We start from the raw sequence: 227,566 nt of genomic DNA on the forward strand, positions 1-227,566 counted from the left end.
ACAACTCATCGCACTCACGCGATGACCCCTCCGACAACGACATGGTCGTCGCAACTCCTCAGATCGAGGTGTTGCGACGACCACATGAACCCGAGTTGGAGCGGGCCCTTCGCCCGGCGTATTGACCCGTCGGGGTCAGGGTTTCAGTGAGTCGCGGATCTGCCGGGCGGCCTCGTCGAGAGTGGCGCGTACCTCGTCGATCGCCTTGCGGGTGAGCGGGGCGGCCGACGCCTCGCGGCGCACCTGCTCGACGAAGTCGGCCAGGCGCTCGCCCAACTCGGCGTCGAGTTCGGCGCGGCTGGGCGGCGCGCCCCCCAGCGTGCTCCAGACCTCGGACCAGATCCTGCGCCACTCGCCGGTGATCCGCTCGCCCTGGTCCTGCCAGTTGGTGGCGTGCTCCATCCACTGGCGTTTCTGCTGCTCCTTGAGCCGCTGGATGTTGGCCTTCTGCTGGTCGCGCACGCGCCTGGGGTCGTCGGCGACGCCGGTGCGGACGTCCTTGGCCATCTTGGTGAGCTCGTCGCGCAGCGACTTGACCGTTTCGCGGACGTCCTCCTTCACCTCGCGCGCGATGTCGCGCACCGAGGCGGAGATCTCCTGCTCCAGGTCGTCGAGCTCGTCCAGGCGAGCGTTGAGCTCGTCGCGGCCCCGGTCGGTGATCGAGAACACCTTCTTGCCCTCGATCACCTCGTGCGTCACCAGGCCCTCCTCCTCCAGGCGGGCCAGACGCGGGTAGATCGTGCCGGGGGAGGGCGAGTAGACGCCGAGGAAGCGGTCCTGCAGCAGGCGAATGACCTCGTAGCCATGCCGAGGGCTCTCCTCCAGCAGCTTCAGCAGGTACAGCCGGAGCCGGCCGTGACCGAAGACAGGGCTCATCGCTTCTCTCCCTTGAGCAACGTGACCTCGCCGGAGACGGTCGTCGCCGTCACCGAGGCCATGCCACCACCCAGCCGTCCGGACACCGACTTGTTGCCCGGGCGGCCCGCGTCTGACAGGTTTTCGAACGTGCTGACCAGCCTGCCGGAGGTGGATCGCATGCTGACGTCCGCCTCCACGTTCTCGGGCAGCCTGACCAGGATGTCACCGGACACGCTGTTCAAGGTCACATATCCGGTCGGGCGCAGCTCCAGATCGGCGGTGATCCGTCCGGACACGGTGTTGGCGCGCAGGCGGCGCGGCGTGCCGTCGGCGACGGTGAGCTCGCCCGAGACGCTCTTGAACGCCAGGTCGCCGTCCATCGCCCGGCTCTCCACGGTGCCCGAGACGGTCGTGGCGCTCACGTCGCCGCTCACCCCGTCGAGCACGATGTCCCCGGAGACGCTCCTGACCTGGGTCGCCTTCTCGAACCCGGCGACCACCGCCGAGGCGGAGACGACTCCCACGTTGACCGTGCACTTCTTGGGCACCGCGAGCGTCAGGACGCTCTTGCGCCGGTCGCGCCGCAGCCAGCCGAGTATGCCCTCCCAGGTGAGGTCTTTGTAGGCGACGCTGAGCTCCCCGCTCTCCTCGTCGTAGGTCACGATCAGCGGAGCGGAGTCGATCTCGGCCACCTCCAGTGTCGGTGGTCCGTCGGTGGCCAGCACGGCCACTCGTCCCGCGACGATCCGCACGTCAAGCGCGGTCACCGAGCCGAACGTCAGCTGCTCCGGCCGCTCGATCGTCCACTGCCGCATGATGCCTGTCCCTTCCGACGACACGTCTACACAAGACACGATATGTCGCGTCTGTCGAAAACTCAAGATGTATCGCGTGTGGCGGGCAGGTCGCGCCGTTCGTGCTTCTCATCGGCCGCGAGGATCCGACGCGACTCCGTCTCATCGGTCGCGAGGGTCCGGAACGCCTCCGGCTTATCGGTCACGAGGGTCCGGTGCGGCGCGCCGCGTCAGTCGTCTTCGTCGTCGAGCCGGGCCAGCCAGGTGGCCAGGCGCTCGACCGGCGTCTCGAACTCGGGATTGAGGTCCACGAACTCACGCAGCCGCTCGCCCAGCCACAGCAGGCTGACCTCTTCCTCGCCACGCCGCTCGACCAGCTCCTCGATCCCCCGGTCGGTGAAGTACATCGCTCTCCATTCATCAGTCGCGCAGCCGCGTCGTCAGGTCGCCGGCTGGGGTCCAGGCATCGGCGCGTCCACGTCTGACTTTAGTCAGCAGGCCGCGCTGCTCGAGCTCGCGCAGATCGGTCCGCGCGGTCTGCAAGACGATCTTGTGACTTCGTGCGTGGCCTGCGACGGTGTACTCGGCCAAGGGGTGGTGGGTGGCGTGCGTCAGCAGGGCGATCTGGCGGGCGTTGAAGTCGCCGGTACGGCTGCGCGCCAGGCTCGCCCGTACCTCGCGGGTCTGCGCCGCCTTCCTGCCGAGGTAGGCGTGGAGGTCGTCGACCGCCCTGCGCAACACGTCGAGTTGGTAGAGGACGAAGTAGGTGAGGTCGTTCTCGTCCTGCTCGACGTGGAGGAAGCTGCGCCCGTAGCGCGCGGGGGCGTTCTTCAGGACGCGGGAGATGGAGATGAACTCGGTCAGCCAGTAGTCCTGGTTGAGCATCGACCAGTAGAACAGCGCCCGCGCGGTCCTTCCGTTGCCGTCCTCGAACGGGTGGTCGTAGGCGAGCATGAAGTGCACGGTCAACGCCCTGATCACCGGCGGGACGTACGCGGTCGGCGACGTGCCGTTGGCGAAGTCGCACAGTCGCTGGATCCGCTCGGGCAGCTGCTCGGCCGCAGGAGGGGTGTGCAGGACGTCACCGTAGGTGTCGGCGACGACCACCCGCTCCTCGCCGGGCAGCTGGAAGCGCCCGGCCGCGGTCGGGTTGCGCAGTGTGCCCTCGGTGACGATCCGCTGGATCTCGCAGATCAGCGCCGGAGTGAGCGCCTCATCGCGCATCTCGCCGATCCGGCGCATCGCGACGTAGTTGTTGCGGATCATGACTTCGTCGACGGTCTGCGGACTGCGGCCGCTACGCAGCATCTCCTTGGCCACCAGGTACGTGGTCGCCGCGCCTTCCAGCTGGCTGGAGGTGATGGCCTCCTCGATCAGCGAGCTGACCAGGTAGCGATCACGGGTCAGCGGATCGGTCACCGGCTCCGGCATGCCGATGCGGCCGCTGAGATCCCGGTTGAGCGCCTCGACCCCCCGAAGGACGTCGTCCGGCAGCGCGTAGGTGAACGACAGGCCGCCGGCGTCGACAAGGGGAAGATCGCGGCGCATGCCGAGTCGGGCCATCTTGAGCCCGAGCCACCACTGCTCGTGCGTGAGCCCGGCGGGCGGGGTGCGGTGGCGGATCTCGTCCCAGGGCAGGTAGCGCTCCGCCGAGTCGACCGCCGACAGGAGCCAGAGGCTGTCGGCTTCCAGCCAGAGCTCCCGCCATGGTGGCGGCTGCTGGGGTCGGCGCACGGTCACCTGCCAGATTTAGCAGTTACTAGCAGCTAATTAGCTGTTAGTAACTGCCAATTTTAGCAGCAAGCCCCGCCGATAGGAGCGGGGGTCCATGTGGTGAGGCTTTCAGTAGTGAGCCCCCGCCGATAGCGGCGAAGGCCATGTGGTGAGGCTTTCAGCAGTGAGCCCTCGCCGATCACGGCGAGGGCTCATGCGGTGAAGCGACTGGCTGACTAGCCGAACAGCTCGCTCAAGATCCCCTCGAGCTCGTTGTCGTGGGAGGAGTGCGAGCCGGTCGCGGGCGAACTGTTGGGCGTCCGCGAGACGCGACGTAGCGCGCGGCCGTTCAGCAGGTCCGGGTCCTCGGCCAGTTTGAGCGTGAGGTAAGGCCACGGCCCCATGTTGACCGGCTCGTCCTGCGCCCACACCAGCTCGACCTGCGAGCCGTAGCGGGAGAGCTCGGCGGCGAGCTCCTCCGCCGGGAACGGGTAGAGCCGCTCCAGACGGACCAGTGCGACGTCGTCGCGGCCCGACTTCTCACGCCGGTCAAGCAGGTCGTAGTAGATCTTGCCCGAGGAGAGCACGACCTTGGTGACCTTGCCCGGCTCGACGATGGTGTCGCCGAGGACCGGCTGGAAGGTGCCCGAGGTGAAGTCGGACGCCTTCGAGACCGCCCGCTTGTGACGCAGCAGCGACTTCGGCGTGAAGACGACCATCGGCTTGCGCCTGCCCGACTCGACCTGCCACCTGAGCAGGTGGAAGTAGTTGGCCGGAGTGGACGGCTGCGCGACCGTCATGTTGTCGAGCGCGCAGACCTGCAGGAACCGTTCGATGCGGGCCGAGGAGTGGTCGGGACCCTGGCCCTCGAAGCCGTGCGGCAGCAGCAGCACGACAGCCGACCTCTGGCCCCACTTCTGCTCACCGGACGAGATGAACTCGTCGATGATCGTCTGGGCGCCGTTGACGAAGTCGCCGAACTGGGCCTCCCAGGCCACCAGGGCGTCGGGACGCACGACGCTGTAGCCGTACTCGAAGCCCAGCGCCGCGAACTCGCTGAGCAGCGAGTCGTAGATGTAGAACTTCGTGGTGCCCTGGTTGAAGACCTTGAGCGGGGTGTGGTCCTCGCCGGTCACCCGGTCGACCAGCACCGCGTGGCGCTGGGTGAACGTGCCCCGCCGGGTGTCCTGGCCGACCACGCGGACCGGGTGGCCATCGATGAGCAGCGAGCCGAAGGCCAGCGTCTCACCCATGCTCCAGTCGATCGCGTCCTGCTCGACCGCCTGGCCACGGCGCTGCAGCACCGGCGCCAGGCGCGGATGCGGCGTGAAGCCCTCGGGCAGGTTGAGCTGGGTGTCGACGATCCGCTTGAGCGTCTCGTCGGTGATCTCGGTCGGCGTGTCGTTGTGCGACCACTTGATCACCTCAGCGGGCGGCACCCGCATCGCGCCCGCCTCCGGCGGCTTCTTCGCCGCCTCGCGGGTCTCGGTGAACGCCTGCTCCAGCTTGGCCTGGTAGTCGCGCAGCGCCTGCTCGGCCTCTTCCACCGTGATGTCGCCCCGGCCGATCAGCGCCTCGGTGTAGAGCTTGCGAGTGGAGCGCTTGGCGTCGATCAGGTCGTACATCAGCGGCTGGGTGAAGGCGGGGTTGTCGCCCTCGTTGTGGCCGCGGCGGCGGTAGCAGATCAGGTCGATGACGACGTCCTTGCGGAACGCCTGGCGGTATTCGTAGGCCAGCTCGCCCACGCGGACGACGGCCTCGGGGTCGTCGCCGTTGACGTGGAAGATCGGCGCCTGGATCATCCGGGCCACGTCGGTCGCGTAGACGCTCGACCTGGACGAAGCGGGCGATGTCGTGAAGCCGACCTGGTTGTTGACCACCACGTGCACGGTGCCGCCGGTGCGGTAGCCGCGCAGCTGCGACAGGTTGAGCGTCTCGGCCACGACGCCCTGGCCGGCGAAGGCCGCGTCGCCGTGGATGAGCACCGGCAGGACCGTGAAGCCCTCCTCGCCGCGCTCCAGCAGGTCCTGCTTGGCGCGGACGACGCCTTCGAGCACCGGGTCGACCGCCTCCAGGTGAGACGGGTTGGCCACCACGGAGGCGGCGATCGTCTTGCCGCTGGGAGCGGTGAAGGTGCCCGACGCGCCGAGGTGGTACTTCACATCGCCCGAGCCGTGCGCGGTGCGCGGGTCGATGTTGCCCTCGAACTCACCGAAGATCTGCCCGTAGGACTTGCCGACGATGTTGGCCAGGACGTTGAGCCGGCCGCGGTGGGCCATGCCGATGACGACCTCGTCGAGGTCCTCGTCGGCGGCGTCGCTGATCACCGAGTCGAGCAACGGGATCAGGGACTCGCCGCCCTCCAGCGAGAAGCGCTTCTGCCCGACGAACTTGGTCTGCAGGAACGTCTCGAAGGCCTCGGCCGTGTTGAGCCGGCTCAGGATGTTGAGCTGCTCGTCACGGGCCGGGGAGGCGTGCGGCTTCTCCACCCGCGCCTGGATCCAGGCCCGCTCCTCGGGGTTCTGGATGTGCATGTACTCGATGCCGACCGTGCGGCAGTAGGAGTCGCGCAGCACGCCCAGGATCTCGCGGAGCTTCATCAGTGGCCGGCCGCCGAAGCCGCCGGTGGCGAACTCGCGCTCCAGGTCCCACAGCGTCAGGCCGTGGGACTGGATGTCGAGGTCGGGGTGCTTGCGCTGCTTGTACTCCAGCGGGTCGGTCTCGGCCATGAGGTGGCCGCGGACGCGGTAGGCGTGGATCAGCTCGATCACCCGAGCGGACTTGGCCACGTCGTCATCGTGCGAGGCCGAGATGTCCTGGACCCAGCGGACCGGCTCGTAGGGGATCCGCAGCGCCTCGAAGATCTCGTCGTAGAAGCCGTCCTCGCCGAGCAGCTGCCGGTGGATCGTGCGCAGGAAGTCACCCGACTGGGCGCCCTGGATGATCCGGTGGTCATAGGTGCTGGTCAGCGTCATGACCTTGGAGACGGCCAGGCGCGAGAGCGTGTCGGGCGAGGCGCCCTGGTATTCGGCCGGGTATTCCATCGCGCCGACGCCGATGATCGTGCCCTGTCCGGGCATCAGGCGCGGGACCGAGTGGACGGTGCCGATCGTGCCGGGGTTGGTCAGCGAGATCGTGGTGGCCGCGAAGTCGTCGACCCCGAGCTTGCCCGAGCGGGCCTTGCGGACGACCTCCTCGTAGGCCATCCAGAACTGGCGGAAGTCCATGTCCTCGGCGCCCTTGATGGAAGGCACCATGAGCTGCCGCTCGCCGTTGCTCTTCTGGACGTCGATGGCCAGGCCGAGCCCTACGTGCTGCGGCTTGACCAGGGTCGGCTTGCCGTCGACCTCGGTGTAGGAGTAGTTCATCTCCGGCATGGCCCGCAGCGCCTTGATGACGGCATAGCCGATCAGGTGCGTGAAGGAGACCTTGCCGCCGCGTCCCCGCTTGAGGTGATTGTTGATCACAATGCGGTTGTCGATGAGCAACTTGGCCGGGATGGCCCGGACGCTGGTCGCGCTCGGAATGACGAGCGAGGCGTCCATGTTGGCGGCGGTGCGTGCGGCGGCACCGCGCAGTTTGACTTCCTCGGCGCCCGCGGGCACCGGGGCCGCAGGCTGCTTCGGCTTGACATCGGGGACCGGGGCAGTCGGTGCAGCCTTGGGTGGAGCCGCCATGGGAGCCGGAGCGGTCGCTGTGCCGTTCGCCGCCTCCTTGGCGGGCATTCTGCCCGGTCCATAATCAGGGTTGTAGTCAGCGAAGAAGTTCCACCAAGCCCGGTCCACAGACTCAGGATCTTGGAGGTACTTCTGGTACAGCTCGTCGACAAGCCACTCGTTCTGTCCAAAGCTTGCCAGCGGGTTTGTCCGCGACGACTCAGACGACACGGCGGAAATCGCCCTCTTCCGCAGATCGGCGTTGATGTTAGAGAACCTGTCCAAGGTTACTCGTCTTGCCCGGCGGCGCGCGCAAGAGACGCCCCGCGGCCTCGCCCGATCCTCTCAAGAGAGTCCGAAGAGGTCACGCCCCCCTAGTCAATCCAGGGGGTGCCGCAATTATCACTGTTTGGTATCAACAGCTGTGCGGCAGGTTTATTTCACCTCAGACAGCACTCTGGCGCTGATCCGCACCTCGGGGGACAGCTCGGTCAGCAGGGTCGCCAGCTCCTCGCCCGCCTCCTTGAGCTCCTCCATGGACATCGGCTCCAGCCGCTCCAGGATGAAGATCGCATTGGTGGTCTCCTCGGTGAGGCGGGTGCGCGCCACCTGGCGCCAGTTCCACCTGCGGCAGGTGACGCCGATGTCGTCGCGCCAGATCACCTCGCCGGGCTCCGGGGTGCCGAGCGCCTCCGCCTCCTCGTCGCCCTCGGCCCTGACCAGTCGCGGCGGGCCGGCGTAGTGGTCGAGGTCCTCGCCGCCGATCGGCAGCGCGTGCTTCACGCTGATCGAGTTGTACGCGTCGACGGCCTGGTTGATCTCCGGCAGCGGCAGCCTGCGGGTCAGGGCGTCGACCGAGGGTCTGGTCTTCTGCGGCTTGGCGCCGAACGCGCGGTAGGCGTCCTTCCACGCGTCGATCTTCTCGGTCTGTACGGGCTGCTCCGAGGCCGCGGCCAGCCAGGCGCGGGAACGGTCGTCTGTGGGCCCGTTGCGCAGCCCGTGCGCCGTCATGACCAGCACCGCGAAGTCGGGACGCAGGGCGAAGACCGCCTCGTCCACCCAGATCTCATCAAGCATGCGGCCCAGTTTATTCGGCAGGAAAACCCGCAAAATTCTCTTTGCAAAATTGCCTTTGCGGTTTAGCCTTCGTCTATGGAAGAGAAGTTCAAGATCAGCGATCCGCAGGTGCTCAAGGTGGTGGCGCACCCCCTGCGGGTGCGGCTGCTCGGCCTGCTGCGCGGCGACGGGCCCGCGACGGCCAGCGAGCTGGGGCGCAAGGTGGAGGAGAGCTCCGGCTCGACCAGCTACCACCTGCGCGAGCTGGCCAAGTACGGCTTCATCGAAGAGGACCCCGAGCGACGCGACGGCCGGGAACGCCGCTGGCGGGCCCGCCATCAGTACACCTCCTGGGACAACCTGGAGATGGCGGCCACGCCGGAGGGGCAGGAGGCCGTCCGGATCATGCAGCTGCGCCAGCTGGAAGCGCTGGGACGGGCGGTCGAGGCGTTCGAAGCGGGGGAGTGGCCCGCCGAGCTGGTCGAGGTCTCCGGGATGAGCGACCATCTGGTGCGGCTGCCCGCCGCGGGTGTCCGTGAGCTCAGCGAGCGCGTCGACGCGCTGGTGCGCGAGCTCAGCGAACGCTACGCGGACGATCCCTGCGCCGTGCCGATGAGCGTCTGGTCGGCGGTCTTCCCCCGCGGGCCGCTGGACGGGGAGGACAGCTGATGACAGCCCGATCCGCGTTACGCCGTTACCTGCTGGTCAGCTTCCTGACCTGGCTGCCGCCCGGCCTGATGAGCGCCGTGCTTGTGCTGCTGATGACCGAACGGGGACTCAGCCTGGCCCAGGTCGGGCTCGCCCTCGTGGTGTTCTCGATCGTCACCATCAGCCTCGAACTGCCCACCGGTGGCCTGGCCGACGTGATCGGCCGCCGGACGGTCCTGGCGATCTCGGCCGCGTTCACCGTCGCCGCGCTCACGCTGATGGCGGTCTCGACCACGTTCTGGATGTTCCTGGCCACCGGTGTGCTCAAGGGCGTCGCCCGCGCCCTGTCCAGCGGCCCCGCCGCCGCCTGGTACGTCGACACGCTGCACGACCTCGAAGGACCGGATGCCGACCTCAAGCCGGGCCTGGCTGGTGGCGGCGCGCTGGAGTCGGTGGCGCTGTTGCTGGGCGTGCTGGTGGGCGGGTTCGCGCCGCTCGCGGTGCCGCCGGCGGCGATGACGCCCCTGGCGCTGCCGCCGCTGCTTGGCGCGGTGGCCGGGCTCGTGCTGCTGGTGACGGTGCTCTTCGCGCTACCCGAGACGCTGCCCGAGGCCGCGCACCCGACCCGCGCCGGGGAGCACCCGCGGCGTGTCGGCCAGTCACTCGGGCGACCGCTCGGGCGGGTCGTCCGGGACGTGCCCTCGACCGTGGCCGAGGGCGTGCGGCTGGCGGCCGGCGGACCGCTGCTGCGTCGCCTGATGCTGGCCGCCGCGGCGTCCGGCGTCGCGCTGGCCAGTGTCGAGCTGCTCGCCCCCGGCAGGCTGGCGGCGCTGGCGGGCACGGCGGAGCTGGGCAGCACCGGCTATGCCGTCGTGGCGGCGCTCGGCTTCGCCGGCAGCGCGATGGGCAGTGCGATCGCGCCCCGGGTGGCCGGGTCGGCGGGCGGTTCGGTACGCGGCGCGGCGGCGGGCGTCGTCCTGACCGCGCTGGCCATCGCCGCCCTGGCGGCCACGGCGGGCCTCGACGGGCCGCCCGGTTTCGCGGCCACCGGGCTGGCCTATGTCGTCATGTTCGCCGGGCTCTCGGTGGCTGGAGTGCTGTGCTCGGAGATGACGCACCACGCCGTCACGGCCGCGCAGCGCACGACCGTGACCTCGACGAGCTCCCTGTCACTGCAGGCGGGGGCAGCGCTGCCCAACACGACGTTCGGCACCCTGGCCGGCCAGGCCGGTCTGTCCGCCACGTGGTCGCTCGCCGCGGGGGTGGTGCTGGCCTCCGCGCTGCTGTTCGTCCGCATGCCCGCGCTCCGACCGGCTCGCCCTGCCCGGTAAAGGGGCCCGTACGGAGTATGGCTCAGGGGAGAGCGGGCACCGACGGGTCGGTGTCGGTCCAGCCGACCTGGAGCATGGTCGAGGTGTAATTCCGGAACGGCTTGCCGTTGAGCTCGGTCGTCAGGCTTTCGGCCAGCAACACCATCTCGTCGGTGTCGACGATCACCTCGATGTTGGCTGTGATCTTCTGACGGACCTGATCGGGAGCGATGGAGAGTTTCGCACCGGCCCTGCCCAGAGCGTCCTTGACCGTCCCTTGGGCGCGTACGTTGGGCATCGTCAGCAGCGCCTGGTAAGCCGCGGCGCGGACTTCCTTCGGCGCGGGAAGAGTGTGCAGCAATGTGCGCAGCGCCGCTGTCACGTAGCCGCCGACGGCGTCGTCCGGAGCCCTCCCGACTTGTACGGCCTTCGCGAGCCAGTCCTTCAAACCGCTCGGGTCCGCGGGCAGTTCCTGGAGCTCCGCGTACGACATCTGCTGCCCGGCCAGAAAGAAGGCGTTTGGACGCTTCGAGGGTATGACCCGGCCCTTGTCCGCTTTGGTGGCCAGGGACACGGTGCCGCGACCAGCCGTGCGGCTCAATCTGGACGGAGAGCCGTCGCGGCGCCACGCCTTCTCGTCCGCCGCGCTCTGCGGTCGTGCCCCCAGCGTTCGGAGCCCGGACCATGCCTTGCCATCGGGCGAGGTCCAGGTTTCCGCGATCCGCCGTTCCTCCACCCAGTAGCGGTTGGAGCCTCTCCCGAACTGCCGGGGCTGGGTGCTCCGCAGCAGCGTCCTCGTATGCCAGTAGGTGCCTTCCGCCGGAGCCGTTACCGTACGGGCGGTTGCCGCGAGCCGCAGCTCCGGCGCGTCCAGGAGGCTGGGCGTGCTCGGCAGGCCCAGCAGGGCGATGGTGCGCAGCACGGCCAAGCCGATCTCGACGGCGATCATCGGCCGGATCAGTTGTGGTCACGAGTTTCATCTGAATTGTGGCGCGGATACCCGGTTCTTCAGGACCGGGGGAAAGCGCCATGCCTCCTCTCGAAAACAGTATGGAAAAGCTCGGTTACGTTCGGTAATATGTGCGGTGGGTGATGGCGCTGTGACAGGAGGTGCGCGATGGCGATCAGCCGCTCCGCCACCAAACGCAACGGCCTGCCCACGATCGTGCAACTGCGGCTCACGCCTACACCCGCCCAAGCCGAGGCGCTGGCGGCGGCGGTGCTGTTGTGCAATCAGGCGGCCACCGTCCTCTCCCGCTTGGCCTGGCAGCATCGCGTGTTCGCGGTGGTGGAGTTGCAGCGGCTGGCCTACTACGAGGTGCGGGCACAGATGGCCGGGCTGGGCGCGCAGGCGGCTGTGCGGGCGATCGCCCGGGTCGCGGGCGCCTACGCCAACCGGCGCGCCAGCAAGAGACGGGCTCACATCTTCCGGCCGTACGGCGCCGTCCCTTACGACGCCCGGCTGATGAGCTTCAACCGTGACGCCCGCACGGTGTCGCTGTGGACCCCCACCGGCCGCGTCAGCGTGCCCTACACCGGCCGGCCCGAAGATCTCAAGGCCATGGATACGCTGCCGAGGGGGGAGGCCGACCTGATCTGCCGTCGCGGGGTGTGGCTGCTGCAGGTCACCCTCACCCTGCCCACACCGGCGGTGCGCGAGCCGGTCGGCGGCTTTGTGGGGGTGGATCAAGGGGTGGCGAACCTGGCGGTCACCTCCGACCGGGTGGTGCTGCCCGGCCCTGCCCTCCCCGGCCCGATCGGCGGCAACGGCCACGTCCGCACTCTGCGGGAGCGGCGGCATCGCCAACGCCGACGCCTGCAGCGCAAGGGCACGTCTGCGGCGCGGCGGGTGCTGCGCCGCCTGTCCGGGCGTGAGCACCGAATGATGACCGACCTCAACCACCAAATCAGCAAATATGTGGTGCGCGAAGCCGAACGCACCGGCCGCGGGGTCGCCCTGGAAGATTTGCAGGGCATCCGCAGCCGGGTAAGGGCTCATCGGTTCCAGCGGCGCACCCTGCACAGCTGGGCCTTCGCCCAGCAGACCACGTTCACCCGCTACAAGGCCGCCCGCGCCGGAGTCGCCTTCCTGCTGGTCGACCCCGCCTACACCTCGCAGGCCTGTCCGGAATGCGGGAACGTCAGCGGGGCGAATCGACCGGCGCGGGGCCGGTTCGTCTGCACAAGGTGTGGCCTCGCTGGGCACGCCGACCACATCGCGGCCCGCAACATCGCCGTACGCGGCGTCGCGGGCTGGGCTGTTATCAACCAGCCACACGCTACCGGCCTCCCTTCACCCAGATGGGACCGTGAGAGCAAACCACCGGCTGGGCCGGTGGTAGTTGATGCCTCCTAATACGCCTGGACCGCGTCAGACGTTGCCTCGCGCCAAAGGGCTGTCCCACACACAGGCAACCCCGCGACTCGCTCGGGCGTATAGAGGGCGTGAAATCGGACGGACAGCCGTGAGCGGCGCAGAGGAACAGGAATTCGCCGCGTTCGTGGCCGCGCGCGGCACAAGCCTGCTGCGGGTCGCCTACCTCACCTGCGGCGACGAGGCGGAGGCTGAAGACCTGCTGCAGACGGCGCTGGAGCGTACATGGCGCAACTGGGACCGGGTGCGGTACGCCAACCCCGAGCCCTATATCCGCCGCATCATCGTGAACACGGCCATCAGCCGGGCCCGGCGGCGAGCGATTCTGCGCTTCATCCCGGTGCACACCCCGCCGGAGTCGGCGGCGCCCGAGACCGACATCGACCTGCGCCGGATGCTCATGGACGTCCTGCGCGCCCTGCCTCCCCGGCAGCGCGCGGTGATCGTCCTGCGGTACTGGGAGGACCTCGGCGAGACGCAGACCGCCGAGGTCCTCGGCTGCTCGGTGGGCACGGTGAAAAGTCAGGCAGCCAAGGCGATGGCCAAGCTCCGTTCGGCGCTCGGCGACGGAACGCTGGAAGGAGTGATCAGGAATGTCCGTACTTGAGGAGCGCCTTCGCCAGATCATGGCGGACGAGACCGCGCGGTTGCGGGCCGCGCCCGACCTGGTGGAGCGGGTGCTCCGGTCCTCGCGGAGGAAGAGGCAACGAGTCAAGTTCGTCGCCCTGGCCGCGTCGGCGGCCGTCGTCGCCACCGCGGTCCCCGCCTTTCTGGTCCTCGGGTCCGGTCCCGCGACCGTGCTGACGCCCACGGTCAGCACGTCACCCGCGACCCCTGATCCGACGCAGCCGGATACCCCCGCCATCGACGACACCCCGGTGCCCCCGTCTCCGACCCCCGATTTCGGGGACCTGGGCGACGGAAGGGCCTTCGGGCGCGTCAAGGTGGGTTACCTGCCGGAGGGGTTGCGGTGGGGCAACTGGTCCCTGAACTTCGGCGACAAGTACACGACCTCATGGAACTACGACGGGGACAAGCACGGCTTCTACTGCGTCCAGATCTACGTGTACGAAGGCGCGGCCGTCCAGGAACCCGATGACCGCGTCCAGGAGTACCGCAAGGACGGGAAGGGCGAAGAGGTGGCCATCGGCGACCGGACCGGGTACCTGATCACGCAGAACGTCGGCGAGGACGGCGGGAAGGGCACCCCGAGCCTCATGCTGACCATGAGCGAGGGGCGGCGGGCCGAGGTGATGATCAGCCCGGTGTACGCCAAGAAGCTCGGCGGCGCCAAGACGAAGCGTGAGCTGTTGAAGATCGCCGAAGGGCTCACAGCCGACTGAACCAGCCTGTCACCGGCCGTTTCCCCGGCCAGCCCGCTGCTCGGTAGTAGAACATGGTTCGGGCACAATGCTGAGCATGGCGAAGTTTGTGGTGACTCCATCCAGCGAGACCCAGCGCGCGGCGTGGCTCGGCGGCACGATTCCCGAGGTCGAGCGGGTGCGGCCGGGACTGTGGTCGGTTCCGGTGCCGATCCCGGTCAATCCCCTGCGTTACGTGCTGGTCTACGTCCTGGAACTGCCCGACGGGGTCGCCATCGTCGACGCCGGATGGAACACCGACGAAGCCTACGAGGCGCTGGTCGCGGGGTTGCGGGTCGCCGGGTATGCGATCACCGACGTCAAGGGCGTACTGGTGACCCACATCCATCCCGATCACTACGGCCTGGCCGGGCGGGTCCGGGAGGTGTCGGGCGCGTGGATCGCCCTGCACCCCGCCGACGCGCGCCTCGTCCACGATCGGTACGACGACAGCGCCATCGACTCGCTGGTCGAGCGCGAACGGGCGCAGCTGGCCCGGTCCGGGGTGCCCGAGCTGACCCTGGACGAGCTGGCCGGCGCCTCGATGATGATCAGGCACATGGTCTCGATGGCCAAGCCCGACCGGCTGGTCGAGGACGGCGACCGGCTGGACCTGCCCGGCTGGGATCTGCGGGCCGTCTGGACCCCTGGCCACTCGCCCGGCCACCTCTGCTTCGTGTCGCCGTCCAGGAAGCTGCTGTTCTCCGGCGATCACGTGCTGGCCAAGATCACGCCGATGGTGGCCGTGCATCCGCAGTCCGCGCCCAACCCGCTGGCCGACTACCTCGACGCGCTGGCCGCCGTACGGAAGCTGGATGTGGAGGAGGTGCTGCCCGCGCACGAGTACCGCTTCCTGGAGCTGGCCGAACGGGTCGACTATGTGATGGCGCATCACGAGGAGCGGCTGGCGGAGATCGAGCGGATGCTCGGGGGCGCCTCCGCCGGGGTCTGCTGCTGGGACATCGCGACCGGCCTGACCTGGTCGCGGCCCTGGGAGACGATCCCGCCGTTCATGCGGCGCGCGGCCACCAACGAGACGCTGGCGCACCTGGTGTGGCTGGAGTCGCGGGGACGGGCGCGGCGCGTGCTCGGCGAGCCGGAGCTGTGGTTCGCGGGTGCCTGACCAGGCGACATTTATTTCATGTAAACCCAGTAGGAAATGTTGACTTCTTGACCGCGCCTGCGTAGCGTCGAGTGCATGAGCCCGGACCTCACCCGGCGCGCGCATGTCGACTTCTGCCGCGTCGTCAGCGCACAGTGTCACTGATCACGACTTAGTCCCCGTCCCCCTTTATTTGAGGACATCTCGTGATCAAGCGTCTCGCTTCCCTTGTCCCTCTTCTCCTCGCCGTCACGGCGTGCGGCACCGCCCAGGGCGCCGCCGAAACCCAGGAACTGCGCTACCAGGGCAGTGTCGGCACCGTCACCTTCCCCGAGCTGGCCGAGGAGCTCGGCTATCTCAAACCCGTCAAGCTCAAGTGGATCGGCAACACGACCAGCGGACCGCAGGACATCCAGACGGCCGCCACGGGCCAGAGCGACTTCGGTGGCGCGTTCAACGGCGCCGTGGTCAAGCTGGTCGCCGCCAAGGCCCCGATCAAAGCCGTGATCAGCTACTACGGCAGTGATCAGAACTCCTACCAGGGCTACTTCACCCTCCAGGACAGCCCGATCCACAGCGCCCGCGACCTGATCGGCAAGAAGGTCGGCATGAACACCCTGGGCGCCCACGCCGAGGCCGTGCTGAAGGAATACCTCAAGCGCGGCGGCCTGACCCCGGCCGAGATCAAGCAGGTCGAACTGGTCGCCGTCCCACCCGTCAGCGCCGAGCAGTCGTTGCGCCAGAAACAGATCGACGTGGCCGCGCTCGGCGGCATCCTGCGCGACAAGGCGCTGGAACGCGGCGGTCTCACGACCCTGTTCAAGGACGTCGACCTGTTCGGCGACTTCTCGGCCGGGACGTACGTGCTCACCGACCGCTTCATCAAGCAGAACCCGAACACGGCCAGGAAGTTCGTCGAGGCCACTGCCAAGGCCATCCAGTGGACCCAGACGCACACCCGTGAAGAGGTCGTGGCCGAGTTCAAGGAGATCATCGCCAAGCGGGCCAGGAACGAGGACTCCACCACCGTCGGCTTCTGGAAGAGCAGCGGTGTCGCGACCAAGGGCGGAGTGATCGAGCCGCAGGAGTTCCAGCGGTGGATCTCCTGGCTGGAGGGCGCCGGCGAGATCAAGCCCGGCCAGATCAAACCCCAGGACGTCTACACCAACGCCTACAACCCGTTCGTCTCGGGAGGCTCCTGATGAAGATCGAGTTCGTGTCCGTGACCAAGGAGTTCGCCGTCCGCGGCAGCTCTTTCACCGCCCTGTCCGACATCTCGCTCGACGTGGCCGAAGGCGAGTTCCTCACGCTCGTCGGCCCCAGCGGATGCGGCAAGTCCACCCTCCTCGACCTGCTCAGCGGCCTGACCCTGCCCACGCGCGGCGAGATCCGCATCGACGGCGTCCCCGTCTCCGGTCCGGGACTCGACCGGGGCATCGTCTTCCAGCAGTACGCGCTGTTCCCCTGGCGGACCGCGGTGGCGAACGTGGAGTTCGGGCTGGAGGCCAAGGGGGTGCCGCGGCGCGAACGCCGTGAGCGCGCCCGCGGCTACCTCGACCTGGTCGGGCTGCGCGGCTTCGACGAGCGCTACCCGCACGAGCTCTCGGGCGGTATGCGGCAGCGGGTCGCCATCGCCCGCAGCCTCGCCTACGACCCCGACGTCCTGCTCATGGACGAGCCCTTTGCCGCCCTCGACGCCCAGACCCGCGAGTCCCTCCAGGAGGAGCTGCTCCGCATCTGGAACAAGACCGGCAAGACCATCGTGTTCATCACCCACGGCATCGACGAGGCCGTCTACCTGGGGCAGCGGGTGGCCGTCATGACGCCTGGCCCCGGTCGGATCCGGGCCGTCGTACCGGTCTCGTTCGCCTCCCGCGAGGGGGACCTGCGGGCCGATCCGGTGTTCGGCGAGTACCGCCACGCCATCTGGACGCTGCTGCGCGAGGAGGTGACCCCCGTTGGCCAGACCCTCACTCAGCCTCTCGGCCTCCCCGCTTGAGGACGACCGCCACCTTGTCAGGACCCTCGCGCCGGTGCGTCCCGCCACTGTCCGGCGCCGAAGCCTGCCGGGCATCATCCGCCGGGTGGTCAACGCGTCCGCCGCGATCGTCGTGCTGGCCGCCGTCTGGGAGATCCTGCCCAGGGCCCAGGTGGTGGACCCCACCTTCCTCCCGCCGTTGAGCGACGTCCTGACCGCCTGGTACGACCTGCTGCGCAGCGGCGAGCTGGCCGACCATGCCCAGGCCTCGCTGGCCAGGTCGCTGGCCGGGTTCGGGGCGGCCATCGTGGTCGCCATCCCGCTGGGCCTGCTGATCGGCTGGTACCGCCCGGTGGCCGAGCTGCTGAACCCGGTCCTGGAGCTGTTCCGCAACACCGCCGCCCTGGCCCTGCTGCCGGTGTTCGTGCTGGTCCTGGGGCTGGGGGAGACGTCCAAGGTGTCGATCATCCTGTACGCCTGCGCCTGGCCGATCCTGCTCAACACCATCGCGGGCGTCAAAAGCGTCGACCCGCTCCTGATCAAGTCGGCGAGGTCCATGGGGCTCGGGCCGTACCGGCTGTTCCAGAAGGTCATCCTGCCCGCCGCGGTGCCCACCATCTTCACCGGCATCCGCCTGGCCGGGGCGTACTCGATCCTCGTGCTGATCGCCGCCGAGATGGTCGGCGCCAAGGCGGGGCTCGGCTACCTCATCAACTACGCGCAGTACAACTTCCGGGTGCCCGACATGTACGCGGGGATCATCACGATCTCGGTGCTCGGCCTGCTGTTCAACCTGCTCCTCGTACGCCTGGAGCGACGCTTCTCCACCTGGAGGACCACGTGACCATGCACCTGAACGCTTTCCTGATGGGCGTCGGCCACCACGAGGCCGCGTGGCGGCACCCGCTGACCGAGCCGAGCCGCATCACTGACATCCGGCACTTCCAGGAGCTGGCCCGGATCGCCGAACGCGGCAAGCTGGACTCGGTGTTCCTCGCCGACGGCCTCGCCCTGTGGGGAAATGTCCGGCACAACGCGCTCGGCGGGCTGGAGCCCCTCACCCTGCTCGCCGCCCTGGCCGCCGTCACCGACCACATCGGCCTGATCGCCACGGTGTCCACGACGTACAACGAGCCGTTCCACGTGGCGCGCAAGTTCGCCTCGCTGGACCACATCAGCGGCGGCCGGGCGGGCTGGAACATCGTCACCTCCGCCGGCGAGGCCGAGGCCCGCAACTTCGGCATCGAACGCCCGCCGCACAGCGAGCGCTACCACCGGGCGGAGGAGTTCCTCCAGGTGGCCAACGCGCTCTGGGAGAGCTGGGCGGACGGAGCGGTCGTCGGCGACCGGCGCACCGGGGTCTACGCCGACCCCTCCCGCGTCCAGCCGATCGACCACGTGGGCACGCACTTCAAGGTCCAGGGCCCGCTGAACGTCCAGCGCTCGCCCCAGGGCCGCCCCCTCCTGGTCCAGGCCGGGTCGTCGGAGGACGGCAAGGAGTTCGCGGCGCGGTTCGCGGAGGCGGTGTTCACCGCGCAGCAGACCCTGGAGGACGCCCAGGAGTTCTACGCCGACCTCAAGGGCAGGCTCGCCGCGTACGGGCGCCGGCCCCAGGACCTCAAGATCCTGCCCGGCGTCTCGCCCATCATCGGCTCGACCGAGCGCGAGGCGCTGCGGCTGGAGAAGGAGCTGGAAGACCTCATCGTCCCGGCGTACGGCGTGCAGCAGCTCTCGAACATCCTCGGCGTCGACCTCACCGCCCACCCCTTGGACGGCCCACTACCGGACATCCCGCCCAACCCGGATGGCCAGCAGAGCCGTATCAAGCTGATCAAGGATCTGGCGGCCCGCGGCGACCTGTCGATCCGCGAGATCATCGGCAAGCTCGCCGGCGGCCGCGGCCACCGGGTGGTCGCGGGCACGCCGGAGCAGATCGCCGACCAGCTCCAGGAGTGGTACGAGAACGGCGCGGCCGACGGCTTCAACATCATGCCCCCGCACCTGCCCGGCGGCCTGGCGGACTTCGTGGAGCAGGTCGTCCCCGAACTGCGGATCCGCGGCCTGTTCCGCAAGGACTACGAGGCCCGAACCCTTCGCGACCACTACGGATTGGCCACCGCCTCATGAGCATCGTCACCGTCGTCGGCAACCCGCGCTCCGGATCGCGCACGCTGGGAGCGGCGGTCGCGGCCACCGACGCCATCGCCGCCCGGCTCGGCCACACGGGTCCGAGGGACGTCATCGACCTGTCGGCCCTTGCTCCGGAACTGCTCCTCCCGCAGAGCACCGCGAACGTGGAGATCGCCCTCGAACTCCTCACCAGCGCCTCGGTGGCCGTCGTGGCCAGCCCCACCTACAAGGCGACCTACACCGGCCTGCTCAAGGCGTTCCTCGACCGGCTGCCGCCGAACGCCCTGGCCGGTACGGCGGCCCTGCCGATCCTCGTCATGGGCGACCCCAAGCACGCCCTGGCGGTGGAGGTCCACTTCCGCCCGCTCCTGGTGGAGCTGGGCGCCTTCGTCCCCACCCCCGGCCTGGCCCTTCTGGAGTCGGAGCTGCCAGGAGACGACGGGCCCTTGGCCCGCTGGGCGGATCGGGTCGTGCCGCAGATAACGGTCAGGGAGGGAGCGTTTAGGGAGGGAGCGTTTAGGGAGGGAGCGTTTAGGGAGGGAGCGTTTAGGGAGGGAGCGCTGAGATGACCATCTCCCTGGATCGCGACGAGTTCCGTACGGCCCTGGCCCAGCACGCCGCCGGAGTGGTCATCGTGACGGCCAGACCGGAGGGGGTCCCGGTAGGCCTCACGGCGACCTCGTTCTCCTCGGTGAGCCTTGATCCGCCACTGGTGTCCTTCTACGTCGACCAGTCGTCCACCACCTGGCCCTGGCTCCGGCTGGCCGACCATTTCGCGGTGAACGTCCTGGCCGGCCACCAGCACGACCTGGCCACCCGCTTCGCCCGGCGCGGCATCGACCGCTTCGCCGAACCCACCCGCTGGCAGCCCGGCCCGCACGACACGCCGTTGTTGGAGGACGTCTCCGCACATCTCATCTGTATTCCGCACACGACCGTGGAGATAGGCGACCACACCCTGGTGGTCGGCCTGGTCACCGCCGCCCAGACCACCCCAGCCCGGCCGCTCCTCTACCACCGCGGGCAGTACGGGCGCTTCCTCCCGCACAACTGACTCTTTCCCCGCCGCACGTGGCCCGCCTACCGGATGCGGACCCGGTCGCGTGCGGTGGGGAGGGGGAGATCAAGCAGGGTGCGGATGCCGGGCGGCGCGGCGCAGACGGCGGGGATGGCGTTGATGGCGTGGGCGGCCGCGGCGGCCAGTCCGTGGGAGACCTCGTCGATCGACATCGTCATCTGCGGCACCCCCTCGATGTGGATCGCGAAGCCCGGCTCCGGCCAGCGCGCCACCTTGCCGGCGTCGGCCTTGTAGACCACCTCGACCGTCATGAACGGCCGCCCCCGCACCAGCCCCGAGAACACCCAGCGTGAGGCGCACACCGCGCCCTCCTCGACCCGGCCGGCCGCGATCTCGAACTCCCGCCCGGCCACCTCGAACTCGTCCCGCTCCTCCACCTCGTCCAGCCGCACGTCGAGCGCGTCGGCCACGAGTTGCACGCTCTCGGCGAAGAGCGAGCGCTGGAAGGTACGGAACGGCCGGACCGCTTCGGCGTAGTCCTTGGCCGTGCGGGTGAACCCGACCAGGTCCACGACGACCTGGCGCGAGGGGTGGCCGCGGAAGTCCGACGACTCGCGTACATAGATGTGGTCGACCCGGTCCGACAGCCCGGTCAGCGCCAGCGGCAGGAAGTCGCTCATGAAGCCCGGGTTGATGCCGGTGCCGTGGAGCGTGGTGCCGCCCTTGTCACAGGCGGCCTCGATGCGCTCGACCACCCGGGGACCGTACGACTTGGGGTAGACGAAGCCGGTGGTCGTGATGACGTTCTTGCCCGAGGCGAGCAGCGCGCAGATGGTCTCCAGGTCCAGACCCCGGTCCGGGCCGAAGTAGAAGGACGGCAGCGGCATGTGCAGCACGCAGTCGGCCTCGATGGCCATGACGCGCTCCGGATCGCCCGTGCAGCTCACGCCGGTGTACGGCAGGCCGACCAGCTCGCCGGCGTCTTTGCCGATCTTGTCGTGGTCATAGACGAGGACTCCCGCGAGCTCCAGGCCCGGCCTGCTGAGCACGCTGCGCAGCGCATAGCGGCCGACGGCTCCCGTGGCCCACTGAACCACGCGAAGGGGCGCGTTTACCGGCATGTCCGGCCTCCGAAGGCCCGGTGGAGGGCGGACAGGCTCTGGGGGTCGCCGCCCATGAGAAGCCCAGAACTCTAGCAGAGAATGAACCTTCTGATCACTATCCGCGACGATCAGTCGTAGTGCGGCGGACTCGGGTTATTGTGCCATTACTAGAACGTTGTTCTCCTGCGCTGGAGGTTCGATGCTTCGGTTCGATGACAGGGTCGCGATCATAACGGGAGCCGGGCACGGCCTCGGCAGGTCGCACGCGCTCCTGCTGGCCGAGCGGGGTGCCAAGGTCGTCGTGAACGACCTGGGCGGCGCGCTCGACGGCACCGGCGCCTCCGCGGGTCCCGCCGCCGACGTGGTCGAGCTCATCACCAAGAACGGCGGTCAGGCCATCGCCAACGCCGACAACGTGGCCACGCCGGAAGGGGCCAGGGCGATCGTGCAGGCCGCGGTCGACGCGTTCGGCAAGATCGACATCGTCGTCAACAACGCGGGCATCCTGCGTGACAGGTCGTTCGGGAAGATGGCGGTCGAGGACTTCGACAATGTGCTGGCCGTACATGTGCGCGGTTCCTACCTGGTCAGCCAGGCTGCCTACCCGTACATGAAGGAGGCCGGCTACGGCCGGATCGTCAACACCTCCAGCCCGGCGGGCCTGTTCGGCAACTTCGGCCAGGCCAACTACTCCACCGCCAAGATGGGCCTGGTCGGCCTGACCAAGACGCTCGGCATCGAGGGGGCCCGCAACGGCATCAAGGCCAACGCCATCGCGCCGATCGCCTGGACGCGGATGACCGAGTCGCTGCTGCCGGCCGAGTTCGAGGCCAAGTTCACGCCCGAGCGGGTCAGCGCGCTGGTGGCCTACCTCGTACACGAGTCGTGCGAGCCGAGCGGTGAGGTGTTCAGCGTCGGCGGCGGCCGGGTGGCGCGGGTGTTCGTGGCCGAAGGGCCCGGCTGGAAGTCGGACGAGCTCACGCCGGAGTCGCTGGCGGACAACTGGGCGGCGGTCATGGCCGAGCAGCCGTACGTGTTGTCGGCCGCGGACTCGATGAAGGCCATGCTCTAGGAACGGCGGAGGGGGCTACCTGTAGTCCCCTCCGGGTTTCACAGCCGCTCGACGTTGGACCCCCGGCAGCGGTTGCGCGTGTCGAAGACGAAGGCGCTCACCTGCTCGACCATCTCGTAGTCGAAGCAGTCGTGGTCGGTGAGGATCAGCACCGCGTCCGCCCGAGCGAGCTCCTGGCGCGTGGCGTCGATGATCGCGATCCCCTGCGGCAGCAGGAAGTGGTCCACGTGCGGGTCGGCGGCCCGTACATCCGCGCCCAGCTTGCGCAGGGCCCTGGCCACCTCGATCGCCGGCGACTCGCGGCAGTCGCCGGCGTTCTTCTTGTAGGCGAGGCCGAGCACGATCACCCGGCTGCCCTTGATCGGCATGGAGCGCTGGTTCAGCGCGAGGGTCAGCCGGTGGACGACGTGATCCGGCATGTGGTCGTTGATGTCGTTCGCCAGCTCCACGAACCGGAAGTTGTGCCCCAGGCTGCGCTTGACCTTCCACGACAGGTAGGACGGGTCGATCGGCAGGCAGTGCCCGCCGACGCCGGGGCCCGGGGTGAAGCGCATGTAGCCGAACGGTTTGGTGGAGGCGGCGTCGATGGCCTCCCAGACGTCGATCCCCAGCTGCCGCGCGAAGATGGCCAGCTCGTTCACCAGGGCGATGTTGATGTGCCGGAAGGTGTTCTCCAGGAGCTTGCTCAGCTCGGCCACCTGGACCGAGGAGACGGGAACGGCATCGCGCACGATGCGCTCGTAGAAAGTCTGGACTCTCTTCAGCGAGGACTCGTCGATGCCGGACACGATCTTCGGGGTGTTCTCCAGCCGCCAGCGGGTGTTTCCCGGGTCGATCCGTTCGGGGCTGTAGCCAAGGTAGAAATCCTCGGGCGCCTGCAGTCCGGAGCCTTCCTGAAGCAGGGGCAGGAGATATTCCTCGGTGGTTCCGGGATAAGTCGTGGACTCCAGCACCACTGTGGCGCCCGGCCGAAGGAGCGGCGCGATGGATTGGGCGGCCGTGGCGATGTGTCGGAGATCGGGCACACCCTCACGAAGCGGCGTCGGTACCGTGATCACACAGATGTCGAACATTTCGGCGTCGGCGTAATCGGTGCTCGCCAGATAACGGCCGCACCGGTGTGCGGCGATCAGCTCGTCGTCCCCGATGTCCTCGACATAGGATTCGCCGGCGGCCAACCGCTTGATCCGCCACTGGTCCACGTCGATGCCCACGACGTCGAATCCCGCGCTGACCGCCCGCATCGCCAGCGGCAGGCCGACATAGCCTTGGCCGACGACCACCAGTTTCTCTCCCATGTCAGGAGCCCCCGTTACATCGAGATGAGACACGATCCGACTGTAGGAGGCCGGAGTTCTCATATCGCCGATTTGATGGTGATGCCCGGCGTGTCGTCTGATGGCGTTTCCATGGCAAGGCCAGCGATTAGGGGTGCATAAGGGCATTAAACGGAATATTTCCGCGCACCCAAGAAAAGGTCGCCTGTACGGGGATACCTTGTTCAAGCTTTCCGGTAAGTGTGGCAAGCGGGTATTGAAGGGTAAAGAGCGGTCCAATAGGACGCTATCCTAGGCTTTTCTTGATCACATATAGGTTTTTCGCGCCATGCCGTTCAAGGCGTGGTCCTCTCAGATGTCGTACCGTCTTCACCGGGATCGGCGACATTCGGGTCGCATCTCTTATGGCTGGACTTTAGCCGCATTTATGGCAAACGCGACGAACCGGGCGAGCGGCGACGCTCGCCGTATGTGTTCTTGACGAGCCGCAGGCTGCGGCGAGCCAGCCGATTGCCTGAGTAGCACAAGATAAAGTGAGGAGTTGTGGCGCATGTCAAAATCACATAGCGATGCGCCCGATCGAGCAGCCCGCAAGGCCCTCCCCGAAGCTCTCAAGCGCGAAGCGACCAGCAAAGTCAGATATTCCCGCTCGCCGGGGAATGTCGGTCGGTTGTGGATGGGGGTGAGTGCGGCGGTCGTGCTGGTGGCAGGTGCGGTGGTGGGGCTGCCGCAGGCCGCGAGCGCGACGCCGCCGGTGGACATCGGTGTCGCGGAGCCCTACGCGGTCGTGGCCGGGGTGTCGGTCACCAACACGAATCTGACCACGGTCACCGGAGACCTCGCGATCAGTCCGGGCAGTACGCTGACCGGCTTTCCGCCCGGCACCGTCAACGGTGACCGGGACCTCGGCAACGCGGCCGCGGCGGCGGCCAAGGCCGACGTGGTCGCCGCCTACAACGACATCGCCGGGCGGACCCCGGATGCCACGGTGGCGCAGCAGCTGGGCGGCACGACCAAGGGGCCCGGCCTGTACGCCTCCAATACCGGCGTCTTCGCGATCAGCGGCACACTCAGCCTCGACGCGCAGGGAGATCCGAACGCCGTCTTCATCTTCCGGGCGACCAGCCTGACCGCCGCCAACGTCTCCAACATCGCCCTGCTGCGCGGCGCGCAGGCCGACAACGTCTTCTGGCAGTTCAGCGACACCGTGACGCTGGGCAACTACTGCACCTTCCGCGGCAACGTGCTGGCCCAGAACGCCGTCACGGTGAATGTCGGTGCCTACACCAACGGCCGCATCTTCTCCCTGAACAGCTCCATCAACATCACCGGCACCGACAGCACCCCGGCCACTCAGATCACCCTCCCCAACGACCCGCCGACCACGACGACCCTGACCACCTCGCCCAACCCCTCCTGGAGGGGGCAGCCGGTTCTCCTCACCGCGGTCGTGCAGCCGGTCAGCGGCACTCTGACCCCTGCCGGCGAAGTGGTCTTCAAGGACGGCTCGACCGTACTCGGCTCGGGCTACCAGGACGCCGACAATCCGGCCACGCTCACGACCCCGAGCCTCAGCGCGGGGGATCACCACCTCACCGCCGTCTACCTGGGCGGGGACGTCTTCGACCACGAGGCACTGATCCACTTCGCGCCGAGCTTCTCGCCGGAAGTGGTTCAGCATGTGTCGGACAGCCTGTGGGACAGATCGGCCACGCCGGCCGTGCAGTCTCAACCCGACACGCAGGCGATCACGGTCGGCGTGAAGTTCCGGGCCTCGACGAGCGGGACCATCATCGGCATCCGGTTCTTCAAGGGCTCCCTGAACACGGGAACTCATACCGGGAGTCTGTGGAGCAGCAGTGGTCAGCTGCTCGCGAGCGCGGTCTTCAACAGTGAGACGGCCTCCGGCTGGCAGCAGGTGAATTTCTCAACGCCTGTCTCGATTACCGCCAACACCACCTATGTGGCCTCATATCACACCACGTCGGGATATTATTCGATGACCCGGCCTTACTTCACCTCGGCATTCACGAACGGCCCGCTCACCGCGCTGGCGAACGGTACGGACCCGAACGGGGTGTACACCTACGGGGCGACCAGCACCTTCCCGACGACCTCCTTCCAGTCCACCAACTACTGGGTCGACGTCGTATTCGAGCCGGCGGACAGCCTGTGGGACAAAGCGGCAACTCCGGCCGTCCAGTCTCAGCCTGATACGCAGGCGGTCACGGTCGGCGTGAAGTTCCGCGCCTCGACGAGCGGGAACATCGTCGCCATCCGGTTCTTCAAGGGCGCTTCGAACACTGGCACTCACACCGGGAGTTTGTGGAGCAGCAGTGGTCAGCTGCTCGCGAGCGCGGTCTTCACCAGCGAGACGCCCTCTGGCTGGCAGCAGGTGAATTTCCCGACGCCTGTCTCGATTACCGCCAACACCACCTATGTGGCCTCATATCACACTACATCGGGATTTTATTCGGTAAACCGGCCTTACTTCACCTCGGCATTCACGAACGGCCCGCTCACCGCGCTGGCGAACGGTACGGACCCGAACGGGGTGTACACCTACGGGGGGACCAACACCTTCCCGGCGACCTCCTACCAATCATCCAACTACTGGGTCGATCCGGTATTCGACTCCTAGCGAATCCGTGATTCTCCACCGGCCCGGTCGTGCGCTTCCGCACGACCGGGCCGCGTCATGTCTCTGGCGTGAATACGACACGGGCCGCGTCGCATGTCATTTCTCTGGAACGGCATCGATGCCCGCTAATGTCGAATATCCAGCGTCATATGACCGGTGGAGCATCTTCCCCGGGTCGCGGATATGGGGATCGGCTCATGGCGAATGTTGATTTGTCCCGTTTTTCGGGGAAGTTCGGTCGGTTGTCGCTAGGAGTGGTGACCGCGGTCGTCCTGGTGACTCTGCCGGAGGGCGCGCGCGCGACACCGCCGGTGAACATCGGCGGTGGGAAGCCGTACGGGGTTGTGGCCGGGATGTCGGTCAACAACGCGCATCTGACCACGGTCTCCGGAGATCTGGCGATCAGTCCCAACAGCACGCTGACGGGCTTCCCGCCCGGCACCGTGAACGGTAACCGGCAGCTGGGCAACGCGACCGCGGCGGCGGTCAAGTCTGACGTGGTCGCCGCCTACAACGACATCGCCGGGCGGTCCGGCGGTTCCACGGTGCCGGGGGAGCTGGGCGGTACGACCAAGGGGCCCGGCCTGTACGACGCCGGCAACGGCGCCTTCGTGATCAACGGCACGCTCACCCTCGACGCCCAGGGGGATCCGGCCGCGACCTTCATCTTCCGAGCGGCCACTCTCACCACCGCCAGGGTCAGCAATATCGCCCTGCTGCGCGGCGCGCAGGCCGACAACATCTTCTGGCAGTCCACCGGCGCTACGTCGCTGGGGGTGTACAGCACCTTCCGCGGCAACGTGCTGGCCCAGGGCAACGCCACCGTGAACTTCGGCGCCAACGTCCAGGGCCGGGTCTTCTCCCTGAACGGCTCCGTCAACATCACCGGCACCGACAGCATCCCGGCCACCCAGATCAGCCTTCCCGACGACCCGCCGACCACCACCACGTTGACCAGCTCCCCGAACCCCTCCGCCGCTGGACAGCCGGTGACGTTCACCGCCACCGTGGCACGGGTCAGCGGCAGCCAGACCCCCTTCGGCGAAGTGGTCTTCAAGGAAGGTTCGACCATTCTCGGCTCGGTATTCCTCAACACCAGCACCGGTCGTGCGATGTTCACGACGTCGAGCCTGGCCCCGGGGCAGCATCGGATCGTCGCGGTCTATCTGGGCGGCGACGTCTTCGACCACGAGGCCCTGATCCACCTGGCCCCGAGCACGTCAGGCCCGGTGACCCAGACCGTCACCCCATAGTGCGGTGACGACGGGCGTACTCCCTCTCCCCCCGGAGGGGGTGTCCGCCCATGAGGCCCTGCCACGGCGGGCCGTCTTCCTCTGCTCTCCCCCGGAATCCCCTGAGGGACCCCGGCCCCGGCGGGCCGTGGTCTTCCGCTCCCCTGGGAGGGGGGATCTCCCAAGGGACCTCAGTCACCACGGACCGTCACATGGATCGAGGCGTGGCAGGAGCCTTCAGCGGCCGCCACCACCGCTGGTTGTCCTGGTACCAGCGCACCGTCGCGGCCAGGCCGTCCGCGAACCCCATACGAGGTTCGTAGCCGAGCCCTCGGAGCTTGCCGCAGTCGACGGAATAGCGGCGGTCGTGCCCGAGCCGGTCCGGCACGTTCCTGACCATCTCCCAGCCCATCCCGAGCGCGTTGAGCAGCAGCTCCGTGAGCTCCCGGTTGGTGAGTTCGGTGCCGCCGCCGATGTTGTACGTCTCTCCCGGCGAGCCCTTCTCCAGCACCAGCTGAATGCCCCGGCAGTGGTCGTCGACGTGCAGCCAGTCCCGTACGTTCAGCCCATCGCCGTAGAGGGGGACCGGCTCGCGGTCGAGCAGGTTGGTGACGAAGAGCGGGATGAGCTTCTCCGGGTACTGGTAAGGGCCGTAGTTGTTGGAGCAGCGGGTCACCCGGACATCGAGGCCGTAGGTCTGGTGGTAGGCCCGGCAGAGCAGGTCACTGCCGGCCTTGGCCGCTGAGTACGGCGAGTTCGGCAGCAGGGGCTCGTCCTCGGACCAGGATCCTTCCGCGATCGACCCGTACACCTCGTCGGTGGAGACGTGCACCACCGTGCGGACGCCGGTCTCCAGCGCCGCCTGCAGGAGTCGCTGCGTGCCCAGCACGTTCGTCGTCAGGAAGTCGCCGGCACCCGTGATGGACCGGTCGACGTGCGTCTCGGCCGCGAAGTTCACGATCACCTCGCACTCGGGAACGATCTGCGCGAGCAGCTCCAGGTCGGTGATGTCTCCGTGAACGAACCGGTAGCCGGGATGTCCGGCCACCGGTGCGAGATTGGCGAGATTTCCGGCGTAGGTGAGCTTGTCGAGAACGGTGATGTTCACGGTCTCGTAGCCCGGATACGAGCCGAGCAGCAGCGACCGCACGTAGTGCGATCCGATGAAGCCGGCGCCGCCGGTGACCAGAATCCTCATGTACGCACCTGTATCTTGCTGTGATCGCCGACCATGAGCTCGTGGGTGTTCGGCATGCCTTCCGCGCGGTTCACTTCGACGTTGCGCCCGATGAGGGAATGCCCGATGCGCGACACGCCGCGGATGGACGAACTGTCGAGCACGATCGAGTACTCGATCTCGGCGTCCTCCAGCACGCAACTGGCCCCGATCGAGGTGAAGGGGCCGACGAAGGAAGAGACGATCTTGGAGTCGGCCCCGATCACGATGGGCCCCCGGAGTACGGAGTTCTCCACCACCGCGCCCTGCTCGACGACGACTCGCCCGGTGATCTCGCTCCGGCCGTCTACGGTGCCCCGGATGTCAGGCTCGATCTGTTCGAGGATGATCCGGTTGCATTCCAGCATGTCCTGCAGCCGGCCGGTGTCCTTCCAGTAGCCGTTGACGAAGTGGGAGTGGACGCGGAAGCCGTTGTCGATCAGCCACGTGACGGCATCGGTGATCTCCAGCTCGCCGCGCGCGGACGGGGTGATGCGCCGGACGGCCTCGTGGATGACCGGGGAGAAGATGTAGACCCCGACGATCGCCAGATCGCTGCGCGGGTGCTCCGGCTTCTCCGCCAGCCCGATGATCTCGCCTTCCGGCCCGAGCTCGGCCACGCCGTAGAACTGCGGTTCGGCGACCTTGGTGAGCAGGATCTGCGCGTCATGGTCGGCCTGGCGGAACGCGTCGACCAGGGCGGTGATGCCACCCACCAGGAAGTTGTCGCCCAGGTACATCACGAACGGCTCGTCGGCGAGGAACTCTCTGGCGATCAGGACGCAGTGGGCCAGCCCCAAGGGGGCCTGCTGCGGGATGTAGGTGACCTCGAGACCGAACTGCGAGCCGTCTCCGACGGCCTCGCGCACCTCCGCGGCCGTGTCGCCGACGATGATGCCCACGCTGGTGATGCCCGCGTCCCGTAGCGCTTCGAGCCCGTAGAACAGGACCGGTTTGTTGGCCACGGGGACCAGCTGTTTCGCTGAGGTATGGGTGAGCGGGCGCAGCCTCGTCCCCTTGCCACCCGCTAGAACGAGCGCCTTCATCGGCTCCCTGAGTCCTTCCGCGAGGAGGACATGGCGGCGATGGCCGCCTGTCCGCTGGAGTTTATGCCGAGCCCCACCGGGGGAACTGCGCGGTTCCGCGCGTTTGTCGAAGAACGCCCGGCACGTTGCCGAGACTAGATGGATCCGCGATCACGAAAAGTCCATGTTCGGTGTATCAGGTAGCTTAGCGGGGGACTTATGAGAATTATCAAGCCCTGTGCGATCATGATGGGAATTCCGATGAAGCCCACGAGGATCGGCAGGCTGATGAGGGACGCCCCGAGAAAACTCAGGCCGACCACATAGAATCGCAGGTACCCCCGCAGCCAGGAGTCGCCGGAGACCCGGAACACCACCAGTCGATACCACGGGTAGACGATCACCACAGTGACGAAGTGGCTGGTCACGACCAGGACAAGGTAGGGCACCGCACTCTCGGCGGCGAGCAATGCTAGGCCAAGGAGACAGTAATAGACAACTGCCGTCATGGCGCCGGCCATTAGGTATGTGATGCGGTTTCCAGCAAAAGTGGAGATCAGAGCCCGCCACCAGAAATGCTGCTTCTTGTCGCTTTTGGTGTGGCTCTCCACGTCAACCATGTCGCCCGCACTCCAGATCGTCACGTGGTGGGGGCGGCACGATTGTAACCGGCTCACACTGGATGATCGGGGGATCAATGTCGGTGTCGGTGGTAATTCCGTGTTACCGATCCGCGCGCACTCTTCCAGCGCTGGTGGCCAGAATCCTGTCGACCATGACCGAGGCCTCCGTCCGGCACGAGGTGATCCTCGTCGTCGACGGCAGCCCGGACGACACCTGGGCGACGGCCGCCGGGCTGGCCCGGCGGAACGAGGCCGTGCGGGCGATCCACCTCTCCCGTAACTACGGTCAGCACAACGCGCTGATCGCCGGCATCAGGGAGGCGGCCTTCGAGGTCGTCGTCACGATGGATGACGACCTGCAGCATCCGCCGGAGCAGATCCCCCTCCTGCTGGCCGCCCTTGAGGGTGACCGTCTCGACCTCGTCTATGGCGTCTCCTACCGTGAGGAGCACGGCTTTCTCCGGAGCTTCGCCTCCCGATCGGTGAAAGCCGGGATGTCCAGCGCGCTGGGCATCCGCTCCGCCCGCGCGATCAGCGCCTTCCGCGCCTTTCGTACGCGGCTGCGCGACGGGTTCCAAGAGCTGTCGGGGCCGCATGCCTCGGTCGACGTGGCCCTGTCTTGGGCCACCTCCAAGGTGGGGTCGGTCAGCGTACGCATGAACGAACGCCATCACGGGCGCTCCAACTACTCGCCGCGGCTGCTGATCCGGCACGCGGTGAACATGCTGCTCGGCTACAGCACGGCGCCACTGCGGGCGGCGAGCTATCTCGGATTCCTCGTCGGCATCGTCGGCCTGCTGCTGGGCGGCGCCGTCCTGTGGCGGTTCGCCACGGGAGAGACCACGGTGGCCGGCTTCACGACGATCGCCTCGATGGTCGCGCTCTTCTCCTCCGCGCAACTTATTTCCATCGGGGTCCTCGGGGAGTACATCGGCCGCATTCATGGCAGCGGCATGGGCCGGCCGACCTACGTCGTGCGCGAGCGCGTCGGACCGACCGCCTCCGCCGACGTGGGTCCCGCCGGTCCTAGTGTTCCGGCCCAGGCAGGAGCGCGCTCCGGACCAGATGAACAGTGAGGACCGTCCGTACGGGCTCGAACCCGTATCGGGCCCACGCCCGCTGCACGCGCGTGTTGTGCCCCTGGGTGGAGATGACGACGTCGTCCCCGCCGCGCGCCAGCGTGCGGTCCTCGACCGCCTTGAGCAGGTGGGCGTACAGGCCGCGTCCCTGCGCCTTCGAGACCACGCCGGCGAGCAGGATCTCCGTCCGGGATTCGGCCTCGTCCAGGGTGGCCAGCGCGAGGACACGCGAGGCCGCCCCGGCGGCGGGCCGATCCAGCAGTGCCAGGCAGCCCCCTTCGGCGGCCGAGCGCAGCGCCCATTCCTGGTAGCCGGCGAGCGCGTCGGCGGCGTCGAACAGGGGATTGGCCAGGTAGTGGTTTCCGTACGAGGGGAAGATGTCGGACACCAGATCCTCGATCACGGCTGTTCCGGAAAGCTGCGCCGCCCGCAGATCGGGTGACGCCTCCGGCGCCCGGCCCTCGCCGGCGCGCAGCCGCCAGTACACCAGGGAGTCCGCGAAGACTGCGGTCCGGCCCAGGGCGGTCAGCCGGGCGTACCAGCCTACGTACTCGGCCGGGTAGCGAAGGATGATCACGTCCGCGGCGGATCGTACGACGGCCTCACGGACCGCGGCGAACGACGATCCGGAAACGGCGAGCCGCTCGATCGAGCAGCCGAACCGCGCGGACTCTAGCGGAGACTCCCGCGTCCGCACGGCCCCCGCCTCGATCACGTCGTTCCAGGCCATCAGCGCACCTCGTAGGCTCGGGCCGCGTCGATCACGCGGGACAGGTGGGCGTCGTCCAGGTCGGCGAAGAGCGGCAGCCGTACGAGACGGTCGGCGACCTCCTCGGTGACCCGGCAGCCACCCGGGGCCGTCCGCCCGTACCGCAGGCCGGCGGGTGAATCATGGAGCGGCTGGTAGTGGAAGGCCGCCTGCACGCCACGCTCGGCGAGATGAGCGATGAAGGCCTGCCGGTTCGCCAGGTCGGGGAGCAGCAGGTAGTACAAGTGCGCCGGATGCAGGCACTCGTCCGGGATCGTCGGCTGGGCGACCCCGTTCTCCGCGGCCCAGTCCGCCAGTTCCTCGTGATACCGGTCCCACGCGTAGTGGCGCCGGAACTGGATCTTGTCGAACGACTCCAGCTGGGCGGTGAGCTGCGCGGCGAGCACGTCCGACGGCAGATAGCTGGACCCGATGTCGACCCACCGGTACTTGTCCACCTGTCCGCGGAAGAACCGGCTCCGGTCGGTGCCCTTCTCCCTGACGATCTCCGCGCGCTCGCCGAGGTCGGCGTCGTTCAGGAGCAGCGCGCCGGCCTCTCCGCACTGGATGTTCTTCGTCTCATGGAAGCTCTGGGTGGCCATGCGGCCGAACGACCCGAGCGGACGGTCCTGGTAGAACCCGCCCAGTCCATGGGCGTTGTCCTCGATGACCGCGAGCCCGTGCCGTTCCGCGAGCTCGCCGATCTCCTTCATCGCGCACCCGACACCCGCGTAGTGGACGACCACGATGGCCCGGGTGCGGTCGGTGATCGCGGCTTCGAGCCGCCGTTCGTCCAGGTTCAGCGTGTCAGGGCGGCAGTCGGCGAACACCGGGACGGCGCCGCGCAGCGCGTAGGCGTTGGCCGTCGACATGAAGGTGAACGACGGCATGATCACCTCGTCGCCGGGCCGCAGATCGAGCAGGAGCGCCGACATCTCCAGCGCGTGTGTGCACGAGGTGGTCAGCAGCACCTGGCGGGCCCCGGTGATCTCCGCGAGGAGACGGGTGGCTCGCTGGGTGAAGGGCCCGTCCCCGCGGGTGAACCGCTGGAGTACGGCCTCCGCCAGATAGTCGAGCTCGTTCTCCGAGATATGCGGCACGTTGAAGGGGATCGCCGTCAGGCCGGATGCGTTCACGAACGCAGTGAACAACGGGCCGGATCGGCCGACACGCGTGGCGCCTGGTGGCTGGATGAGGCATTACACAAGCCTTACCTGCCCACCTCATACCGAGCCGTCCGGCAGCCGATAGACGGCGTAATCTCCGGACCGGAACCGGAACTCCGCGAACTCGCCGATCCGCGGGCTGATCTTTCCCCGAAGCTCGTCGACGAAGAGCCAGCGCACCCCGTAGCGCTCTCGCAGGGTTCGCATGGAGGACTGGCTCGGCGACTGGAAGGCGGTGTCGTTCAGCTTGATCAGTTCGGTGTCCCAGAACGGCAGACCCTCCGGCAGCAGCCCCGGACGCCAGCGGCTCAGGTTCGTGGCCGTGTAGGCCCAGCCCTCGACCAGCACATGCCGTTCCGACAGCGCGGCCACCCACGGGTAGCGGGTGTCGCACGGGTTCTCGTACCCCAGGCGGCAGTGCGTGTTCGTGGCCACCAGGTCGTCCGGCCCGGAGTGGTCGCGCAGCCACCGTCCGGCGGCCAGGGCTCCCTGGGGGATCACCCGGTTCTCCACCGGTCTGACCACCGGGTTGGGATCGTCCCCGGTGACGTTGTCGACGGCGGAAAGGACGCGGGCGTGCCAGTACGCGGGCAGTCCGATGGTCGTGAACGCGACGATCACGAGGGCCGCGGCGCGAGCGCGTCCCCTGAGGATCGCCACGAGGAGGCCCGCCAGTACGGCCAGGGCAACCAGGGTGAGATAGGGCCGGTACAGGATCCCATCGTCCTGGCCGGCGCTCAGCGGAATCGTGACGCCACAGAGGAGGGGCAGCAGGTAGGCGGCGAGGAGTCCCGCGCCCATCGAGCACATGACCGCCTTGGGCGATACCCGTGCTCGCCGCAGGAGGATGAGGATCCCGTAAGCCGCGACGGCGGCCAGATAGGGATAGGCCCCCCAGAAGAAGAAGAGCTGGCTCTGGCCGGGGTGCCCGAGGAGCAGCACCGCGCCGAGCCCGGCCGCGCCCATGCCGAGCATGAGGCTCACCCGTGGTCGCAGGAGCAGCCGCGGCCTGCTCAACAGCCCGAGGATGCCGGACCAGGTCACGGCCCAGCAGAGCAGGTACACCAAGGTGAGGCCGAGCAGCGAGCCCGGCGAGGGCGTGGTCAGGCCGGTGAGTTTGCTCCAGGTCATGCGCATGAAGGACAGAGGGTCCGCGACCAGCCCTTGCCGCTCCCGGCCGAACAGGACGAACTGCGCGAACAGGATGCAGGCCGTGGTCATGCCCAGCATGATCAGTACGTTCGTGGACGGCCGGCGTCGCCTCATCACCTCGACCGCCGCCACGAGCACCAGCCCAGCGCCGAGCAGGGGCAGATAGGTGGCTTTGGCACCGGTCAGAACCACCAGGAAGAGCCCGGCCAGCAACCATTTGCCGGTGTCGGGCCGCCGGCGCTCGAGAAGGTCCAGGAGAACGAGGACGAGGGGAGCGAACAACAGGGCGCCCAGCGTCTGCGTGGGGCTGATCCACGCGGTGTCCGGAACCCCTCCCCAGGTGAACACCCCGTTCGTGCCCAGATACAGGGTCGGGGCGCCGACGAAGACCGTGCCCACGACGGTGACTGCCCCACCGATCCATGAGCCCGTGACGCGGCGCCCGGTCATGCCGGCCAGGACGACGAGCCCGGCCAGCATGGGCAGCATGGCCAAGCGGTATAGAAGGACAAGAGGCTCCACTCCGGACAGCCAGCTCGCCGCCGCCAGATGCGCGTACACGAACCAGTGGTACGCGAGAGGCTCACCCACCACCATCGGCACCGAAGGCGGCACATGGTGCTTCAACTCGCCGACCAGCGCCAGATGGAACGGCATGTCGGGATACGACGCCCCGAGACCGGGCCAGGTGATGGCGTGGGTGCCGAAGAACTTCAGTGCGCTCCCGGCGACCAGGACGGCGATGACCAGGGCGAGGCACCACGACCACCACAGGGGAGTCGCCGGGCGGGATCCCGCCCGCCAGTGCCCGCGCAGGGACGGGACCGCGAGGAAGAGCGCGTAAGTGGTCAACGGCCACACCGCGACGAGCAGTGGCATTCCGATCGCGCGAGCGCCTATGTAGACCAGGATCTCCACGGCGTAACCGAAGGCCAGGCCCAGGGCGATCTCCTCTGCCGCCGTGCGTGGGCCGCGGTACAGAACTCTGATCACCAGGACCCCGGGCAGCGCCAGCCCCAAGGCGACGTAGACGGCGAACAAGGCCATGTCCGTGACGGATACTCCGTAGCGGATCAGTACGGCAGCGGTGAAAGCCGTCACGGAGGCGGCCGCGAGCCGTCCCGACAGCGCGGGCCTCCAACGCGCTGGGCGCCGGGTGGTCCGTGCGGGCCGAGCCGGATGCGCTGTCTCCACGGTGCTCGGCGCCGAACCGTTGACAGGCAAGATCTTGTCCATGGCCGCAAGCTTGGTGCGGCGAGCGCTTCGATCGGGCTTGTCCCCCTGCTCACGGTTGTTTCTTGCCGCTTCCTTGTCCGGGCCAAAGGGTGATGGCTCGCGTTCTCCGGAGATATGCCGATCTCTGCGGCGATTGAGTTCTTAGCGTTGAATCAACATCGACGTCCGTCCTGCTGGGAAATCGCCCTTCCCTCATCCGGTTCACGAGAGAACCGGGCATCGTTGTATTTATTTGCTCATGACCCCCCCGCGACCTGCTGAAATCAGCGCGATCGAGGGATGCATCATGCAACAAAGTGAAAAAAAGACCGGTTTGCGATGGCGCGCCTTTCGTAGCCCACCCCTTCTTCTGAGTGCGGGCATTGCGGCCGCGCTCGCCATCCTCGGCGCCGCCCAGGCACCGGTGAAGGAGAGCGGCGTGGTCGGCATCACTGCGAACCTCGCCTCCCACCCGGGCCAGGGCGCGACGGTGAGCCTCGGGGGAGGGACGCCGCAGTCCGCCCCCGTGGGCGCTCGGATCAGCAAGGCCACGCGCAAGGATTTGAAAGCGATCAAGGTGGCCCACGGCCGCCCGCCGGGCCCGCTCAGGAAGAAGGGCGCTCGGCCGGCGACCTGCCCGCCGACCTCGGTCATCTGCCTGGAGAATTCTCTTCCCGGCAATCCGCCGAGCGAGTGGGACATCGTGGGGGCAGGCAGTCCCAGCATTCAGGGATATGCGGCGGATATGAGCGTCAATAAAGGGACGACCGTCGACTTCAAGATCGATACAGACGCCACCGACTACCGGTTGGACGTCTATCGCATCGGCTACTACAGCGGCATGGGCGCGCGGCTGATCACCACACTGCAGCCGTCCGCCACGCTGCCTCAGGTTCAGCCCACGTGCGTGAGCGATGATGTCACCGGCCTGGTCGACTGCGGGAACTGGGACGTCTCCGCGTCCTGGGCGGTGCCGGACACCGTCGTTTCGGGCGTCTATCTCGCCAAGCTGGTACGCGAAGACGGCACCCCCGGCGAGAGCCAGATCACCTTCGTGATCCGAGATGACACGCGTGGCGCGGACGTCCTGGTCCAGACCTCTGACTCGACGTGGCAGGCGTACAACGACTACGGCGGAAACAGCCTGTACACCGGAAGCCCGGCGGGGCGTGCCTTCAAGGTCAGTTATAACCGGCCGTTCCTCAACCGGAGCGCCGACGTCAGCGGCTCGGCGGAGTCTTTCTTCTTCAACTCCGAATACCCCATGGTCAGATGGCTTGAGGCCAATGCCTATGACGTGAGCTATGCCACCAGCGTCGACACCGCCAGGATGGGGGCGGAGCTGCTCGAACATCGCGCGTTCCTGTCGGTCGGCCACGACGAGTACTGGTCCCTGGAAATGCGGAACAATGTCGAGGCCGCCCGCGCCAGCGCGGTCAATCTCGCCTTCTTCTCGGGAAACGAGATGTTCTGGAAGACCAGGTGGGAGAGCAGTATCGCCGGACCTGTCCTCGCTTTCCGGACCCTCGTCTGTTACAAGGAAACGCTGGCGAACGCCAAGATCGACCCGAGTACACAATGGACCGGCACCTGGCGTGACCCGCGTTTCTCGCCGCCGTCGAACGGCGGCCGGCCGGAGAATGCCGTGACGGGCACCATGTTCCAGGTCAACGGGACCGTCTCCGACTCGGTGGCCGTTCCCGCGGCCTACCGGAGCATGCGGCTGTGGCGCAACACGTCCGTGGCGAATCTCCTGCCCGGCCAGACAGCGATCTTTCCAGCCGGAACGCTGGGCTATGAATGGGATGCGGCGCCCGACAACCTGACGACTCCCGCGGGTTCGGTGAAATTCTCCAGCGCCACGATAGGCCGGCTGGACAAGATCCTGCTCAACTTCGGTGGCTCGTACGGCGCCGGGGTCGCGACCCACAATCTGATCCTCTACCGGCACTCCAGCGGCGCGCGCGTCTTCGGCGCGGGCACCGTGCAGTGGTCGTGGGGGCTCGACGCAGTTCACTACCGCCCTGGGACGCCTACGGACATCCGGATGCAGCAGGCGACCGTCAATCTCTTCGCCGACATGAACCTGCAGCCGGCGAGCCTGCAGGCGGGCCTGGTTCCGGGGGTCCCGACACCGGACACGGCCCCTCCGACGACGACGATCACGAGTCCGTCCGCCGCCGCCACCGTGCCGAGCGGCACCACGGTCTCCATCCGGGGGACGGCGGTCGACGTCGGGGGCGGTCAGGTGGGGGGCGTCGAAGTCTCCCCAGACGGCGGCACCAGGTGGTTCCAGGCGAAAGGGCTCACGGACTGGCAGTACAGCTGGACGACCGGCTCGGCCGGGCCGGTGACGATATTGGCGCGAGCGGTCGACGACAGTGGGAATCTCCAGACCACGCCGACCCAGAGGCCCGTCACCATCACCACACCATGCCCGTGCACCACGTGGCCGCCGTCCGCGACACCCGCCACCGTTTCGCAGTCGGATCCCGCCGCGACGGAGCTGGGCGTGAAATTCCAGCCCACCAGTCCGGGCCACATATCCGGCATCAGATTTTACAAGGGGACGCTCAACACCGGAACGCACACGGGAGATCTCTGGAGCTCCACGGGTCAGCTTCTGGCCAGAGCGACGTTCACCAATGAATCGGCGAGCGGCTGGCAGCAGGTGAACTTTTCGACGCCCGTCGCGGTGAGTGCCAACACCACCTATGTCGCCGCATACCACACGACATCCGGGAGGTATTCGGTAACCCGGCCGTATTTCAACCAGCAGTATTCGTCCGGGCTGCTCATCGGGCTGGCGAACGGCGCCGTCACCCCAGGTAACGGCGTTTATTCGTACACCGCGACGCCCGCCTTTCCCACCAGTACCTACCAGGCCACGAACTACTGGGTAGACGTGGTGTTCTCCCCGTCGAGCACGCTGTGGGACGAGACGGCGCAGCCGGCGATCGATTCCACCGGTGACACCAAGGCGGTCGTCGTCGGGGCGAAGTTCCGTCCCACCTCGAACGGGGTCGCCACCGGGGTCCGGTTCTACAAGGCTCCGCAGAACACGGGAACCCACGTCGGGTCTCTGTGGGCGGCCGACGGCACGCTGCTCGCGAGCGCGACCTTCACCAACGAGACTCCATCCGGATGGCAACAGGTGAATTTCGCGACACCGGTCCCGCTCGTCGCGAACACCACGTACGTGACCGCCTATTCCATGAATCCGGGAAACTACTCCATAACCAGGCCGTACTTCACTACGGGATATGGCCGCGGTCCGCTCTACGCACCGGCCGGTGTGGAGGTGGCGGGAAGCAACGGGGTGTACAAATACGGACCGCCGCTCACGTTCCCCACCAATACCTACCAGCTCACCAATTACTGGGTCGACGTGCTGTTCGACGCCACGAGTTAGCACCATCGTACGGAAGTCCTCCGGCCCGAGGCCGAAACTCGGGCCGGAGCACCTCGCGATCCTTAAGAACCCACCAAGGACCGGCAAGAACATCGCCGTACTCGGGCGTTCGCATCTTTCCGCGGCGCCGGTGTGGTCAAGCTTGCGTTCATGGCCGACGCTCCACCCTTTCCGCGCTCCGCGCCGCCTTCCTACGCACCCACGCCGGAGCCGGGCGTGGCCCGGCCACCGTCCGGGAGGAAACGCGCGTCGCTGCTGAAACGCTGTTCGATCTGGCTTCCCGCGACGGCCGTGGTCGCCTGCGTCGGAGTCGCGCTGGGGTTCTATGGCGTCTCCGCCACCGACCTGGCTCTCTTCAGCCTCTACATCGCCGTGGGCCTCGCGCTGCCGGGCCTGTTGTGGGTCCGGGCGCTGTACCGGGGCGCCCCCACGCTGACGGAGGGGCTCGCGCTCGGCCTGATACTCGGCTACGCGCTGGAGGTTCTCACGTACATCCCGGCACGCGCGCTCGGCATGCCGCTGCTGGTGATGGCCTGGCCGATCGGCACCTACGTGCTCTTCCTCGCCGTCCCCCGGCTGCGCGGACATTGGAAGGGCGCCCCCGGCGCGGGCAGGACACCGCTGTGGTGGTCATGGTGCACCGCGCTGACCATGATCTATCTGATCGTGTGGTCGGCCGTCAACGTCTTCAGAACCCAAGCCCTCACCTGGCCGGCGATGGGCACGTCGTTCATCGACATGCCCTTCCACCTGGCCCTGGTCGGCGAGTTGAAGCACCACATGCCGCCCATGGTGCCGACGGTCGCCGGCGAACCCCTCGTCTACCACTGGTTCGTCTACGCGCATCTCGCGGCCGCCAGCTGGGTCACCGGGGTGGAGCCACTGGTCCTGCTCTTCCGCCTGGCCATCCTGCCCATGCTCGCCGCCCTCATCGTCGTCCTCGGGATGGTCGGCCGCCGCATAACGCGCTCGTACGGGGGAGCGCTGGCCGGCCTCGTGAGCATCATCTTCATCACGGCGCCGAGCCTGTATCTCGGCGAGACCACCGGAGTGTTCACCTGGAAGACCGTGCAGTCATGGTCGAGCCCGACCCAGACCTTCGGCGCCCTGTTCTTCGCCCCGATCGTTCTGCTCCTCATCGACCTTCTCGGCCAAAAGCCGCAGCCTCGGGGCAGATGGGTCCTCCTGGGGATCCTGCTCGCGGCGGTCATGGGGGCGAAGGCCACCTATCTGCCGCTGCTCGTGGTGGGCCTCGTGGCCGTCGCGCTGGTCGAAACGGTCAAGTGGTTCAGCCTGCCCCGGCGCCCGCTCGCCGCACTCGGCCTCACCGCGGCGTGCCTGCTGTTCGCGCAGTGCGTGCTGTTCGGCGGCGCACGGCAGGGGATCGTGCTCGATCCGTTGTCGATCATGCGCCTGACCCTGCGGGGTATGACCGGCCTGGCGGCCGGGGCCGAGCCGCCGTCGGCCGTCACGATCGGCGCCGCCCTGCTGTGCGTGCTCTGCGGGGTCATCACGTGGTGCGGGATCGTCGGCCTCGCGGGCCGGCCGAACCTGCTCGCGCGGCCCGTGGTGGTGCTGGTGCTCAGCATGAGCGCGGCCGGTCTCGCCGCGGCGTTGGTGCTCGGCCATCCGCATCAGTCGGAGGGGTATTTCCTCCAGGCGTCCTATCCCTACCTGGCCATGCTCGCGGTCTACGGGCTCATGCTCATCGTACGGAAGGCGCGCGTGCGGCTCACGGCGATGGCGTGCGCGGCCGGTGTGGGGGTGGTGGCCGTCTACGCCATCCGGACGCTCTGCGGCGTCAGGCTCCCGCTGGCTCCGGGCGCGGACTACACCATCCTGTTCCTGCCGTACCTCGTCCTGCTGGGCGTGGTCCTGCTGGCCGTCGTCGTGCTGCGGGCCGCACGCCAGAGCGGGCTCCGTACCTGTGCCCTGGTGATCTGCATGGTCACGGCCGCCGGCACGCCCGCCGCCTGGTTCGCCCGCGTCATGCCCGGCACCTTCAGAAGCCCCGTGACCACCGCCCAGAACCCGACCGGGGCGACCGCTAACCCACCTGGTGGGGTGGCCGCCGTTCAGGTTCGGAACGGGACAGTGCCGCTGCAGGCGATTCCCAAGGGGGCCTTCACCGCTGGGCGGTGGCTGCGCGCGCACTCGGGTGTCGACGATCTCATCGCGACGAACGTGCACTGCCGCATGGGCTACGAAAACCCCTGTGACAGCCGCGCGTTCTGGGCGACAGCGCTGAGCGAGCGGCGGGTGCTGGTCGAGGGTTGGGCCTACACGGTGACCAACATGGACAGCTGGCGCCCGGGCGAGGTAGTGGAAACCCGCCCATTCTGGGATGGCGAACGGCTCCAGGCCAACGAAGCGGTGTTCCAGGCACCCTCAGCGGAGGCGATCCGGCGCCTGCGGGACGACTACGGGGTCCGATGGCTCTTCGTGGACGAGCACCGGCTGAGCCCCGACGCCAACCTCGCCGCCTTCGCCGACCTCCGGCTCCGTGACGGCGACTACGCCGTCTACCGGCTCCCCACGGCCGACCAGCCGCCGGGAGCACTCTCTGACGACGCGAAGCCGACACCCCCGGCTCCCTCCTCGGGAGCACGTCAGTCGGGGTAGCACGGCGCCCACAGACGTTCGCCGGGCATCGGTTCTTCCGCCCTCCCGAAGAGGGCGTCCCTCCGCAGGAACCTCAGCCACGGCGGGTCGGTTTCTTCTGCTCTCCCGGGAGGGGGTGCCCGACCTGGGGACGTCGGGCACGACGGGCCGGTTTCTTCTGCTCCCCCGGAGGGGGTATCCCATCAAGGGACCTCAGCCACGACGGACCGTTACAGGGCTTGATGCGGTCGTGTGACGAACCCCGGGGAGCCCTTAGGCCTGATCGCCTGGACATGGCAGAACGCGGCGACCGTCGCCGACACCCGCCGGCGCGACCCCCGCGCTCAACCCAAGCCACCGTCGCTCCCAGTCAGCAGCGGCAGCGGCCGTCCGACCGATCAGCCAACCGGGCCGTCAAGCCCAGCCGCGGTTCGCGCGAACACATACTCATTGCAGCCATGACCCGCGCAAGTCTTCAGGTAACGCAGCTCGAAGCCGCGCTTGCGCAAGACGTCGAAAATCTCCCCGGGCGAGGCCACTTCAAAGGGGAAACCGCCGATCCAATCGATCAGATCGTGGCGCGTGGACATTCCGCGAGGCCGGACAGCAGCGGGGAGCCCGACGGCACACGCCCGTTTCACCGGCCTGGCCAAGGCCGAACGAAGGCCGAAATATGCTCGGAAGATGAGAATGAGCAGGGCCCGCGAGATGCGACCGGACTGCACGTAGCGGCGTTTAACGTACCACCACAGACGACTTTCCAGCCCTTGATCATTGTAAATCGAGATGTACAGCAGCCCATTCGGCGCGACAAGTCGGGAGGCCGCCTCGATCGCCCGCCACATGGCACCCGTGTGGTGCAGCACTCCCCAGGAGTATACGACATCGTGCAGGCCCAGAGATTGTGTGTAAGCTTCGTCGAGAATGGATCCCTGCGCCACGCTCCAAGCGCTTTCCGGCGCGAATATGCTACGCAGTTTCGCCGAGGCGGCGACGGAATTCACATCGAAGTCGAAAGAGTGGACCTTCGCCCCCAAGCGGTGCGCGGCCAGCGAGAACAGGCCGCTGCCGCAGCCGATGTCCAGGAAGGTGCGCCCGCTGAGGTCGGCGACCCCGAGGGCGTCCCTCAGCGACGTCACGGCCATGGCGATCCGGTGTTCGTCGACCAGTTCGAGGAAGCTCAACCAGTTGTCGCCGAAGGCGAAGCGGTCCTGGGTGGTCTTGTCCACTGAATTTACCGTCATGACTTCACTCCGCTCTGAGAGATGCTCCAAAGAGCGCGTCGCGGGCATCCGCGCAACGCTGGATCCGCACCAAAACGTGGAAATCGCCCTCGGCTGACAAAGGTGCGATCGCTGGCCGGGCAACGCCGTCAACAATACGATCGCCGATCGCGGATATCTACCCGTGGCACACATACCGGCGTGTCTACGTCCCCAGGGGGCGATGCCGGTCGTGGGCCGATCTCCAAAGCCTGTCGCCCGTCGACCGGATACGTCCGTTTCGACCTTCCCGAAGCTCACATGGTGCCTGGCACATTCCGCGCTCGGTGCCGACCACATTTGGCGGGATTTTAAGGAAGCTCTGCCATGTCTTTCAGTCGTTGGCCGCCGCGTTATCAGGCGTCTCCGAGTAAGAAAGTAAGGTGATCTGGTTGGTCTCGGGCGACGTGGACGAGGACGACATCGCGGGACCAGCACCTTCAATTACCGAGCGAGGGAGAAACTTTGCAGGATCATACGCTGATACGCCAAGATTCGACCCGAGTGAAGATTTCGCAGTCCCTCGAGTCGTCCGACCGCCTCCAAGTGAGCGTGATCGGCGCCGGATATCTGGGCACCGCCCACGCGGTGGGGATGGCACAGCTCGGGCACGATGTCGTCGCCATGGACATCGATAAGGAGAAGATCGCGAGGCTGTCGGCGTGCGAGCTGCCCTTCTTCGAGCCTGGCCTCGGCGAGTTGCTGCGCAAAAGCGTGGAGGCGGGCCGGCTTCGCTTCACCGCCTCGTACGACGATGTCGCCGAGGCGGACGTCCATTTCGTCTGCGTGGGAACACCGCAGCTTCCCGGCTCCTTCAACGCGGATCTGCGATGGGTCGAGACGGCCTTCGCCGAGCTGGCGCGGCGGGTGAGCGGACCGGCGATCATCGTGGGCAAATCCACGGTGCCGGTTGGAACCGCGCGGCGCATGGCCGATGTCGTCCGCCATCAGACCGACGGCGGCCGAGTTGAGGTGGCGTGGAATCCGGAATTCCTTCGCGAAGGGCACGCGGTTCAGGACACGCTCCAACCCGATCGGCTCATTTTCGGGGTGGAGTCCCAGTGGGCGGAGCAGTTGCTCCGGGCCGTCTACCAGCCGATCATCGAGGACGGCTGTCCCCTCGTGGTGACCGACTACGCCACTGCCGAGCTCGTCAAGGTCTCGGCCAACGCCTTTCTCGCGATGAAGATCTCATTCATCAACGCCATGGCGCAGATATGTGAGGCCACCGGCGGTGCCGTGCTGCCGCTCGCCGAGGCGCTCGGCTATGACGACAGGATCGGCCGACGCTTCCTGGGCCCTGGGCTCGGCTTCGGTGGCGGTTGCCTCCCCAAAGACGTTCGTGCCCTGTATGCCTGCGCGACGGACCTTGGCCTGGACGAGGTCGCCACGTTCATCAGGCAGATCGACGCCATCAATCTGAGCCGCAGGGACCGCGCCCTCGCGCTCGGCCGGGAACTTCTCGGAGGCACGTACGAGGGAAGGCGGGTCTGCGTCCTCGGTGCCGCGTTCAAGCCGAACACCGACGACGTCCGAGACTCTCCCGCGCTGGCGGTGGCGGTCGCCGCCCATCGCGAGGGCGCGCGGGTGACCATGCACGATCCCGTCGCGATGACCAGCGCACGGCTTGCTCACCCTGAGATCGAGTACGCCGACACGATTGTCACGGCCGCGTCGGAGGCCGACCTCGTCATGCTGTTGACCGACTGGACCGAGTTCCAAGACATGGATCCCGCACTGCTCAGCAACGTCGTGCGCGGCCGGAATGTGCTGGACGGGCGCAACGCGCTGGCACCGGAACGCTGGCGCGCGGCCGGCTGGAGCTACCGCGCTTGAATCAGAAGAATCATGCCAAGGGCATCGGAGGTCGCGTCATGAGGAGCCTGCACGTCTGCGAGGTCATCAAGGACCTGGGGGTCGGCGGCGCGGAGATGCTGCTCGTCGAGCGATTGCTGGCGGCGCCCGCCACGGGCGTGCGCTACACGGTCATATGCCAGGGCGCGAAGACCGACGAGCTCATCCAGCGGCTGCGCGCGGCGGGGACAGAGGTGATCAGTCTCGCCGCCTGGCCGCGGCGGCTCCGCCTCGCCCGTCTGGCGGTGGAGGTCAGGCGCCTGCGGCCGGACGTTCTCAATCTCCATTCACCCCTGCCCGCGTCGCTGCTCCGGGTGACGTCGCGGTTGTCCAGGCCGCGGCCCGCGCTGATCTCGACCGTGCACAACGTCCGCTACCGCCTGCCGACGATGCTGCTCGACCGGGCGACAGGATGGCTGGACGCCCGTACCGTGGCCGTCTCGCCGCAGGTCGCGCGGGCCGTCGTCAGCCGGGGTGCGCGCAACCTGGTGACCAGGATCCACGGCATCAACGTCGCGGAGATGCGCCGCCGGGCGGGGGAGGCCGCGCGGACGAGGCAGGAGTGGAATGTTCCCGAGTCCGCCTTCCTCATCGCACATGTCGGCAACTTCCGCCCGCAGAAGCAGCACGGCGTGCTCATCGAGGCGGCGGCCAAGGTGGTCGGCCGCGATCCGCGCGCCGTCTTTCTGCTGGCCGGCACCGGACCCTTGTATGAGGAGACGGCTCGCCGGGTCGCCGAGCTGGGGTCAGACAACGTGCGGCTCCTCGGACATGTGCCGGACGCTGCCCGCCTGATCGCTTCGGCCGATCTGCTCGTGCTCAGCTCCGCGCACGAAGGGCTGCCTGTCGTCGTCATGGAGGCCCTGGCGGCCGGCGTGCCGGTCGTGTCCACAGCCGTGGGCGGGGTGCCGGACCTGATCGACAACGGTCGCAACGGCCTGCTCACCAGGGCTGGAGACCCCGACGCGCTCGCTGAGGCCATCCTTCGGGCCATGCGGCCGGACACGCACGCCCAGCTTCGCGAAGGGATCCGGAACACCGCCGATCCTGTGGACATAACCCAGACAGCGGAGTGGTTCGAGCGTCTCTACGACGAAGTCGTCACCGATGGCGAGCGGAACGGCCGTAGTCGCGCGCCGCGCCGACGACACGGCTATTGAGGCAAGGGCGGGGGATGGCCGAGCTGCCGGAATGGCCGGATCCCGCGGTCCGCACGCGAAACCCGGCGATCTTCCACTACTCCGGTGCGGGAATGACTTCGTTCTTGAGGGTCCACTCCACCTGCGTCGTCAGCCCGGTTCGCAGATCGATCGTGGGCTGATAGCCGATCACGTCTTTCGCCAGGGAGACATCGGCATGCGTGTCCCGCACATCGCCGGCCTGTCCGCTCCCGAACTCCAGGACGACCGGCCGCCCGACGATGTCGCCGACGAGGTCGGCCACGTCGAGCACCGAGGTGGTGACACCGGTGCCGATGTTCAGCGCCTCCGCTTCGACCTCCGCGCGCATGGCCATCAGATTGGCTTGTACGGCGTCCGCGACGAAGGTGAAGTCCCTTCGCTGCTTGCCGTCGCCCAGAATCGTGACGGTCTTCCCGGACAGCGCCGATTCGATCAACTTGCTGATCAGCATGTCACGACGTTGCCGCGGACCGTAGACCGTGAAGTAGCGCAGCGCCACGACCGTTGGCCCGGATGGTCCGCGCCGCGCGTGAGCCAGGGCCAACTGCTCCGCGGCGAGCTTCGTCACCCCGTAGGGCGAGAGCGGGGCGGGGAGGTCAGCTTCGGTTACCGGTCCGTTCGGCGCACCGCCGTACACACTCGAGGAGGACGACACCACGACACGGCGGACAGCGGTACGGGCGGCCGCCTCCATCAGGAGGTGAGTGGCGACGATGTTGCTCCTCGCATAGCTGGGGAACTCGGCTCCCCATGAGGGGCGGACGCCGGGCCGGGCCGCGATGTGGAAGACCGTGTCGGCCCCATCGAGTTGGGGTTCGAGGGGGATCTCCGCAAGATCGCCGCGAATCAGCGTGAAGCGGTCGCCGGCCTCGTTGAGTCGAAGATTCCGCTCGGTGATCTCCGGCGGATGGCCCAGGCAATGGTCGATTCCGATGACCTCGTGGCCGTCGTCGAGCAGCGACCTCGCGATGTGGGAGCCGATGAACCCGGCGACTCCCGTCACGACGATGCGTTTCCCGGCCGGTCTGTCCACGGTATCCATGGGTTTCATCGATCGGTTCTCCTCACCTGAGTACAGAGAAATTGGCCGGTCCAGCGAGAGTCGCTGTGAACCGGAATAGAAGCCCTTTGCATCCTGTTGCCTTTTGGCGTCTCGCCGACGGCATCGAGGTATGCGGGTGGGAAATCCGGGATGGTCTCGACCGTCCCGCCGATATGTTCCGCCAGCCATGATACCGAGAATGATCGGGCGGGCACTTGCGGTGGGAAGGCGTGTTGCGTAAACGCGAGCAACCGGCGAATAGTCGTCTTCGATGTGTTTTGCGCCGGTCGCGCAGTCCGCAGACGATGTCAGTCGGGAGAAACGGACGAAACGGTTGATGATCTGGAGCCACGCCCACCCCGGTGGGATGTCGCGGTGCATGGTCCACGGTGATCTATGATCCGTTTCCAGCGAATCATGTGGCTTTCCAGGCCGCCGCGTCGACAAATATCTGGCGGCGCCGTTCCGCGGAATGCGGAAAATCCTGTCGCGCGGTCAATCGCCTGGTCGAGGAATACGGTTTTTGCGTCCACTGATGGAGGACCGATGTGCGGGATAGCCGGGATCGTATCGACGACACGGCCCGACCCGGCGCTGGTGCGCCGCATGTGCGAGGTGATCGTGCACCGTGGTCCCGACGGCGACGGATTCCACAGCGACGAGCACGCGGCCCTCGGCATGCGCCGGCTGGCGATCATCGACCTGGCCTCGGGTGACCAGCCCGTTTACAGCGAGGACGGCCAGGTCGTCGCCGTCTTCAACGGTGAGATCTACAACTTCGCCGAGCTGCGGCGAGACCTGGCCGCACGAGGGCACCGGCTGCGCGGGACAGGTGATTCCGAGTGCCTGGTCCACCTCTACGAGGAGCATGGCACCGAGATGGTCCACCGGCTCAGGGGGATGTTCGCCTTCGCCATCTGGGACCGCGCGCGAGAACGACTGGTCCTCGCGCGTGACCGCGTAGGGAAGAAGCCCCTTTACTGGCGTTCGGATGGCAACTCACTGGCGTTCGGATCGGAGCTGAAGTCCTTGGCGCAGGATCCACGCCTGCGCCGCGAGGTGGATCCGGTGGCGTTGGACCACTATTTGACGTACAAGTACGTCCCGGCGCCGTGGTCCATTTACCAGGACGTACACAAACTTCCGCCCGGCCATCTGCTGGTCTGGGAACGCGGAAACGCCTCCGTGGACCGCTACTGGGCGCTGGACAGTTCGCCGCGACCGGTGCTGGATGAGGAAGGGGAAGAGGAGCGGCTGCGTGAGCTGCTCTTGGAGGCCACCCGCATCCGAATGGTGAGTGAGCGTCCCATCGGCGCGTTCCTGTCCGGCGGGGTCGACTCGTCCGCGGTGGTCGCGGCCATGGCCATGCAGAGCCAGGAACAGGTACGCACATTCTGCATCGGTTTCGAGGACAGTGATTATGACGAGCGGCACAAGGCCCGGATGGTGGCGGAGCGATATGGCACCGAGCATCATGAGCTCGTCGTCACGTCCGACTTGCTAGACGTTCTGCCGCGCATCGCCTGGCACTTCGACGAGCCGTTCGCCGACGCCTCGGCCATCCCCAGTTTCTACGTCGCGCAGCTGAGCCGGAAGCACGTCACCGTGGTGCTCAACGGTGACGGCGGCGACGAGAGCTTCGGGGGATATCAGCGTTACGTTCGGATGGGGCAGGCCGGGCGGATACCGGTCATGCCGCGCCCGCTGGCGATGGCGACCGGCCGCATCGGCGACCTGATCGCGGACCGGACCACCGGCGGATCTCTGCCCCGGCGGCTCGCCCGGCTGATGCAGTTCGCCGCGGAGCCCCCCGCACGCCGCTACGCCCGCCTCGTGTCCCAGTACACCCACCGGCAGAAGTACGCCGTCTACAGTGACGAACTCCGCGATCTTCTGGTGGGGGCGGACAGTTACCGGCTGCTCGACGAGGCGTTCGAGCGGTCATCGGCGGCCACCGACGTCGGCCGCATCCTGGATGTGGACGTCTCGAGCTACCTGCCGGACGATCTCCTGGTCAAGGTGGATATCTCCGCCATGGCCAACTCGCTGGAGGCCCGCTCTCCGCTCCTGGACCACCACCTCATGGAATGGGCGGCCGGCCTGCCCATCGCGCTGAAGGTGCGCGACGGTGAGACGAAAGTCCTGCTCAAGCGGGCCGTCGCTCCTTGGCTGCCCAAGGAGATCCTGGGCTTCCCCAAGCAGGGGTTCAACGTGCCGCTGGCGACCTGGCTCCGGGGTGAGCTGCGTGAGCCGGCCTTCGACCTGCTCACCGACGCCACCGCCCGCGCTCGGGGCCTGTTCCGGCCACAGGTCGTCCGGAACCTCCTCCAGCGGCACGTCGAAGGGGCCGACCACAGCGCCCAGCTGTGGGCTCTCCTGCAGTTCGAACTCTGGTACCGAGCTCACGTGACCTCTGACGACCTGGTGATGCCAGAAACCGGCTGTGCCCCTTTGACGTAGCCCCGGTGGCCGCGTGCTCACCACGACAAGGAAGATGTGATGCGTAGCCAGCGCGAGGTAAGAAGGCGGAGCCCGTCACAACCGAGCACCGACGTCGGTAACAGGCTCTCCTTGGGCGTGCTGCGCCTTCGCGCCTGGATCTTCTCGGAAACCTCGAGTACGGCCAGGATGGTACAGGCGGGGACGAGCCAGTCACTCCGCCTTCTGCTGTCGACAGTCACCAGCATCTTGATCGCCCGCTACCTTCAGCCTGATGGCCGGGGTCAGTACGCGCTGATCGTCAGCCTGGTCTCCGGAGCGGTCATCCTTGGACATTTCTCCGTCGTCAACACCCAGATCGCGCTCTGGAAGGACGGCGCTCTCAGTCGCGTGCTGACCGCCAACGGCCTCCTGCTCGGGATAGGGCTGGGCGCGGTGGCCGGCCTGGCCGTCTTCGCCGTGTCACCGCTGGTGTTCCCGAACCGGCCGGCCCTGCTCCTGGCGGTGGCTCTGGCGGGGGTGCCCGCCATGGCCGCGATCGTCAACCTGCGGGGCATGCTGACGCTCCAAGCCAGGATGGCCCTCATCAACCGCAGTATCCTCATTTCCGGCTTGATCAACTGCCTGCCCCTGGTGCTGCTGGCGGTGCTGGGCCACTTCACGATCTCCGCGGTCGTCATCATGTGGACTCTGTCCGCTGTCGTACCGCTCCCGTTGTACCTGCGGACGCTGCGCCCGAATCTCAGCCACGCCAGCTGGGACCTCGCCGTGCGCCAACTCGGCCCGGCCGGGCGCTACCACATCGGCCACATCGCCCAGTATTTCCTGCTGTGGTCGGCGGCGGACATCCTGCTGCTCAACGCGCTGGTGTCCGCGTCCGAGGCCGGTCTCTACAGCGTGGCGGTCGTCGTGATCACGATAGCCCGGGTGCCCGCGGACGCCGTCATTCAGGTCGTCCTGCCCCAGCAGGCCAGCGGTGACATGACCGCGTCCGCCGCAGCGACCGCGCGCGCGCTCCGGCTCGCGTTGCTCTGTTCATCGGGCTGCGCGTTCTTCATCGCCGCCGCCTCCCCGCTGCTGGTCCCCTTCGTGTTCGGTGCCTCCTATGAGAGAAGCGTCCTGCCGCTGGTGATCCTGGCCCCCGGGATCGCCGCGTACGGCATCGTGCGCCTGACGGGGCAGTACCTGATCCGGCTCGACCGCCCCCTTCGCATCTCCGGGATCACCGTCGTAGCGCTCGCTGTGAACATCGCGCTCGACTTGGTCCTGATCCCCCACATGGGTGCGGCGGGAGCCGCGCTGTCATCTTCGATCGCGTACAGCCTGCTGGCGGTCATCGAGGTGATGTGGTTCTTCCAGGCCCGCGCGGCTTCGGCGGAGCTTAAAAAAAGCGAACTTCAAGGAAGCAGGAAGGAGTAAAGGAGCTATGCGGAGAAGAGACCGATCCGCTCTACGCCGTGTCGCATTCCTCATCGGGCACTTGGGGCGCGGGGGAGCCGAGGCTCAGATATCCCTGCTCGCGCAAGGTCTGTCCGGCAGAGGCATCGAGGTGCACATGTTCCTCATCTCGAAAAGCGGTCCGCACGAAGCGGCCCTCCGTGACGCCGGAATAGAAGTGCATCACCTCGGCTTCGGCCGCACCTCGTCAGGATCAGCTGATCTGGTGCGGTGTCTACGGGGTTTCGCGCGCCTCATTCGATCGCTGCGGCATATTCGGCCCGAAGTGCTGCATGCCTATCTCTTCGAAGGCCGCATGCTGGGACCACCCGCCGCCTGGCTGGCCGGCGTCCCCGTCATGGTGGCCGGTCGGCGCAACGCGGGTGAGCCGGAACAACGCCATCGGCGGGTGCTCGTTCTCGAACGAGCGATGACCCGGCTCACCGATCACGTCGTGACGAACGCGGTCGCCGTGGCCGAGGAAGCCCGCACGATCACCAGGATCCCGGCAGGCAAACTGAGCGTGATCTACAACGGTCTTCGGGCCTCCGCCTTCGAGCGGGCCGAGCCGGCGAGCATCGAAGACACCGAACTCCCTGTTGCGCTGTGCGTGGCCCGCCTGGCGCCGCAGAAGGGGCACGACGTCCTGATCGAGGCCGCCTCGCGGCTGCTCCAGCGCGGCCGGCCGTGCACCTTCCTGCTCGCGGGCGAAGGCAGGGAACGGCACCGCCTGGAGGAGCTGGTCCGCGGGTCGCGGGTGGATGTCCGTTTCCTCGGTGACCGCACTGACGTGAAGGCGCTCCTGGCCAGAGCCGATGTGGTGGTCCTTCCCTCGCTTTGGGAGGGCCTGAGCAACGCGGTCATGGAGGCGATGGCCGCGGGACGGCCGATCGTCGCCACCGCGGTGGGCGGCACACCCGAATTGCTGGACGGCCGGGGCGTCCTGATCCCCGCGTCCGACGCGGAGGCTTTGGCCGACGGCATCGTCCGCGTCCTCGACGACCCGGACCTCGCGGCCTGTCTAGGACGCGAGGCGCGCGCCTGGGCGCGCGAGCATCTTGATGTGGACGTGCTGGTCGATCAGCACATCAATCTCTACCAGTGGCTCGCCCGGATCCGGAAGGACTACTGAGCGCGGTCAGCGGCGGACGAGAAGCTTCTTCGATGTCCGCCGCCGGCTGCCTCCTGCTCCATGCCACAGCGGACAGCAGGCTCGTGAGCATGACGATGGGCATGCGCTGCCGGAAGATCAGGCCGACATTGGCCACGGTCGTCGCGTAGGCGATCGTGCTCGGCACGATGAAGAGCAGCAGAATCAAGAGCGATCGCCGGTCATAACGCCACAGCAGCCGCGCGCCGCGTACCGCGCTGTAGAGCATGAAGTACCAGACCAGCGTCTCGATCTTCGCCAGCTGCAGCGTCGCGCTGCCATCAGCCCAGGGGAAGGGAGCCAGCAGCGTGTAGAGCAACTTCGGGAGCAGCGAACCCCACGCGCTGCCACTGTCCTCGAACAGCACGCCTGAACCCTGGCTGGCATATGAGCGGCGAGCCTCTTCCGACTGGCCGAACTCCAACTGTCCCAGCGCCGAATCCACGAACCCGTCGTCGTCGACGTAGCCGGCGAAGAACAGGCCCGACACCAGCAAGCCGGCGGAGACGACCAGAACGCGGGTGAACATCGCGCTCCGCGAACCCATGAGCCCGAGCAGCGACGGAACCCCACACATGAACACCATGTAGGCGCGTACGTTGAGGAGCCCCCACAACAATGCCAGCGTCGTGAGTGGCTTGCGTATGTCAAACCGTCGAGCATTCGAAACGGCGAGGTAAAGACAGCCCACGACGAGGAACGCGTTGAATCCATCCTTGAACGTATCCGACGTGCACAGGAGGAACATCGGGGAAAAGGCGGTGATGGCCAGCAGGACGAATGCCGCCCGTTCGTCGGCGCCCACCAACCGCGCGAACCTGTACATGACGATGCACAGCGCGCACGCTATCAACGCCACGACCGCCACACAGGCGAGCGGAGCCGGGCCGCCGCACAGATACATGAGGATGGCGAAGACATAACACGGTAGCGCCACGGAGTCGAAGCGCTCGGCCGGCACCGAGGTGGCGAACTGAAAGCCTTCACGCTGCCAGAACGTGGCGGTCTCCAGGGACATGGCTTCGTATCCCAGATAGTCGCCGCCGTATCCGACGGCATCTGGCCGTACTACCGCGACGTGAATGACGATCCGGGCGGCGAAGGCGGCAAGCAGCACCGGCAACACGTGCCACGCCGCCTGTTTGTCAAAACTTACCGAAACAAGGAAGACCAATGTGATCACGGCGGCGGCCACGATAAGGTACTCCACCCAAACTCCTCAACGCTCGTATTGGCGCCATATCGACCTCTATGTCGATGTGATCGGGACGGCACGACGAACAATACGGCGAGTGGCCGCCGAGATCGGCATGGCACACCGAACCGCTGCAAGTCAGTAGGAAAGACGTCGGCCGGTCAGCTCATCCGATGTGATTCCATAACCTGCGGGGACAAGATATGCAAATATTCCGTCGGCACCGCGACTCGGACCATTGAACGAGTCAAGGCCCAAGCTAGCTTCTGCGGCATGAAGACCCATTCCGCAGGAGCTTGTGCGAAGCCGGACGGCCGCATAAGAGTCATGGATGTCATCGCCCGGATGAACATCGGCGGCCCGGCTACTCAGCTGACGGGGTTGTGCGCGCAGCTGAACCACGACACCTTCGATCACCGCCTCTACACGGGTGATGTCGGCGGCGACGAAGGCGACCATTTCCTGCTCCGGGAGTCGGCTATGCCGGTTCACCGGGTTCCTGGGCTCGGCCGCTCGATCAAGCCCGCTGATGACGTCCGGGCCGTCGCCCACCTGATCAAGGCGATACGCACGTTCCGGCCGCATATCGTGCACACGCGGACGACGAAGGCCGGATTGCTGGGTCGCGTGGCCGCTCGCCTGTCCGGGATCAACCCGGCCCTGGCCCACGTGTTTCATGGTCATCTCCTTTATGGCCATTTCTCGCCGCCCAAGCAATTTGTCTACGTGCGGACCGAGCGCCTTCTCGCCTCGATGTCCGATCGTCTGGTGACCGTGGGAGCGCGCGTCCGCGACGAGTTGCTGGAGGCCGGGATCGGCCGTCGCGAGCAGTACATCGTCACCCCGCCGGGCGTCGGGCTCGGCCCGATCCCCAGCCGCGAGGAGGCCCGCCGGTCGCTGGGACTTCCGCCGGACGCGCCCGTGGTCGCCTTCGTGGGCCGGCTCACCCAGGTGAAGCGCCCCGACAGATTCGTCGCCACGGCGAGGGCGGTGCTCCGGCAGGTGCCCGACTGCCACTTCGTCGTCTGCGGAGACGGTGAGCTCCGCGAGCAGATGGAGCAGGCGGTCACTCCCATGCGCGCCTCCTTCCATCTGCTCGGCTGGCGGAACGACGTGGCCACCATCTGCTCGGCCGCCGACATGGTCCTGCTGACCTCCGACAACGAGGGGATGCCCGTCGCGCTCATCGAGGCCGGGATGGCGGGCAGGCCCTGCGTCTCCACCCGGGTGGGCAGCGTCGCCGAGGTCATCAGGCACGAGCACACCGGTCTGGTGAGCAGCGCCGACGTCGGCGAGCTGACGGAGCACACCGTACGGCTGCTGACCGATCCCGACCTCAGGCACCGGATGGGCGAGGCCGCCCGCGACTGGACCGCCGCCTCGTTCGGGGTGGAGCGCCTGGTGGCAGACACCGAGGCCATGTATCGATCGCTGTACGAAGAGCGCCGGGCACGCGCTTCAGCCAGAAGGGCGAGGTGACAACATGCGATACCTGCTGACAGGCGGGGCCGGCTTCATCGGATCCCATCTCACCGACGCGCTGCTGGCGCGCGGTGACTCCGTCGTGGTGGTCGACAATCTGTCTACGGGACGGACCGCGAACCTCGCGCTCGCCGCCGGCCACCCCCACCTTCAGTTCGTCCAGGGCTCCGTGCTGGACGAGCTCATGGTGGACGAACTGGTCCACGAGTGCGACGTCGTCGTCCATCTCGCGGCCGCGGTCGGCGTCAAGCTGATAGTCGAGCAGCCGCTGCGGTGCCTGACGACCAACATCCGCGGCTCGGAGGTCGTCATCGAGGCCGCGCATCGCTACCGGAAAAAGATCCTGATCACCAGCACGAGCGAGATCTACGGCAAGAACTCGTCCGGACCGCTGCGGGAGGACGCCGACCGCATCCTCGGCAGCCCGTCCGTGGTGCGCTGGGCCTACAGCACGGCCAAGGCCGTCGACGAGATCCTGGCCAACGCCTATCACCAGGAGCGCGGCCTGCCGACGATCGTCGTGCGGCTGTTCAACACCGTGGGCCCACGGCAGAGCCCGGCGTACGGGATGGTCATCCCGCGCCTGGTCCATCAGGCGGTCGGCGGCGCGCCGCTCACGGTCTTCGGCGACGGAAGCCAGACCCGCTGCTTCGCGCACGTCGCGGACGTCGTCGACGCGTTGCTGCGCCTCCTCGACCTCGAGGCGGCGGTCGGTCAGACCTTCAACATCGGCTCCGCGGAGGAGGTGAGCATTCTGGACCTGGCGAAGCTGGTCATCGAGCACACCGGGTCCACCTCCGGGATCGACCTCATCCCGTATCACGAGGCCTACCAGCAGGGTTTCGAGGACATGACCCGCCGGGTCCCCGACACCACCCGGATCCGCGAGCTCACCGGCTGGGCTCCCCGGCACACTCTCGACGAGATCCTGGCCGAGGTCGTCAAGCAGGTGCGCGAAGAGCTCACGGCGTCCAACCGGTGAACGCGACGATCGCCCTCGCCACCGGCGTGGCCGCCTTCGTGATCAGCTGTGCGGCGATCGTGCCGTTGAGGCGCCTGGCGCTGCAATGGGAACTGACCGATCGCCCCAGCGAGAAGAAGGCGCACGCCCGCCCGACTCCTTACCTGGGTGGCATCGCGATCACGCTCGGCACCGTCGTGCCGGTGATCGCGGTGCTCGGCTTCGCCGAACTCCGGATCATGGCGATCCTCCTGGCGGCTACCGCGGTGTCGCTGGTCGGCCTGATCGACGACGTCGGCCCGCTGCGCCCGGTCACCAGGCTGGTCGTGGAGGCCGCGGCGGCGAGCGGGGTCGCGCTGGCCGGTGTCCACATCAGCACACCGGCCAATGGATGGGTGGATGGAGGACTCACGGTCGTGTGGATCGTCGTGATGCTCAACTCCTTCAACCTGCTGGACAACATGGACGGCGCGCTGGGAGCCGTCAGCACCGTCACGGCCGCCCTCCTGGGTGGCACGGCCTTCATGACCGGCCACCCGGCGCTGGGGCTGCTGCTGATCGCGCTCGCGGGCACCAGCCTCGGCTTTCTGCCGCACAACTGGGCGCCCGCGAGGATATTCATGGGTGACTCCGGATCCCTGTTCATCGGATTCGTGGTCACCTGCTCGGCGGTCTTCCTGGTGAGGGGGCAGGATCCGGGCGAGATGATCGCCGGATTGCTCCTGCCGACCTTCGTCGCCACCGTCGACACCGGCGTCGTGTTCCTCTCGCGGGTGCGGGCGGGCCGCTCGCCGCTGATAGGCGGTACCGACCATGTGACACACCGGCTCCGCCGGCTGGGTCTCAGCACCCGGACGGCCGCCGCGACGCTCGGCGCGCTGGCGGCCGTGGCCGGCGGCTGCTGCCTGCTGATGGCCATGCGCTGGATATCGCCCCTGGTCACGACGATGGTCGCGGGCGGAACCGCCATCGTTCTCATCGCCTTGCTGCAGGGTGTGCACATCTACGCGCCGATCGAAGACCTCAAGGCTCCTCCAAGAATCCGCGAAAGGCGGCGTTGATCCAGTGGACCTGCTCTACTACATGCGGCTCCTGCGCCGGAACTGGCTGCTCCTCCTCGTCTCGCTGGGGATCGGGATCAGCACGGCGGTGGTGGTCACCGCGAACACTCCGCCGCAGTACGTCGCGACGATCTCCATGCTGGTCTCCGGCCAGGACAGGGAAGGAAGCCTCTCCACCGCTTACCAGGCGGGAATGCTGTCGGCGCAGCGGGTGCAGTCCTACGCCACTCTGCTGTCCAGCCGCCGGGTGGTCAGCCAGATCACCACGCCCGAGGACATCCGGCGGATGCAGGCGAACATCTCCGCCGAGGTTGTCCCCGGCACCGTCCTGCTCCGTGCGACCGTCACCGACACCGACCCGGCCCGCGCCGCACAGCTGGCCAACACCCTGGGCGCGCGGTTCACGCAGCTGATCGAGCAGCTCGAGCGGGTCAATTCGACCACCCGGCCCACGGTCAAGGTCACCGTGGTGGACCAGGCGGAGATCCCTCAGACGCCGGTCAGCCCCAGGCCGGTGGTCAACCTGGTGGTCGCCGTACTGATCGCGCTGGTTATCGCCATCGGCTCGCTGACGCTCCGCGATCGTCTGGACACCACCATCAAGACCTCCGACACGCTGCAGCAGGTCTCGAAGAGCTCGACTCTCGGGATCATCGGGTACGAGCGGGACGCGCGGCGTCACCCGCTGATCGTCCGTAGCGGAGGCCGATCGTCCAGGTCGGAGGCGTTCCGCTCACTCCGTACGAACCTGCAGTTCATCGGCGTGGACCGGCAGCCCAAATCCCTGGTGATCACCAGCTGCCTGCCGAACGAGGGCAAGTCCTCGACCTCCTCCAACCTCGCGATCACCCTGGCCCAGGCGGGCTGGCGGGTGCTCCTGGTCGACGGCGACCTCCGTCGTCCGCGCATCCCGACCTACCTCGGCATCGAGGGCGCGGTCGGCCTGACGGACGTGCTGATCGGCAAGGCGAAGCTGGACGAGGTGATCCAGCCCTGGGGCGAGCCGCGCCTGTTCGTACTGCCGAGCGGCCAGATCCCGCCGAACCCGAGCGAGCTGCTCGGCTCACGAGGGATGCGCCAGGTGATCGACCAGGTCATGGACGACTACGACATCGTGATCGTCGACGCGCCGCCGCTGCTGCCGGTGACAGACGCCGCGACGCTCTCGGCGATCTGCGACGGAGTCCTGCTCGTCGCCCGTTACGGCAAGACCCGGCAGGAGCACATCGTCCGGGGCACGGAGCTGCTGACGTCGATCAACGCGCGCATCGTGGGCACGGTCATGAACTTCGTCCCGGCCAAGGCCAGCCGATACGACGGCTACGGCTACGGCTACGGGTATGAGACCGACACCGCGACCGAGGCCAGGGCCGCGGTCAAGGCGCCGACGGCTGTGTGAGAAGCCGGAGCGGGACGTCGAGTGATCTGGCGATCCTCCGTCCCGCCATCCGGTGGTGCCAGCGGGTGCCGCCGATGGGGTCGAGAATGTCGGGCCGGTCCACCGGCACCAGGCCGCGTAGCCCGCGCACCTCGTCGACCAGCGCGTGCGCCCGCCGTACCGGATCGCGATGAGACGTGACCGCCGCGGGCTCGACCGCGCCGCTCAAGGCGCCGAACTCGACGATGGTGAAGGTACGCCCGGCGGCCTGGAGATGCCTGGTCACCACTTCGGCGCGATGCGCGGCGGCGGCCGTCAGCACGAGGTCCGCGGCGGCCACCATCTCGGTGGTCAGCGGGCTGGAGACGAAGCCGGTGGGATCGCCACCGAGGCGAAGCAGCGTCCGCCGCGTGTGCTCGGCCATCTCCATGCCCGGCTCGGCGTGGGTGCCCGCGCTGGTCACCCGGAAGGCCGGCCCGAGGGCCGGCCGGGTCAGCCGCTCCGCGAGCGGAGAGCGGCAGATGTTGCCCGTGCACACGAACAGGATGTGGAAACGAGTCGGCGTGCCTTCCATGAGCGCGACGGTAGAACGCCCTGGTCAGAAGCTCGTTGGCGGCACGCCGGTCTTTATTGTTTGGTGGGAGTCTCGAAGGTGCAGCCCCGATGGTCCTGGGTGACGCTGGTCTGCTGGGGATGGACCAGTGGCTGCACGGGCACCAGCGGCGCCGCGTCCGAGGCGGGTTCGAGCAGGAGGAACTCCAGCGTCTTCGACTGCCGGGGCGCGAGCTCCAGCATGATGGAGTAGACGGGGTGGGATCGTTCGACCTCTTTGATGACCTCCACGAGCTTGCCGTCGATCCGCACGCCGCCGTTCTTCGCGCCGACCCCGGTGTACAGCGACACCCACAGCAGGTTGGATCCGACGGCATGGGGGCGCTCCGGGGAGTCAAGGCGGCTGGTGACGTACCTGGGCAGCTTCCTGCGCGGCACGTCATTGGTGAGACTGACCCGCACCTTCGTGACGCGTTGCCCGTCGGGACGGCAGGGGCCCAGCTCATAGTCGACCGAGCGCTTGAGGTAGTAGTCGAGCTTGTTGCCGCCGGAATTGTTGACCACCAGTCCGGCGAACGGTCCAGGTTCCCGGGGTAGCACTCCGCCCAGCGGCGTCGTCGCCAGGCGGCGCTGCTCGATGCCCCTGCGGCTCCACACCTGGATCCGCCGCTCATCCACCATCTGCGCCAAGGTGGACATCAAGGTGCGGGGATCCGGATGGGACCGGGTCATCGCCTCGCTGACGGCGCCGGCGATCGTGATGAGGTACTTCTTACGCTCGTCCGGATCCTGGTAGCGGACATAGGCCACCCGCTCGGTCAGGTCGGTCACGTTCTCGGCGGTCACCGTCTCACCGCCCGGGAGAGTGACCGGGCCGATCAGCCGCAGCAGGTAGGAGAGCCCGACCGGGTCGGTCGCGATGGCGCCATCCAGCCGCCGCCCTGTCTGCCGCTCCCAGAGCGCGGTCCAGGTGGTCGCGGCGTACGGGAAATGCGGGGAAAGATTGGAATTGGAGAGCAGGGAAAGCGCGCTCGGCCCGTAACGCGCGCTGAATGCCGGCCCATTGTCGGCGACCGGTGCCGGACTCGGCGCGAGGCGGGTGTTGGCGGAGAGCCGCTGAATGCCGAGTTTTCCTTGCCCGGCTTTCAGAATGCCGAAGGCGCCCACCAGGCCGCCGGTTCCGCGCGCCTCGGCATTTGTCTGGAATGCCAGGAAATAGCGGCGTGGGCCGTCATGGCCCAGCATCGGCGGCAGCAGGGCGGCGGCGTCGGCCGCCGCGCCGAGCCAGCCGTGCAGCCGATCGACCTGCTCCAGGGCCGTGACGCGGGCCTCGTCCAGCTCGCTCACGCCCGTGTCCGCCGGGGTAACGGACAGGCGTGAGCGCGCCAGAGCGACCCGGTCGGCGGCGGCGTCCAGGGCCGGTGCCGCCGACTCCAGGTCGGCCAGCAGTTCGCCCATGTCGGTCATGGAAGCGCCCTTGGCGGACCCATCGGCCGTGATCAGCGGCGCGGCGGCCCGGTGCACGTCGGTCAGGGCACCGGTCAGCTCCGCGGCGGCCTCCGCCAGACCGCGGATGGTCGTCGCGCTCTCTCCGACCAGGGGAGTGCGAGCGAGCAACGACCAGTCCGGGCCGGAGGTGAGCCGGCGGGCCTCGGTCGCGTGCCACTGCGCGTCCGCGAGCGTCCCGGCCAGCCGGCCGGGGTCGCTCGCGCGCAGCAGGACCAGCGCGTTCCTGGTCGCCTGCAGGTGGTCGCGCACGCTCAGAGCGAGGTGCGCGGTCCAACCCCCGGCCAGCGTGAGGCCCGCGGCGGGAGCCAGCAGGCCGGCGATGACAACTCGGCGTCTCTTACTTCGCACTGTGAGATCGGCGACTTACTTCGCGCTGTACGAACGGCGACGCCGCATGGCGATCAGCGTGCCGGCGGTGCCCGTCAGGAGCATGCCGGCACCGGCCGCGGCCAGGGCCTTCACGGGTGCTCCGGTCATCGGCAGCTCCTTGTGGTGGCCATGGCACCCGTGGCCACAGCACCCATGGCCGCAGCCCCGATGGCGACGATGCCACCCACGGAACTCCTCGGGGTCGATGTCGACGTCGATGTTGACGTGCGACGACGACGTCGAGGTGGCCCTCGGCGTGGCGGCGGCACTAGCACTGGCAGTGGGCCTCGGCGGATAGGGTCGCGGGCTCGCGGTGCTCGTGGGTGCCACCTGGCTGTCCGTGGAGGCGGACGCCAATCCTGCGGTCCCGAAGGCGATCCCACCTCCCACGGCCATCGCCACGAAAATAGGTATCGTGATTTTTTCTCTCATTTCGGACTCCCCGTGTGGATGGCGGTTCGGGTCATGGGACATTTCGCCCGGAATTCCAGCGAAGTGTTCGCCACGGAACCCGTTATATGCGCCCTCCTAATGGGTGCTCCGGTCGCCGCACAGTTCTTACCGAATGACCACTAATGGTTCTCCAGATGTTGACGGTCTGCCGGGCTCCGATGCTCGGCAGCGCACCGCTCACGCGGGGGGAGGTTGCTCCGAGACGCCGGAACGTGTGGCGGCAAGCTGCCAGGGCTTGTGGCGGGGGCGCCAGGGGCATGGGCGGCGAGGAGTACGCCCGGCGTCGCCGCCGCTGGGCGGCGCTTCGCGACCTCGCTGGGGCCGAACCGCCCTTATGTCCGAATTCAGAGATCTTTGTTTGATTATCGGCGGAAGTAGGGAGGGTTTGGGCGGCTAACACTCTTGATTTGCTGCTTGTGTGATCTTATTGTCGCCGCATGACCTCCGCTCCGGGCTCGCCCGGTGACGTTCTGACGCTCATCAGCGCCGGTTCCGCTACCACCCGCTCGGACCTCGCCCGGCTCACCGGCCTGGCCAGGTCCACGATCAGCCAGCGCGTCGACGCGTTGATCGAGCGCGGCCTGGTCTCCGAGACCGGAAGCGGCGAGTCCACCGGCGGCCGGCCGCCGCGGCAGTTACGCCTGCACACCGCGGACCACGCCTTCGCGGGCGTCGACCTGGGCGCCACCCACTGCAGGATCGCGCTGATGGACATCTCGGGCGATGTGCTGGCCGAGTGCGAGGACCCGCTGCTGATCGCCGAGGGGCCGGAGACGGTTCTGGCCCACGTCGACGAGCGGCTGGACCGGTTGCTCGCCGAGGCGGGACGGCCCCGGGCCGCGCTCAAGGCGATCGGGATGGGGGTGCCGGGGCCGGTGGAGTTCGCCACGGGCCGGCCCAACAACCCGCCGATCATGCCCGGCTGGAACGACTACCCGATTCCCGAGCACTTCGCCGGCTGCGCCGTACTCGTCGACAACGACGTGAACGTCATGGCGCTCGGCGAGCACCGCAACGCCTACCCCGGCGCCGGCCACCTGCTGTTCGTCAAGATCGGCACCGGCATCGGCTGCGGCATCGTGGCCGAGGGCAAGCTGCACCGCGGCGCTCAGGGCTCGGCCGGCGACATCGGCCACATCCGGGTCTCCGGCCACGAGGACGCCGGCTGCCGCTGCGGCAACAGCGCCTGCCTGGAGGCCGTCGCCGGCGGCGCGGCCGTCGCCAGGAGGCTGACCGAGCTCGGCACGCCCGCCGAGACGGGGGCCGACGTCGTGGCGCTGGTACAGGCGGGCAACACCCAAGCGCTCCGGCTGGTCAGAGAGGCGGGCCGACTGATCGGCGAGGTGCTCGCCAGCCTGGTCAACTTCTTCAACCCCGAGGTGATCGTCATCGGCGGCGCCCTGTCGCGGGTCCACGAACACCTGCTCGCCGGCATCAAGGAGACCGTCTACCGCAGATCGCTGCCGCTGGCCACACATCACCTCTCGATCGTGCCCAGTCGTACCGGGATCAACGCCGCCGCGCTGGGCGCCGGGCTCCTGGCGATCGAGAACTACCTGTCACCCGAGAACATCAACCGGATCGTCAACGCCTGAAGGGACCCCAATGCTGGTCATGAGGGGGATCGTCAAGCAGTTTCCCGGCGTGCGCGCGCTCGACGGGGTGGACCTCGACGTGAGCGCCGGCGAGGTGCACTGTCTGCTCGGCCAGAACGGCGCGGGCAAGTCGACGCTCATCAAGGTGCTGGCCGGGGTCCACCAACCCGACCAGGGCACGATCGAGTTCAACGGCGCGCAGGTCAGGGCGGGCAGCCCGATCGACGCCATCAGGCTCGGCTTCGCCACCATCTACCAGGAACTCGACCTCGTCGACGGGCTCAGCGTCGCGGAGAACATCTTCCTGGGCCACGAGCACGCCCGCGCCGGCTTCGTGAACAGGGGAGCGGCCAACCGGGCCGCCGCCGCGGTGCTGGCCAGGCTCGGCCACCCGGAGATCCGGCCGAAGGCCGAGGTCGGGCGGCTGGCACCGGCCGCCAAGCAGGTCGTCTCGATGGCCCGCGCGCTCTCCCACGAGGCACGTTTGATCATCATGGACGAGCCGTCGGCGGCGCTGGCCCACGACGAGGTGGCCAACCTGTTCCGCATCATCCGCGAGCTCACCGCCCAGGGCGTCGCCGTCGTCTACATCTCGCACCGGCTGGAGGAGATCCGCGAGATCGGCGACCGGGTCACCGTGCTCAAGGACGGGCGCACGGTCGCCGTCGGCCTGCCCGCCCGCGACACGCCGACCTCCGAGATCGTCTCGCTGATGACCGGCCGCAACGTCGAGTACGTCTTCCCGCCCCGCGCCGCCGAGTCCCCTGGCGAGGAGGTGCTGCGCGTCGAAGGACTCAGCTCGCCGGGCGCGTTCGCCGACGTGTCGTTCTCGGTCCGCGCCGGTGAGATCGTCGGGTTGGCCGGGCTGGTCGGCTCCGGCCGTTCGGAGATCCTGGAGGCGGTCTACGGCGCCCGTCGCGCCTCCGGCCGCGTCCTGCTGTCGGGCAAGGCCCTGCGGCGGGGCGACGTCGTCGGCACCGTACGGCAAGGCATGGGCCTGGCCCCGGAAGAGCGCAAGGCCCAGGCGCTCCTGCTCGACCAGAGCGTAACCGCCAACATCACCCTGGGCAGCCTGCCGGAGTTCGCCACGTTCGGCTGGATGAACCGGGTGCGCGAGAAGGCCGAGGCGCAGCGCCTGGTCGAGATGCTCGACATCCGCCCGCCCGACCCAGAACGGCCGATCAAGACGCTGTCCGGCGGCAACCAGCAGAAGGCCGTACTGGCTCGCTGGCTGCTCGGCGGGCGCAAGTTACTCCTGCTCGACGAGCCGACCAGGGGCGTGGACGTCGGGGCCAGGGCCGAACTGTACGCGGTGATCCGCGGGCTGGCCGACCAGGGAATCGGCGTGCTGCTGGTGTCCAGCGAGGTGCCCGAGGTGCTGGGCCTGTCCGACCGCGTGCTGGTGCTGCGCGAGGGGACGGTCATCCACCAGGGCGACGCCCAAGAGCTCGACGAGCATCGCGTGCTCGACATGATCATGGATGGGAGAGCCGCCTGATGAGCAACCCCGCAGAAGCGGGCCCGCAGAACCGCCTGGCCGTGCGGGCGCCCGGTCCGCTGGCCTGGCTTGGAGAGGCGCGGCACCTGGGCCTGGTGGTCGCGCTGGTACTGCTCGCGATCGTCGGCCTGGTCACCAAGCCCGAGAACTTCGCCACCACCTCCAACCTGGTCAGCATCCTGTCGCTGGCCGCCACGATCGGCGTCATCACGGTCGGCGCCACGTTCGTCATCATCGGCGGCGGCATCGACCTGTCGGTGGGCGCCACCATGGCCCTGGCCTCCGTCTGGGCCACCACACTGGCCACGCAGGCGTACGGACCGGCTGTCATGGCCGTCTGCGCGATCCTCGTCGGCACCGGCACGGGCCTGGTCAACGGGCTGCTCATCGCGTACGGGCGGTTGGTGCCCTTCATCGCCACCCTGGCGATGCTGGTCGCGGCGCGCGGGCTGGCCCAGCGCATGTCCGACCGCAAGACGCAGATCATCCAGTCCGACAACGGCGCGATCGTGGACCTGTCGACCACGCGGCTGCTCGGGGTCCCGCTACTGGTCTACATCTTCGCGTTAGTCGTGGTGCTGGGCTGGATCCTGCTCAACCGCACCACCTTCGGCCGCCGCACCTACGCGGTCGGCGGCAACCCCGAAGCGGCCCGGCTGGCCGGTATCAACGTCCGCCGGCACACGATGCTCCTGTACGCCCTGTCCGGGCTGTGCTGCGGCATCGCCGCCATCCTCATCATGGCCCGCACCACCACGGGCTCCTCCACACACGGCGACCTGTACGAGCTCGACGCCATCGCCGCCGTCATCATCGGCGGCACCCTGCTCACGGGCGGCCGCGGCACGATCATCGGCTCGATCCTGGGCCTGCTGATCTTCACCCTCATCACGAACCTGTTCATCCTCAACGGGCTCAACACCAGCGACCAGCTGATCGCCAAGGGCCTGATCATCGTCGTCGCCGTCCTTCTCCAGCGACGGAACCTGAAGGAGAGAGCACCATGAGCAACAACGTCGCGCGCAGGGGTTTCCTGGTCGGTGGAGCCGTGATGTTAGCGGCCGGCTGCACCAGCAACGAGCCCGCCGCCGCGCCCTCGTCAACGGCGCCCGCTCCCGCGCCCGCGGCCAGCGGCAACGACCAGCCCGGCACCAAGGTGGTCATCGGCTTCTCCGCGCCCGCCGCCGACCACGGCTGGATCGCGGCCATCGCCAAGAACGCCGAGTCCGCGGCCAAGCAGTATTCGGACGTCGACTTCAAGCCCGTCGAGCCCACGAACGACATCAACCAGCAGATCTCCGCCGTCGAGTCGCTGATCGCGGCCAAGGTCAGCGCCCTGGTGATCCTGCCTAACGATGGCCAGCAGCTCAACCAGGTCGCGCTCCAGGCCACCCAGGCCGGCATCCCGGTCATCAACCTCGACCGGATCTTCCCCGACAAGCTCGCGTACCGCACCTGGATCGGCGGCGACAACTACGGCATGGGCGTCGCGGCCGGCCAGTACATCGGCAAGCAGCTCAAGGACAAGGGCGTCTCGAACCCGGTGATCGTGGAGATCCAGGGCATCGCGACACTCCCGCTGACCCAGGACCGCAGCAAGGGGTTCGCCGACGCGCTGAAGACGTTCGGCTTCAGCGTCACCGCGAAGCAGGACGCCAAGTTCACCGTGGAGACGGGCAACTCGGTGGCCGCCAGCCTGCTGCAGGCGCACAAGAAGATCGACGCCCTGTGGAACCACGACGACGACCAGGGCGTGGGCGTGCTCGCCGCCATCAAGGAGGCGAACAGGAACGAGTTCTTCATGGTCGGCGGCGCCGGCTCCCTGAACGCCATGAAGGAGATCCAGTCAGGCACCTCCGTGCTGAAGGCCACCGTCACCTACAGTCCTACGATGGCCTCGTCGGCCATCAAGCTGGCCAGGTTGATCGCGCAGCAGAAGGGCATGAGCGACCTGGTGGAGAACCAGGTGCCACAGTCGATCACGCTCGCGTCGGAGACCATTACCAAGGAGAACGTCGAGAAATACCTGCCACTCGGCTTCGAATCCTGATCGGGGGTTGCATGTCAGACCAAACCACCGTCGGCGTGGGCATGATCGGCTACGCGTTCATGGGCCGCGTCCACTCCCAGGCATGGCGCAGCGTCGGCGCCTTCTTCGACCTGCCGCTGGCACCGCGGATGGCGGTGCTGGGCGGGAGGTCCAAGGAACACACCGCCGCCGCTGCCGCCCGGCTCGGCTGGGCCGACATCGAGACCGACTGGAGGGAACTGGTCAAACGCGACGACGTGCAGATCGTCGACATCTGTACGCCGGGCGACTCCCACGCCGAGATCGCCATCGCCGCCCTCGAGGCCGGCAAGCACGTGCTCTGCGAGAAGCCGCTGGCCAACAGCGTGGCCGAGGCGGAGGCCATGGTGCGGGCGGCGGCCTCGTCGGCCGGCAAGAGCATGGTGGCCTTCAACTACCGGCGGGTGCCCGCGGTGGCGCTGGCCCGGCGCTACGTCGAGGAGGGCAGGCTCGGCGAGATCAGGCACGTACGAGCCCAATACCTCCAGGACTGGATCGTCGACCCTTCGTCTCCGCTGGTGTGGCGGCTGCAGAAGGACAAGGCGGGATCGGGCGCCCTGGGTGACATCGGGGCGCACATCATCGACACCGCCCAGTTCATCACCGGCCAGAACATCGTGGGCGTCTCGGCGCTCACCGAGACGTTCGTCAAGGAACGTCCCGTGTCGGCGGGCTCATCGGAGACCGGGCCCGTCACCGTCGACGACGCCGCGCTGTTCATCGGGCGGCTCACCGGCGGTGCCGTGGCCTCCTTCGAGGCCACCCGGTTCGCCACCGGCCGCAAGAACGCGCTGCGCATCGAGCTCAACGGCTCGAACGGCAGCCTCGCCTTCGACTTCGAGGCCATGAACGAGCTGTGGGTCAGCGAGGGCGACAGCGGCTTCAAACGTATCCTCGTCACCGAGGCCGACCACCCCTACGCCGGGGCGTGGTGGCCACCCGGACACGGACTCGGGTACGAACACACGTTCACCCATGAGGTCAAGGACTTCCTGGAAGCGATCGCCCAGGGCAGCGACCCGGCGCCGTCGTTCGCGGACGGGCTCCGGGTGCAACGCGTGCTCGCGGCGGTCGAGCGTAGCGCGGCTGATTCCAGCCGTTTCACAGTTGTGGAGGACATATGAGACCGGTCACCTTGTTCACCGGCCAGTGGGCCGACCTGCCGTTCGAGGAGGTGTGCCGGCTCGCCGCCGAATGGGGCTACGACGGCCTCGAGATCGCCTGCTCCGGCGACCACTTCGACGTGGCGCAGGCGATCAGCGACCCGTCGTACGTGTCCGCCAAGCGGGCCCAGCTCGACAAGCACGGCCTCAAGGTCTGGACGATCTCCAATCACCTTGTCGGCCAGGCGGTCTGCGACCATCCGATTGACGAGCGCCACAAGGCCATCCTGCCCTCCCGCATCTGGGGCTCGGGCGACCCGGAGTCCGTACGCCAGGCGGCCGCCGAGGACATGAAGAACACGGCGCGAGCCGCGGCCCTGCTGGGCGTCGACACGGTGGTCGGCTTCACCGGCTCGTCGATCTGGCACACCGTGGCCATGTTCCCGCCGGTGCCGGCCTCGATGGTGGAGGCGGGCTACCAGGACTTCGCCGACCGCTGGAACCCCATCCTCGACGTCTTCGACCAAGAGGGCGTCCGCTTCGCCCACGAGATCCACCCCAGCGAGATCGCCTACGACTACGTGACGACCCAGCGCACCCTGGAGGCCATCGGCCACCGCCCCGCGTTCGGCCTCAACTGGGACCCGTCCCACATGGTCTGGCAGGACCTCGACCCGGTGGCGTTCATCCTCGACTTCGCCGACCGCATCTACCACGTGGACTGCAAGGACACCCGCGTCCGCGTGGGCGACGGCCGCCGCGGCCGCCTGTCCTCCCACCTGCCGTGGGCGGACATGAGGCGCGGCTGGGACTTCGTCTCCACGGGTCGCGGCGACGTGGCCTGGGAGGACTGCTTCCGGGCGCTCAACTCGATCGGGTACGCGGGCCCGATCTCGATCGAGTGGGAGGACGCGGGGATGGACCGGCTGGACGGGGCACGGGAGGCGTTGGGCTACATCCGTGGCCTCAACTCCATCACCCCACCGACCACCGCCTTCGACGCGGCCTTCTCCACCACCTGACGCCTTCTCACCTGGGGGCCCACAGGCGTGGGCCTTCCGGTGGGGCGCGCTTCGCGCGTTTGGCGTTCGGGCGTGTTGCCCAGGGGGCTCCGCCCCCTTCGACCCCCGACAAGCGTGGGCTTCGCCGTGGCGCGCTTCGCGCGGACGGGCGCTCAGGCGTATTTCCTTGGGGGCTTCGCCCCCGGGCGAGGGGCTCCCGCCCCTCGCGCACCCCAGCCTTGTGCGGCGGACAAACCAGCTAACTTTTAAGCCGATTCGGTCTTCGAGCCGGAGGCGTCTCCAGTGGCTGGTCTTGTTCTTGCACATAGGGAATGCCAGGCCGACCCGGTTCGGGCTTGAACCCGAGAACACGCACTAGACAAGGTATATTGTCTGTATGCGGATTGGAGAGCCTGCCCGCAAGCATGATGTGGCCGATGCCGACATCGTCCACGCCTGGCGGTGTGCCATGCGCCGCCTTGACATGGGTGAAGGCTTCACGATGCTGATCGGCCCGGACTCGGCGGGGCGGATGCTGGAGATCGGTGTCCTCGACCTCGACGGGGACGACCCGGTGGCCATCCATGCGATGCCGCTACGCGCCAAGTTCCGACGAGCCCTGTAGCGAAGAGAGGTGATCATATGAAGCACACTGATGAGGAGATCGAGCGCGCGGCTCTGCGCTTTGAGCAGTTGGCTGACGCCCTGCCCGACAACGTCGAGTTCGACGACGTGTCCGAACTGCGGGCGATCGCTGAGACCTCCGAGCAGGTCCGAGCCGATGAGGCGCGGCTCACCGAGGCGGTGGCGGTTGCGCGTGCCCACGGCCACAGTTGGAACCACATCGCCACCGCGCTCGGTGTCTCCCGGCAAGCCGCCCGGCAGAAGTACGCCGACAAGGTCGCATAACGGCTCTCTATGGCCGGATCTCGTAGACGAGGTTGAACGGGGTCTCCGCGGCCCTTCGGAATCGGGTGAAGCCCGCTTCGCGACTCAGCTCGCGGATCCTCGCCTCGCCCGCCTGCGCGCCCAGCGCGTAGCCGCCCGGCTGGGACAGCGCGTTGGGCACGCAGAGGAACGTGGACCCGCTGTAGTACAGCCGCCCCACGGGGGTGAAGTTTTCCTCCACCGCGTCGGCGGCGTACGGCTCGACCAGCAGCCACGCGCCCTCCGGAGCCAGCGTTTCCCGCACCCGCCGGGCGGCGCCCAGCGGGTCGCCCATGTCGTGCAGGCAGTCGAACATCGTCACCAGGTCGTAGTCGGTGCCGGTGAAGGTCTGCGCGGTGGCCACCTCGAAGTCGACCCGGTCGGCCACCCCGGCCTCGGCGGCATGCTCGCGGGCCAGCTCGATGGACTCGGCGTGGTAGTCCGAGCCGACGACCGTGGTACGCGGGTACGACTGCGCGAGGAGGATCGAGGACGACCCGAGGCCGCAGCCGACGTCCGCGACCACGGTCCCCGCCTTCAGCTTCTCCTCAATCCCATCGAGTGCCGGGATCCAGCTCGACACCAGCGCGGCCATGTAGGCCGGCCGGAAGAACGCGTCGCACCCGACGAAGACGTCTTCCACGTGCTCGTGCCAGCCAAAGCCGGCACCCGTGCGGAACACCTCGGTGATGCGCGGCTCGGCGCGCAACATGCCCAGCGCGATGAGGTACGCCGCCGGTATGTTCGGGCCGGCCGGGTCGGCCAGGCAGTACGCCTGCTCCTCCGAGAGCGAGAACCGGCCCGTCGCCGCGTCGTAGCCGACGTACCCGCCGGCGGCCTGCGCACGCAGCCATTCGGTGAGGTAGCGCGGGTGGCACCTGGTGCGCTCGGCGAACTCCTCGGGAGTCGCGGGCCCCTCGGCGAGGGCGCGATACAGGCCGAGTCGGTGACCGATCACGACGGAGCCCGCCGCCTCGGTCGCCCCCAGGTCGCTCACGAACCTGCCCAGGAACTCCGTCACCTTGTTCTGGTCCATCTGTGGTCTCCTCCCCGCAAGAGGACCTGGCGGGGGTGAGTCTTCCCTGGTCACAGGCTTGTTATCCGTTCAGGGCGATCCGCTGCCGGGTCAGGTCATCACCGTGTCGCGCGACGTCGACGGGCATGCCCCACTCGCTGCGGGGTGGGTGGTGTGTCAGGTGGTGATGGTGGCGACGGGATCGAGGCCATAGGTGCGGGCGTAGCCGTTCTCGGTGCCGACGAGGAGGTCGACGACCTCGAAGTAGCGGTCCCAGAACGGGGTTTCGCGCAGTGCGTCGATGAGGAGCTGGTAGGCGTGGTGGTCTTCCGTTTCCCACATCCAGATGTCGGTGACGCGCGTGGAGTAGAACTCCGTGTCGTAGAAGCGTGACCGGACGCCGATGGTCCTGGCCTCGATCGCGGGCAGGACCTGGGTGGTGAAGGCGTCCACACGTTCCTGGACGGTCAGGGCGAGCCACGCGGGTGTGGTCTTGACGAGCATGAACGCCGTGACCGGCGGTTCGGTTTCCTCAGCGGGCATCAGGACGCCTCCTCCAAAGGTAGTGGGACGGGTGGTGGGCCCTCATGAGAGGACGGCGGGCTTGAGGGTCTGGGCGCACCACTGCTCGAAGCCGGTGGGGGAGGCGGTCTCCGGGGTGCGGGCGACGCCGGCGTCCAGGCCCTCGTCCTTGGCTCGCTTCATGTCGGCGACGCCCTGGGCGAATGCCTTGTTGAGGCCGTAGCCGACGAGGGTGGTGTACAGCTCGTCGAGCGGCTGGCGTTCGTAGCGGACGGGGTGGCCGAGCTGTGCGGTCATGATGCGGGCCAGGTCGTTGGGGGACAGGTCCTCCGGCCCGAGGACCGGGACGCTGTCGGTTCCGCTCCAAGAGCGGTCCAGCAGCAGGCCGGCGGCGGCGGCCGCGATGTCGGCGACAGCGACGAGGGGGGCCTTGCGGTCGGCGTCGACGGTGTCGGTGAAGACGCCCTTGTCGCGGATCGAGTCGGACTCCTCCAGGAGGTTCTCGAAGAAGGACGGGCTGGCCAAGGCCCGGTAGGCGACACCGGTACCGGCGATGAGGTCGTCCATGGCGAGGGAGGCGGTGACCAGGCCGGCGCGGTCGGCGACCGGAGTACCGCGGCCGAGTGCCGAGACCCCGACGACATGGCCGACACCGTGGATGGCGAGCGCCTTCACGGCGGGGCGGGTGAAGCCGCTGAAGGCGTCGTGCGGGGCCAGGGAGGCGTCCGGGGGGACGAGCCAGAAGACGGCGTCCGCACCCTCGAAGGCCCGGTCGAGGACCTCGGTTTCCGCGTGCGAGCCGGTGATCACCTCGACCCGTCCGCGCGCCGCGTCCGGAAGGCGGGCGGGGTCGCGCACGATCACGCGCAGCTCCTCACCCGTGGCGGGGGCGGACTCCAGGAGCTTGGAAAGCAGATGACGGCCGATGTTCCCGGTGGGAGCGGTAATAACGATCATGAAAACCTCGCAGGTCGTGCCGGATCGGTACGACCCTCATCCTGCGGAGGGCAGCCGTGTTGCCACAATGGGAACTTCGGCACGCAATCATTGACTGAAACGGAATAATGCTGGTGGACAGCCCAGAGCCGGTCATAGACGCCAATCTCGCCATCGCGCTGGACGCCCTCCTGACCGAGCACAGCGTCACTCGCGCCGCCGCCCGCCTGCACACCTCGCCCGCCGCCATGAGCCGCACTCTCGCCCGCCTCCGTCGCATCCTCCAGGACCCCCTCCTGGTCCGGGCCGGACAGGCCATGGTCCCCACTCCACGCGCCCAGTCCCTGCGCGACGAAGCCGCCGCAGTGGTACGCAGCCTCGGCGCACTGCTCAGCCCCGGCACCGGCGTCGACCCCGCCAGCCTGCGCAGCACCTTCACCCTCCAAGCCGCCGACCTGGTCGGCGCGGCACTGGCCCCCGGACTGCTGCGACTTGCCCAGCAGGAAGCGCCGGGGGTCTCCTTCCGGCTCCGGGCCGAAGAACTGGAGGCCGGAACCGCCCTCCGCGACGGCCGGATCGACCTGGAGATCGGATCCATCGACCACGTGGACCCCGAAACCCAGATAGAAGGACTGGTCACCCTCCGCATGATGGCGGCCGTCCGGCCAGGCCACCCCCTCACCGAAAGACCTCTGACCCCGGCCCGGCTCGCCGCCGCCCAGCACGTCGCGGTCAGCCGCCGCGGCCGGTTCACCGGTCCTCTCGACACCGCCCTGGCCGAGCAGAACCTTCACCGGCGGGTCAGCGTCGTCCTCCCCAGCCACTTGGCCGCGATGACCCTCGCCAGCCGCAGCGACATCGTCTGCCTCGTACCTGCCGCACCCCCCGGCGCCGCCCACTCACCCCTCACCGACGCCGCCACCGTCCTCGGACTGTGCCTCCTCGACATCCCTCTGGCACTGCCACCACTGACCATAGGCATGGCCTGGCACCCCCGGCACAGAGCCGACGGAGCCCACCACTGGCTTCGCAACGCCATCCGCCGAACCCTCGGCACACCGGGAAGCCCAACCACATGATCTGACTGAGACACCGGGACAGCCACGACCAGGCGACAACAAGATCCGAGCGAGGTGGGCCCCGCACAGCCGCGAAGGTTGGCTCGGAGAACGCGCGGGCAGGTGGGAGCTAGCGCGGAAACGGCTTGTTCGCTCGCCGTTTCGGCAGGTCACAGGGCCTCGTGAGTAGGCGCGGGAATATGCTCGTGGCATGCCTTCGTATGTGCTCCAACTTCCAGGTAGGTAATCGGAAGCAAGATTCCACGATCGGCGGTGCCCCGGATGGAGGGAAATCCATGGGGAACCATCACACGGTGGCGGTCACCGGGGTGACCGGGGCGCTGGGCAGCCGGATCGCGGCCCGGCTCGCCGAGCATGGCGTCCCCCAACTCCTCGTCGGACGCAGCCCCGACCGCATACCCGAACTGCCAGGCGCCCAGCGACGCGGTCCGGCCGCCTACGCCGACGCCTCGGACATGCGCGCGGCGCTCGAGGGCGCGTCGACCCTCATCCTGGTCTCCGGACATCGCACGGGACGTCGGTTGGAGGAACACGCCACCGTGGTCGAGGCCGCGATCGCGGTCGGCGTGAACCGGGTCCTGTATGTGTCCCTCGTCGGCGCGGCGCCCACCGCCACCTATGTCAACGCCCGCGACCAGTGGCTGACCGAACAGTTCCTGGCAGGGGCCGGGATCCGCCACACGGTGCTCCGGGCGGGCATCTACGCGTCGACGCCGGCCGCCCTCGCCGACGAGGAATTCGTCGTGAGCGGCCCCGCGAGCACCGGCCGGGCCGCCTTCGTCACCCACGAGGACATCGCCGACGTGATCACGGCCGTCGCGCTCGATGAGGGTCCCCGCTCCGAGTACGACGGCGCGATCCTTGAGATCACCGGGCCCGAGGCCCTGACTCTCGACGAAGCGGTCACCCGGATCGCCGCGGCCACAGGCCGGCCCTACCGCTTCGAAACCGAGACCCTTGAGGAAGCCTTCGCACGGCGATGGCGACTGGGCATCAGCGGAGAGCAGATCGAGACCTGGATCTCGTGGTTCCAGGCGATCGAGAAGGGCGAGGTTTCCATGGTCACTGACGTCGTCCCCCGGCTCACCGGCTCACCGGCGACCCCGATCGCAGACGCGGCCTGGTGGCCAGCGCCGAAGACGGCGCGTGGTATCCGCTGAGGCCCCTTCTCGGTCGCGCGCTCTTCGGACGGTTCGCCCGGGATCCTGTTCGTCACCTGGACGCGGCGCCGCACTCAGGTCGTGGCTGAATGGTGGGCTTCCAGACACATGGATTCGGCATTCGGCCTTACCGTCCGAAACTTCACGTCGGCCCACACGATGCGGTGATCGGCTGCGGTGACAAATGTCCCCCAGCACCCATTGGACAGTTCAGCGACAATGCGAATACCGCGCCCCGATTCGGCCTCGGGAGCGGACTCGGCCATATGCGGCTCACCTACGAATGCGCCGGGATCGGTCACCTCGACGCGAAAGAAGCCGTTACCGCGTCCCACGCTCACCGTGACCCACTCGCGGTCCGGGCCCCCTTCCACGTGCTCGCAGGCGTTCGTGACCAGCTCAGAGACCGCCTGCTGCACATCGGGCACCGTCGCGAGATCGTTCGCGAGCCACCAGGCGACAGCCGCGCGCGCCTGTTTCGGCGCCATGTGGTCGCGCCGCAGCCGGGTTGCTCCGATGGGAATTGCATCTTTTGCTCGCATTGGCATGTAAATCACCTGACTCGCCCGAATTTCTGTGCCGTTATAACACGCGATCTAGAGAATTCGTGTGTCGCACGGGGAATTGTTGGCCTGAAGCACTGGTAAGCGTGCCATCCGGCAGGTAATTTTTGGGATGACCGTAAGGGCTCGTGCCACACGAATATGAGTCCCTCGGTGGGAAATGTTGTGTGATCCTGTGGGATCAGACCAGGAGTAGCCCCCGATGCGTCCTGCCAAAGAGTTGAATCCAGACGCCAGTGCGGAGGCCCGTTTCGGGTACGAACTACGTCAGCTTCGTCTCGAAGCGGGACTGACCCAAGGGCAACTCGGCCACAAGATCGGTTTCTCCGCCAACCAGGTCGGTTCCGTCGAACGAGCCGTACGCACACCGACCGAGGTGCTCGCCAAGCGCTGCGAGGAAAGACTGGGGCTGGAGCCGGGCCGTCTGGTCGACTTCCTGCCGGTCGGCAAGCGGGAGTCCGTCTTCAAGACGCTCGCCCCCTGGCTCGACATCGAGGCGACCGCTCGCGAACTCTGGACCTGGGCGCCGACCATTGTTCCTGGTCTCCTGCAAACGCAGGACTACACCCGCGCCATCGTGGAGGGAAAACCGGGCGTCACCGATGCCCAGGTTGAGGAGGCGGTCAAGTCGCGGATGGCGCGGAAGGGCATCTTCGCCGGAGACAATCCGCCCACGCTCTGGGCGGTTCTTGATGAGTCGATCCTCTACCGTCCGATCGGGAGCGAAAGTATCACCCGCGACCAACTGGCGTACCTCGTCGAGGCGGCTCATAGTCCGTGTATCACGATCCAGATCCTCCCGCTCAGGGCCCGCGTCACGGCTGGGCTGCTCGGAGGCTTCGTGATCGCGCATACGACGGGTGGTCCCAGAGCCGCCTTCGTAGATAGCCCGGTTTCGGGGAAGGTGTGGGACAGAGCGGCTGAGATCGAGGTCCTCGGCCTCCGCTATCACATGTGCCGCGCGGAAGCCCTTCCCCAGAGCTTGTCTGTCAAGAGGATCGAAGAGAGGTTGGAGCAGGAATGGACCTGAAGCTGATCGAGGAACTCAAGACAGCTGACTGGCGGAAGTCCTCGTTCTCGGGTGACAACGGAGACTGCCTGGAGGTTGCTCCGCTGTCCGCCGGTCGCGTGGGTATCCGCGACACCGAGCAGCCTGACCTGCAGCCCTACGTGGTCAGCGCGTCGGTGTGGGCCGCGTTCATGGACGGCGCCAAGCGGGGCGAGTTCGACTTCTAGCCATCTCAAGGAGGGGCCCGGCAGCGTGCCGGGTCCCTTTGTCATGGGTGCGGAGGGCGCCCACTGCGGGCGGACATGTCACATTTCCGACCCCTATGGCGTCTATGTAGGGAGGTGTCCACGAGAACGGGGAGCGACATGCCCACAGTGCCTGACATGGCGGTCGGAGATCACGGATGAATGAGCTCAAGACCATCCCGAACGCCGTCTCAAGCCCCTCGAACTGGCTCGATGAACGCCTCGGCGCGGCCAACTTCATCAAGCGCAACATGCGCAAGATCTTCCCCGACCACTGGACGTTCCTGCTGGGGGAGATCGCGCTGTACGCGTTCGTCTTCCTGCTGCTGACCGGGACGTTCCTGACGTTCTGGTTCAAGCCCAGCATGGCGGAGATCGTCTACGACGGGTCATACGCCCCGCTCAAAGGCGTCATGATGTCCGAGGCCTACGCGTCGTCGCTGGAGATCAGCTTCGACGTCCGGGGTGGCCTCCTGCTCAGGCAGATGCATCACTGGTCGGCGCTGATCTTCGTGGCGAGCACCATCGTGCACGCGCTGCGGGTGTTCTTCACCGGCGCCTACCGCAAGCCGCGCGAGCTCAACCATGTGATCGGCGTGCTGCTGCTGACACTGGCGCTCCTTGAGGGGCTGACCGGATACTCGCTGCCCGACGACCTGCTGTCCGGCGCCGGTCTGCGGATCACCGAGGGTGTGCTGGTCTCATTGCCGCTGGTCGGTACGTACGCGACGTTCTTCCTGTTCGGCGGAGAGTATCCGGGCGGAGATGTCATCTCCCGGTTCTATTCGCTGCACATTTTGCTGATCCCGGGCATCATCCTGGCGCTGGTCACCGCTCACCTGGTGCTCATGTGGATGCAGAAGCACACCCAGATGGCCGGTAAGAAGCAGACGAATCAGAACGTGGTGGGTGCGCCGTTCTATCCGGCCTTCATGGCCAAGGCGGGCGCGTACGTCCTGTTCACGTTCGGGGTGATCGCGGGGCTGGCGACGTTCGCCCAGATCAACCCGATCTGGCTGTTCGGGCCCTACACGCCCGCCGACGTGTCGGCGGGTTCGCAGCCCGACTTCTACATGGGCTTCCTCGAAGGCGCGTTGCGCATCATGCCTCCGTGGGAGATCAACCTGTTCGGTACGTCTCATGCGGGCACAGTGCCGCTCAACGTCATCATCCCGGCGCTGGCCCCGCTGGGTATCGTCTTGACGGGTCTGGCGGTGTATCCGTTCCTGGAGCAGTGGGTGACGGGTGACAAGCGCGAGCACAACTTCGCCGACCGCCCGCGCAACAACCCGCACCGCACGGCGATCGGCATGACGGCCATCGTGTTCTATGGCGTGCTCTGGCTCTTCGGTGCCAACGACGAGATCTCCGCCTATTTCCACATCAGCCTCAATGTGACGACGTACGCGGGCCGGGTGCTGATCTTCGTGGCGCCCGTGCTGGCGTATGTGATCACGTACCGGATATGTCTGGGACTCCAGCGCTACGACGCGGGCATCATTTCCCATGGCGTCGAATCGGGTGTGATCAAGCGGTTGCCCAGCGGTGAGTTCGTCGAGGCCCACGTTCCGGCGGCGGACGACATCGAGGCGCACGTACGGGGCAAGGAGCCGGTGGCGATGCTGGCGGTCGCCGAGCCCGACAGCGCGGGCATCCCGCCGAAGGGCATGCGCGGCCCACTGGGCAGACTGCGCGTTCGGATGTCGAAGGCGTACGGGGGCGAGAAGGTCCCCCTTGACGACGGCCACGGGGCCGGAGAGCTGGATCGCGCGGGCGACGACCGTACGCTGATCCATTAGCCGAAGATCGGCCGAGTAGGGCATCTTAAGAGAATCGTCAGCGGGACCTGAAATGTTGTGGGTGTCACCGAGCAGCACCCCGACACTGAGGAGATCCCGATGCGCAAGCTCATCAACTCGACCTACATCACCCTCGACGGCGTCATCGAGAACCCGATGTGGACGATGCCCTACTTCGACGACGAGGCCGCCGCCTTCGCCGGCGAGCAGACGAATGGCGCCGACGCGCTGCTGATGGGTCGTGCCACGTACGACGGCATGTCCGCCGCCTGGCCGACCCGTGACGAGAGTGACCCGACCACCGGCGCCGCCTACTTCAACAACGTCAAGAAGTACGTTGCCTCGACCACCCTGACCGACCCCACCTGGAAGAACACCGAGGTGCTGCAGGGTGACCTGATCGAGGAGGTCACCAAGCTCAAGGCCCAGGACGGCAAGGACATCCTGCAGTACGGCTTCGGCTCGGTCACCACCCAGCTCATCAGGGCGGGTCTGCTGGACGAAGTCCGGTTCTGGATCACCCCGGTGCTGGAAGGCGCCGAGAGCGTGACGACGCCGCTCAAGGACTTCAAGGCGTCGTTCGAGCTGGTCGACACCAAGGTCATGAAGAGTGGCGTGATCATCGCCTCCTACCGGCCCAAGGCGGCCGAGTGACGGATGGGCCCGGGATCACGACGACGGGGTGGTCTCGGCGAGGCGGATCTCGCTGAACAGCTTGAGCGTCACCGGCCGCAGCCGCAGCCGTGCCTCACGTGGCCAGCGCAGGCTCAACGACGGGAACACCGTCTCCAGGACGATCTTCAGGTAGGGACGGCCGGAACGGCCGACGGGGATCTTGGCGCACAGAGCGGACACGCTCGTGAACGTCTCCCGTCGGCCGAGCCGCAGCCGGGTCCGCCCGCTGAACTGGTTCGGGATCCCGGCGGCTTCGAGGCTCACCGACTCCCACAGCAGTTCGGCCGTCTCCTCCTCCCGCAGCCACGCCGGGCGGGTCGGCAGCGGTAGTCGCAGGGTGAATCCCGCCGGCAGTCCGGCCGGAGTCAGCCGGAAGGAACCCCGGAACCACGGCAGCTCGTCGAGGAGTCGCGGGCCGTTCAGGGTGTTCATCGACAGGCTCGCCGCACTGGCTTCCATGGCGATCCGCCAGCTGGTGGGGTCGGTGTAAGGGACTTCCGGGATGGACACCAACAGGATTCATCTCCCCTGCGCGGACGCCTGGACTAACGGGCGGCTACCTATGGGCGGCTACCTATAAGACGTTCCAACCGGGGGAAATGTGACACGGCGCTGGTCCTCAGCCGGTGAGGTCGTCGTACCACTGAGGCGTCCTGACCTTCAGCGGGGCGGGGGCGGGACCGGCGCCAGGACCGGGGAGGACATAGAGGTCGACGGTGTCGGAGCTGCTGTGGCGGGATCCGCTTACGGTCCAGTCGTCCTTGATCCGGTCCGCAGGGACGGGCCGGTCGAAGAAGCTGCCGTCAGGGTACTTCCACAGCAGGCGGTAGCCGACCTTCAATTCGCGGCGGCGCGCCTCGGCGCGCACAGCCGCGACCGTCTTGCCGTGAGCCGTGTAGCCGTCCATGGCCTCCTCTCCCTCGGGATCGAAGGCAACGTCCTCGGCATAGGGTTCGCCCGGCTTGGCGGGGCGGCCGACCCCGAAGACGACGCGTCCGGGGAAGTCCGAGGGCATCCAGACCTTGCCGCAGAACACCGACGCGCAAGGTGTCACGTCCTGCACCCCGATGCTTCCGTGCCATTTGAAGCCCTCCGGAACGACTGGGCCGATCAGCTTGCCGACCTCGTCCGGCGCCACCGGGATGACCTTCACCGTGACGTTCAACCCGACCGCCCGAAACGCCTCCTCGAAGCGCCGGCGGTCGGCCGCCGGGTCGGTGATGGTGACGCTGAAAGAGTCCTCGGCCCGCTTGATGGAGACGGCCGCGTTGGCGAACTCGGTCGCCGGACCCCCGGCCGGCAGGCCGACGCCGATCGCCACGGCCACGGCCGCGGCGGTGACCGCCGATGCCAGGACAGGCCAGCGATAGGTTCCCGCTTGCGGAAGCCAGGACCGTCGGCGGCCTGGAGCCGGTGTCGCCATGATCGCCGCACGCAGCTCGCGCGCGCCGGGCCCCTGTTCCGGCGCGTGCGGGGTCGGATCGATGGCCCTCATCAGGTTGTCGATGTCACTCATGCTTTCCCCATCGCGATCGTCATGGACGTCTGACGCTCCAGCGCCGCCGCCAGCCGTTTGCGCGCCCGATGCAGCCGGGTCCGGGCGGCCACGGCCGTACATCCCAAAACCTTGGCGATCTGCTCGCTGCTCAGACCCTCCCAGTGGGCCAGCGCCATGACCTCGCGGTCACGCTCGGGCAACTCGTCGAAGGCGGCGCGTACGTAATCCAGATCGACCGGTCTGACGGGCCGCTCGGCGGCCAGTTCGTCGCGGAGCCGCTCAGCGAGCCCGGCCCTGCGGGACGCGCCGCGTTGCTGGTTGGCCAGTACGCGGCGGGCCACGCCATATAACCAGAGCAGCGCCCGCTCGCCCTCGGGCACGTCGCCGATGCGCCGCCAGGCGGTGAGGAACGTCTCGGAGATGACGTCGGCGGTGTCGTCGGGGGAGCTGGTACGGCGGGCGGCGTACTGATGTATCGCCGGATAGTACGCGTCATAGACCGCTTCGAAGCGATCTCGGTGTGTCACAGAGTCTCCTTGCCGAAAGGTGCCGGACACCTTGGTTAGTGTCCGGCACCCCTCGGCCTGTTGCAGCGCAGGTTTCGCAGGCGGCCCGCCACCGGGTGACCATCGGATTCCGGTGGTCGGTCACGTTTCTCCGATTCGGTCGGTCATAGGGGTAACGGCCGAGACCTGGCCGCCCGATATGACTCCTGGAGGAACGCGATCATGCAAGCGCGGATGACCAACCCGGCGAAGCTCGTACCCGACGCCATGAAGGCGATTCTGGCCCTCCTCGAGGCGTGCAAGCAGGGCGGCGTGCCCGGCACGACGCTCGAGCTCGTCCACCTGCGGGCCAGTCAGATCAACGGCTGCAGCGTGTGCGTGGACATGGGCTCGCGCAGCGCCAAGAAGGCGGGGGAGAGCGACGAGCGGCTGTGGGCGGTGGCGGCTTGGCGGGAGGCCCCCTACTTCACCGACGCCGAGCGCGCCGCGCTGGCGCTCGCCGAGGCCGTCACCCGGCTCAGCGACCGTACGGACCCGGTTCCGGACGATGTCTGGGACGCGGCCGCCAAGCACTACGACGAGCAGGGGCTCTCCTCCCTGCTCCTGATGATCTCCGCGACCAACGTCTTCAACCGCCTCAACGTCGCCACCCGGGCAGTGGCGGGAGCCTGGTGACGAGAATGCGGGAACACGTTTGGTGACAAGAATGGAGAAACGCGGATGAGCATCGCGGTGGAGCCCATCGGCTGGGTCGAGTCCCCACTGGTGGAGCGGGACCAGGCGCCGAAGCAGGGTGACGAGGGCGCGCCTGAGGCGTGGCTGGTGTTCGTGGACTCGGTGCTCGACGGGCTGCGCGATCTGCGGGTGGGTGCGGAGGTCATCGTGCTGACCTGGTTCGACCGGGCCGGCCGGGACACGCTGGTGGTGCACCCGCGTGGCGATCGTTCGCGGCCGGCGCAGGGCGTGTTCAGCACTCGGTCGCCCGATCGGCCGAACCCGATCGGGCTGCACCGCGTACGGATCCTCGCCATCGAGGGGAGGCGCCTGCGCGTCAGCGACCTCGAAGCGTTGAACGGCACCCCGATCGTGGACGTCAAGCCGGTGCTCGACCGCGATACCGAACGCTGAGCCCTGACGGGCACTCAGTCCATCAGGACGATCTGGCGCAGCACCTCGCCGCCCTTGAGCGCGGCCACGGCGTCGTTCAGGTCGGCCAGCCGGATCCGGGCACTGATCATGGACTCCAGGTCCAGCTGGCCGGCCTTGTAGAGCTTGGCGAAGTAGGGGAAGGCGTGCCGTACGTCGGCTTCGCCGTACAGGCTGGACAGCAGGTTCTTGCCCTCGAACAGCAGGCTGAACGCGGAGATCGACACCATGTCGTCCACCGCGCCCGCGCCGACCACGATGACCTCGCCGCCCGCGCGGGTGACCTGCCACGCGCTCTGGATGGTGGCCGCCTTGCCGACCACCTCGAAGCCGTAGTCGAAGCCGCCGCCCCCGGTCAGCTCGTTGACCGCCTCGGGAACCTGCTCGGGGGTGACGGCGTGGGTGGCGCCGACCTTCTTGGCCAGCTCGTGCTTGGACTCCAGCGGGTCGATCGCCAGGATCGTCCGGGCGCCGGAGACGCGCGCGCCCTGGATGACGGACAGGCCGACGCCGCCGCAGCCGATGACGGCGACCGTCGAGCCGGGGCGTACCTTGGCGGTGTTGAGGGCGGCGCCCACGCCGGTGGTGATGCCGCAGCCGATCAGCGCGGCCGCCTCCCACGAGATGTCCGTGTCGACCTTGATCGCGCCCTGCCAGGGGACGACGATCTCCTCGGCCCAGGTGCCGCACCCGGCCATGCCGTACGCCGTCTGGTCGCCGCCGAAGCGGAAGTTGCCCTTGGTGAAGGACTCGATCACGTACTTCATGCAGAGGTACGGCTGGCCGCCCAGGCACAGCTCGCAGGCCTGGCAGGACGGGCGCCAGTTGATGATCACGTGATCGCCCGGCTGGACCGAGTCGACGTGCTCGCCCACCTCGACCACCTCGCCCGCGCCCTCGTGACCCGGGACGAGCGGTACGGGCTGCGGCAGCACGCCGGACATGGCCGACAGGTCCGAATGGCAGACGCCCGTAGCCTTGATCCGCACCCGTACGTCGGCTGGGCCGACGGGGGTGAGGGTGACATCGTCGCGGATGTCCAGCTTGTCGTCGCCTACGGCGTGCAGAAGGGCGGCGCGCATGGGGAGTTCCTCCTCCGGCTATTCCTCTAGGGAAAGAGCGGCTTTGGGGCAGGACCGGACTGCGTGGCGGACGCGGTCCAGGAGTTCGGGGGGTGGTTCCGGGAGCAGGATGTGGAGCTGATCATCGTCGTCCACGTCGAACACCTCGGGTGCGAGCCCCATGCACACCGCATTGGCCTCGCACACCATCTCATCTACCTTGACCCTCATGTGAGCCTCCTGTGATCCCATGAGACCACTTTGGTGCGCTCGACAAGGTAAGCGACCCGTTTCCGCCCGGTTTGTTCGACATATGGCTGCAAAAGTTCGTCCGGCACGTCCGGGGTCATCCTGCGCGTGATCTTCATGCCGACGGCCAGGACCTGCTCGGGCTCGTCGACGCGCTTGGCCTCGCCGTACAGCAGGACGCCGCGCAACTCGTTGTAGTCCTCGCCGGTCTCGATCAGGCAGCTCACCCGTGGGTCGCGCTCCAGGTTGCGGACCTTCTGCGCCTTGGCGTAGCTCCAGAAGACGATCCGCCCCTCGTCGAGGCCGTAGAACATGGTCACCAGATGGGGCGTACCGTCGGGGTTGATGGTCGCGAGCTGGAGCTTGCGGGCCCCTTCGAGGAAGGCGGTGACCTCGTCTCCGGACATCGCGATGCGAGCGCGCTGATTCACGTTGCCAAGTAGAACAGGTTGCAGAATGGCGGGCAAGGGGGCGCTGGAATGTTGTTCGGTTCTACTAGGGTGCATCCCTATGACGATGCCGCCTGAACTGCGATACGCCGCCAAGCATGCCAAGGGTTTCATGCCGGAACGGGAGGGCCTGGCGTTGTTCGAGGCGGCCTGCCAGTACGGCAAACTCGGGCCGATCTGCGAGATCGGCACCTACTGCGGCAAGTCGGCCGTCTACCTCGGGGCGGCGGCCAGGCTGGCCGGGTCCGTGGTCATCACCGTGGACCACCACCGCGGCTCGGAGGAGATCCAGCCCGGCTGGGCCCACCATGACCCGACGCTGGTCGATCCGCGGTTCGGCAAGATGGACTCGCTGCCGACGTTCCGCCAGACGATCGCCGCCGCCGGGCTGGAGGACGAGGTGATCGCCGTGGTGGGCCACTCCGAGCAGGTGGCCCGGCTCTGGAACACGCCTTTGGGGCTGCTGTTCATCGATGGCGGCCATTCCGAGGAGCCGGTGACGCGCGACTACGAGGGCTGGGCTCCGCACGTCATGGCCGGCGGCGCGCTGGTCTTCCACGACATCTATCCGGACCCGGCCGCCGGTGGTCAGGCTCCCTACCAGGTCTACCTGCGGGCGCTGGCCTCGGGCGCGTTCACCGAGACCTCGGTGGAGGGCTCGCTGCGCGTCCTGGAGCGCGTGGCCCCAGGGATTTAATGCCGCATCCGGCGGCGGGTCCACGCTCTGCGGGTGTGGGCTCGCCAGGACTGGAAGTCCTCGTGGGTGTGCGGGTCGTGGCCGAGCGCGATGAGCGCCCCCTCGGTCCACCCGGCGGCCTCCTCGGGCTCCGCCCCCGCCAGGATCGGTACGGCCTGCGCCACGTGATCCGGCAGCGCCCCCGCCTGGAGCCTGGCCGAGGCGGCGAACGCGCTCCCCTGAGCCAGATGGGCCCGGAACCCGTCGGCCCCCGCGTGGTCGGTCAGCCACCACAGCTCGTCGGCGCTCGCGCCACCCGTGTGCGTCGCCGCGAACCCGACACCGCTCCACAGATCGGCCCGGCGGCCCGCGGGGTAGGCGGCGATCCTGGCCGCCACGTCGTCCGGTGAGGCGCACTCGTGGTACCAGAGCAGCCGCCCCAGCCCCTGGTCGAAGATCGCGCAGTGGCTCCGGGTGAGCAGATCGGGCATGGCCCGCTCGCCCACCATCCGATCGGCCCGCGTCAGGCACCGCTGGAACCCGAAACCGTCCACGGCCAGCCACCGGAACAGCGGGTGGGCCCGCCGTACGCCCCACATAGGCCGTACGCGCAGCAGCGCGTAGCCGCGCCCGGCACCGAGGTGCACGGCGTACGGGTGAAGTTGGGCGGGGCCGGCCAGTAGCTCGTGAAGGCGCCGGCCCCGAGTCATGGTGAGCAGGTCGAGCACGGTGCAGGCGGCACCGGCCCCCTCATAGGCGAAGCTCCGCTGCTCCGGAGCCACCTCGTCGATCCTGTCGGCTTCACCGGAAAGAGTGGCGTTGTACCCGAAAAGGTATGACCGCTCGGCCCCTTCGACGGCCGCCCGGGAATGTCCCTGCCGTAGCCGGAACCTCCGCCGGGCCAGGTCGGCTTCGGACTGCTCCTTCAGCAGCAGCTTCCGTAGCCCGCGAACCGGCGAAAACGTCGGCTCGGTCCTGTCTTGTGCCAAGAACGCTGTCGGCTCGGTCCTGTCCTGCTCCAAGAACGCTGTTGTGCCCGTGTCGCCCACGCTTCCCCCGAAGACGCCTCGTACGGCCACTCACGAAGCTAGTAACCCCAATGAGGCGTTCGGCGACGCCGCTCCGCATTTCCCGGCAAAGAACCCGCAAAAGCCCTTGCGTACCGAGACAAGATCAGGCGCGCGCGGGCGTGCACCCACACAGGTGCGGGTCGGCGGGGGAGACGGAGGGGGCGCTGATGTCGCGGAAGATCCCCGCACCCGGGGAGAAGGCGGACAACGCGTCCGCCGCGAGCACCGCCGCCGCGGCCGTATATCCGCTCCGCTCGTGCGGGAAGTGCCGCTGGTTGACGAACTGCCAGCCCGTCCAGTACGACCCGTCCTCATGGCGCAGGTGCTGGACGTCGGCGAACAGCCGGGCGGCCCGGTCGCGGTCGCCCAGCGCGTCGAGGGCGAGCGCCAGCTCGCACGTCTCCGCCCCCGTCACCCACGGCTGGTCCGACACGCACCGGATCCCCAGCCCCGGCACCACGAACGTGCCCCACTCCCGCTCCAGCAGCTCCTCCGCCGCCGGGCCCCGGACGGCGCCGCCGAGCACGGGGTAGTACCAGTCCATGGAGTAGCGGCTCTTGTCGGCGAACGCCTCCGGGTGCGCGGCCAGCACGTGGGCCAGCCGGTCGGCGGCCAGCTCCCAGTGCGGCTGCGGATCGCCTAAGTGGTCGGCGAGCAGGACGCCGCAACGCAGCCCCTGGTGGATCGACGCGCAGCCGGTGAGCAGCGCGTAGGAGGAGGCCCGGCCATGCGCGTCGCGCTCCCAGACGACCTCGCCGCGCTCGGTCTGGAGCCCCACGACGTAGTCGAGCGCCCGCTTGACCATCGGCCACCTGAGCTCGGTGAGCTCCTGGCTGCCCGTCACCAGGTGATGGTGCCAGACGCCCACCGCGACATAGGCGGCATGGTTCGACTCGCCGCCCTGCTCGGTGGCCACGCCGTCGACCAGCTTCATCGCCCACGAGCCGTCGTCGCGCTGGTGCCGGGCCAGCCAGTCGTAGCCGCGCGCCACGGGGTCGCGCAGGCCCGCCACGCTCATCGCCATCAGGCACTCGACGTGGTTCCACGCGTCGACGTGGCCTTCCGGCCAGGGCACGCCGCCGTCGTCGCTCTGGATCGCCGAGATGCTCAAGGCCGTCCGTACGGCCTCCTCGCGTGAGATCACGCGGCGGGCTTCCTCACGTAGAGCACCACGCTCTTGCCGATGAGCGGGTTGAGCAGGTTCTCGGCCAGCCGGGTGAGCGGCGGGCGCTTCATGATGTCCCAGACCAGCAGCTCGTGGTAGGCCTTGGCGAGCGGGTGGTCGTCGTTGTTGACGCCGACCGCGCACTTGATCCACCAGTACGGGGCGTGCAGGCCGTGGGCGTGATGGTGGGGGCCGATGTCGAAGCCGGTGGACTTCAGCTTGGCCGACAGCTCAGCCAACGTATAAATCCGGACATGTCCGCCGGGGGCCGTGTGATAGTCCTCGTCCAGCGCCCAGCAGATCCGCTCGGGCAGGAAGCTCGGCACGGTGATCGCGGCGGTGCCGCCGGGCTTGAGCACCCGGAAGATCTCCCGCATCGCGGCCATGTCGTCGGGGATGTGCTCCAGCACCTCGGCCGCGATGACCCGGTCGAAGGAGCCCTCCTCGAACGGCATGTCCAGCGCCGTACCCTGAACGGTCTCACCGCCGGCGCCGGGCGGCACCTCACCCGCCTTGTCCATCGCCACGAACATGGCCGCCACGCTGTCCAGCTCGGACTGGTCCATGTCGAAGGCGACCACGTCCGCGCCCCGGCGCAGCACCTCGAAGGCGTGCCGGCCGCCGCCGCAACCCAGGTCGAGCACGCGTACGCCGGGCCCGACCGGCAGCCGGGCGAAGTCCACCGTCAGCACTTATCGATCTCCTTGAAGTTCGGTCAGCGGGTACGACGAGTTCAGCGGGTAGGACGAGTTCAGCGGGTAGGACGAGTACGGCGGGCCGCGATGGCCTCGCGATACGCCTCGACGGTTCTCTGGGCGACGACGCGCCAGGTGTAACGCTCCATGACCCGGTCGTATCCGGCCTTGCCCACCCGCTCGCGCTCCTCCGGCGAGTCGTGCAGGCGGCGCAGCACCGCGGCCAGCTCCTCAGGGTCGCCGGGCGCGACCTGGATCGCGGCGTCCCCCACGACCTCGGGCAGCGCCCCGGTACGGCTGGCGACCAGCGGGGTGGCGCAGGCCATGTGCTCGACGGCCGGCAGCGAGAACCCCTCGTACAGCGACGGCACCACGGAGACCTCGGAGGTGGCGATCAGCTCGCCCAGCTCGTCGTCGGAGATGCCGTGCACGAAGCGGACCCGGTCCTGCAGCGACAGCTCCTGTACGAGCTGCTCGGTGGGCCCGCCGGCGGTCGGCTTGCTGACCACCGTGAGGTTGACGTCGCGCTCGGTGGCCAGCTTGGCCACCGCCCGCAGCAGCGTGGCGACGCCCTTCATGGGGGAGTCGGCGCTGGCCACTGCCACGATCGAGCCCTTGCGCCGGGGCTTGTCCGGGCGCGGGTGGAAGTAGCGGGTGTCGACGCCGAGCGGGATCAGGCGCATGTTCGCCTGCGGGACGTTGAAGTCGCGGTGGATGTCGGCCAGCGACGACTCGCTGACGGTCAGGATCGGGCTCAGCCGGGGGGCGACCTTGGCCTGCATCTTCACGAAGGCGTACCAGCGGCGCATGGTCAGCTTCTTGGCGCCGGTGGCGGCCTCCAGCTCGATGCGCCGGTCCACGCTGATCGGGTGGTGGATCGTGCCGACCACCGGGAACAGCTTCTGGATGCCGAGCAGGCCGTAGCCGAGCGTCTGGTTGTCCTGGACGACGTCGAAGTCGCCCACCCGCTTCTTCAGCGCGCGGTGCGCCCGCAGCGTGAACGTCAGCGGCTCGGGGAACCCGGCGGTCCACATGGTGCCGACTTCCAGCCAGTCGATCCAGTCGCGGTACTCGTGCAGCTTCGGCGTCCTGAACGGGTCCTCGTCGCGGTAGAGGTCGAGGCTCGGCACCTTCCGCAGGATCACGCCCTCGTCCAGCTCCGGGTACGGCTGGCCGGAGAACACCTCGACGTGATGGCCCAGGGCGACCAGCTCGCGACTCAGGTGGCGGAGGTAGACGCCCTGGCCACCACAGGTCGGCTTGCTGCGGTAGGACAGCAACGCGATCCGCAGCGTGTCGCTCACGGACACCCCTTTCTAGCCCGGTATGCACCCAGAGATGGGCGTGTACCGTGAAGATGACCTTAGTCCGAGAAGGCTACCATTCGGTAGGTCATCTGGAATTGTTCACAACTGCCGCCAAAGGCCGTGCGAACTGCGATGTTGGCATGACCGAGCGCGGTTCGGTGGAACGTGTTCTAGGGGGCTCTGGTGCTGTATCGAGGCGCTTAGCTGTACATTCCCGTCCAAACGGACGCGGTCGTGATAGTGGGAGGACCCCTTGGCCAGGCGCGCTCTGATCACCGGCATTACCGGCCAGGACGGTTCCTATTTGGCGGAGTACCTGCTCGGTCAGGGGTACGAGGTGTGGGGCCTGGCACGAGGTCAGGCGAACCCGCGCGTGTCGCGGCTGCGCAAGCTGCTGACCGATGTCCAGGTGGTCCGCGGCGACCTGCTCGACCAGGGATCGCTGATCTCGGCCGTGGAACGGGTTCAGCCCGATGAGGTCTACAACCTGGGCGCCATCTCGTTCGTACCCATGTCGTGGGAGCAGGCGGAGCTCACGGCCGAGGTGACCGGGATGGGCGTGCTGCGGATGCTGGAGGCCATCCGGGTGTGCTCGGGTGTGTCGCGTGGCAGCGCCGCCTCCGGCCAGATCCGCTTTTATCAGGCTTCGTCCTCTGAGATGTTCGGCCAGGTCAGCGAGACGCCGCAGACGGAGCGCACCGCCTTCCACCCGCGCTCGCCGTACGGCGTGGCCAAGGCGTACGGGCACTTCCTCACGCAGAACTACCGCGAGTCCTACGGCATGTACGCCGTCTCCGGCATCCTGTTCAACCACGAGTCGCCCCGGCGGGGCGCCGAGTTCGTCACCCGCAAGGTCTCGCTCGGCGTGGCGCGCATCAAGCTCGGCCTCGACAGCGAGCTCCGGCTCGGCAACCTGGAGGCCAGGCGGGACTGGGGCTACGCGGGCGACTACGTACGGGCCATGCACCTCATGCTCCAGGCCGGCACCCCCGAGGACTACGTGATCGGCACCGGGCGCATGAAGTCGGTCCGTGAGCTGGTCGAGGCCGCCTTCGCGGCGGCCTCCCTCGACTGGGAGCAGTACGTCGTCACCGACCAGGCCCTGCATCGGCCCGCCGAGGTCGACCTGCTCTGCGCGGACCCGAAGAAGGCCCGGGTGCAGCTCGGCTGGGAGCCGACGATGCCGTTCGACGAGCTGGTGGCGACGATGGTCGAAGCCGACCTGCGCCTGCTGTCGAACGGCGGCGACCCCGGCCAGGACAGTTCCTGGCCCTGATCCACCCCCATTGGCAGTGCTCCTTCGAGCATGCCCCATTGACAAAATCCTATTTTACGTAAAGGATTGTTTTTGCGATGAGAGATGTCCTGTATCTGGAACAGATCGAGCAGGCCGAGGCGCTGCTCAAGCCGCAGCGCGTCGAGGTGCTGCGGCAGCTGGCCGAGCCGCGCACCTGCACCGAGGTCGCGGGCCGGCTCGGTCAGACGCCACAGCGCGTCTACTACCACGTCAAACGGCTGGTGGACGCCGGCCTGGTCGACCTGGTGTCGGAGCGCAAGGTGCGCGGCGTCCACGAGGGCATCTACCAGGCCAGCGCTCGGGCGTACTGGCTGTCACCCCGTCTGGTCGGCCGGATCGGCGTGCGCAGGGTGCAGGACGAGCTGAGCCTGGGCTACCTGCTGGACCTCATGGAGGAGGTTCAGGCCGACATCGCGAGCCTCGACAGGACCGCGACGGAGCTGCCGTCGATCGGGCTGTCAGGGGAGATTCACGTGCGCCCCGAGAACCGTCAGGAGTTCCTGCACGAGCTGCAGGGGATGCTGCGGGACCTGTTCACGAGGTACGGCGGAGCGGAAGGTGACGCCTTCAAGCTCGTCGTCGCCTGTTACCCCAAGGGAGATGAACATGAGTGAGCCGATGACCGTCCGCGCCCGCGTCCAGGCACCGGTGAAGGAGGTGCACCACGCGCTGACCGACGCCGCGACGATGCGGCTCTGGCTGGCCGAGCACGCCGAGGTGGAGTTGCCGGAGCGCTACGGGTTCTGGGGTCGCCACACCCCCGAAGGCGACGCGCCCCACCAGCGCCCGCTGCACGTCGACGACCACACGGTGCGCTTCTCCTGGCTGCTGGACGGCGTGGACACCACGGTCGAGTTCGGCCTGGAGGAGGAGAGCCCCGAGACCACCATCGTGTCCGTCTCGCAGACCCACTTCGACTTCCAGGAGGCGCTCACCGAGGCGACGATCCGCGGCGTGATCCAGACGTACTGGTGCCTCATGCTGGCCAACCTGGCCGAGCACTTCGACGGCCGCCCGCTCACCCCGAAGCCCGACTTCACCGCCTCCGACCTGCGGGCGGAGGTGCTGATCGCCGCTTCGGCGGAGAAGGTCTTCGACTCGCTGATCGACTCGGAGTCGGTGACCCGCTGGTTCGGCTTCCCGATCGAGATCGAGCCGCACGTCGGCGGCCGTTTCGCCATGGGCGGGCTGGCGGACAACCCCGACCCGGCGAAGATCGTCGAGCTGGAGCCGGGGCGCCGGCTGTCGATCGACTGGGGCGGCGTCGGGGTCAGCACCTGGGAGCTGGCGGAGTCCGGCGGCAAGACGCGGCTTACGATGGTGCAGAGCGGATTCGACCGCCCGCCGTACGCGGCCTGGCTCGGAACCGTGGCCGGTGTCTCCGAACTGCGCCGCTTCCACGAGGTGGCCGACTGGAGCCCCATCTGGGTGTCCTAGTCGCCCTTCTCTCCCAGATGGGTCAGCACGGTCGTCGCGACGGCCCCCAGGACCTCGATCTGCTCCGGCGTCAGCAGGTCGATGAAGTGGCGGCGTACCGACTCCACATGATCGGGAGCCGCCACCTCGATGGCCCGCATTCCCTCCTCGGTCAGCATGATCACGGCGCCGCGGCCGTCGCTCTCGCACTCCTCACGAGTGACCAGGCCGCGCTGCTCCATCCGTGAGATGTGCCGCGAAAGCCTGCTCTTCGACCACAGCATCCGCTCGGCCAGCTCGGTGAGCCGTCCCCGACGCCCCTCGGCCGACGACAGGGACGACAGCACGTCGTAGTCGGGGGCCGACAACCCCGAGTCGCGCAGCAGATCCCGGCTCACCTGGGCGTCCAGGAGCAACCGCATCCGGCGGTAGCCGAGCCAGGCCCGGAACTCCGCCTCATCCAACCAACGCGGGTCACCCATGCCGCCCAGGCTAGCTGACTTAGTTGACGTGTAACCAACATTGGTTTTAGGTTCCATGTAAACCAAATGATGGGAGGCGGACGCGATGTCGAGTGGAATGTCGGGTGCGATGTTCGGCGTGGGCATCTCGGCCTCGGCGGCTCCCGGCGCCGATCCGGTCGGGGACGCGCGGCTGGCCGAGGAACTGGGGTTCGACTTCGTCTCGACGTCCGACCATCCGTGCGGGACGTCGCCGACGTACGAGATCTGGACGCTGCTCACCTGGATCGCCGCCGCCACCTCGCGGATCCGCGTCGCCACGCGGGTCCTCGGGGTGCCGTACCGGCCGCCGGCGATGGTGGCCAAGATGGCGGAGTCGCTGCACCGGCTCTCGGGCGGCCGCCTGATCCTGGGGCTCGGCGGCGGCTATTCGGACGAGGAGTTCCGGGCGTTCGGGCTGGGCGTACCGACGCCGCGGGAGAAGGTGGATGGGATGGTGGAAGCGATTCACATCATGCGCGGGCTGTGGTCGTCTCCGTCGTTCACGTACGAGGGCGCCCGCTATCACACGCTCGACGCCTCACTGGAGCCCAAGCCGGTCGGCCCGATCCCCATTTGGCTGGGGACGTACGGCAACCGGGCGTTGGCGGCGACCGGGGAACTGGCGGACGGGTGGATCCCTTCATTGGGGTTCGCACCGCCTTCGGTGGCGGTGGAGATGCGTTCGCGGGTGCTGGAGTCTGCTGGTCGGGTGGGGCGGGAGGTGGAGTGCGTGTACAACGTGCCGGTCCTGGTCGGTGGGTCCTCGTCCTCCTCTACGGTGGCGGGTTCGTCGGAGGAGGTGGTGGAGAAGCTGCTGGAGTTCGTCCGGCTGGGGTTCACCTCGTTGAACCTCATGCCTGTGGGGGCGGACTTCCGGGGACAGATGGAACGACTCGCGACCGACATCCTTCCGGCATTGCGCGCATTCTCTTCCTAATACCTAAGATCCATCCCAAGCCCGGTAATTCCGGACCGGCTGAGCGTGGCTAGATACCCTCGGAAAATCACGGTTACCTCCCCGCTCCGGAATACCTCCGCAAGCGTGTGGTGGCACCAGTCGCGCGCCTGCTCGGCCCTGTCGTTCCCGCCTGCGATGGCACTGTCCACGTTGACCTGGCCCAGCACATAGCGGAGATAGTCGCCGAGTGTCATCGGTATCGGGATCTCGACGTCGGTGTAGTCGAGCAGGCGCAACCCCGTCCCGGCGAGGCGCAACTCTTGTACAGCCAGTGGCCGCCATCCAGGCGGCGATGGAAACCGCTGCTCGAACGACGTGAACCACGCCGCCAGTGCGTCACCTGTGAGCGAATACCGGCCTTGCGAGAAGTCGTACAGAAGGAAGACCCCATCCGAAGTCAGGACGCGGGCCACCTCGGCGAGGGCCGACGAAAGGTTGGTGTAGTTCAGCGAGCCTGCGGCGGCGACCAGGTCGAACGACGCTGCGGCGAACGGCAGCCTTTCCGCTGCGCCGATGACGAATCGAGCGGATGGCGCGACGGACCGTCGGTGTACAAGCATTCCTGGGACCGGTTCCAGGCCGATTACGCATTCGGCCAATGGAGCGAGCGCGGCAGTAGATACACCGGCACCGCATCCGACATCCAGGGCTCGCCGAACCGGACGCGTTAGGTGAACTGACTTGAGAATTTGCTGATGCACCGGAGGGCGGTCGAAGGCATAGCTTGCCGCCAGCCGTTCGCTGTCATAGACGCTTGGCATGGCTTCTCCGAGATCGACATCGGCTACACAAAGATCATGATTCCCTCGTTGGGAAGGATCGGCCCAGATCGGCGGCGGGCTCTGATCGCGCGGCCGATCTGGGCGGCGGATCAACCTCCCAATGGGCGATCGCTGATCAACTACTCCGTGGCTGTGGGTGATCTGTTTCATCTATCCACAGAATCGGATTCGGCGCCTCTTGCCCATCCTCCGCTCCCTCATTCTGAACGGCGTGAACGAACCCTCGCTGCTCGAACGTGCCCAGCGCATTACGCGGCTGATTCCCCAGGCGGTCGCCTGGCGCCGGACGGCCGCTCACATCTGGGGCCTGCACGTACTGAGCCTCGACACCACCGAAGACGATTGGCCGGTGGAGCTCATAGCTCCCGGCCACCTGGCGATCCCCGGCTGCGTCACCCACGTGACCACTCTGCCCGCCGACGACATCACGGAGTGCAAGGGCGCCCGCCTCACCACCCGGGAGCGCACGGCCCTCGACTGCGTCCGCTGGCTTCCCCGCCTGGAGGCCGTGGCCGCCCTGGACCAGTTCCTCCGGCACGGAGTGGACCTGGAGGCCCTCTGGCACCAGTCCACTTCATGGCATCTCCGCGACACGCTCAGCCTCGCCGACGGGGGTGCCGGTTCGCCCCGGGAGAGCTGGCTACGCGTGATCCTGGTGGACGGCGGCCTTCCCAGACCCACCACCCAGGTCCGCGTTCCTCTGGCGGACGACCGTTTCGCCTACCTCGACCTCGGCTGGCCGGAGTTCCAGGTGGCGGTCGAGGACGACGGTCAGCAACATCACACGTCGCCCGTCGACCAACTCCGTGATGAGCAGCGCCGCGCAGAGTTGCGTGCTCTCGGCTGGCGGGTCATCGTCGTCCGCCGGGACGTCATCCCCGGCCAGACCGCCGACCTGCTCCACCAGGTGGCGGATACCCTCATTCAGCAGGGCTGGCAACCAGGCGCCCGGCAGACGACCCGCATTCTCGCCCGCATCAGAGCCGCCCGCCGACGACGACGGTTACCTGGTACAGGGAGGCCGCCCGTACCAGACCATTCCGGAAGTCTCGTCGTACGTTGTGTGCGGTCAAGGGGGTGCTGGTCTTGGGACGAGCGAGGCAAGGGTGTGTGGGCATGGTGACGGAAGCGTGGGCGCGGATCGAGGAGTGGTTGGCGCGGTATGCCCCGGCCAGCGCGGCCGCGCTGGCGCCGCCCGCCGATCCGGCCGACGTCGCCGCCGCCGAAGCCGCGCTGGGGCTCGCCTTTCCACCTGAGCTCGTCGAGTCGCTGAGCCGCCACGACGGCCAACGCATCTGGGCGAACATCCTGCCCGAAGGGCCGCCGCTGTCGACCGCCGGCATCGTCGACCACTGGCGCGCGTGCATGGACGTCGCCGTGAGCGTCGATGGGCTCACCCCGCACCGGCCGGGCGCCGAACCGTGGTGGCACGAGCGATGGGTACCGTTTGCCGCCGCGGACGGCGATGCGCAGGTGATCGACCTGCGGCCCGGGCCCGAGTATGGCCGGGTCGGCTGGACCGCGCACGACGGCCTCGGCGACTTCGATGCTGCCTGGCCCACGCTCGGCGCCTACCTCACCGAGGTGGCCGACGCGCTCGCCGTGGGTGCTGCGGTGCGTTACTGGGTGCCGTACCTGACGGTCGACGGCGAGCTGTGGTGGAGCACCGAAAATCCGGAGGTTGCGCCCACGGGTATCAGGCGTTTTCTCCCAACTCCCTGACCTGGCGCACATCGCCATCCGGTAGAGGCGCCGGGGTCCACCGACATGATTTCCGAGACCGGACGAGTAGGTCTGCGGCGCCGGTTTACGAGCTTTCGTCGGCGCGGTGCGATCCAGCAGAGTGGGCCACGGTCAGTTCGCACCGGCCATCTACGCAGGAGCGTCGCACCCGGCCCATCGAAATGGTCTGGATCAAACCGATGGCCCAGCAGGTCGGACACCCTCGCAGAGCGAGCAGACCAGCCGGTGCGAGCAGCAAGCTACCCAGTCCGACCACTGGAATCAGGGCGACCGAACCGACCAGCGCGCCGAATCCCACCAGGCCGCGCACCAGGTGTCGCGGCAAAGAGGCGCTGGCAAAGCTGCGATCGTCAGTCATCGTTGTCTCCCGCGGCTGTGCCAGGTGTGCCCTGCAGCGTGTCGTGCACCGTTGCGCGGGCGCGATGCAGCCGCGACTTCATAGCGGCGGTGCTGAGGCCGAGCGCATCGGCGACAGCCCGTCCGCGATAGCCGAGAACATCTCGCATGATCAAAACGCGCCGCTGATCGGTGGGCAGAGAAGCGATCGCCGAAGCCACCCGGTCGGCTTCCAACCGCTGCAATACCTCATCCTCGGCCGACCACACGGTGACGTCCACGACCGGTTCATGGTGTCGCACCAGCCGCCGCGACCGCCGCAGGCACTCGTTGCGGACGATGCGGAACATCCACGACGCCAGCGCACCGGAGGCCCGCAACGTCCCGATCTTGCGGTACAGAATGATCAACGCCTCCTGCGCGGCGTCTTCAGCATCTTCCGGCGAGGCACATATCGAGTAGGCGAATCGCTGCACATGCGGGTGCGCGCCGGACACCAACGCGGCGATCGACTCGACGTCGCCATCCCGCGCGGCGACGACCAGCTGCTCAACCGGCCAACTCACCTCAGCCACGCGACCGACCCCGCCGACGCAGCACCACGATGGTGCACGCGCACAAGAGCACAGCCGCCACGACGACGATACCAACGAGCATGACAACCTCCTGAACCTGTCCCGACGCTGTTGCCGGGTACAGGTATAAGAGACGCGATCCCCACCAAAGGATTCACCCAGCACCCCAAGACCGGAACTCATCCAAGGGGTGCCCTCTCCTAAAACCCATGAACGGGTCGATGTCAGGCGTCAGAGTGGGCGAAGGCCTCCTGAAGGGGCGGCAGCATCTGGCGAGCGTCGTACCCGGCGAACCACAAGCCGACCACGAACACACTCACGGCTTCCAGGTATCGCGCCCGCCTCAGCCCACCTGCCCGTACCGGCTCGAAGCCCAGATCGCTCACCAGACCGGCGACCACCTCCACGGCCCGCTCATCGTCGCCGCACAGGGGCACCCCCAGCCCGCGCCCTGCGTGAGAGGTCCACACCTCCGCGGCGCACATGTTGAACGCCTTGACAACCCCCGCCTCAGGGGCCAGCCTGGCCACCCGCTCGGCCACCGCGTCGTCGGCCAGTAGGAACGAGTTCGGCGCGTCGGTGAACGCGTCAGGCTCGTAGGCGTTGGTGCAGTCGATCAGCGTCCGCCCGGCCAACGCGCCGTCCGCCGCGCCGACCCCGGCGAGAATCCCGTCCACCGACAAGGCCGGTACGGCCAGCAGCAACGCCTCGCCGTGCTCCGCGGCGGCCCGCAGATCACCGCCACAGGCGCCCGCCCCGATCGCCTCGGCCAGCTTGCGCGCCTTCTCCTGCGACCGTGAGCCGACCATCACCTCGTGCCCAACCCGTGCCCAGCCCGATCCCAGCGCCTCGGCCATCTGCCCGGCCCCGAGTATGCCAATACGCATGTCTTTCCCTCTTCCTCGCCTGAACTGCAGCTTCCCGCGAAGACAGTAGGCGTGCCGATAGGCACCTCCAGGTGTCCAACGGATGCGGGAGACTGGCCAATGTGGACCACCACGATGACGCTCCGTTCGAGCCCTACGGCGACTTCGTCGCCGACTGCCCGGCCCGTCTGGCCGTGGACCTGTTCGCCCATGCCTGGCTGCCGGTGGTGGTGTTCGCCCTCAAGGAGGGGCCCATGCGCCCCGGCCGACTCCGCCGGGAGATCGGCGGCATCAGTCAGAAAGTGCTCACTCAGACCCTGCGTCGCATGGAACGCTGTGGCCTGGTCGAACGCCGACGCTATGCCGAAGCCCCGCCGCGGGTGGAGTACGAGCTGACCCAAGCGGGCAAGGACCTGCTGGTGCCGATCCGTGCTCTAGGCGACTGGGCCTTCCGCCACGCCGACACGGTCCTGACCGCCTACGACGACTCCGCCCGCACGGCCGGCTGACCCGCACGGCCAGGCGCCCGCACGGCCGGATCAGCCGACGGGGAGGGTGCTCCATGGAGGCTGGGTCGCGCCGCCGGGTCTGGCTCGTGCCCCTTCACAACGGTCAGCCTGCCTAGCGGCCTACTCAGCGTCCAGACCACACCCGGCCCTAGCTGGGGCAACGTCGCACAATGCCGGATTTCCCCGCCGACGGCATCACGGAGCGCAAGGGCGTCCGCCCACGTCCGGGAAGAAGAGTCCTCTCGGGGCGGTGTCGAAGAGCCTGCGGCCCGGCGGCCATTTTCCTAGAAACAGGAAGGAAACAACCGCTGCGTTACAACTGGTCCGCATGACGTACCGAAGATCACTGACGGCAATGGCACTGGCGCTGGCGGGGCTGGCGGCGCATCCTGCCGCGGCAGGCGCTGCCACTGAGGCCGGCCCGAGCGCGAGCGTCACCGCGAATCCCAGCCCGAGCTCCGGCGTATCGTCCGTTCAATGGAAATCCTGCCCGGACTACTCCGATGAGGTGATCCGGAGCCTGCGCGTGACGCAGGAGCAGCTTCCGGCCTTCCGGACGCTGATGAAGCGCCTGGAGTGCGGGACGGTCAGTGTCCCGCTGAACCACCGCGAGCCCGGCGGGCGGAAGATCGACATCGCGGTGACCCGGCTGGCCGCCACCGACAAGGCACACCGGCTCGGCGCGACCGCCGTCCTGCCAGGAGGGCCGGGCAACAGCGGATACCTGGACCCGATCCTGCGGGCCGCGCTCAGGAACGAGGAGATGGCCAAGCTCAACGAGCGATACGACATCATCGGCTTCGATCCGCGCGGGGTCGGGTACAGCACCAAGGTCGCCTGCCCCACCTTGCCAGGAGGCCCGCAGGAGCCGGGCGCGCTGACCAAGGAGGCCGCCAGGAAGATCTACGACGGCCAGGTGGCCGCCAACCAGAAGTGCGGACGCTCCGACCCAGCCTTCCTCGGACAGCTCACCACCGGCAACGTGGCCAAGGACCTGGACCTGGTGCGGACCGCACTGGGTGAGCGCAAGCTCAACCTGCTCGGCTTCTCCTGGGGCACCTATCTGGGCATGGTGTACCGCAGCCTGTTCCCCGAGCACACTGCACGGGCCTTCCTGGACAGCGTGGCGCCACCGTGGACCCGTTTCGACGAGCACGTCAAGGACAGCGCGGAGGCGGCTGAGCGTGACTTCGGGCGCATGGCCGCCTGGCTGAGCCGCCGCGATGAGACTTATGGTCTCGGTGCTACCGCCCGGCAGGTGCGCGAGCAGGTGGCCCAGCTGGTGCGCGACTACGACAAGAACCCCAAGACGTACACCGACCTGCCGCGGCCCATCGACGGTTCGGCCGTCGCCGACCTGGCCAAGCGCAACTCGACCGAGTGGGCACGCGCGGGCAAGGCACTGGCCGAACTTCGGACGGCGACGGGCACCACCGCCCCGCCCACCGTCAAGGAGATGCTCAGCGGCGGTCAGATGATGGGGACGCCCGTGCCCGGCGCACCCGAAATGCTGAACATGACCATGAACTGGGCGGTCGCCTGCAACGAGGACAGCAGCCGGGCCGGTTTCGACACCGCCTGGCGTGCCTACCAGGAGCTCGTGAAGCGTCATCCGGCCACCGGCCGGTCCTGGGGACTGGGTGTCATGTGTGCCGGCTGGCCGCTGCCGGTGCAGGAGGCCACGTTGAAGCGGAGCAGCGGGTCGCTGGTACTGGCGGGGCACCTGTATGAGTTCATGTCCGTCTATGACTGGACACTGCAGACGCGGCGCGCCATCGGCGGCACCGTCTACACGGTCGCCGACGACGTGCACGTCTCGACCACCCGGGTACCCGAGTGCGCCGCCGAGGTGGTGCGGTACTTCGAGACGGGCCGGATCGACAGAGGCTGTGAGGGGAGCGCAAATCCGAGCTGATCACCGGTTCTCGGGCGCGGTATTCCCGCAATCAGGATCGTGTGACAGCGTGCCGCCCTGCCGGGCTTACGCCATGGGCGCGTTCGAGTTCCGCACCCCCGGCCAAGCCCGGTTGAAATCATTCACATACTTCACGAAATTCTTGAAATAAGTTTAGTGTAGTTGTCATGAAAGAACCCGAACTCGTCGGAGTGCAGAAGACCCTCAGTCCGGTCCTGAAGGCCAAAGCACTGGACAACCGACTGTCGGATCCGATTCTTGGCGACGAATGCGCCGAGCAGGCGATGCGCCGCCTCGACCCCGGCTACGACAGCCGCAGATTCGGCACCAGCCAGATGGGCCTTGCCGCCGTGGTGCGCGCCAAGGCCCACGACGACTGGGCTCGAAGCTTCCTCGCCGATCACCCCGACGCGGTGGTACTGCACCTGGGCTGCGGTCTCGATGCCCGGGTGTACCGGATCGACCCGCCCGCCACCGTCGACTGGTACGACCTGGACTACCCCTCCGTCATCGAACTGCGGCGACAATTCCTGCCACCGCGCGAGCACTACACCCTGATCGACTCCAGCGTCACCGACCTGACCTGGCTGGAACGCATTCCCCGGGGGCGGCCGGTGCTGATGATCGCCGAGGGACTGGTGCCCTACCTGACCGAGTCCGACGTCCGGCGGCTGCTGACCAGCGTCGTCGACGCCTTCCCTAGCGGCCAAATACAGTTCGACACGGTGCCGGTCTGGGCGTGGCGTACCTCGAAATGGGATCCCACGCTGCGCAAATACGGCGCCCAGTTCCACTGCGGCTTCAACGACCCGGCAGAGCCGGCCGATTGGCACCCACGACTCGAATACGTCGACGAGACGCCGATGTACGACGCGCCGGTGCTGATGGCCAAGGCACCCGCGGGCGTACGCCGCATGTACCGCCTCCTGAACCTGCTGCCGGGCCTGAAGCGGTCCACCCGCATCGTGCGGTTCCGCTTCTGACGCGGCCGATGGTTGGTGCTGCGGTCGTCTTTCGCCGCGTTCCATCTGTTCTTGATCGATGGGCTTAGCAGTGCCGTGGTCTCGAGGCTGTCTGCCGCTGGAAGAAACGCAGGCGCCCTCTGGCTAGAGTTGGGCAGTGCCCGAGCTGAAGCAACTGCATGCTCGTCATGCCCCGGCGGTCCTGGCCTTCGAACTGGCGAACCGCGCCTACTTCGCCGCCTCGATCTCTGACCGCGGCGACGACTTCTTCGACCAGTTCACCGACCGGTACAACGCCTTGCTGGCTGAGCAGGAGGCCGGCATCTGTGCTTTCTACGTACTCATCGCCGAGGACGGCTCGGTGCTCGGCAGGTTCAACCTGATCGACATCGAGGATCGCATGGCGAACCTTGGCTACCGGGTGGCGCAGCACGTCGCCGGCCGCGGCGTGGCGACCGCGACCGTTCGGGAGCTGTGCCGGCTGGCGGCGTCGCGGCACGGGCTGCGCACACTACGGGCGGCCACCGCCCACAAGAATGCCGCGTCCCAGAAGGTGCTGACCAAAGCCGGGTTCGTCCTGGTCGGCCCAGCTGACCCGGCCGACCTTGGCGGCAAGCCGGGCAGTTGGTATCAGCGCGACTTGGTGGCACCCCAGTCGTAGACCGTGATCTTGCTGGTGGACCGGCTGTGGGGGAGTTGCGGCCAACCGCTGATCATCGGTGTGAAGACCTGCGAGTGGTGAGGCCTCTTGGGTATGTCCGGCTGCTCAGTCTGAGGGGAGCTCGAACTCCTGCAGGTGGACGCCGCCGGTGAAGGCTCGCCACTCGTCACGTGTGAAGAGCAACGTCGCTCCGTCGGGGTTCTTGCTGTCCCGCACGGCTACGCGCTGGCCGATGAAGGCGACCTCTACACACTGGCCGTTGGGGGCGCTGAGGCTGCTCTTGCGCCATTCAGCATCAGGCAGACCAAGCTCTTCACCAGTCATCTCAGTACCTGCTTTCACTTTATGTCGGCAAGCATGTGGGCCATGGTGTCCCGCGTCTCTGCAGGGCTGGCGGCGATCTCGCGGAGTCGCTCGAATACCACGTTATACTCCTGCAAGCTATTTTCGCCATCCAAAAACAAGTCCGCCGTCCTGGTCTCGATGTAGACAACGTCACGAACGTCTTGCGGAAACTGGAGGATGACGAACGAGCCATACATCCCTGGATGGATGCCCGCCGTGAAGGGGATCACTTGCAAGGTGACATGCGGTTGCTTGCTCTCGTCGATGAGACGTTGTAGCTGCTCACGCATCACCGCAGGTCCGCCAATGGAACGACGCAACACGGCCTCATCAATGATCGCGTAGATGGGGAGCGCGGGAACGCGGGCTTGGCGAGCCAAACGTGCTTTGACGCGTTTCTCTACCTCTTCGGGGTGGAGGTCGGTTAGTCCACCTGGGATTGCTGTACGTGCGTACGCTTCCGTCTGAAGCAATCCAGGTACGAACAGGGTCTCGTAGTTGAGGATTGCCTTGGCTCCGTGCTCAAGTCCGATGTAGGTGGCGTACTGAGGCGGCAAGTCTGAAGCAACCTCAAGCCATGTCTCTTCTTTGGCGAGTCTGAGCATTGTAATCAGCTCGTGCTGACGACTTTCCGGTACTGAATAGATGTCGAGCAGTACTCGCAAAGTTCTCAGCTGCGGTTTGGCTTGTGCCATTTCGATGCGATAGAGGGTCGTTCGGTTGACTCCAGTAGCTTCGGAGATCTCCTCCCGCGATAGGCCGGAACGCTCCCTGAGCTGCCGCAACTCCATGGCGAGCCGCCTCTGGCGCGTAGTCGGGGCCCGTCTCTTTTGAGCCATGCGGGCAAGAGTAGCGGAACCCCTAAGGCTGATGCTCTCGGAATCTGTTGCGTTCTTAACGCCAACTCTGCATCATGTTGCACATGAGCGGTCGTAGCTAATTGCGACTAAACGGACATGATTGGGTGATAGCGAAAATACCCCACCAATTGGAGGGAGTAAATGTTGAGCGCGCGCAAAATGGAACGTTCCATGCATTTGGTGAGATTGTCGGCTCCCGAACGAAGCCCGGGAGCCGACGCAATGAGTGCGTCAAGATCTCCCGAGGTGTCTGCGCCGACTTCTGCTGCTGCGACTGCTGCGGAGCCGAGGCGCTTTCTGGAAGACGTCTACGCGATCAAGGCCTACAGGCTCGACCGCTATGGCATGGCTGTGGCATCGGTCGGATGCAGATGAGTCGTGGCCGTGCAGAGATGGGAGGTGGCGCGGTGAACGAGCGATTTCTGGGTGAAGTCGTGTTGCCGGGGGTGGCGCATTCGGTGGCGGTGGCTCGTCACTGCGTTGGGGAGATGCTTGCGTCGGCAGGGCGCCGGGACGTGGAGACTGCGCGATTGATCGTCAGCGAGTTGGTTACCAATGCGCTAATCCATACCGCTTCTGGGCTGTATGGCGGGGTGATCACGGTGGAGGTCATCGCCGTTGATGCCGAGATTGTTCGCGTTGAGGTGACCGATGATGGGGCGGACACGGTTCCTCGATCGCGCGAGTCCGGCGATGACGACTGTCACGGGCGGGGTCTGTGGCTGGTCGAGCAGGTGTCGCTCAAGTGGGGCGTGCGCTTGCTGGGTGCTCGGTCGCAGGCGGTTTCCCCCTCATTGCTCGGCGCCGCACGTGTCAGCCGTGCAGTCGCACTGCGACCAACTGACATGGCGCCCTCCGCGACGGCGCGAATTTAGCGGCCGGGTTATGCGGTGGACCTGCGACTGTAATGAGGTCGTTTATGAACTGATCGCGCTCGGTGGGTTGCGGTTCATTCGCCGGACAGCTCTCCAGAACGGGCAGACTGTCATTCATGAGAGTGATCGCTGGTCGCTCCACGTGGCAAATGACATGTGGATCGCCTTGCTTTTCGGTTATGCCAGATGAAGGATGAGCCAGCTCCCTACGAGTCGGCTGGCTCGCGATCATCCATGGCGGCCAGCCGGTCGAAGGGCGGCTGGCCGGCGATCAGTCCATGACGACCGGCAGTTCCTTGATGCCGTTGATGAAGTTCGACCGCAGGCGCCGTGCCTCTCCCGTTTGCCGCAGTCGGGGATACCGCCGGGCCAGTTGCTCGAACAGCACCCGCAACTCCAGCTTCGCCAGGTGGTTGCCCAGGCAGAAGTGTGCCCCACCGCCACCGAAACCGATGTGCGGGTTCGGGTTGCGGCCGATGTCGAATATCTCGGCATCCGGGAAAATGGAGGTGTCCCGATTCGCTGACGAATAGAAGACCACGACCTTGTCGCCCTCGGCGATCTGCTGGCCGCCCAGCACCGTGTCCGCCGTGGCCGTGCGCCGGAACAGGTTCACCGGTGACACCCACCGGACGATCTCGTCGGACGCCGTGCCCGCCAGCGTGGGGTCCGCGACCAGGCGTTGCCACTGTTCGGGGTGCTCGAAGAGGGCGAGCATTCCGCCGGAGGCCGCGTTGCGGGTGGTCTCGTTGCCGGCGACCACTAGCAAGAGGACGAAGAGGTCGAATTCATCCTCTCCGAGCGTCTCGCCGCTCTTCTCGTCGGGCTGGATGAGCTTGGTGACGATGTCGTCGCGCGGGTTCGCCTTGCGCTGGGCGGCCAGTTGGTTGGCGTACGCGTACACCTCCATGGCCGCCGCGCCGCCCTGGTCCTCCGAGGTGGCGTAGTCGGGGTCCTGCGCGCCGATCATGCGGTTCGACCAGTTGAAGATCTTGTCCCGGTCCTCGACCGGGGCGCCGAGCAGTTCGCAGATCACGTAGAGCGGCAGCGGAGCCGCCACCTCGGTGACGAAGTCCGCCTCCCCTGAGCACTTGTCGAGAAGGTCGTCGCAGATATCCCGGATGTGCTGTTCGAGCGCTCCAATCGTGCGCGGCGTGAACCCCCGGTTGACCAGCGACCGCCGCCGCGTGTGCTCTGGCGGGTCCTGGTTGAGCATCATCAGCCGCTGCAGCGCCCGCTGCTCCTCGGTGACTTCGTCGAACAGCGCCAGTTTCCTGGACGAGGAGAACAAGTCCGAGCGCCGAGACACCTGTACGACATCGTCATATCGGGTGACGGCCCAGAAGTCGGGCTCGCCCTCGTGCCGGTGTACGGGATCGTGGTCGCGCAGCCAGCGCAACTGCTCGTGTGGCGGGCCGGAGGTCGCGTAACGGTCCTGGTCGACGAGGTTAATATGCATTCGAGCTCACCTCGGGCCTGTGGAGTGATCAAGCGCTTGGTTAAGCGCCTTATTGAAACGTGTTCTATTACGCGCTGGTGCCTCAGTCAACCGCCCGCCCCGCCATCATCCCGATCCCCGCCATCTCGGCCCACCGACCATCCCGGTCCACCGACGCCCGCAAGCTGGCTCTGCCATGCCTGAGGCGGACTCATCTTGTCTGCTCGTCCATGATCATGCCAACCGGTCCGCCCATCCGTCCAGCGGCCCAGCCTCTGCCCTCTCAGCTCTCTCTCAGCTCCTTCGGTGCTCTCCCGGGTGCTCTCCCCACGGCTCTGTCCGGGATGCTGATCGTTTCAAGCGGCCGGGTCGGCCGACCGCGTCAGCGGCCGGACCCCACACGGCTCACTGCGGCACGGGCACGGTACGACCAGGCAGCGAGAACCAGGCCGATGCCCCAGACCAAGAACTGTGGAATCCCGTAGACGACGATCCACGGACTGAAAATGCCGTCGTCGCTGAAGTCGGTAGCCAACCGCCATGCGGCCCATGCCGTGTATCCGAGCAAGAAGGCCGACACCGCGAACGCCGTGGTGGCAAGCGTCCGGCGCGGCACCCTCCGCCTGGAGAGCAGCGGCACCCAGCGCGGGAAGACCAGGCCCCATGGTCGCACAAAGCTCAGCGCCAGGGTTCCGGCCAGTATCGCCATGGCGCAGAGGATGAGGAGATAGGGGCTGCCGCCTTGCGCGTACCAGTCCCGGAACTTGCCCTCGTCGGCCCAGAGAGGAATTCCCAGAGCCCAGACCGCGTGCAGCGGTATGAACCCGATCGTCGCCGAAAGCGCGGACGCGTAGGCCGCCCGCTTGGCCCAACGCGGGACGGGTACTTCACTTCGCTCACTCACCATGTCCCTAGCGTCTGCGAGCCACCTCGGCCGGGGGTCCCTCGCACGGGTGAACCCCTTCCCTCTCGCGGGTGATCAACGGGACGTTCGCTTATCAGTGTCGTCGCCCGTTGACGGAAGCTTTCTGTCAGAACCTCTAAGGCGATGTCCCCAACGGTTTCCGGATGGTTCGTCACGCGACCGTCTCGGCCCCTGCGACGGTCCGTGGTGGTCGGGGGCCTTGGGAGAGATCCCCCTCTGGGAGGTGGGAGAAGACCGGAGGGATGTCCTCTCCGGGGAGGGGAAGTAGGCGGTTCGTCGTGGTCGGGGTCTGCACGGAGACGTGCTGCCGCCGGGGGAGCGGAGGACCGGAAGTCCGGCGAACGTTCGTGGGCACCGCATTAAGGTCTCGGGCGACCACATCGCCCATTCGCCCTCGCCGCCTACGGCCTACAACCTGAGCTGACATTCCAACCGCTTGCCGGACAGTCCTCCTGTTGGGGTTGGTGTGGTTGGTGGCGTCGTTGGGTTGGACCGACCTCCGTCGAAGTGGCTGAGGTCGGTTGTGAGGGGTGGCCATGAGGGGGCGGGGCCATCCCGTACGTGCAAGGTTGAGTAGATTCATCGGGTGTTTGGTGCCATCTGGCGGAGGTTTACCCGTTAAGTGGGGCTTGTGGTGGGGGCGGATGGGGAAGGCTGCGGGGTGGGTGAGCCGGGTTCTGCCCAGGGATTTATGCTAGACCTCCGAGGATCCACCCGTTACGCAGGTGAAAGGAGTCCGCCATGTGGAAAGGGTGCCATCCGATGTATGTGACCGCTGCATAGCGAACCTTCGCCAGAAGGATGGGCCTTACTGGTCACTGCAACCGTTTGTAATGCGACTTCAGCGGCCACTCTCGGCCTCTATGGATCCGATGTATCGCGCGTGAAGGCTTGACAGGCCCTACCGAGGCCGACCAGCATCGTGCTAGATACATCCGATGTATAACTTAAGGATGCGGTGTGAAGCTGCTGCGAGTAGGACCTGTCGGCCAGGAGCGCCCGGTGGTGATGGATGGCGCCGGTAACCTGCGCGACATCGGAGAGCCCGAGATCGATGGGGCTTTCCTCGCTTCCGGGGGAGTGGCGCGCGTCCGCGACGCGCTCGAGCGCGATGCGCTGCCTGTGATCGCGGCCGAGGGGCTGCGAATCGGAGCTCCGGTCGCGCGACCAGGCAAGATCGTCTGTATCGGGCTGAACTACAGCGACCACGCGGCCGAGTCCGGCGCGGAGGTTCCGGCGGAGCCGGTCGTGTTCATGAAGGCCGCCAACACCATGGTGGGCCCGTACGACGAGGTGCTCGTACCGCGCAACAGTCTGAAGACCGACTGGGAGGTGGAGCTGGCCGTCATCATCGGTAAGCGGGCCCGCTACCTGGGCAGTCGGGAGGAGGCGCTCGACGTCATCGCGGGGTACGCGGTGGCCAACGATGTCTCTGAGCGGGAGTTCCAGCTGGAGCGGGGTGGCCAGTGGGACAAGGGCAAGTCGTGCGAGACGTTCAATCCGCTCGGGCCTTGGCTGGTGACCGCCGATGAGGTGGCCGACCCGCAGAACCTGACGATGCGGCTGTCGGTGAACGGCGAGGTGCGCCAGGACGGCGTCACCAAGAACATGATCTTCGACGTGGCGGAGATCGTCCGGTACCTGAGCCAGTTCATGGTGCTGGATCCGGGTGATGTGATCAACACCGGTACTCCCGCCGGGGTCGCCATGGGGATGCCCGGCCAGCCGTACTTGCGTGCGGGTGACGTGATGGAGCTGGAGATCGAGGGACTCGGCCGCCAGCGCCAGACGGTGGGCCAGGCATGACGACTCCCGACGGACAGACGAGCAGCTACCGGATCGTGGAGTTGGAGACGCACGACATCCGTTTCCCCACCTCCCGGGAGCTGGACGGCTCCGACGCCATGAACCCCGACCCCGACTACTCGGCCGCCTACGTGGTTCTCAAAACCGATGACGGCTACGCCGGGCACGGGTTCGCGTTCACCATCGGGCGCGGTAACGACGTACAGACCGCGGCGATCAGCGCCCTCGAGTCGTACGTGATCGGCAGGGACGTCGAGGACCTGGGCGCTCTCTACAAGGAGATGGTCTACGACTCGCAGCTGCGCTGGCTGGGCCCCGAGAAGGGCGTCATGCACATGGCGATCTCCGCCGTGGTCAACGCGCTGTGGGATCTGAAGGCGAAGCGGGCGGGCAAGCCGCTCTGGTTGCTGCTGTCCGAGATGACTCCCGAGGAGATCGTCGATCTCATCGACTTCCGGTACCTGAGCGATGCCCTGACGCCCGAACAGGCCCTAGAAATCCTGAAAAAGGCGGAAAAGGGGAAGGCGCAGCGGGTCGAGGACATCAAGCGCGAGGGGTATCCCGCCTACACCACCTCTCCGGGCTGGCTCGGCTACGACGACGACAAGCTGCGCCGGCTGTGCAAGGAGGCCCTCGACGCCGGCTTCCGCCAGATCAAGCTCAAGGTGGGCGCCGACCTCGACGACGACATCCGACGTTTCCGGGTGGCCCGCGAGGTGTGCGGGGCCGACTTCCCCATCGCGATCGACGCCAACCAGCGCTGGGACGTGGGCGCGGCCATCGACTGGGTGAACGCTCTGCAGCAGTTCAACCCGCACTGGGTGGAGGAGCCGACCAGCCCCGACGACGTGCTCGGCCACGCCGCCATCGCCGCGGGCATCAAGCCCATCCCGGTGGCCACCGGCGAGCATGTGCAGAACCGGATCGTGTTCAAGCAGCTCCTGCAAGCGGGCGCGATCTCGTACCTGCAACTGGACTCTGCTCGGGTCGGCGGTGTTAACGAGAACATCGCGATCCTGCTGCTCGCGGCCAAGTTCGGCATCCCCGTCTGCCCGCACGCCGGCGGCGTGGGGCTGTGCGAGTTGGTACAGCACCTGTCGATGTTCGACTACGTGGCCGTGACCGGCACGATGGAAAACCGGGTGATCGAGTACGTCGACCACCTGCACGAGCATTTCGTCGACCCCGTGGTCATCGAAGGCGGCCGTTACGCCGCCCCCAGCGCGCCGGGCTTCAGCGCGGCGATGCACCCCGAATCGATCGCCGCCCACACTTTCCCCGGCGGCGAGGTCTGGAGGGACGCATGAGTCTCAAAGCGATTGTCACGGGCGGCGGAGCCGGTATCGGCCTGGCCACGGCCACGTTGCTCGCCGAGCGCGGCATGAAGGTCGCCTGTTTCGACATCAACCCGCCCGGTGATCCGTTCATCGGGATCAAGGTGGACGTCACGGACGACGCCGGCGTACGCGCTGCCGTGGCCGAAGCGGCTGAGCGGCTCGGCGGCATCGACATCGTGGTCAACAACGCGGGCATCGGGGCGCAGGGTACGGTCGCCGACAATCCCGACAGCGAGTGGCAGAAGGCGTTCGACGTCAACGTGTTCGGCATGGTCAGGGTGACCCGGGCGGCGTTGCCGTACCTCAGGCAGTCGGAGCACGCGGCGGTGGTCAACACGTGCTCGATCGCGGCCACCGCGGGCCTGCCGAACCGGGCGCTGTACAGCGCGACCAAGGGCGCGGTCCTGTCGCTCACGCTGGCGATGGCGGCGGATCATGTACGGGAGGGCATCAGGGTCAACTGCGTCAACCCCGGCACAGCGGACACTCCGTGGGTGGGAAGGCTGCTCGACGCGGCCGACGACCCGGTGGCGGAGAGGCAGGCGCTGAACGCCAGGCAGCCGATGGGTCGCCTGGTCAGCGCGCAGGAGGTGGCCGCGGCGATCGCCTACCTGGCCGGGCCCGAGGCCGGCGCGACGACCGGCACCTCGCTCGCGGTCGACGGCGGCATGCAGGGGCTGCGGCTCCGGCCGGTCAACTAAACGAATCGACGGACAGCTAAGCCCAGTCGAGGGCCGATCAAGCAGAGGCATTCGAGGAAGGTAACCCCCCACCATGAAGTTCGGTCCTTTAGCCGCAGGCGCGGTCCTCTTGGCGGTCATCACCGCCTGCGGTTCCGGAGGTCAGACAGCAGCCGGAGGAGGCGGCGGCGGGAAGGTCGGCATCGACCACCCGCGCGCCGACTCCGACTTCTGGAACTCCTACATCAAGTACGTCCCGCAGATGGCCGGCGAGCTCAAAGTCGACCTGATGCCCGCGACGAACTCGCAGAACGACGTGACCAAGCTGGTCAACAACGTTCAGGCGCTGACTGGCCAAGGGGCCAAGGCGATCGTGATGGCGCCCCAGGACACCGGCGCGATCGCCACGACCCTCCAGACGCTGGCGAACAAGAAGATCCCCGTCGTGACCGTCGACACCAGGCCGGACAAGGGTCAGGTCTACATGGTCGTACGCGCGGACAACCGGGCGTACGGGACGAAAGCCTGCGAGTTCTTGGGCGAGAAGCTGGGCGGCAAGGGCAAGGTCGTCCAGCTGATGGGCTCCCTGAGCTCGATCAACGGGCGCGACCGGGCCGAGGCGTTCCGGGAGTGCATGAAGGCGAAGTTCCCCGGGATCACGGTCTTCGAAGAGCCGACCGAGTGGGAGGGCAGCAAGGCCGCGTCCATGCTGCAGACCAGGCTGGAGCAGAACCCGGACATCAAGGGGATCTATATGCATGCCGGTGGTGTGCACCTGGCCCCGACGCTGCAGGTGCTGAAGCAGAAGGGCCTGCTCGTCCCCCCGACCGATCCCAAGCACGTGTTCGTGGTGTCGAACGACGGCATCCCGCAGGAGTTCGAGGCGATCCGCAAGGGTGACATCGATGCCACGGTGTCGCAGCCCGCTGACCTGTACGCGAAGTACGCCCTCTTCTACGCCAAGGCGGCGATCGACGGCAAGACCTTCAAGCCGGGGCCGACCGACCACGACAGCACGATCATCCAGCTGCCGAACGGCCTGGAGGACCAGCTTCCCGCCCCGCTCGTCACCAAGGACAATGTGGACGACAAGAGCCTCTGGGGCAACCAGGTCAAGTAATGAAAAATCATGTTGAAGCCCGAAATGTCGTGAAGCGCTTTGGCCCCACCACGGCGCTCAACGGCGCGGGCATCGCGATCGCCGAGGGGGAGACCCACGCGCTCGTCGGCAGGAACGGCGCCGGAAAGTCCACCCTGGTGTCGATTCTCACCGGGCTTCAGCGGCCGGACGAGGGCGAGGTGCGGTTCTCGGGAGAGACGGCGCCCGCCCTCGCGGACCGTGACGCCTGGCGGCAGCGGGTCGCCTGCGTGTACCAGAAGTCGACGATCATCCCGGCGCTGACCGTCGCCGAGAACCTGTTCCTCAACCGCCAGACCACCGGCGGCATGATCAGCTGGCGGACCCTCCGGGCGAAGGCCCGCGAACTGCTGGCCACGTACGAGGTGGAGGTGGACGCGGAGGTACTCGCCGGCGACCTGAACGTCGAACAGCGGCAACTCGTGGAGATCGCCCGCGCGCTGTCGTTCGGCGCGCGGTTCATCATCCTCGACGAGCCGACCGCCCGGCTGGACGGCCCGGCCATCGAGCGGCTGTTCGCCCGCATGCGGGCGCTGCGCGAGCAGGGCGTGACGATGATGTACATCTCCCACCATCTCGATGAGGTGTACGAGATCTGCCAGAGCGTCACCGTCTTCCGCGACGCCCGGCATGTCATGACCAGACCGGTCGCCGAGCTGCCGCACGACGAGCTGGTGGCGGCGATGACGGGCGAGGCCACGGCGGCGTACGAGGCCAGGACCCGCGGCGCCGCGAACGGCGACGTGGTCCTGTCGGCCGAGAGGCTGTCGCTGGCCGGCCGATTCCAGGCCGTCGACCTGGCGGTCAGGAGCGGCGAGGTGGTCGGCCTGGCCGGATCCGGCAGCAGCGGCAAGGTCGGCCTGGCCGAGACCCTGGTCGGCCTGCGCAAACCCGACTCGGGCACGGTCACGGTCAACGGCACCCAGGTCAGGCCGGGCGACGTACCGGCCGCGCTGGGGGCGGGTCTCGGCTTCGTGCCGGAGGACCGCAACCGCGAGGGCTTCGTCCCGCTGCTGTCGGTGGGGGAGAACGGCACGCTCCCGATCGCCCGCAAGCTCGGCAGGTACGGCCTCATCTCACCGACGAGACGCCGGAACAAGGCCTTGCGACTGATCGAGGATCTGGACATCAAGACCGAAGGGCCCGATCAGCCCGTCGGTGATCTGTCTGGAGGAAACGCGCAGAAGGTGGTGTTCGCGCGGGCGCTGGTCGACGACCCGTCCGCGTTGGTGGTGATCAACCCAACCGCGGGCGTCGACGTCAAGGCCAAACAGGCCCTGCTCGGCGCCGTCGAGGACGCGGTCGAGCGGGGAGCGGGGGCCGTACTGGTCTCCGACGAGCTCGACGACCTGCGCATCTGCGACCGGGTGCTGGTGATGTTCCACGGCAGGGTCGTGAAGGACGTGCCGCGTGGGTGGACCGACCATGAGCTCGTAGCCGTGATGGAAGGCATTGAAGAGTGACAACCACACTGTCCGCGCCGGCCCCCCGGGTGCGGCTCGCCAGGTTCCGGGACCTCACGCTGGTGCCGGTGATCCTGATCCTGCTCATCGTGGGCGCGTTCCTGGACCCGATCTTCTTATCGGTCGGCAACCTGACCAACGTACTCCAGCAGCAGGCGTCGATCTCGCTGCTGGTGCTGGCCGAGGCGCTGATCCTGATCGCCGGCAAGTTCGACCTGTCGCTGGAGTCGACGGTCGGCATGGCCCCGGCGATCGCGGTGATGCTGGTGATCCCGGCGTCGGCCGGCGGGTTCGGGCTCGGCCTGCCCGGGCCGTTGGTGATCCCGCTCTGCCTGCTGATCGGGGCGGCGATCGGGGTGTTCAACGGGTTTTTGATCATCAAGTTTCAGCTGTCGGCGTTCATCGTCACGCTGGCCATGCTGATCATCGTGCACGGCCTGCAGCTGGGCCCGACCGAGGGCAAGACGCTGTTCGAGCTGCCCGACTCCATCCTCTACCTGGGCAGCGCCACCTGGCTCGGCCTGCCGGCGGCGATCTGGATCGCGGCCGTGCTGTTCGCGGCGGGCATCGTCGGACTCGGCTACTTCCGGCTCGGGCGCTCGCTCTACGCGATCGGCGGCAACGCCGACGCGGCGCGGGCGGCGGGCATCCGGGTGGACCGGGTGCTGTGGGGCGTGTTCATCCTCGGAGGTACGTTGGCGGCACTCGCCGGTGTCCTGGAGACCGGGCGGCTCGGCGCCATCGGCTCCAACCAGGGCGTGGGCTGGATCTTCATGGTGTTCGCCGCCGCCGTCATCGGTGGCGTCAGCATGGACGGCGGCAAGGGCACGATCCTCGGCGCGCTCACCGGCGTGCTGGTGATCGGCCTGGTCCAGAACATCCTCACTCTCAAGGGCGTCTCCGGTTTCTGGCAGCCGGTCGTCTATGGGTGCATCATCCTGATCGCACTCATCATCAGCCGGATCGCCGGCGGAAAGGCCCAGGACTGATGGAACGCATCGCACTGCGTACCAGGCTCAAACCCGGACTCGAGGAGACCTACGACCGGGAGCACGCGAGCATCCCCGCCGAACTGGAGGCGGTCATGCGGGCCAACGGCGTGCACTCCTGGCGCATCTTCCGCGACGGACTCGACCTGTTCCACTTCGTCGAGGTCGACGACTACGCCGCGCTGCAGGCGGCGCTCAAGGACGATCCCGCCGACCAGGCGTGGCAGGTCCAGATGAACCGGCTGCTCGACGGCGACTTCGACAAGGGCGCCGGCGGGCTCGCGCTGGTCTGGGAAATGACGTGACGAATGCTGACCTGGAGAACGACATGATCGAACTGCCCCGCCACGGCTTCGGAGCGGCGCCGATCGCCGGCCTCTACGAGGCGGTCAGCGACGAGCAGGCACGCGCGACCGTGGACGCCGCCTGGTCTCATGGCGTCCGGCTGTTCGACACGGCCCCGCACTACGGCGTCGGCCTGTCCGAACGCCGCCTCGGCGCCGCGCTCGCCGGCCGCGAGGGCTACGTGCTCTCGACCAAGGTCGGCCGCCTGCTGGTCCCCTCCACCGTGGACGGTCGCGACGAGCAGGGCTTCGACGTACCGGCCGCCTTCGAGCGCGTCTGGGACTTCTCGGGCGACGGCGTACGGAGATCTCTGGAGGAGTCCCTGGCCCGGCTCGGCCTGGACCGCGTCGACATCGCCCTGATCCACGACCCGGACGCCCACGCCGACCAGGCCATCAGTGAGGCGTACCCGGCGCTGGCCGAGCTCCGCTCGCAGGGCGTGATCGGCGCGATCGGCGTCGGCATGAACCAGTGGCAGGTGCCGCTGCGCTTCGTCCAGGAGACCGACATCGACGTGGTCATGCTGGCCGGCCGCTACACGCTGATCGACCAGTCGGGGCTCCCACTGCTCGACGCCTGCGCCGAGCGGGGCGTACGCGTGCTCGCGGCGGGCGTCTTCAACAGCGGCCTGCTGGCCACCTCCACCCCTGGAGGCACCTACAACTACGAGCCCGCCCCCGCCGAGGTGCTCGACCGCGCCAGACGGATCGCCAAGGTCTGCGAGAGGTACGACGTGCCGCTCCCGCAGGCGGCCATGGCCTTTCCGTTCCGGCACCCGGCGGTGGCCTCCATCGTCATCGGGGCCCGGTCACCGGAGGAGGTGGCGACCAACGCGGCGCTCTGGGAGCGTCCGGTGCCCGACAACCTGTGGTCGGAACTGGAGGCCGAGGGCCTCCTGCCGCGACCGGCCTAGTTCTCCCGACCGGCCTAGCTCTCGAGACCGGCCTAGCTCTCGCGACCGGCCTGGCATGGATGGCTGAACGTCCCGGCCACGTAGCCCGCAACTGCGGCAGACGTGGCCGGTTCAGCCGTCTGGGACGTAGCTGGCCTAGCGGCCCGTAGGCGGTAGTCGGTTCAGCCGCCGTAGGCGTAGTTGGCGATCCACAGCCCCGGGATCACTTCCACCTCGTCGAGCCGCTCGAACCCCAGCCGCTCGTACAGCTTCCTGGCCGGCGCGTTGGCCCGGCCGGTGGACACCACGATCCTGCGGCTCCCCGCCCGGCTCATGACCTCCTCGACCAGCGTCCGCCCCACCCCTCGCCGATGCGCCGCGGGATCGACCACCAGCCGGTTGATGTCCACCTCATCCACCGTCTCCTCCCACGCGACGGCCCCCACCAGTAGCTCGTCCTCGTCGAACGCCCCCACCCACCGCAGTGGCTGCGCCCGCAGCTCATCGAGCGTCTCACTCAACGGGGGAATCCGGTCATCCTCGATGATCTTCGCCTCGACCGCGTACGCGGCATGCTGAACCGCCAGCAACCGAGGCCCCACCGACTCACTATCAGGCGATATTTCGGAAATCTGCATTCCCCGAGTATCTCCTAGCCGATCTCCCACAACGCGCTCACCGGCATCGCCCGCATCCGGTCGCCGAACGAGTAGGTCTGGTCGCCGGTATAGAGCACGAGACCCGCGACGAAGTCGTCCCCGAGCCGGTCGGCCAGATGCCTCAGCCCCTTGAAATCCTCGCTCCGTACGGTGGACGCGGCCTTCACCTCGATCCCGACCACCCGGCCCTGCCGGTTCTCGAGCACCGCGTCGACCTCGATCTTGTCCTTGGTCCTGTAGTGGAACAGCTCCACTCGCTCCTCCGCCCACGTCAACTGGCGAGCGAGCTCCATCAGGACGAACGCCTCCAACAAGGGGCCGAACAGGCTCCCCGGTCGGACCAGGCTGCGCGCGTCGGCACCGACCAGGTTCGCGGCTATGCCGGAGTCGACGCAGCCGACTTTGGGCGTTCCGACGGCCCGGTTGCTGATGTTCCTCGACCAGGCGGGGATGCGTTTGATCAGGAACACCTCTTCCAACAGGGCCAGGTGGCGGCGGACCGTATTGGCCGAGATGCCGAGCTCATTGCTCAGATCGGTGCCGACGAGGAGTTGCCCGGAACGGGCCGCGACCAGGCGAATCAGGGCCCGCATTTCGTCAGTACGCTCGATCTCGGCCAGTTGGCTCACGTCGCGGGCGATCAGGTCGCCCACGTATGAGTCGAAGAAGTGTTGTCTACGCTTGGCGGTCGGCCGAGCGACAGCCTCCGGGAAACCGCCCCTGACGAGTCGTTCGGCGTAGTCGCCTCGCGAGACCTTCGATGTGTGATGCAGCCCTGCGCCCTCGGCGAAAATGGCGTCCACGAAACCGTCCGGCGTGCCGTCGATCTCTCCCTGAGAGAAGGGCCAGAGCTCGATGGTCTCCATCCGTCCGGGAAGCGTGTCAGGCAGTCCTCGGAGACCGAGCACACGGGACGAGCCGGTCAAGAGATAGCGGCCCGGCCGCGGATCCCGGTCGACTTGGGACTTGATGGCGAGCAGCAGATCGGGGACTCGCTGGATCTCGTCGATGACCATCAGGTCCGGGAATGCCACGAATCCCTCGGGGTCGGTGGTGGCCGCCTGCCGGTTGATCACGGTGTCGAGGTCGCGCCATTCGGCGGTTCTGTCTTTGGCGACCACGCGCACCAACGTGCTCTTGCCAGACTGACGAGCTCCGTTGAGGAGGACGACGCGAGTGTCCGCCAGAGCCTCGGTCACAGCACGTTCGGCATGACGTGGAACGACCCGGTTCAATGCGTTGCTGACCACGGCTTAAGCATCTCACCTACAGCAGCCTATGGCGCTGTGGTCGCCAGGATCGTGGCGTTTTGGTCGCCGAGCCCATGGCGCTGTGGTCGCCATGATCGTGGCGTTCTGGCCGCCGAACTCATGGCGCTCTGGTCGTGACGATGGTGGTCTTGCCGCGGCGATGTACCGGGCGAGCACGTCATCGGGGATGACGGCACGCGAACGCGGCCTCTGTTCCTGATCGACTGGTGTGGACAACCGACGATCATCGGGGGCCGCGTTCGTCATTCGTACCCGGGGGTGCCTCTCAACCGCCCAGTCGCGTCATGCGTCCACCGGCCGAGAAAGTTCGGCACTGGCGGCGAGCTCGATACCGGTTGCGATATACGTAAGACGCGTCAACGGGGCCCTCCTAATAAGTGGCATTGATGTTCTCCCGGTTATTGGAGCCAAGATCGTTGCTCCTGACAGGAGTCGTCAGACAGCCGAGGCGGGAATCGGTCTTGCTGAGCATGGGTGTGGCGTAGTCGCCGTGCTGCAGGCCGACAGCGTGTCCGGTTTCATGGCAGACCAGCCCGTAGGTGTAATATCCGTTGCCTCGGATGCGAATGTACTGCTGGTCGCAGTTGTACCGCTCGCCGCCGCGCGCATTGCACCACGTCCTACCATCCGCACTGTCCGGGAGGCCGGTCGAGACCTCCTGGTAGATGATGTCGGTCTCCCCGCTCCCCTCGAACACCGGCGACGAGTCGTAGTGGAAGGCCAAATCCGTGGGGCGGTATTCTCCGTCAATGGCGGCGTTGACCCTCGACCGGTCCTCCGACTCCAGCTTGTATTCACCGCTGCTGTCCATGTAGAAATAGACTTCGCGATTGTCGGTCTGGCAGGGCGAATTTCCCATACCGGTCAGGCAGCTACTGCCGGTGCTTTCGGTCGGGAACATGTTGTCGGTGACGGCGGCCCAGGCCACCCCGACCGCCACCATCAACGGCACGAGAGCCATCGCGACCACACCGGTAACCCGTCGTCGAACGGGCCCGCGACTGAATACTGACACTCTTCTCCTTCGGAAGCCATGAAACACGTACGGCGCCGCACAATGGGCGGCACCGTACGACTCTGGGTCAGCCTTTATCGGCCTCGCCGGTAGCCTGTTCCAACTGGTTTTGGGGGAGGCCTCTTTCCAGAAGCCCGCGAGCAGAGGGCAACCCGATGCTCAGCCGCAGGTGGCCGTCGGCGGCGGTTCGAACTGCTGTCTTTCCCCAGGCTGGGTCGCCTTCAGCTTGGCGGCGAGGGCGTCCGCGCTGTTGCCTGCCATTTCCTCTTCCAGGCCGGCGTTCGGACCGGCGTCGGCCGCCAGCGTGCGTGCCTCGGCGGCGCTCTGCGCGTGGCCCTCCTCCTCGCCCTGGCCGATGATGTCGCCGTCGAAGGGCAGCTCCGAACCTTCGCCGAGCCCCATCCACCTCGCGGGCTCCGGGGCGTCGCCCTCGGCGCAGTGCTGCCCCTCCCAGGTGATGGCCAGGATGTACTGGTGCCCGGGTTCGATGCGCGGCCGATCGTATATGGCCGTCGCGGTCGGACTGTTCAGGTTTCCCTCGGCGAAGGTCCAACCGGACGCGTTGTACTGCCACTCCTTCGGGGCCGGCTGGGTCGCGTCCTCCCGCGACCACAGCACCTTTTTGACCTCCAGATTCACCTTCCGCCCGATCAATCCTTCCCCTCGCTCGATCTCGATCTGGGCGGGCGGGATCGTCTCCTCGGAGGTGGCGCTGACGACGACCACATGGTCGGCGTACGTCACCCAGTCCGTGGCCGTGATGCTGGGCAGGCGGTCGTCTCCGTCGGCCATCACGATCCGGCGCGGTGCGGGCGCGCCGTCGGCGGCATTCACAGTGGCGACTCCCGCGACAGCGAGAGCGGCGGCGAGCCCGATACCGGTTGCGATATACGTGAGACGCTTCACCGGGGCCCTCCTAATAAGTGGCATTGATGTTCTCCCGGTTATTGGAGCCAAGATCGTTATGGCCGGTGGAAGGGGTCACCAGACAGCCGAGGCGGGAATCGGTCTTGCTGAGCATGGGTGTGGAGTAGTCGCCGTGTTGCAGGCCGACGGCGTGTCCGGTCTCATGGCAAACTCTCGCGTAGGTGTAACGCCCGTTGCCTCGGATGCGAATGTACTGCTGGTCGCATTTGTAATGCGTGCCACTGCCCCCATTGCACCACGTCCTACCGGCCGAACTGTCCGGTAGGCCGGTCGAGCCCTCCTGGTAGATGATGTCGGTCTCCGCGCTCCCCTCGAACACCGGCGACGAGTCGTAGTGGAAGGCCAAATCCGTGGGGCGGTACTCTCCGTCAATGGCGGCGTTTACCGTCGACCGGTCCTCCGACTCCAGCTTGTATTCGCCGCTGCTGTCCATGTAGAAATAGACTTCGCGATTGTCGGTCTGGCATGGTGGATGACTGCCGAAGCCGATCACGCAGCTACTACCGGTGCTTTCGGTCGGGAACATGTTGTCGGTGACGGCGGCCCAGGCCACCCCGACCGCCACCATCAACGGCACGAGGGCCATCGCGACCACACCGGTAACCCGTCGTCGAACGGGCCCGCGACTGAATCCTGACACTCTTCTCCTTCACGAAGTCATGGGCGCTTGATGTACCGCTTGATACATGTGCCACCTGGAACATCGGCATGAAACACGTACAGCGCCGCACTGATATCGTTCGCACACGCCGACGACCCGATGTCTCACATACTTCAAATCATTGCGCAGAAGAAATGGCTACAGCCGGACAGAAGGACGCTACGACGCCGTTCTTCCATTCCTCTTCCGTTTCTCTTCCGTTGTAACGGCACCGGCCACGGCGTGTGATGCAGGTAGAAAGCCAGGCTGCAGGGCGCACGAGCAGAACGGGAGTAGGTGCACATGACGCATCGGTCGCTCGCTCATTGACCCCGCCAAGATCTCGACGGACGCTGCACAAGGCTCCGCTCTCTTCGGTGCGGTGCTCGTGCAGCTCAGGCGCAAACGGTTGCCGTCCGTATCTCCGTTACGGGCCGACCGGTAATGGGGCCGCTCAACCAGGGCAGCTTCTAGGTGCGCAGCGTTCTTCGACGACTGGAGGAAACATGATCGAGTACGGTCAACCCAACCCGGCGGCCGGCCCGCCGCTCGTCGCCGTCGAGGGGACGCCTCGTGAGATGGGGGCCGAGATCGGCCGCCGGACCAGCGAACTCGTCGAGCGGAGCCTGGAGACGTACCTGCGCAGGTTCCGTGACGACGTGGGCCTGTCGGACGCCGACGTGCTGCGCTGGGGCGCCACCTATCTCGCCGTGGCCCGGGGTTACGACCGTACGATCGCGGAGATGCTGGAGGGCCTGGCCGAGGGCGCGGGCCGGCGGGTCGAGCACATCACGGCGCTCAACGCGCGTACCGAGCTGCTCTACGGGACCGGCTACCACGACGAGGGCTGCACCTCGGTGGCGGTGTTGCCGCAGTACACGCGCGACGGCCACACCCTGCTCGCGCAGAACTGGGACTGGAACCCCGAGCAGGGACCCGTCACGTTCCTGCTGGCGACCCGCGACACCGAGGGCTTCTCGGTGCTCACGCTGGCCGAGGCGGGCATGCTGGCCAAGAGCGGCCTGAACTCCGCGGGCCTCGGGGTCTGCGCCAACCTGCTCGTCTCCGACCTGGACACCGGCGGCGAGGGCGTGCCGTACCACTATCTGCTGCGCGGGGTGCTGAACTCGCCCCGGATGAGCACCGCGTTGCGCAGGACGCTCAACGTGCCCCGCGTCTCCTCGGGGAACGTGCTCATCGCCGACGCCGGAGGTGAGGCGATCGACCTTGAGGTGGCGCCCGGTGTGTTCGGGCACCTGCTGCCGGAGGACGGCCTGCTGGCCCACTCCAACCACTTCCAGTGCCCGCTTCCGCTGCATGACGAGAAGGTGGCGGCCTCGGCTCTGACGCTGCTGCGGCCCGCGCGGATGCGGCATCTGCTGGAGGACGCGGCGCGCGTACGGGCGGTGACCGTCGAGGACATCGTGGCGGCGCTGCGCGATCACTTCTCCTTCCCTGACGGCATCTGCCGCCACCGCGATCCGGACGTCGCGGAGGCCGACCTGTCCACGACGGTGTACTCGATCGTGATGGACCTTGATGAGCGTGTGCTGTCCATCGCGAGCGGGCCGCCGTGCGAGAACCAGTACGCGCGCTGGCGCCTGGACGACGTCTTCACTCAGGGCGCCGTGCCCGCCCTGCACGCGATACCCGAGGAGTCGGTCGGGGCTAGGCGGGGATGAAGAGCCAGGACTTCGACACGCCCGGCTCATAGGGGGAGTCGAGGCGCTTGGCGATCACGCCGGGCAGCCCCTGCTCGCGGGCCGCCTGCCGTACCGGCCTGGCCTGGCCCGGCCACGCGGGGGCGGTCTGCCAGCGGGCGGAGGCCGGCATGAGCGCTTCCAAAGCCGCGCGGCGGGCCGTGTACGGCAGCGCGACCAGGGAGTGGCCGTCGTCGTACAGGAGGTCATAGCAGACCAGAACCTCCGTGCCCGCCATCGTGACCACCTCGCCGTCCAGCACCGCCGTGCGGCTGCCGAACGACGCCGCGAGCGGGCGCAGCCAGGGATAGCGCCGCGCCGCCTCCGTACGCCCGCCGTCGATCGCCACCAGCACGCGCTCCCCGCCCCACGCGAACTCGAACGCGTAGTCGGCCACGTCACGTGGCAGCCGGGTCCGTTCGACCGGAAGCATCGGGTCGAGCGGGGGCAGGGGGTCGCGGGAGGGTGGGTCCATGCGGTGGATCATCCAGTTCTTGCCGTTCGTCGGGAACAGCACGAACCGTCCCGCGGCTCGCGAGCCGTGCAGCACGACCTTGACCTCGCGGTCGGACCACTTCTCGGTCTCGTACGTGCCGCGGTCCCAGACCGTCATCGTGCCGCCGCCGTACTCGCCCTTGGGGATCTCGCCGTGGAAGTCGAGGTATTCCATCGGGTGGTCCTCGGTACGTACGGCCAGGTGATTGACGCGTGGGTCGGCCGGCAGGCCCTTGGGGATCGCCCAGGAGGCGAGCACCCCGTCCCGCTCCAGCCGCAGGTCCCAGTGCAGGGCGCGGGCGTGATGCTCCTGGATCACGAACGCGGCGCCGTCGCCCGACTCGGGGGCCGTGTCGGGGACGGGCTCGGGGGTACGGCTGGCGTCGCGTTTGCTGCGATATTTCTCCAGTTTGTCGGCCACGCCGGGGTATCTACCCTCAGTCGAGGGCCTTGCGCAGCCAGGATTCCACTCCCGCGATGTGCACCGTGGCCCAGGAGCGGGCCACGTCGGGCTGACGGGTCGCGATGGCCTCGTAGATCGCGGTGTGCTGCTCCCGCGTCTTCTCCATCGCGCCCTCCTGGGTCAGCCCGCGCCAGATCCGCGCCCGGGTCGTCGGCCCGGACAGGCTCTCGATGAACGAGCAGAGCACGCTGTTGCCCGAACCCCGCGCGATCCGGTGGTGGAAGTCCAGGTCGTTGGCCACCAACTCCTCCACCGTGGGTGAGTCGGGCAGCGACTCCAGGATCACCCGGAGCTCGTCGATCTCCCCTTCGGTCATCTGCTCGGTCGCCATCGCCGTCGCCGCGGGCTCCAGGATGCGGCGTACCTCGAAGAACTGGATCACCGTGTCGTCGCGATGCAGGTCGAGCACGAACGACATGGTGTCGAGCAGCAGGCGCGGCTCCAAACTGGTGACGTAGGTGCCGTCTCCCTGGCGTACGTCGAGGACGTTGATCAGCGCCAGTGCTCGTACGGCCTCGCGGAGCGAGTTGCGCGACAGGCCGAGGCGCTCGGCCAGGTCGGCCTCCTTCGGCAGCCTGTCGCCGGGCGTGAGCTCGCCCGAGAGGATCATCTGCTTGATTTTGTCGATGGCCGCGTCGGTGACCGCCACGCTTTTCTCCCTAGACATCGGATGTCTAGGATTCTAGGGCCTGGAAGCGCACCATATCGACTCCGGAGACGCGGCGAATCACGCCACGCGCCTCCAGCGTGCGCAGATGCGCGGCCGCCTCTCCCGCGGCCATGCCGCGCAGGACGGGGGACAGGTCGTCCCAGGGCCGGTTCCAGGTCATCATCGCGGCGGTCTCCCAGATGGTCAGCGGTTGCGCGCGCTCGGCCAGGAGGGCGCCGAGTCGCTGGAGCTTCTCCTCGTGATGGTGGCGGATCTCGGCGGCGCGCGCGGCTACATCCGGAAATATCCATTCATGGGCGGGGAGCGCGTCCAGCGGGCCCAGCTCGCCGACGCGGTCCAGCGACTCCAGAAAATCCCCCAACGGATCAACATCGTCCCGGTCATAGGGATAAATCCCGACGTGGGGGGTGATGTCGGGGAGGACGTGGTCGCCGGTGAACAGGCGGTCGGCGTCCTCCAGGTGCAGGCAGATGTGACCGGGGGTGTGACCCGGCGTGTGCACGGCCCGCAGTTTGCGGCCCGGCAGGTCCACCAGGTCGCCGTCGCGCAGCTCGCGGTCGGGCAACGCGGGCGTGTCCGGGCGGCCGGCGGTCGCGACCGCCACGTCCTCGTGCCCGGCCCCCGCCCGCCGCAGCATGTCGGCCTGGAAGTCGCGGTGCTCGCCTTCGGCGAAGCTGTGCATGAGCCTGACCAGCGCGGCGTCCGATTCGTGCATCGCGATCCAGGCGCCGGACTCCGCCCTGACCTGACCGGCCAGCCCGGCGTGGTCGGGGTGGAAGTGGGTGACGACCACGCCTCTGACCGCGCTCACGTCGAGGCCGAGCGTCCGCAGGCCGCCGCTGAGGGCGGCCCAGGCATCCGGGTGGTTCCAGCCGGCGTCCACCAGCACGGGGCCCTTGGGGGAGTCGACGGCGTAGACGAGCGTGTAGCCGAGCGGGTTGCCGGGGATCGGCACGGGCACGCTCCACACCCCACCGCCGAGGTCCTGCGGGCGCTGCTCGGTGTACGGCCTGCGCCGGGTCGTCTTCATGCCTGGGGCCCCCGTTGAGCGTGCTTGTACATGGTCGAGTGTGCGGGACGGAAACGTGAGATCGGTACGGGATTTTCCCGGACGCGGTCGCGCGGCGGGCCCGTGTGGTGTCGGACGTGATCGTGGGACGGCCGTCCCACGTGCGTCACGTGATGCGTTCGATGATCGTGGCCGTCGCCAGCGCGCCGCCCGCGCACATCGTGACCAGCGCGGTCGCCGAGTCGGAGCGCTCCAGCTCGTGCAGCGCCGTCGTGAGCAGCCGCGCCCCCGTGGCGCCGACGGGGTGGCCGAGCGCGATCGCGCCGCCGTTGACGTTGACGCGGTCGAAGTCGGGCTCATGCACGCTCGCCCATGACAGCACGACCGACGCGAACGCCTCGTTCACCTCGAACCTGTCGATGTCGCCGATCGTCATCCCGGCCATCGCGAGCACCTTCGCCGTCGCGTCCACCGGCCCGTCCAGGTGGTAGTACGGCTCCGCGCCCACGAGGGCCTGGGCCAGGATCCGCGCCCGGGGCCGCAGGCCGTGCCGCAGGGCCGTCTCCTCGCTCATCACCAGCACCGCGGCGGCGCCGTCGGAGATCTGCGACGAGGTGCCCGCGGTGTGCCGGCCGCCCTCGCCCATCATCGGCTTGAGCCCGGCCAGCCCGTCGACGGTGGTCTCGCGTAAGCCCTGGTCCCTGCGTACCTGCCCGACGGGCACGATCTCCCGCTCGAACCGCCCGTCGGCCCACGCCTTGGCGGCCAGCTGCTGCGACCGTGCCCCGAACCAGTCGAGCCGCTCGCGGGTCAGCCCGCGCCGCTCCGCGATCCGCTCGGCCGCGGTGAACTGGTCGGGCAGGTCGATGTTCCAGTCGTCGGGCTTCGGCTTGGCCGGCAGGACGTTGCTGCCGAGCGGCGCGCGGCTCATCACCTCGACCCCGCACCCGACGCCCACGTCGATCACGCCGGCCCGGATCATCGCCGCCGCCAGGTGTACGGCCTGCTGCGACGATCCGCACTGCGCGTCGACCGTGGTCACTCCCGTTTGGTACGGCAGCCCCGCGTACAGCCAGGAGTATCGCCCCACATGCCCGCCCTGCTCGCCCGCCTGGGTCACGCACCCGGCGAAGACCTGGCCGACGATCGCCGGGTCGATCCCGGAACGCTCGATCAGGCCGTTGAGCGCGGTGGCCAGCACCTGCTGCGGTTTGAGCTCGGCCAGCCAGCCGCCACGCTTGCCGATGGGGGTGCGGACGGCCTCGACGATCACCGGTGTACCCACAGTAGCCTCCAGAATGATGCTCTGGACGTGACTGTAACGCGTTCTAGTTTCCGGTGGAAGCCCCGCTCAGCGTCTGAGGAAGCCCGAAGGTATCGAAGAGCCCCAGGTCGAAGAACATCGCGACATGGCTGACCCGCGAGCCGGTGAACGTGAGCACCGGCAGCGAGAACGCGTCATAGACATCGCCGTGCCGCAGATACATCCCGAACGCCGCCTGCCCGTTCGCCTCGACCGGCACCAGTCGCAGGTCGCCGGCCTTCTTCGCGGGACAGTTGGTCGCGATGAGCCGGCCGATCTCCTCGGCGCCCTGATACCAGCCGGTGAACGGCGGCATCTCCCAGACCGCGTCCTTCGTGAACAACTCCACGATGCCCGCCACGTCGTAATTCTCGAACGCCGCCACATAGCGGTCGAGCTGCGCCCGTTGCTCGGCCGTCAGCGGCTCGATCGGGTCGTCGAGACTCGGCGCCACCTCGTCGAGCTGGGCACGGGCGCGCTGCAGCGCGCTGTTGACCGCGACGGTCGTGGTGTCGAGCACCTCGGCCACCTCGGCGGCCCGCCACTTGAGCACGTCGCGCAGGATCAGCACCGCCCGCTGCTTGGGCGGCAGGTGCTGCAGCGCGGCGATGAGCGCGAGCCGGATGCTGTCGCGCGAGGTGACGATGGCGGCGGGGTCGTCGGCCCCGGCGCCGACCATCCCGGTGGGCACGGGCTCCAGCCACGGCACCTCGTTGCCCTCGACCAGAGGGCCGGTCGCCTCGGACGCGGGCGCGCCGAGCCCGGTCGGCAGCGGCCGCCGGCTCCGGCTGTCGAGCGCCGTCAGGCAGGCCGTCGTGGCGATGCGGTAGAGCCAGGTGCGCAGGGACGAACGCCCCTCGAACCCGTCATAGGCGCGCCACGCGCGCAGATAGGTCTCCTGGACGAGATCCTCGGCGTCGTGCACCGACCCCAGCATGCGGTAGCAGTGCGCCAGCAACTCGCGCCGCATCAGGTCGGTCTGCCGCAGGAACTCCTCGTTCGACGGCCGCTCAGTCATGCCTCCCTGTATAGCCCCCGCCACCGACAAATCGACGAGTCTCAGGGACGTACAGAGAGGACGATCTTCCCCGTCGTACGGCCGGACTCGCCCAGCTCGTGTGCTTTGGCCGCGTCCGCCAGCGGCAGCACGGCGGCCAGCTCGGCCCGCAGTTTCCCGGCCTTCGCCAGCGCGGCCAGCGCCTTCATCGCGGCGTGATCGGGCTCGACGAGCATGGCCGCCGACCGGATGCCGCGTTCGGCGGCCCGCGCGTGCAGGCTCTCGTCCAGGAGCATGAGGGCCAGCGAGACGATCGTGCCGCCCTCACGCAGGGTACGCAGTGAGCGCGGGCCGTAGTCGCCGCCCATGGTGTCGACCACCACGTCGACGTCGCGGACGACCTCTGCGAAGTCCTCGCTCCGGTAGTCGATCAGCTCGTCGGCGCCGAGGTCGCGGAGCCACTCGTGCTTGGCGGCGCTGGCCGTACCGATGACGTACGCGCCGCGTGCCTTGGCGATCTGCACGGCGAAGTGCCCCACACCACCCGCCGCCGCGTGCACGAGCACCCGCTGACCCTCCGCCAGCCTGGCGGTGTCCACCAGCGCCTGCCAGGCGGTCAGCGCGGCGAGGGGGATCGCGGCCGCGTGGGTGTGGTCGAGGTTCGCGGGTTTGGGGGCGAAATGGCGGGCCGGGGCGCTCACGTACTCGGCGAAGGCGCCGTGGCCGTACGGAAAGCGGAGCATGCCGAAGACCTCGTCACCGGGCCGGTAAATGGTCGTGCCCAGGCCCACCTGCTCGACGACGCCGGAGACGTCCCAGCCGAGCACGAACGGCGGCGCCCCCAGCTGACCACCGCCGGCCCGGGTCTTCCAGTCAGCGGGGTTGACCCCGGCCGCGTGCACCCGCACGAGCACCTCGGTCGGCCCCGGCGTGGGCCTGTCCACCTCGATCATCTTCAGCACTTCTGGCCCGCCCAGGGCGTCCTGGCTGATCGCGCGCATCTTCATGCCGTCAAGCTTGCTGCGCCGGGTATCGGGCGGCGAGTGGCCCGGAGGCCAAGATGTGTAAAGATCGGGCCATGCATCGTGTGGTCGTACTGGCGCTGCCGAACGTCATCCCGTTCGAGCTGAGCGTGCCGTCAAGGATCTTCTGCACGGCACGTGCTCCGGGAGGCGAGCCGCTCTACGAGGTGATCACCTGCACGCTCGACGGCGGTCCCGTCGCCACGGCCGCCGACTACACGATCGCCGTCGAACACGACGCGGGCGCGCTGGCGAGCGCCGACACCGTCGTCATCCCCGCCGCCGCCGGCTTCGCGGACATCACCGGTCCGGAGTCGCTGCCTGCCGGGCTCCTCGACGCCCTCTCCCTGGTACGGCCGGGCACCCGCGTCGTCTCGATCTGCATCGCCACCTTCGTCCTCGCGGCCGCGGGACTCCTCGACGGCCGCCCGGCCACCACCCACTGGCGGCACGCCGAGCGCTTCGCCCGCCTCTTCCCTGAGGTGCGGATGGACTCGGACGTGCTGTTCGTGGACGACGGCGATGTGCTCACCTCGGCGGGCGCGTCGGCGGGCGTGGACCTCTGCCTGCACCTGGTGAGGCGCGACCACGGCAGCGAGATCGCCAACCAGGTGGCCCGCCACTGCATCGTCCCCCCGTGGCGGGACGGCGGCCAAGCCCAGTACATCGAACGCCCCGTTCCCGAACCGTCGGCCTCCGGCACCGCCCCCACCCGGGCGTGGGCCCTCCAGCACCTGTCCACCCCGCTCCAGCTGGCCGACCTGGCCGAACACGCGGGCATGAGCAGACGCACCTTCACCCGGCACTTCCGCCACGAGGTAGGCCAGAGTCCCGGCCAATGGCTGCTCCAGCAACGCGTGGAGCTGGCCAGACACCTTCTGGAGAGCACGGACCTGCCGGTGGACCGGGTGGCGGAGCAGTCGGGCTTCGGCACGGCGGCCTCCATGAGGCAGCACCTGCACGCGTCACTGGGGGTGTCCCCGCACGCGTATCGCCGTACCTTCAGGGCCGTCGGCTGACGCCAACTAGAGGTCGTTGACCAGCCGTGCGGCGGCGATCTCGATGCGGCGCTGGATCTGCTCATAGGTGCGGCGCCCGCGCAGCATCTCCAGCAGCTCCTGCACCCACACGCTGGACAGCGACCCCGCCAGGTCGAGCTGCACCTCGCTGGCCCGATCCCGTGTGAGGTCGGCCGACACGCGCAGCAGCAGCCCCGTCATCCGGTCGCCGAACGGCGTCTCCACCTCGGCCATGATCAGCGATCGGATCAGCGCGTCGGCCAGCTCCGGCTCGCGCATCAGGCCGCGCGTGGCGCGCATCAGGACGTCGACCGCGCGGCCCGCCGGGGTGGAGGCGCTCGGCGGACGGCGCTGGATGCTGCTCTCCAGCAGGTCGATCTCCTCGCCGACGACCGCCACGACCAGGTCCATCTTCGACGGGAAGTAGCGGTAGAGGGTGCCGAGCGCGACGCCCGCCCGCTCGGCGACCGTGCGCATCTGCATGGCCTCGACGCCGCCGCGCGAGGCCAGGGCGGCGGCGGCCTGGACGATGCGCTTGCGGCGCTGGTGCTGGCTACGCGTACGGACGCTGTGACCGCCGGACGTGGAATGGCTCTCCATGATCCCCTCGGTGTCGCTGGGGGGCGCGGCGGTGGTCGCCTGCGGGGTACGCATGAGAACACGTTATCTGATTTCTCGATAACTCGGCTTGTTACTCGCGAGTCACAAAGAGCCTGCATAGACGCATGTCTGCGGCGCTACAGGCATATATCCAGACTTGTTGGGATGTGTCGTGGCTAGACAGATATTAGAATCTGTTCTAGTTTGCGGAACTGTTGACCGAGCGCTTGCTGGGAGGGTCGATGGCCGCGGACACACTCGCCGCCCTGCTGCTGGCCCGGGCCGATGATGACCGTCCGGGGCTGGTGTTCGAGGATCGCGTGTGGTCGTGGCGCTCGGTCGTGGCCGCCTGCCGTACCGCCGCCGACTGGTTGACCTCTCGCTCCTTCGACGGGCCGCCGCACGTGGGGGTTCTCTGCGACAACGTTCCGGAGATGGTGTTCCTGCTGGGCGGGGCCGCGCTCTCCGGGCGGGTGCTGGTGGCGCTGAACCCGACCCGATCAGTGGCGGAGCTGACCCGCGACGCCCAGGCCACCGACGTCGGCCTCCTGCTGTGGGACGCGCCTTATGGGACGGTGGCGCGGTCCGTCGCCGAAGCCTCGGGTACGGCCTCGACGCCCGTCCCGGACTGGGGCTCGGGGGACGCGCCTGACCTGCCTCTTCCGGGGCCGGACGCGAGCCTCGAACCGGACGCGAGCCCTGATCCGGGCACGGGTCCGGCTGATCCGGGCGCGTTGGTCATGCTGATCTTCACTTCCGGGACGTCCGGACGGCCGAGGGCAGTGCGGATCACGCAGCGGAAGATCGCCGTCCCCGGCGTCTCGCTGGCCGCGATGCTGACCCCCGCCGACGCCGTCTACTGCGCGATGCCGCTCTTCCACTCCGGCGCCGTCATGGCCGCCTACGCCCCCGCCGTGGCGTCAGGGGCGGCGCTGGTGCTGCGGCGGAGGTTCTCCGCGTCGGGCCTGCTGCCGGACATCAGGCGGTACGGCTGCACGTACCTCCACTACGTCGGCAAAGTGCTCTCCTACGTCCTGGCCACCCCGCGACAACCCGACGACGCCGACAACCCCCTGAAGCTCGCCTTCGGCAACGAGGGGAGCGCCACGGCGACCAGACGGTTCGGGGGGCGGTTCGGCTGTCACGTGATCGACGCGTTCGGGTCGACGGAGACGGCCATCTCGCTCACCCCGGACCCCATGGGACCGCCCGGCTGCCTCGGCAGGCTGCCGGCGGGCATCGAGATCCGCAGCTGGCTGACCGGCCTGCCGTGCCCGCCGGGCCGCGTCGAGAACGGGCGGCTGCTCAACCCCGACGAGGCGATCGGCGAGCTGGTGAACATCGGTGGCCTCGGCCTGTTCGACGGCTACTACAACGACCCGGAGGCCGACGCCGAGCGGATGCGGGAGGGCGCGTTCTGGTCGGGCGATCTGGCGTACGCGGACGCCGACGGCTACGTGTTCTTCGCCGGGCGGGGCACCGAGCGGCTCCGTGTGGACGGCGAGAACCTGGCGGTGGCGCCCATCGAGGCGGTCCTGCGGGAGTTCCCGGGCGTGATCGAGGCGGCCGTCTATCCGGTGCCGGACGCGGCGGCCGGAGACCAGGTCATGGCGGCGCTGGTCATGGAGGCGGCGTTCGACCCTGTCGCGTTCGCCGGGTTCCTCGCCGGGCGCCGCGATCTGGGTGCCAAGTCGTTCCCCCGGTACGTACGCATCTCCGATGGTCTGCCCCAGACCCCCTCGCACAAGGTCGTCAAGCGTGTCCTGGTGCAGGAGGGCTGGCGGACGGCCGACCCCGTCTGGTGGCGTCCTGCGGGCGCGGAGATCCGATTACTGGGCGGCGCGGACGTCGCGGCGATCGAGCGGGAGTTCGCCCGGCACGGCCGGCAACACCTTTTGGAGAAATAGTGGATTTCAACCTGGATGAGACCCAGCAGGACCTGCGTACCCTGACCGCCGACCTTCTGGCGAAGGAGGCGACCTCGGAGCGGCTGGAGGCGCACGAGAAGAGCGGCCGGCCGTATGACGAACGGCTCTGGCAGGCGCTGTGCCAGGCGGAGTTGATGAGCGTGTGCGTGCCGGAGGACGCGGGTGGCGCCGGGCTCGGGGCCGTCGAGCTGGCCGTGGTGCTCCGCGAGTTCGGCGCGCGGGCCGCACCGGCGCCCGCGCTGGCGACGCTGGTGAGCACGCTCGCGCTGGCCCGCTACGGCACACCCGCGCGGCAGCGCCCGCCGGCCGACGGCGTCGGCACGGTGGCGCTGCGGGAGCCGGGCTGGGCGCCGGCGGCCCCGCCCGTGACCGCCGCTGAGAGGGATAGCGACGGGTGGGTGCTGACCGGCCGCAAGATCGGGGTCCCGTACGGGAGCGAGGCGGCGTACATGCTGGTCACGGCCGCCGAGGGGGTGTTCCTGGTCACCGGCGGATGGACGGCGCGCCCGGAGTTCGCCGCCAACGGCGAGTCGCTGGCCACCATCGTGTTCAACCGGACCCCGGCCGAGCGGCTGGCGGGTCCGGAAGCGGTCTCCGGTCTGCGGCAGATCTTCACGGCGGCCGTCGCGGCCCAGGCGAGCGGCGTGCTGGCCGGAGCTCTCAAATTGACCACCGAGTACATCAAGAACAGGAAGCAGTTCGGCCGGGCCCTGGCCGAGTTCCAGGCGGTCACCGTACAGATCGCCGACGTCTACATCGCCACGCGGGCGCTCGACGTGGCCGTGTGGTCGGGCGCCTGGCTGCTCGCCAACGACCTCCCGGCGGAGGAGGACCTGGCCGTGGCCGCCTTCCACGTCAGTGAGGCGTACAAGGCGCTCTTCACCTGCCAGCACCTGCACGGCGGCCTGGGCCTCGACGTGACGTACCCGCTGCACCGCTACTTCGCCCACGCCAAGCACCTGACGCACCTGCTCGGCGGCGCCGACGCCCAGCTCGACCTGATCGGAGCGCTCGTCTGATGCTGATCGACCTGACCCCCGAGCAGCGCAGGCTCCGCGACGAGCTGCGCGAGTACTTCCAGAACTGCCTCACCGACGAGGACCGCCGCAAGATCTCCCAGGATCCCTTCGGCACCGCCTACATGGAGCACTGCCGCAGGCTCGGCCGCGACCGCAAGCTCGGCCTCGGCTGGCCGAAGGAGTACGGCGGCGCCGGTTACGGCCCGCTCGAACAGCAGATCTTCGCCAACGAGATCGCCCGCGCCGGCGTGCCGTACCCGATCATCACGCTGCAGACGGTCGGGCCCACCCTGATGCAGTACGGCACGCAGGAGCAGAAGGAGATGTTCCTGCCGAGCATCCTGGCCGGAGAATGCCACTTCGCGATCGGCTACAGCGAGCCCGAGGCCGGTACGGACCTGGCCTCGCTGCGGACCACGGCGGTGCTCGACGGCGACCACTACGTCGTCAACGGCCAGAAGATCTTCACCAGCGGCGCCCACTACGCCCAGTACATCTGGCTCGCCACCCGCACCAACCCCGACGCCAAGAAGCACAAGGGCATCACGATGATGATCGCCTCGACCGACGATCCCGGCTTCTCCTGGACCCCGATCATCACCATGGACGGCCGTCACCACACGAACGCCACCTACTACGCCGACGTCCGCGTCCCGGCGAGCATGGTCGTCGGCGAGGTGGACAAGGGCTGGGACCTGATCGTCAACCAGCTCAACCACGAACGCGTCACGCTCGGTCCCGCCGGGAACCTCGGCCAGACCTACGACCGCTTCCTGGCCTGGGCGCGGCGTACCGGGCTGGTGGAGAATCCGGACGTACGACGGGCGCTCGGCAGGGTGCGGGCATACTTCCGGACGAACGAGCTGCTCAACTGGCAGGTCGCGGCGAACATGGACCTCGGCTGGCTGGGCGCGCCCGACGCGTCGGCCACCAAGATCTACGCCTCGGAGCGGGTACAGGAGGTCGGCCGGCTCATCGGCGACATCCTGGCCCGCTACGGCGACCCGTCGGACCCGGAGACGGCCGAGCTCCTGGAGCGCACCGATCACGGGGTGAAGGGCGCGGTGGTGCTGACGTTCGGCGGCGGGGTGAACGAGGTGCAGCGCGAGCTGATCGCGATGCTCGGCCTGAGCCTCCCGAGGCCGCCCCGATGACCGACCCCTCGACTCTCGACCCCGCCACTCCCGAGTCTGTGACCCCCGGCCCCGCCACCCCCGCCCCGTCCACGCCTGCCCCCGTCGCTCCTGACCCCGCGAGCGTGGACAGGGAGCTGCGGGAGCTGGCGGACAAGCAGGTCGCCCTCGGGGAGATGCGCGGCACCCCCGCGGCCGATCCGGTGAACGTGCCCATGATCAGGCACTGGCTGACCGCCCTCGGCGACGCGAACCCGGCCTACCTCGACCAAGGGGTCGCCCCGCCCGCGATGATCCAGGTCTGGACCATGCAGGGCCTCCGCCAGGACGCCAAGGACCGCTCGCCGGTCGACGACATGCTCACCGCGCTGCAGGCGCACGGCTACACGGGCGTGGTGGCGACGAACTGCGAGCAGACCTATCACCGGTACGTACGGCTCGGCGAGCGCCTGACCCCGTCGACCCGCTTCACGAGCCTCGTGGGCCCGAAGCGGACGGCGCTCGGCGAGGGCTACTTCGCCACCTGGAACGTCACTTGGTACGACGAGGCGGACGAACCAGTGGCCGAGATGATGTTCCGAATCCTGAAATTTCGCCCACGCACCGGCAAGCGCCCCAGCTCCACCACCACATCATCCGAGACCGCGAAACCCCCGGAGACCGGCCCCCGCGAGGCGTACCCGCTGCGCCCCGCCGTCAACGCCGACACGGCCTTCTTCTGGGAAGGCGTCCAGCAGGGCGAGCTGCGCATCCAGCGCTGCGCCGACTGCGGTGAGCTGCGCCACCCACCCGGCCCGATATGTCCCGTCTGCCGCTCCACCAACCGCACCCACACCGTGGCGAGCGGCCACGGAACCGTCTACAGCTACGTCGTCCACCACCACCCGCCGGTGCCGGGACGCGAGACGCCCTTCGTGGTGGCAGTGGTGGAACTGCCAGAAGGGGTGAGGATCGTGGGAAACATCGTGGACTGTCCGACCGACGCCGTCAGCATCGGCATGTCGTTGCGCGTGACGTACCGCGCGCTGGACGACGAACTAGTCCTGCCCATGTGGGCGCCAGGGGAGTCGTGATGCGGACGCTGACCGAAGACCAGGTCGAGCTCGGTTCGGTGCTTCCCGAGCTGTCGATCGACCTCACGCCCACGGTGGTCGTCTCCACCGCCCTGGCCACCATGGACTTCACCCCGGTGCACCACGACGTCGAGCGCGCCCGCGCGCAGGGCTCCAAGGACATCTTCCTCAACATCCTGACCACGATGGGGCTGGTGGAGCGGTACGTCACGGACTGGGCGGGTCCAGCGGCCATCATCAGGCGCATCAACGTCAAGCTCGGCGTCCCGGCGTACGCGGGCGACCGGCTGAGCTTCACGGGCACGGTCGTCTCGCGGGCGGCGGGGGAGCTCAAAGTCGAGGTACGCGGCAAGGTCAGCCTCGGCGACCACGCCACCGGCACGATCACCCTCACCCTCCCCCCAGCCCCCTGACCCGAACGGCCCCTGACCCGAACGGCCCCTGACCCGAACGGCCCCGGCCCGAACGGCCCCGGCCCGAACAACCCCAGCCCGAACAGAGCCCCCTGACCCGAAGGAGTGGCACGTCAGTGCTCAAGTCACGAGCCGCCATCGCCGGCATCGGCGCCACCGAGTTCAGCAAGCGATCCGGCCGGTCGGAGCTGCGGCTGGCGGCCGAGGCCGTGTTCGCCGCGCTCGACGATGCCGGGGTGGCGCCGGGTGACGTGGACGGGATGGTGACCTTCACCCAGGACACCAACCAGGAGATCGCCGTGGCCCGCGAGATCGGCGCCGGTGAGCTCACGTACTTCTCCAGGGTCGAGTACGGGGGCGGCGCGGCGTGCGGCACGGTGGCGCAGGCCGCCATGGCCGTCGCGACCGGCATGGCCACCACCGTCGTCTGCTACCGGGCGTTCAACGAGCGGTCCGGCCGGAGGTTCGGGCAGCCGGACGCCCGCCTGGGCGGCCAGCCGACCTCGCAGGGGCTGGAGATGAGCTGGCACGTACCGTTCGGGCTGATGACGCCCGCCGGGTGGGTGGCCATGTTCGCCCAGCGGTACATGCACACCTACGGCGCCACCTCAGAGGACTTCGGCCGGGTGGCCGTCGCCATGCGCAGGCACGCCTCCACGAACCCCGCCGCCTGGTTCCACGGTCGTCCCATCACCCTGGCGGAGCACCAGGAGTCCAAGTGGATCGTGGAGCCGCTGCACCTGCTCGACTGCTGCCAGGAGAGCGACGGGGCCGTGGCCCTGGTGGTCACGACCACCGAACGGGCCCGGGACCTACGCCGCTCCCCGGCCGTGATCACCGCCGCCGCCCAAGGGGCGGGCGCGGGGCAGATGATGATGACCAGCTACTACCGCGATGACATGAGCGGCCTGCCGGAGATGGGAGTCGTCGGCCGACGTTTATGGGAAATGTCCGGCTTGACCCCGCAGGACATCCAGACGGCCATCCTGTACGACCACTTCACCCCGTTCGTCCTGGCCCAGCTGGAGGAGCTGGGCTTCTGCGGCCGGGGGGAGGCCCCCGACTACCTCCGGGACGGTGGCATCGAGCTCGGCGGCCGCCTGCCCGTCAACCCGAACGGCGGCCAGTTGGGGGAGGCCTACATCCACGGCATGAACGGCATCGCCGAGGCCGTACGGCAGCTGAGAGGCACCTCCGCCAACCAGGTGAGCGGCGTCCGCAACGTCCTGGTGACGGCGGGCACGGGTGTTCCGACCAGCGGGCTGATCCTGTCGGCCGGCTGACGGGGGCCTTTTCGCATGCTCAGGCGCTGCTCAACACCACCTCCGGAGCGTCGAGCCATACCCGCTGTCCCTCCGGCGTGACCGTCACGCCGAAGCGCTCCCAGTGCGGCTCGCCCAAGGCAACCCACTGGGCGTACGCCTGGACGACCTCATCCCACAGCGGCCGGTCGCCTACCTGCTGGACGCCGTAGTCGAGATCGCCCGGCCGCCACGTGGCCGCTGCCCACGAGCGAGGATCGTCCGGGTCGGAGACCCACACCCGGGCATACTCGCCTGTGTCGTCGGCCCCCGTGGTGGTGTGTGACAGGCACCCGGTCAGCGCCGCTATGGCCAGGTCCGCGCCCGCGCACAGCTGACCGAGCGCTCGTGGATCGAGCGCTATGCGATAGTGCCGCCGCTCCTGACCCGGCAGTTGATTCATGCTCGGGCGGGTAATGACGCTGCGACCGCAGCATCATTTGACCTGCTCCCCGCCCCTTCAGAGCGGGGAGCAGGTCAACAGTACCCGGCTATCGCGCGCCTGCTGACCGCGCAATGCACAGTGGTCAACGGCGGGGTTGACGAGGGCCTGCGGGTGGCTGCTGAGGTTGTGGACAGCCTGCCGGCCATCCACCGGACGACGATGGTCGAACAGGCCGGGCGGATGGTGTTGTCGGCGGTGCCGGTGGAGCAGTGGGAGCGACCGGCGGTGAGTGATCTGCGGTCAGTGCTGGCAGCTAGCCGATGATGAGCGGGACCGCGAAGAAGACGATCATCGCTATGGCGACGCAGACCAGGAAGCCGACCAGTTCCCACGCCCAGTCGTGGTGCCGGTCCTTGCCGGGGCGTACCCGGGCTCGCGGTACGTCCGGGACGTCCGGGAGGTCCTCAGGTAGGTCGTCCACGATGGGCAGGTCGTCCACGGTCGGCGGGAACGGCAGCGGGGCCGGCAGCCGGTAGATGGGCTCCCTGGCGGCGGTCCTGGGGACGAAGAAGGCGCCCGGCTCCCTGGCCTCGCCCTTGTGTACGAGGATGTCGCCGATGGCGGGCAGTTCCTCGGTGATCGGCTCGTCGTCCAGCACGTCGCCCGGAATGGACGCCGAGAGAGTGAACGGCCGCTTCGGCAAGGGCTCGTCGGCCGGCTGGGCAGGCGCGGGCTTCTCGGAAGCGGGCTGCGGTAAGCGGAACAACCCATCACGCACCGGCCGCGCGTCGGAGGACGGTCGCGCGCCGAAGAGGGCGTCGTCGGGCGCCCGCTTGCCGAAGAGTGCGTCCCCAGATGACCGCGTGTCGGAGAGCAGGTCCCCGGGCGGTCGCGTGCTGGGTGACCGAGGCGTGAAGAACCGCTGTCCCTCAGGAGCCGGACCCTCGGAAGTCAGGCCAGCGGGAGCGGGGCCCTCAAGGGCCGGGCCGGGTCCGAACGGGTCGCGGAGTTTGGGCATCGGTGCCGTGGGTGCCTCGTGCTCCGGCACTCGGGACGGCGACGGCGGGGTCAGCAGTTCCGTCGGGAAGATCCCGGTGCTGGTCGCCGCGTCCGCCACAGCCAACGGCTGCGGCCACGTGGGCGGGCCCGGCCAGAGCGGCTTGACGAACATCGGCGCCGCCGTACGACCGGGCGGGATCTGAGGAGCGAGGTGCGAGTGGAGAGACGCGGGCGGCGGTGGCCAGGGCAACCGCCCCAGTACGTCACGCAACGGCGCCACACCAAGCGCCCCGTAGACGTCGGCCACCGGCTTGGTCACGCGGGTTTCCGTGCAGGCCAGGGTGGTGTCGAGCGCCTGCCGGTAGCGGTGCGTGGCGCTGGTGGCCAGCTCGTCCGCCGTGTCCGGCGCCACGTCGAGCACCCAGGCCAGCTCGGCGCGGTCCAGCCCGCACACCTCGCACAGCACGAGCACCTCGCGCTGGTGCGGGCGCAACTCCCGCAGGACCCGCTCCACCAGCGCGGACGCCGGGTCGATCAGCGGGTCGACCACCGGCGGCGCGTAGACGACGTCGCGGCGCTGGATCTCGCGGCGGGCGAACGCGAACAGGGCGGCGCGGGCAGGCGGCGCCGCCTGCCCGCCGACGCGGGCGGACGCCCAGGCGTCGGCGGCGGAGCCGAGGACGGACACCAGGGCGTCGGCGGCGGAACCGTGGTCTCCGAGCTGGTCAGCGCAGTACGCGAACAGCCCGGCGGCGTAACGGTCGTAGAGCTCCGCGATCAGTTCGGCCCGGGAGGGGTGATCGGTGAGCAAGTCTGTCACGGGGCCGGATCCTCTTGCTGAAATACGGACGCTTGAGGTGGGGGGTGCGGCGTCTGAGTTCGTGGTGTTAATCATGCCAACTTACCCAGGTGCCGCGCACTATCAGAACGGCATTTCGTATGAAACTTGCAGCTAGCTGAAGCGTTTCAGAGAGGCCCGAGGGGACAGAGTGCGCTGGATCGCCGTAGTCTGGTCGTCCTGAGAGATCATGCGGCGGCCGTAGCAGGGGGGCTGCGGCCCCCGCCACGAACGCGAGAGGTCGCGCGTGATCACATTTGACGACGTCACCAAACGCTATCCGGACGGCACGGTCGCAGTCGATCACCTGAGCCTTGAGGCGCCGACAGGTGAGATCACCGTGTTCGTCGGCCCCTCCGGTTGCGGGAAGACGACGTCCCTCCGAATGATCAACCGGATGATCGACGCCTCAGAGGGGCGGATCCTCCTTGACGGTGAGCCCGTGCAGGGCATCGATCCGCCGACGTTGCGGCGCGGCATTGGCTATGTCATCCAGCAGGCCGGGCTCTTCCCGCACCGGAAGATCGTTGACAACATCGCCACCGTCCCCTATTTGCTCGGCTGGGACCGCAAGAAGGCCCGTGACCGCGCCATGGAGCTGCTCGAACGTGTGGGGCTCGACTCGGCCATGGGCGAGCGTTACCCGTTCCAGCTGTCCGGCGGGCAGCAGCAGCGGGTCGGTGTGGCCAGGGCGCTCGCGGCGGACCCGCCGGTGCTGCTCATGGACGAGCCGTTCAGCGCGGTCGACCCGATCGTCCGCACCAGCCTGCAGGAAGAGCTGCTCAGGCTGCAGGCGGAGCTGAACAAGACCATCGTCTTCGTCACCCACGACATCGACGAGGCCATCAAGCTCGGCGACCGGGTGGCCGTCCTGCGGGTGGGCGGCAAGCTGGCGCAGCTGGCCGACCCCAAGACGCTGCTGTCGGAGCCGGCCGATGACTTCGTCCGCGAGTTCCTCGGTCATGACCGGGGCATCAGGCGCCTGCAGTTCATCTCGACGGAGGGCCTGCGCCTGCGCGACGACCTGACCGTGCCCGAGGGCTTCGAGGGGCCGACGGACGAGCCGTGGCTGCTCGTCGTCACCGGGGACGACCGGCCGGTCGGCTGGATCTCGCGTGAGCGGCCCGCCGAGCTGGAGCCGTACGGGACGTTCGTGCTCGGCCGCGACTCGATGCGCTCGGCCCTCGACGCGGCGCTGCTGTCGCCGTCGGGCTGCGCGGTGGCCGTCGACGGGGACGGCAAGGTCGTCGGCGCCGCCACCCGGGAGGCGCTCGACGAGGCACTGGCGGAGGCGGCCGATGGCTGACGGACCGCCTTCCATGTGGGCGATGGCTGACGGACCTCCCTCCCTATGGGCGATGGCCGATGGACCTCCCTCCATATGGGAGTGGATCGCGCGCAACTGGGACACCGGACGGGTCGACAGCATCAAGAACCTGCTCGGCGACCACCTGATCATGTCGCTGGTGCCGATCGTCGTCGCGCTGATCGTGGCGCTGCCGCTGGGGCTGGCCAGCGTGCGCTGGCGCTGGCTGTACCAGCCGACCACGGGCGTGTTCAACATCATCTACGCGCTGCCGTCGCTGCCGGTCTTCATGCTGCTCATCCAGTTCACCGGCCTGTCGAAGACGACCGTGATCGTGCCGCTGACCTTCTACGCCTGCGCCGTGCTCATCCCGTCGGTCGTCGACGGGCTCGGCGCGGTGCCCGAGCACGTGCGGCAGTCGGCCGTCGCGATGGGGTTCACGCCGCTGCGCCGCCTGGTGCAGGTGGAGCTGCCGATCGCCACGCCCGTCGTGATCGCCGGACTCCGGGTGGTCGCCGTCTCCAGCATCAGCCTCGTGAGCGTCGGCGCGCTGATCGGGCAGGGCGGTCTGGGCATGCTGTTCACCAGGGCCTACCAGAACCCGTTCGTGCCGCCCGCGCTGGTCGGCATCGTGCTGATCGTGCTGCTGGCCCTCATCGCCGACGGCCTCCTGGTGCTCGCCCAGCGGCTGCTCACGCCCTGGGTCCGGGCTAGGAGGTCCGCGTGAACTGGCTGCTGGAGTTCTTCGGCAAGGCCGACAACTGGTCGGGCCCGGCGGGCATCCCCGCGCGGCTGCTCGAACACCTGGAGTTCTCGGTCATGGCGCTGGCCCTGGCCGTGCTGATCGCGATCCCGCTCGGCCTGCTCATCGGGCACACCGGCAAGGGCGGGATCGGCGTGGTGGTCACGGCCAACCTGGCCAGGGCGCTGCCGACGCTGGGGCTGCTGGTGCTGTTCGTGCTGCTGCTGGGCACCGCGTCCATCCTGCCGGTGATCATTCCGCTCGTGCTCCTGGCCATACCGCCGATCCTGGTCAACACCTTCGAGGGCATCAGGGGCGTGGACCCGGAGTTGCGTGACGCCGCCTATGGCATGGGCCTGCGGAGCGGGCAGGTGCTCGGGCGGGTGCTGGTGCCCGTGGCGCTGCCGCTGATCCTCCTGGGGCTCCGGCTGTCGGCCATTCAGGTGGTCGCCACCACCACGATCGCGGCCTACACCGGATTGGGCGGGCTGGGGCGATTCGTCATCGACGGCTTCTCGACTCAGGATTACGCCAGTGTCGTCGGGGGTTCAGTACTGATTGTGTTGTTCGCGCTCGTCGTGCAGGTGCTGTTCACCCTCGTCCGGAGGGTGACGGTCTCCCCAGGGGTGAGTCAGCGGGTCAAGGTCCGCTAATCTCTCCAATGCCTGCCGCTAAGGAAGGAAATAACGATGAAACGCATGTTCGGCACCGCGGCGGTGCTGCTGACGGCATCGCTCGCGTTGGCCGCTTGTGGGGGTGGCGGCAGTGGTGGAGGTAACCCGCTCGACACCACGAGCGCCGCGCCCAGCGGCTCGGCCTCCGCGAGTGGTGGTGGCAAGGTCATCATCGGCTCCGCCAACTTCGATGAGAACACCCTGCTGGCCTCGATCTACGCCCAGGCGCTCCAGTCCAAGGGCGTGCAGGTGGAGGAGAAGCCCAACATCGGCACCCGCGAGGTCATCTACGACCAGGTCAAGAGCGGCGGGCTGACCGTCGTGCCCGAGTACAACGGCAACTTGCTGGCCTTCGTCGACAAGGAGACCAAGGCGAAGACCACCGACGAGGTCAACGCCGGGCTGAAAGAGAAGCTGCCGCCCGAGCTCGAAGTCCTCGACTCCTCTCCCGCCGAGGACAAGGACACCCTGACGATCAGCAAGGACACGCAGGCCAAGCAGTCGCTCAACACCATGGACGACCTGGCCAAGGTGTCCAAGACCATGGTCATCGGAGCTCCGGCCGAGTTCAAGAAGCGCTGGGAGGCGGAGCTCAAGTCGGTCTACGGGATCGAGTTCAAGGACTGGAAGGCCACCGGCGCGACGACCGCCGACGCCATCAAGGACGGCACGGTCCAGGTCGGCAACGTGTTCAGCACCGACCCGAAGATCGCCGCCAACAACCTCGTCTCGCTCCAGGACACGAAGAACCTCTTCGCCGCCCAGAACGTGACGCCGCTGGTCAACAAGGCGGCCGTGAACGACACGGTCAAGACCACGCTCAACGCGATCTCGGCCAAGCTCACCACGCAGTCGCTGCTCGACATGATGCAGAAGATCGCCGTCAACAAGGACGAGCCCGCCACGGTGGCCAAGGAATGGCTGACCTCCAACGGTCTCGGCTGACCCGCCCGGCGAGGGTCCCCGCACTCCGGGGGCTCTCGTCGTGAGCGAGTTCACCGAGGCGATGGCGCAGCTCGCGGCGGGCGTGGCGGTGGTGACCGTACGCGACGGCCGCGACGACCTGGGCACCACGGTCTCCGCGCTGATGTCGGTCTCGCTGGAGCCGCCGCTGATCCTGGTGAGCCTGGGCAGCGGCGGCTACCTCTGCGAGGTGCTGCTGCGCCAGGACCGCTGGGCGGCCTCGCTCCTGTCGGCCGGCCAGGCCGCGATCGCCAGCCGCTTCGCCACTGCCGGGCGGCCCAGCGCCCGCCACCTGGTCGCGGGCATCGCGCACCACCGTGGCACCCACTCGGACGCGCTCGTCGTCGAGGGCGGCGTCGCGGCCCTGGAGGCGGAGACCACCCAGGTGGTTCCCGCCGGGGATCACACGCTGTTCATCGCGCGTGTGCTCGCGGTGCCGTATGTCACGCCCTCGCTCCAGCCGCTGGTACGGCTCCGCGCCCGCTACCGCCCGATGGGCGGCTCCTGACGGCTGGGCGTACGAAAGGCGCCTACGTACGGAAGGCGCTTACGTACGGAAGCGCCAACCGCACATCACGTACGACGGTCTCAGCGGATCGCGTACCAGCTCGGGAGGGTCAGCGGTCCGGCGGCAGGGAGGCCCAGCTCGGCGGAGAGCCGGGCGAGCGGCCCCCAGGCTTCCAGGCGGACCCGGGCCAGCGCGGCGGCCTTGTCCTCGCTCGACTCCGGCCCCAGCAGCCGCTCCAGCGGGTTGAGCCGCGGATAGACCCGCACGGGCGCCTCCGTGCCCAGGCCCGCGCGCTTCCTGGCCATGCCGAGCGCGTCCTCGAGGCCGCCCAGCTCGTCGACCAGGCCACAGGATCGGGCGTCGGAGCCGGTCCAGACGCGGCCGCGGGCCAGCTCGTGGGCGCGCTCCCGGGTCAGGCCGCGACCCTCGGCGACCTTGCCCACGAAGTCATCGTAGATACGGTCGAGCCAGGCGTTGACCCGCTCCCACTGCTCGGGGGAGAAGGCGCGCGTCGCGGAGAACATGCCCGCGTTGGCGCCCCCGGCCACCAGCTCGGAGTTGACGCCGACCTTCTCCAGCAGCTCCCGCATCACCGGCTTGCCGGCGAACACGCCGATGGAGCCGGTCAGCGTGCCGGGCTGGGCGACGATCACGTCGGCGGCCATCGAGACGAAGTAGCCGCCGGAGGCGGCCACGTCGCCCATCGACACGATCACCGGCTTGACCTTGCGGGCCAGCACGACCTCACGCCAGACCGTGTCCGAGGCGACGTACGAGCCGCCGGGGCTGTCCACCCGGAACACGATCGCCTTGACGTGCTCGTCGCGCCGGGCGGCCCGCAGCGCGGCGCTCACCGTGTCGGAGCCCATCGCGCCGCCGCCGCCGAGCGGGCTGCGTCCGCTGCGGCCGGACCTGATCTGCCCGTTGCCGTGGACGAGCGCGATGCCGTCGGCCGTCGGGTGCGGCAGCTTGCGTACGGCCGCGGCCTTGGCGTAGCGGGAGACGTACTGCAGATGCGGTTCACCGCCCGCGGCCCGCTTGACCTCGTCGTAGACCTCGTCGCGATAGGCCAGCCCGTCGACCAGGCCGGCCTCCAGCGCCTCGGCGCCGATGAAGGGCCCCTGGTCGATCAGCTCGCGCACCTTGGCCGGGTCGAGCCGGCGGCCCTCGGCGATGCCCGCGCCGACCTGCTCGATGACCGACTCGACGATGCGGGTCATCGACTCGCGGTGCGGCTCGGTCATGTGGTCCTGGGTGAACATGTTGGCCGCGGTCTTGTACTCGTGCCGCTGGCCGATCTCGTAGTCGACGCCCAGCTTGGCCAGCGTGCCCTTGACGAACCGCTGCTCCAGCGCCACGCCCGTCAGCCCCACGTCGCCGCTCGGCTGCAGGTAGATCCGCTCGAACGCGGTGGCCAGGTAGTAGGGCACGGTGGCGTTGCCGAACTCGCCGAACGTCTCGGCGAAGGCGACCGTCAGCTTGCCCGAGTCCCGGAAGTGGGTCACCGCCTGGCGCAGCTCCTGCACCATCGCCAGACCGAGCGGGTTGCCGCCCATCTTCACGATCAGTGCCTTGACCCGGGAGTCCTGCCTGGCCCGCTTGAGGCCCGAGAGCACATCGGCCAGCCGCGTCTTGCGCATGGACAGCACAGCGGAGAGCGGGTCCGCCGGTGGCCCTTCGGTGAGCCCTTCGGTCAGATCGAGCTCGAGTACCAGCGGAGCGGTGCGCCGCTGGCGAAACCTGTCAACGGTATCCAAGATCGCCTTGCCTGCGTCCATAAAAGCCACCCTAAACGGCAGGAGTCGGTCATGGGTTGACCAAGCTCCTGCCGGGGGCCGGACGGCAGGCCGGGCGAGGGTTTAGAGGGCGGACTGGCTCGGCAGGATCGCCCTGGCGAGGTTGATCCGTTCGGTGCTCACCTCGGTGAACTCGCTGCTGTAGGAGATGTCCATGCCGGTGTTCTGCAGCTTCGCCATGACCTGGGCGACGCTCAGGCCGGGAAAGGCCTGCCTCATCACCGCGAACCCGCCGGTCACGTGCGGCGCGGCCATCGAGGTGCCGCTCAGCTCCGCGAAGGTGCCACCGGGCACCGACGAGTTGATCTTGACGCCGGGCGCGAACACGTCCAGCATCGCGCCGCGGTTGGAGAACGAGGCGATCTGGTCACTGTCGTCCGTGGCGCCCACCGCGATGGCACTGGAGACGCAGGCCGGAGAGGCGACGCCGTCGTTGCCGGAGTTGCCCGCCGCGACCACGGGCGCCACGCCGAGCGACCGCAGGGCGTCGAACTGCGCCTTGTGCGCGCCGGCCCGCGGGTCGTTGTCGCACGGCTCGGTCCACATGCGGCCGCCGCCGAGGCTCATGTTCACCGCGGCGATGTGCCGGGCCTTCGCCGCCTTCGCGACGTACTCCAGCGCGAGCTTCTGGTCGGAGGTGTAGCTCAGGAAGCACGGGGTCGCCGGGGCTCCCGCCGCGCCGCAGGCCGTGGCGCTGTTGATGCGGGTGAAGACCTGGATGGGCAGGATGGCCGCGGCCGGGGCCACGCCGTTGGACGGAGCGCCCCGCACCATCGCGCCCGCCGCTATGCCCGCCACGTGCGAGCCGTGGCGGCATTGGTTGACACCGTTCGCGATGCACAGCGGGGTCTTGGCGTTCGCCGCGCCGAGGCCGGTCTGGCTGGGCTGCCCGTTCGGGCAGAGCGAGACGGCCTCGACGCTCGGGTACGCGGAGGAGAAGCAGGCTTCGTCCGTTATCCGGCCGGCGAAGAACGGATGGTCCTCGTCGATGCCGGTGTCGAGGATGGCGACCGTGGCGCCCTTGCCGGTCCAGCCCGCCGCGTTGGCCCGATCGGAGCCGATCACCTTGGTGCTCACGTCCAGGAGTTTGGAGTTGTCGTCCATGAAGGCCGAGCTCAGCTCGTCCTGATAGACGGACTTGACGCGGAGGTCGTCCCTGAGCGCGTCCAGGCACGCGTCGTCGAGTTCGGCCACGAAGAAGTTCGGCGACTTCGCCGTCTCGACGATCCGCGCGGCCGAGGAGGCCGCCATGATGTCCCTGGCGACGGCTTCGCCGTCCTGGCCCGGATGGAGCTCGACGATCGAGCGGACGCGCTGCGTCCGCTGCATCTCAGCGATGAGCGCCGGGCTGATGAGCGGGCCGCCGGCGCGGCTGTCCGCGCTGCCGGCCGGGGCCGCGACGAGCGCGGCCGAGACCGTGGCGAGCGCGACCATGCCGGTCAGCAGCGGTCGTAGCTTCACTGGTTCCTCCGTGGTGGGGAAAGGCATATTGCCTGCACAGTCCCCACCCGCGAGAAGGGTGATGTCGCTGTTTCCCAAGTGACGCATCTATGCCAGAGAAACCTTTGCCGCTACTTCGGCAGTACGCTCTTCGCCGCCTTCTTCAGCGCGGCACTTGTGGCCTTAGTGGTGAGTCGCACCTTTTCGGCGGACTTCAAGGTTGTTGTCCCGTTGGTTCCGTGGGCCCAGTTCAGCCAGCCCGTCAGCAGGGCGGCGTCCAGTTTCTCCAGGTTGGTCTTCTTCGCCTTCAGTACGCGGTACGCGGTGCCCAGGGATGACGCCTTGGTCAGCTCGGGGAAGACCGTGCTGGCCTTCTGCACCAGGCTCAGGTAGCAGGTGAGCGTGGCGTCGGGCAGCTTGCCGGTGCTCCGGTGCAGCTCCACGGCCCATTTCTTGGCCGTCAGGCGGGTGCCGGTCGTACCGCGCGTACACACCGTGGCGGGGGCCTTGGGGGTGACCGTCACGGTCACGGTCACGGTGAGAGTCGGCAGCGGGACCGGCGTCGAGCTCGACTCCGACGGCTCGGGCGTCGGCGTGGGGCCGCTGCTGTCCGACGGGTCGGGCTCGGGGTCCGGGTCGGACGGGTCGGGGTCGTCGGGGGCCGGCGCCGGGGTCTGGGTGATGGGCGGCTGCGGCGCGCTGCCGGTCAGCGCGGCGAGCACGTCCAGGCGCGGCGTGGTGACCTGGGTGCCGTCGGTGACCTGATAGACGTACGGGCGGCCGGTCGACTTGAGCTTGTCGATCAGCTCGGTCATCGGGGACTGCGGGGACTGCGCCTTCAGCAGCGCCAGCGCGCCCGCCACGTGCGGAGTCGCCATCGAGGTGCCGCTGTAGACGGCGCTCTGGTTGTCGGGCACCGACGAGTCGATGTCCACACCCGGCGCGAACAGGTCCACCCCGGCGCCCCGGTTGGAGAAGTCGGCGATCGCGTCGCTGTCGTCGTTGGCGCCCACGGCCACCGTGGAGGTGATGCAGGCGGGGAACGAGGTCCCCTCGAAGTACTCGTTACCGGCGGCGACCACGGTCGCGACGCCCTTGGCCAGCAGGGCGTCGATCTTCGGCTTGAAGACCGTGCCCTCCTCGCTGTCGTCGCAGGAGCCCTCGGACGGCATGCCGCCCAGGCTCAGGTTCACCGCGGCGATCGGCTGCGTCGAGGCGAGCACGTAGTCCAGGGCCAGCCGCAGCGACGACTCGTACGCCAGCAGGCACGATGCCTCGCCGCATACCGACTCGTCGTTGACCCGGCTGAACACCTGCACCGCGACGATCCCCGCGCCGGGCGCGACGCCGCCGTTGCCGGCCGCGATGCCCGCGACGTGGGAGCCGTGGTCACACAGGTTCTCTCCGTTGTCGGCCAGGCACCTGGCCGTCATGGCGTTGGCCGCGCCCTTGCCGGTCTGCGTGGTCTGGCCGTTCGGGCACAGTGACTCCACGCCCTCGTCCACCGCGGAGAAGCACGCCTCGTCCACGATCCGGTTGCCGAAGTTCGGGTGGTCCTCGTCGATGCCGGTGTCGAGCACGGCCACCGCCTGGCCGGTGCCGACGAAGCCCTGGGCGTGCGCCTGGTCGGCGCCGATCTGGGTGAGGTTGTTCGCCGCCGTCGGGGGATAGGCGCGATCGCGGTGGATCGAGGTGACGCGCGAGTCCGCGGCGAGCGCGGCCAGCTCCTCGGCGGTGCCCTGGACCACCATGAACGGCTGGCTCTCCGGCCGCAGCACGACGTCCACGCTGTCGGCCGCCGCCTGCTTGGCCACGGGCGCGTTCTGCGCCGGGTCGATCAGCTCGACGATGGCGCGTACGGTACCGCCGGTGAGCGCCAGGCCGTCTTCGAGCTTCTCCTGGGTCGCGCTCGGCGAGGGTGTCGGGGTAGACGTGGGGTCGTCGGCGAAGGCCGGAGTGGCCGGCACTAAGGCCAGCAGGATCGCGCACACGATCAAGGAGCGAAGTCGCACGATCCCGGAGTTTAAGGGGATTTATCCGGCGCGCACAGGGGTGGAGGGCCCCTCTCAGCGAACTCTCACTCACTTCCCAGCGCGTCGTGACGCAGCCACACGGCGCCCAGCGGCGGAACCCGCAGCGTGGCGGAGTGCGGCAGGCCATGCCAGGGCTCCTCGACGGCCTGGACCTCGCCCATGTTGCCGACCCCGCTGCCCCAGTAGTCGTAGGCGTCGGTGTTGACGATCTCCGTCCACTGCCCGCCGTACGGCAGGCCGAGCCGGTAGTTCTCGTACGGCCCGCCGCTGAAGTTGGCCACGCACGCCACCGCCGACCCGTCGGCCGCGTAGCGGACGAACGAGAAGGTGTTACCCCGGGCGTCGTCGGCGTCGATCCAGCGGAAGCCCTCGGGCGTCGCGTCCTGCTCCCACAGGGCCGGGGTCTCGCGGTAGAGCCGGTTGAGGTCGCGCACCAGCCGTTGTACGCCGGCGTGCCCGTCGAACTCCAGCACCCACCAGTCGAGCCCGCGCTCCTCCGACCACTCCGAGCCCTGGCCGAACTCGCCGCCCATGAACAGCAGCTGCTTGCCCGGATGCGCCCACATGAACGCCAGCAGGGCCCTGAGCTGGGCGAACCGCTGCCATTCGTCGCCCGGCATCTTCCCCAGCAACGAGCCCTTCCCGTGCACGACCTCGTCGTGGGAGAGCGGCAGCACGAAGTTCTCGGAGTAGGCGTACATGAGCGAAAAAGTCATCTGATGGTGGTGGTACTGCCGAAATATCGGCTCATGTCGTAGATAGCTGAGCGTGTCGTGCATCCAGCCCATGTTCCACTTGAAGCCGAACCCGAGCCCGCCCAGGTGCACCGGCCGCGACACACCCGGCCACGCCGTCGATTCCTCCGCCACGGTCGTGATGCCCGGGGCCTCCCGGTAGCAGACGGAGTTCATCTCCTTGAGGAACTCCACCGCGTCGAGGTTCTCCCGGCCGCCGTAGATGTTCGGCGTCCACTCACCCTCGCGCCGCGAGTAGTCGAGATAGAGCATCGAGGCGACCGCGTCGACCCGGAGCCCGTCGATGTGGAACTCCTTCATCCAGTAGAGCGCGTTGGCGACCAGGAAGTTGCGCACCTCCCGGCGGCCGAAGTCGAAGACGTAGGTCCCCCAGTCAGGGTGCTCGCCACGGGCGGGGTCGGCGTGCTCGTACAGCGGCGTGCCGTCGAAGCGCGCCAGCGCCCAGTCGTCCATCGGGAAGTGCGCGGGCACCCAGTCGAGCAGCACCCCGATCCCGGCCTGGTGCATCCGGTCCACGACGTGCCTGAACTCGTCGGGCGTCCCGAACCGGGCCGTCGGCGCGTAGTAGGAGGTCACCTGGTAGCCCCACGACCCGCCGAAGGGGTGCTCGGCCACCGGCAGCAGCTCCACATGCGTGAAGCCCATGTCCTGGACGTAGTCGACGAGCTGCTCGGCCAGCTCCAGATAGGACAGACCGGGCCGCCACGACCCCAGGTGCACCTCGTAGACGCTCGCCGGGCCCCGCTGCGCGTTCTTCTCGGCGCGCTCGGCCATCCAGGAGTCGTCTTCCCAGGTGTAGGCGGACTGCTCGACCACGGAGGCGGTCTGCGGCGGCACCTCGGTCCGCCTGGCCATCGGGTCGGCCTTGTCCCGCCACACGCCGTCGGCGCCCAGAATGTGGAACTTGTACCGCTCGCCCCGCCCGAGTTCGGGGATGAACAGCTCCCACACGCCCGAGCGGCCCAGCGAGCGCATCGGGTAGGCGGTGCCGTCCCAGTGGTTGAAGTCGCCGACGACCCGGACGCCACGCGCGTTCGGCGCCCAGACGGCGAACGCGGTGCCGTCGACGTCCTCGTGCCGCATCACCCGCGCGCCGAGCACCTCCCACAGCCGCTCGTGGCGTCCCTCGCCGATGAGGTGCAGGTCCACCTCGCCCAGCGTGGGCCAGTGGCGGTAGGGATCACGGGCCTGGTACGGCTCGGCGCCGGCGTACTGGACGCTGAAGGAGTAGGAGGGCACCTTGTCGAGCCCCTTGACCGTGGCCTCGAAGACCCCGTGGGCCTGGTGCTTGAGATCGTGGGCCGTCCCGTCGTCCAGCACCACGCGGACCCGTTCGGCCAGCGGGCGCAGCGTACGGAAGGTGACACCGCCCTCGACGGGATGTGCTCCCAGCACGGAATGCGGATCGTGGTGTGCTCCGCCCGCGAGTCGGTCGAGCTCTGTCCTCATCGGCATGCTCCCACCCTGCCCTACGTCAGACCTACAACCCAGGCACTGCCCGCATTCACGCAGACAATCACCGAAAGTGCGAAATCTTGGGTTTATCGCGAGCCAGCGACGGGAGCAAATGCCCGCTTTGGGATGGGTTCTGGGTGATCTGCGGGGGTGGTATCTCCGACCGGCGCCGACGCCAGGAGGGGGCGGCGCGGTGACCGGCCGCCAGTGTTGGGCGCGGTCGGCACGGTGATCCGTCGCTGGTGTCAGGCGCGGTCGGTCACGCCGGCCCGCCACCCGTCAAGCGCCATCCGCACCGAGGCCGCGATTCGGTCGACATCGCCGCGTTCCGCCTCGGGCAGCGGGGCGCCCACCGACGCCCTGAGCGTGCCGGCCGTGTCCAGCAGCTCGGCCGCCTCTTCGTGATGGCCACCGAGCGCGCGAGCGCCCGCCAGGCCCTCCAGGGCGAGCGCGATCGCGCGCGGATCGCCCACCCGCCGCGCCACCGCCAGCCCTTCCCGCTGCCACTCCAGCGCGGCCACCGCGTCCCCGCGCTGCTCGGCGACGAACCCCAGCTCGGCCAGGATCAGCGCCGCTCCCGGCTCGCCGGCCACCTCACGTACCCAGCGCAACCAGCGGCGCAGCAGCCGTTCGGCCTCATCGAGCCGCCCCTGCCGCCGGGCGACCAACGCCAGCCCGACCTCGGCGAACTCCTCCAACGGCACATCCGATCGCGCGACGGCCAGCCGCCGGGCCCGCTCGTGCAGCTCCCGCGCCCCGTCGAGGTCCCCGGTCAGCAGCGCCACCCGGCCCAGCCTGGACAGCGCGCCGGACATCTCGCTCTGCAGCCCGAGCTCCTCGGCGCCGCGCAGCCCGTCGCGCCGCAGGTCGGCGGCCCGCACGTAGTCGCCGGTGATCTCGGCCAGCGTGCCAAGGTTCTCGGCGGCCCGCAGCTCACCCCACCGGTCGCCCACCTCCCGGAACAGCTCCAGCCCTCGCTCCCCGTCCTTCCGCAGCGCCGCCAGATCGCCGTGCAGCAGCGCTCGCCTGGCCCGCAGGCTCAGCGCCGCCGCCGTGCCCCATCGGTCGTCCAGGGCGAGGAAGGACTCCAGCGCGTCGTCCAGCAACGCGTCGGTGGCCACCGGGTCGTCATAGCCGTACAGCGTGAAGGCCAGGAACCACCGCCCCCTGGCCCGGCGCACCGGATCCGCGATTCCGGCGGGCAACCGCTCCACGCCGGAGGGCCGCCCCTGCCCGGACAGCATCCGCAGCCCGGCCAGCCAGACACGGGCCTGCCCGTCGTCGGCGACGGCCAGCACCGCCTCCAGGGTTCGCTGCCCTTCGCCGAGCCTGCCGCGCAGCACCCAGTACCAGGCCAGCGCGTTCACCAGCCGGACCGCCATGTCCGTTGAGCCGCGCCGGAGCGAGGTATCGATCGCGGCGCGCAGGTTGGCCGCGTCGGCGTCGAGCAGCGCCAGCCAGTGCCGCTGCTCGGGTCCGCGCAGGCCCGGCTCGGCGCGTTCGGCGAGGTCGGCGTGGTGGTGGGCGTGCCGCAGCCGGACCGCCTCCGTCTCGCCCGCTTCGGACAGCCGTTCCAGGCAGTACGCGGCCACCGACTCCAGCAGCCGGTACCTGCCGCCGGAAGTCCGTACGACCAGCGACCTGTCCACCAGCCTGGCCAGCAGGTCGAGCACGTCCAGGCCCGGTTCGGCGCAGATCGCCTCGGCGGCTTCGAGCGTGCAGCCGTCGGCGTGTACGGCCAGGCGGCGCAGCACGACCCGCTCGGCGTCGGTCAGCAGCTCCCAGCTCCAGTCGATCATCGCCCGCAGCGTCCGCTGCCGAGCGGGAGCGCCCCGCTGCCCCGTGGCGAGCACCCGGAACCGGTCGTCGAGTCGGGCGGTGAGCTGGCGCGGAGTGAGCGCCCGCAGCCGGGTGGCGGCCAGCTCCAGCGCCAGCGGGATCCCGTCGAGCCGCGCGCAGATCTCCGCCATACCGTCGTCGTCCGGCCCGATGCCCGCCCTGGCGGCGAGCAGCCGCGCGGCGGCCTCCGGCCCGAGTGGCGGCACGCTCCACAGGACCTCGCCGGGGACGCGCAGCGACTCCTGGCTGGTCGCCAGCACGCGCAGCTCGGGCGCGGCCCGCAGCAGCCGCTCGGCCAGCTCGGCGACCTGTTCGACCACGTGCTCGCAGTTGTCGAGGACGAGCAGGGTCGCGCTGGTACGCAGCGCGGCGGCGAGCCGGTCGACCACGGACCCGGGCGCATCATCCCTGACCCCCAGCACCGTCGCCACCACCTCGGCCACCACGCCCTGGGTGGGTGAGGTGGGCGATGTCGGCGATGCGGAGGATGCGGCCGAGGCCAGCTCGACCAGCCAAACCCCGCCGGGAAACGGTCTGCCGGGCTCGGCCGCCGCCTCCAGGGCGAGCCGGGTCTTACCGACCCCGCCCGGCCCGGTCAGCGTGACGAGCCGCCCGGCCCGCAGCAGCGCCCGCACCTCGGCCACCTCCGCGTCCCGGCCGATCAGCTCGGTCAGGGGCGCGGGCAGATTCGTCGCGGGCGGCCCGGTGGGCGCTCCGGCCGGACCGGAGTCCTGCGGCCCGGTGAGCGCTCCGGGCCTACCGGCATCCTGCGGCCCGCCAAGGGACGCGGGCGAGCCGGAGCGGGGTGGTGGTGCGGGCGTATGGGGGTGTGGCGGGTCCACTGGTGGTGCGGGCGTATGGGGGTGTGGCGGGTCCACAGGTGGTGCGGGCGGATGGGCGTGAGTGGGGTTCACGGGCCGCGCGGGTGGGTCGAGGGTCGGGTCCTGGCGGAGGATCGCGGCGTGCAGTGCCGTCAGCTCGGGCGCCGGGTCGATGCCCAGCTCCTCCGCCAGCAGCTCGCGCAGCCGCGCATAACCGGCCAGCGCCTCGCTCTGCCGCCCCGCCCTGTACAGCGCCCGCAGGTGTGCGGCCCGCAGCCGCTCCCGCAGCGGGTGCGCGGTCACCAGCTCGGCCAGTTCGGCCGCCAGCGCCCCGTGGTCCCCAAGCTCCAGGCGCGTCTCGGCCAGCTCCTCCAGCGCCACCAGCCGTTGCTCCTCCAGTCGGTCGACGGCCGCCCTGGCGAAGTCGCCGAACTCGGCGTACGGAGCCCCCCGCCACAGGCCGAGTGCCTCGGTGAGCAGCGCCTGCCGTACCCGCGCGTCGTCACTCCGCCCGGCACGGGCGAGCAGGGACTCGAACAGGCCCGCGTCCACTTCCTCCGCGGCCACCGCGAGCAGGTACCCCGGCGGCCGGAAGGCCACCAGCGCGCGGTCGCCGAGCGCACGGCGCAGTTGGGAGACCTTGACGCGGAGCGCGGCGGGCGCGTCGGCGGGCGGGCGGTCGCCCCACAGGTCCTCGATGAGCCGGTCGGTGGAGACCGGCCGGCCCCGGTGCGCCAGCAGATCGGCGAGCAACGCGCGGACCTTGGCCTCGGGCACCTGGACCGGCTGCCCGTCCGGCGTCCACACCGACAGGGGGCCCAACACCCCGAATCTCATCAGCCCCCCATAACAAACTCCGAACCCGACCATAACCCCCGGCCAGCAATGTGGAGGCCGTCAACGGAAAGGACTGCTCAGCATGCGTATCTCTATCCTCGGCCTGGGCCTCATGGGCCAGGCTCTGGCCCGGACCCTCGTCGGGGCCGGTCATAGCGTCACCGTGTGGAACCGTACGGAAGGCAAGGCTGACGGCCTGGGCGCCACCGCCGTGGCGACCGCGGCGGAGGCGGTCGCGGCCAGCCCGCTGGTGATCGTCTGCGTGCTCGACTACGCGGCCGTGCGGGAGCTCCTCGGCTTGGTGCAGCTGGACGACCGGGTCCTGCTGAACCTCACCAACGGCAGGCCCGCGGAGGCCCGCGACATGGCGGATTGGGTAGCCGCGCGCGGCGGCGACTACCTGGACGGCGGCATCATGGCCGTCCCCCAGATGATCGGCACGCCCGGCGCGCTGATCCTCTACAGCGGCTCGCCGGCCGCCTTCGAGCGCTACGAGGAGGCGTTGAGCGCGCTGGCCGGGTCCCGCTACCTGGGGACGGACGCGGGGCTGGCGCCGCTGTACGACCTGGCCATGCTCACCGGCATGTACGGCCAGTTCGCCGGATTCCTGGAGGCGGCGGCGCTGATCGCCTCGGAGAAGCGGCCGCTGGCGGAGTTCACCACGGAGCTGCTGCTGCCGTGGATGAACGCGATGGCCGGTCGGACGCCCGAGTTGGCGGCGGCCATCGAGGCGGGCGAGTACGCGACCGACGTCTCCAACCTGGAGGTCAACCGGGTGGGCATGGTCAACCTGGTCCGCGCCTTCGAGGAGCAGGGGGTGAAGCCGGACCTGCTGCTACCCATGGGGGACGTCCTCGACCGGCGGGTGGCGGCCGGCCATGGCGCCGAGGGCCTGGCGAGCCTGATCGAAGAGCTGCGTTAGCGAGAGGTCAGCGGCGGAAGGCGGCCAGCGGGATGCCGATCCATGAGGGCCGGTTACGGGCCTCGTAGACCACCTCGTACACCGCCTTCGACAGCTCGAACGCGCGCAACAGCGCCGCGTCCGCCGGGGTGATCACGCCGCCGCCCTCGGTGTAGCCCTCCAGGAAGGCGGCCCTGTTGCGGTCGGCCCACTCGGCGGCCCGCTCCTCCAGGGTCTCGGGCTGTGAGTGGTCGGCCAGCAGGTGCCTGGCCGCGTAGTCGAACGAGCGGAGCATCCCGGCCACGTCGCGCAGCGGGGAGGACAGGGCCCGGCGTTCGGCCAGGGGCTGGCCCGGCTCGCCCTCGAAGTCGAGCACCACCCAGCCGGTCGCGATGCGCATCACCTGGCCCAGGTGGTAGTCGCCGTGCACCCGCTGTACGGGCACCTCGACGGTCAGGTCCTCCACCGCGTGGTAGGCGGCCTCCAGCGCGTCGACGTGCTCGCGCAGCTCCGGCACCTCACCCACGGCCCGGCCCAGCCGCCGCCGGAAGCCCTCGGCCATCCGCTTGACCTCGTGCACCTCGATCAGGTCGGTGGGGAAGGCGGTGGCCAGCTCGTGATGGACGTGCGCGGTGGCCACGCCGAGCCGGTGCGCCTCGGCGGCGAAGTCGCCCCCGACCTCGCCCGCCGACAGCTCGGGCATCGAGCCGTACAGGTCCCGCACGCTGGCCAGGGCCAGGTCCCAGCCGTCGTTGGCGGTGGACAGGTATTCCTGCATGATGGCCAGCGTCGTGGCGGTGCCGTCGAGGTCGGTCTCGATCCAGCCGTACGGCTTGGCGATGTGCGCGGACTCCAGGGCGTCCAGCGCGGTGACGATCTCCAGCTCCGGGTTCACACCGGGGATCAGGCGGCGGAAGAACTTGCAGATGTAGGCGTCCCCGTACACCAGGGAGGTGTTGGACTGCTCGGCGCCGAGCACCAGGCTGCGCGGTGAGGTGTCGATGGTGACGCCGGGCAGGTGGCGGAAGCGGACGGTGTCCCAGCCGCAGCCCTCGGCCATGCACTCCAGGACCCAGTGGGTCAGGGCTTGGTCGTGGACGGCGTCGTAGACGTACCATTCGGGATGGTCGGGGCCGTTTTCGAAGGCGTAGGGGCCGTGCGTGCCGATCAGCGCGTGTTTCAGCCGGTCGGGCAGCTCGGTCCGCATCCCGAGCAGGATCTGGTAGCGGTCTCTCGACGCTCCCTGCCAGACGGACACGATCAGGTGGCGGAGGCCGGGGTCGTCGGCGTCGATCACGACGTCCGACTCGATCGACAGGGAGTCGATCGCGCGCCCCTTGCCGCCGAACCATCGTTGGCGACTGATCCATGCGGCAAGGAGCTCGTCAAGCACGTCTTACTCCTCCTGGGTGATGGCCGGTGGGAGTGTGAACCAATAGAACCCATGCCCGGGAAGCGTCAAAAGATACGGAAGTTCGCCAATTGCCGGGAATGGAACTCCACCCATCGTCTCAACGGGCGAGACGCCGACGAATCTGCGCAGGTCAAGCTCGACCGGCTGGGGGAAGCGCGAGAGGTTGTTGACGCACAACATCCGGTCGTCGCCCAGCTCGCGGACGAACGCCAGCACGCTCGGGTTGGAGGAGTTGAGCTCGGTGAACTCACCCAGGCCGAACACGGGGTGCCGCTTGCGGATCTCGATCATGCGCTTGGTCCAGTGGAGCAGCGAGCCGCCGTTCTTCTGGTGCGCCTCGACGTTGAGCCCCTGATAGCCGTAGATCGGGTCCATGATGACCGGCAGGTAGAGCCGCCCCGGATCGCAGTCGGAGAACCCGGCGTTGCGGTCGGGGTCCCACTGCATGGGCGTGCGTACGCCGTCGCGGTCGCCGAGCCAGATGTTGTCGCCCATGCCGATCTCGTCGCCGTAGTAGAGCACCGGCGAGCCGGGCAGTGACAGGAGCAGCGCGGTGAACAGCTCGATCTGGTTGCGGTCGTTCTCCAGCAGGGGCGCCAGGCGCCGCCGGATGCCGACGTTGGCCCGCATGCGCGGGTCCTTGGCGTACTCGGTGTACATGTAGTCGCGTTCCTCGTCCGTGACCATCTCGAGCGTCAGCTCATCGTGGTTACGGAGGAAGATCCCCCACTGGCAATGTTCCGGAATCTTCGGGGTTTGGGCCAAGATTTCGGAAATGGGGTAGCGCGACTCCCTGCGTACGGCCATGAAGATGCGCGGCATCAGCGGGAAGTGGAACGCCATATGGCACTCGTCGCCCCCGCCCACCGGGTCGCCGAAGTACTCGACCACGTCGGAGGGCCACTGGTTGGCCTCGGCGAGCAGCACCCGGTCGTTGTAGAGCCGGTCGACCTCCTTGCGGATCCGCTTGAGGTAGTCGTGCGTGCGCGGCAGGTTCTCGCAGTTGGTGCCCTCCTCCTCGAAGAGGTACGGCACGGCGTCGAGGCGGAACCCGTCGATGCCCAGGTCGAGCCAGAAGCGCAGCACTTCCAGCATGGCGTCCTGGACGGCCGGGTTCTCGTAGTTGAGGTCCGGCTGGTGGTGGAAGAAGCGATGCCAGTAGTACTGGCCGCGGACCTGGTCATAGGTCCAGTTGGACGTCTCGGTGTCGATGAAGATGATCCGGGCGTCGGGATAGCTGCTGTCGTTGTCCGACCAGACGTAGAAGTCGCCGAACGGCCCCTCCGGATCATGGCGCGCGGCCTGGAACCAGGGGTGGGCGTCGCTGGTGTGGTTCATCACCAGGTCGGCGATGACGCGCATGCCGCGTTTGTGGGCCTCGTCGACGAGCTTCACGAAGTCTCCGAGATCGCCGAACTCCGGCAGGATCTTCATGAAGTCGGCGATGTCGTAGCCGCCGTCGCGCAGCGGTGACTCGTACAGCGGCAGCAGCCACAGGCAGTCCACGCCGAGCCACTGGAGATAGTCGAGCTTGCTTATCAGGCCCTTGATGTCACCGGTGCCGTCGCCGTTGGAATCGGCGAAGCCCCTGATCAGGACCTCGTAGAAGACCGCGCGCTTGTACCAGTAGGGGTCGCGCGGCTTCTCCTCGTCGAAGGGGTTGGGAATGGGTGTGGAGCTCATGAGCACTCCCTTGGGCTCATGAAGGAGGCGCTTTCACACACGTTGAAGACTCCCCGCTGAATTCTGTGTTCTACCGTGGCGCGGCTCGTACGGTGAAGATGTGGGCTGGCTGGATGTGGGGGTCGAGGCGAACGTAGTTGTTCTGCCGCCAACGGTACGACTCGCCTGACAGTTCGTCATCGACGACGAACTCGGCATTCCAGTCGAGACCGAGGGCCGGCATGTCCAGCTCGACCGCCGCCTCGTGGGTGTGGTGTGGGTCGAGATTGACAACCGCCAGGACGACATCGCCCAGCCCGTGCCGTCGTGTGGCGGGGTCATAGGCGCCCGGCAGGCGCTTGGAGAAGCACACCATGTCCGGTTGGTCAACCCGGTGGAACCGTAGATTACGCAACTCCTGCAGCGCTGGATGTGCTCTTCGGAACAAATTCAGGTGGGTGATGAACGGCGCCAGGCTCCACCCTGCCCGCTCTGCCTCCACCCAGTCCCGCGGTTTGTACTGATATTTCTCACTATCTAGATATTCCTCACTACCCGGGCGGACAGGGACATTTTCCCCAAGCTCGTACCCGGAATAGACGCCCCAGGTGGGTGAGGCGAGCGCGGCGAGCACGGCACGGATCCGGAAAGCAGGATTTCCGCCGTGTTGCAGGTATTCGTGAAGAATATCCGGTGTGTTAACGAACACATTCGGTCGCAGGAAGTACGACGTCTCCCGGGCCAGCTCGGCGAGGTAGGTCTCCACGTCGTGCTTGGAGTTCTTCCACGTGAAGTACGTGTAGGACTGGTGGAAGCCCACCTTGGCCAGCGTCTGCAGCATCGCCGGCCGGGTGAACGCCTCGGCCAGGAAGATCACGTCCGGGTCGGTCGCGTGGATGTCGGCCATCAGCCGCTCCCAGAACCCCACCGGCTTGGTGTGCGGGTTGTCCACCCGGAAGATCCGTACGCCGTGGTCCATCCAGTGCCGCAGGACCCGCCTCACCTCGACGTAGATGCCCTCGGGATCCTTGTCGAAGTTGATCGGGTAGATGTCCTGGTACTTCTTCGGCGGGTTCTCGGCGTAGGCGATCGTGCCGTCGGCCCTGATCGTGAACCACTCCGGGTGCTCCTTGACCCACGGATGGTCGGGGGAGCACTGCAGCGCGAAGTCGAGCGCGACCTCCATGCCCAGCTCGCGGGTGCGGTTGACGAACTCGGCGAAGTCCTCGATCGTCCCCAGGTCGGGATGGAGCGCGTCGTGGCCGCCGTCGTCGGAGCCGATCGCCCAGGGCGATCCCGGCTCGTCGGGCTCGGGGCTCAGGGTGTTGTTGCGCCCCTTGCGGAACGTGAGGCCGATGGGATGGATCGGCGGCAAGTAGACGACGTCGAAGCCCATCTTGGCGATCGCGGGCAGACGCTTGGCCGCAGTCTGGAAATTTCCGGACTTGGAGACGCCGGACTCGTTGACGACCGCGCCCTCTGACCTGGGGAAGAACTCATACCACGAGCCGTACAGGGCCCGGCGCCGGTCCACCCTGATCGTCCGCGGCCGGGCCCTGGTCACCAGGGCGCGCAGCGGGTGCGCCGCCAGCAGCGCCGCCGTCTCCGGCAGCTGCGCGATGGACAGCCGGGCCCGGGGGTCCAGGTGCTCGTCGCGGAGCGTGGCGGCGACGGCCAGCAGCGCGGCGCGGTGGCCGCAGGTGCTGTCGCCGTTGCCGTTGACCTTGGTGGATGGCTTGGTGCCGGTGGTCCGGCCGGTCCTGGTGTGGGCCGCGGGATGCCCGTTCCCGTTGCCGGGGGCGGGACAGTCCGCCTGCCGTACGGCCTTGGCGGCGCGCTCGAACAGCCGGGCGCCCTCCTCGCACATGAGGTCGCTGTCCATGCCCCGCGGGATCTTGATCTCCGCGTCGTGCAGCCAGGTAGCGATGGGGTCGCTCCACGCCTCCACCCTGAACAGCCAGTCACCTTCGGCCGGCAGGCACACGTCCAGGCCCCACCTGTCGGTGCCCGGCGCGAGCTCGCGCATCGGTCTCAGGCGGCCTCGCTGCCCATCGGGCGCGGTGAGCACAACGCCCGCGGCCACGGCGTCGTGGCCCTCTCTGAACACGGTCGCCGAGACCTGAAAGGTCTCGCCGGCGACCGCCTTGGCGGGCCACTGCCCGCAGTCGACGACGGGGGAGATGTCCGTGATGGGAATTCGTCCGATCATCGCATTTCAAGGTTGCGACGGCACGCTCGGTACCGCCGGAGGCTTCCGTGGTAGGAACGATCCTTGCATGTAAATTGTGGGCAGCAGTGGAGGACCTCCCGAGTGTCCCCAGGAGAACCAACATTGGTGGAAGTTGCCCCAATATTTCCTCTTCATGCTTCTTCTCGGAAGGGGTTTGAACGGCCTTGCCGAAGGTGAGGGACTGAGAGGTCCCTCCTAGCCCATAGGGTTCGAAAACGTGAGAGCAATCCGCCGGTTCACCGTCCGCACTGTCCTGCCCGCGGAGTTGGCCGCCCTCGGCGAGCTCGTGCACAACTTGCGCTGGTCATGGCACCCGGAGACGACCGACCTCTTCGCCGAGGTCGATCCCCGTCTCTGGGAGCAGGTAGGGCACGACCCCGTCGCCCTCCTGGGCGCCGTCGACCACGCCAGGCTGGCCGAGCTGGCCGCCGACCGCCGATTCCTGCGCCGTCTCGCCGATGCCGCCGACGATCTGCGCGAATACATCACCGCGCCGCGTTGGTACCAGACGCTGCCCGACGCCGCGCGCGCCATCGCCTACTTCTCCCCCGAGTACGGCATCGCCGCCGCACTCCCGCAATACTCCGGCGGCCTGGGCATCCTGGCCGGCGACCACCTCAAGACCGCCAGCGACCTCGGGGTGCCGATCCTCGCGGTCGGCCTGCTGTATCGCCACGGCTACTTCACCCAGTCGCTCTCGCCAGAGGGCTGGCAACTGGAGCACTACCCGTCACTCGACGCGGGCGGTCTGCCGCTGACCCTCCTGAAGGAGGAGGACGGCACCCCCGTCAAGATCCGCATCTCCCTGCCCGGTGAGCGGGTGCTGCACGCGCAGATCTGGGTGGCGCAGGTGGGCCGGGTGCCGCTGCTGCTGCTCGACTCCGACGTGGCCGACAACGACGCCGCGGCTCGCGACGTCACCGACCGCCTCTACGGCGGCGGCACCGACCACCGGCTGCTGCAGGAATTGCTCCTGGGCGTCGGCGGCGTACGGGCGATCCGCGCCTACTGCCGCATCACCGGGCACGCCGAGCCCGAGGTGTTCCACACCAACGAGGGCCATGCCGGCTTCCTCGGCCTCGAACGCATCCGCGAGCTGACCGAGTCCCGCCTGTCCTTCGACGAGGCGCTGGAGGCCGTACGCGCGGGCACGGTCTTCACCACGCACACGCCGGTGCCCGCGGGCATCGACAGGTTCCCCGTCGACATGATCGAGCGCCAGTTCGGCGGCGACAACGCCTGGCCGACCGTGCCCGTCGAACGCATCCTGGCGCTCGGCGCCGAGGACCAGCCCGGCCGGTTCAACATGGCGATCATGGGCATGCGGCTGGCCCAGCGCGTCAACGGCGTCTCCGTGCTGCACGGCGCGGTCAGCCGCGAGATGTTCAAGAGCCTGTGGCCCGGCTTCGACGTCGACGAGGTGCCGATCGGCTCGATCACCAACGGCGTCCACGCGCCCACCTGGGTCGGCCGCGAGCTCATGGAGCTGGCCGGCCGCGAGCTGCCCTCGCTGATCGAGCGGGCGCGCGGCTGGGAGGGCGTCCAGAAGGTCCCCGACTCGGACCTCTGGGACATCAGGGGCACGCTCCGGCGGCGGCTCGTCGAGGGGGCCAGGGTCAGGCTGCGCAAGGCGTGGCGCGACCGCGGCGCCTCCGACGCCGAGCTCGGCTGGATCGACGACGTGCTCGACCCCGACGTGCTGACGATCGGGTTCGCCCGGCGCGTGCCGTCCTACAAGCGGCTCACGCTCATGCTGCGCGACGCCAAGCGCCTGTCGGACCTGCTGCTCGACGCCGACAAGCCGGTCCAGATCGTGATCGCCGGCAAGGCCCACCCCGCCGACGAGGGCGGCAAGAAGCTGATCCAGCAGATCGTCAAGTTCGCCGACCGGCCCGACGTGCGGCACCGCATCGTGTTCCTGCCCGACTACGACATGGCGCTCGGCCAGCTGCTCGTCCAGGGCTGCGACGTGTGGCTGAACAACCCGCTGCGGCCGCTGGAGGCCTCCGGCACCTCGGGCATGAAGTCGGCGCTCAACGGCGGGCTCAACCTGTCGATCCGTGACGGCTGGTGGGACGAGTGGTACGACGGCACCAACGGCTGGGCCATCCCCACGGCCGACGGGGTGACCGATCCCGACCGGCGCGACGAACTGGAGGCCGTCGCCCTCTACGACCTGATCGAGAACGAGGTGGCCGATCGCTTCTACGACCGGGCCGGTGACGGGCTGCCGCGCCGCTGGCTGGAGATGGTCAAGCACACGCTCACCTCGCTCGGCCCCAAGGTGCTCGCGGGCCGGATGCTGCGCGACTACGTGGTCGGCCTCTACCTGCCCGCCGCGCGGGCCGCTCGCGCGCTGGAGGCCGACTCCTCCGCCGGGGCCAAGGCGTTCGCGGCCTGGCGCGTACGCGTCACGCGGGCCTGGCCGGGCGTCCGGGTCGAGCACGTGGAGTCGTCGGGCATCGGAGACGCGCCTGAGGTCGGCGCGGCGCTCGAAATACGCGCCACGGTCGCGCTCGGCGATCTGGAGCCGGGCGACATCCTGGTCGAAGCCGCCTACGGCCGGGTCGGGCCGCACGACGAGCTGATCCACCCGGCCTACGTCGAGCTGCGGACCGAGGGCGCCGACGACGACGGCCGGGCCCACTACGTGGGTGAGGTGCCGCTGGACCGTACCGGCGCGTTCGGCTACACGGTCCGGGCGGTCCCGCACCACCCGCTGGCGGCCTCCCGCGCCGAGCTCGGCCTCATCGCCGTTCCCGAGGAGCCCGCGGGGATGACGAACGGCATGCTCCGCTGAACGTGCTGAGCGGGCGGGGCGAGTCATGGTGATCGGGCCGGGTGGGCCGCGCAATAGGGAAAACGCTGGAGGAGCGTCATAATCGAGACCGTGGACGACAGCGCGAACGGCCTGCGGGCAGACACTCTGGTGGCGACGGTCCGCGGTGTGCTTCCGTCCCTGACTCCGGCCGCGCAGACCGTCGCCCGGCTCATCCTGGAAGATCCGGCGACGGTGGCCCGCAGCACGATCACCGAGCTGTCCGCCGCCTCGGGCACCAGCGAGGCGACGATCGTACGTACGGCCAGGCTCCTGGGCTTCGCCGGCTACCCGCAGCTGCGCCTCGCCCTGGCCGCGGCGGCCGCCCAGCCGGACCGGCTGGTGCCAGGTGACCTGGCGCCCGACGATCCGCTGTCGGAGGTCATCCAGAAGGTGGCCAGGGCCGAGTCGGAGGCGATCAACGACACGGTCGCCCAGCTCACCTCGGAGCGGCTCGGCCTGGTCGTCGACGCGATCGTCGGCGCCCGGCGGGTGGACGCCTACGGAGTGGGCGCCTCGGGTCTGGTGGCCGAGGACGTGGCGCAGAAGCTGCTGCGCATCGGCCTGTCCAGCCACGCCTTCCAGGACGCCCACCTGGCGCTGACCAGCGCCGTGCTGCTCAAGCCCGGCGACGTGGCGATCGGCATCAGCACGTCGGGCGAGACGCCCGACGTGCTCGAACCGCTGTCGAGGGCGGGGGAGGCCGGCGCGACGACCGTCGCCATCACCAACAACCCCCGCTCGTCGATCGCGGAGCTGGCCGAACACGTGCTGATCTCGGCCGGGCGCGAGACGGAGTTCCGTCCCGGCGCCCTGGCCAGCCGGATCAGCCAGCTCCTCGTCGTCGACTGCGTGTTCGTCGGCGTCGCCCAGCGCACCTTCGACTCCTCTCAGGAGGCGTTGCAGAGCACCAGGCGCGCCGTCAAGGAGTTCACCAGGCGAGCGACACCCGCACGTCGTCAGCCTTGACGAACATCACCCGGTGCCCGAACTGGATCTGCAGGTACTTCGTCTTGCCCTTGACCACCTTGTGGCTGGCCTCGTCGAAGGTGACCGCCCGGTAATACTCGGTGGCCGCCTTCCCGGCCAGGGTGTACTTCTCACCGGCCGAGAACGTGTACTGCAGCGGGGTCACCGCCTGGTACGGGATGTCGGCCGGGTAGGCCTCCTGCTCCGGGTAGGCCCTGCCGTAGACCGGGACGGTCGCCAGGCCCGGCTTGGGCGTGACCACCAGGCCCGCTGACGGGACGGCGGTCGGCGCGGAGCGCGGGTTGTAGAACCAGCTCTTCTGGCCGAGGTACCAGATCGCGGTCCAGTCGCCCTGCCGGTCGGCGACGGCGAACCGCTGGCCGGTGCTCGCCCTGGCGCTGTGGTCGTACACGCTGTAGAGCGAGTCGTTGGTGCCGGTCGGGTGCTTGCCGATGTCCTTGATCAGCGGCGCGTCGTCACGCGGCTCGGTGCGCAGCCACACGGTCCCGGCGGGGAGCGGCGGGCAGGCGGCCTCCGGGTTCTTGCGGTCGCAGCCGTAGAAGTACGGCTTGTTGGTGGCGAAGTCGGGCCTGATCATGATGGAGCCCGCCTTGGGGCCGCCGAAACCATGCAGCGGCGCGCCGATCAGGTCGAAGTAGTGCTTCCAATCCCAGAACGGGCCCGGGTCCTCGTGCATGCCCCGCACCGTGGTCGGCAGCGTGCCCGGCACGTTGTCGTGGCCCAGGATGTGCGCCCGGTCCAGCGGCACATCGTACCTGGCCGCCAGGTAGCGCACGAGCTTGGCGGACGAGCGGTACATCGCCTCGGTGTACCAGGTGCTGCCCTCGGCCAGGAAGCCCTCGTGCTCGATGCCGATCGACTTGGCGTTGATGTACCAGTTGCCGGCCTGCCAGGCGACGTCCTTGCCCTTGACATGCTGGGCGATGTGGCCGTCGGTGGAGCGCACCGAGTACTGCCAGCTCGCGCCGTAGTTGACGTCCTGGTTCAGCTTGATCGACGGGAGGAAGTAGCCCTCCATGTCATGGATGACGATGTACTGGATCTTCTGGCTGTCGGGCCGGTTGGCCAGGTCGTAGTGGCCGTAGTCGCCGTTCGGCTTCTGCGCGTAGGCCGACGGGATCCACTCGCAGGAGATCGACCTCGGGCACTCGACGCCATCGCGGCGCGGCGGCCGCAGGCCGAGCTTCTCCAGCCACTTCTCGATCCGCTCCAGGCCGGGGACCGGCGTGAGCTTGACCTGCTGCCCGTCGTCGGTGACCCGCTCGGCACCGTCCTCGATCGTGCTGTAGACCTCGTCGGCGAAGACCTTGGCCGCCTCGGACTCGTCGGCGCCCGAGTATTTGGCGACCGCTCCGTACCACTGGGCCGGGTCCGCGCTCAGCGGCGCGCCGATCGACTTCTGGTAGTCGGCCAGCAGCGCCGCGCCGCCCCTGATGTTCGTGGCGGCGTCGGAGCGGAGCGCCTCGTGGCTCGCGCCGGTCAGCTGGGCGGCCTTCTCCATGGTCTTGAGCGAGGCCGGGATCTCGGTGGGCGCGACCGTTGTCGCGACCGGGGCCAACGGCCTGGACTCGTCACCGCGCGCGTCCTCCTCACCCTCGCCGTGGTGGTTGGACCCGGTGAAGGCGGCGGCGTCGGTCAGGTGCATGGGGCCGAATCCGGCGTCGTTGCTGGGCTGACCGGCGTGGGCGTCCCAGCGCGACTCCAGATAGGAGACACCGAGCAGCACGCTCTCCGGAACCTGGAACTCCTTGGCGGCCGCGGCGAACGCCGCCTGCCGATCCGGCGGTTGCTCGGCAGTGGTGCCGGCCGCGGCCGTCATGTTGACTAATGGCAGCAAGGCGACCACCGCGATCGCCAGTGCTCTGCGCATCTACTGCTCCTCGACTGGGGGAAAAGTCGGAGCCAGCGTCTCAACAATTTCCTTCTCTTGGCGAGAGCTTTGCGAAGACATTTTTCAGCACTTTGCCCCCTAAGGTGGGGCGGGTGACGTCGATCGTGACCGGTGCGGCCGGATTCATCGGCCGCGCGCTGACGTCGGCCCTGCTCGCGTCCGGCTCCCCGGTCATCGCCATCGACCGCCTGCCCGTCGAGGAACGACCCGGACTCACCGTGATCAAGGCCGACCTGCTGGACCTGGAGCCAAGGGCCTTCTCCGATGCGGAAGCGGTCTACCACCTGGCCGGGTGCCCGGGCGTACGCGACACCGATCCCGAGATCGCCTGGCGGCGTCATCGGGACAACGTGCTCGCGGGCGCGCGGGTGCTGGCCCTCACGCCACCCGGCGTCCCGCTCCTGATCACCTCCTCCAGCTCCGTGTACGGCGGAGCGTCCCACGGCCGGCCCAACGCGGAGTCCGACCCCGTCCACCCCGTCGGCGGCTACGCCACGAGCAAGGTCGCCCTCGAACGGCTCTGCCTCGACCGCCCTGACATTACGATCGTCCGGCCGTTCACCGTCGCGGGGGAGGGGCAGCGGCCCGACATGGCGCTGTCGATCTGGTTACGCGCCGCCCAGGAGGGCCGCCCTTTGCGCGTGCTCGGCTCGCTCGACCGTACGCGGGATGTCACCGACGTACGCCAGGCCGCCCGCGCGATGATCGAGCTCATCGGCGCGCCCGGCATCGTGAACCTCGGCACGGGCCGCGGCCACACCCTGCGGGCCATGGCGGAGGCGGTCGCCACGGTGACCGGAGCCCGTCTCACCTTTGATGTTGTGCCCGCTCCGCCCGAGGAGCCCGGCGACTCACTGGCCGACACCCGCCGCCTTCACTCGCTGCTCGGCTGGACCCCGCGTACCGATCTGCTGGACCTGGTCCAGCGCCAGCAGCTTGTAATGTCCTGAGCATGGGTGATTTCGTACGCGTTGAAGTGGCCGACCAGATCGCCACGATCCGGCTTGACCGTCCCAAAATGAACGCCCTCAACGGCCAGATGCAGCACGAGCTCGGCGAAGCCGCCCGAGCCGTCGACGCCGACCCCGAAGTGCGCGCCGTCGTCGTCTACGGCGGCGAGCGGGTCTTCGCGGCCGGCGTCGACATCAAGGAAATGGTCGTCATGTCCTACGCCGACATGGCCGCCCACTCCCGCGGGCTCCAGGGCTGCTTCACCGCGGTGGCCGCCATCGGCAAGCCCGTCATCGCCGCCGTCACCGGTTACGCGCTGGGCGGCGGCTGCGAGCTGGCCCTGTGCGCCGACTTCCGGGTGGCCGGGGAGTCGGCCAAACTGGGCCAGCCGGAGATCCAGCTCGGCCTCATCCCCGGCGCGGGCGGCACCCAGCGCCTGCCCCGCCTGATCGGGCCCGCACGGGCCAAGGACCTCATCTACTCAGGCCGCCACGTACCGGCCGCCGAGGCGCTGTCGATCGGGCTGGTGGATCGGGTGGTGCCGGACGCGGAGGTGTACGCGGCGGCGCTGGCTTGGGCGGGGAGCTTCACGGGTGGGCCCGCTGTGGCGCTGCGGGCCGCCAAGCAGGCTGTGGACCAGGGGGTGGAGGTCGATCTGGATACGGGGCTGGAGATCGAGCGGCTGCAGTTCTCGGGACTGTTCGCGACGGACGACGCCAAGATCGGGATGCGGGCGTTCACGGACAAGGCCGAGCCGAAGTTCACCGGCCGCTGACCGTTGGCCACTCGTCACCTGGCGGGCCTGGTGGCGAGTGGTCGCTTCGGGTGACCGGGGTCAGCGCCGGGCACTCCTAGCCGTGGCAGCCCGGGAAGGCGCCCACCCATGTCGACCTGGGAAGACGCCTACCCATGTCGGCCTGGGATGACGCTTAGCCGCGTCGGCCTGGGATGACGACGGTCGTGAGTGCCCGAGGCTGAAGGATCACGGTCCCGCCGGTGACCGGGCTCGCGGCGAGCGCGTTGGCGTTGTCGGTCACGTACGCGGTGGCCCGGCCGTACACACCGTGCCACGTCACGGCGGCGGTGCCGGTGTTGAGCACCTCGACCACCTGAGAGCCGTCGGGGTTGCGGAACGCTGAAACTTTCAGCGCCGGATCGGCCGCCGCCGCGTCCACCCGTACCGCGCCCGGCCGGATGAACCGGCTGTATGCCGCCAGCGCCCACAGCCGCTTGGAGACGTGATACGTACCAGCGGCCTCGTCGATCTGGAGCAACGCCCGGGTGGCGCCACGCGAGGCGCCCAGCCAGTAGACGTAGCCGCTGACGTTGCCGAGCGTGAGCGCGTCATGGACAGCCTGCGCGATCGTGAAACCGTCGTAGCCGCTGCCGTCGTCCCAGCTCTCGTCCCAGGTGGAGCCGTTGGGGTTCCATTCAGACATCCAGGTGGTTCCGCTGGTCGGCAGCGGTCCGTCCACCGGGCTGGCGTACGTGTGGCCGGTGTGCGTCTTCACCCAGCGGCGGGCCTCGGGGTCGGCCTCGATCGCGGTCGTGTACGCCTTGGCCTCGGTCCAGCCGAAGGAGTCGCAGCAGGCCACCTTGAGACCCTTGACGCCCTTGGCGATCGGCCCGAGCACCTTGACGAACTCGGCGGCCTGCTGCGGGGTGAACCGCATGGAGGCGTACGTCGCCGTCCAGTCAGGCTCGTTGGTGAAGCCGAGGTCGGTGATCCTGATGCCCTCACGGGCGTAGAACTTCGCGTATTGCACCAGGTAGCGGGCATAGGCTTGCCGCCACTCCGGCTTGAGCGTGCCGCCGTTCTTGTCGTCGCCGTTGTCCTTCATGTAGGCGGGCGCGCTCCAGGCGTCGGCGTAGAACCGCTCGACCCCGTACCTCTTGGCCGCCTTCGCCACCCAGACCTGGCTGTTGTCCTCGCCGTCCCACACGTACTTGGGCGGCGCGTCCGGCCCGCCCGGGTCTTCCGGCTGGATGGAGACCATCTGGTCGTACGGACTGCCCACGGGAGCGGAGCCGATGCCGAGCCGCAGAATGCTGAGCCCGGCGCCCTTGTCGCGGTCGAACCACAGGTCGAGGATCTCGCGCCGCTGTTCCTCGCTGAGAGCCTTGACCAGCTCGTTGCGGCGGAACGCCTGGGAGATCCCGAACCCGTCGATCTGCTGATGCCGAACGCGCTCGCGCACGGTGATGGCCGGGGGATCCGCCAGGGCCGGGGCCTGGATGATGGGTAGACCGAGCAGGGTGATCGCGACAACGCCTCGTAACATGCCGCCTCCGAAACTTTCGGAACATTTGTGATAATTTCGCCCCCGGAACCGTAAACACCCACCGCCCCTTCGTCAACCTCTTCGGCGGTCGGCCGCCTGCTGCCCGCCCGGCCACAAGGGGCTCGCCGATAGGCGCTTCGCGCTTGAAGACTCGGCGTTCTTCCTTTGGCGCTTGCCGCACTGCACGGCCTTCGCTTCGCTCAGACGCCCCCTGAGCGCGGGCTCCGCCCGCGCGCGCTTCGCCTTTGGTTGGCCGGGCCGTCAGGGTCGCCGAGCCACACCCGTTGACTCTCGCGCGTCACGGTGAGACCGAAGCCCGATTGGTGCGGGCTGCCCGCACCCTGCCACGTCAGAATGGCATCCTCCACGGCGTGCCACAGCTTCAGCGGGTCGTGCTGCCGGACCAGCCACCCCCCATCCTCCGGATTGCGGCGCGTGGTGGCCTGGGAACCGGTTGCCACATCGAGCAGGATGACTTCGTCCCCAAGCCCCAACTTCTCAGCCGACGGTGCGCCGAGCTGGGCGACGAACCGCCCCGTCGAGTTGCTCAGAACATTCGGATCGATCACACTTTCACGTTCGGCGCCGAGCCCGATCACATACGACGACCGTGGCGGGCGGGCATGCGGGCGGGCGTACATAAACGAGACGTTGTCCGACAGAAACGGGCCGCTGGCAGTGCCGTCATCGGCGAGGGTGAGGTGCGCCAGCGCATGGCCCGGCGTCCACCCGGACAAGGGCGCGTTGCATAGGGTGGCCGAGTTCTTGGCACCCACAGGCGAACGCTCAGAACGGCGGTGCCTGGGGTAGACACAGGCAAAAGCAAGCGCCTCCTTGTTCGCCTGGTTCGAAGTAGGTGTCGCCACCGTTGGCCTGGGCCAGGCTTTGGACGATCCACAGACCCAGCCCCGAGCCCTCGGTCTCCCGCTGGGTGCGCGATTCACGGCTGAACCGCTCGAACAGGCTCGGCCGGAACTCTTCGGACACGCCGGGCCCGTTGTCGCACACCCGGATCTCCACGCCGTCCGGCTGCTCGGCCACCCGTACCTCGAATGGCGGGGCTCCGTATCGGAAGGCGTTCTCCAGATAGTTGATCAACATCTCTGACAACTCGCTACGATCCACCAGAGCCCGGACTTGGGGATCGCACGACACGTACACGTCCTTGGGCCGATCGGCGAACTCGGCCAGCCGTTCGAGGATCACCTCCAGCACCGGCACCGGCTCCACAGAGACCCGCACGGCGTTCGCATCGATCTTCGCCACGGTGAGCAGCTTCTTGACCAGTGCCTGGAGATTCGCCGTGCGAACCGCGATGCGGTCGAGGACGTCGGCACGCTCCTCGTCGGAAAAGCTCTCCTCGGGCTCACGCAGCATGTCCACCAGCAGGCCGATCCCCGCCAGCGGGTTGCGGACTTCATGGGCGACCACGGCGATCACCCTGCTGTGGCGTTCGAGTTCTGCTTCGAGCTGCTGTTCGGCCTCGCGCCGGAGAGTGACGTCGCGCAACGCGGCGACGTACAGGTGTTCTCCTGCCACCGTCGCGGTGGTGGCGCGCATCTCGACCACTCGCGTCTGGCCGCCGGGCAGCATCAGGTCGATCTCGGTCGATTCGCCGTTGACGACCGGGTAACCGAACGGGGTGCCGATGAGTTCGTCCGACGGCCGGCCGAGCAGTTCCTCGGCGGCGGGGTTGCAGATCCGGATCACACCGTCCTCGTCGACCGCGACGATCCCGTCCGCCAGCGCCGCCATGACCATACGTCCGGCGTCACGCCCGGGATCGGAGAGGCGCATCGGTTCGGTGTTCGGCCTCTCCGCGCTGTCGCGGGGCTCACCCATCAGCTCTCATCCTGGTCCCCGGCCGTTGCGCGGTCTGGGTCGGTCGGCCACTCCGGGTGGCGTGGCAGTACGACGGCGTCGGAGAGCATGTGGAAGGCTTCGGTATAGGGGTCACCGATGTGCATACCGGCACCGTCGATGGCGACCTGCCGGATGGTGTGGTCATGTGCCGAGCCGCGCGTCTGCAGGACGGCGATGGCACGCCGGACCACACCCGCTCCTTCGATGTAGGGCAGCAGGATCGTCACGTCGGCGATGCTGGTGACGTCCATGATCGGCGCTGTGAACATCGACGTTCCCCCGCCGGTCGGTGCGGAGGTGAACAGGGTCGTGATCTCGTGCTGCCGCACGACCCCGCCCAGTGCGATGACGAAATCCAGCAGTGTCCGCGGCGTCGCTCTCCGCTCAAGGGCGGAGAGACCGTCGATGATGAGCCGAGCCGGGGCAAAGTCCGCGGTGTCCCTCCTGATACGCAGGAAATGATCCTCCACTGAGGCCACTTCCGGGTACGTGGCAGTTACTCGGAGCAGTCCCGACGCCTCCATGACGTCCAAGTCCAGACCCCAGCCAGCGGCGTTGCGGCCGAGTTGCCCGCGAGTCTCGTCGAAGGCATGGAAAAGGCAGCGTTCGCCCGCCCGGAACGCGGCATCGGCGAACTGCAGAGCCGCCAGGGTCTTTCCGCCGCCGTACGACCCGATGAGCAGGACGACCGCGTCCCGGAAGACACCACCGCCCACCATGGCGTCCAGCTCGATGTTCCCGGTAGAGACCCGCTCCTGCGATGCCCGGTCACGTGGCACGAGGAACGCGACCGGGATGATGACCAGCCCGTCTTTCGGGTCGATGGTGAACAACCACTCCCCGGTGCGGTGAGTGGTGCCGCGGAACTTGACAATCTCGATCGTCCGGTGTCGTCTTTCGTTCCGCATGATGTTCCGCATGATCATGACGTTATCGAATACGAACTCCTCTATGCCTTGCCGGGTAATGTGGTTGTATTCTGCGTCGCGTTCGGCGGTCAGGACCGATGTGACCTCGAGCGACTCCAAGACCCGGGCGAGCCGATACAACTCACGGCGAATGAGTTCCCGATCGTCGAAACGCATGAAGACCGCGCCGAGCGAATCCAAGGAGACCCGTTTGGCGCCGATCTGACGCACGGCGCGATCGACGCGGGCCATCAGCGCGCCCAGGTCGTACGTCCCCACGGTGGGTGTCTGCTCACCGGCCTCCGGCGAGGCGTCGACGAACGTCCACTTTCCCTCGGCCTCCCAGCGTGCGATGTCGAAGCCCAGGGAGCCGACGTTGCGGCGGAGGTTCTCAGGTGTCTCGTCGAAGGCGACGAACACGCCGGGGTCACCGAAACCGGCGATGCCCCGGGCGAGGAACTCCAGGCAGAACAGCGTCTTCCCGGTGCCGGTCGTGCCGGCCACGAGGGTGGACCGACCGGCAGGAAGCCCCCCGATGGCGATGTCGTCGAAGCCATTGATACCGGTCGGTGTCCGCCCGACCGTGGCACTGCCCATCATTGCGCCTGCCCTTCTGGGGACGATCTGCCCACCTCAGGAAGGCCGAGCAAAGCTGCAGCCCGAGCCTGATCGGACAGATCTCCGATAACCCGGAAACGTGGGAGCGGCTTGGTCCTGATCACGATTGGGATGGCCAGAATCCGCTCCTCCTCCGCGAGATCCGGTTGTTCGGCGGCATCGATGACCTCGATCTCATGGCAGCCGGGAAGATAGGTGTCACACAGGGCCCGCAGATTCGCCACCGCGGCCAGCGACCGCGGTGTCTGCCCTACCACGTACAACCTGAACGAGTAGGTCGCCATCGGCGTCAACACCGCCGTGCCGTCAGGAACTCGTGTTCCGACCCGGCCGGACTCCCATTCATGACGCCCCCTCGCCGCGCCGACCCGTGACGGCCGACACGCTCATCACGGCCCTGGCCGCTTGCGCCTGGTGCCTATGCGGCCGGTCGCCCCCCACCGGCGCCAGTCGGCCCCCATCAACCCCGGTATACCCCCGCTGACCGCCCGCTATCTGCCCGTCGATGTCGACCGGCGGCTTGGAGCACCCGCCGTTCATGCTCGCGCCGGTCGCTGCGAACGCGGCCCTCGCCGCCGTGGCCTGTGGCGGTATCACCTCCGGCTTTCCCTTGAGGCTCAGGGTGACCAGTCGGCCGTCCATGGATCGGAACCATCCCAGCCTGACCGCCCGGCCGGGAGCCGCGATCCGGTGCGGGATGTCGTCCCAGGCGTCCACGTGGAGCCCGACTCGGAGGGTCATCTCCCCGAGGCGCTGGTCGACGGCTGCGATGAGGGCCGGGAGCTCGGCCGCCGCGTCGGTCGAGCGGAGCCACCATGTCCTGTCCACTGACCCAACGTGGACACGCGCAGTTGCGAGGGTCAGCCGTACGGCGGATGCTTGAACCGGAGGTCTGGGAGGGACGCGAGCCCTACGGCTGAGCCTCGGACCTGCGCGCGGCCAGGAGGGCCCCTTGGACGGGCCTGGTCCCACTGGGGAGATCGCCCGCAGGACCGCACAGAGCCCAGGCTTGAGCCGCTGCCTGAATCCGGTTCTGGTGAAAGGGGCCAACAGTGCCTGACAACTGCGTACTGATCATTCGATTTCACTCACTAAGCGGTGAAGATATCTCCATGATCAGTAGAGATTTCGACGGAGAGCAGGGAGCGCTCGAGGTGATCGCTCGCGCTCTTGACGAGCAGCGCAGCCTGGTTTTGACCCGCGCTAGGTATGACCGGGAGACCGAGACGAATGGCGTGGTCATCAACCTGGCCAACGTGGTTTTGGTGCGGGTGTCGAAGACAGACAGCGCTGAGGCGGGGCAGTACCTGTAGCGGGGAAGCCGGCCCCGCGATTGACACCACTCCTGGCACCTTTGCGGCCGTCCTGGAATCGGCAACTCGATTGACGAGGAATCGGGTTCGGTCGGCTGTAGTGTTGTATGAAGGTCGTGCACTCTCATGTGCAACGGCCTGGAAGGGGCGACCCCGGCGCGAACACGCCGGGGTCGTTTTCGCGTCCAGCGAGCCCATGTTCACCGTGACGCCGGTCGGCACGGCAACGCGGTCCAGGCCCGTGATGCGCCACGCCGCGCTGCGGCCTGGAGGCCGGTCACGGCGCGGGCGCCGCGCCCACCCTGCGCCTATGCTCACCGTCCGCCAACTCCTCGACTACCTCACCGGCCTGCCCGACGAAACCCCGTCGTGGTCAACGTCAATGCCGGGGATTGGTACCTCCGCGTAGAAGATCTCAACGTGACCACCGTCCAAGACGCGACACACGGAGGCGACCCTCTTGAAGGCGTTGAGATCGATATCTTCTGGGAACCCGGCCAGCGCGGCTGGACCGTAGACGGCCTCTCCAAAACGCTCTTCACCCTGGACGACGTAGAAGAGCTGGGCCAGCGTCGAATGCCGCAGCGACCAGTTGACGCGCACCGGCTCGGGCGGGGGAAAGCAGATCGAACGTAGCGTACGAGTTACTCTTCGAAAGCGCTGACCAGGTCACGCAAAGGGGCTGAAAGCCGCTGGCGGTGGTCAACCAGATCATCCACAACAGACCGGGCGAACCCCTGATGACGGAACCACTCTACGGACACGGCCTTGGCCTCTGCTGCCGCTTCTTCGGCGGCGTCTGACTTGCGCAACTCCAGCAGAGCCCGCGCATCGTTCAGCCGGTGGCGACCCCACTGAACCGGCAAGAGGTCTCCCCGTTGGACATCGCCGCTCGCCTTCAACGCCGCGTCAGGCCGGTTCAGCGCGGTCATGATGTGCGTGGTCTGGACGCCAACATGCGAAGGCCCGAAGCTCACCCAGTAGTCGTGCCGGTCGGACCCGGCCCTGGCCGCGCCGGCCCTGGCCACGCTCAAATACTCCTCAGCCTGCGTGCGGTCCCCGCGGGCTCCGCACGCCACCGCAGCGTTCAGGACGAGACCGCCCCAGGCGGTGAGCTGTCCACTTTCGACGCGCCGCCACAGCTCGGCCGCGTCGGGCAGCTCCTGGTCATCCTCGGGGCTCATCTCCGGCAGCAGGCCAGGGTTGATCACAGCATCGCGTACCGCCAGTGACGCGGCGCCCGGTACCGGCTCCAAATACGACGGGTGCGCCGCTGGAGTTCCTTAACGATCGGGGGCGAGACGACAGGCTTTTCGGGAACCCCCGCGGGCAGCCGCCGTTATGCGCGTCGGAGACCCGCAATACTCCACATACCCAGGATGCCGATGAGCTTGCCGACGGGGACCTCCAGGTCCACTCTGTCCAGCGCGTCGTCTCGCCGTACCTTTTGATCAGCCCTTCGGCTTGAATCACGTGCATTGTCCCGCCCAGCCGTTCCGCTGGATGAGATATTTGGGATATTTCGCGTGGAAGTAGAGCGCACGACGATATAGGAACGTATTGGAGCGACTTCAAGTACGGCGGTCAGTCCGGAAGCGACACGTGATCTGGTTACTCGTGTCCTTGCGAGCGCGATGTGAGAGGAGCGCGGGGTGGCGAAGGAGAAAGTCGATCTCTCCCGTGCCCAATGGCGCACCAGCAGTTTCAGCGGCTCGAACGGTCAGTGTGTGCAGGTCGCTTTCGTTGCTAATCATGTGGCCGTTCACGACAGCAAGGATCCGCTCGGGTCGGCGCTGATCTTCACCCTCGACGAGTGGGCGGCTTTCCTGGCAGGAGTCAGGGATGGCGAGTTCTGAGTAAGGGCATCCGCCCTTGCTGTAGACAGCCATGAACGCCCGGCCGCCCTCTATGGTGATCGGGCGTTCACATACTGACAGGGAGTCGCAAAGGTTTCGATCACGCCTCCAGCGAGGGCTCCGCTGCGGAATGACCAGGTCAGGCCAGTTAGTGTCTACGCTATGCCTGACGCGATCACGGTCCACCCCGCGGAGCCCGGTGACGGGGACATCCTCGGCGAGATCCACGCCCTGTCTTGGGGCGTCTCGCACGGCCCGTTTTGCACGCCGAAGGTCGCCGCAGCCGGGGTCGAGGAGCGGCGCACCAAGTGGCACGGCATTCTGGCCGAGGTCGAGGCCGAGGGCATGGACACGATCCTGCTGGCGCGCTTGAACGAGCAGCCGGGGGCCTTCGCCCGGTTCGGGGCCTCTACTTCCCGCCCCGGCCACGCGGAGATCCATACCTTCTTCGCGCACCCGGACGTCTGGGGCAGCGGCATCGCGAAGGCCCTGTTGACGGCCGTCCTGGATCGAGTGCGAGACGCCGGGTACGACGACGTGCATCTGTGGACGCTCCGGGACTCCGCCCAAGCGCGCCGCTTCTACGCCAAGAACGGCTTCGCCGAGACCGGCAGGACCCACGACCACAACTTCGACGAAGGTCCCCCGCTGGCCCTGGTCGAGTTGGAGCGAGCCGTGCCTGGCCGCTGAAACGCTCGATCGGCGACTTTGTCGTGACTGACCTCCGTGGCCTGGTCCGCATCGTCAAGCGTCGGCTCAAGAAGATCCAGTACCCGGCCTCATCTGATCACCACAGCCCGGCCTGACTCTCGAACCACCATGATCATCCCGCTTGCCGGCCCCTATTGGGTCCCGGGATGCCGATGACCTTGCCCACGGGGACCTCCAGGTTCACCCCGCTCAGCGCGGTCGTCTCCCCATACCTCTTGATCAGCCCTTCGGCTCGGATCGCGTGCATCGCCGTCTGCTCATCGTTCGACGAGCAAGACGATGCCGGGAGCTGCTGATACGGCGCTAGCGGCGGCCCCGGGACAGGCATGTGTTGTCGTGTCAGCGGCCGCGTCAGCACGGCAACGGCCCGGTATCAGAGCGGTCGGCGATCGTAAATGCCATGAACGGTTCAGCGATCGCGGCCTCAAGGCCGGGTGCGATCTCCGTCCGTTCCCTTGAACTTCGTAACGGATCTAAAAGGAGCACAACCCATGTCGATCACCCTTAACGACCAGGACACGCTCACCCTGCGGACCGCCGGCTGGGGCGCCGTCTCCCTGATGTCCGCCGCTGGTGCCGCCGGTTCGGCGCACAAGGCCGCCACCGAGGCCTCCATCGCCTTGACCTCCGCGACCGGCCTGGTCGGGCACGTGCTGGCCAAGGCGCCCAAGGGCGTGAAGTACGGCAAGACCGTCGCCGCCCTCGCCGACCAGGTGCTGCCGGCGCTGACGGCATCCATGAGCCTGCTCAAGGCGCAGGCTCCGGAAGAGGCCGACAACTTCCGCCGTACCGTCATCGTCGCCATCGAGGCAGCCGGCCGGCCCCAGAAGGGCCAGCCCAGCCCCACCATGACCGAGATGGCCCGCAAGATCACCGAGGCCCTCGACGCCGCTTGACGGATGCCGACCTGCGACAGCCACAGCTCGTCACGGGGTCCTCTCCGGACCCCGTGACATGGCGGCGTGATGTCCCAGGCAGGGGCGTTCCAGAAGGCAGCGCAGCGGCTCATCGATGAGCTCTTCGCCTAAGTGCGACACCAGAGACGAGGAACTATGAAACCCGCATTCCCTCCAGCGATCAGGGCGACCAAGGTCTTCCGGCGAGTGGCGCTCACGGCGCTGGCGGCCGCGCTGTTAGCTGGGGTGGCCACATCCGGAGTGGCCGCGGCCGACAGTGTGGCCGTGCCGAAGGCCGCCGCCGGGCCGGATCGCCCGGAGCTGCAGCAGGTCATCCAGGAGGTCGTCGATTCCGGTTACGCCGGGCTGCAGCTACGCGTACACGATCAGCGGGGCGACTGGGTCGGCAGTGCCGGGGTGCGCAAGCTGGGTGCGGTCGCCAAGCCGCCGACCAACGGGCGGTTCTGGATCGGCAGCTCCACCAAGAGTTTCACCGCGACCCTGGTGCTGCAGCTGGTGGCCGAGGGCAAGATCGGGCTGGACAGCCCGGTGGCCGGCTACCTGCCCAAGCTCGGGCTGGACCGGCGGATCACCGTGCGGATGATGTTGCAGCACACCAGCGGGTTGTTCAACTACACCGGCGAGTACTACACCGACGGGACGTTCGTGCCGGGGATCCCCGCCACGGGCAAAGAGTGGGTGGACAACCGGTTCCACAGCTACCAGCCCGAGGAGCTGGTACGGCTGGCGTTGTCCAAGCCGGCGAAGTTCGCGCCGGGGACGAACTGGAGCTACGCCAACACCAACTACACGCTGGCCCTGCTGCTGATCGAGAAGGTCACCGGCCGCTCGTACGCCGAGGAGATGCGGCGGCGGATCCTGGGGCCGCTCGGCCTGCGGGGCACCGTGGTGCCGGGCAACCGGTCCGAGCTCCCCGGACCTTACCCCCACGGCTACTACCGCTACCAGGACGCCGACCAGTGGAAGGTGGTCGACGTCACCCGCCAGAACCTCTCCCTGCTGGCCGGCGCCGGTGACATGATCTCGACCACCCAGGATCTCCAGACGTACTTCTCCGCCCTGCAGAGTGGCAAGCTCCTGCCGGCCTCGCTGCTGGCCGAGATGCGCAAGCCGGACCCGAGAAGCACCGGCCTCTTCGGCCAGTACGGCCTCGGTCAGTACGTGCTGGACACCGGCCCGGACTGCGCCGGCATCATCCTCAACCACGACGGCAGCCCTCCGGGGGGCTACGGGTCGCTGATGTACAGCACGCCTGACGGCAGCAGGACCCTGACCGCCTCGCTGACCATGGGGGACGCCGCGGTCGACCAGTCAGTGGTGTTCCCGAAAGCCCTGGACAAACTCATCAAGGCGGTGTTCTGCGGTGGGCAGGCCGGGGCGGCTGGCGAGACCAGGCCGGCTCAGTAGACGGACCGGCCACGCCGAGCTCGCTGGGCTCGGCGTGGCCATCACATTACCTGTTCCCTCTTTGTCATCGCTCTTCCTTGCTCCCAATCTCAGCTCTCTCGACGATCTAGAATCCCTTGCTTACCTGTCGGTCGGCAAGTATCTTACTAACCGCCCGGTAGGCAAATGCGTTCGCGGCATTGCCGCTGTGATCGAGAGAGGAAGGGCAGGTATGGGTTTACGAGTTGTAGGGGCGGGGTTTCCGCGTACGGGGACGACATCGCTGAAGGCGGCGCTGGAGCAACTGCTCGGGGCGCCCTGCTACCACATGAGGGAGGTGTTCGGGCGGCCGGACGACGCCGCGGTGTGGCGTGACGCCTGCGCGGGCGTCATGCCGGACTGGCGCCAATTCCTCGGAGAATACGCCGCTGGGGTGGACTGGCCGGTGTCGTGGTTCTGGCGTGAACTGTCCGCCGAGTTCCCGGACGCGCTGGTGCTGCTGTCCCGGCGGGAAAGTGTCGAGCGGTGGTACCAGAGCATGGATCAGACGGTGCTGGAAGGGGCGCGCCGCCTGATGCGCGGGGACTCCAGGCGGCCTCCGACGCTCGTCGAGATCGCCCCTGAGCAGGCCCGCGCCATGGAGGAGATGATCCAGGCGCTGTTCGGCGGTGCGTTCGACGACCCCTTCGACCGTGACAGCGTCATCGCGGCCTACGAGCGGCACCTCGCCGAGGTCCGCGCCACCGTACCGGCGCATCGGCTGCTGGAATGGCAGCCGGCCGACGGCTGGCAGCCCTTGTGCGCCGCACTCGACCTCCCGATCCCGGACGAGCCGTTCCCGCACGAGAACACCACGGCCGACATGCGGGCCAGGATGAACGACGCGGACGGTCAGTGATCTCAGCGCCACGTCAGATGGCGGTGAGGGGAAACAGCCGGCTCGCATGAGCCCACGAGGGCCCGGCCGCGCTCGCGGCCGGCGCCCGGGCCGCCCCGGCGATGCCCTTGAGCAGTTCCCGCACACTCGCGACCTGCTCACGCGGCCGGAGAACACCGTCGTCTCCGCTATCTCCAGTCTGCACGACGTCTACCGCCCGCCTGTCCGCCGTAAGTCCCCGGATAGGTGACTTCGCAGCTCAGGGCCTATGTGGCGGCTGGTGCACGTTGGTTGACGGCGTCCTAGGACGGCCGCGCTCCCAGACTCACTCTCCAGACGGCGTGTCGCGCCGCAATGGGATGAACGGTGCCCGGGTGCGCACTAGACTTGGATAATTCGTTATCTTGTACCATTCGTGTTTATGTGGGTAGGTTTGGTCGCATGACCGCATCCAGCACTCCGACCATCGCCGAGGAGTTGCGCGGCGCCGGCCTGCGGGTGACAGCGGCCCGCGTCGCGCTGCTCCAGGCCGTCCGGGACGGTGACCACCTCGGCGTCGAGGCGATCGCCTCCGGGGTGCGTGATCGCGTGGGCCACATCTCGCTGCAAGCCGTCTATGAGGCGCTCCACGCGCTCACCGCGGCGGGACTCGTACGCCGCATCGAACCGGCCGGCAGCCCGGCGCGGTACGAGGGGCGCGTAGGGGACAACCACCACCACATCGTGTGCCGGTCGTGCGGTGCCGTCGCTGACGTCGACTGCGCGGTCGGCGAGGCGCCCTGCCTGACCGCCTCCGACGAGCACGGCTTCGCGGTCGACGAGGCCGAGGTCATCTATTGGGGCCTGTGCCCCGGCTGCTCAACCGCCCGTGCTTCCTGAGCTGTTCAACCGCCCGTACTTCCTGAGCACTTGATCCACATAGTCCGGAAGGATTCCCATGACCGAGAACCATGACGCGATCGTCACCGACCCGAAGACGGAGGGAGCAGGTGGCTGCCCGGTCGCGCACGAGCGCGCCCCGCACCCGACCCAGGGCGGTGGAAACCGCCAGTGGTGGCCGGAGCGGCTCAACCTGAGGATCCTCGCCAAGAACCCCGCCGTGGCCAACCCGCTCGGTGAGGAGTTCGACTACGCCGAGGCGTTCAAGACCCTCGACCTCGCGGCCGTCAAGCGGGACATCGCCGAGGTGCTGACGACCTCGCAGGACTGGTGGCCGGCCGACTTCGGCAACTACGGCCCGTTCATGATCCGGATGGCGTGGCACAGCGCGGGCACGTACCGGATCAGCGACGGCCGCGGCGGCGCCGGCGCCGGCCAGCAGCGCTTCGCCCCCCTCAACAGCTGGCCGGACAACGGCAACCTCGACAAGGCGCGTCGCCTGCTGTGGCCGGTCAAGAAGAAGTACGGTCAGAAGCTCTCCTGGGCCGACCTCATGATCCTCACCGGCAACGTGGCCCTGGAGTCGATGGGCTTCAAGACCTTCGGCTTCGGCGGCGGTCGCGCGGACGTCTGGGAGCCCGACGAGGACGTCTACTGGGGCCCCGAGACCACCTGGCTCGGCGACGAGCGCTACACCGGTGACCGGGAGCTCGAGAGCCCCCTCGGCGCGGTACAGATGGGCCTCATCTACGTCAACCCGGAGGGCCCGAACGGCAACCCGGACCCGCTCGCCTCGGCTCGCGACATCCGTGAGACCTTCCGCCGGATGGCGATGAACGACGAGGAGACGGTCGCCCTGATCGCGGGCGGTCACACCTTCGGCAAGACCCATGGCGCGGGCCCCGCGGACAACGTCGGTCCCGACCCCGAGGCCGCCTCGATCGAGGAGCAGGGCCTCGGCTGGCGGAACTCCTTCGGCACCGGCAAGGGCGCCGACGCGATCACCAGCGGCCTTGAGGGCATCTGGACCAACACCCCCGTGACGTGGGACAACAGCTTCTTCGAGATCCTGTTCGGCTACGAGTGGGAGCTGTTCAAGAGCCCCGCCGGCGCCAACCAGTGGCGGCCGAAGGACGGAGCCGGGGCGGACACCGTCCCCGACGCCCACGACCCGTCGAAGCGCGTCGCCCCGACGATGCTGACGACCGACCTCGCGCTCCGCGTCGACCCGATCTACGAGCAGATCTCGCGTCGCTTCCTCGAGAACCCCGCCGAGTTCGCGGACGCCTTCGCCCGCGCCTGGTACAAGCTGACCCACCGCGACATGGGCCCGATCGTGCGCTACCTCGGCTCGGAGGTCCCCGCCGAGACGCTGCTGTGGCAGGATCCGCTGCCCGCCCTGACGCACGAGCTCGTCGACGCCGCGGACATCGCCGCACTCAAGGGCCAGATCCTGGCCACGGGCCTGTCGGTGCCCCAGCTGGTGTCCACCGCGTGGGCGTCGGCGTCGTCCTTCCGTGGCAGCGACAAGCGTGGCGGCGCCAACGGCGCGCGCATCCGCCTCCAGCCCCAGAGCGGGTGGGAGGCCAACGACCCCGACCAGTTGGCGATCGTACTGCGCGCCCTGGAGAGCATTCAGAGCACCTTCAACGCCGGCCAGACCGGCGGCAAGCAGGTCTCGCTCGCCGACCTGATCGTGCTCGCCGGTGCCGCGGCCGTCGAGCAGGCCGCCAAGAGCGCCGGCTTCGACGTGGAGGTCCCCTTCACGCCGGGCCGCGTGGACGCCGCGCAGGAGCAGACGGACGTGGAGTCGTTCGCCGCGATCGAGCCGGTCGCCGACGGGTTCCGCAACTACCTCGGGAAGGGCAACCGTCTTCCGGCCGAGTACCTGCTGCTCGACCGGGCGAACCTGCTGACCCTGAGCGCCCCCGAGATGACGGTCCTCGTCGGTGGTCTCCGCGTCCTGGGCGCGAACCACCAGCAGTCGTCGCTCGGCGTCTTCACCGCGACCCCCGGGTCGCTGACGAACGACTTCTTCGTCAACCTGCTCGACCTGGGTACGACGTGGAAGGCGACGTCCGAGGACGCGACCACGTTCGAGGCTCGCGACGCCGTCACGGGCGAGGTCAAGTGGACCGGCAGCCGGGTCGACCTCGTCTTCGGGTCGAACTCCGAGCTGCGCGCGCTCGCGGAGGTCTACGCGAGCGATGACGCGAAGAAGAAGTTCGTCGAGGACTTCGTCGCCGCGTGGGACAAGGTCATGAACCTGGACCGGTTCGACCTCGTCTGATCCGTCTGATTTTTTGACGTCCAGGTCGGCCCTTATCGGCTGACCTGGACGTCTTGTTATATGAGCGGGCAGTACCGGGTAGCCATGCAGGTATGTCATCGGGTGTCGTGAACGACGACCTCTTTCGCGGCGTGCTCGACGAGCTTGGCGCCGTGCTCGCGCAGGTCGACGAAGAGTCGATCGACGCGGCCTGCCGGCTGATCGCCGACGCCAGAACGATCGGCGTCTACGGCTGCGGCCGGGAGGCGCTGCAGATCGAGGGTTTCGCGATGCGCCTGTTCCATCTTGGTCTGCCGGTGGCGGTGGTCGGCGACATGACCATGCCGGCGCTGGGGCGCGACGACGTCTTCCTCGCCACCTCCGGCCCTGGCGAAGCGTCCACGGTCCTGGCGCTGATGCGGACGGCGACGGCGGCGGGTGCGACGAACCTGCTGCTGACCGCCGAGCCCGAAAGCAACGCCGCGGAGCTCGCCGACGCCGTGCTCGTGATCCCGGCGCAGACCATGGCCGGCGACCGGAGTACGTCCGTGCTGCCGATGGGGTCCGCCTATGAAGGCGCGTTGTTCGTGCTGTTCGAGGTGATGGTACTGAAGCTCGGGGCGTTGATCGGGGCTACGGAAGAGACGATGCGCGCCAAGCACACCAACATGGAGTGATGGGTCACTGGGTTTTGACGGTGGCGGCGCTCGTCTGGCGTAGGTACGTGTCGATCAGGGCGAAGGTGGCTCGCGGTTGCTCGATCTGGGGCAGGTGGCCGGCCTCGGGGATGAGCTCAAGCCGGGCGTCGCCGAAGGCGGCCGCGTACGCCGCGCCATAGGCGGGGGTGACGATGCGGTCGCTTTCCCCCCAGAGCAGCAGGGCGGGCAGGTCGACGTGGGCCAGGCGGTGGGCGAGCTTGGGGTCGTGCATGTACGGGTCGCCGGCCAGGACGCGCATGGTGGCCATGTTGCCCTGGCGGAGGGCGAGTTGCGCGGCGGGGATGTCGGCGGGATCGACGTAGAAGCGGGCCGAGTCGTGCCAGGAGTACTCGGCGACGCCACGGGCGTCGAGGGCGAAGAAGTCTCTGATCGGCTCGGCTTCGACGTGCACGCCGACGGGGTCGATCAGGACGAGCCCGGTGATGATCCCCGCGTTGTCGCGTACGGCCATCTCGGCGGCGGTCCAGCCGCCGAGTGAGGAGCCGATGACCAGCACGTCGGACAGCTGCCGGTCGTGGAGATAGTGCAGATAGGCGAGGGCGAGATCGTCGATGCCGGTGAACCAGCCGGGGCGGTCGGTGCCGTCCCAGCCGGGGTGCGTGGGGGCGATGGCGTGGCCGGTCCGCGCGAGATGGTCGACGAGCCCGGCGACGGTGGCCGGGCCGCCACCGCCGTGCAGGATCAGGATGGGCCGGCCGGTGCCGGCCTCGGACAGGGTTAGCGGCAGGTCCGGGTAGAGCGCGATGGTGTGGCTTGTCGTAGGCATGGCCAACACCATAACTAAACTTGTTGATATAAGCTAGTTGAGTAGCTGCTAAACTCGATTCGTGTTCGGTGAACTGCAGGTCCTTGGAAGAGCGGTCAAGCAAGCCCAATACCGGCAGCATCGGGCGCTGGACAGCCGGCTCGCCGCCATCGGCACCACGCTGGCCCAGTGGGATGCCCTGCGGGCGATCAGCCGGTCACCTGGGGCGCCGGCGCGCGCCCTGGCCTCGGCGACGTTCCAGAGCGAGCAGGCATTCGGCACACTCGCCGGCCGGCTGATGGCCCAGGGCCTGATCGAGCGCCGGCCGGGCCATGGGCGACGCATCGAGCACCATCTGACACCGGCCGGCGAGCAGATGCTCGACGCGGGGCACCGGGTCGCCGACGAGGTCCTGACCGACTGCTTCGCCCCCCTGGCGCCAGGCGACCGCGCGACCCTGCTCGATCTCCTGCAACGCCTCAACTGCGGCGAGGACGCCTGACCCGAACGGATGCCGAGTGGGGCGGCGACACGTGACCCGAACGGACGCCGTACACCACGCGCGTGTGGCGTACGGCCGCCATCTCAGGTGTCGTCGCTCAGGCGAGTCGCCATTCCTGGTTGCGCTGTCCGATCAGGCAGGTCCACTGATGGACGTTGGCCCCCTCGGCCGTGCTGACGCCCGCCACGTCCAGGCACTTGCCGCTGTGGCGAGCGACGAGGGAGAAGTAGCCGTTGTCCTTCTGGACGAGTCGCCACTCCTGGTTGCGCTGCTGGTTCAGGCAGGTCCACTGGTGAACGTTGGCGCCGTCGGCCGTGCTGGCGCCCGACACGTCCAGACACTTGCCGCTGTGCGTCGCGCGGAGGGTGTAGTAACCGTCGCTGGTCGCCACGAAGTTCCACTCCTGGTTGGCCTGCCCGTTGATGCAGGTCCACTGGTGGACGTTGGCCCCGTCGGCGGTGCTGACGCCCGCCACGTCCAGACACTTGCCGCTGTGACGGGCCACCAGGGTCGCCGAGAACTTGGGAAGGAACCGCTGCGCCGCGCCGGCGGTGTCGGCGTTCGCCGCCGACGCCGCCGTGAACGGGGCAGCGAGCAGAGCAGCCGCGACAGCGACCGCTTGACCAGCGTGAATGAGTGTCATCGAACCTCCTGAGACGCTCTCGAAAGATCAGCAGGTCCGTCGTAACATGAATCACTCAGCGTATCGGCGAGTCGCTTCCCGTGATCATATTCGTGTCGCGCGGGGGTAGATGAGCTGGTTTACGAGGCAGCGAGTGCCACGTCCAGGTGGTCCTGGTTCGGGCCGCCTCGCAGGGGTCCACCGGGTCGATCGATCAGGTAGGCCGCCCGGAAGTCGTCCGCTCGGTCGGGTAGTCCGCCCCGGAAGTCGTCCGCTCGGTCAGGTGGGTCGCTCGGGAGTCGCTCGCTCGGTGACCGTCCGATGGGTGGCTAGTCTCCGGTGCGTCCGTCCACCGCCTCGCGGAGGAGGTCGGCGTGGCCGTTGTGCCGTGCGTACTCCTCGACGAGATGGAACAGGATCCACCTGAGGCTGGGTACCCGGCCGTCGGACCAGGGGCGCACGGCCAGCCGGTCCAGGCCGCCGTCGGCCAGCGCGTCCGCGACCAGCGAGCGGGAGCGGGCCACGGTGTCCTGCCAGAGTGTGAGGAGCTGCTCGGGGGTGTCCTCGGTGGCCGAGTGCCAGTCCCAGTCGATATCGGCCTCCCAGTCCACGGTGTCCCATGGGGGCTCCGGGGCGTTCCCGTACAGCCGCTGGGAGCACCACCAGCTCTCGACATAGGCCAGGTGCTTGAGCATCCCGCCGAGGGTCATCGTCGAGGCGCCGACAGTCGCGTTCAGGCCGGCCGCGTCCAGTCCGGCGCACTTCCACTCCAGGGTCGCGCGCTGGTAGTCCAGGTAGCCGAGGAGGGTGGCGGTTTCGTCGGCCGCGACCGGAGGTTCGGGGCGGCCATGTTCGTCCAGGTCGATCACGCGCGGGGAGTCTACCCGTCGGCCCAGGCGAGTTCTAGGGCGGCCGTCGTCCAGGGGCGGTGCAGGTCACGGCGGATCGGCTCAACGCGATGCGGCCTCGTCGCTGACACGGTGTCGGTGCTCGACATCAACCACGTGCGTTGTCGACGGCGGTGCCCCACCACCAAGTGTCAGGAGGTGCGCGTGAGCTTCAGCACGTCGGTCAGTTGCCGGGCGGTCGGCAGGATGCGTAGTGCCTCGTCGATCTCGCGTTCCGCCCACTCGCGGTGCCGCCGCTCGGCGTGCGGGTCGAGGGCGACGCGGGCCTGGACCAGCAGGAAGTTCAGGTGGGACGCGAGAAGCATGGTGAAGTCGGTCAGGCCGGTGATGCGGCCAGGGCCGCCCTCACTTTTGTACGCCTCGTACATGGCGCGCATGGCTTCGAGGTCGGCGGTCGAGTCGTCGCAGAACCAGTCGAACAGCGCCCGCGCCAGCTCCCGGCCCGGCGCGGCCGGGCCGAGGTTGTCCCAGTCGACGACCACGAGCGCGCCGGTGGAGTCGGCGAGGACGTTCTCCGGGTGCAGGTCGCGGTGGCAGAGGATCAGCTCGCCGGGATCGGCCGGCGCGACGGCCGCGCACAGCTCTGGGAGCGTGGCGAGCAGATCGGCGAGTCTCGCGGCCCACACCGCGTCCGACGTGGCCACCTCCGCCCATTCGTGCGTGGTGGGGACGCGGTCGTACCAGCGAGCGGGTGGTCCGCCGTCCGGCTCGACCGTCGCGGCGGGGGCGCATCGGTGCAGGCGCGCGAGCAGCGCCCCGATCTCTCCCGGCGTGGCCGGCGCCGTCAGCTCGACCGGCCGCAGGTCGATCCAGTCGTACAGGCGCAGCCACGTCCCGCCGGGCGGCTCAAGCAGGTGGCGCCCATCGCGGTCGGGGTGGCTCGCCGGCAGCCGTACCCCTGCCTCGGCCGCCCGCCGCCCGAACGCCAGCTCCGCCTCGATCAACGCCTCCGACGGCGGCTCGGCGAAGATCTCCTTGAGCGCGTAGCGTGCCGGGCCGACGTCGAGCCGCCAGATCTGCCCCAGCGCGCCCCGCGGCCCCGCGGACACCACGACGTCCTCACCCCACCCGAACGCCTCCCGTACGTGGGCGACCAGCTCCTCGACCATGATCAGACTCCTGAGAACAGGCAGGACGACACGATCAGACTCCTGGGGACCAGACTCCTGGGGACAGCAGCACGATCAGACTCCTGGGGGCAGCAGCACGATCAGACTCCTGGGGGCAGCAGCACGATCAGACTCCTGGGGGCAGCAGGACGAACGGCGAACGGCGGGTGGGCGCGGCGACAATCTGGGCGACACTGCTGCTGCTGCTGCCGCCGCCGACGACGCCACTGATGCTGCTGCCGCGCCTGACGCTGCTGCCACTGCCGCCGCCGACGCCCCAGCCGCCGCCACCGCCGACGCCGAGATTCACACGACTGAGTATGGGCGATACGAGTGCTGGGACGCCTGCTGATTTATCCGTCGCGACAGCAGAAGTTGACACCAGTTAGATAGCTTGGTTGCCATTCGGAAACAGCGTCCTGGTGGCCGTGGATTTGCCACTATCGTGGCGTTTCATGATGCGCGTCCTGGTCCCCGCCCGCCTGCGCAAAGCCGTGCGCACGTGGTTCGATTCCCGCTACATCTCCATCGGCGATCACCGTCAGGACATCAGGGACGCTCTCTGGGAGGTCCAGACCCTGCGCCGGGAGATGGCGACCCTGCAGGACGAGGTCGAGCGTCTGCGAAACGCCAGACCCGCCACCGCCGCCCCCACCAGCGCCCCCACGGACAAAGCCCGGCTCGACGACACGCACCGCCTGGCTCAGGAGACGGCCAAGGCGCTGGACGGCGTGCTCCAGAACGAGGTCCTCCTCTGGCAGGCGATCGACGACCTCAAGTCACGGACACCACGTCCGCATGATGCTGTGCGGGCGGAGGATTCGTCATGCGCGTGAGCTGGTCGGGAGGCGAGCTGACGTTCCGGCTCGGGGCCGACGACGAGATCACCGGCAGGGCCGCCGACGAGCACCCGGTCAAGCTGGCCACCAACTCCTGCACCATCGCCGGGGTGCCCGGAGACGCGCACCCTGACCTCTTCGCCGTCGCCGCGTGGACCGTGGTGGCGCCGTGGACGCGCAAGGAGATCGTGTTCGACCGGGCCATCTCCCCTGAGGTGGCCGCCGCGCTGCATGAGGGGTGGGGGATCGAGGCCGGGCCAGTAGGCGCGGAGGCTCGGCGTACCGGGACGAACCTGGCGATCTCCTACAGCGGTGGCGCGGACTCCGTGGCGGCGGCGACCATCTATCCCGAGGCGCCGTTCGTGCACTTCCGGCGTGTGCCGCACCCCCGCGTGCCGAACCGGTGGCCGCACTACCGCTCCGACGTCCTGGCGAGGCTGGCCAGGCGCACCGGGCGGGAACTCACCGTGGTGGACTCCGACTTGGAATTCACGCTGTCCGAGCCCCGGCCCGGATACCCGGAACACCACGCGGTCGCGGCAGGGGCGTTATTGCTCGCCGACCAGATGGATCTCGGTGGACTGGCGTTCGGGTATGAACTGGGTTCACGGTGGCTCGGCGGGGATCGCTATCTTCTGCGTTACACGCCCGACAACCTGATGTGGGCGCCGCACGGGGCGTGGGGGCGGTTGTTCGCGGCGGCGGGCGTACACATCGTGCTCCCCGTGGGCGGCGTGAGTGAAGCGGTCACCATGCGGCTGGCGCTGAACTCGGAGCTCAAGGAGCACGTCCGATGGTGCCTTCAGGGCACCGACGGACCGTGTCGCAGGTGCGGCAAGTGCCTGTACAAGGAGCTCATTCAGGCCGCCGTCGAACGGCGACCGCTCGACACGCCCTTCACCGCCGACGACCCCCGGGTGCGTAAGTGGCTCCAGCCTCCGCCGTACGGGGGACAGGAGATGGTCGAGTACGGCCTGGCGAGGGTGCCCGGCATCGAGGACACGCTGTTCGGGAAGGCGCTCGACTACTTCGACGCCACGGAGGAGTCGACGAGCTGGCTCGACCACTGCTACCCGCTGGCGCTCGACGAGATTCCGGCCCAGTGGCGTGAGCAGGCGGCCGGGTTCATGACGTCCAAGGTCGGGCTCATGACCGAGGCCGAGGTCCGCCGGGTGGAGACATGGGGCACGTGACGCTCTCACGCCCTGTTCGATCCCTCTTGCTCGATCCGCCGATGGCCGATACGGCTTCGGTCTATCTGCCGTTGGTCGATATTGTTTCGGCTGATCTGCTGTTGATCGATCCGGTTTCGGCAGATCCGCGTTCGGCCAGTCTGCCGTTGGTCGATCCGATTTCGGTCGATTCGTCGTTGGTCGGTCCGCCTTCGGCCGGTCTCCCGTTGGTTGAACGGTCTTCGGCCGATTCGCCTTTGGCTGGTCTGCTGTTGGTCGGTACGGTTTCGGCCGATCTGCCGATGGTCGTTACGCCGTTGGTCGGTCCGCCTTCGGCCGGTCCCCTGTCGGTTGATCGGTCTTCGGTCGATTCGCCTTTGGCTGGTCTGCCGATGGTCGATACGCCGTTGGTCGATGTCGGGTGCGTAGGTGAGGGAGTGGGACTGTGAAGGTGTACTTGTCGGTCGACATGGAGGGCGTGACCGGGCTCACCGACCCCGAGGAGATGCACGCGGGCAAGCGGGGCTACGAGCGGGGCTGCGAGCTCATGACCGCCGATGCCAACGCCGCCGTCGAGGGGGCGTTCGAGGCCGGGGCGGCCACAGTGCTGGTGAACGACGCTCACGGGTCCACCAAGAATCTGCGGATCGACCTGCTGGACCCGCGCGCCACCCTCATCCGGGGGCCGGGTAAGGCGCAGCGAATGGCGCAGGGGGTTGACGGGTCGTTCCAGGCCGCGTGTTTCGTGGGGTACCACGCCCGCGCGGGGGTGACGAACGGCGTGCTCAACCACACCTGGATGGGCAAGGAGATCCAGAACGTCTACCTCAACGGCGAGGTGTGCGGCGAGACGCGGCTGGTGGCGGCGTGTGCGGGGTTCCACGGTGTTCCAGTGGTGCTGGTGACCGGGGACGAGGCCGTCGGTGAAGAGGCGCGCGAGTTGCTCGGCGATGTGGAGACGGTGGCGGTCAAGAAGGGGATCGACAAGTTCTCGGCCGAACTGCTGCCGCCGAGCGTTGCCCAGGCTCGGATTCGTGAGGCGACGGCCAGGGCGTTGGGGCGGTTGAGCGACTTCACGCCTTACCAGGTGGCTGCGCCGTACACGCTGGGGGTGGAGTGGAACTCCACTGCCATCGCGGCCGCCGTCGGACTTGTTCCCGGCGTGAAGGCGGTGGGATCGCGTCACACTGAGTTCACTACCGATGACTTCGCACAGATCATGGCGCTGTTCGGTATCTTCGCCACGATTGGTGGTCAGATCTCCTGCGGCAGCGGCCCCTACGGCTGAACGCCCGCAAAGAGCAGCCGCCGGGTGGTGAATGGCAGGTCAGCGCATGCGGGCCGGTGAGGAGCAGGCCGACGTACGCAGGCGGGTGAAGAGCCGGTCGGCACACGCAGGTCGGTGAAGACCCGGTCGGCACACACGGGCCGGTCAATGGCAGGTCAGCGTACGCAGGCGGGTGAAGAACAGGTTGGGACACGCGGGCCCGTGACGAGCTGGTCGGCGTAGGCAGGTTGGTGAATGGCAGGGCGGCACACGCGGGCCGGTGAATGGCAGGTCAGCGTACGCAGGCGGGTGAAGAGCCGGTCGGCAACGCAGGTCGGTGAATGGCAGATCGGCACACGCGGGCCCGTGAAGAGCAGGTCAGCACACGCAGGCCAACGGAGTAGCGGGCCCGCATAGTTGGGAGCGAGTGGCATGGAGGGCGCGGCGCTGACCCGGCGGGGGTTACTCGTCGGTATCGGGGCGGTGGGTGGTGCGGGAGCCATGTACGCCGCCATGGGCGCGCTGGGTCTGGCGCCGTCCCAGCAGGACAAGGACTTCGCCGCCCCCCAGCAGGGCGACTTCTCGCTGCGCGGCAAGGCGGCGGCCAAGGTGGTGATCATCGGGGCGGGGGTCGCCGGGCTGACCGCCGCGTACGAGCTGGGCAAGGCCGGCTACGACTGCACGCTGCTGGAGGCCAAGGACCGGGCCGGCGGCCGGAACCTCACGCTGCGCGGCGGTGATCGGCTCACCGAGCTCAACGGTCCCGCGCAGGAGGTGAAGTTCGGCGAGGGCGTTTACTTCAACGCGGGCCCGGGGCGGATCGCGCCGTGGATGGTCACCCTGGACTACTGCCGCGAGCTGGGCATCCCGATCGAGACGTTCATCAACACCAACGGCCAGGCGCTCGTTCACACCAACGGGCAGACGATCCGGTCAAGGGCCGCGCGTGCAGATATGTACGGGTATGTGGCGGAGCTGCTGGCTAAAGCGACGAATGTTGGTGCGCTTGACAAGAAGGTCGGCAAGGACGATCAGGAACGACTGCTGGAGTTCCTGCGCAGGTTCGGCGACCTGGGGCCCAAGCTCGACTACGAAGGCTCCGACCGCCGGGGTTTCGTGAAATATCCGGCGCTGGACGGCGGCGCCCCCCTCGCGGCCCCCGGCACCCTGCACGCCGTCCTCGCCGCCGGCACCGGCCGTTCCATCACCAACGACTTCGGCTACGAGCAGTCGACCCCCATGCTGCAGCCCGTCGGCGGCATGGACGCCATCGTCGTCAAGCTCACCGAGGCGGTCGGTGCGGACCGGATCAGGACCGGCGTCAAAGTCACCAAGATCACCAATATGGCCGACGGCGTCGAGGTGACCTGGGACGGCGGCTCGCTCAAAGCCGACTACTGCATCGCCACCCTGCCGCCCCACCTGCTCGCGAAGATCCCGCACAACCTCGGTGCGCCCGTCACGGCCGCGCTCAAGACGCCCATCCCGGTCGCCAGCGGCAAGATCGGCCTGGAGTACGGCCGGCGCTGGTGGGAGCTGGAAGACCGCATCTACGGCGGCGTGACCGAGACCGACCTGGACATCACCCACATCTGGTACCCGTCCGCCGGTTTCCACGCCCAGCGCGGCGTGCTCGTCGGCTACTACAACACCGATCAGAACGCCGAGCTCTACGGCGCCCTCACCCCGGATGACCGCAGGCGCCGCGCCCTCACCCAGGGCAGGAAGATCCACGGCGACAAGTACGGCAAGGACCTGCTCTCCAGCGTCTCCATCGCCTGGGACCGCCAGGAACACATCCAGGGCGGCTGGGTACGCTGGCCCGCCTTTGATTCGTCCTTTACTCTTCTGCAACGCCCCAGCGGAAGGGTTTACTTCGCGGGCGACTGGCTCACCCATCTGATCGCGTGGCAGGCGGGCTCCATGGAGTCGGCCCGTGGCGCCGTCACCCAGCTGCACCAACGGGTGCTGCAGTCACCGTGACGTCGCGCGCTGCTCAGGTGACCGGCGTAAGGTCCTGAGAGAGCGATCGAGGAGATGGGATGACGTTGGACTGGGTGCCCGCGACCGACCGGACCGACCTGCTGGCCGAGCCGGTGGCCCTTGCCGTGCAGGGGCTGGCGGGCGTCGAGGTGGCCGAGATCGACCCCGAGCTGGCCGATACGGCGGCGTTCTGCGAGCGCTACGGCGTGACGCTCGACGAGTCGGCCAACTGCGTGGTCGTCGCGGCCAAGCGCGGCGGCGAGACGCGCTATGCGGCGTGCATGGTGCTCGCCACGATGCGGGTCGACGTCAACGGCGTCGTACGCAGGCATCTCGACGCGCGCAAGGCGAGCTTCGCCCCGATGGCGGAGGCGGTCGAGCTCACCGGGATGGAATACGGCGGCATCACCCCGCTCGGCCTGCCCGCCGACTGGCCGATCCTGGTGGACACGAAGGTGGCCGAGCACGACAGGGTAGTGATCGGAAGCGGGGTTCGGCGGTCGAAGTTGGCCGTTTCCGGGGCCGCTCTTGCCGGGTTGAAGGGGGCGGAGATCCTCCCCCTGGCGAGTTGAAGCCAGAGCTGACGCTAAAACTGAAGCCAATTCGAGACCGTTGAATGGGAAACCGATGGGCCCCTTCGGGACGTTGTACGAGTGGGAATGTGGCCTCATGGTTCATCTCGTGGGCGGGGATTAAGCCGGTATGGTGCTTCATGCCATGAACGATGACCGACTCGGCCCTTACCGGCTGCTCAGGCGGCTCGGCGAAGGCGGGATGGGCGTTGTCCACCTCGCTGTCGACCCGCAGGGTAGGCAGGTGGCGGTCAAGGTCCTGCGCGCGGAGGTCGCCGGCGACGAGGTCGCCAGGCGGCGTCTGTCGCGTGAAGTCGAGACCATGCGCCGCGCGCGCAGCAAATACATCGCCGAGGTGATCGACGCCGATGTGACGGGTCATCGGCCCTACATCGTCACGCGTTACGTCGCCGGGCGGCCACTCGACGAGATCGTCAAGGACGACGGTCCGCTCGACCTGCCCGCGCTGGTCAAGATCGCGCACGGGGTCGCCACCGCGCTGGCCGCCGTGCACGCGGTCGGCGTGATCCACCGCGACCTCAAGCCGGGCAATGTACTGATCATCGACGGCGAGCCGGTCCTGATCGACTTCGGGATCGCCCAGGCGGTCGACGCGACCAGGCTGACGCAGACAGGGATGTTCATCGGCACGCCCGGATACCTCGCCCCCGAGATCATCGAGGGTCAGGAGGCCGGGCCCGAGGTCGACATCCACGCCTGGGCGGGCACGCTGCTGTACGCGGGCACCGGCCAGCCGCCCTTCGGCAAGGGCACGCTGGAGATGATCTTCTACAACATCACCGCGGGCAAGGCCGACGTGAGCGCGGCCCCGAAGGAGCTGCAGCCGCTGCTCAAGGCGGCCTTCCAGCGCAACCCTGCCAAGCGGCCCAAGGCGGCCGAGCTGGCCGAGCAGACCGCCAGGATGCTGCCCAAGCCGCCGGGCGGCGTGCGCGACGAGATCTCGACCGTGCCGCGGTCCGACCGCTCCAACCCGTCGCTCGAGCTGCCGACGCCGCAGCCCTTGGCCGACAAGCCGTCGTACGACATCTCGACGCCGCCCATGACGCCGCGCCGGCTCGTCGACGGCCAGCAGCGCCAGCAGCCCCCGCACCAGGGCCAGCCGCACCAGGGGTCCGGCCCGAACTGGCAGCCCCAGGGCCGGCCGCCCCAGCCGCCGCCGCAGGAGCAGCAGTACGTCTCGCTGCTCCCCGAGCAGCAGGGCGACCCCTACCCGACCCGCAGGGTGACCCCGGAAGAGCTGCGCAAGATGCAGCGCGAGGCCACCCCGCAGCCGTGGCAGGTCTCCGGGCAGGGCAACAATCAGCCGAGCAACAATCAGCCGAGCAACAGCCACATGCCGTCGCCGGCCGATGCCGACGTGCCCACCCGGCGCGTACGCCCCGACCCGCCCGACGTCCCCACCCGCCGGGTACGCCCCGAAGCGCCCGACTACGGGCGAGGCAACCCGATCCAGCCACCGCCCTACATCCCGGTACAGGGCCAGTTCCCGCATGATCCGCAGGCGCAGCCCTACCAGCCGCACGAGGCGCAGACCAGGAGAGACGCCTACGGGCAGCAGCAGCCCGACCTGCGGACCAAGCGCGAGCCGTTCATCCCGGCGGCCCGCCCCGGGCAGGCGCTGCAGCGGTCCCGGGCCTACGGCCTGGCGAGCGCGATGCTGCTGATCCTGATGATCATGGTGGCCGTGGTGGCGCCCGTGCTGGTGGGCCTGCTGGTGATCCCGGTCGTGGTGCTGCTCCGCGCGGCCGACCTGGCCCAGCCGGAGCTGGTCGCGCGCCGGTCCACCGGGTCGGCCGCGCTGGACGTGGTGCGCGTGTTCGCCTTCCCCAAAAAACTGGCCAAGTCGGTGGGGATCACGTTCGCGCTGTTCTTCTACGCCCTTATCCTGGGGCTACCGGTGACGCTGCTGCTTACCGTGTTCGTCAAGATGAACCCCTACAACGCCTTGGCCTGGGGCGCGGCGATCGCCCTGTGGACCGTCTGCGCGGGCCCCGGAGTGGAGGGGCCTGGAAGGCAGATGCGCAGAACCCTCTCATCGCTCGTACCCTCGAGAACAGCGGCGATGGTGATGGTGGGAGTTCTCGCGGCGGGGGCCGCGCTCTCCCTGATCCTCGCTTACAGCTCGTTCGACAACGCGAGGAGGGCCGTATGGGCTCCGCTGAACGTCGGACCTGTGGTGACCCAGCTCAACGGACTGAAGGGGAGCACAGGGGGATGACGCCGGGACGGTGGCGATGAGCACGCAGGCGCCGGAGCGGCTTGGCCCCTACCGGCTGGTCAGGAAGATCGGCGAGGGCGGCATGGGCGTGGTCCACCTGGGCCTCGACACCGAGGGCCGCGAGGTCGCCATCAAGGTCCTGCACCCGCATGTCGCGGCCGACCTGAAGGCCCGTGACCGGCTGACGCGCGAAGTCGAGACCATGCGCCGGGTGCGCAGCCCGCACGTGGCCGAGGTGCTCGACGCCGAGCTCGTCGGCGGCCAGCCGTACGTCGTGACCCGTTTCGCCCCCGGCCGCACACTCGAAGAAACGGTGCTGGCGGAGGGCGCGCTGGAGGCGCGCGAGGTCATCAGGCTGGCCCAGGGCCTGTGCCAGGCGCTGGTGGCCATCCACGCCGCCGAGGTGATCCACCGCGACTTCAAGCCGTCCAACGTGATGCTGGTCAACGGCGATCCGCTGGTCATCGACTTCGGCATCGCGCACCTGGTCAACGCCACCCGGCTGACCCAGACGGGGATGTTCGTCGGCACGCCCGGCTATCTGGCGCCCGAGATCATCCGCGACTCGGAGATCACCCAGGCGGCCGACGTGCACGCGCTGGCCTCCACGGTGTTCTTCGCCGCGACGGGCGCGCCGCCGTTCGGCACGGGCACGTTCGAGGCGGTCTGCTTCAACATCATGGAAGGGCGCGCGCAGATCGACAAGGCGCCCGCCTGGCTGCGCGGCTGGCTGAGCCGCGCGCTGCGGGTCGAGCCCAGTGCCCGGCCCGGCGCCCAGGAGCTCCTGCGGATGGCCAGGGCGCTGGACCCGTCGGTGACCTCCTTCCACGAGACGTCCGCCGACGGGCCGACCGGCACCAAGCGGATGGGTAACCGGACTCGGGTCATGGAGAACTACTCCGACCTGCTGCCCCCGGTCGCGTACGGCACCCCGGCCGCGCCCGCGCGCGAGGAGAAGCCGCCGCGCGAGGAGCGGCCGCCGCCCTACGTCCCGGCGCCGATGCCGGAGCGGCACCCGGCCCCGCGCGTCGACCAGCGGGTCGCGGGCTACCCGGCGCCGCCGACACACCCGCCCGCCTACCGCCCGGCCACCCAGGCGGGTCAGCAGCGGCCGGTCGCGCCGCCCCCGTACACACCGCCGGCCGAGCGCAAGCGTTACCTGGTCGGCAGCCAGTTCGTCGGCCTGCTGCTGCTGGTCACGCTGACCGCGCTGGCCGTCGTGCTGCCCGTCGCGGTGAGCGCGGTGGCCGTCGCGCTGGCGTTGGTGCTGCGGGTGGGCGAATACCTCTTCGGCGACATGGTCAAGCGCAGGCAGGTGCGGGGGAGCAGCGCGGCCGATCCGCTGCTCGTCCTGGTCGGCACGCCGTGGGCGCTGGTCAAGGCCGCGCTCGTGACGCTGGTCCACGTGCCGCTGGCGCTGGCGTTCGGTGCCTGTGTCTGGGGCGTGCTGCGCTGGGGCGGCGGGATGAGCGTCAACGCCGCCGCCGCGTACGGCGCGGGCGCCTTCACGGCCGGGCTGTTCGTGCTGCCGGGCGGCGGCGCGCCGCGCAAGGCGGTCACGCGCTCGCTCACCGGCATCCTGCGCACTCCCGGCGCGGCCCTGGTCGCCGCCCTGATCGTCGGTACGGCCGCGATGTTCGCGGTGATGTTCGCGATGGGCCAGGCACCGACCTGGGCGCCCTGGCGGGCTCCGGAGACCGTGATCAACGAGCTGACCAGCGATGCGCGGCGGAGCACGATCGGCTTGATCACCGGCCTGATCAACGATCTGCTCGACGGCGTGGGGTTGGGGTTCCTGTCACCCTGGTCGTAAGTGTCTTGGCCCGCTCCGGGGGGAGATAAGGGGTATGAGCGAGCGGCTGGGCCCCTATCAGTTACTCTCCCGGCTCGGGGCGGGCGGGTTCGGTGAGGTGCACCTGGCGCTCGACCCCGAGGGGCGTACGGTCGCGGTGAAGGTCCTGCACCCGCACGTGACGGCCGGCAGTGGCGCGCTGACCCGGCTGGCGCGCGAGGTGGAGACGATGCGGTTAGTGGGCGGGCCGCACGTTGCCGAGGTGCTCGACGCCTCGCTCGACGTCGCCAAGCCCTACCTGGTGACCCGTTACGTCCAGGGCAGGCCGCTCAGCGCGGTCCCCACGCCGGTGCCCGAGCTCCGGCAGCTGGCCGCCGGACTGGCCGACGCGTTGCTGGCCATGCACGAGGCGGGTGTCGTGCATCGGGATCTGAAGCCGGCCAACGTGATGATGGCCGAAGGTGAGCCGGTGGTCATCGACTTCGGCATCGCCAGCGCGCTCGACTCCCTCTCGGTGACGGCCTCGGGGGCCGTGGTGGGCACGCCCGGCTATCTGGCGCCCGAGGTGCTGGAGGGCAAGGAGTCGGGGATGCCGGCCGATGTGTTCTCCTTCGGGGCCACGCTGGCCTACGCGGCCACGGGACGGCAGCCGTACGGGCAGGGACCGGCCTCGGCGGTCGCCTACCGGGTCGTGCACCACGATCCCGATCTGGAGGGGGTCCCAGACTGGCTGAGCCCGCTGCTGCGCGAGTGCCTGGCCACCGACCCACTCGCGCGGCCGACGGCCGCGCAGATCTGCGACAGGCTCGGCGTCGAGGCCGCCCATTACGCCGTCCGTCCGCCCGCCACGGCTCTGCGCCCCCGGCCCGGCGAGGCGCACGACCTGGAGACCCGGGAGTGGCGGCCGGGTCAGGAGCGGGGCCGTCCGTCGGTCGAGGAGTCCAGGGCCAGGCACCGGGAGAAGGTACGCAGGCGCTGGCTGATCGGCTCCGGGCTGTTCGTGGCCCTGCTGGCCGCCGCCGCGCGGGAGCCGCTGCCGGAGGTGACGCTGTTCCTGCTGGCCGCGTACGCGCTGGTGGCGGTGGCCGACGCGGGGGTGGCGCTGTTCACGCGCGGCCGCTTCCGGATGAGCCGGATCATCTTCGATTTCGCCGGGATGCTCGGCGCCGCGGGGCTCTGCCTGGGGCTGAGCGCGGTCTTCAGTACGTTCACACTCGCCCTGTTCGCCGGTACGGCGCTGGTGGTCGGGGTCGTGTTCCTGATGTCGGCCTGAACTCAGGTAACGGAATAAAGTTCGGTAGGGTGGGGGGTGCTTTGTCGTAAGCCTCGCTTGCTTGCGCCTAAGCTACTCATGGGTAACATGGCCGCGAGAGCACCCGCTGTCACGGCCCCATGGGACACCTGGCAGTCTGTCAGCAAGCATCAGGCGCCGAGCGTCGGCGCACGCGAACACGGGAGGTCGGCCACCGGCCATGAACATCGTCGTCTGCGTGAAGCAGGTCCCCGACACGGCGACCGAGCGCAAGCTCCGGTCCGATGACAAGACGCTCGACCGTGACGCCGTCGACGGCGTGGTGAACGAGCTTGACGAGTATGCGGTCGAGGAGGCCCTGAAGCTCAAGGAAGCCCACGGCGGTGAGGTGACCGTTCTCACCATGGGACCGAGCCGGGCCACCGAGACCATCCGCAAGGCCCTGGCCATGGGCGCGGACAAGGCCGTCCACCTGACGGATGACGCGCTGCACGGCTCCGACGCCCTGTCGACCTCCTATGCGATGGCGCAGGTGCTCAAGAAGATCGGGTTCGACCTGGTCATCCTGGGTTCGGAGTCCACCGACGCGCGTACGGGCGTGCTGGCCGCGATGCTGGCCGAGCGCCTGGGCGCACCCCAGCTCACCCTCGCCAAGAAGGTCGACATCGAGGGCTCCGAGATCGTGATCCAGCGGATCACCGACTACGGGTTCGACAAGGTCGCGGCCCAGTTGCCCGCCGTCGTGTCCGTGGTGGAGAAGATCAACGACCCGCGCTACCCGTCCTTCAAGGGCATCATGGCGGCCAAGAAGAAGCCGGTGGAGACGCTGGCCATCGCCGACGCGGAGATCGCGGCCGACCAGGTCGGCCTGGACGCGGCCTGGTCCGAGGTCGTCGAGTTCGCCGCGGCCCCGCCGCGCGCGGCCGGCACGATCGTCAAGGACGAGGGTGACGGAGGCTCGAAGGCCGCTGACTTCCTCGCGTCCAAGAAGTTCATCTGAGCACGGGAGAGACAGCTGATATGTCGGAGATTCTCGTTCTCGTCGAGCACGTCGACGGCGAGGTCAAGAAGGTCACACTCGAACTGCTGACCCTGGCCCGTTCGCTCGGCGCACCGGCCGCCGTCTGGGCCGGACCCGGCATCACCGACGCGGCCAAGGCCAGGCTCGCCGAATACGGTGCCGAGAAGATCTACGTCGCCGGAGCCGACGAGATCGTCGACTACGTCGTCGCGCCCAAGGCCGAGCTGCTCGCCCAGCTCGTGGCCGACAAGTCGCCCGCCGCCGTGCTGGTGGCCGCCACGACCGAGGGCAAGGAGGTCGCCGGCCGGCTCGCGGTCAAGACCGACTCGGGCGTCATCACCGACGCCGTGGGCCTCGGCGAGGGCTTCGTGGCCGACCAGTCCATCTTCGGCGGCGGCGTCAACGTCCGCTCGAAGGTGCGCAAGGGCACGCCGATCGTCGCCGTACGCCCCAACTCGACGGCCCCCGAGGCCGCCGCGGGCGCGGGCACCGAGGAGCAGGTGTCGGTCACCCTGACCGAGTCCGCCAAGGCCGCCCGTGTCCTGGAGCGCGTGAAGCAGGAGAAGGGCGCGCGCCCCGAGCTGACCGAGGCCGCGATCGTGGTCTCCGGCGGCCGTGGCGTCGGCTCGGCCGAGAACTTCTCGGTCATCGAGGGCCTGGCCGACGCCCTGGGCGCGGCCGTGGGCGCCTCGCGCGCCGCCACCGACGCTGGCTGGTACCCCCACCAGTTCCAGGTGGGCCAGACGGGCAAGACGGTGTCGCCGCAGCTGTACATCGCGGCCGGCATCTCCGGCGCGATCCAGCACCGGGCCGGGATGCAGACCGCGAAGACCATCGTCGCGATCAACAAGGACCCGGAGGCGCCGATCTTCGAGCTCGCCGACTACGGCGTCGTGGGCGACCTGCACCAGGTGGTGCCGCAGCTCACCGAAGAGGTCACCAAGCGCAAGTAGCGCTTGCTGGGGCCGGAGTCACTGGTCGCTGGCGGGGAGCAGGACCTGGAAGGCCGCTCCCCGCCCCGGCGCGGAGCGGACCTCCACGCGGCCCCCGTGGGCGGCGACGATGGAGCGCACGATGGCCAGTCCGAGTCCCGCCCCACCCGTGGACCTGGCCCTGGAGCCGTCGGCGCGGTAGAAGCGGTCGAAGACCCGGGCCGACTCCTCGGCGCTGAGCCCCGGCCCTTCGTCCTCGATGACCAGCACCGCCTGGTCGCCGAGGGTGCCGACGCCGATCCTGACCGGGGAGCCGGCCGGGGTGTGGGTGACGGCGTTGCCGACGAGGTTGCTGACCACCTGCCGCAGCCTGGCCTCGTCGCCCAGCACGGGGGCGCTGGCCGCGGGTCCGCCGGCGGGCCCGGTGAACGCGATCGGCCTGGACGGGTCCAGCGCGGCGAAGTCGTGCCGCGCGTCGGCGGCCAGCGTACGCAGGTCCATGGGCGTCAGGTCGAGTCCCGCGGTCGTGGGCTCGTCGAGGAAGGCGAGCAGCAGCAGGTCGTCCACCAGCCGCGCCAGACGCCCGGACTCGCTCTCGATGCGAGCCAGCGCCGCGTCGGCGTCCGTGCCGCCCATGCGATACAGCTCCGAGAACCCCTTGATGCCGAACAGCGGGGTACGCAGCTCGTGGCTGACGTCGGCGACGAACCCGCGCATGCGCGCCTCGGACTCCGCGCGGGCGGCGAACCCCTGCTCGATCTGGGCGAGCATGCCGTTCAGCGCGTGCGCGAGCCGCCCGACCTCCGTCCCCGGCATGGCCAGGTACGGTACGCGCCGAGTCAGGTCGCCGCCCGCGATGGCCGCCGCGGTCTCCTCCACCCGCCGCAGCGGCGCGAGCCCCGCCCGGATCGCCACGCCGCCGACGAGAGCGAGCACGGCCAGCAGCACCGAACCCGCGATGAGACAGACGACCCGAACCCGGTCGATCGTGGTGTCCAGGCCGTCGAGCGACAGCGCGACGACGACACTGGCGTGAGCGGAGCCGTCCCGTCCGGCCTTGGGCAGCGCCATCGCCCGCCACGCCGTGTCATCGGCGCCGCTCACGGTGAACGGCCGCTTCGCGCGGTTGGCGACGGTGGCGGAGTCCAGCCGGGGCAGTTCGGGACGTCCGCCGGTGGTCAGCTCCCGCAGGACCGTGCCGTCGGCGGACAGGTAGGCCGCGTACCCCTGCTCGAAGAGGTCGAGTTGCGCCACGTGGTCGCTGACCGGCCGCTGCCTCAGCCGATCGGCCAGTTGGGGCGAGATCACGGACAGGGCGGTGCCCATGGGCGCCAGCTTCTCGTCGATCCTGGTCAGAAGCTGGGATTCCAGCTGTTGCACGACCACCGAACTGATCACCACCAGCCCGACGAACAGCAGCGCCACCGTGATGGCCAGGAGCCTGAGCCGCAGGGACAGGCGCCTGATCATCGCTTCGGCCTGCGCAGCACGTATCCGACGCCGTGCACGGTGTGGATCAGCTTCGTCTCGCCGGTGTCGATCTTGCGGCGCAGGTAACTGACGTAGGTGTCGACGATGCTGGAGTCCCCGGCGAAGTCGTAGCGCCAGACGTGTTCGAGGATCTGCGCCTTGGACAGCACCCGCCCGGCGTTGAGCACGAGATGGAGCAGCAGCCTGAACTCCGTCGGAGACAGCCGTACGGCCTGGCCCGCCCTGGTCACCTGGTGGCCCTCGGGATCGACCTCCAGGTCGGCCACGCGCAGCGTGTCGTTGCCGGGAGCCGCGCCCGTCCGCCGGAGTATGGCCCTGATGCGGGCCAGAAGCTCCTCCAGGTCGAACGGCTTGGTCACATAGTCGTCGCCGCCCAGTCGCAGCCCGTTGATCTTGTCGGCCGTGGCGTCGCGGGCCGTCAGGAACAGCACCGGCACAGGGCCCGGTCGGCCGTCACCCCGGGGCAGCAGCCTGAGCCGGCGGATCACCTCGAAACCGTCCAGGTCGGGCAGCATCACGTCGAGCAGGACCAGGTCGGGCGGGTCGGCTCGGGCCGACTCCAGCGCCTGGACACCGCTCTCGGCCGAGCTCACGGTGAAGCCGGCGAAGCGCAGGGTCGCCGAGAGCAGTTCCCTGACGGTGGGTTCGTCGTCGACCACGAGCAGCCGTTCGCCTTCACCCAACTGCTTTCCTCCCTGTCCTGACCGCTTTCGAGCGTACGAGCGGATCAGAGATCGCGGGCCTCGAACCGTACGAACGCGACACCCAGCATGACCGCCGTGAACCCGATGAGGATCCCGAACCCGCCCCAAGGGGACAGACCGGCGTGTACCTGTCCGGAGGCGGCCGAGAAGGCCGCCACGTTCGGCCAGTAGACGCCGAGGGCCTCGCGCAGCCAGCCGGGAGAAGTCCCGGCGAAGATCGGGAGCAGCAGAAAGGCGGTGCTGACGTTCACGGCGGCGGCCGTGCCCCGCAGCAGGACGCCGAGCGCCAGCCCGAAGAGCGCCAGCAGTGTGAACACGATCGGGCCGAGCGTCACAAAGCGGATGACGGCGGCGTCGCCGAGCCCGAGGGCCGGTGTTCCACGCGCTGAGAGCGTCCCCATGAAGGTCAGGATCATCAGCCCCATGGCCGCCACGCTCACCGGTAGCGCGACGAGCACGGTCATTCCGCCCTTGGCGATCAGCAGGCGCCGCCGCCCCACGGCCGCGGCGCTCGCGCGAATGGTGCCCGAGCCGTACTCGGAGGAGGCCACCAGCGCGCCCAGCCCCGCGACCAGCAGCTGCACGATGAACAGGCCCCGCGTGGCCGAGGCCATCGGGTCGAAGCTCAGCCGGTCCTGCGCCGAGGCAGCGTCGTACTGATTGGCGGTCGCGGTCCCGAACAGCCAGCCGAACAGGATCGACAGCGCGACGATCCCCGCGGACAGGATCGTCGTCGATCGGATGGTGATGAACTTGGTCCATTCGGCGCGCAGCACGCCTGCGGCGGTCATCGGGCCGCCCCGTACTCGACGCTGTCACGGGTGAGCTCCATGAAGGCCTCCTCCAGGCTGGTACGGCGCGGGGCGAGCTCGAACAGGGGCACGCCCTCGGCGGCGGCCAGCCGTCCGACGTCGGGCGCGGTCATGCCGGTCACGATCAGCTCGCCGGACCCGGACCCGGACCCGGAGCCAGACCCGTTATGCTCGCCGCCCGTCCGCACGTGGGCTCCGGACAGCTCCAGGAGCCGGGTGAAGACGGCGGCCTCGGGCGTGCGGACGAGCACCTCCGCGCCGGTGTCGGTGAACGTCCCGGTGTCGGCGTCGGCGATGAGTCTTCCCTTGCCGACGACCACCAGCCGGTCGGCCGTCAGCGCCATCTCGCCCATCAGATGGCTGGAGACCAGCACCGTGCGCCCCTCGGCGGCCAGGCCGCGCATCAGCGTGCGGATCCACAGGACGCCCTCGGGGTCCAGCCCGTTCACCGGCTCGTCGAACAGCAGCACCGGCGGATCGCCGAGCAGGGCGGCGGCGATGCCGAGCCGCTGGCTCATGCCCAGGGAGAACGTCCCCGCCCTCCTCCCGGCCGCGTCCGTGAGCCCGACCAGGTCGAGCACCTCGGTGACGCGCCGGTCAGGGATCCCGTTGGTCTGCGCCAGGTAGCGCAGGTGGTTGCGGGCGCCGCGGTGCGGGTGCACGGCGCGCGCCTCCAGCAGCGCCCCCACCTCCCGCAGCGGCTGGGGCAGGTCGCGGTACGCCCGCCCGTTGACGGTCACCGAACCCGCCGTGGGCAGGTCGAGGCCGACGATCATCCGCATCGTGGTGGACTTGCCCGCGCCGTTCGGGCCGAGAAAGCCCGTGACCAGGCCGGGGCGTACGGTGAAGGTCAGGTCGTCCACGGCGAGCACCTCGCCGTAGCGTTTCGTCAGTCCGTTGAGCTGGATCATGCGGCCAGCGTCGTACGCCCGGATGGAGGGCTTCTGGGGAGATCTGTGAGATTCCTGGGAACGCGAGCCCCCGAGCAGCGGATCGACATGGAGCGCGGCCGGAATCCACAGAGAACTTCCAGCTCACGCCCTGGCCAGCGCCTCCCGGATCCGGCCCGCGAGCTCCCGGGCCTGGCCGGACGACCAGGAGATCACCCCGTTCTCCGACATGAGGGCGTAGTACTGCTGTTCCTCATAGGGGGTGCCGGGTGGCAGCGGGGCCACGTGCCAGTGCAGGTGCGCGTTGCCCTGCTGGCTGCCGAGCGTGAGCAGGTACGTGCGTTCGGACGGAACCGCCGCCTCGACGGCCAGCGCCACCCGCCGTACGACCCGCATGAGATCGAGGTAGTCGCCCTCGTCGAGATCGCGGACCGCGTGCTCGACGTGCACCTTCGGACACACCAGGACGTAGCCGGGCATCGTCGGGTAGCGGGCCAGGAACGCGCCAGGTGACGCTCGTCCTCGTAGACGATCTCTTCCAGGTCGTACGCCGGGTCACCGGCCACGATGGCGCAGATGAAGCACGGCCCGCTTTTCACGCGAGCGACGTAGGCCGGTATGTCGAACGGGACGTTCCTCTCAGAGCCCATGCCGCGATCATGCCACCCAGCAGGGCCACGCCGTGGAGGTCGGCGAGGGCGGTGAGTGTGACGGCGACGACCGCGAGGACGACGGGGAAGAGCCGCAGGGGTAGCCGCTCGTGACGGGTCACCAGCTGGAACCCGACCGCGGTGACAGCGATCGTCACCACCCAGCTCCAGATGCCGCCGGAGGGCGCGAGGGCGGACGCGCCCAGCATCACCGCGTAGAAGGCGCCCACGGAGCGCTCCAGCGACCCCTCGCAGGCGATGGCCAGGCCCGCCGCCAGGCCGCACAAGGCGATCGAGTTCCCGGCTCCCGGGTCGCTGAACAGGTATCCGGCAGCCTGCCCGGCCACGGCGCCCGCGCCGTACAGGATGAGCCAGCGGGCGGGCCCGAGCGAGCGCTCGGCGAGGTAGCCGAGCACCGCCAGGAACGCCAGGTTGAACAGAGTGCCGAATACGCCGCTGTCCTGGACGACGAGGGAGGTCCCCAGTCGCCACCATTCCCCGGCGCGGATGGCCGCCGGGTCGCGCATGAGCGCGGGTTCCAGGCCGGGGAGGAAGAACTGGAGGACACTCGGCACGGCGGTCACGACGAGGACCGAGGCGGTGACGACTGGTTTGACCATGGGCTCAGCCTCACACTGATCTGCGGATCGGGGCAGTGCAGAATGTAAGCCACTGAGCCAGGACAAATGTCACGGGGTCAGGCAGCGGCGAGTTCGGGCTCCCTGACGGCCGGACCGGCGGTGACCGCCGCGGGCTCCTCGCGTGGCAGGAAGCGGGCGGCCACCGCGATCGCCACGCCCAACAGCACCGCGATCCCGAGCGCGACACGCAGCGACGTGGCGTCCGTCAGGAAGCCGATCACCACCGGGCCGAGCAGCAGTCCCGCGTAGCCCATGGCCCCCGCCTGGGCGATCGCCGGGCCGGGGGTGTCGGTGGCGGTCCCGGCCAGCGAGAGCGTCATCGGCGAGATCGTCGCCACGCCGAGGCCGACGAAGAACATCGCCAGCACCGCCACAAGCGGCGCGGGCGCGACCAGGACGACGGCGAAGAAGCCCGCCGTGGCCACGCCGGAGGCCGTCATGATGCCGCGTACCCCGAACCGGGTCCGCAGCCTGTCGCCGGTGAGCCTGGCGACCAGCATGCCCACCTCGAAGACCGGGTAGCCGAGCGCGGCCAGCGCCTCCGGAGCGCCCAGGGTGTCGCGCATGAACAGCCCGTTCCAGTCGGCGACCGTGCCCTCCACCATGAACGCGAAGAACATCAGAGCGCCGAGCAGATAGACGATCGGGGGCAGGCGGCGGCCGGCCTTGGCGGTGGTCGACACGGCCGGGGGTTCGGGCAGGTACGTACGGCCCAGCAGGACCATCACCGGCAGCGAGACCAGGCCGACCAGCGCCACGTTCACGGTGAACGACAGCCCCAGGGCGATCGACAGGCTGCCCACAGCGCCGGCCGAGATCGCGCCCACGCACCAGCCCGCGTGCATGCCGTTCAGCAGCGGGCGCCCGTAGGCCCGCTCGACCGTGGACCCCTGGGCGTTCATCGCGATGTCCACCATGCCGAACGCCATGCCGAAGAACGTGGCCGCGACCAGCAGCAGCGGCAGGTTCGGCGCGAAGGCCACGCCCACCAGGCCGAGCGCCGTCAGCGGGCCGCCGATCCGCAGGACGGTCTTGCTGCCCGCCCGGCTCATGACCCGGCGCATGGACTGCATGGTGATCAGCGCGCCCACACCCCACGCCAGCAGGATCAGGCCGACCGCCGACTCGGACAGGCCGAGCTTGTCGGTCAACGCCGGGATGCGCACGGTCATCGTGCCCACCAGGAGCCCGGCCAGGACGAAAGTAAGAACCGCCCCGAGACGGGCGATCCTCAAGTCGCGGATCATTGGTACATACCTCGCAAATCACTCATTAACCGGCATGCGGCGCGGCCCGGAGCTCAGAGTGCGAGCTCGGGCGCGAAGAAAGGTGGTGGAAGGGGGAGGCTAGGGTTTGAGGAGGGCGCGACAGCGGGCCTCCAGGGCGCGCAGGTCGCTCTCGGCGTGCAGGTCGGGATCGTGGCTGGCCACGTCCCACAGTCCTTCGCACGCCAGCCGGACGATCTGGGACGCCACCCGGTCGGGCTCGTCGTCCAGGCCCTCGCGGTGCCAGCGGGCCATGGCCTCGCGGATCGGCGCGAGCAGGAACAGGTTGCCCGACGCCCCCGTGACCACGGCCCATCGTCGCAGCCGGTTGGAGCGCACGGCCTCAAGCGTCGCCGCGAGGTAGCGCTCGGTGTAGGTGGGGTCGCCCTGGGCGGCCATCAGCTCGTCGAAGTCGTCGATCAACCGCTCCACCATGCCCTTGATCAGGGCTTCCTTGGAGGAGAAGTGATAGAGGAGGCCGCCCTTGCTCACACCGGCCCGATCGGCCACCGCGGACAGGGTCAGCGCGGTCGAGCCCTGGTCACAGAGGAGATCCTCTGCCGCGTCCAGTAGCTCGTCCCTTCTCATGCCTCTACTGTACCGTCCGGACGGTACAGTAGCAAAGGGGATACGATTTCCTGGTGAGCAGACCGTCGGCCTACCTTGATCACGCGGCGACCACGCCCATGCTTCCCGAGGCGATCGAGGCCATGACGGAGCAACTCGGCCTGGTCGGCAACGCGTCCTCGCTGCACGCGACCGGCCGCCGAGTGCGCAGAGTGGTCGAAGAATCGCGCGAGACCATCGCCGACACGCTGGGCGCCAGGCCGAGCGAGGTGGTGTTCACCTCGGGCGGCACCGAGGCCGACAACCTCGCCGTCAAGGGACTCTACTGGGCGCGCCGGCCGAGGAAGCGGGTGCTGGTCAGCTCGGTCGAGCACCACGCCACCCTCGATCCGGCCCACTGGCTGGCCGACAGCCAGGGCGCGCGCGTCGAGCTGCTGGAGGTCGACGAGTTCGGCCGGGTGCACCCCGACACGCTGCGCGCCGCCATCGCCCGCGACCCCGACGACGTCGCCATGATCAGCGTCATGTGGGCCAACAACGAGGTGGGCACGGTCCAGCCGGTGCACGTGCTGGCCGCCATCGCCCACGACAGCGGCATTCCCTTCCACACCGACGCCGTGCAGGCGGTCGGGCAACTGCCGGTGTCGTTCGCCGACTCCGGCGCCGACGCGCTGACGGTGACCGGCCACAAGGTCGGTGGCCCGATGGGCGTGGGCGCGCTGCTGCTGGCCCGAGGGATGACGCCGGTCTCGGTCATGCACGGCGGCGGCCAGGAGCGCGACGTACGCTCCGGCACGCTCGACGCGCCCGCCATCGCCGGCCTCGCCACCGCCATCCGGGTCGCGGTCAACGAGCAGGAGTCGCTGAGCCGCCGCCTGACCGCGCTGCGGGACGAGCTCATCCAGCGCGTACGGCAGGCGGTCCCCGACGTGCTCCTCAACGGCGACCCGACGGACCGGCTGCCGGGAAACGCCCACTTCTCCTTCCCCGGCTGCGAAGGCGACGCCCTGCTCATGCTGCTCGACGCCAAGGGCGTGGAGTGCTCGACCGGCTCCGCCTGCTCGGCCGGGGTGGCCCAGCCCTCCCATGTACTCCTGGCGATGGGCGCCGACTCGGCGGCGGCCAGGGGCTCGCTCAGGTTCTCCCTCGGCCACACCTCGACGCACGACGACGTCGACCGGCTGATCGAGGTGCTACCGGCGGCGGTCGAACGCGCCCGCCGCGCCGGCCTGAGCTAGTTGATGAAGGCCACCACCGCACTCCACGCGGGATCGGTCGCCACGTCGACCCTGGGCTCCCCTTCCTCCCAGCCCACGATCAGCTCCTTGGCGTGGATCGCCGCGTCGCCGGTCGGGTCGGCGTAGATGTGGATGACCCGGTGGCTCTCCGCGCTCAGGTGCGCCACCAGCACGGCGTCGTCGTGGAGCTTGAGCAGCCGGGCCGCCAGCCGTTCCTCGAAGTCGCGCAGCGCCGTCAGCGACTCCCCGACGGGCAGCCCGTTCTCGTCGCGGTGCGCGTACGGGAGCGTGATCGCGATGTGCTGGTCGAAGAGCGGATAGTCGACCGGCCGCAGCGGATAGCGGGCGGTGGCGACCAGCGGCGCGCCGGCCGCCGTCTGCCCCTCCAGCAGCGCCCACTGCTCCTCCTCGTAGCCGGAGGCCAGGTCGGCCACCACGGCGGGCAGGTGCACGGCGGCGACCGAGTCGATCGGCTGGAACGTCGCCGGGGTGATCTCGCCCACCCAGCGGGCCACGTCGTCCTCGCCGAGCAGCCAGTCGAGGGCCAGCAGCGTGGTCTCCAGCCGGGTGTCCTCGTCGAGCTGGCCGAAGATCGGGTGATAGGCGGCCACGTCCACGCGCGGCGAGTTGGGCGGCACCCGCAGCCCCAGCATCAGCTTGTCGAAGGCGAACTCGAAGCCGCCCACGTCGATCGTGAGCTCCAGCGCCTGCGGGTTGACCTGGCGCGACGGATGGAACTCCCACAGCAGGTCGGCGGGCGGCGCCCCCTTGACCAGGCGATGCGCCAGCGGGCGCAGCTCGGCGTCGCCGGCGGCGGTCACGACCAGCGCGTGCGCCGCGTTCCTGCCGGGAGCCACCTCCCAGACCAGGTCGGGATGCACCGCGGCCACGGCCGGGGCGATCTTCTCCCACAGCCCCTCGGCCTCACCGGAGGCCACGAGCGAGTCGAGCTCCGGCCTGGTCTCCTCCCACCACGCCCAGAACGGCGCGATGCCGTCACTCGGCTCGATGGGCTCTTCGTCGTCGTCCTTGCGCCCGAACAGTCGCATGGCCTGAATACTCCCAGACGCGGCGCCCGGTTGTGCAGATGGCCGAGCAGGCTTGGCGGGACAGTACGCTGGAATGGTCATGGGATTGCGTGTGCTTGCCGCCATGTCGGGCGGCGTCGACTCCGCCGTGGCCGCCGCCCGGATCGCCGAGGCCGGTCACGACGTCACTGGTGTGCATCTGGCCTTGTCGGCCAACCCCCAATCCCACCGCACGGGGGCCAGGGGCTGCTGTACGGTCGAGGACTCCCGCGACGCGCGGCGCGCCGCCGACGTGATCGGCATCCCGTTCTACATCTGGGACATGGCCGAGCGTTTCCAGCGCGACGTGGTCGAGGACTTCGTGGCCGAATACGCGGCGGGCCGCACGCCCAACCCGTGCCTGCGGTGCAACGAGAAGATCAAGTTCTCGGCGGTGCTCGACCGGGCGCTCGCGCTGGGCTTCGACGCGGTCGCCACCGGCCACCACGCCAGGCTGGTCGACGGCGTGCTGTCGAGAAGCGCCGACCAGGGCAAGGACCAGTCCTACGTGCTGGGCGTGCTCACCCGCGAGCAGCTCGGCCACGCGATCTTCCCGCTGGGCGACTCGACCAAGGCCGAGGTACGCGAGGAGGCCGCCAGGCGCGGCCTGACGGTCGCCGACAAGCCCGACAGCCACGACATCTGCTTCATCGCCGACGGCGACACCCGCGGCTTCCTGGCCAAGCGGCTCGGCTCGGCCGAAGGGCCGATCGTCGACCAGGAGGGCGAGGTCGTCGGCAACCACCACGGCGCCCACGGCTTCACCATCGGCCAGCGCAAGGGCCTGCACATCGACCGGCCCGCCGCCGACGGCAGGCCGCGCTACGTGCTGTCGATCGAGCCCGTGTCCAACACGGTCACGGTGGGGCCGCGTTCGGCGCTGGAGGTCACCTCGATCACCTGCGCCCGACCGGTCTGGAACGGGCCGACGGAGCCGGATTCGGTCGCGTTGGCGGCCGCGCCGGGCGAGCTGAGGGTGCAGCTGCGGGCCCATGGCGAGGTCTACGGGTGCCACTTCGAGGAGGTCGGCGACGGGCTGCGCATCACGCTCGACCGCCCCGCCACGGGGGTCGCGGCGGGGCAGGCGGCGGTGCTCTATTCGGGCGAGACCGTGATCGGCTCGGCCACCATCGCCTCAGCCGGCTGATCTGCAAGCAGCTCGGCCGATCTAAAGCAGCAGCTCAGCTGATCTCAGGGCAGGTCGACCGACTCGCCGACCTTGAGCCGCCGCATGTCGGCGTGCTGCTTGTCGGACTCCAGCTTCAGGTAGTTGTCGATCAGGCTGAGACCGATATCGTTGAGCAGCCCGTCATGCGTGGAGAACGCCCTGGCCGGACGGATCGTCCGCAAGTAGTCGACCATCTCCAGGAGCTTCAGCCAAGGGGCGTTCGTCGGCACCAGGAGCGTGGGTACGTCGACGCCCGGCACGGTCAGCGCGTCACCGGGGTAGAAGATCTCGTCGTCGAGCATGAAGCCGACATTCTGTGCGATCGGCACGTCGGGGTGGTTCTTCGCATGCCACTCGCCGAACACCTTCACCTCGAACCCCGCCGCGGTGAAGTCGTCGCCATGCCGTACGACCTGCACCTTCCCCGGAACCTCCGTCAACTGGGCGGCGACCGCCTCGCAGGTCCAGATCTCCAGGTCGGAAGAGGCGGCCTTGAGCCGCTCGATGTCGACGTGGTCCATGTGCTCGTGGGTGATGAGCACAGCGCCGGCGCCGTCGAGGACGGGGCCCTCGGTGAAGGCGCCAGGGTCGACGACGAGGACGTTGCCATCCTTCTCCAGCCGTACGCACGCGTGGCCGTATTTGGTCAGCTTCATAGTCGAGAGCCTACGCTTGGCCCATGTCGATGTTCGAAGCCACCGGGGTTGGGTCGCATCCGGGTGAGGATCATTTCGAGGCCCTCCGAGTGGTGTTCGGTGAGTTGCCCGGCCTGCCGTACCTGCCCGAGTTGCCGGGCCGTGGCGTGGGCGCCGACCTGGTGGGGCGGACGGCGGCGCTGCTCGTGGACCTGCCGGTGGAGGTGCAGCCAAGCGGCTGGCGGCTGTCCGACCGGCCCGGGCGCGATCACCAGCGGGCGGTCGACCACCTCAGACGCGATCTCGACGGCCTGGAGGAGGTCGGGCACGACTACGCGGGGCCGCTCAAGCTGCAGGTCTGCGGGCCGTGGACGCTGGCGGGCGCCATCGAGCTCAAGTACGGCGACAAGATGCTCTCCGACGCCGGAGCCGTACGCGACCTGACCGCCTCGCTCGCCCAGGGCGTCGCCGAGCACGTCGCGGAGGTGCGGCGGCGGCTGCCCGGGGTCACCGAGATCGTTCTGCAACTCGACGAGCCCGGCCTGCCCGGCGTGCTCGCGGGCACCGTACCGACCGCCTCGGGCTTCGGGCGGCTGGCCGCTGTGGAGGGCTTTCGGGTGGCGGAGTCGCTGCGCCTGTTCGGCGATCCGATCGTGCACTGCTGCGCGCCGTCGGTGCCGCTCCGCCTCCTCCGTACGGCCGGCGTCCGCGGTGTCTCGGTGGACGCCTCCCTGCTCAGCCGCAGGGACGACGACGCCGTGGGGGAGGCGCTGGAGGCGGGGCTGCTGCTGTTCCTCGGGGTGGTGCCGGGGACCGACACCCGGTTGCCCGACACCGGCGTCGTCGCCAGGCCGGCGGTGGATCTGTGGCGGCGGCTCGGGTTCCCGCCCGACAAGCTGGCCGGGCAGGTCGTACTGACCCCGGCCTGCGGGCTCGCCGGGGCCTCCCCTCGCTACGCGCGGGCCGCCCTGGCCGCCTGCCGCAAGGGCGCCCAGGTGCTGCGCGACGATCCGGCAAGCGGGCTGCAAGCCGGGTGAGTAACCTCGCTTTCATGATTTTTCGCACTGTGGCGGTCGGCGTCACGCTCCTGATCGCGTCCGCGTCGATCGCCGCTCCGGCCGCGGCCGCCGCCAACCCGGAGATCTGGAACTGGGGCTCCATCTACTCCTCCGACAAGGCGGGCAAGGCCAAGGGCAAGGTCGTCCTCGACCGGCCGGGGTTCGTGGTGAACGGCAAGCTCTACGACTTCCCCGGGCGGAGCGGGTGCTCGTGGCTGAAGTTCCGGTGGGTCAAGGACGACGGCGGCAGGGGCGCCAAGACGTTCCGCAATTGCTCGGGGACCAAGCCGCTGCAGTTCTCCTTCCCGACCGGTTACATGCTCTCGATCGAGGGCCGGGTCTGCCGCGGCACCGCCGTGAAGGTCACCGGCAAGTGCTCGGGATGGGACGGCGTCTGGTCCCAGGGCGGCTGACCTCCGCCTCTTGGCGTTGTGTGTCGGTGCTCGGCGATAGCGTTTGCCTAGGGTGTTGAACGGAAGGAGACCCTGGTGAGCGAGCCAAGCGTCGATGGCGTGCCCGTGGCCGCGCGTGAGCGGCACGCCGAGGTGAGCGAGCTGGTGGAGGAAGCCCGCTATCGCTATTACGTGCTCGACCGGCCCACGGTCAGCGACGCTCAGTTCGACGAGTGGTTCAACGAACTGCTCGCGCTGGAGGCGGCGCATCCGGGTCTTCAGACGCCGGACTCGCCGACGCAGAAGGTCGGCGCGCCGGTGGCCGGCGACTTCGCCAAGGTCGACCACCTGGCGCCGATGGAGAGCCTCGACAACGCCTTCGACCCGGCCGGGATGGCCGCCTGGCAGGCGCGGGCCGAGCGGCTGGCCGAGGGCGAGCCCGGCCCGTACCTCTGCGAGCTCAAGATCGACGGGTTGGCCATCGCGCTGGTCTACCGTGACGGGCGATTGGAGCGCGGCGCGACCAGGGGCGATGGCAGGACGGGCGACGATGTGACGCCCAACGTCCGCACCATCGAGGGCGTGCCCCACCGGCTCAAGGGAGCCGACGTCCCCAGCCTGATCGAGGTCCGGGGCGAGGTCTACATGCCGGTCGCGGAGTTCGGGCGGCTCAATGAGCAGCTGGTCGCGCAGGGGATCGCCCCCTTCGCCAACCCGCGCAACGCCTCGGCCGGCTCGCTGCGCCAGAAGGATCCGCGGATCACCGCCCAGCGCCCGATGCGCATGATCGTGCACGGTGTCGGCGTCTGGGAGGGCGCGGCCGAGCCCAAGGCGCAGTCCGAGGTCTACGAGCGGCTGCGCGAGTTCGGTCTGCCGGTCAGTGACCTCTACCAGGTGGTCGGCGGCCCCGCCGAGGTCGACGCCTTCATCGAGCACTACCGCGTGCATCGCCACGACCCGCCCTACGAGATCGACGGCGTGGTGGTCAAGGTCGACGACTTCCGCACCCAGCGCGAGCTCGGCTCCACCTCGCGGGCGCCGCGCTGGGCGATCGCCTTCAAATACCCGCCAGAAGAGGTCAACACCAAGCTGCTCGACATCCAGGTGGGCGTCGGCCGCACCGGCCGCGTCACGCCGTTCGGTGTGATGGAGCCGATCAGCGTCGCCGGTTCCACCGTCGAGCGCGCCACGCTGCACAACGCCGCGGTGGTGGCCGCCAAGGGCGTGCTCATCGGCGACACCGTCGTGCTGCGCAAGGCGGGCGACGTCATCCCCGAGATCCTCAGCCCGGTCACCGACCTGCGTGACGGGTCCGAGCGCCCGTTCGTCATGCCGACCCACTGCCCCGAGTGCGGCACGGAGCTGGCCTACGAGCAGGAGGGCGACGCCGACCTGCGCTGCCCCAACGCCCGTGGCTGCCCCGCGCAGATCCGCGAGCGGTTGTTCTTCGCGGCCAGGCGCAGCGCGTTCGACATCGACGGGCTCGGCTACGTCGCGGCGACCGCGCTCAGCCAGCCGCTGCCGCCGCAGGAACCGGTCGTACGCACGGAGGCCGACCTGTTCGACCTGACGCTCGAACAGCTGATCCCGATCAAGTCCGTGGTTCGCGACAAGGACAGCGGCCTGCCCAAGATCGATCCGAAGACGGGCGAGCAGAAGGTCGTCTCGTTCTTCTCCAACATCAACGGCGAGCCCAGCCAGAACGCCCACAAGCTCATCGAGGAACTGGCCCGGGCCAAGCAGGCGCCGCTGGCCAATGTCCTGGTCGCGCTGTCGATCCGCCATGTCGGGCCGCCCACTGCCCGCGACCTGGCCGTCGCCCTGCGCTCGATCGACGCCGTCATGGCGGCCTCGGAGGAGGAGCTGGCGGCCGTCAAGGGCATCGGGCCGCGGGTGGCCGCCACGATCCGCGCCTGGTTCGAGGTCGACTGGCATCGCGAGATCATCAGCCGATGGCGGGCCGCGGGCGTCCGCATGGAGGACGAGCCCGCTCCCGAGAAAGGGCCGCAGACTCTCGAGGGCCTGACCTTCGTGGTGACGGGCACGCTGCCGGGCTTCACCCGCGACTCCGCCGCCGAGGCGCTCAGCGATCGGGGCGGCAAGGTCGCGAGCTCGGTGTCGAAGAAGACCTCGTTCCTGGTGGCGGGCGACAACGCCGGGTCCAAGTACGACAAGGCGGTCAGCCTGGGCGTGCCGATCCTCGACGGTGCGGGCTTCGGGGTGCTTCTCGCCGAAGGGCCGGAGGCGGCTTCGCGGGTGGCCGTCACTCCCCAGCCGTAGTGGCCGCTACCCCCCAGCCGTAGTGGCTGTCACTTCCCAGCCGTAGATCATATACGCGCTGTTGATGGCGAGTATACTAAGAGTGATTTCAGGGTATATGTCCGAAGGATAAGTGACGGAACGTACGCGGTTGGTTTCGCGAAGTGGGGTAAAGGTCGTACCCTCCCATAGTGACCTAATGGGGGTTCTGTTACTGATGGCTGACCCAACCGACACCCGCGACACAGGGCCACGCGCCGGGACGCCTCTGTGGGCGTTCCTCGTTGGCATCACCGTGATCGGCTTCACCGCGCTGGCCGTGGCCATGCTCAGACTCGACCCGACCGGCCTGGCGGAGCTCGCCCGTACGCCCTTGTTCTGGGTGCTGACCGCGCTCGTGGTGCTGGGCGAGCTCAGGCCCGTCATGGTGTCCTCGGCGACCGCCGTCGGCGGCACGTACCCCTCCACCATGTTCACCTTCGCCGTGCTCCTGCACTTCGGCCTGCCCGTGGCGGTGCTGATGCAGGCGGTGGCCGTGGTGATGAACGGCGTCGTCACCCGCAAGGCGTGGCATCGGGTGATGTTCAACATCGCCCAGTCGACGCTCGCGCTGACCTCCGCCGCCGTGGTGCTCGGCCTGTTCGGCATCGTGCCGAGCCCGGCCGCGCCGTGGGTGCCCACAGGTGCCGACCTGCTGGCGATCTCGCTGGCCGGCATCGCCTACTTCGCGGTCAGGGCCGCGCTGGTGAGTGGCGCGGTCGCGCTGCACGAACGCCGGTCGATCACCCGCGTGCTGAAGGCCAGCCTCGGCCCGCAGAGCCTCGTCTACGTCGCGCTGCTCGGCCTGGCGCCCCTGGTCGTCGTCGTGATGACCCATTCACCCACCCTCGTACCGCTGTTCGTGGCGCCCCTGGCGGCGGTCTACTTCACCGCCACCCTGTCGATGCGCCGCGATCATCAGGCCATGCACGACGAGCTGACCGCCCTGCCCAACCGCAAGATGCTGATCGTGAGCACCGAGGAGGCGCTCGCCGAGGCCCGCCAGCACGAGCGGGTCGGCCTGTTCCTGCTCGACCTCGACCGGTTCAAAGAGGTCAACGACACGATGGGCCACCCGGTCGGTGACCGCCTGCTGCAGATGGTCGCCCACCGCCTCACCCATTCCGTACGCCCCGGCGACGTCGTGGCCCGGCTGGGCGGTGACGAGTTCGCCGTACTGCTGCCCTCCATCAGGGACGCCCACGCGGCCCGCGAGGTGGCCGCCAGGCTGCGCGCGGCGCTCACCGAGCCGGTACGCCTGGAGGGCATGTCGTTCGACCTGGACGGCTCGGTCGGCATCGCGCTCTACCCCGACCACGCGCCCGACTTCGAGCTGCTGCTCCAGCGCGCCGACGTGGCCATGTACCTCGCCAAAGAGGGACGCACCGGCGTCGAGCTCTACCAGCCCGGCAAGGACCGCAACTCGCCCGAACGGCTCAACCTCCTCGGCGACCTGCGGCGGGCCGTGGACAACCGCGAGCTCAGGCTGCACTACCAACCCAAGGTCGGCATGGCCACCGGCGCCGTACACGGCATGGAAGCCCTGCTGCGCTGGCATCACCCGGTGCACGGCCAGATCCCGCCGTCGGAGTTCATCCCGCTGGCCGAGCAGTCCTACCTCATGCGCCAGCTCACCGAATACGTCATCGAGGCGGCCCTGGAGCAGGCCGCTCGCTGGTGGCACAGCGGCCTGCGGGTGCAGGTCTCGGTCAACATCTCCGCCCGCGACCTGCTCGACTCGGCCCTGCCCGAGCAGTTGGAGGCGGGGCTGGCCAAGCTCCGGCTGCCGCCGTCGGCGATCCAGCTGGAGGTCACCGAGCGCATCCTGATGGGCGACCAGGCCTACACGCACGAGACGATCAAGGCGCTGGCCGTGCTCGGCGTGCCACTGTCCCTGGACGACTTCGGCACCGGCTACTCCTCGCTGATCAGGCTGCAGCGCCTGGCGGTGTCGGAGGTCAAGATCGACGCGTCGTTCGTACAGCGCATCGCCGAGTCCGACGACGACTACCGGATCGTGCGCTCCATCGTCGACCTGGTCCGCTCGCTTGGCCTGAGCTCGGTCGCCGAGGGCGTCGAATCCGACGATGTGGCCATCCGGCTCACCGAGATGGGCTGCGACATGGGTCAGGGCTGGCTGTTCCACAAGCCCATGCCGCCCGCCGAGGCCACGGTCTGGCTGCGCGAACACATCGAGACCCAGCCGGAGATCGAGTACGGCTACCGCTCCGGGGTCACCCAGACCGCGTGACGCGGCGCTTCCCCAGGACGCTGAATGGCCAGGTACGCGGTGCCGCCTGTGGCGAGAGTTAATGGTTCTGCCCCGCTCCGTCAAGGCCCCTAGGATGACAGTGTCCCAACTCCATCCACGAAACGGGTTACACGACTCATGTCCGCCATAACCCGCGACGAGGTCGCACACCTGGCCCGGTTGTCCAGGCTGGCCCTCACCGACGACGAACTCGACCACTACGCCACGCAGCTCGATGCCATCATCGAGTCGGTCGCGAAGGTGGCAGAGGTCGCCGCCGAGGACGTTCCGCCTTCGTCGCACGCGCTTCCGCTGACCAATGTCTTCCGCGCCGACGAGGTGCGACAGTCCCTGACGCCCGAGCAAGCGCTGTCCGGCGCGCCGGCCGTCGAGGACGACCGCTTCCGGGTGCCGCGCATCCTTGGGGAGGAGGCATGAGCCTGATCCACAAGAGCGCCGCCGAGCTGGGCGCGCTGATCGCCGGTGGCGAGGTCACGGCCGTCGAGGTGGCCGAGGCGCATCTCGACCGCATGGCCGAGGTCGAGCCCAAGATCAACGCGTTCCTGCACGTCGATCGCGAGACCACCGTCGAGCAGGCCAGGGCCGTCGACGCCCGGCTGGGCGCCGGTGAGCGGCTCGGCCCGCTGGCCGGGGTGCCGATCGCGCACAAGGACATCTTCGCCACCTCCGACATGCCGACGACGGCCGCGTCCAAGATCCTCGAAGGCTGGCGCCCGCCGTACGACGCGACCGTCACGAGCCGCCTGCGCGCGGCCGGGCTGGTCATCCTCGGCAAGACGAACCTCGACGAGTTCGCGATGGGCTCCTCCACGGAGAACTCCGCCTACGGCCCCACGCGCAACCCGTGGGACCTGTCCAGGATCCCCGGCGGGTCGTCCGGTGGTTCCAGCGCCGCCGTCGCCGCGTACGAGGCGCCGCTGTCCACCGGCACCGACACCGGCGGCTCGATCCGGCAGCCCGCGTCCGTGACCGGCATCGTGGGCATGAAGCCCACCTACGGCGGTTCGTCGCGTTACGGCCTGATCGCGTTCGCCAGCTCGCTGGACACGCCGGGCCCGTTCGCCCGCAACGTGCTCGACGCGGCGCTGCTGCACGAGGCGTTCTCCGGGCACGACCCGATGGACTCCACCTCGATCGACGCGCCCGTGCCGTCCGTGGTCGAGGCCGCCCGGCAGGCCGACATCTCCGGCATGCGCATCGGCGTGGTCAAGGAGTTCGGCGGCGACGGCTACCAGCCCGGCGTGCTGGCCCGCTTCCACGAGGCCGTCGAGCTGCTCGAATCGCTCGGCGCCAAGGTCGTCGAGGTCTCCTGCCCGTCGTTCTCGACCGCGCTGCCCGCCTACTACCTGATCGCGCCGTCGGAGTGCTCCTCCAACCTGGCGCGCTTCGACGCCATGCGCTACGGCCTGCGCGTCGGCGACGACGGCACCCGCAGCGCCGAGGAGGTCATGGCGCTGACCAGGGCCGCCGGCTTCGGGCCTGAGGTCAAGCGGCGCATCATGCTCGGCACCTACGCGCTGTCGAGCGGCTACTACGACGCCTACTACGGCCAGGCGCAGAAGGTCCGCACGGTCATCTCGCGCGAGTTCGAGGCCGCCTACCACCAGGTGGACGTGCTGGTGTCGCCGACGACGCCGACGACGGCGTTCCCGATCGGCGAGCGCGCCGACGACCCGATGGCCATGTACCTCGCCGACCTGTGCACCATCCCGTCCAACCTGTCGGGCAACGCGGCCATCTCGGTCCCGTGCGGCCTGGCTGACGAGGACGCGCTGCCGGTCGGCCTGCAGATCATGGCCCCGGTGCTGGGCGACGACCGCTGCTACCGGGTCGGTGCCGCGGTCGAGCAGGCCCTGGAAAGCCGCTGGGGCGGCAGCCTGCTGTCCAAGGCGCCGGCTCTGTAGGGAATTTTGATTTTGTAGGGAGAGGGGACGGCGGCGTGCTCACGCGCATTGAGATCGACGGGTTCAAGTCCTTCCTGGACTTCGAGCTCGCCGTGCCGCCGTTCCTGGCTCTGGTCGGTCCGAATTCGAGTGGTAAGTCCAACCTGCTGGACGCGTTGGGCTTCGCTCGCGCGGCACTTTTGGCACGTGGGCCAGGACTGAGCGCGTCGAACGACCCGCTGCTGGAAGCGCGCCGGGGCAAGCCGCAGGAGCTGTTTCACCGGCCAGTGGGGGCCGATTCCGTCTCCAGGTTCACGATTGGCGTGGAAGCGGACATGCGGCCGTCGGGCGGACGAGAAAAGACCTGTGCCACTGTCACGGCGAGCAGGGATTCTGCCGACTGGTCTCTGGCAGCTGTGCCTGAGCGGACTCTGGACAAGAGCTGGCCGCGAGAAGCAAGCTCGTGGCACTTCCATCTGCCTGATCCAGCGGCCATCCGGAAGCCGGTTACGGCGCTCGACCGCAGGCCGCTGGCGGAGAATGGGGGAAATCTGGCCGCAGTGCTGGGCCGGATGTCCGATACCGGCGAGCTCGACGACCTGATGATCGACCTGGCGGCGCTCGTGCCCGATGTGACCGGTGTCCGTCCTGTGCTCGACGAGCGGCAGGAAGAGTGGTCCTTTGACATTCTCGTGGACCACGAGCCGACGCCGGGCAGGCTGGCGTCAGACGGCACGCTCAGAGTGCTCGCACTGCTCGCGGCACTCTATGACAGGACCTCGTCAGGTCTGCTGATGGTGGAGGAGATCGAAAACGGCCTCCACCCGAGCAGGCTCGGGGAGCTGTTGCAGAGGATCGTGCAGCGTGTCGGTGTCAGCGGGGACTGGGACTCCTGGCGGCAGGTGATCCTCACGAGCCACTCGCCCGTGGCGGTATCGAGCCTGTATCGGACGGCTCCGGAATCACTCGTCTTCCTCGACTCGGCCTGGCGTACCGGAGGCGGTCACCCGCGATCCCGGGTGACCGTGGCCAAGCCGGTCCGTGCGGAGGGCGAGCCGGGCACCTTCGTTTCCCCGCGTCAGGTCCGCTCCTACCTGAGCACAGTGGGGCAGGTCTCATGAGTCGTCCCCTCGTACCAGGGCTGGTCGCGGAGGGAGAGACGGACGAGCACTTCCTCGGCGCGGTCATCTCACGGCAGTTGCGTGCGTTGACGGATCTCTCTCCTCGTCCCGTGGACGTGCAGAGTGTCCAGTACGCGGCCTGCCGGATGACAAAGGACGACAGCCGGATCGGACAGGCTGTCGAGGAACTGGCGGACGATTGCCATTTGATCTTCCTGCACAGTGACCACCGTGAGCGGGGCAAGGCTGACCGCCTGACGACCTACCTCGCGGGCAAGGGGGTCACTCGGCCGCTCATCCCGCTCGTGCCCGTGAAGGAGACAGAGTCCTGGCTGCTCGCCGACGCGGCGGTCTGGGACCGCGTGCCAGGCGCCGACACGAGCCTGGCGCCCCGCAAACCGAAAGACGCCGAGAAAGTGGCCGACCCCAAGGCCGTACTGAAGGCCATGTTGACCGGCATCGCCTACCGCGAGGTGAACGAGTACCTCGCCTTCGCCGGTGATCAGGTCGATCTGGCCGTGCTGGCCAGGCTTCCGGCTTATCGCGAATGGGTGGATGCGACCACTGAGGCGCTGGGGAGCCGTGGATTCCTCTGAGCGCCTGATTGATAGCGTGAAATGCGACGATCTGAACTAAGGACTTCATCATGACTGTCGGTACGCACATGCCGTACGACGAAGCCCTCGCCCGGTTCGAGCCGGTGCTCGGGCTGGAGACGCACGTCGAGCTCGGCACCGCGTCGAAGATGTTCTGCGGGTGCAAGACGACCTTCGGTGCCCCGCCCAACACCCAGGTCTGCCCGACCTGTCTGGCGTTTCCCGGTTCGCTGCCGACGGCCAACGCCGTCGCGATCGAGTCGACGATCCGCATCGGCCTGGCGCTGAACTGCTCGATCGCCGAGTGGTGCAGGTTCGCCCGGAAGAACTACTTCTATCCGGACATGCCGAAGAACTACCAGATCTCCCAGTACGACGAGCCGCTCTGCTTCGACGGCTACCTCGACGTCGAGGTCGACGGGCAGACCGTGCGTGTCGAGATCGAGCGGGTGCACCTGGAGGAGGACACCGGCAAGTCCACCCACGTGGGCGGGGCGACCGGCCGCATCCAGGGCGCCGACTACTCGATCGTCGACTACAACCGCGCCGGCATCCCGCTGGTGGAGATCGTCACCAAGCCGATCGAGGGCACGGACAGCCTGGCGCCCGAGGTGGCCAAGGCGTACGCGACCGAGCTCCGCGAGATCATGCGCTCCCTGGGCGTCTCCGACGTGCGCATGGAGGAGGGCTCGATGCGCTGCGACGTCAACGTCTCGCTCATGCCCCGCGGCTCGTCCGAATGGGGCACCCGTACCGAGACCAAGAACGTCAACTCGCTGCGCAGCGTCGAGCGTTCCGTGCGGAGCGAGATCGAGCGGCAGGCGGCGATCCTCGCCGAGGGCGGCCGGATCCACCAGGAGACCAGGCACTTCCACGAGGACACCGGCGTCACCACGCCCGGCAGGTCCAAGGAGGAGGCGCAGGACTACCGCTACTTCCCCGAGCCCGACCTGGTGCCGATCGCGCCCGACCCGGCATGGGTGGCCACGCTCAAGGACGCGCTGCCCGAGCTGCCGTCGGTCCGGCGCAAGCGGCTGCAGGCCGAGTGGGGGGTCTCCGACCTCGACATGCAGGCCATGCACAACGCTGACGCGTTCGACCTGGTCGAGGCCACGGTCGCGGCGGGCGCGCCGGCCGCCGACGCCCGCAAGTGGTGGATGGGCGAGCTGGCGCGGCGCGCCAACGAGTCCGCTGTGGCCCTGGCGGACCTGCCCATCACGCCCGCGCAGATCGCCCGCGTCACCGAGCTGGTGGCCTCGGGGTCGCTCAACGACAAGCTGGCGCGCGAGGTGCTCGAAGGCGTGCTGGCCGGAGAAGGTACGCCCGACGAGGTGGTCGAGCGGCGCGGGCTGAAGATCGTCAACGACGAGGGTGAGCTGTCGGCGATCGTCGACCAGGTCATCGCGGGCAACGCCGACGCGGCCGAGAAGGTCCGCTCCGGGAAGATCGCCGCGGCAGGTGCGCTGGTGGGCGGCGTGATGAAGGCCAGCCGCGGCAAGGCCGACGCCGCTCGGGCCCGCGAGCTGATCCTGGAGAAGCTGGGCGTCTCCGAGTAGGGCGATCGATTGATCGACTCAGGCCCCGTCACCGAGTGAGGTGGCGGGGCTTCTCTCTGCCGTGGGGCTCCTCCCTGTGGTGGGGGCTGAGGTGGTCGTCACCAGGGCGAGCAGGCGGTCGATGAGGTCTTCGTCGTCGGGGGACTGCTCGCTGGCCCAGCCGATCGCGTTGGCCAGCCGGAGGAGGTCCGTGATGTCCAACCCCTCGGGTGCGGAGCCGGCGCGGTGGGCGTGGTCGAGCAGCGCGGCGCCGGTGGCGGTGATCTCCTCGTGGCAGGCCGCCAGCGCACCGTCGGCGGGCCAGGAGGCCAGCTGCGTCGCCACCAGTCCGCGCATGGCCGTCGCGTGTACGGCCACCGCCCGCAGCCACGCCCTCAACGCCCTGTCCGCCGAGGCCCTGGACTGCGCTGAGGCCCCGGACGGTGTCGATGTCTCGGGAAGCGCAGACGCCTCGGAGAGCAGGGCTTGTCCCCGTGCGCAAAGTGCCGCCACGTCGTCTCTGATCACTGCCACCAGCAGGTCCTGCAGCGTCGGGAAGTGCCGGTAGAGGGTGCCCGGCCCGACCTCGGCCTGTTGCGCCACCTGGTTGAGCGAGGCCTCGGGGCCGTGTTCGGTGAAGACGGCCCTGGCCACTCGTACGATCCGCTCGCGGTTGCGCAGCGCGTCGGCCCGCATCATCAGACGGCTCCTGGTTGCTAAGTGGAGAGGTTCTCCCTATCGTATCGAAGCATATCGAACCGGAGAACTTCTCCGCTAAAGGGAGTTGACCACGTGAAGATCGGAATCGCCGTCGGCGACGTACGCGGTCCCGCGACGCTGGAGGACCTGACCGAGCAGGTCAGGACCGCCGCCGAGCTCGGTTACAGCACCGCCTGGGCAAGCCAGGCGCTCGGCTGGGACGCGCTCACCGCGCTGACCGCCGTGGGCGGGCGGGTGCCGGGCATCCCGCTCGGTACGGCCGTCGTCCCGGTGCCGCAACGCCATCCGCTTGTGCTGGCCGGTCAGGCGCTCAGCGTTCAGGCCGCCACGGGCAACCGCCTCACGCTCGGGATCGGCGCGGGGATCGCGATGATGGTCGAGTCGATGTACGGCCTGCCCGCCGACAAGCCCGTACGGCGGATGCGCGAATACCTGTCCGTGCTGAGACCGCTCCTGCGGGGCGAAAGCGTGGCACACCACGGCGAACTGCTCACCGCCTCGGGCACGGCCGCCGTGCCCGGCGCGCAGCCGCCTCAGGTGCTGCTGGCGGCGATGGGTCCGGCCATGCTGTCCCTGGCGGGAGAGCTCGCCGATGGCGTGGTGACGTGGATGACCGGCCCGCGCACGCTGGCCGGGCACATCGTGCCGTCTGTCACGAAGGCGGCCGAGTCCGCCGGACGCCCCGCACCTCGGGTGATCGCCGGGCTGGTGGTGTGCGTGACGGACGACGAGACCAGGGTGCGCGGGCGCGTCGCGGAGCAGTTCGCGCTGGCGGGTCAGGTGCCGGAATATCGCGCCATGCTCGACCGCGAGGGCGTGGCCGGACCGCAGGACGTGGTCATCGTGGGCGACGAGGCGACCGTGGCCGAGGGGATCGGCAGGCTGGCGGACGCGGGTGTCACGGAGTACCTCGCCGCTCCGTTCGGCACCCCCGAGGAGCAGCACCGCACCATCCAGGCGGTCGCCGCCCTCGCCACGGGGGCCTAGGGCGACCGCCCGGCCGGGGCCAAAGCTACGAAGCGGGAGCGAGACGACGGGCGGCGTAGTCGCCGAACTCCCGGGCGGTTGTCGAGGGTCCGCGTGCGGCCAGCTCCGCGCGGAACGTCCGGAGCAGCCCCATGCCACGGTCGGTGTCCGCCTGGTCCGCGAGCAGGTCGACCACGGTCCGCGCGGTCGCGCACCCTTCATCCATCCGCCCGCGTCGAAGTTGGGCCGTGGCCACCCGGCCGAGCCATGTCGCCCGGTCGCGCGGGTAGCGATCCCCGCATGAGGTGGCCGCGGCGACCAGCTCGCGCTCGCTGCCCGCGTAGTCCCCCAGGTCGTACAGCGCGCTGCCGAGCTGCGCCGTGATACGCGCCTCGTCCAGCCAGTACGCCCACGGTGGGGAGTCCCCCGGCACCGCGCGGTTGAGCAAGGCATCGGCCCGGGTGAGCGCGGCCCGCGCGGTCACCGGGTCGTCGATCTTCGCGTACGCCCGGCCGACCCGGGCCCAGGTCATCGCCTGCACGACCTCCGGAATCCGGGCCGCCTCCGCCGCGGCGGTGTCCATGAGCTTGGTCGCGTCGGTGAGGCGTCCGGTCGCGTACGCCTGGATGCCCATGAATCCGACGATGTTCACGCCGAGTGCCCGGTCACCGATCGCAGACGCGGAGCGGAGCGCGGCGAGGTAGTACGCCTGGGCGGCGGCATGCTGGCCCGAGTCGAACGCGGCCCACCCGGCGAGGCGGGCTATCTCCGCGGTCGTGCCGTACAGGCCACGGCCGACGTCCGCCGAGTAGGTGCCGTTCTTCAGCAGCTCGGTGACGAACCGGAAGTCGGCGTGCAGCGCGTCGAGCAGCACCGCTCCGCCGTGCTCATCGTCCATCCGCCGACGGGCGGCGATGAGCTGTTGAAGCTCGGCGACGAGGGCGGCGCCGACGTGGCGACCGCGTTGCTGAGCGGCGATCCAGGGCTCGGGGTTGATCCGCCATTCGTAGACGGGGAGCAGCAGTTCGGCCCCGGTGAGGATGAGGAACTCTCGGCGATCCACGAGCGCCCCTTTCGCGACGTCGTCGAGTGCGTTGACCGTGCCTTGCTGATCCCATGTCTCTGTTGCGGTGACGGTCTTGCGGGTGGTGCCCAGTCCTTTGCCGCGTAGCAGTGCGGCCAAGGTCTCCTGAGACCACCCGCGCTGTTGTCTGGCGTCGGCGAGCCGATTGGAGCGAGATCGGCCATGAGACCGTTCCTAACCAGTGAACATGAGTTGCACTGGCGCGCCCCGAACGGTGTTGGGCGCGCTGGTTGCCCGCGTTCTGGCCGTATCCGGGCCCGGCGCATCGTGTGCGTGGTCCGGTGTGCGGTGGCGGGTTTCCTCACGCCCGGCGGCACACGGTTCGGCCTGGACGGTCCGATGCCCCATACGATCGCTCTGGTCGTGCGGGGGCGGTGTCGTCCGTCGCCGGATCGGGTGCTGCTGGGCGCGTCGTGCGATGGCCACGGCGGCGGCGTCGTGGCGGCTGGTTGGGCGCTTGGGGTTGGTCAGGGGGTGCTGCCAGTGCTGGGCTCCCCACCGGGAGGTGTAGGCGGGATCCACTGCGATGACGCTGATACCGGCCGCCTGGGCCATGGAGGTGAGGCGGGCTTTCAGCTTGCCGGTCGGCATGCCGGAGATGAGCCGCCGGAACCGCTTGTTGCGGCCGTGTTTCTCGCGGGTCTTCTCTGCGGCGAAGTCGAGGTCTTCCACCGCGATGGCGCGCAACCCGCACTTCCGGGCCCAGTGCAGCAGACGGGTCAGGGCGTGCCGGACCTGAGCGTCGCGGTGCCCGGCGGTGCCGGTCAGGTCGTAGCCGAAGTGACGTGGGTTGCCGATCGGATTGCCGTGCACGTCCAGCCGCCAGGCGGCCAGGTGATCGGCGTTGGTATCCACTCCGATCACCCCGCTGGCCAGCGCCGCCCGCAGTGGGATGATCGCGGTCGTTTGATGCTGCCAGGAGGCGGTCAGATACCAGCGGCCGCTGTCTCGTCGGCTACGGGCCACGCCCGGCTGGATGTCCAGGTGGATGCGGTAGGCGACGGCCCGGTCGGCGTCGATGCGGTCGGCCCACTCCTGGCCGCGGTGCGCGAAACGCACCCGCGCCGACAGGACGTAGCGGCCGTGGGCGGCGTTGGCCAGATGAGCCAGCGGCGCCGGGAGCTTGATGCTTACCTGGCCGTCGGGGGTGAGGCGGATGGTTTCGTTGCCGTAGCGCTTGCCCGCCTCGCCATCGGCCTGCAGGAACCACCGCTCGGCCTGCCACCGCTCCCGCCACTGTTCTTCGCTGAGCTGGGCGGCGGCTAGGTGGTGACGGGCGCGGGCCAGCCGCGTGCCACCCCGAACCACTCGCACCCGCCCGGCCTCGTAGTCGGTCCGTTCCCGCTCCAGTCGGTCGCTCAGCACGTGCAAGCGGCGCTTCTTGGCGTGCCACTCCTGCCTGCTGCGGTAGCCGCCCGGCACCTTCTTGGAGCCTTTGGCGCCGATCGGCTGAGCCAGCCGGTGCGCGATCGCTGTGATGCCCGCCTCGAGCGAGAGGATGTGGGCCGCCTGGCAGCGGCGGGCCAGCGCCCACTGATCATGGGAGGCCTTGGTGATCGCCCCCGCCCAGCGTGACGACGACTCAAGCGTCAGCTCCCGCTTGCGGTCCGCCCACGCCTGAGCGGAATGCTCCAGCCCCGCACGACAACGCACCGCCAGATCCCGCGACGCCAGCACACCCAGATGCGCACCCACCCGGCGCAACACCTGCTCATCGCGCGCCGTCAAACCCTTGAGCCGGTCACGGACAGCCACCCCGCACGGCCCCGCAGCCACAAACGATGCCCGAATCGGCCGCAACCGCTCAGCCATGCCCCGCCCCAAGCGCCAAACAAGCCAACAAACCCACCAGCCGGCGACCACAACGGTGACCACGGTGGCGACCGCACCACGAGGTCGGCACATCCACGCCATCACTCCACCGATACACCCGGATCACCCCGCAACCCACTCCGGATCTTCACTGACAGTGACCGTTACGCTACCAGAAGTTTAACTGCCGGGTCGAACATGTGAGCGGACCCACCTCGTGCATACCCATCGTCATGTTCACACGAAGATCGAAGCACAACGAGAAACGTGGAAAACGCGAGGTGTTGCCGTACTACCTGGCCGAGTCCGCTGTGCGCCCGGTTCGTTGAGCCCACGCCAGGATCTGGTCTTCCCACCAGTAGTCCATGTTGGCCACCTTGCCGGCGGCTGGCGGGAAGGGCTCCACCTGCTTGGCCCCAGCCGCGCGCTTGCTGTGCACCGCGGCCCGGAGGCCATCGAGTCGTTACCCCGAATACCTGTGCGTCGCCGGGCACGCCGAACTCAGGCCCCGGTACGGTACGGCCGGACACCCAGAACGGAGTCCTAGCTACCGGCTGGTCACCGCGGTTGTCGAGCGCCCAGACGATGAAGTTAGATTCGCCGCTGTGCCGGATCGTCAGCCGACGCATGCCCCTGCTCGGCGAGGTGAGGCGCAGCACGTCCGACCCTGTGCCTTGGGTGTTGATCCCCCAGTAGCGCGCCTTCGTGATGGGCAGGAGTTGGAGCGTCAACCCCCGCAGGAGTTTGCACGACCGGCGGTGCGCACGTTCCCCGCCCTGGCCACAGCCCTCAGGCGTAGCCTGGCAGTGGATACGGAACGAATCGAGAGTAGCCCTGATGCTCGACGACCTCGAAGGGAAACCCACAGGCGAGCGGATCCAGACGATCCGGGAACGCAAAGGGATGAGCCGGTCAGTACTGGCCGGGCTCGTCGGCTACTCCGCCGAGTGGCTGAAAGGGATCGAGTCCGGCCGACGACTGCCGCCCCGCCTGCCTGTGCTCATCCGCCTCGCCGAAGTGCTCGCCGTGGGCGACGTCGCCGTCCTTGCCGGAAGCGACATGGACCTCGGCGGGAACACCACCATCCCAATCAGCGCGTTCGCCCGGATACCGCACGAAGCGGTGCCTGCCATCCGCGAGGCCATCCGGGCTCCCATGCTCACGATCGCCGAGCAGCCGCAACAGGTCGCAGCGCTGCGCCAGCGCACGGCCGACGCCTGGCAGCTCTGGCACACCTCCCGCACCCACCGAACCGACGTCGGCCGCGTCCTGCCCTCCCTCATCCGCGACGTGCGCGCCTCCACCCGCCAGACGAGCGGCCAGGAACGACGCGACGCTCACGCCGTGCTCGCTGACCTGTGGGCGCTCGTACAGCACGTCATCGTGTGGGCCAGCGAGCCAGAGCTGATCTGGGTTGTCGCCGACCGGGCCATGGCCGCCGCCCAGGAGGCCGACCAGCCCGCCGCGCTGGCCGGAGCCGCCTGGACGTACGCCATCGTGCAACGCTCGGGAGGCGACACCGACGCCGCCCTCACGCTTGCCCTCGACGCGGCCGGTCTGCTTCGCGACCGGCTCGACGACGGCGACGAAGAACTTCGCGCCCTGTACGGTGCGATGCAACTGCACGCCGCCACCACGGCGGCCCGCGCGGGCAGGGAGGGCGACGCCTGGCGGTTCTGGGACGAGGCCGAGGCCGTCGCTCGCCGTCTGCCCACCGGCTACCACCATTCGTGGACCCAATTCGGCGGCTCGAACGTCGCCTTGCACGCGGTGTCGATCGGCGCTGACCTGACCAAGTCGGCCAGCGCGAAGGACCGCGCCGAGCGGATCGACCCTGACAGCATCCCCTCTCGGGAGCGGCGGGCCCGGCTCCACGTCGAGATCGCCCGCACCTACCACCAGCGGCGCGACTGGTCGTCCATGCTCGACTGGCTGCAACAGGCGTACGCCATTTCCCACGACTCGGTGCACTTCAGCCCGACCGGCCGGCTGATGGCCTCCGACGCGGTCGATCAGGGTGGCCCGCTGATCGAGCGTCGGGCCCGCGGCTTCGCCCAGGAGCTCGGACTGCCCCTGTAGATCAGGGGTGCGGAGCGCACCCCTGCGGCGACGGGTGCGGACGGCACCGCTGCTCGGTGTTGGCGCGCATACGGTGCGTGCATGACGGAAGTCCGCAGTCCGATAGTCGATAAGGGCGGGTTGGTCGGAGGAGCAATGACCGACGACGAGCTACTCGCCCTCCTTCGCACCACCAGCGAGAGCGCCCGAGAGGTAATGGCGCAGGCGGCGGTCCTGCTGGACTTGAGAGGCCGTCAGCTTTCGGTGCTGTGCAGCACCTACCCCGGGTGGGAGATCGACTTCGGGCGCTCTGTGTCGGGCCAGATGTGGTGGACAGCCGAGCTGCGCAAGGCGGTCACCGTCGAAATGGTGGCGGCGGGGGTGGTGCAGTGCGTCCGGCAGCCGGATGCGATTGCGCTCGCGGCAACGCTGGCTTGGCAGTCGGCTCTCGTGCACAACTGCCGAGCACACAACATGTTCGGCACATGAACTGCCCGGCCCGCCGCGTCGCCCCCGTCGTGGCGGGCCGGGTTGGTGGCCCCGTGACTCGTTGGCTTGCAGTCCCGATGTCTGCGGCCGGAGGGACGGCGCGGGGCCACCCTCCACCAGCCGGAGCCCGCATTCCACCGCATGTGTTGCGGTCCTAGCTGATGCAGAACTCGTTGCC

212 protein-coding genes (1 of these 212 cut by a window edge) are annotated in these 227,566 nt (G+C 68.6%); 116 read left to right on the top strand and 96 right to left on the bottom strand.

Annotated features, from left to right (window positions below):
- Positions 1 to 135 precede the first annotated feature (135 nt).
- The 6 genes from AB0J16_RS14975 to AB0J16_RS15000 form a co-directional block, all read right to left on the bottom strand.
- On the bottom strand, positions 136 to 876 hold the full coding sequence (locus tag AB0J16_RS14975) for a helix-turn-helix transcriptional regulator (RefSeq protein ID WP_358538872.1): 741 nt from the start codon (positions 874 to 876) through the stop codon (positions 136 to 138).
- Entirely contained in the window at positions 873 to 1,673 is an 801-nt protein-coding gene (locus AB0J16_RS14980) for a DUF4097 family beta strand repeat-containing protein (protein ID WP_358538874.1), read from the bottom strand. Before AB0J16_RS14980 ends, AB0J16_RS14975 begins: the two co-directional genes overlap by 4 nt.
- 209 nt (positions 1,674 to 1,882) lie before the next feature.
- Complete coding sequence (locus tag AB0J16_RS14985; protein WP_225301873.1) at positions 1,883 to 2,059, bottom strand: DUF6104 family protein; 177 nt, start codon at positions 2,057 to 2,059, stop codon at positions 1,883 to 1,885.
- Between the two features lie 13 nt (positions 2,060 to 2,072).
- Positions 2,073 to 3,392 carry a Fic family protein gene (locus AB0J16_RS14990; RefSeq protein ID WP_358538877.1) on the bottom strand — a complete coding sequence of 440 codons (1,320 nt, stop codon included), beginning with the start codon at positions 3,390 to 3,392 and terminating at the stop codon, positions 2,073 to 2,075.
- Between the two features lie 209 nt (positions 3,393 to 3,601).
- A complete protein-coding gene (locus AB0J16_RS14995) occupies positions 3,602 to 7,252 on the bottom strand; it encodes a multifunctional oxoglutarate decarboxylase/oxoglutarate dehydrogenase thiamine pyrophosphate-binding subunit/dihydrolipoyllysine-residue succinyltransferase subunit (RefSeq protein WP_358538880.1) in 3,651 nt (1,216 codons plus the stop codon).
- Between the two features lie 204 nt (positions 7,253 to 7,456).
- Positions 7,457 to 8,098, bottom strand: a complete 642-nt coding sequence (locus tag AB0J16_RS15000) for a phenylalanine--tRNA ligase beta subunit-related protein (RefSeq protein WP_358538882.1) — start codon at positions 8,096 to 8,098, stop codon at positions 7,457 to 7,459.
- A 75-nt stretch (positions 8,099 to 8,173) separates the two neighbouring features.
- On the opposite strand from AB0J16_RS15000, the gene AB0J16_RS15005 reads away from it, so the two are divergent.
- On the top strand, positions 8,174 to 8,746 hold the full coding sequence (locus tag AB0J16_RS15005) for a helix-turn-helix domain-containing protein (protein WP_358538884.1): 573 nt from the start codon (positions 8,174 to 8,176) through the stop codon (positions 8,744 to 8,746).
- Positions 8,746 to 10,056: an MFS transporter gene (locus AB0J16_RS15010; RefSeq protein WP_358538887.1), complete on the top strand. Its 1,311-nt coding sequence runs from the start codon at positions 8,746 to 8,748 to the stop codon at positions 10,054 to 10,056. The genes AB0J16_RS15005 and AB0J16_RS15010 overlap by 1 nt, the downstream gene beginning before the upstream one ends.
- Before the next feature lie 22 nt (positions 10,057 to 10,078).
- Here AB0J16_RS15010 and AB0J16_RS15015 read toward each other — a convergent pair whose 3' ends face one another.
- On the bottom strand, positions 10,079 to 10,984 hold the full coding sequence (locus tag AB0J16_RS15015) for a hypothetical protein (protein WP_358538890.1): 906 nt from the start codon (positions 10,982 to 10,984) through the stop codon (positions 10,079 to 10,081).
- A gap of 168 nt (positions 10,985 to 11,152) precedes the next feature.
- On the opposite strand from AB0J16_RS15015, the gene AB0J16_RS15020 reads away from it, so the two are divergent.
- From AB0J16_RS15020 to AB0J16_RS15065, 10 genes are all read left to right on the top strand, one after another.
- A complete protein-coding gene (locus AB0J16_RS15020) occupies positions 11,153 to 12,391 on the top strand; it encodes a transposase (protein ID WP_358538892.1) in 1,239 nt (412 codons plus the stop codon).
- Between the two features lie 109 nt (positions 12,392 to 12,500).
- A complete protein-coding gene (locus AB0J16_RS15025) occupies positions 12,501 to 13,016 on the top strand; it encodes a SigE family RNA polymerase sigma factor (RefSeq protein ID WP_358538894.1) in 516 nt (171 codons plus the stop codon).
- A complete protein-coding gene (locus tag AB0J16_RS15030) occupies positions 13,003 to 13,752 on the top strand; it encodes a hypothetical protein (protein WP_358538896.1) in 750 nt (249 codons plus the stop codon). The genes AB0J16_RS15025 and AB0J16_RS15030 overlap by 14 nt, the downstream gene beginning before the upstream one ends.
- A gap of 76 nt (positions 13,753 to 13,828) precedes the next feature.
- Positions 13,829 to 14,893: an MBL fold metallo-hydrolase gene (locus AB0J16_RS15035; RefSeq protein WP_358538898.1), complete on the top strand. Its 1,065-nt coding sequence runs from the start codon at positions 13,829 to 13,831 to the stop codon at positions 14,891 to 14,893.
- Positions 14,894 to 15,078: 185 nt separating this feature from the next.
- Positions 15,079 to 16,074 carry an ABC transporter substrate-binding protein gene (locus AB0J16_RS15040; protein ID WP_358538901.1) on the top strand — a complete coding sequence of 332 codons (996 nt, stop codon included), beginning with the start codon at positions 15,079 to 15,081 and terminating at the stop codon, positions 16,072 to 16,074.
- Positions 16,074 to 16,871 carry an ABC transporter ATP-binding protein gene (locus AB0J16_RS15045; RefSeq protein WP_358538903.1) on the top strand — a complete coding sequence of 266 codons (798 nt, stop codon included), beginning with the start codon at positions 16,074 to 16,076 and terminating at the stop codon, positions 16,869 to 16,871. Before AB0J16_RS15040 ends, AB0J16_RS15045 begins: the two co-directional genes overlap by 1 nt.
- Before the next feature lie 34 nt (positions 16,872 to 16,905).
- Positions 16,906 to 17,694 carry an ABC transporter permease gene (locus tag AB0J16_RS15050; protein ID WP_358538906.1) on the top strand — a complete coding sequence of 263 codons (789 nt, stop codon included), beginning with the start codon at positions 16,906 to 16,908 and terminating at the stop codon, positions 17,692 to 17,694.
- Between the two features lie 2 nt (positions 17,695 to 17,696).
- Positions 17,697 to 18,977: an LLM class flavin-dependent oxidoreductase gene (locus AB0J16_RS15055; protein ID WP_358540317.1), complete on the top strand. Its 1,281-nt coding sequence runs from the start codon at positions 17,697 to 17,699 to the stop codon at positions 18,975 to 18,977.
- Positions 18,974 to 19,549 carry an NAD(P)H-dependent oxidoreductase gene (locus AB0J16_RS15060; RefSeq protein WP_358538908.1) on the top strand — a complete coding sequence of 192 codons (576 nt, stop codon included), beginning with the start codon at positions 18,974 to 18,976 and terminating at the stop codon, positions 19,547 to 19,549. Before AB0J16_RS15055 ends, AB0J16_RS15060 begins: the two co-directional genes overlap by 4 nt.
- On the top strand, positions 19,546 to 20,034 hold the full coding sequence (locus AB0J16_RS15065; protein WP_358203655.1) for a flavin reductase family protein: 489 nt from the start codon (positions 19,546 to 19,548) through the stop codon (positions 20,032 to 20,034). The genes AB0J16_RS15060 and AB0J16_RS15065 overlap by 4 nt, the downstream gene beginning before the upstream one ends.
- 26 nt (positions 20,035 to 20,060) lie before the next feature.
- Here the strand turns inward: AB0J16_RS15065 and AB0J16_RS15070 are convergent, their stop codons facing one another.
- Entirely contained in the window at positions 20,061 to 21,119 is a 1,059-nt protein-coding gene (locus AB0J16_RS15070) for a dihydrodipicolinate reductase (RefSeq protein WP_358538910.1), read from the bottom strand.
- A 181-nt stretch (positions 21,120 to 21,300) separates the two neighbouring features.
- Here AB0J16_RS15070 and AB0J16_RS15075 point away from each other — a divergent pair, with 181 nt between their 5' ends.
- Positions 21,301 to 22,173 (top strand): SDR family oxidoreductase, encoded by an 873-nt coding sequence (locus AB0J16_RS15075; protein WP_358538913.1) that lies wholly within the window; start codon positions 21,301 to 21,303, stop codon positions 22,171 to 22,173.
- Positions 22,174 to 22,211: 38 nt separating this feature from the next.
- On the opposite strand, the gene AB0J16_RS15080 is transcribed toward AB0J16_RS15075, so the two are convergent.
- Positions 22,212 to 23,471: a nucleotide sugar dehydrogenase gene (locus AB0J16_RS15080; protein WP_358538915.1), complete on the bottom strand. Its 1,260-nt coding sequence runs from the start codon at positions 23,469 to 23,471 to the stop codon at positions 22,212 to 22,214.
- Positions 23,472 to 24,132: 661 nt separating this feature from the next.
- Here AB0J16_RS15080 and AB0J16_RS15085 point away from each other — a divergent pair.
- Both AB0J16_RS15085 and AB0J16_RS15090 read left to right on the top strand, forming a co-directional pair.
- Positions 24,133 to 26,091, top strand: coding sequence for a DUF4082 domain-containing protein (locus AB0J16_RS15085; RefSeq protein WP_358538918.1), 1,959 nt, complete (start codon positions 24,133 to 24,135; stop codon positions 26,089 to 26,091).
- A 257-nt stretch (positions 26,092 to 26,348) separates the two neighbouring features.
- Positions 26,349 to 27,344, top strand: coding sequence for an ice-binding family protein (locus AB0J16_RS15090; RefSeq protein WP_358538922.1), 996 nt, complete (start codon positions 26,349 to 26,351; stop codon positions 27,342 to 27,344).
- Positions 27,345 to 27,531: 187 nt separating this feature from the next.
- Here AB0J16_RS15090 and rfbB read toward each other — a convergent pair whose 3' ends face one another.
- The 3 genes from rfbB to AB0J16_RS15105 form a co-directional block, all read right to left on the bottom strand.
- Positions 27,532 to 28,521: a dTDP-glucose 4,6-dehydratase gene (gene rfbB, locus AB0J16_RS15095; RefSeq protein ID WP_358538924.1), complete on the bottom strand. Its 990-nt coding sequence runs from the start codon at positions 28,519 to 28,521 to the stop codon at positions 27,532 to 27,534.
- Positions 28,518 to 29,585, bottom strand: coding sequence for a glucose-1-phosphate thymidylyltransferase (locus tag AB0J16_RS15100; RefSeq protein WP_358538927.1), 1,068 nt, complete (start codon positions 29,583 to 29,585; stop codon positions 28,518 to 28,520). The genes rfbB and AB0J16_RS15100 overlap by 4 nt, the downstream gene beginning before the upstream one ends.
- A gap of 134 nt (positions 29,586 to 29,719) precedes the next feature.
- Positions 29,720 to 30,184, bottom strand: coding sequence for a GtrA family protein (locus AB0J16_RS15105; RefSeq protein WP_358538930.1), 465 nt, complete (start codon positions 30,182 to 30,184; stop codon positions 29,720 to 29,722).
- A 77-nt stretch (positions 30,185 to 30,261) separates the two neighbouring features.
- On the opposite strand from AB0J16_RS15105, the gene AB0J16_RS15110 reads away from it, so the two are divergent.
- Positions 30,262 to 31,263, top strand: a complete 1,002-nt coding sequence (locus tag AB0J16_RS15110) for a glycosyltransferase family 2 protein (RefSeq protein ID WP_358538935.1) — start codon at positions 30,262 to 30,264, stop codon at positions 31,261 to 31,263.
- On the opposite strand, the gene AB0J16_RS15115 is transcribed toward AB0J16_RS15110, so the two are convergent.
- From AB0J16_RS15115 to AB0J16_RS15125, 3 genes are all read right to left on the bottom strand, one after another.
- A complete protein-coding gene (locus AB0J16_RS15115) occupies positions 31,214 to 31,996 on the bottom strand; it encodes a GNAT family N-acetyltransferase (protein WP_358538937.1) in 783 nt (260 codons plus the stop codon). The two genes, AB0J16_RS15110 and AB0J16_RS15115, sit on opposite strands and share 50 nt — an antisense overlap.
- Positions 31,996 to 33,150 carry a dTDP-4-amino-4,6-dideoxygalactose transaminase gene (gene rffA / locus AB0J16_RS15120; protein ID WP_358538940.1) on the bottom strand — a complete coding sequence of 385 codons (1,155 nt, stop codon included), beginning with the start codon at positions 33,148 to 33,150 and terminating at the stop codon, positions 31,996 to 31,998. The genes AB0J16_RS15115 and rffA overlap by 1 nt, the downstream gene beginning before the upstream one ends.
- A gap of 87 nt (positions 33,151 to 33,237) precedes the next feature.
- Positions 33,238 to 35,568, bottom strand: a complete 2,331-nt coding sequence (locus AB0J16_RS15125; protein WP_358538943.1) for a hypothetical protein — start codon at positions 35,566 to 35,568, stop codon at positions 33,238 to 33,240.
- A 238-nt stretch (positions 35,569 to 35,806) separates the two neighbouring features.
- On the opposite strand from AB0J16_RS15125, the gene AB0J16_RS15130 reads away from it, so the two are divergent.
- Positions 35,807 to 38,959, top strand: a complete 3,153-nt coding sequence (locus tag AB0J16_RS15130) for a N,N-dimethylformamidase beta subunit family domain-containing protein (RefSeq protein ID WP_358538946.1) — start codon at positions 35,807 to 35,809, stop codon at positions 38,957 to 38,959.
- 150 nt (positions 38,960 to 39,109) lie between these two features.
- Entirely contained in the window at positions 39,110 to 41,581 is a 2,472-nt protein-coding gene (locus tag AB0J16_RS15135; protein ID WP_358538948.1) for a hypothetical protein, read from the top strand.
- 377 nt (positions 41,582 to 41,958) lie between these two features.
- Here the strand turns inward: AB0J16_RS15135 and AB0J16_RS15140 are convergent, their stop codons facing one another.
- A complete protein-coding gene (locus tag AB0J16_RS15140) occupies positions 41,959 to 42,789 on the bottom strand; it encodes a class I SAM-dependent methyltransferase (protein ID WP_358538951.1) in 831 nt (276 codons plus the stop codon).
- A gap of 537 nt (positions 42,790 to 43,326) precedes the next feature.
- Here AB0J16_RS15140 and AB0J16_RS15145 point away from each other — a divergent pair.
- Together AB0J16_RS15145 and AB0J16_RS15150 are read left to right on the top strand one after the other, a co-directional pair.
- The gene (locus AB0J16_RS15145; RefSeq protein WP_358538954.1) at positions 43,327 to 44,658 is read left to right on the top strand and encodes a UDP-glucose/GDP-mannose dehydrogenase family protein; all 1,332 of its coding nucleotides are present in this window, start codon (positions 43,327 to 43,329) and stop codon (positions 44,656 to 44,658) included.
- A gap of 38 nt (positions 44,659 to 44,696) precedes the next feature.
- Complete coding sequence (locus AB0J16_RS15150; RefSeq protein ID WP_358538957.1) at positions 44,697 to 45,836, top strand: glycosyltransferase; 1,140 nt, start codon at positions 44,697 to 44,699, stop codon at positions 45,834 to 45,836.
- Positions 45,837 to 45,912: 76 nt separating this feature from the next.
- Here the strand turns inward: AB0J16_RS15150 and AB0J16_RS15155 are convergent, their stop codons facing one another.
- On the bottom strand, positions 45,913 to 47,280 hold the full coding sequence (locus AB0J16_RS15155) for an NAD-dependent epimerase/dehydratase family protein (protein ID WP_358538959.1): 1,368 nt from the start codon (positions 47,278 to 47,280) through the stop codon (positions 45,913 to 45,915).
- A gap of 165 nt (positions 47,281 to 47,445) precedes the next feature.
- Between AB0J16_RS15155 and asnB the strand changes: the two genes are divergently transcribed.
- The 3 genes from asnB to AB0J16_RS15170 all read left to right on the top strand — a co-directional run bounded on the left by asnB (position 47,446) and on the right by AB0J16_RS15170 (position 51,907).
- The gene (gene asnB / locus AB0J16_RS15160) at positions 47,446 to 49,359 is read left to right on the top strand and encodes an asparagine synthase (glutamine-hydrolyzing) (protein WP_358538961.1); all 1,914 of its coding nucleotides are present in this window, start codon (positions 47,446 to 47,448) and stop codon (positions 49,357 to 49,359) included.
- 228 nt (positions 49,360 to 49,587) lie between these two features.
- The gene (locus AB0J16_RS15165; protein ID WP_358538964.1) at positions 49,588 to 50,757 is read left to right on the top strand and encodes a polysaccharide biosynthesis C-terminal domain-containing protein; all 1,170 of its coding nucleotides are present in this window, start codon (positions 49,588 to 49,590) and stop codon (positions 50,755 to 50,757) included.
- A gap of 7 nt (positions 50,758 to 50,764) precedes the next feature.
- Positions 50,765 to 51,907 carry a glycosyltransferase gene (locus AB0J16_RS15170; protein WP_358538967.1) on the top strand — a complete coding sequence of 381 codons (1,143 nt, stop codon included), beginning with the start codon at positions 50,765 to 50,767 and terminating at the stop codon, positions 51,905 to 51,907.
- Here AB0J16_RS15170 and AB0J16_RS15175 read toward each other — a convergent pair.
- Positions 51,864 to 53,135: a hypothetical protein gene (locus AB0J16_RS15175; RefSeq protein WP_358538969.1), complete on the bottom strand. Its 1,272-nt coding sequence runs from the start codon at positions 53,133 to 53,135 to the stop codon at positions 51,864 to 51,866. The two genes, AB0J16_RS15170 and AB0J16_RS15175, sit on opposite strands and share 44 nt — an antisense overlap.
- Before the next feature lie 312 nt (positions 53,136 to 53,447).
- Between AB0J16_RS15175 and AB0J16_RS15180 the strand changes: the two genes are divergently transcribed.
- Genes AB0J16_RS15180 through AB0J16_RS15195 form a run of 4 tightly spaced genes read left to right on the top strand, consistent with a single transcriptional unit; the run spans position 53,448 to position 58,023 of the window.
- Positions 53,448 to 54,599: a glycosyltransferase gene (locus AB0J16_RS15180; protein ID WP_358538971.1), complete on the top strand. Its 1,152-nt coding sequence runs from the start codon at positions 53,448 to 53,450 to the stop codon at positions 54,597 to 54,599.
- Between the two features lie 4 nt (positions 54,600 to 54,603).
- Positions 54,604 to 55,584, top strand: a complete 981-nt coding sequence (locus AB0J16_RS15185; RefSeq protein WP_358538974.1) for a GDP-mannose 4,6-dehydratase — start codon at positions 54,604 to 54,606, stop codon at positions 55,582 to 55,584.
- Positions 55,581 to 56,624, top strand: a complete 1,044-nt coding sequence (locus AB0J16_RS15190) for an MraY family glycosyltransferase (RefSeq protein WP_358538977.1) — start codon at positions 55,581 to 55,583, stop codon at positions 56,622 to 56,624. The genes AB0J16_RS15185 and AB0J16_RS15190 overlap by 4 nt, the downstream gene beginning before the upstream one ends.
- Positions 56,625 to 56,628: 4 nt before the next feature.
- Entirely contained in the window at positions 56,629 to 58,023 is a 1,395-nt protein-coding gene (locus AB0J16_RS15195; RefSeq protein ID WP_358538979.1) for a polysaccharide biosynthesis tyrosine autokinase, read from the top strand.
- On the opposite strand, the gene AB0J16_RS15200 is transcribed toward AB0J16_RS15195, so the two are convergent.
- Genes AB0J16_RS15200 through AB0J16_RS15210 form a run of 3 tightly spaced genes read right to left on the bottom strand, consistent with a single transcriptional unit; the run spans position 58,001 to position 60,540 of the window.
- Positions 58,001 to 58,576 carry a hypothetical protein gene (locus tag AB0J16_RS15200; RefSeq protein WP_358538982.1) on the bottom strand — a complete coding sequence of 192 codons (576 nt, stop codon included), beginning with the start codon at positions 58,574 to 58,576 and terminating at the stop codon, positions 58,001 to 58,003. The two genes, AB0J16_RS15195 and AB0J16_RS15200, sit on opposite strands and share 23 nt — an antisense overlap.
- Before the next feature lie 53 nt (positions 58,577 to 58,629).
- The gene (locus AB0J16_RS15205) at positions 58,630 to 60,411 is read right to left on the bottom strand and encodes a DUF4012 domain-containing protein (protein WP_358538985.1); all 1,782 of its coding nucleotides are present in this window, start codon (positions 60,409 to 60,411) and stop codon (positions 58,630 to 58,632) included.
- A 15-nt stretch (positions 60,412 to 60,426) separates the two neighbouring features.
- On the bottom strand, positions 60,427 to 60,540 hold the full coding sequence (locus AB0J16_RS15210; protein ID WP_358178670.1) for an LPXTG cell wall anchor domain-containing protein: 114 nt from the start codon (positions 60,538 to 60,540) through the stop codon (positions 60,427 to 60,429).
- 782 nt (positions 60,541 to 61,322) lie between these two features.
- Between AB0J16_RS15210 and AB0J16_RS15215 the strand changes: the two genes are divergently transcribed.
- The 8 genes from AB0J16_RS15215 (at position 61,323) to AB0J16_RS15250 (ending at position 69,059) form a co-directional block, all read left to right on the top strand.
- Positions 61,323 to 62,480 (top strand): ROK family transcriptional regulator, encoded by a 1,158-nt coding sequence (locus AB0J16_RS15215; protein WP_358538988.1) that lies wholly within the window; start codon positions 61,323 to 61,325, stop codon positions 62,478 to 62,480.
- 10 nt (positions 62,481 to 62,490) lie between these two features.
- Positions 62,491 to 63,978: a sugar ABC transporter ATP-binding protein gene (locus tag AB0J16_RS15220; RefSeq protein WP_358538991.1), complete on the top strand. Its 1,488-nt coding sequence runs from the start codon at positions 62,491 to 62,493 to the stop codon at positions 63,976 to 63,978.
- Positions 63,978 to 64,985: an ABC transporter permease gene (locus AB0J16_RS15225; protein ID WP_225292217.1), complete on the top strand. Its 1,008-nt coding sequence runs from the start codon at positions 63,978 to 63,980 to the stop codon at positions 64,983 to 64,985. Before AB0J16_RS15220 ends, AB0J16_RS15225 begins: the two co-directional genes overlap by 1 nt.
- Positions 64,982 to 66,028, top strand: coding sequence for a substrate-binding domain-containing protein (locus AB0J16_RS15230; RefSeq protein ID WP_358538994.1), 1,047 nt, complete (start codon positions 64,982 to 64,984; stop codon positions 66,026 to 66,028). Before AB0J16_RS15225 ends, AB0J16_RS15230 begins: the two co-directional genes overlap by 4 nt.
- Before the next feature lie 11 nt (positions 66,029 to 66,039).
- On the top strand, positions 66,040 to 67,170 hold the full coding sequence (locus AB0J16_RS15235) for a Gfo/Idh/MocA family oxidoreductase (protein WP_358538996.1): 1,131 nt from the start codon (positions 66,040 to 66,042) through the stop codon (positions 67,168 to 67,170).
- Entirely contained in the window at positions 67,167 to 68,171 is a 1,005-nt protein-coding gene (locus tag AB0J16_RS15240; RefSeq protein ID WP_358538998.1) for a sugar phosphate isomerase/epimerase family protein, read from the top strand. The genes AB0J16_RS15235 and AB0J16_RS15240 overlap by 4 nt, the downstream gene beginning before the upstream one ends.
- Before the next feature lie 376 nt (positions 68,172 to 68,547).
- A complete protein-coding gene (locus AB0J16_RS15245) occupies positions 68,548 to 68,775 on the top strand; it encodes a hypothetical protein (protein WP_358539000.1) in 228 nt (75 codons plus the stop codon).
- Positions 68,776 to 68,792: 17 nt separating this feature from the next.
- Positions 68,793 to 69,059 (top strand): ECF-type sigma factor, encoded by a 267-nt coding sequence (locus AB0J16_RS15250; protein ID WP_358539002.1) that lies wholly within the window; start codon positions 68,793 to 68,795, stop codon positions 69,057 to 69,059.
- 7 nt (positions 69,060 to 69,066) lie between these two features.
- Here the strand turns inward: AB0J16_RS15250 and AB0J16_RS15255 are convergent, their stop codons facing one another.
- From AB0J16_RS15255 to AB0J16_RS15265, 3 genes are all read right to left on the bottom strand, one after another.
- Entirely contained in the window at positions 69,067 to 70,113 is a 1,047-nt protein-coding gene (locus AB0J16_RS15255) for a class I SAM-dependent methyltransferase (RefSeq protein WP_358539005.1), read from the bottom strand.
- Between the two features lie 156 nt (positions 70,114 to 70,269).
- Entirely contained in the window at positions 70,270 to 70,635 is a 366-nt protein-coding gene (locus AB0J16_RS15260) for a darcynin family protein (RefSeq protein ID WP_358539007.1), read from the bottom strand.
- Between the two features lie 42 nt (positions 70,636 to 70,677).
- Positions 70,678 to 71,571, bottom strand: coding sequence for an NAD(P)H-binding protein (locus AB0J16_RS15265; protein WP_358539009.1), 894 nt, complete (start codon positions 71,569 to 71,571; stop codon positions 70,678 to 70,680).
- A gap of 113 nt (positions 71,572 to 71,684) precedes the next feature.
- Between AB0J16_RS15265 and AB0J16_RS15270 the strand changes: the two genes are divergently transcribed.
- A complete protein-coding gene (locus AB0J16_RS15270; RefSeq protein WP_358539011.1) occupies positions 71,685 to 72,629 on the top strand; it encodes a LysR family transcriptional regulator in 945 nt (314 codons plus the stop codon).
- A 275-nt stretch (positions 72,630 to 72,904) separates the two neighbouring features.
- Positions 72,905 to 73,789: an NAD(P)H-binding protein gene (locus tag AB0J16_RS15275; protein WP_358539013.1), complete on the top strand. Its 885-nt coding sequence runs from the start codon at positions 72,905 to 72,907 to the stop codon at positions 73,787 to 73,789.
- Positions 73,790 to 73,863: 74 nt separating this feature from the next.
- Here the strand turns inward: AB0J16_RS15275 and AB0J16_RS15280 are convergent, their stop codons facing one another.
- Positions 73,864 to 74,337, bottom strand: coding sequence for an ATP-binding protein (locus AB0J16_RS15280; RefSeq protein ID WP_358539016.1), 474 nt, complete (start codon positions 74,335 to 74,337; stop codon positions 73,864 to 73,866).
- A gap of 217 nt (positions 74,338 to 74,554) precedes the next feature.
- Between AB0J16_RS15280 and AB0J16_RS15285 the strand changes: the two genes are divergently transcribed.
- The 4 genes from AB0J16_RS15285 to AB0J16_RS15300 all read left to right on the top strand — a co-directional run bounded on the left by AB0J16_RS15285 (position 74,555) and on the right by AB0J16_RS15300 (position 78,059).
- Complete coding sequence (locus tag AB0J16_RS15285) at positions 74,555 to 75,382, top strand: helix-turn-helix transcriptional regulator (RefSeq protein WP_358539018.1); 828 nt, start codon at positions 74,555 to 74,557, stop codon at positions 75,380 to 75,382.
- Entirely contained in the window at positions 75,373 to 75,588 is a 216-nt protein-coding gene (locus AB0J16_RS15290) for a DUF397 domain-containing protein (protein WP_358539021.1), read from the top strand. The genes AB0J16_RS15285 and AB0J16_RS15290 overlap by 10 nt, the downstream gene beginning before the upstream one ends.
- A 176-nt stretch (positions 75,589 to 75,764) precedes the next feature.
- Complete coding sequence (locus AB0J16_RS15295) at positions 75,765 to 77,405, top strand: cytochrome bc complex cytochrome b subunit (RefSeq protein ID WP_358539023.1); 1,641 nt, start codon at positions 75,765 to 75,767, stop codon at positions 77,403 to 77,405.
- Between the two features lie 99 nt (positions 77,406 to 77,504).
- Positions 77,505 to 78,059, top strand: coding sequence for a dihydrofolate reductase family protein (locus tag AB0J16_RS15300; protein ID WP_358539025.1), 555 nt, complete (start codon positions 77,505 to 77,507; stop codon positions 78,057 to 78,059).
- 15 nt (positions 78,060 to 78,074) lie between these two features.
- Here the strand turns inward: AB0J16_RS15300 and AB0J16_RS15305 are convergent, their stop codons facing one another.
- From AB0J16_RS15305 to AB0J16_RS15315, 3 genes are all read right to left on the bottom strand, one after another.
- Positions 78,075 to 78,590 carry a hypothetical protein gene (locus AB0J16_RS15305; RefSeq protein WP_358539027.1) on the bottom strand — a complete coding sequence of 172 codons (516 nt, stop codon included), beginning with the start codon at positions 78,588 to 78,590 and terminating at the stop codon, positions 78,075 to 78,077.
- A gap of 109 nt (positions 78,591 to 78,699) precedes the next feature.
- A complete protein-coding gene (locus tag AB0J16_RS15310; protein WP_358539030.1) occupies positions 78,700 to 79,596 on the bottom strand; it encodes a hypothetical protein in 897 nt (298 codons plus the stop codon).
- Positions 79,593 to 80,135, bottom strand: a complete 543-nt coding sequence (locus AB0J16_RS15315) for an RNA polymerase sigma factor (protein ID WP_358539033.1) — start codon at positions 80,133 to 80,135, stop codon at positions 79,593 to 79,595. The genes AB0J16_RS15310 and AB0J16_RS15315 overlap by 4 nt, the downstream gene beginning before the upstream one ends.
- Positions 80,136 to 80,306: 171 nt before the next feature.
- On the opposite strand from AB0J16_RS15315, the gene AB0J16_RS15320 reads away from it, so the two are divergent.
- Both AB0J16_RS15320 and tsaA read left to right on the top strand, forming a co-directional pair.
- Positions 80,307 to 80,759 carry a carboxymuconolactone decarboxylase family protein gene (locus AB0J16_RS15320; RefSeq protein WP_358539036.1) on the top strand — a complete coding sequence of 151 codons (453 nt, stop codon included), beginning with the start codon at positions 80,307 to 80,309 and terminating at the stop codon, positions 80,757 to 80,759.
- A 45-nt stretch (positions 80,760 to 80,804) separates the two neighbouring features.
- A complete protein-coding gene (gene tsaA, locus AB0J16_RS15325) occupies positions 80,805 to 81,212 on the top strand; it encodes a tRNA (N6-threonylcarbamoyladenosine(37)-N6)-methyltransferase TrmO (protein WP_358539039.1) in 408 nt (135 codons plus the stop codon).
- Between the two features lie 14 nt (positions 81,213 to 81,226).
- On the opposite strand, the gene AB0J16_RS15330 is transcribed toward tsaA, so the two are convergent.
- From AB0J16_RS15330 to AB0J16_RS15340, 3 genes are read right to left on the bottom strand one after another with little or no spacing between them, the layout of a single operon-like run.
- Entirely contained in the window at positions 81,227 to 82,312 is a 1,086-nt protein-coding gene (locus tag AB0J16_RS15330) for a Zn-dependent alcohol dehydrogenase (RefSeq protein ID WP_358539042.1), read from the bottom strand.
- An 18-nt stretch (positions 82,313 to 82,330) separates the two neighbouring features.
- Positions 82,331 to 82,522: a ferredoxin gene (locus tag AB0J16_RS15335; RefSeq protein WP_357949832.1), complete on the bottom strand. Its 192-nt coding sequence runs from the start codon at positions 82,520 to 82,522 to the stop codon at positions 82,331 to 82,333.
- Complete coding sequence (locus AB0J16_RS15340) at positions 82,519 to 82,971, bottom strand: pyridoxamine 5'-phosphate oxidase family protein (RefSeq protein ID WP_358539045.1); 453 nt, start codon at positions 82,969 to 82,971, stop codon at positions 82,519 to 82,521. Before AB0J16_RS15340 ends, AB0J16_RS15335 begins: the two co-directional genes overlap by 4 nt.
- An 85-nt stretch (positions 82,972 to 83,056) precedes the next feature.
- On the opposite strand from AB0J16_RS15340, the gene AB0J16_RS15345 reads away from it, so the two are divergent.
- Positions 83,057 to 83,686: a class I SAM-dependent methyltransferase gene (locus AB0J16_RS15345; protein ID WP_358540320.1), complete on the top strand. Its 630-nt coding sequence runs from the start codon at positions 83,057 to 83,059 to the stop codon at positions 83,684 to 83,686.
- Here the strand turns inward: AB0J16_RS15345 and AB0J16_RS15350 are convergent.
- The 4 genes from AB0J16_RS15350 to AB0J16_RS15365 all read right to left on the bottom strand — a co-directional run bounded on the left by AB0J16_RS15350 (position 83,683) and on the right by AB0J16_RS15365 (position 87,905).
- Entirely contained in the window at positions 83,683 to 84,687 is a 1,005-nt protein-coding gene (locus tag AB0J16_RS15350) for a DUF1702 family protein (protein WP_358539048.1), read from the bottom strand. The genes AB0J16_RS15345 and AB0J16_RS15350 overlap by 4 nt on opposite strands.
- 151 nt (positions 84,688 to 84,838) lie before the next feature.
- Positions 84,839 to 85,879, bottom strand: coding sequence for a prenyltransferase (locus AB0J16_RS15355; RefSeq protein WP_358539051.1), 1,041 nt, complete (start codon positions 85,877 to 85,879; stop codon positions 84,839 to 84,841).
- On the bottom strand, positions 85,876 to 86,592 hold the full coding sequence (locus AB0J16_RS15360) for a methyltransferase domain-containing protein (protein WP_357949841.1): 717 nt from the start codon (positions 86,590 to 86,592) through the stop codon (positions 85,876 to 85,878). Before AB0J16_RS15360 ends, AB0J16_RS15355 begins: the two co-directional genes overlap by 4 nt.
- A gap of 59 nt (positions 86,593 to 86,651) precedes the next feature.
- Complete coding sequence (locus AB0J16_RS15365) at positions 86,652 to 87,905, bottom strand: glycosyltransferase family 4 protein (RefSeq protein WP_358539054.1); 1,254 nt, start codon at positions 87,903 to 87,905, stop codon at positions 86,652 to 86,654.
- A gap of 250 nt (positions 87,906 to 88,155) precedes the next feature.
- Here AB0J16_RS15365 and AB0J16_RS15370 point away from each other — a divergent pair, with 250 nt between their 5' ends.
- The 3 genes from AB0J16_RS15370 to AB0J16_RS15380 all read left to right on the top strand — a co-directional run bounded on the left by AB0J16_RS15370 (position 88,156) and on the right by AB0J16_RS15380 (position 90,636).
- On the top strand, positions 88,156 to 89,178 hold the full coding sequence (locus AB0J16_RS15370; protein ID WP_358539057.1) for a GDP-mannose 4,6-dehydratase: 1,023 nt from the start codon (positions 88,156 to 88,158) through the stop codon (positions 89,176 to 89,178).
- A 77-nt stretch (positions 89,179 to 89,255) separates the two neighbouring features.
- Entirely contained in the window at positions 89,256 to 89,813 is a 558-nt protein-coding gene (locus AB0J16_RS15375; protein ID WP_358539060.1) for a helix-turn-helix domain-containing protein, read from the top strand.
- On the top strand, positions 89,806 to 90,636 hold the full coding sequence (locus AB0J16_RS15380) for an SRPBCC family protein (RefSeq protein WP_358539063.1): 831 nt from the start codon (positions 89,806 to 89,808) through the stop codon (positions 90,634 to 90,636). The genes AB0J16_RS15375 and AB0J16_RS15380 overlap by 8 nt, the downstream gene beginning before the upstream one ends.
- Here the strand turns inward: AB0J16_RS15380 and AB0J16_RS15385 are convergent.
- On the bottom strand, positions 90,633 to 91,097 hold the full coding sequence (locus tag AB0J16_RS15385) for a MarR family transcriptional regulator (RefSeq protein ID WP_358539066.1): 465 nt from the start codon (positions 91,095 to 91,097) through the stop codon (positions 90,633 to 90,635). The genes AB0J16_RS15380 and AB0J16_RS15385 overlap by 4 nt on opposite strands.
- A gap of 85 nt (positions 91,098 to 91,182) precedes the next feature.
- Here AB0J16_RS15385 and AB0J16_RS15390 point away from each other — a divergent pair, with 85 nt between their 5' ends.
- Positions 91,183 to 92,055 carry an LLM class flavin-dependent oxidoreductase gene (locus tag AB0J16_RS15390; RefSeq protein ID WP_358539069.1) on the top strand — a complete coding sequence of 291 codons (873 nt, stop codon included), beginning with the start codon at positions 91,183 to 91,185 and terminating at the stop codon, positions 92,053 to 92,055.
- Here AB0J16_RS15390 and AB0J16_RS15395 read toward each other — a convergent pair.
- Entirely contained in the window at positions 92,052 to 93,008 is a 957-nt protein-coding gene (locus AB0J16_RS15395; protein ID WP_358539071.1) for a methyltransferase domain-containing protein, read from the bottom strand. The two genes, AB0J16_RS15390 and AB0J16_RS15395, sit on opposite strands and share 4 nt — an antisense overlap.
- Positions 93,009 to 93,069: 61 nt before the next feature.
- On the opposite strand from AB0J16_RS15395, the gene AB0J16_RS15400 reads away from it, so the two are divergent.
- On the top strand, positions 93,070 to 93,981 hold the full coding sequence (locus AB0J16_RS15400; protein WP_358539074.1) for a DUF559 domain-containing protein: 912 nt from the start codon (positions 93,070 to 93,072) through the stop codon (positions 93,979 to 93,981).
- The gene (locus AB0J16_RS15405) at positions 93,975 to 94,580 is read left to right on the top strand and encodes an SMI1/KNR4 family protein (RefSeq protein ID WP_358539077.1); all 606 of its coding nucleotides are present in this window, start codon (positions 93,975 to 93,977) and stop codon (positions 94,578 to 94,580) included. The genes AB0J16_RS15400 and AB0J16_RS15405 overlap by 7 nt, the downstream gene beginning before the upstream one ends.
- Positions 94,581 to 94,665: 85 nt before the next feature.
- Here AB0J16_RS15405 and AB0J16_RS15410 read toward each other — a convergent pair whose 3' ends face one another.
- From AB0J16_RS15410 to AB0J16_RS15420, 3 genes are all read right to left on the bottom strand, one after another.
- Positions 94,666 to 94,959: a hypothetical protein gene (locus tag AB0J16_RS15410; RefSeq protein ID WP_358539080.1), complete on the bottom strand. Its 294-nt coding sequence runs from the start codon at positions 94,957 to 94,959 to the stop codon at positions 94,666 to 94,668.
- Positions 94,952 to 95,512: an RNA polymerase sigma factor gene (locus tag AB0J16_RS15415; protein WP_358539083.1), complete on the bottom strand. Its 561-nt coding sequence runs from the start codon at positions 95,510 to 95,512 to the stop codon at positions 94,952 to 94,954. The genes AB0J16_RS15410 and AB0J16_RS15415 overlap by 8 nt, the downstream gene beginning before the upstream one ends.
- A 224-nt stretch (positions 95,513 to 95,736) precedes the next feature.
- Positions 95,737 to 96,399 carry an NAD(P)-binding domain-containing protein gene (locus tag AB0J16_RS15420; protein WP_358539086.1) on the bottom strand — a complete coding sequence of 221 codons (663 nt, stop codon included), beginning with the start codon at positions 96,397 to 96,399 and terminating at the stop codon, positions 95,737 to 95,739.
- Positions 96,400 to 96,500: 101 nt separating this feature from the next.
- Between AB0J16_RS15420 and AB0J16_RS15425 the strand changes: the two genes are divergently transcribed.
- The 4 genes from AB0J16_RS15425 (at position 96,501) to AB0J16_RS15440 (ending at position 100,425) form a co-directional block, all read left to right on the top strand.
- A complete protein-coding gene (locus tag AB0J16_RS15425) occupies positions 96,501 to 96,887 on the top strand; it encodes a helix-turn-helix domain-containing protein (RefSeq protein ID WP_357949875.1) in 387 nt (128 codons plus the stop codon).
- A 526-nt stretch (positions 96,888 to 97,413) separates the two neighbouring features.
- Positions 97,414 to 98,802, top strand: coding sequence for an alpha/beta fold hydrolase (locus tag AB0J16_RS15430; RefSeq protein ID WP_358539089.1), 1,389 nt, complete (start codon positions 97,414 to 97,416; stop codon positions 98,800 to 98,802).
- Between the two features lie 167 nt (positions 98,803 to 98,969).
- Positions 98,970 to 99,785, top strand: a complete 816-nt coding sequence (locus AB0J16_RS15435; RefSeq protein ID WP_358539091.1) for a class I SAM-dependent methyltransferase — start codon at positions 98,970 to 98,972, stop codon at positions 99,783 to 99,785.
- A gap of 136 nt (positions 99,786 to 99,921) precedes the next feature.
- Positions 99,922 to 100,425, top strand: a complete 504-nt coding sequence (locus tag AB0J16_RS15440) for a GNAT family N-acetyltransferase (protein WP_358539093.1) — start codon at positions 99,922 to 99,924, stop codon at positions 100,423 to 100,425.
- Between the two features lie 105 nt (positions 100,426 to 100,530).
- Here the strand turns inward: AB0J16_RS15440 and AB0J16_RS15445 are convergent, their stop codons facing one another.
- Entirely contained in the window at positions 100,531 to 100,749 is a 219-nt protein-coding gene (locus tag AB0J16_RS15445; protein WP_358539095.1) for a DUF397 domain-containing protein, read from the bottom strand.
- A gap of 14 nt (positions 100,750 to 100,763) precedes the next feature.
- On the bottom strand, positions 100,764 to 101,561 hold the full coding sequence (locus AB0J16_RS15450; RefSeq protein ID WP_358539097.1) for a helix-turn-helix transcriptional regulator: 798 nt from the start codon (positions 101,559 to 101,561) through the stop codon (positions 100,764 to 100,766).
- A gap of 476 nt (positions 101,562 to 102,037) precedes the next feature.
- Between AB0J16_RS15450 and AB0J16_RS15455 the strand changes: the two genes are divergently transcribed.
- The gene (locus AB0J16_RS15455) at positions 102,038 to 102,505 is read left to right on the top strand and encodes an ATP-binding protein (RefSeq protein WP_358539099.1); all 468 of its coding nucleotides are present in this window, start codon (positions 102,038 to 102,040) and stop codon (positions 102,503 to 102,505) included.
- 271 nt (positions 102,506 to 102,776) lie between these two features.
- Here AB0J16_RS15455 and AB0J16_RS15460 read toward each other — a convergent pair whose 3' ends face one another.
- Complete coding sequence (locus AB0J16_RS15460; protein WP_358539101.1) at positions 102,777 to 103,964, bottom strand: cytochrome P450; 1,188 nt, start codon at positions 103,962 to 103,964, stop codon at positions 102,777 to 102,779.
- Between the two features lie 361 nt (positions 103,965 to 104,325).
- Positions 104,326 to 104,850 (bottom strand): hypothetical protein, encoded by a 525-nt coding sequence (locus AB0J16_RS15465; RefSeq protein ID WP_358539103.1) that lies wholly within the window; start codon positions 104,848 to 104,850, stop codon positions 104,326 to 104,328.
- 978 nt (positions 104,851 to 105,828) lie between these two features.
- On the opposite strand from AB0J16_RS15465, the gene AB0J16_RS15470 reads away from it, so the two are divergent.
- The 8 genes from AB0J16_RS15470 to AB0J16_RS15505 all read left to right on the top strand — a co-directional run bounded on the left by AB0J16_RS15470 (position 105,829) and on the right by AB0J16_RS15505 (position 113,539).
- Positions 105,829 to 106,674 (top strand): fumarylacetoacetate hydrolase family protein, encoded by an 846-nt coding sequence (locus AB0J16_RS15470; RefSeq protein ID WP_358539105.1) that lies wholly within the window; start codon positions 105,829 to 105,831, stop codon positions 106,672 to 106,674.
- Positions 106,671 to 107,981 carry an L-fuconate dehydratase gene (locus AB0J16_RS15475; protein ID WP_358539107.1) on the top strand — a complete coding sequence of 437 codons (1,311 nt, stop codon included), beginning with the start codon at positions 106,671 to 106,673 and terminating at the stop codon, positions 107,979 to 107,981. Before AB0J16_RS15470 ends, AB0J16_RS15475 begins: the two co-directional genes overlap by 4 nt.
- The gene (locus tag AB0J16_RS15480) at positions 107,978 to 108,712 is read left to right on the top strand and encodes an SDR family oxidoreductase (protein WP_357949902.1); all 735 of its coding nucleotides are present in this window, start codon (positions 107,978 to 107,980) and stop codon (positions 108,710 to 108,712) included. Before AB0J16_RS15475 ends, AB0J16_RS15480 begins: the two co-directional genes overlap by 4 nt.
- A gap of 73 nt (positions 108,713 to 108,785) precedes the next feature.
- Positions 108,786 to 109,811: a sugar ABC transporter substrate-binding protein gene (locus AB0J16_RS15485; RefSeq protein WP_358539109.1), complete on the top strand. Its 1,026-nt coding sequence runs from the start codon at positions 108,786 to 108,788 to the stop codon at positions 109,809 to 109,811.
- Positions 109,812 to 109,840: 29 nt separating this feature from the next.
- Positions 109,841 to 111,292 carry a sugar ABC transporter ATP-binding protein gene (locus AB0J16_RS15490; RefSeq protein ID WP_358539111.1) on the top strand — a complete coding sequence of 484 codons (1,452 nt, stop codon included), beginning with the start codon at positions 109,841 to 109,843 and terminating at the stop codon, positions 111,290 to 111,292.
- The gene (locus AB0J16_RS15495) at positions 111,289 to 112,281 is read left to right on the top strand and encodes an ABC transporter permease (RefSeq protein ID WP_358539114.1); all 993 of its coding nucleotides are present in this window, start codon (positions 111,289 to 111,291) and stop codon (positions 112,279 to 112,281) included. The genes AB0J16_RS15490 and AB0J16_RS15495 overlap by 4 nt, the downstream gene beginning before the upstream one ends.
- Complete coding sequence (locus AB0J16_RS15500; protein WP_358539116.1) at positions 112,281 to 112,586, top strand: L-rhamnose mutarotase; 306 nt, start codon at positions 112,281 to 112,283, stop codon at positions 112,584 to 112,586. Before AB0J16_RS15495 ends, AB0J16_RS15500 begins: the two co-directional genes overlap by 1 nt.
- Positions 112,583 to 113,539, top strand: a complete 957-nt coding sequence (locus AB0J16_RS15505) for an aldo/keto reductase (protein WP_358539119.1) — start codon at positions 112,583 to 112,585, stop codon at positions 113,537 to 113,539. Before AB0J16_RS15500 ends, AB0J16_RS15505 begins: the two co-directional genes overlap by 4 nt.
- 161 nt (positions 113,540 to 113,700) lie before the next feature.
- Here AB0J16_RS15505 and AB0J16_RS15510 read toward each other — a convergent pair whose 3' ends face one another.
- From AB0J16_RS15510 to AB0J16_RS15530, 5 genes are all read right to left on the bottom strand, one after another.
- Positions 113,701 to 114,120: a GNAT family N-acetyltransferase gene (locus AB0J16_RS15510; RefSeq protein ID WP_358539122.1), complete on the bottom strand. Its 420-nt coding sequence runs from the start codon at positions 114,118 to 114,120 to the stop codon at positions 113,701 to 113,703.
- A 50-nt stretch (positions 114,121 to 114,170) separates the two neighbouring features.
- Entirely contained in the window at positions 114,171 to 115,427 is a 1,257-nt protein-coding gene (locus AB0J16_RS15515; RefSeq protein ID WP_358539125.1) for an ATP-binding protein, read from the bottom strand.
- A gap of 391 nt (positions 115,428 to 115,818) precedes the next feature.
- Positions 115,819 to 116,409, bottom strand: coding sequence for a hypothetical protein (locus AB0J16_RS15520; RefSeq protein WP_358539128.1), 591 nt, complete (start codon positions 116,407 to 116,409; stop codon positions 115,819 to 115,821).
- Positions 116,410 to 116,622: 213 nt separating this feature from the next.
- Positions 116,623 to 117,369 carry a hypothetical protein gene (locus tag AB0J16_RS15525; RefSeq protein WP_358539131.1) on the bottom strand — a complete coding sequence of 249 codons (747 nt, stop codon included), beginning with the start codon at positions 117,367 to 117,369 and terminating at the stop codon, positions 116,623 to 116,625.
- Between the two features lie 10 nt (positions 117,370 to 117,379).
- The gene (locus tag AB0J16_RS15530; RefSeq protein WP_358539134.1) at positions 117,380 to 117,985 is read right to left on the bottom strand and encodes a hypothetical protein; all 606 of its coding nucleotides are present in this window, start codon (positions 117,983 to 117,985) and stop codon (positions 117,380 to 117,382) included.
- A 551-nt stretch (positions 117,986 to 118,536) separates the two neighbouring features.
- Here AB0J16_RS15530 and AB0J16_RS15535 point away from each other — a divergent pair.
- Positions 118,537 to 119,712, top strand: a complete 1,176-nt coding sequence (locus AB0J16_RS15535; RefSeq protein ID WP_358539136.1) for a C45 family peptidase — start codon at positions 118,537 to 118,539, stop codon at positions 119,710 to 119,712.
- Here AB0J16_RS15535 and AB0J16_RS15540 read toward each other — a convergent pair.
- From AB0J16_RS15540 to AB0J16_RS15565, 6 genes are all read right to left on the bottom strand, one after another.
- Positions 119,699 to 120,646: a DNA polymerase ligase N-terminal domain-containing protein gene (locus AB0J16_RS15540; protein WP_358539138.1), complete on the bottom strand. Its 948-nt coding sequence runs from the start codon at positions 120,644 to 120,646 to the stop codon at positions 119,699 to 119,701. The genes AB0J16_RS15535 and AB0J16_RS15540 overlap by 14 nt on opposite strands.
- Before the next feature lie 16 nt (positions 120,647 to 120,662).
- Positions 120,663 to 121,337, bottom strand: a complete 675-nt coding sequence (locus AB0J16_RS15545; RefSeq protein WP_358539141.1) for a FadR/GntR family transcriptional regulator — start codon at positions 121,335 to 121,337, stop codon at positions 120,663 to 120,665.
- 25 nt (positions 121,338 to 121,362) lie between these two features.
- Entirely contained in the window at positions 121,363 to 122,388 is a 1,026-nt protein-coding gene (locus tag AB0J16_RS15550) for an MBL fold metallo-hydrolase (RefSeq protein WP_358539143.1), read from the bottom strand.
- Between the two features lie 145 nt (positions 122,389 to 122,533).
- The gene (locus AB0J16_RS15555) at positions 122,534 to 123,652 is read right to left on the bottom strand and encodes a steroid 3-ketoacyl-CoA thiolase (RefSeq protein WP_358539145.1); all 1,119 of its coding nucleotides are present in this window, start codon (positions 123,650 to 123,652) and stop codon (positions 122,534 to 122,536) included.
- A gap of 43 nt (positions 123,653 to 123,695) precedes the next feature.
- Entirely contained in the window at positions 123,696 to 124,688 is a 993-nt protein-coding gene (locus AB0J16_RS15560; protein WP_358539147.1) for a sigma-70 family RNA polymerase sigma factor, read from the bottom strand.
- Between the two features lie 41 nt (positions 124,689 to 124,729).
- Positions 124,730 to 125,668 (bottom strand): NADP-dependent oxidoreductase, encoded by a 939-nt coding sequence (locus tag AB0J16_RS15565; protein WP_358540323.1) that lies wholly within the window; start codon positions 125,666 to 125,668, stop codon positions 124,730 to 124,732.
- A 77-nt stretch (positions 125,669 to 125,745) separates the two neighbouring features.
- On the opposite strand from AB0J16_RS15565, the gene AB0J16_RS15570 reads away from it, so the two are divergent.
- On the top strand, positions 125,746 to 126,708 hold the full coding sequence (locus tag AB0J16_RS15570; RefSeq protein WP_358539150.1) for a helix-turn-helix domain-containing protein: 963 nt from the start codon (positions 125,746 to 125,748) through the stop codon (positions 126,706 to 126,708).
- Between the two features lie 6 nt (positions 126,709 to 126,714).
- Here the strand turns inward: AB0J16_RS15570 and AB0J16_RS15575 are convergent, their stop codons facing one another.
- Positions 126,715 to 127,308 carry a TetR family transcriptional regulator gene (locus AB0J16_RS15575; protein ID WP_357644750.1) on the bottom strand — a complete coding sequence of 198 codons (594 nt, stop codon included), beginning with the start codon at positions 127,306 to 127,308 and terminating at the stop codon, positions 126,715 to 126,717.
- A 242-nt stretch (positions 127,309 to 127,550) separates the two neighbouring features.
- Between AB0J16_RS15575 and AB0J16_RS15580 the strand changes: the two genes are divergently transcribed.
- The 6 genes from AB0J16_RS15580 to AB0J16_RS15605 all read left to right on the top strand — a co-directional run bounded on the left by AB0J16_RS15580 (position 127,551) and on the right by AB0J16_RS15605 (position 134,157).
- A complete protein-coding gene (locus AB0J16_RS15580) occupies positions 127,551 to 129,215 on the top strand; it encodes an AMP-binding protein (RefSeq protein ID WP_358539152.1) in 1,665 nt (554 codons plus the stop codon).
- Entirely contained in the window at positions 129,215 to 130,255 is a 1,041-nt protein-coding gene (locus AB0J16_RS15585) for an acyl-CoA dehydrogenase family protein (protein ID WP_358539155.1), read from the top strand. Before AB0J16_RS15580 ends, AB0J16_RS15585 begins: the two co-directional genes overlap by 1 nt.
- Positions 130,255 to 131,409: an acyl-CoA dehydrogenase family protein gene (locus tag AB0J16_RS15590; protein ID WP_358539158.1), complete on the top strand. Its 1,155-nt coding sequence runs from the start codon at positions 130,255 to 130,257 to the stop codon at positions 131,407 to 131,409. The genes AB0J16_RS15585 and AB0J16_RS15590 overlap by 1 nt, the downstream gene beginning before the upstream one ends.
- Positions 131,406 to 132,461 (top strand): OB-fold domain-containing protein, encoded by a 1,056-nt coding sequence (locus tag AB0J16_RS15595; protein WP_358539163.1) that lies wholly within the window; start codon positions 131,406 to 131,408, stop codon positions 132,459 to 132,461. Before AB0J16_RS15590 ends, AB0J16_RS15595 begins: the two co-directional genes overlap by 4 nt.
- Entirely contained in the window at positions 132,461 to 132,874 is a 414-nt protein-coding gene (locus AB0J16_RS15600) for a MaoC/PaaZ C-terminal domain-containing protein (RefSeq protein WP_358539173.1), read from the top strand. The genes AB0J16_RS15595 and AB0J16_RS15600 overlap by 1 nt, the downstream gene beginning before the upstream one ends.
- Positions 132,875 to 132,990: 116 nt before the next feature.
- The gene (locus AB0J16_RS15605; protein WP_358539175.1) at positions 132,991 to 134,157 is read left to right on the top strand and encodes a lipid-transfer protein; all 1,167 of its coding nucleotides are present in this window, start codon (positions 132,991 to 132,993) and stop codon (positions 134,155 to 134,157) included.
- 19 nt (positions 134,158 to 134,176) lie between these two features.
- Here the strand turns inward: AB0J16_RS15605 and AB0J16_RS15610 are convergent, their stop codons facing one another.
- Together AB0J16_RS15610 and AB0J16_RS15615 are read right to left on the bottom strand one after the other, a co-directional pair.
- Entirely contained in the window at positions 134,177 to 134,578 is a 402-nt protein-coding gene (locus AB0J16_RS15610) for a hypothetical protein (protein WP_358539178.1), read from the bottom strand.
- Between the two features lie 295 nt (positions 134,579 to 134,873).
- Positions 134,874 to 136,379, bottom strand: coding sequence for a hypothetical protein (locus tag AB0J16_RS15615; RefSeq protein ID WP_358539180.1), 1,506 nt, complete (start codon positions 136,377 to 136,379; stop codon positions 134,874 to 134,876).
- A 265-nt stretch (positions 136,380 to 136,644) separates the two neighbouring features.
- Here AB0J16_RS15615 and AB0J16_RS15620 point away from each other — a divergent pair, with 265 nt between their 5' ends.
- The 5 genes from AB0J16_RS15620 to AB0J16_RS15640 are packed head-to-tail and all read left to right on the top strand — an operon-like array spanning position 136,645 to position 140,590.
- Entirely contained in the window at positions 136,645 to 137,703 is a 1,059-nt protein-coding gene (locus AB0J16_RS15620; protein ID WP_358539183.1) for an ATP-binding cassette domain-containing protein, read from the top strand.
- Between the two features lie 52 nt (positions 137,704 to 137,755).
- On the top strand, positions 137,756 to 138,430 hold the full coding sequence (locus tag AB0J16_RS15625) for an ABC transporter permease (protein WP_358539186.1): 675 nt from the start codon (positions 137,756 to 137,758) through the stop codon (positions 138,428 to 138,430).
- On the top strand, positions 138,427 to 139,098 hold the full coding sequence (locus AB0J16_RS15630; RefSeq protein ID WP_357949999.1) for an ABC transporter permease subunit: 672 nt from the start codon (positions 138,427 to 138,429) through the stop codon (positions 139,096 to 139,098). The genes AB0J16_RS15625 and AB0J16_RS15630 overlap by 4 nt, the downstream gene beginning before the upstream one ends.
- A 36-nt stretch (positions 139,099 to 139,134) precedes the next feature.
- Entirely contained in the window at positions 139,135 to 140,064 is a 930-nt protein-coding gene (locus AB0J16_RS15635) for an ABC transporter substrate-binding protein (protein ID WP_358539189.1), read from the top strand.
- A gap of 40 nt (positions 140,065 to 140,104) precedes the next feature.
- Complete coding sequence (locus AB0J16_RS15640; protein ID WP_358539192.1) at positions 140,105 to 140,590, top strand: flavin reductase family protein; 486 nt, start codon at positions 140,105 to 140,107, stop codon at positions 140,588 to 140,590.
- Between the two features lie 80 nt (positions 140,591 to 140,670).
- Here AB0J16_RS15640 and sppA read toward each other — a convergent pair whose 3' ends face one another.
- From sppA to AB0J16_RS15665, 5 genes are all read right to left on the bottom strand, one after another.
- A complete protein-coding gene (gene sppA, locus AB0J16_RS15645; RefSeq protein ID WP_358539195.1) occupies positions 140,671 to 142,368 on the bottom strand; it encodes a signal peptide peptidase SppA in 1,698 nt (565 codons plus the stop codon).
- A gap of 81 nt (positions 142,369 to 142,449) precedes the next feature.
- Complete coding sequence (locus tag AB0J16_RS15650; RefSeq protein ID WP_358539198.1) at positions 142,450 to 143,847, bottom strand: S8 family serine peptidase; 1,398 nt, start codon at positions 143,845 to 143,847, stop codon at positions 142,450 to 142,452.
- A gap of 110 nt (positions 143,848 to 143,957) precedes the next feature.
- Positions 143,958 to 145,838: a S8 family serine peptidase gene (locus AB0J16_RS15655; RefSeq protein WP_358539200.1), complete on the bottom strand. Its 1,881-nt coding sequence runs from the start codon at positions 145,836 to 145,838 to the stop codon at positions 143,958 to 143,960.
- A gap of 65 nt (positions 145,839 to 145,903) precedes the next feature.
- Positions 145,904 to 148,063 carry a 1,4-alpha-glucan branching protein GlgB gene (gene glgB / locus AB0J16_RS15660; RefSeq protein ID WP_358540326.1) on the bottom strand — a complete coding sequence of 720 codons (2,160 nt, stop codon included), beginning with the start codon at positions 148,061 to 148,063 and terminating at the stop codon, positions 145,904 to 145,906.
- A 251-nt stretch (positions 148,064 to 148,314) separates the two neighbouring features.
- Entirely contained in the window at positions 148,315 to 151,566 is a 3,252-nt protein-coding gene (locus tag AB0J16_RS15665; protein ID WP_358539202.1) for a BTAD domain-containing putative transcriptional regulator, read from the bottom strand.
- Between the two features lie 82 nt (positions 151,567 to 151,648).
- On the opposite strand from AB0J16_RS15665, the gene AB0J16_RS15670 reads away from it, so the two are divergent.
- Positions 151,649 to 152,488, top strand: a complete 840-nt coding sequence (locus tag AB0J16_RS15670; RefSeq protein ID WP_358539205.1) for an NAD(P)-binding domain-containing protein — start codon at positions 151,649 to 151,651, stop codon at positions 152,486 to 152,488.
- Between the two features lie 7 nt (positions 152,489 to 152,495).
- Here AB0J16_RS15670 and AB0J16_RS15675 read toward each other — a convergent pair whose 3' ends face one another.
- The 3 genes from AB0J16_RS15675 to AB0J16_RS15685 all read right to left on the bottom strand — a co-directional run bounded on the left by AB0J16_RS15675 (position 152,496) and on the right by AB0J16_RS15685 (position 157,752).
- Positions 152,496 to 153,860: an aminoglycoside phosphotransferase gene (locus tag AB0J16_RS15675; RefSeq protein ID WP_358539207.1), complete on the bottom strand. Its 1,365-nt coding sequence runs from the start codon at positions 153,858 to 153,860 to the stop codon at positions 152,496 to 152,498.
- Positions 153,861 to 153,863: 3 nt separating this feature from the next.
- Positions 153,864 to 155,564 carry a maltose alpha-D-glucosyltransferase gene (gene treS, locus AB0J16_RS15680; protein WP_357643461.1) on the bottom strand — a complete coding sequence of 567 codons (1,701 nt, stop codon included), beginning with the start codon at positions 155,562 to 155,564 and terminating at the stop codon, positions 153,864 to 153,866.
- A gap of 70 nt (positions 155,565 to 155,634) precedes the next feature.
- Positions 155,635 to 157,752, bottom strand: coding sequence for an alpha-1,4-glucan--maltose-1-phosphate maltosyltransferase (locus AB0J16_RS15685; RefSeq protein WP_358539209.1), 2,118 nt, complete (start codon positions 157,750 to 157,752; stop codon positions 155,635 to 155,637).
- 238 nt (positions 157,753 to 157,990) lie between these two features.
- On the opposite strand from AB0J16_RS15685, the gene glgP reads away from it, so the two are divergent.
- Positions 157,991 to 160,573, top strand: coding sequence for an alpha-glucan family phosphorylase (glgP, locus tag AB0J16_RS15690; protein ID WP_358539211.1), 2,583 nt, complete (start codon positions 157,991 to 157,993; stop codon positions 160,571 to 160,573).
- Between the two features lie 90 nt (positions 160,574 to 160,663).
- Positions 160,664 to 161,560 (top strand): MurR/RpiR family transcriptional regulator, encoded by an 897-nt coding sequence (locus AB0J16_RS15695; RefSeq protein ID WP_225292140.1) that lies wholly within the window; start codon positions 160,664 to 160,666, stop codon positions 161,558 to 161,560.
- On the opposite strand, the gene AB0J16_RS15700 is transcribed toward AB0J16_RS15695, so the two are convergent.
- Entirely contained in the window at positions 161,523 to 163,451 is a 1,929-nt protein-coding gene (locus AB0J16_RS15700) for an N-acetylmuramoyl-L-alanine amidase (protein ID WP_358539213.1), read from the bottom strand. The genes AB0J16_RS15695 and AB0J16_RS15700 overlap by 38 nt on opposite strands.
- Before the next feature lie 113 nt (positions 163,452 to 163,564).
- Here AB0J16_RS15700 and AB0J16_RS15705 point away from each other — a divergent pair, with 113 nt between their 5' ends.
- Both AB0J16_RS15705 and AB0J16_RS15710 read left to right on the top strand, forming a co-directional pair.
- A complete protein-coding gene (locus AB0J16_RS15705; protein WP_358539215.1) occupies positions 163,565 to 164,422 on the top strand; it encodes an NAD(P)-dependent oxidoreductase in 858 nt (285 codons plus the stop codon).
- 2 nt (positions 164,423 to 164,424) lie between these two features.
- On the top strand, positions 164,425 to 165,198 hold the full coding sequence (locus tag AB0J16_RS15710) for an enoyl-CoA hydratase-related protein (protein WP_358539217.1): 774 nt from the start codon (positions 164,425 to 164,427) through the stop codon (positions 165,196 to 165,198).
- A gap of 154 nt (positions 165,199 to 165,352) precedes the next feature.
- Here the strand turns inward: AB0J16_RS15710 and AB0J16_RS15715 are convergent, their stop codons facing one another.
- The 6 genes from AB0J16_RS15715 to AB0J16_RS15740 form a co-directional block, all read right to left on the bottom strand.
- Positions 165,353 to 166,705, bottom strand: a complete 1,353-nt coding sequence (locus AB0J16_RS15715) for a glycoside hydrolase (protein WP_358539219.1) — start codon at positions 166,703 to 166,705, stop codon at positions 165,353 to 165,355.
- Positions 166,706 to 166,905: 200 nt separating this feature from the next.
- On the bottom strand, positions 166,906 to 167,481 hold the full coding sequence (locus AB0J16_RS15720) for a hypothetical protein (protein ID WP_358539222.1): 576 nt from the start codon (positions 167,479 to 167,481) through the stop codon (positions 166,906 to 166,908).
- 10 nt (positions 167,482 to 167,491) lie between these two features.
- Positions 167,492 to 168,547, bottom strand: a complete 1,056-nt coding sequence (locus tag AB0J16_RS15725; protein WP_358539224.1) for an ATP-binding protein — start codon at positions 168,545 to 168,547, stop codon at positions 167,492 to 167,494.
- On the bottom strand, positions 168,547 to 170,076 hold the full coding sequence (kaiC, locus tag AB0J16_RS15730; protein ID WP_358539226.1) for a circadian clock protein KaiC: 1,530 nt from the start codon (positions 170,074 to 170,076) through the stop codon (positions 168,547 to 168,549). Before kaiC ends, AB0J16_RS15725 begins: the two co-directional genes overlap by 1 nt.
- Complete coding sequence (locus tag AB0J16_RS15735; RefSeq protein WP_357653770.1) at positions 170,073 to 170,378, bottom strand: circadian clock KaiB family protein; 306 nt, start codon at positions 170,376 to 170,378, stop codon at positions 170,073 to 170,075. Before AB0J16_RS15735 ends, kaiC begins: the two co-directional genes overlap by 4 nt.
- Positions 170,379 to 170,436: 58 nt before the next feature.
- Positions 170,437 to 171,066, bottom strand: a complete 630-nt coding sequence (locus AB0J16_RS15740; protein WP_358539228.1) for a DUF5994 family protein — start codon at positions 171,064 to 171,066, stop codon at positions 170,437 to 170,439.
- An 80-nt stretch (positions 171,067 to 171,146) separates the two neighbouring features.
- Here AB0J16_RS15740 and AB0J16_RS15745 point away from each other — a divergent pair, with 80 nt between their 5' ends.
- Complete coding sequence (locus AB0J16_RS15745) at positions 171,147 to 171,407, top strand: hypothetical protein (protein ID WP_358539231.1); 261 nt, start codon at positions 171,147 to 171,149, stop codon at positions 171,405 to 171,407.
- Between the two features lie 336 nt (positions 171,408 to 171,743).
- On the opposite strand, the gene AB0J16_RS15750 is transcribed toward AB0J16_RS15745, so the two are convergent.
- A complete protein-coding gene (locus tag AB0J16_RS15750) occupies positions 171,744 to 172,010 on the bottom strand; it encodes a hypothetical protein (protein WP_358539233.1) in 267 nt (88 codons plus the stop codon).
- A gap of 41 nt (positions 172,011 to 172,051) precedes the next feature.
- Entirely contained in the window at positions 172,052 to 172,663 is a 612-nt protein-coding gene (locus tag AB0J16_RS15755; protein ID WP_358539235.1) for a hypothetical protein, read from the bottom strand.
- 396 nt (positions 172,664 to 173,059) lie between these two features.
- Here AB0J16_RS15755 and AB0J16_RS15760 point away from each other — a divergent pair, with 396 nt between their 5' ends.
- Both AB0J16_RS15760 and AB0J16_RS15765 read left to right on the top strand, forming a co-directional pair.
- Positions 173,060 to 173,263 (top strand): DUF397 domain-containing protein, encoded by a 204-nt coding sequence (locus tag AB0J16_RS15760; RefSeq protein ID WP_358539237.1) that lies wholly within the window; start codon positions 173,060 to 173,062, stop codon positions 173,261 to 173,263.
- Between the two features lie 162 nt (positions 173,264 to 173,425).
- Entirely contained in the window at positions 173,426 to 173,953 is a 528-nt protein-coding gene (locus AB0J16_RS15765) for a GNAT family N-acetyltransferase (protein ID WP_358539239.1), read from the top strand.
- A 133-nt stretch (positions 173,954 to 174,086) separates the two neighbouring features.
- On the opposite strand, the gene AB0J16_RS15770 is transcribed toward AB0J16_RS15765, so the two are convergent.
- A complete protein-coding gene (locus AB0J16_RS15770) occupies positions 174,087 to 174,221 on the bottom strand; it encodes a hypothetical protein (protein WP_358539241.1) in 135 nt (44 codons plus the stop codon).
- 244 nt (positions 174,222 to 174,465) lie between these two features.
- On the opposite strand from AB0J16_RS15770, the gene AB0J16_RS15775 reads away from it, so the two are divergent.
- From AB0J16_RS15775 to AB0J16_RS15785, 3 genes are all read left to right on the top strand, one after another.
- Positions 174,466 to 174,870 carry a hypothetical protein gene (locus tag AB0J16_RS15775; RefSeq protein ID WP_358539243.1) on the top strand — a complete coding sequence of 135 codons (405 nt, stop codon included), beginning with the start codon at positions 174,466 to 174,468 and terminating at the stop codon, positions 174,868 to 174,870.
- Between the two features lie 156 nt (positions 174,871 to 175,026).
- Positions 175,027 to 176,298 carry a serine hydrolase domain-containing protein gene (locus tag AB0J16_RS15780; protein ID WP_358539245.1) on the top strand — a complete coding sequence of 424 codons (1,272 nt, stop codon included), beginning with the start codon at positions 175,027 to 175,029 and terminating at the stop codon, positions 176,296 to 176,298.
- A gap of 211 nt (positions 176,299 to 176,509) precedes the next feature.
- Entirely contained in the window at positions 176,510 to 177,175 is a 666-nt protein-coding gene (locus tag AB0J16_RS15785; RefSeq protein ID WP_358539247.1) for a sulfotransferase family protein, read from the top strand.
- A gap of 13 nt (positions 177,176 to 177,188) precedes the next feature.
- Here AB0J16_RS15785 and AB0J16_RS15790 read toward each other — a convergent pair whose 3' ends face one another.
- A complete protein-coding gene (locus AB0J16_RS15790) occupies positions 177,189 to 177,359 on the bottom strand; it encodes a hypothetical protein (protein WP_358539249.1) in 171 nt (56 codons plus the stop codon).
- 236 nt (positions 177,360 to 177,595) lie between these two features.
- Here AB0J16_RS15790 and AB0J16_RS15795 point away from each other — a divergent pair, with 236 nt between their 5' ends.
- The 3 genes from AB0J16_RS15795 (at position 177,596) to AB0J16_RS15805 (ending at position 180,979) form a co-directional block, all read left to right on the top strand.
- The gene (locus tag AB0J16_RS15795) at positions 177,596 to 178,033 is read left to right on the top strand and encodes a Fur family transcriptional regulator (RefSeq protein WP_358539251.1); all 438 of its coding nucleotides are present in this window, start codon (positions 177,596 to 177,598) and stop codon (positions 178,031 to 178,033) included.
- A gap of 58 nt (positions 178,034 to 178,091) precedes the next feature.
- Positions 178,092 to 180,323, top strand: coding sequence for a catalase/peroxidase HPI (katG, locus tag AB0J16_RS15800; protein ID WP_358539254.1), 2,232 nt, complete (start codon positions 178,092 to 178,094; stop codon positions 180,321 to 180,323).
- Between the two features lie 107 nt (positions 180,324 to 180,430).
- On the top strand, positions 180,431 to 180,979 hold the full coding sequence (locus AB0J16_RS15805; protein WP_358539256.1) for an SIS domain-containing protein: 549 nt from the start codon (positions 180,431 to 180,433) through the stop codon (positions 180,977 to 180,979).
- Positions 180,980 to 180,983: 4 nt separating this feature from the next.
- On the opposite strand, the gene AB0J16_RS15810 is transcribed toward AB0J16_RS15805, so the two are convergent.
- Positions 180,984 to 181,787 (bottom strand): alpha/beta hydrolase, encoded by an 804-nt coding sequence (locus tag AB0J16_RS15810; protein WP_358539259.1) that lies wholly within the window; start codon positions 181,785 to 181,787, stop codon positions 180,984 to 180,986.
- Positions 181,788 to 181,848: 61 nt separating this feature from the next.
- Here AB0J16_RS15810 and AB0J16_RS15815 point away from each other — a divergent pair, with 61 nt between their 5' ends.
- Positions 181,849 to 182,268 carry a MarR family winged helix-turn-helix transcriptional regulator gene (locus AB0J16_RS15815; RefSeq protein WP_358539262.1) on the top strand — a complete coding sequence of 140 codons (420 nt, stop codon included), beginning with the start codon at positions 181,849 to 181,851 and terminating at the stop codon, positions 182,266 to 182,268.
- A gap of 97 nt (positions 182,269 to 182,365) precedes the next feature.
- Here AB0J16_RS15815 and AB0J16_RS15820 read toward each other — a convergent pair whose 3' ends face one another.
- The 4 genes from AB0J16_RS15820 to AB0J16_RS15835 all read right to left on the bottom strand — a co-directional run bounded on the left by AB0J16_RS15820 (position 182,366) and on the right by AB0J16_RS15835 (position 185,217).
- On the bottom strand, positions 182,366 to 182,911 hold the full coding sequence (locus tag AB0J16_RS15820; RefSeq protein WP_358539264.1) for an RICIN domain-containing protein: 546 nt from the start codon (positions 182,909 to 182,911) through the stop codon (positions 182,366 to 182,368).
- Positions 182,912 to 183,219: 308 nt separating this feature from the next.
- On the bottom strand, positions 183,220 to 183,759 hold the full coding sequence (locus AB0J16_RS15825) for a DinB family protein (protein WP_358539266.1): 540 nt from the start codon (positions 183,757 to 183,759) through the stop codon (positions 183,220 to 183,222).
- Positions 183,760 to 183,929: 170 nt separating this feature from the next.
- On the bottom strand, positions 183,930 to 184,907 hold the full coding sequence (locus tag AB0J16_RS15830; protein ID WP_358539269.1) for a phosphotransferase: 978 nt from the start codon (positions 184,905 to 184,907) through the stop codon (positions 183,930 to 183,932).
- Between the two features lie 127 nt (positions 184,908 to 185,034).
- Positions 185,035 to 185,217 carry a hypothetical protein gene (locus tag AB0J16_RS15835; RefSeq protein WP_358539272.1) on the bottom strand — a complete coding sequence of 61 codons (183 nt, stop codon included), beginning with the start codon at positions 185,215 to 185,217 and terminating at the stop codon, positions 185,035 to 185,037.
- A gap of 145 nt (positions 185,218 to 185,362) precedes the next feature.
- Here AB0J16_RS15835 and AB0J16_RS15840 point away from each other — a divergent pair, with 145 nt between their 5' ends.
- From AB0J16_RS15840 to AB0J16_RS15890, 11 genes are all read left to right on the top strand, one after another.
- Positions 185,363 to 185,743, top strand: a complete 381-nt coding sequence (locus AB0J16_RS15840; protein WP_358539274.1) for a hypothetical protein — start codon at positions 185,363 to 185,365, stop codon at positions 185,741 to 185,743.
- Positions 185,734 to 186,939: a DUF6395 domain-containing protein gene (locus AB0J16_RS15845; protein WP_358539277.1), complete on the top strand. Its 1,206-nt coding sequence runs from the start codon at positions 185,734 to 185,736 to the stop codon at positions 186,937 to 186,939. The genes AB0J16_RS15840 and AB0J16_RS15845 overlap by 10 nt, the downstream gene beginning before the upstream one ends.
- Complete coding sequence (locus AB0J16_RS15850; RefSeq protein ID WP_358539279.1) at positions 186,927 to 187,367, top strand: hypothetical protein; 441 nt, start codon at positions 186,927 to 186,929, stop codon at positions 187,365 to 187,367. Before AB0J16_RS15845 ends, AB0J16_RS15850 begins: the two co-directional genes overlap by 13 nt.
- Positions 187,364 to 188,206, top strand: a complete 843-nt coding sequence (locus AB0J16_RS15855; RefSeq protein WP_358539282.1) for a M55 family metallopeptidase — start codon at positions 187,364 to 187,366, stop codon at positions 188,204 to 188,206. The genes AB0J16_RS15850 and AB0J16_RS15855 overlap by 4 nt, the downstream gene beginning before the upstream one ends.
- A 411-nt stretch (positions 188,207 to 188,617) precedes the next feature.
- Positions 188,618 to 190,168, top strand: a complete 1,551-nt coding sequence (locus AB0J16_RS15860; protein ID WP_358539284.1) for an FAD-dependent oxidoreductase — start codon at positions 188,618 to 188,620, stop codon at positions 190,166 to 190,168.
- A 59-nt stretch (positions 190,169 to 190,227) separates the two neighbouring features.
- A complete protein-coding gene (locus AB0J16_RS15865; protein WP_358539287.1) occupies positions 190,228 to 190,740 on the top strand; it encodes a YbaK/EbsC family protein in 513 nt (170 codons plus the stop codon).
- A 145-nt stretch (positions 190,741 to 190,885) separates the two neighbouring features.
- Positions 190,886 to 192,979 (top strand): protein kinase, encoded by a 2,094-nt coding sequence (locus tag AB0J16_RS15870; protein WP_358539290.1) that lies wholly within the window; start codon positions 190,886 to 190,888, stop codon positions 192,977 to 192,979.
- 16 nt (positions 192,980 to 192,995) lie between these two features.
- Positions 192,996 to 194,792 carry a serine/threonine-protein kinase gene (locus AB0J16_RS15875; RefSeq protein WP_358539293.1) on the top strand — a complete coding sequence of 599 codons (1,797 nt, stop codon included), beginning with the start codon at positions 192,996 to 192,998 and terminating at the stop codon, positions 194,790 to 194,792.
- Between the two features lie 34 nt (positions 194,793 to 194,826).
- Positions 194,827 to 196,044, top strand: coding sequence for a serine/threonine-protein kinase (locus tag AB0J16_RS15880; RefSeq protein WP_358539295.1), 1,218 nt, complete (start codon positions 194,827 to 194,829; stop codon positions 196,042 to 196,044).
- Positions 196,045 to 196,243: 199 nt separating this feature from the next.
- Positions 196,244 to 197,023 carry an electron transfer flavoprotein subunit beta/FixA family protein gene (locus AB0J16_RS15885; RefSeq protein ID WP_358539298.1) on the top strand — a complete coding sequence of 260 codons (780 nt, stop codon included), beginning with the start codon at positions 196,244 to 196,246 and terminating at the stop codon, positions 197,021 to 197,023.
- A 20-nt stretch (positions 197,024 to 197,043) separates the two neighbouring features.
- Positions 197,044 to 197,997, top strand: coding sequence for an electron transfer flavoprotein subunit alpha/FixB family protein (locus AB0J16_RS15890; RefSeq protein ID WP_358539301.1), 954 nt, complete (start codon positions 197,044 to 197,046; stop codon positions 197,995 to 197,997).
- A gap of 18 nt (positions 197,998 to 198,015) precedes the next feature.
- Here the strand turns inward: AB0J16_RS15890 and AB0J16_RS15895 are convergent, their stop codons facing one another.
- The 8 genes from AB0J16_RS15895 to AB0J16_RS15930 form a co-directional block, all read right to left on the bottom strand.
- Complete coding sequence (locus AB0J16_RS15895; protein WP_358539303.1) at positions 198,016 to 199,446, bottom strand: HAMP domain-containing sensor histidine kinase; 1,431 nt, start codon at positions 199,444 to 199,446, stop codon at positions 198,016 to 198,018.
- A complete protein-coding gene (locus tag AB0J16_RS15900) occupies positions 199,443 to 200,150 on the bottom strand; it encodes a response regulator transcription factor (protein WP_358539306.1) in 708 nt (235 codons plus the stop codon). Before AB0J16_RS15900 ends, AB0J16_RS15895 begins: the two co-directional genes overlap by 4 nt.
- Before the next feature lie 44 nt (positions 200,151 to 200,194).
- On the bottom strand, positions 200,195 to 200,962 hold the full coding sequence (locus AB0J16_RS15905; RefSeq protein ID WP_358539309.1) for a hypothetical protein: 768 nt from the start codon (positions 200,960 to 200,962) through the stop codon (positions 200,195 to 200,197).
- Positions 200,959 to 201,894, bottom strand: coding sequence for an ABC transporter ATP-binding protein (locus AB0J16_RS15910; protein ID WP_358539312.1), 936 nt, complete (start codon positions 201,892 to 201,894; stop codon positions 200,959 to 200,961). The genes AB0J16_RS15905 and AB0J16_RS15910 overlap by 4 nt, the downstream gene beginning before the upstream one ends.
- Positions 201,895 to 202,017: 123 nt before the next feature.
- The gene (locus AB0J16_RS15915; RefSeq protein ID WP_358539315.1) at positions 202,018 to 202,353 is read right to left on the bottom strand and encodes an HIT domain-containing protein; all 336 of its coding nucleotides are present in this window, start codon (positions 202,351 to 202,353) and stop codon (positions 202,018 to 202,020) included.
- A 115-nt stretch (positions 202,354 to 202,468) separates the two neighbouring features.
- Complete coding sequence (locus AB0J16_RS15920; protein WP_358539317.1) at positions 202,469 to 203,143, bottom strand: rhomboid family intramembrane serine protease; 675 nt, start codon at positions 203,141 to 203,143, stop codon at positions 202,469 to 202,471.
- 77 nt (positions 203,144 to 203,220) lie between these two features.
- Positions 203,221 to 204,411, bottom strand: coding sequence for an MFS transporter (locus AB0J16_RS15925; protein ID WP_358539320.1), 1,191 nt, complete (start codon positions 204,409 to 204,411; stop codon positions 203,221 to 203,223).
- Positions 204,412 to 204,510: 99 nt separating this feature from the next.
- Positions 204,511 to 205,017: a TetR/AcrR family transcriptional regulator gene (locus tag AB0J16_RS15930; protein WP_358429048.1), complete on the bottom strand. Its 507-nt coding sequence runs from the start codon at positions 205,015 to 205,017 to the stop codon at positions 204,511 to 204,513.
- 53 nt (positions 205,018 to 205,070) lie between these two features.
- Here AB0J16_RS15930 and AB0J16_RS15935 point away from each other — a divergent pair, with 53 nt between their 5' ends.
- A complete protein-coding gene (locus AB0J16_RS15935; RefSeq protein ID WP_358539323.1) occupies positions 205,071 to 206,234 on the top strand; it encodes a cysteine desulfurase family protein in 1,164 nt (387 codons plus the stop codon).
- Here the strand turns inward: AB0J16_RS15935 and AB0J16_RS15940 are convergent.
- Positions 206,231 to 207,283, bottom strand: coding sequence for a DUF695 domain-containing protein (locus AB0J16_RS15940; protein ID WP_358539325.1), 1,053 nt, complete (start codon positions 207,281 to 207,283; stop codon positions 206,231 to 206,233). The genes AB0J16_RS15935 and AB0J16_RS15940 overlap by 4 nt on opposite strands.
- Before the next feature lie 79 nt (positions 207,284 to 207,362).
- Between AB0J16_RS15940 and mnmA the strand changes: the two genes are divergently transcribed.
- Positions 207,363 to 208,448: a tRNA 2-thiouridine(34) synthase MnmA gene (mnmA, locus tag AB0J16_RS15945; RefSeq protein WP_358539328.1), complete on the top strand. Its 1,086-nt coding sequence runs from the start codon at positions 207,363 to 207,365 to the stop codon at positions 208,446 to 208,448.
- A 44-nt stretch (positions 208,449 to 208,492) separates the two neighbouring features.
- Here the strand turns inward: mnmA and AB0J16_RS15950 are convergent, their stop codons facing one another.
- Positions 208,493 to 209,125, bottom strand: coding sequence for an MBL fold metallo-hydrolase (locus tag AB0J16_RS15950; protein ID WP_358539330.1), 633 nt, complete (start codon positions 209,123 to 209,125; stop codon positions 208,493 to 208,495).
- Between the two features lie 23 nt (positions 209,126 to 209,148).
- Here AB0J16_RS15950 and AB0J16_RS15955 point away from each other — a divergent pair, with 23 nt between their 5' ends.
- From AB0J16_RS15955 to gatB, 9 genes are all read left to right on the top strand, one after another.
- Positions 209,149 to 210,141: a methionine synthase gene (locus AB0J16_RS15955; RefSeq protein ID WP_358539332.1), complete on the top strand. Its 993-nt coding sequence runs from the start codon at positions 209,149 to 209,151 to the stop codon at positions 210,139 to 210,141.
- Positions 210,142 to 210,155: 14 nt separating this feature from the next.
- Entirely contained in the window at positions 210,156 to 210,575 is a 420-nt protein-coding gene (locus AB0J16_RS15960) for a hypothetical protein (RefSeq protein ID WP_358539335.1), read from the top strand.
- 75 nt (positions 210,576 to 210,650) lie between these two features.
- Entirely contained in the window at positions 210,651 to 212,834 is a 2,184-nt protein-coding gene (gene ligA / locus AB0J16_RS15965) for an NAD-dependent DNA ligase LigA (protein WP_358539337.1), read from the top strand.
- Positions 212,835 to 213,030: 196 nt separating this feature from the next.
- Positions 213,031 to 215,103, top strand: coding sequence for an EAL domain-containing protein (locus tag AB0J16_RS15970; RefSeq protein ID WP_358539340.1), 2,073 nt, complete (start codon positions 213,031 to 213,033; stop codon positions 215,101 to 215,103).
- Between the two features lie 138 nt (positions 215,104 to 215,241).
- A complete protein-coding gene (gene gatC, locus AB0J16_RS15975; RefSeq protein ID WP_101787882.1) occupies positions 215,242 to 215,541 on the top strand; it encodes an Asp-tRNA(Asn)/Glu-tRNA(Gln) amidotransferase subunit GatC in 300 nt (99 codons plus the stop codon).
- Positions 215,538 to 217,028, top strand: a complete 1,491-nt coding sequence (gene gatA, locus AB0J16_RS15980; protein WP_358539342.1) for an Asp-tRNA(Asn)/Glu-tRNA(Gln) amidotransferase subunit GatA — start codon at positions 215,538 to 215,540, stop codon at positions 217,026 to 217,028. The genes gatC and gatA overlap by 4 nt, the downstream gene beginning before the upstream one ends.
- 92 nt (positions 217,029 to 217,120) lie before the next feature.
- Positions 217,121 to 218,128 carry an ATP-binding protein gene (locus AB0J16_RS15985; RefSeq protein WP_358539344.1) on the top strand — a complete coding sequence of 336 codons (1,008 nt, stop codon included), beginning with the start codon at positions 217,121 to 217,123 and terminating at the stop codon, positions 218,126 to 218,128.
- Positions 218,125 to 218,724 (top strand): DUF4276 family protein, encoded by a 600-nt coding sequence (locus AB0J16_RS15990; protein ID WP_358539347.1) that lies wholly within the window; start codon positions 218,125 to 218,127, stop codon positions 218,722 to 218,724. Before AB0J16_RS15985 ends, AB0J16_RS15990 begins: the two co-directional genes overlap by 4 nt.
- Before the next feature lie 50 nt (positions 218,725 to 218,774).
- Positions 218,775 to 220,280: an Asp-tRNA(Asn)/Glu-tRNA(Gln) amidotransferase subunit GatB gene (gene gatB, locus AB0J16_RS15995; RefSeq protein WP_358539349.1), complete on the top strand. Its 1,506-nt coding sequence runs from the start codon at positions 218,775 to 218,777 to the stop codon at positions 220,278 to 220,280.
- A gap of 18 nt (positions 220,281 to 220,298) precedes the next feature.
- On the opposite strand, the gene AB0J16_RS16000 is transcribed toward gatB, so the two are convergent.
- Positions 220,299 to 220,958, bottom strand: coding sequence for a TetR/AcrR family transcriptional regulator (locus AB0J16_RS16000; RefSeq protein ID WP_358539351.1), 660 nt, complete (start codon positions 220,956 to 220,958; stop codon positions 220,299 to 220,301).
- Between the two features lie 93 nt (positions 220,959 to 221,051).
- On the opposite strand from AB0J16_RS16000, the gene AB0J16_RS16005 reads away from it, so the two are divergent.
- A complete protein-coding gene (locus tag AB0J16_RS16005; protein WP_358539353.1) occupies positions 221,052 to 221,966 on the top strand; it encodes a TIGR03564 family F420-dependent LLM class oxidoreductase in 915 nt (304 codons plus the stop codon).
- Positions 221,967 to 221,991: 25 nt separating this feature from the next.
- Here AB0J16_RS16005 and AB0J16_RS16010 read toward each other — a convergent pair whose 3' ends face one another.
- Together AB0J16_RS16010 and AB0J16_RS16015 are read right to left on the bottom strand one after the other, a co-directional pair.
- Positions 221,992 to 223,128 carry a hypothetical protein gene (locus tag AB0J16_RS16010; protein WP_358539356.1) on the bottom strand — a complete coding sequence of 379 codons (1,137 nt, stop codon included), beginning with the start codon at positions 223,126 to 223,128 and terminating at the stop codon, positions 221,992 to 221,994.
- 75 nt (positions 223,129 to 223,203) lie between these two features.
- Positions 223,204 to 224,784, bottom strand: coding sequence for an IS200/IS605 family accessory protein TnpB-related protein (locus tag AB0J16_RS16015; RefSeq protein ID WP_358539361.1), 1,581 nt, complete (start codon positions 224,782 to 224,784; stop codon positions 223,204 to 223,206).
- A gap of 894 nt (positions 224,785 to 225,678) precedes the next feature.
- On the opposite strand from AB0J16_RS16015, the gene AB0J16_RS16020 reads away from it, so the two are divergent.
- Positions 225,679 to 226,920: a helix-turn-helix transcriptional regulator gene (locus tag AB0J16_RS16020; protein WP_358539363.1), complete on the top strand. Its 1,242-nt coding sequence runs from the start codon at positions 225,679 to 225,681 to the stop codon at positions 226,918 to 226,920.
- A gap of 135 nt (positions 226,921 to 227,055) precedes the next feature.
- Positions 227,056 to 227,388, top strand: coding sequence for a hypothetical protein (locus tag AB0J16_RS16025; RefSeq protein WP_358539366.1), 333 nt, complete (start codon positions 227,056 to 227,058; stop codon positions 227,386 to 227,388).
- Positions 227,389 to 227,542: 154 nt separating this feature from the next.
- Here AB0J16_RS16025 and AB0J16_RS16030 read toward each other — a convergent pair whose 3' ends face one another.
- A protein-coding gene (locus tag AB0J16_RS16030; protein ID WP_358539370.1) for a VOC family protein crosses the window boundary here: on the bottom strand, positions 227,543 to 227,566 show its final stretch. It continues 426 nt past the right edge of the window; 24 of the gene's 450 nt are visible here — the last part of the coding sequence; its start codon lies off the right edge, out of view; the stop codon is at positions 227,543 to 227,545.

This window comes from Nonomuraea sp. NPDC049750 (assembly GCF_040659625.1).
Taxonomy (GTDB): domain Bacteria; phylum Actinomycetota; class Actinomycetes; order Streptosporangiales; family Streptosporangiaceae; genus Nonomuraea.

Coding starts and splice junctions, on each gene's coding strand:
- AB0J16_RS14975 (WP_358538872.1), bottom strand. CDS start 876: ATGAGCCCTGTCTTCGGTCACGGCCGGCTCCGGCTGTACCTGCTGAAG.
- AB0J16_RS14980 (WP_358538874.1), bottom strand. CDS start 1,673: ATGCGGCAGTGGACGATCGAGCGGCCGGAGCAGCTGACGTTCGGCTCG.
- AB0J16_RS14985 (WP_225301873.1), bottom strand. CDS start 2,059: ATGTACTTCACCGACCGGGGGATCGAGGAGCTGGTCGAGCGGCGTGGC.
- AB0J16_RS15000 (WP_358538882.1), bottom strand. CDS start 8,098: ATGCTTGATGAGATCTGGGTGGACGAGGCGGTCTTCGCCCTGCGTCCC.
- AB0J16_RS15005 (WP_358538884.1), top strand. CDS start 8,174: ATGGAAGAGAAGTTCAAGATCAGCGATCCGCAGGTGCTCAAGGTGGTG.
- AB0J16_RS15010 (WP_358538887.1), top strand. CDS start 8,746: ATGACAGCCCGATCCGCGTTACGCCGTTACCTGCTGGTCAGCTTCCTG.
- AB0J16_RS15015 (WP_358538890.1), bottom strand. CDS start 10,984: ATGATCGCCGTCGAGATCGGCTTGGCCGTGCTGCGCACCATCGCCCTG.
- AB0J16_RS15020 (WP_358538892.1), top strand. CDS start 11,153: ATGGCGATCAGCCGCTCCGCCACCAAACGCAACGGCCTGCCCACGATC.
- AB0J16_RS15030 (WP_358538896.1), top strand. CDS start 13,003: ATGTCCGTACTTGAGGAGCGCCTTCGCCAGATCATGGCGGACGAGACC.
- AB0J16_RS15035 (WP_358538898.1), top strand. CDS start 13,829: ATGGCGAAGTTTGTGGTGACTCCATCCAGCGAGACCCAGCGCGCGGCG.
- AB0J16_RS15045 (WP_358538903.1), top strand. CDS start 16,074: ATGAAGATCGAGTTCGTGTCCGTGACCAAGGAGTTCGCCGTCCGCGGC.
- AB0J16_RS15055 (WP_358540317.1), top strand. CDS start 17,697: ATGCACCTGAACGCTTTCCTGATGGGCGTCGGCCACCACGAGGCCGCG.
- AB0J16_RS15060 (WP_358538908.1), top strand. CDS start 18,974: ATGAGCATCGTCACCGTCGTCGGCAACCCGCGCTCCGGATCGCGCACG.
- AB0J16_RS15065 (WP_358203655.1), top strand. CDS start 19,546: ATGACCATCTCCCTGGATCGCGACGAGTTCCGTACGGCCCTGGCCCAG.
- AB0J16_RS15070 (WP_358538910.1), bottom strand. CDS start 21,119: ATGCCGGTAAACGCGCCCCTTCGCGTGGTTCAGTGGGCCACGGGAGCC.
- AB0J16_RS15075 (WP_358538913.1), top strand. CDS start 21,301: ATGCTTCGGTTCGATGACAGGGTCGCGATCATAACGGGAGCCGGGCAC.
- AB0J16_RS15080 (WP_358538915.1), bottom strand. CDS start 23,471: ATGGGAGAGAAACTGGTGGTCGTCGGCCAAGGCTATGTCGGCCTGCCG.
- rfbB (WP_358538924.1), bottom strand. CDS start 28,521: ATGAGGATTCTGGTCACCGGCGGCGCCGGCTTCATCGGATCGCACTAC.
- AB0J16_RS15100 (WP_358538927.1), bottom strand. CDS start 29,585: ATGAAGGCGCTCGTTCTAGCGGGTGGCAAGGGGACGAGGCTGCGCCCG.
- AB0J16_RS15105 (WP_358538930.1), bottom strand. CDS start 30,184: ATGGTTGACGTGGAGAGCCACACCAAAAGCGACAAGAAGCAGCATTTC.
- AB0J16_RS15110 (WP_358538935.1), top strand. CDS start 30,262: ATGTCGGTGTCGGTGGTAATTCCGTGTTACCGATCCGCGCGCACTCTT.
- AB0J16_RS15115 (WP_358538937.1), bottom strand. CDS start 31,996: ATGGCCTGGAACGACGTGATCGAGGCGGGGGCCGTGCGGACGCGGGAG.
- AB0J16_RS15125 (WP_358538943.1), bottom strand. CDS start 35,568: ATGGACAAGATCTTGCCTGTCAACGGTTCGGCGCCGAGCACCGTGGAG.
- AB0J16_RS15130 (WP_358538946.1), top strand. CDS start 35,807: ATGACCCCCCCGCGACCTGCTGAAATCAGCGCGATCGAGGGATGCATC.
- AB0J16_RS15135 (WP_358538948.1), top strand. CDS start 39,110: ATGGCCGACGCTCCACCCTTTCCGCGCTCCGCGCCGCCTTCCTACGCA.
- AB0J16_RS15150 (WP_358538957.1), top strand. CDS start 44,697: ATGAGGAGCCTGCACGTCTGCGAGGTCATCAAGGACCTGGGGGTCGGC.
- AB0J16_RS15155 (WP_358538959.1), bottom strand. CDS start 47,280: ATGCACCGCGACATCCCACCGGGGTGGGCGTGGCTCCAGATCATCAAC.
- asnB (WP_358538961.1), top strand. CDS start 47,446: ATGTGCGGGATAGCCGGGATCGTATCGACGACACGGCCCGACCCGGCG.
- AB0J16_RS15170 (WP_358538967.1), top strand. CDS start 50,765: ATGCGGAGAAGAGACCGATCCGCTCTACGCCGTGTCGCATTCCTCATC.
- AB0J16_RS15180 (WP_358538971.1), top strand. CDS start 53,448: ATGGATGTCATCGCCCGGATGAACATCGGCGGCCCGGCTACTCAGCTG.
- AB0J16_RS15185 (WP_358538974.1), top strand. CDS start 54,604: ATGCGATACCTGCTGACAGGCGGGGCCGGCTTCATCGGATCCCATCTC.
- AB0J16_RS15200 (WP_358538982.1), bottom strand. CDS start 58,576: ATGGAAGGCACGCCGACTCGTTTCCACATCCTGTTCGTGTGCACGGGC.
- AB0J16_RS15210 (WP_358178670.1), bottom strand. CDS start 60,540: ATGACCGGAGCACCCGTGAAGGCCCTGGCCGCGGCCGGTGCCGGCATG.
- AB0J16_RS15215 (WP_358538988.1), top strand. CDS start 61,323: ATGACCTCCGCTCCGGGCTCGCCCGGTGACGTTCTGACGCTCATCAGC.
- AB0J16_RS15220 (WP_358538991.1), top strand. CDS start 62,491: ATGCTGGTCATGAGGGGGATCGTCAAGCAGTTTCCCGGCGTGCGCGCG.
- AB0J16_RS15225 (WP_225292217.1), top strand. CDS start 63,978: ATGAGCAACCCCGCAGAAGCGGGCCCGCAGAACCGCCTGGCCGTGCGG.
- AB0J16_RS15230 (WP_358538994.1), top strand. CDS start 64,982: ATGAGCAACAACGTCGCGCGCAGGGGTTTCCTGGTCGGTGGAGCCGTG.
- AB0J16_RS15235 (WP_358538996.1), top strand. CDS start 66,040: ATGTCAGACCAAACCACCGTCGGCGTGGGCATGATCGGCTACGCGTTC.
- AB0J16_RS15240 (WP_358538998.1), top strand. CDS start 67,167: ATGAGACCGGTCACCTTGTTCACCGGCCAGTGGGCCGACCTGCCGTTC.
- AB0J16_RS15245 (WP_358539000.1), top strand. CDS start 68,548: ATGCGGATTGGAGAGCCTGCCCGCAAGCATGATGTGGCCGATGCCGAC.
- AB0J16_RS15250 (WP_358539002.1), top strand. CDS start 68,793: ATGAAGCACACTGATGAGGAGATCGAGCGCGCGGCTCTGCGCTTTGAG.
- AB0J16_RS15255 (WP_358539005.1), bottom strand. CDS start 70,113: ATGGACCAGAACAAGGTGACGGAGTTCCTGGGCAGGTTCGTGAGCGAC.
- AB0J16_RS15260 (WP_358539007.1), bottom strand. CDS start 70,635: ATGCCCGCTGAGGAAACCGAACCGCCGGTCACGGCGTTCATGCTCGTC.
- AB0J16_RS15265 (WP_358539009.1), bottom strand. CDS start 71,571: ATGATCGTTATTACCGCTCCCACCGGGAACATCGGCCGTCATCTGCTT.
- AB0J16_RS15275 (WP_358539013.1), top strand. CDS start 72,905: ATGGGGAACCATCACACGGTGGCGGTCACCGGGGTGACCGGGGCGCTG.
- AB0J16_RS15280 (WP_358539016.1), bottom strand. CDS start 74,337: ATGCCAATGCGAGCAAAAGATGCAATTCCCATCGGAGCAACCCGGCTG.
- AB0J16_RS15285 (WP_358539018.1), top strand. CDS start 74,555: ATGCGTCCTGCCAAAGAGTTGAATCCAGACGCCAGTGCGGAGGCCCGT.
- AB0J16_RS15290 (WP_358539021.1), top strand. CDS start 75,373: ATGGACCTGAAGCTGATCGAGGAACTCAAGACAGCTGACTGGCGGAAG.
- AB0J16_RS15295 (WP_358539023.1), top strand. CDS start 75,765: ATGAATGAGCTCAAGACCATCCCGAACGCCGTCTCAAGCCCCTCGAAC.
- AB0J16_RS15300 (WP_358539025.1), top strand. CDS start 77,505: ATGCGCAAGCTCATCAACTCGACCTACATCACCCTCGACGGCGTCATC.
- AB0J16_RS15310 (WP_358539030.1), bottom strand. CDS start 79,596: ATGAGTGACATCGACAACCTGATGAGGGCCATCGATCCGACCCCGCAC.
- AB0J16_RS15320 (WP_358539036.1), top strand. CDS start 80,307: ATGCAAGCGCGGATGACCAACCCGGCGAAGCTCGTACCCGACGCCATG.
- tsaA (WP_358539039.1), top strand. CDS start 80,805: ATGAGCATCGCGGTGGAGCCCATCGGCTGGGTCGAGTCCCCACTGGTG.
- AB0J16_RS15330 (WP_358539042.1), bottom strand. CDS start 82,312: ATGCGCGCCGCCCTTCTGCACGCCGTAGGCGACGACAAGCTGGACATC.
- AB0J16_RS15335 (WP_357949832.1), bottom strand. CDS start 82,522: ATGAGGGTCAAGGTAGATGAGATGGTGTGCGAGGCCAATGCGGTGTGC.
- AB0J16_RS15345 (WP_358540320.1), top strand. CDS start 83,057: ATGCCGCCTGAACTGCGATACGCCGCCAAGCATGCCAAGGGTTTCATG.
- AB0J16_RS15375 (WP_358539060.1), top strand. CDS start 89,256: ATGAGAGATGTCCTGTATCTGGAACAGATCGAGCAGGCCGAGGCGCTG.
- AB0J16_RS15380 (WP_358539063.1), top strand. CDS start 89,806: ATGAGTGAGCCGATGACCGTCCGCGCCCGCGTCCAGGCACCGGTGAAG.
- AB0J16_RS15385 (WP_358539066.1), bottom strand. CDS start 91,097: ATGGGTGACCCGCGTTGGTTGGATGAGGCGGAGTTCCGGGCCTGGCTC.
- AB0J16_RS15390 (WP_358539069.1), top strand. CDS start 91,183: ATGTCGAGTGGAATGTCGGGTGCGATGTTCGGCGTGGGCATCTCGGCC.
- AB0J16_RS15395 (WP_358539071.1), bottom strand. CDS start 93,008: ATGAAACAGATCACCCACAGCCACGGAGTAGTTGATCAGCGATCGCCC.
- AB0J16_RS15405 (WP_358539077.1), top strand. CDS start 93,975: ATGGTGACGGAAGCGTGGGCGCGGATCGAGGAGTGGTTGGCGCGGTAT.
- AB0J16_RS15410 (WP_358539080.1), bottom strand. CDS start 94,959: ATGACTGACGATCGCAGCTTTGCCAGCGCCTCTTTGCCGCGACACCTG.
- AB0J16_RS15420 (WP_358539086.1), bottom strand. CDS start 96,399: ATGCGTATTGGCATACTCGGGGCCGGGCAGATGGCCGAGGCGCTGGGA.
- AB0J16_RS15435 (WP_358539091.1), top strand. CDS start 98,970: ATGAAAGAACCCGAACTCGTCGGAGTGCAGAAGACCCTCAGTCCGGTC.
- AB0J16_RS15445 (WP_358539095.1), bottom strand. CDS start 100,749: ATGACTGGTGAAGAGCTTGGTCTGCCTGATGCTGAATGGCGCAAGAGC.
- AB0J16_RS15450 (WP_358539097.1), bottom strand. CDS start 101,561: ATGGAGTTGCGGCAGCTCAGGGAGCGTTCCGGCCTATCGCGGGAGGAG.
- AB0J16_RS15460 (WP_358539101.1), bottom strand. CDS start 103,964: ATGCATATTAACCTCGTCGACCAGGACCGTTACGCGACCTCCGGCCCG.
- AB0J16_RS15465 (WP_358539103.1), bottom strand. CDS start 104,850: ATGGTGAGTGAGCGAAGTGAAGTACCCGTCCCGCGTTGGGCCAAGCGG.
- AB0J16_RS15475 (WP_358539107.1), top strand. CDS start 106,671: ATGACGACTCCCGACGGACAGACGAGCAGCTACCGGATCGTGGAGTTG.
- AB0J16_RS15480 (WP_357949902.1), top strand. CDS start 107,978: ATGAGTCTCAAAGCGATTGTCACGGGCGGCGGAGCCGGTATCGGCCTG.
- AB0J16_RS15485 (WP_358539109.1), top strand. CDS start 108,786: ATGAAGTTCGGTCCTTTAGCCGCAGGCGCGGTCCTCTTGGCGGTCATC.
- AB0J16_RS15500 (WP_358539116.1), top strand. CDS start 112,281: ATGGAACGCATCGCACTGCGTACCAGGCTCAAACCCGGACTCGAGGAG.
- AB0J16_RS15520 (WP_358539128.1), bottom strand. CDS start 116,409: ATGGCTCTCGTGCCGTTGATGGTGGCGGTCGGGGTGGCCTGGGCCGCC.
- AB0J16_RS15535 (WP_358539136.1), top strand. CDS start 118,537: ATGATCGAGTACGGTCAACCCAACCCGGCGGCCGGCCCGCCGCTCGTC.
- AB0J16_RS15550 (WP_358539143.1), bottom strand. CDS start 122,388: ATGAAGACGACCCGGCGCAGGCCGTACACCGAGCAGCGCCCGCAGGAC.
- AB0J16_RS15560 (WP_358539147.1), bottom strand. CDS start 124,688: ATGACTGAGCGGCCGTCGAACGAGGAGTTCCTGCGGCAGACCGACCTG.
- AB0J16_RS15565 (WP_358540323.1), bottom strand. CDS start 125,668: ATGCGCGCGATCAGCCAGGACGCCCTGGGCGGGCCAGAAGTGCTGAAG.
- AB0J16_RS15570 (WP_358539150.1), top strand. CDS start 125,746: ATGCATCGTGTGGTCGTACTGGCGCTGCCGAACGTCATCCCGTTCGAG.
- AB0J16_RS15575 (WP_357644750.1), bottom strand. CDS start 127,308: ATGGAGAGCCATTCCACGTCCGGCGGTCACAGCGTCCGTACGCGTAGC.
- AB0J16_RS15580 (WP_358539152.1), top strand. CDS start 127,551: ATGGCCGCGGACACACTCGCCGCCCTGCTGCTGGCCCGGGCCGATGAT.
- AB0J16_RS15590 (WP_358539158.1), top strand. CDS start 130,255: ATGCTGATCGACCTGACCCCCGAGCAGCGCAGGCTCCGCGACGAGCTG.
- AB0J16_RS15595 (WP_358539163.1), top strand. CDS start 131,406: ATGACCGACCCCTCGACTCTCGACCCCGCCACTCCCGAGTCTGTGACC.
- AB0J16_RS15600 (WP_358539173.1), top strand. CDS start 132,461: ATGCGGACGCTGACCGAAGACCAGGTCGAGCTCGGTTCGGTGCTTCCC.
- AB0J16_RS15610 (WP_358539178.1), bottom strand. CDS start 134,578: ATGAATCAACTGCCGGGTCAGGAGCGGCGGCACTATCGCATAGCGCTC.
- AB0J16_RS15625 (WP_358539186.1), top strand. CDS start 137,756: ATGGCCGATGGACCTCCCTCCATATGGGAGTGGATCGCGCGCAACTGG.
- AB0J16_RS15635 (WP_358539189.1), top strand. CDS start 139,135: ATGAAACGCATGTTCGGCACCGCGGCGGTGCTGCTGACGGCATCGCTC.
- sppA (WP_358539195.1), bottom strand. CDS start 142,368: ATGGACGCAGGCAAGGCGATCTTGGATACCGTTGACAGGTTTCGCCAG.
- glgB (WP_358540326.1), bottom strand. CDS start 148,063: ATGAGGACAGAGCTCGACCGACTCGCGGGCGGAGCACACCACGATCCG.
- AB0J16_RS15665 (WP_358539202.1), bottom strand. CDS start 151,566: ATGAGATTCGGGGTGTTGGGCCCCCTGTCGGTGTGGACGCCGGACGGG.
- AB0J16_RS15670 (WP_358539205.1), top strand. CDS start 151,649: ATGCGTATCTCTATCCTCGGCCTGGGCCTCATGGGCCAGGCTCTGGCC.
- treS (WP_357643461.1), bottom strand. CDS start 155,564: ATGAGCTCCACACCCATTCCCAACCCCTTCGACGAGGAGAAGCCGCGC.
- AB0J16_RS15685 (WP_358539209.1), bottom strand. CDS start 157,752: ATGATCGGACGAATTCCCATCACGGACATCTCCCCCGTCGTCGACTGC.
- AB0J16_RS15700 (WP_358539213.1), bottom strand. CDS start 163,451: ATGCGCAGAGCACTGGCGATCGCGGTGGTCGCCTTGCTGCCATTAGTC.
- AB0J16_RS15710 (WP_358539217.1), top strand. CDS start 164,425: ATGGGTGATTTCGTACGCGTTGAAGTGGCCGACCAGATCGCCACGATC.
- AB0J16_RS15715 (WP_358539219.1), bottom strand. CDS start 166,705: ATGTTACGAGGCGTTGTCGCGATCACCCTGCTCGGTCTACCCATCATC.
- AB0J16_RS15725 (WP_358539224.1), bottom strand. CDS start 168,547: ATGGGTGAGCCCCGCGACAGCGCGGAGAGGCCGAACACCGAACCGATG.
- kaiC (WP_358539226.1), bottom strand. CDS start 170,076: ATGATGGGCAGTGCCACGGTCGGGCGGACACCGACCGGTATCAATGGC.
- AB0J16_RS15735 (WP_357653770.1), bottom strand. CDS start 170,378: ATGGCGACCTACTCGTTCAGGTTGTACGTGGTAGGGCAGACACCGCGG.
- AB0J16_RS15765 (WP_358539239.1), top strand. CDS start 173,426: ATGCCTGACGCGATCACGGTCCACCCCGCGGAGCCCGGTGACGGGGAC.
- AB0J16_RS15770 (WP_358539241.1), bottom strand. CDS start 174,221: ATGCACGCGATCCGAGCCGAAGGGCTGATCAAGAGGTATGGGGAGACG.
- AB0J16_RS15775 (WP_358539243.1), top strand. CDS start 174,466: ATGTCGATCACCCTTAACGACCAGGACACGCTCACCCTGCGGACCGCC.
- AB0J16_RS15780 (WP_358539245.1), top strand. CDS start 175,027: ATGAAACCCGCATTCCCTCCAGCGATCAGGGCGACCAAGGTCTTCCGG.
- AB0J16_RS15785 (WP_358539247.1), top strand. CDS start 176,510: ATGGGTTTACGAGTTGTAGGGGCGGGGTTTCCGCGTACGGGGACGACA.
- AB0J16_RS15795 (WP_358539251.1), top strand. CDS start 177,596: ATGACCGCATCCAGCACTCCGACCATCGCCGAGGAGTTGCGCGGCGCC.
- katG (WP_358539254.1), top strand. CDS start 178,092: ATGACCGAGAACCATGACGCGATCGTCACCGACCCGAAGACGGAGGGA.
- AB0J16_RS15810 (WP_358539259.1), bottom strand. CDS start 181,787: ATGCCTACGACAAGCCACACCATCGCGCTCTACCCGGACCTGCCGCTA.
- AB0J16_RS15820 (WP_358539264.1), bottom strand. CDS start 182,911: ATGACACTCATTCACGCTGGTCAAGCGGTCGCTGTCGCGGCTGCTCTG.
- AB0J16_RS15830 (WP_358539269.1), bottom strand. CDS start 184,907: ATGGTCGAGGAGCTGGTCGCCCACGTACGGGAGGCGTTCGGGTGGGGT.
- AB0J16_RS15840 (WP_358539274.1), top strand. CDS start 185,363: ATGATGCGCGTCCTGGTCCCCGCCCGCCTGCGCAAAGCCGTGCGCACG.
- AB0J16_RS15845 (WP_358539277.1), top strand. CDS start 185,734: ATGCGCGTGAGCTGGTCGGGAGGCGAGCTGACGTTCCGGCTCGGGGCC.
- AB0J16_RS15850 (WP_358539279.1), top strand. CDS start 186,927: ATGGGGCACGTGACGCTCTCACGCCCTGTTCGATCCCTCTTGCTCGAT.
- AB0J16_RS15860 (WP_358539284.1), top strand. CDS start 188,618: ATGGAGGGCGCGGCGCTGACCCGGCGGGGGTTACTCGTCGGTATCGGG.
- AB0J16_RS15865 (WP_358539287.1), top strand. CDS start 190,228: ATGACGTTGGACTGGGTGCCCGCGACCGACCGGACCGACCTGCTGGCC.
- AB0J16_RS15870 (WP_358539290.1), top strand. CDS start 190,886: ATGAACGATGACCGACTCGGCCCTTACCGGCTGCTCAGGCGGCTCGGC.
- AB0J16_RS15875 (WP_358539293.1), top strand. CDS start 192,996: ATGAGCACGCAGGCGCCGGAGCGGCTTGGCCCCTACCGGCTGGTCAGG.
- AB0J16_RS15880 (WP_358539295.1), top strand. CDS start 194,827: ATGAGCGAGCGGCTGGGCCCCTATCAGTTACTCTCCCGGCTCGGGGCG.
- AB0J16_RS15885 (WP_358539298.1), top strand. CDS start 196,244: ATGAACATCGTCGTCTGCGTGAAGCAGGTCCCCGACACGGCGACCGAG.
- AB0J16_RS15890 (WP_358539301.1), top strand. CDS start 197,044: ATGTCGGAGATTCTCGTTCTCGTCGAGCACGTCGACGGCGAGGTCAAG.
- AB0J16_RS15895 (WP_358539303.1), bottom strand. CDS start 199,446: ATGATCAGGCGCCTGTCCCTGCGGCTCAGGCTCCTGGCCATCACGGTG.
- AB0J16_RS15905 (WP_358539309.1), bottom strand. CDS start 200,962: ATGACCGCCGCAGGCGTGCTGCGCGCCGAATGGACCAAGTTCATCACC.
- AB0J16_RS15910 (WP_358539312.1), bottom strand. CDS start 201,894: ATGATCCAGCTCAACGGACTGACGAAACGCTACGGCGAGGTGCTCGCC.
- AB0J16_RS15915 (WP_358539315.1), bottom strand. CDS start 202,353: ATGCCCGGCTACGTCCTGGTGTGTCCGAAGGTGCACGTCGAGCACGCG.
- AB0J16_RS15920 (WP_358539317.1), bottom strand. CDS start 203,143: ATGGTCAAACCAGTCGTCACCGCCTCGGTCCTCGTCGTGACCGCCGTG.
- AB0J16_RS15925 (WP_358539320.1), bottom strand. CDS start 204,411: ATGATCCGCGACTTGAGGATCGCCCGTCTCGGGGCGGTTCTTACTTTC.
- AB0J16_RS15930 (WP_358429048.1), bottom strand. CDS start 205,017: ATGAGAAGGGACGAGCTACTGGACGCGGCAGAGGATCTCCTCTGTGAC.
- AB0J16_RS15940 (WP_358539325.1), bottom strand. CDS start 207,283: ATGCGACTGTTCGGGCGCAAGGACGACGACGAAGAGCCCATCGAGCCG.
- mnmA (WP_358539328.1), top strand. CDS start 207,363: ATGGGATTGCGTGTGCTTGCCGCCATGTCGGGCGGCGTCGACTCCGCC.
- AB0J16_RS15950 (WP_358539330.1), bottom strand. CDS start 209,125: ATGAAGCTGACCAAATACGGCCACGCGTGCGTACGGCTGGAGAAGGAT.
- AB0J16_RS15955 (WP_358539332.1), top strand. CDS start 209,149: ATGTCGATGTTCGAAGCCACCGGGGTTGGGTCGCATCCGGGTGAGGAT.
- AB0J16_RS15960 (WP_358539335.1), top strand. CDS start 210,156: ATGATTTTTCGCACTGTGGCGGTCGGCGTCACGCTCCTGATCGCGTCC.
- AB0J16_RS15970 (WP_358539340.1), top strand. CDS start 213,031: ATGGCTGACCCAACCGACACCCGCGACACAGGGCCACGCGCCGGGACG.
- gatC (WP_101787882.1), top strand. CDS start 215,242: ATGTCCGCCATAACCCGCGACGAGGTCGCACACCTGGCCCGGTTGTCC.
- gatA (WP_358539342.1), top strand. CDS start 215,538: ATGAGCCTGATCCACAAGAGCGCCGCCGAGCTGGGCGCGCTGATCGCC.
- AB0J16_RS15990 (WP_358539347.1), top strand. CDS start 218,125: ATGAGTCGTCCCCTCGTACCAGGGCTGGTCGCGGAGGGAGAGACGGAC.
- gatB (WP_358539349.1), top strand. CDS start 218,775: ATGACTGTCGGTACGCACATGCCGTACGACGAAGCCCTCGCCCGGTTC.
- AB0J16_RS16000 (WP_358539351.1), bottom strand. CDS start 220,958: ATGATGCGGGCCGACGCGCTGCGCAACCGCGAGCGGATCGTACGAGTG.
- AB0J16_RS16020 (WP_358539363.1), top strand. CDS start 225,679: ATGCTCGACGACCTCGAAGGGAAACCCACAGGCGAGCGGATCCAGACG.
- AB0J16_RS16025 (WP_358539366.1), top strand. CDS start 227,056: ATGACCGACGACGAGCTACTCGCCCTCCTTCGCACCACCAGCGAGAGC.